Annotated in this window: 214 protein-coding genes, 1 tRNA gene, 2 pseudogenes and 1 riboswitch (1 of these 218 cut by a window edge); of the genes and pseudogenes, 116 read left to right on the top strand and 101 right to left on the bottom strand. The window is 40.2% G+C overall.

What is annotated here, in order from left to right; genetic code table 11:
• The 3 genes in view from KDJ85_RS05820 to KDJ85_RS05810 are tightly spaced (at most 2 nt apart) and all read left to right on the top strand, a layout consistent with a single transcriptional unit that may run on beyond the window.
• A protein-coding gene (locus tag KDJ85_RS05820) for a molybdopterin-containing oxidoreductase family protein (protein ID WP_225818852.1) crosses the window boundary here: on the top strand, positions 1 to 1,996 show its 3' portion. 335 nt of this gene lie to the left of the window's left edge; 1,996 of the gene's 2,331 nt are visible here — the last part of the coding sequence; its start codon lies beyond the left edge, outside the window; the stop codon is at positions 1,994 to 1,996.
• Between the two features lie 2 nt (positions 1,997 to 1,998).
• Positions 1,999 to 2,547, top strand: coding sequence for a 4Fe-4S dicluster domain-containing protein (locus KDJ85_RS05815; RefSeq protein WP_225818851.1), 549 nt, complete (start codon positions 1,999 to 2,001; stop codon positions 2,545 to 2,547).
• A gap of 2 nt (positions 2,548 to 2,549) precedes the next feature.
• Positions 2,550 to 3,368 (top strand): dimethyl sulfoxide reductase anchor subunit family protein, encoded by an 819-nt coding sequence (locus KDJ85_RS05810; RefSeq protein ID WP_225818850.1) that lies wholly within the window; start codon positions 2,550 to 2,552, stop codon positions 3,366 to 3,368.
• 509 nt (positions 3,369 to 3,877) lie between these two features.
• On the opposite strand, the gene KDJ85_RS05805 is transcribed toward KDJ85_RS05810, so the two are convergent.
• Together KDJ85_RS05805 and rne are read right to left on the bottom strand one after the other, a co-directional pair.
• A complete protein-coding gene (locus KDJ85_RS05805) occupies positions 3,878 to 4,177 on the bottom strand; it encodes a putative quinol monooxygenase (protein ID WP_225818849.1) in 300 nt (99 codons plus the stop codon).
• Positions 4,178 to 4,375: 198 nt separating this feature from the next.
• Positions 4,376 to 7,609, bottom strand: coding sequence for a ribonuclease E (gene rne, locus KDJ85_RS05800; protein WP_225818848.1), 3,234 nt, complete (start codon positions 7,607 to 7,609; stop codon positions 4,376 to 4,378).
• Between the two features lie 541 nt (positions 7,610 to 8,150).
• Between rne and rluC the strand changes: the two genes are divergently transcribed.
• A complete protein-coding gene (gene rluC, locus KDJ85_RS05795) occupies positions 8,151 to 9,110 on the top strand; it encodes a 23S rRNA pseudouridine(955/2504/2580) synthase RluC (RefSeq protein WP_225818847.1) in 960 nt (319 codons plus the stop codon).
• Positions 9,111 to 9,156: 46 nt separating this feature from the next.
• On the opposite strand, the gene KDJ85_RS05790 is transcribed toward rluC, so the two are convergent.
• Positions 9,157 to 9,741: a Maf family protein gene (locus tag KDJ85_RS05790; protein WP_225818846.1), complete on the bottom strand. Its 585-nt coding sequence runs from the start codon at positions 9,739 to 9,741 to the stop codon at positions 9,157 to 9,159.
• Between the two features lie 143 nt (positions 9,742 to 9,884).
• Between KDJ85_RS05790 and yceD the strand changes: the two genes are divergently transcribed.
• The 22 genes from yceD (at position 9,885) to umoD (ending at position 31,091) form a co-directional block, all read left to right on the top strand.
• Positions 9,885 to 10,409 carry a 23S rRNA accumulation protein YceD gene (gene yceD, locus KDJ85_RS05785; RefSeq protein WP_004911841.1) on the top strand — a complete coding sequence of 175 codons (525 nt, stop codon included), beginning with the start codon at positions 9,885 to 9,887 and terminating at the stop codon, positions 10,407 to 10,409.
• A 12-nt stretch (positions 10,410 to 10,421) separates the two neighbouring features.
• The gene (gene rpmF / locus KDJ85_RS05780; RefSeq protein ID WP_047755811.1) at positions 10,422 to 10,592 is read left to right on the top strand and encodes a 50S ribosomal protein L32; all 171 of its coding nucleotides are present in this window, start codon (positions 10,422 to 10,424) and stop codon (positions 10,590 to 10,592) included.
• 11 nt (positions 10,593 to 10,603) lie between these two features.
• A complete protein-coding gene (plsX, locus tag KDJ85_RS05775; protein ID WP_225818845.1) occupies positions 10,604 to 11,644 on the top strand; it encodes a phosphate acyltransferase PlsX in 1,041 nt (346 codons plus the stop codon).
• Between the two features lie 9 nt (positions 11,645 to 11,653).
• The gene (locus tag KDJ85_RS05770; protein WP_225818979.1) at positions 11,654 to 12,604 is read left to right on the top strand and encodes a beta-ketoacyl-ACP synthase III; all 951 of its coding nucleotides are present in this window, start codon (positions 11,654 to 11,656) and stop codon (positions 12,602 to 12,604) included.
• Between the two features lie 18 nt (positions 12,605 to 12,622).
• On the top strand, positions 12,623 to 13,555 hold the full coding sequence (fabD, locus tag KDJ85_RS05765; RefSeq protein WP_206086376.1) for an ACP S-malonyltransferase: 933 nt from the start codon (positions 12,623 to 12,625) through the stop codon (positions 13,553 to 13,555).
• A gap of 7 nt (positions 13,556 to 13,562) precedes the next feature.
• Positions 13,563 to 14,297 carry a 3-oxoacyl-ACP reductase FabG gene (gene fabG / locus KDJ85_RS05760; protein WP_225818844.1) on the top strand — a complete coding sequence of 245 codons (735 nt, stop codon included), beginning with the start codon at positions 13,563 to 13,565 and terminating at the stop codon, positions 14,295 to 14,297.
• A gap of 155 nt (positions 14,298 to 14,452) precedes the next feature.
• Complete coding sequence (gene acpP, locus KDJ85_RS05755; RefSeq protein ID WP_206086378.1) at positions 14,453 to 14,689, top strand: acyl carrier protein; 237 nt, start codon at positions 14,453 to 14,455, stop codon at positions 14,687 to 14,689.
• A gap of 78 nt (positions 14,690 to 14,767) precedes the next feature.
• Complete coding sequence (gene fabF / locus KDJ85_RS05750) at positions 14,768 to 16,018, top strand: beta-ketoacyl-ACP synthase II (RefSeq protein ID WP_225818843.1); 1,251 nt, start codon at positions 14,768 to 14,770, stop codon at positions 16,016 to 16,018.
• A 149-nt stretch (positions 16,019 to 16,167) separates the two neighbouring features.
• A complete protein-coding gene (pabC, locus tag KDJ85_RS05745) occupies positions 16,168 to 16,998 on the top strand; it encodes an aminodeoxychorismate lyase (protein ID WP_225818842.1) in 831 nt (276 codons plus the stop codon).
• A 44-nt stretch (positions 16,999 to 17,042) separates the two neighbouring features.
• Positions 17,043 to 18,065 (top strand): endolytic transglycosylase MltG, encoded by a 1,023-nt coding sequence (gene mltG / locus KDJ85_RS05740; RefSeq protein WP_225818841.1) that lies wholly within the window; start codon positions 17,043 to 17,045, stop codon positions 18,063 to 18,065.
• A 6-nt stretch (positions 18,066 to 18,071) separates the two neighbouring features.
• Positions 18,072 to 18,698, top strand: coding sequence for a dTMP kinase (gene tmk, locus KDJ85_RS05735; protein ID WP_225818840.1), 627 nt, complete (start codon positions 18,072 to 18,074; stop codon positions 18,696 to 18,698).
• Positions 18,699 to 18,710: 12 nt separating this feature from the next.
• The gene (gene holB / locus KDJ85_RS05730) at positions 18,711 to 19,703 is read left to right on the top strand and encodes a DNA polymerase III subunit delta' (RefSeq protein ID WP_225818839.1); all 993 of its coding nucleotides are present in this window, start codon (positions 18,711 to 18,713) and stop codon (positions 19,701 to 19,703) included.
• A gap of 11 nt (positions 19,704 to 19,714) precedes the next feature.
• Positions 19,715 to 20,506 carry a metal-dependent hydrolase gene (locus KDJ85_RS05725; protein ID WP_225818838.1) on the top strand — a complete coding sequence of 264 codons (792 nt, stop codon included), beginning with the start codon at positions 19,715 to 19,717 and terminating at the stop codon, positions 20,504 to 20,506.
• A gap of 47 nt (positions 20,507 to 20,553) precedes the next feature.
• A complete protein-coding gene (gene hinT / locus KDJ85_RS05720) occupies positions 20,554 to 20,904 on the top strand; it encodes a purine nucleoside phosphoramidase (protein ID WP_206086385.1) in 351 nt (116 codons plus the stop codon).
• Positions 20,904 to 21,317 (top strand): YcfL family putative periplasmic lipoprotein, encoded by a 414-nt coding sequence (locus KDJ85_RS05715; protein WP_225818837.1) that lies wholly within the window; start codon positions 20,904 to 20,906, stop codon positions 21,315 to 21,317. Before hinT ends, KDJ85_RS05715 begins: the two co-directional genes overlap by 1 nt.
• A gap of 2 nt (positions 21,318 to 21,319) precedes the next feature.
• Complete coding sequence (lpoB, locus tag KDJ85_RS05710) at positions 21,320 to 21,898, top strand: penicillin-binding protein activator LpoB (protein ID WP_225818836.1); 579 nt, start codon at positions 21,320 to 21,322, stop codon at positions 21,896 to 21,898.
• Positions 21,891 to 22,763, top strand: coding sequence for a phosphotransferase (locus KDJ85_RS05705; protein ID WP_225818835.1), 873 nt, complete (start codon positions 21,891 to 21,893; stop codon positions 22,761 to 22,763). The genes lpoB and KDJ85_RS05705 overlap by 8 nt, the downstream gene beginning before the upstream one ends.
• A gap of 51 nt (positions 22,764 to 22,814) precedes the next feature.
• Entirely contained in the window at positions 22,815 to 23,837 is a 1,023-nt protein-coding gene (gene nagZ, locus KDJ85_RS05700; protein WP_225818834.1) for a beta-N-acetylhexosaminidase, read from the top strand.
• 1,350 nt (positions 23,838 to 25,187) lie between these two features.
• A complete protein-coding gene (locus tag KDJ85_RS05695; RefSeq protein ID WP_225818833.1) occupies positions 25,188 to 26,540 on the top strand; it encodes an OprD family outer membrane porin in 1,353 nt (450 codons plus the stop codon).
• 39 nt (positions 26,541 to 26,579) lie between these two features.
• A complete protein-coding gene (locus KDJ85_RS05690; protein ID WP_225818832.1) occupies positions 26,580 to 28,199 on the top strand; it encodes a bifunctional metallophosphatase/5'-nucleotidase in 1,620 nt (539 codons plus the stop codon).
• 416 nt (positions 28,200 to 28,615) lie between these two features.
• Entirely contained in the window at positions 28,616 to 29,920 is a 1,305-nt protein-coding gene (locus tag KDJ85_RS05685; RefSeq protein ID WP_225818831.1) for an NAD(P)/FAD-dependent oxidoreductase, read from the top strand.
• Between the two features lie 577 nt (positions 29,921 to 30,497).
• Positions 30,498 to 31,091, top strand: a complete 594-nt coding sequence (umoD, locus tag KDJ85_RS05680; protein ID WP_225818830.1) for a UmoD family flagellar biogenesis regulator — start codon at positions 30,498 to 30,500, stop codon at positions 31,089 to 31,091.
• A 51-nt stretch (positions 31,092 to 31,142) separates the two neighbouring features.
• Here umoD and mfd read toward each other — a convergent pair whose 3' ends face one another.
• On the bottom strand, positions 31,143 to 34,586 hold the full coding sequence (mfd, locus tag KDJ85_RS05675; RefSeq protein ID WP_225818829.1) for a transcription-repair coupling factor: 3,444 nt from the start codon (positions 34,584 to 34,586) through the stop codon (positions 31,143 to 31,145).
• 276 nt (positions 34,587 to 34,862) lie between these two features.
• Between mfd and lolC the strand changes: the two genes are divergently transcribed.
• Genes lolC through lolE form a run of 3 tightly spaced genes read left to right on the top strand, consistent with a single transcriptional unit; the run spans position 34,863 to position 38,006 of the window.
• Complete coding sequence (gene lolC / locus KDJ85_RS05670; RefSeq protein ID WP_225818828.1) at positions 34,863 to 36,065, top strand: lipoprotein-releasing ABC transporter permease subunit LolC; 1,203 nt, start codon at positions 34,863 to 34,865, stop codon at positions 36,063 to 36,065.
• The gene (lolD, locus tag KDJ85_RS05665) at positions 36,058 to 36,759 is read left to right on the top strand and encodes a lipoprotein-releasing ABC transporter ATP-binding protein LolD (protein ID WP_225818827.1); all 702 of its coding nucleotides are present in this window, start codon (positions 36,058 to 36,060) and stop codon (positions 36,757 to 36,759) included. The genes lolC and lolD overlap by 8 nt, the downstream gene beginning before the upstream one ends.
• Positions 36,759 to 38,006 carry a lipoprotein-releasing ABC transporter permease subunit LolE gene (gene lolE / locus KDJ85_RS05660; protein ID WP_225818826.1) on the top strand — a complete coding sequence of 416 codons (1,248 nt, stop codon included), beginning with the start codon at positions 36,759 to 36,761 and terminating at the stop codon, positions 38,004 to 38,006. Before lolD ends, lolE begins: the two co-directional genes overlap by 1 nt.
• Before the next feature lie 57 nt (positions 38,007 to 38,063).
• On the opposite strand, the gene KDJ85_RS05655 is transcribed toward lolE, so the two are convergent.
• Both KDJ85_RS05655 and KDJ85_RS05650 read right to left on the bottom strand, forming a co-directional pair.
• Complete coding sequence (locus KDJ85_RS05655) at positions 38,064 to 38,609, bottom strand: class IV adenylate cyclase (RefSeq protein WP_225818825.1); 546 nt, start codon at positions 38,607 to 38,609, stop codon at positions 38,064 to 38,066.
• A gap of 150 nt (positions 38,610 to 38,759) precedes the next feature.
• The gene (locus KDJ85_RS05650) at positions 38,760 to 39,248 is read right to left on the bottom strand and encodes a TIGR00645 family protein (RefSeq protein ID WP_219247404.1); all 489 of its coding nucleotides are present in this window, start codon (positions 39,246 to 39,248) and stop codon (positions 38,760 to 38,762) included.
• 329 nt (positions 39,249 to 39,577) lie between these two features.
• Here KDJ85_RS05650 and cobB point away from each other — a divergent pair, with 329 nt between their 5' ends.
• Positions 39,578 to 40,411: a Sir2 family NAD+-dependent deacetylase gene (gene cobB / locus KDJ85_RS05645; protein ID WP_225818978.1), complete on the top strand. Its 834-nt coding sequence runs from the start codon at positions 39,578 to 39,580 to the stop codon at positions 40,409 to 40,411.
• Between the two features lie 213 nt (positions 40,412 to 40,624).
• On the opposite strand, the gene KDJ85_RS05640 is transcribed toward cobB, so the two are convergent.
• Complete coding sequence (locus tag KDJ85_RS05640; RefSeq protein WP_225818824.1) at positions 40,625 to 41,335, bottom strand: SDR family oxidoreductase; 711 nt, start codon at positions 41,333 to 41,335, stop codon at positions 40,625 to 40,627.
• A gap of 385 nt (positions 41,336 to 41,720) precedes the next feature.
• Between KDJ85_RS05640 and pepT the strand changes: the two genes are divergently transcribed.
• Positions 41,721 to 42,956, top strand: a complete 1,236-nt coding sequence (gene pepT, locus KDJ85_RS05635; RefSeq protein WP_225818823.1) for a peptidase T — start codon at positions 41,721 to 41,723, stop codon at positions 42,954 to 42,956.
• 53 nt (positions 42,957 to 43,009) lie between these two features.
• Here pepT and KDJ85_RS05630 read toward each other — a convergent pair whose 3' ends face one another.
• From KDJ85_RS05630 to rluE, 9 genes are all read right to left on the bottom strand, one after another.
• Positions 43,010 to 43,609: a LysE family translocator gene (locus KDJ85_RS05630; RefSeq protein WP_225818822.1), complete on the bottom strand. Its 600-nt coding sequence runs from the start codon at positions 43,607 to 43,609 to the stop codon at positions 43,010 to 43,012.
• A 345-nt stretch (positions 43,610 to 43,954) separates the two neighbouring features.
• Positions 43,955 to 45,079, bottom strand: a complete 1,125-nt coding sequence (locus KDJ85_RS05625) for a ribosomal protein uL16 3-hydroxylase (protein WP_225818821.1) — start codon at positions 45,077 to 45,079, stop codon at positions 43,955 to 43,957.
• Between the two features lie 254 nt (positions 45,080 to 45,333).
• Positions 45,334 to 46,791, bottom strand: coding sequence for a two-component system sensor histidine kinase PhoQ (phoQ, locus tag KDJ85_RS05620; protein WP_225818820.1), 1,458 nt, complete (start codon positions 46,789 to 46,791; stop codon positions 45,334 to 45,336).
• A 1-nt stretch (position 46,792) separates the two neighbouring features.
• Positions 46,793 to 47,467 carry a two-component system response regulator PhoP gene (gene phoP / locus KDJ85_RS05615; RefSeq protein WP_225818819.1) on the bottom strand — a complete coding sequence of 225 codons (675 nt, stop codon included), beginning with the start codon at positions 47,465 to 47,467 and terminating at the stop codon, positions 46,793 to 46,795.
• A gap of 235 nt (positions 47,468 to 47,702) precedes the next feature.
• The gene (purB, locus tag KDJ85_RS05610; RefSeq protein WP_225818818.1) at positions 47,703 to 49,073 is read right to left on the bottom strand and encodes an adenylosuccinate lyase; all 1,371 of its coding nucleotides are present in this window, start codon (positions 49,071 to 49,073) and stop codon (positions 47,703 to 47,705) included.
• Positions 49,074 to 49,090: 17 nt separating this feature from the next.
• Positions 49,091 to 49,717 (bottom strand): high frequency lysogenization protein HflD, encoded by a 627-nt coding sequence (hflD, locus tag KDJ85_RS05605; protein WP_206086405.1) that lies wholly within the window; start codon positions 49,715 to 49,717, stop codon positions 49,091 to 49,093.
• A gap of 2 nt (positions 49,718 to 49,719) precedes the next feature.
• Complete coding sequence (gene mnmA / locus KDJ85_RS05600; RefSeq protein WP_225818977.1) at positions 49,720 to 50,823, bottom strand: tRNA 2-thiouridine(34) synthase MnmA; 1,104 nt, start codon at positions 50,821 to 50,823, stop codon at positions 49,720 to 49,722.
• Between the two features lie 135 nt (positions 50,824 to 50,958).
• Positions 50,959 to 51,408, bottom strand: coding sequence for an NUDIX hydrolase (locus KDJ85_RS05595; protein ID WP_225818976.1), 450 nt, complete (start codon positions 51,406 to 51,408; stop codon positions 50,959 to 50,961).
• A complete protein-coding gene (rluE, locus tag KDJ85_RS05590; RefSeq protein WP_225818817.1) occupies positions 51,401 to 52,060 on the bottom strand; it encodes a 23S rRNA pseudouridine(2457) synthase RluE in 660 nt (219 codons plus the stop codon). Before rluE ends, KDJ85_RS05595 begins: the two co-directional genes overlap by 8 nt.
• A 534-nt stretch (positions 52,061 to 52,594) precedes the next feature.
• On the opposite strand from rluE, the gene icd reads away from it, so the two are divergent.
• Both icd and KDJ85_RS05580 read left to right on the top strand, forming a co-directional pair.
• Positions 52,595 to 53,848 (top strand): NADP-dependent isocitrate dehydrogenase, encoded by a 1,254-nt coding sequence (gene icd, locus KDJ85_RS05585; RefSeq protein ID WP_225818816.1) that lies wholly within the window; start codon positions 52,595 to 52,597, stop codon positions 53,846 to 53,848.
• Between the two features lie 113 nt (positions 53,849 to 53,961).
• Positions 53,962 to 54,462: a GNAT family N-acetyltransferase gene (locus KDJ85_RS05580; RefSeq protein ID WP_225818815.1), complete on the top strand. Its 501-nt coding sequence runs from the start codon at positions 53,962 to 53,964 to the stop codon at positions 54,460 to 54,462.
• A 237-nt stretch (positions 54,463 to 54,699) separates the two neighbouring features.
• Here the strand turns inward: KDJ85_RS05580 and KDJ85_RS05575 are convergent, their stop codons facing one another.
• The 6 genes from KDJ85_RS05575 to nqrE form a co-directional block, all read right to left on the bottom strand.
• Complete coding sequence (locus tag KDJ85_RS05575; protein ID WP_225818814.1) at positions 54,700 to 55,149, bottom strand: GNAT family N-acetyltransferase; 450 nt, start codon at positions 55,147 to 55,149, stop codon at positions 54,700 to 54,702.
• Between the two features lie 90 nt (positions 55,150 to 55,239).
• Positions 55,240 to 56,217: an acetyl esterase gene (aes, locus tag KDJ85_RS05570; protein WP_225818813.1), complete on the bottom strand. Its 978-nt coding sequence runs from the start codon at positions 56,215 to 56,217 to the stop codon at positions 55,240 to 55,242.
• Between the two features lie 200 nt (positions 56,218 to 56,417).
• Entirely contained in the window at positions 56,418 to 56,636 is a 219-nt protein-coding gene (locus KDJ85_RS05565) for a helix-turn-helix domain-containing protein (RefSeq protein WP_225818812.1), read from the bottom strand.
• Positions 56,637 to 56,681: 45 nt separating this feature from the next.
• Positions 56,682 to 57,005: a helix-turn-helix domain-containing protein gene (locus KDJ85_RS05560; protein ID WP_225818811.1), complete on the bottom strand. Its 324-nt coding sequence runs from the start codon at positions 57,003 to 57,005 to the stop codon at positions 56,682 to 56,684.
• Between the two features lie 739 nt (positions 57,006 to 57,744).
• Positions 57,745 to 57,954, bottom strand: a complete 210-nt coding sequence (locus KDJ85_RS05555) for a hypothetical protein (protein ID WP_225818810.1) — start codon at positions 57,952 to 57,954, stop codon at positions 57,745 to 57,747.
• A gap of 589 nt (positions 57,955 to 58,543) precedes the next feature.
• Complete coding sequence (gene nqrE / locus KDJ85_RS05550; protein ID WP_206086428.1) at positions 58,544 to 59,143, bottom strand: NADH:ubiquinone reductase (Na(+)-transporting) subunit E; 600 nt, start codon at positions 59,141 to 59,143, stop codon at positions 58,544 to 58,546.
• A gap of 624 nt (positions 59,144 to 59,767) precedes the next feature.
• Between nqrE and KDJ85_RS05545 the strand changes: the two genes are divergently transcribed.
• The gene (locus tag KDJ85_RS05545) at positions 59,768 to 60,157 is read left to right on the top strand and encodes a nuclear transport factor 2 family protein (RefSeq protein ID WP_225818809.1); all 390 of its coding nucleotides are present in this window, start codon (positions 59,768 to 59,770) and stop codon (positions 60,155 to 60,157) included.
• A 98-nt stretch (positions 60,158 to 60,255) separates the two neighbouring features.
• On the opposite strand, the gene KDJ85_RS05540 is transcribed toward KDJ85_RS05545, so the two are convergent.
• Together KDJ85_RS05540 and KDJ85_RS05535 are read right to left on the bottom strand one after the other, a co-directional pair.
• Positions 60,256 to 61,098: an MBL fold metallo-hydrolase gene (locus tag KDJ85_RS05540; RefSeq protein ID WP_225818808.1), complete on the bottom strand. Its 843-nt coding sequence runs from the start codon at positions 61,096 to 61,098 to the stop codon at positions 60,256 to 60,258.
• A gap of 158 nt (positions 61,099 to 61,256) precedes the next feature.
• The gene (locus tag KDJ85_RS05535; RefSeq protein ID WP_225818807.1) at positions 61,257 to 62,924 is read right to left on the bottom strand and encodes a methyl-accepting chemotaxis protein; all 1,668 of its coding nucleotides are present in this window, start codon (positions 62,922 to 62,924) and stop codon (positions 61,257 to 61,259) included.
• 369 nt (positions 62,925 to 63,293) lie between these two features.
• Here KDJ85_RS05535 and KDJ85_RS05530 point away from each other — a divergent pair, with 369 nt between their 5' ends.
• Both KDJ85_RS05530 and KDJ85_RS05525 read left to right on the top strand, forming a co-directional pair.
• Positions 63,294 to 63,632, top strand: a complete 339-nt coding sequence (locus tag KDJ85_RS05530; RefSeq protein WP_206086439.1) for a GlpM family protein — start codon at positions 63,294 to 63,296, stop codon at positions 63,630 to 63,632.
• 98 nt (positions 63,633 to 63,730) lie between these two features.
• Positions 63,731 to 64,132, top strand: a complete 402-nt coding sequence (locus KDJ85_RS05525; protein ID WP_225818806.1) for a hypothetical protein — start codon at positions 63,731 to 63,733, stop codon at positions 64,130 to 64,132.
• 53 nt (positions 64,133 to 64,185) lie between these two features.
• Here the strand turns inward: KDJ85_RS05525 and KDJ85_RS05520 are convergent, their stop codons facing one another.
• A complete protein-coding gene (locus tag KDJ85_RS05520; RefSeq protein WP_225818805.1) occupies positions 64,186 to 64,968 on the bottom strand; it encodes a class I SAM-dependent methyltransferase in 783 nt (260 codons plus the stop codon).
• A gap of 88 nt (positions 64,969 to 65,056) precedes the next feature.
• A complete protein-coding gene (locus KDJ85_RS05515) occupies positions 65,057 to 65,548 on the bottom strand; it encodes an N-acetyltransferase (RefSeq protein WP_225818804.1) in 492 nt (163 codons plus the stop codon).
• A gap of 127 nt (positions 65,549 to 65,675) precedes the next feature.
• Between KDJ85_RS05515 and KDJ85_RS05510 the strand changes: the two genes are divergently transcribed.
• Entirely contained in the window at positions 65,676 to 66,020 is a 345-nt protein-coding gene (locus KDJ85_RS05510; protein WP_225818803.1) for a DMT family protein, read from the top strand.
• Between the two features lie 63 nt (positions 66,021 to 66,083).
• Here the strand turns inward: KDJ85_RS05510 and KDJ85_RS05505 are convergent, their stop codons facing one another.
• Positions 66,084 to 67,235, bottom strand: coding sequence for a pyridoxal phosphate-dependent aminotransferase (locus KDJ85_RS05505; protein WP_225818802.1), 1,152 nt, complete (start codon positions 67,233 to 67,235; stop codon positions 66,084 to 66,086).
• A gap of 207 nt (positions 67,236 to 67,442) precedes the next feature.
• Between KDJ85_RS05505 and KDJ85_RS05500 the strand changes: the two genes are divergently transcribed.
• Entirely contained in the window at positions 67,443 to 67,946 is a 504-nt protein-coding gene (locus tag KDJ85_RS05500; protein WP_225818801.1) for a DUF1543 domain-containing protein, read from the top strand.
• A gap of 54 nt (positions 67,947 to 68,000) precedes the next feature.
• On the opposite strand, the gene KDJ85_RS05495 is transcribed toward KDJ85_RS05500, so the two are convergent.
• Complete coding sequence (locus tag KDJ85_RS05495) at positions 68,001 to 68,351, bottom strand: hypothetical protein (RefSeq protein WP_225818800.1); 351 nt, start codon at positions 68,349 to 68,351, stop codon at positions 68,001 to 68,003.
• Between the two features lie 165 nt (positions 68,352 to 68,516).
• Complete coding sequence (locus KDJ85_RS05490) at positions 68,517 to 68,741, bottom strand: HEAT repeat domain-containing protein (protein ID WP_225818799.1); 225 nt, start codon at positions 68,739 to 68,741, stop codon at positions 68,517 to 68,519.
• Between the two features lie 284 nt (positions 68,742 to 69,025).
• On the opposite strand from KDJ85_RS05490, the gene KDJ85_RS05485 reads away from it, so the two are divergent.
• Positions 69,026 to 69,397, top strand: a complete 372-nt coding sequence (locus KDJ85_RS05485; protein WP_225818798.1) for a hypothetical protein — start codon at positions 69,026 to 69,028, stop codon at positions 69,395 to 69,397.
• Between the two features lie 57 nt (positions 69,398 to 69,454).
• On the opposite strand, the gene KDJ85_RS05480 is transcribed toward KDJ85_RS05485, so the two are convergent.
• Both KDJ85_RS05480 and KDJ85_RS05475 read right to left on the bottom strand, forming a co-directional pair.
• Positions 69,455 to 69,826, bottom strand: coding sequence for a hypothetical protein (locus KDJ85_RS05480; protein ID WP_225818797.1), 372 nt, complete (start codon positions 69,824 to 69,826; stop codon positions 69,455 to 69,457).
• Positions 69,827 to 70,187: 361 nt separating this feature from the next.
• Positions 70,188 to 70,439, bottom strand: coding sequence for a DinI family protein (locus tag KDJ85_RS05475; RefSeq protein WP_225818796.1), 252 nt, complete (start codon positions 70,437 to 70,439; stop codon positions 70,188 to 70,190).
• Between the two features lie 593 nt (positions 70,440 to 71,032).
• Between KDJ85_RS05475 and KDJ85_RS05470 the strand changes: the two genes are divergently transcribed.
• Together KDJ85_RS05470 and yddG are read left to right on the top strand one after the other, a co-directional pair.
• Positions 71,033 to 72,493 (top strand): alanine/glycine:cation symporter family protein, encoded by a 1,461-nt coding sequence (locus tag KDJ85_RS05470; RefSeq protein WP_225818795.1) that lies wholly within the window; start codon positions 71,033 to 71,035, stop codon positions 72,491 to 72,493.
• A gap of 162 nt (positions 72,494 to 72,655) precedes the next feature.
• A complete protein-coding gene (gene yddG / locus KDJ85_RS05465) occupies positions 72,656 to 73,552 on the top strand; it encodes an aromatic amino acid DMT transporter YddG (RefSeq protein WP_225818794.1) in 897 nt (298 codons plus the stop codon).
• Between the two features lie 48 nt (positions 73,553 to 73,600).
• On the opposite strand, the gene yidA is transcribed toward yddG, so the two are convergent.
• Positions 73,601 to 74,413, bottom strand: a complete 813-nt coding sequence (gene yidA / locus KDJ85_RS05460; protein ID WP_225818793.1) for a sugar-phosphatase — start codon at positions 74,411 to 74,413, stop codon at positions 73,601 to 73,603.
• Between the two features lie 226 nt (positions 74,414 to 74,639).
• The gene (locus tag KDJ85_RS05455) at positions 74,640 to 75,023 is read right to left on the bottom strand and encodes a helix-turn-helix domain-containing protein (RefSeq protein ID WP_206086481.1); all 384 of its coding nucleotides are present in this window, start codon (positions 75,021 to 75,023) and stop codon (positions 74,640 to 74,642) included.
• Positions 75,024 to 75,369: 346 nt separating this feature from the next.
• On the opposite strand from KDJ85_RS05455, the gene mgrB reads away from it, so the two are divergent.
• Together mgrB and KDJ85_RS05445 are read left to right on the top strand one after the other, a co-directional pair.
• A complete protein-coding gene (mgrB, locus tag KDJ85_RS05450; RefSeq protein WP_432652755.1) occupies positions 75,370 to 75,504 on the top strand; it encodes a PhoP/PhoQ regulatory lipoprotein MgrB in 135 nt (44 codons plus the stop codon).
• Between the two features lie 232 nt (positions 75,505 to 75,736).
• Entirely contained in the window at positions 75,737 to 77,110 is a 1,374-nt protein-coding gene (locus KDJ85_RS05445; protein ID WP_225818792.1) for an amino acid permease, read from the top strand.
• 62 nt (positions 77,111 to 77,172) lie between these two features.
• Here the strand turns inward: KDJ85_RS05445 and pagP are convergent, their stop codons facing one another.
• Positions 77,173 to 77,748: a lipid IV(A) palmitoyltransferase PagP gene (gene pagP, locus KDJ85_RS05440; RefSeq protein WP_225818791.1), complete on the bottom strand. Its 576-nt coding sequence runs from the start codon at positions 77,746 to 77,748 to the stop codon at positions 77,173 to 77,175.
• Positions 77,749 to 78,321: 573 nt separating this feature from the next.
• Between pagP and KDJ85_RS05435 the strand changes: the two genes are divergently transcribed.
• The 3 genes from KDJ85_RS05435 to thiD all read left to right on the top strand — a co-directional run bounded on the left by KDJ85_RS05435 (position 78,322) and on the right by thiD (position 81,697).
• On the top strand, positions 78,322 to 79,878 hold the full coding sequence (locus KDJ85_RS05435) for a YjjI family glycine radical enzyme (protein ID WP_225818790.1): 1,557 nt from the start codon (positions 78,322 to 78,324) through the stop codon (positions 79,876 to 79,878).
• Complete coding sequence (locus KDJ85_RS05430) at positions 79,850 to 80,716, top strand: YjjW family glycine radical enzyme activase (protein ID WP_225818789.1); 867 nt, start codon at positions 79,850 to 79,852, stop codon at positions 80,714 to 80,716. Before KDJ85_RS05435 ends, KDJ85_RS05430 begins: the two co-directional genes overlap by 29 nt.
• Before the next feature lie 183 nt (positions 80,717 to 80,899).
• Complete coding sequence (gene thiD, locus KDJ85_RS05425) at positions 80,900 to 81,697, top strand: bifunctional hydroxymethylpyrimidine kinase/phosphomethylpyrimidine kinase (protein ID WP_225818788.1); 798 nt, start codon at positions 80,900 to 80,902, stop codon at positions 81,695 to 81,697.
• 49 nt (positions 81,698 to 81,746) lie between these two features.
• Here the strand turns inward: thiD and yegS are convergent, their stop codons facing one another.
• The 14 genes and pseudogenes from yegS to purM all read right to left on the bottom strand — a co-directional run bounded on the left by yegS (position 81,747) and on the right by purM (position 104,285).
• Entirely contained in the window at positions 81,747 to 82,646 is a 900-nt protein-coding gene (gene yegS / locus KDJ85_RS05420) for a lipid kinase YegS (protein ID WP_225818787.1), read from the bottom strand.
• A 439-nt stretch (positions 82,647 to 83,085) separates the two neighbouring features.
• Positions 83,086 to 84,471 carry a prephenate-dependent tRNA uridine(34) hydroxylase TrhP gene (trhP, locus tag KDJ85_RS05415; RefSeq protein WP_225818786.1) on the bottom strand — a complete coding sequence of 462 codons (1,386 nt, stop codon included), beginning with the start codon at positions 84,469 to 84,471 and terminating at the stop codon, positions 83,086 to 83,088.
• Positions 84,472 to 84,597: 126 nt separating this feature from the next.
• Positions 84,598 to 85,293 (bottom strand): envelope stress response regulator BaeR, encoded by a 696-nt coding sequence (baeR, locus tag KDJ85_RS05410; protein ID WP_225818785.1) that lies wholly within the window; start codon positions 85,291 to 85,293, stop codon positions 84,598 to 84,600.
• A 2-nt stretch (positions 85,294 to 85,295) separates the two neighbouring features.
• The gene (gene baeS / locus KDJ85_RS05405; RefSeq protein WP_225818784.1) at positions 85,296 to 86,684 is read right to left on the bottom strand and encodes an envelope stress sensor histidine kinase BaeS; all 1,389 of its coding nucleotides are present in this window, start codon (positions 86,682 to 86,684) and stop codon (positions 85,296 to 85,298) included.
• Positions 86,674 to 89,775, bottom strand: coding sequence for a multidrug efflux RND transporter permease subunit MdtC (gene mdtC, locus KDJ85_RS05400; protein ID WP_225818783.1), 3,102 nt, complete (start codon positions 89,773 to 89,775; stop codon positions 86,674 to 86,676). The genes baeS and mdtC overlap by 11 nt, the downstream gene beginning before the upstream one ends.
• Complete coding sequence (locus KDJ85_RS05395; RefSeq protein WP_225818782.1) at positions 89,775 to 92,897, bottom strand: MdtB/MuxB family multidrug efflux RND transporter permease subunit; 3,123 nt, start codon at positions 92,895 to 92,897, stop codon at positions 89,775 to 89,777. Before KDJ85_RS05395 ends, mdtC begins: the two co-directional genes overlap by 1 nt.
• Complete coding sequence (locus KDJ85_RS05390) at positions 92,897 to 94,147, bottom strand: MdtA/MuxA family multidrug efflux RND transporter periplasmic adaptor subunit (RefSeq protein WP_225818781.1); 1,251 nt, start codon at positions 94,145 to 94,147, stop codon at positions 92,897 to 92,899. Before KDJ85_RS05390 ends, KDJ85_RS05395 begins: the two co-directional genes overlap by 1 nt.
• A gap of 377 nt (positions 94,148 to 94,524) precedes the next feature.
• A complete protein-coding gene (locus KDJ85_RS05385; protein ID WP_225818780.1) occupies positions 94,525 to 95,880 on the bottom strand; it encodes an MFS transporter in 1,356 nt (451 codons plus the stop codon).
• Positions 95,881 to 96,469: 589 nt separating this feature from the next.
• A pseudogene (mgtE, locus tag KDJ85_RS05380) lies at positions 96,470 to 97,750 on the bottom strand (magnesium transporter); the annotation flags it as partial.
• A 365-nt stretch (positions 97,751 to 98,115) separates the two neighbouring features.
• Complete coding sequence (locus tag KDJ85_RS05375) at positions 98,116 to 99,645, bottom strand: exopolyphosphatase (RefSeq protein ID WP_225818778.1); 1,530 nt, start codon at positions 99,643 to 99,645, stop codon at positions 98,116 to 98,118.
• Between the two features lie 4 nt (positions 99,646 to 99,649).
• Positions 99,650 to 101,719: a polyphosphate kinase 1 gene (gene ppk1 / locus KDJ85_RS05370; RefSeq protein WP_225818777.1), complete on the bottom strand. Its 2,070-nt coding sequence runs from the start codon at positions 101,717 to 101,719 to the stop codon at positions 99,650 to 99,652.
• Between the two features lie 54 nt (positions 101,720 to 101,773).
• Positions 101,774 to 102,361, bottom strand: coding sequence for a spermidine N1-acetyltransferase (gene speG / locus KDJ85_RS05365; protein WP_206086537.1), 588 nt, complete (start codon positions 102,359 to 102,361; stop codon positions 101,774 to 101,776).
• A 245-nt stretch (positions 102,362 to 102,606) separates the two neighbouring features.
• Positions 102,607 to 103,245, bottom strand: coding sequence for a phosphoribosylglycinamide formyltransferase (gene purN / locus KDJ85_RS05360; RefSeq protein ID WP_225818776.1), 639 nt, complete (start codon positions 103,243 to 103,245; stop codon positions 102,607 to 102,609).
• Positions 103,245 to 104,285, bottom strand: coding sequence for a phosphoribosylformylglycinamidine cyclo-ligase (gene purM, locus KDJ85_RS05355; protein ID WP_225818775.1), 1,041 nt, complete (start codon positions 104,283 to 104,285; stop codon positions 103,245 to 103,247). The genes purN and purM overlap by 1 nt, the downstream gene beginning before the upstream one ends.
• A gap of 358 nt (positions 104,286 to 104,643) precedes the next feature.
• On the opposite strand from purM, the gene upp reads away from it, so the two are divergent.
• The 3 genes from upp to hda all read left to right on the top strand — a co-directional run bounded on the left by upp (position 104,644) and on the right by hda (position 107,504).
• The gene (upp, locus tag KDJ85_RS05350) at positions 104,644 to 105,270 is read left to right on the top strand and encodes a uracil phosphoribosyltransferase (RefSeq protein WP_047757238.1); all 627 of its coding nucleotides are present in this window, start codon (positions 104,644 to 104,646) and stop codon (positions 105,268 to 105,270) included.
• A 107-nt stretch (positions 105,271 to 105,377) separates the two neighbouring features.
• Complete coding sequence (gene uraA / locus KDJ85_RS05345) at positions 105,378 to 106,670, top strand: uracil permease (protein WP_225818774.1); 1,293 nt, start codon at positions 105,378 to 105,380, stop codon at positions 106,668 to 106,670.
• 129 nt (positions 106,671 to 106,799) lie between these two features.
• Complete coding sequence (gene hda / locus KDJ85_RS05340) at positions 106,800 to 107,504, top strand: DnaA inactivator Hda (protein ID WP_275967690.1); 705 nt, start codon at positions 106,800 to 106,802, stop codon at positions 107,502 to 107,504.
• Positions 107,505 to 108,165: 661 nt separating this feature from the next.
• Here hda and arsC read toward each other — a convergent pair.
• Both arsC and bepA read right to left on the bottom strand, forming a co-directional pair.
• Positions 108,166 to 108,522 carry an arsenate reductase (glutaredoxin) gene (arsC, locus tag KDJ85_RS05335; protein WP_225818773.1) on the bottom strand — a complete coding sequence of 119 codons (357 nt, stop codon included), beginning with the start codon at positions 108,520 to 108,522 and terminating at the stop codon, positions 108,166 to 108,168.
• Positions 108,523 to 108,532: 10 nt separating this feature from the next.
• Positions 108,533 to 109,996: a beta-barrel assembly-enhancing protease gene (bepA, locus tag KDJ85_RS05330; RefSeq protein WP_206086556.1), complete on the bottom strand. Its 1,464-nt coding sequence runs from the start codon at positions 109,994 to 109,996 to the stop codon at positions 108,533 to 108,535.
• Positions 109,997 to 110,192: 196 nt separating this feature from the next.
• Here bepA and KDJ85_RS05325 point away from each other — a divergent pair, with 196 nt between their 5' ends.
• On the top strand, positions 110,193 to 111,257 hold the full coding sequence (locus KDJ85_RS05325) for an AI-2E family transporter (RefSeq protein WP_225818772.1): 1,065 nt from the start codon (positions 110,193 to 110,195) through the stop codon (positions 111,255 to 111,257).
• Positions 111,258 to 111,308: 51 nt separating this feature from the next.
• Here the strand turns inward: KDJ85_RS05325 and bcp are convergent, their stop codons facing one another.
• Complete coding sequence (gene bcp, locus KDJ85_RS05320) at positions 111,309 to 111,779, bottom strand: thioredoxin-dependent thiol peroxidase (RefSeq protein WP_206086558.1); 471 nt, start codon at positions 111,777 to 111,779, stop codon at positions 111,309 to 111,311.
• A gap of 14 nt (positions 111,780 to 111,793) precedes the next feature.
• Positions 111,794 to 112,351: a glycine cleavage system transcriptional repressor gene (locus KDJ85_RS05315; RefSeq protein ID WP_206086559.1), complete on the bottom strand. Its 558-nt coding sequence runs from the start codon at positions 112,349 to 112,351 to the stop codon at positions 111,794 to 111,796.
• 286 nt (positions 112,352 to 112,637) lie between these two features.
• Between KDJ85_RS05315 and dapA the strand changes: the two genes are divergently transcribed.
• From dapA to purC, 4 genes are all read left to right on the top strand, one after another.
• A complete protein-coding gene (dapA, locus tag KDJ85_RS05310; RefSeq protein WP_206086560.1) occupies positions 112,638 to 113,546 on the top strand; it encodes a 4-hydroxy-tetrahydrodipicolinate synthase in 909 nt (302 codons plus the stop codon).
• Positions 113,547 to 113,562: 16 nt separating this feature from the next.
• Entirely contained in the window at positions 113,563 to 114,615 is a 1,053-nt protein-coding gene (gene bamC, locus KDJ85_RS05305) for an outer membrane protein assembly factor BamC (RefSeq protein WP_225818771.1), read from the top strand.
• Positions 114,616 to 114,805: 190 nt separating this feature from the next.
• On the top strand, positions 114,806 to 115,465 hold the full coding sequence (locus KDJ85_RS05300) for a hypothetical protein (RefSeq protein ID WP_225818770.1): 660 nt from the start codon (positions 114,806 to 114,808) through the stop codon (positions 115,463 to 115,465).
• Positions 115,466 to 115,898: 433 nt separating this feature from the next.
• The gene (gene purC, locus KDJ85_RS05295) at positions 115,899 to 116,612 is read left to right on the top strand and encodes a phosphoribosylaminoimidazolesuccinocarboxamide synthase (RefSeq protein ID WP_206086563.1); all 714 of its coding nucleotides are present in this window, start codon (positions 115,899 to 115,901) and stop codon (positions 116,610 to 116,612) included.
• 54 nt (positions 116,613 to 116,666) lie between these two features.
• On the opposite strand, the gene KDJ85_RS05290 is transcribed toward purC, so the two are convergent.
• From KDJ85_RS05290 to KDJ85_RS05270, 5 genes are read right to left on the bottom strand one after another with little or no spacing between them, the layout of a single operon-like run.
• On the bottom strand, positions 116,667 to 117,470 hold the full coding sequence (locus tag KDJ85_RS05290; protein WP_225818769.1) for an energy-coupling factor ABC transporter ATP-binding protein: 804 nt from the start codon (positions 117,468 to 117,470) through the stop codon (positions 116,667 to 116,669).
• Entirely contained in the window at positions 117,454 to 118,320 is an 867-nt protein-coding gene (locus KDJ85_RS05285) for an energy-coupling factor ABC transporter ATP-binding protein (protein ID WP_225818768.1), read from the bottom strand. The genes KDJ85_RS05290 and KDJ85_RS05285 overlap by 17 nt, the downstream gene beginning before the upstream one ends.
• A complete protein-coding gene (locus KDJ85_RS05280) occupies positions 118,311 to 119,015 on the bottom strand; it encodes an energy-coupling factor transporter transmembrane component T (RefSeq protein WP_225818767.1) in 705 nt (234 codons plus the stop codon). Before KDJ85_RS05280 ends, KDJ85_RS05285 begins: the two co-directional genes overlap by 10 nt.
• Positions 119,016 to 119,597, bottom strand: a complete 582-nt coding sequence (locus KDJ85_RS05275; RefSeq protein WP_225818766.1) for an ECF transporter S component — start codon at positions 119,595 to 119,597, stop codon at positions 119,016 to 119,018. It abuts the gene before it with no gap.
• A 34-nt stretch (positions 119,598 to 119,631) separates the two neighbouring features.
• Positions 119,632 to 120,057 carry a PPC domain-containing DNA-binding protein gene (locus KDJ85_RS05270; protein ID WP_225818765.1) on the bottom strand — a complete coding sequence of 142 codons (426 nt, stop codon included), beginning with the start codon at positions 120,055 to 120,057 and terminating at the stop codon, positions 119,632 to 119,634.
• A gap of 623 nt (positions 120,058 to 120,680) precedes the next feature.
• On the opposite strand from KDJ85_RS05270, the gene KDJ85_RS05265 reads away from it, so the two are divergent.
• Both KDJ85_RS05265 and KDJ85_RS05260 read left to right on the top strand, forming a co-directional pair.
• On the top strand, positions 120,681 to 121,133 hold the full coding sequence (locus KDJ85_RS05265) for a DUF441 domain-containing protein (RefSeq protein WP_225818764.1): 453 nt from the start codon (positions 120,681 to 120,683) through the stop codon (positions 121,131 to 121,133).
• A gap of 7 nt (positions 121,134 to 121,140) precedes the next feature.
• On the top strand, positions 121,141 to 123,162 hold the full coding sequence (locus KDJ85_RS05260) for a tRNA(Met) cytidine acetyltransferase TmcA (protein ID WP_225818763.1): 2,022 nt from the start codon (positions 121,141 to 121,143) through the stop codon (positions 123,160 to 123,162).
• Here the strand turns inward: KDJ85_RS05260 and KDJ85_RS05255 are convergent.
• Positions 123,146 to 123,334, bottom strand: coding sequence for a YpfN family protein (locus KDJ85_RS05255; RefSeq protein ID WP_047757402.1), 189 nt, complete (start codon positions 123,332 to 123,334; stop codon positions 123,146 to 123,148). The two genes, KDJ85_RS05260 and KDJ85_RS05255, sit on opposite strands and share 17 nt — an antisense overlap.
• 237 nt (positions 123,335 to 123,571) lie before the next feature.
• On the opposite strand from KDJ85_RS05255, the gene KDJ85_RS05250 reads away from it, so the two are divergent.
• Positions 123,572 to 123,964: a DUF454 family protein gene (locus KDJ85_RS05250; protein ID WP_225818762.1), complete on the top strand. Its 393-nt coding sequence runs from the start codon at positions 123,572 to 123,574 to the stop codon at positions 123,962 to 123,964.
• Between the two features lie 46 nt (positions 123,965 to 124,010).
• On the opposite strand, the gene KDJ85_RS05245 is transcribed toward KDJ85_RS05250, so the two are convergent.
• From KDJ85_RS05245 to KDJ85_RS05230, 4 genes are all read right to left on the bottom strand, one after another.
• Positions 124,011 to 124,679, bottom strand: a complete 669-nt coding sequence (locus tag KDJ85_RS05245) for a M15 family metallopeptidase (RefSeq protein WP_225818761.1) — start codon at positions 124,677 to 124,679, stop codon at positions 124,011 to 124,013.
• Positions 124,676 to 125,803 carry a succinyl-diaminopimelate desuccinylase gene (dapE, locus tag KDJ85_RS05240; protein ID WP_225818760.1) on the bottom strand — a complete coding sequence of 376 codons (1,128 nt, stop codon included), beginning with the start codon at positions 125,801 to 125,803 and terminating at the stop codon, positions 124,676 to 124,678. The genes KDJ85_RS05245 and dapE overlap by 4 nt, the downstream gene beginning before the upstream one ends.
• A 13-nt stretch (positions 125,804 to 125,816) precedes the next feature.
• A complete protein-coding gene (locus KDJ85_RS05235; protein ID WP_225818759.1) occupies positions 125,817 to 126,188 on the bottom strand; it encodes an ArsC family reductase in 372 nt (123 codons plus the stop codon).
• Positions 126,189 to 126,367: 179 nt separating this feature from the next.
• Entirely contained in the window at positions 126,368 to 126,988 is a 621-nt protein-coding gene (locus tag KDJ85_RS05230; RefSeq protein ID WP_225818758.1) for a LuxR C-terminal-related transcriptional regulator, read from the bottom strand.
• A gap of 600 nt (positions 126,989 to 127,588) precedes the next feature.
• Here KDJ85_RS05230 and maeB point away from each other — a divergent pair.
• From maeB to KDJ85_RS05205, 5 genes are all read left to right on the top strand, one after another.
• Positions 127,589 to 129,868, top strand: a complete 2,280-nt coding sequence (gene maeB / locus KDJ85_RS05225; RefSeq protein ID WP_225818757.1) for an NADP-dependent oxaloacetate-decarboxylating malate dehydrogenase — start codon at positions 127,589 to 127,591, stop codon at positions 129,866 to 129,868.
• A 131-nt stretch (positions 129,869 to 129,999) separates the two neighbouring features.
• A complete protein-coding gene (locus tag KDJ85_RS05220) occupies positions 130,000 to 130,872 on the top strand; it encodes a ChaN family lipoprotein (RefSeq protein ID WP_225818756.1) in 873 nt (290 codons plus the stop codon).
• A 130-nt stretch (positions 130,873 to 131,002) separates the two neighbouring features.
• The gene (locus KDJ85_RS05215) at positions 131,003 to 131,797 is read left to right on the top strand and encodes an energy transducer TonB (protein ID WP_225818755.1); all 795 of its coding nucleotides are present in this window, start codon (positions 131,003 to 131,005) and stop codon (positions 131,795 to 131,797) included.
• Positions 131,798 to 131,809: 12 nt separating this feature from the next.
• Entirely contained in the window at positions 131,810 to 133,984 is a 2,175-nt protein-coding gene (locus KDJ85_RS05210) for a S9 family peptidase (protein WP_420851544.1), read from the top strand.
• 154 nt (positions 133,985 to 134,138) lie between these two features.
• Positions 134,139 to 136,400 carry a TonB-dependent receptor domain-containing protein gene (locus KDJ85_RS05205; protein ID WP_225818754.1) on the top strand — a complete coding sequence of 754 codons (2,262 nt, stop codon included), beginning with the start codon at positions 134,139 to 134,141 and terminating at the stop codon, positions 136,398 to 136,400.
• A gap of 54 nt (positions 136,401 to 136,454) precedes the next feature.
• Here the strand turns inward: KDJ85_RS05205 and xseA are convergent, their stop codons facing one another.
• Positions 136,455 to 137,831: an exodeoxyribonuclease VII large subunit gene (gene xseA / locus KDJ85_RS05200; RefSeq protein WP_225818753.1), complete on the bottom strand. Its 1,377-nt coding sequence runs from the start codon at positions 137,829 to 137,831 to the stop codon at positions 136,455 to 136,457.
• Between the two features lie 171 nt (positions 137,832 to 138,002).
• On the opposite strand from xseA, the gene guaB reads away from it, so the two are divergent.
• The 3 genes from guaB (at position 138,003) to KDJ85_RS05185 (ending at position 142,679) form a co-directional block, all read left to right on the top strand.
• Positions 138,003 to 139,469 carry an IMP dehydrogenase gene (guaB, locus tag KDJ85_RS05195; RefSeq protein ID WP_225818752.1) on the top strand — a complete coding sequence of 489 codons (1,467 nt, stop codon included), beginning with the start codon at positions 138,003 to 138,005 and terminating at the stop codon, positions 139,467 to 139,469.
• An 84-nt stretch (positions 139,470 to 139,553) separates the two neighbouring features.
• Entirely contained in the window at positions 139,554 to 141,131 is a 1,578-nt protein-coding gene (gene guaA, locus KDJ85_RS05190) for a glutamine-hydrolyzing GMP synthase (RefSeq protein WP_225818751.1), read from the top strand.
• 579 nt (positions 141,132 to 141,710) lie between these two features.
• On the top strand, positions 141,711 to 142,679 hold the full coding sequence (locus tag KDJ85_RS05185) for a sugar-binding transcriptional regulator (RefSeq protein ID WP_225818750.1): 969 nt from the start codon (positions 141,711 to 141,713) through the stop codon (positions 142,677 to 142,679).
• A 74-nt stretch (positions 142,680 to 142,753) separates the two neighbouring features.
• On the opposite strand, the gene KDJ85_RS05180 is transcribed toward KDJ85_RS05185, so the two are convergent.
• The 4 genes from KDJ85_RS05180 to KDJ85_RS05165 are packed head-to-tail and all read right to left on the bottom strand — an operon-like array spanning position 142,754 to position 145,436.
• Complete coding sequence (locus KDJ85_RS05180; protein ID WP_225818749.1) at positions 142,754 to 143,209, bottom strand: PTS sugar transporter subunit IIA; 456 nt, start codon at positions 143,207 to 143,209, stop codon at positions 142,754 to 142,756.
• A 7-nt stretch (positions 143,210 to 143,216) separates the two neighbouring features.
• Complete coding sequence (locus KDJ85_RS05175; RefSeq protein ID WP_225818748.1) at positions 143,217 to 143,501, bottom strand: PTS sugar transporter subunit IIB; 285 nt, start codon at positions 143,499 to 143,501, stop codon at positions 143,217 to 143,219.
• A gap of 24 nt (positions 143,502 to 143,525) precedes the next feature.
• Positions 143,526 to 144,896: a PTS galactitol transporter subunit IIC gene (locus tag KDJ85_RS05170; RefSeq protein ID WP_225818747.1), complete on the bottom strand. Its 1,371-nt coding sequence runs from the start codon at positions 144,894 to 144,896 to the stop codon at positions 143,526 to 143,528.
• Between the two features lie 3 nt (positions 144,897 to 144,899).
• Positions 144,900 to 145,436, bottom strand: a complete 537-nt coding sequence (locus KDJ85_RS05165; protein WP_225818746.1) for an RpiB/LacA/LacB family sugar-phosphate isomerase — start codon at positions 145,434 to 145,436, stop codon at positions 144,900 to 144,902.
• A 352-nt stretch (positions 145,437 to 145,788) separates the two neighbouring features.
• Between KDJ85_RS05165 and KDJ85_RS05160 the strand changes: the two genes are divergently transcribed.
• The 6 genes from KDJ85_RS05160 to hxlB all read left to right on the top strand — a co-directional run bounded on the left by KDJ85_RS05160 (position 145,789) and on the right by hxlB (position 150,690).
• Positions 145,789 to 146,544: a DeoR/GlpR family DNA-binding transcription regulator gene (locus KDJ85_RS05160; RefSeq protein WP_225818745.1), complete on the top strand. Its 756-nt coding sequence runs from the start codon at positions 145,789 to 145,791 to the stop codon at positions 146,542 to 146,544.
• A 497-nt stretch (positions 146,545 to 147,041) separates the two neighbouring features.
• Positions 147,042 to 147,335: a PTS sugar transporter subunit IIB gene (locus KDJ85_RS05155; protein ID WP_225818744.1), complete on the top strand. Its 294-nt coding sequence runs from the start codon at positions 147,042 to 147,044 to the stop codon at positions 147,333 to 147,335.
• Positions 147,336 to 147,356: 21 nt separating this feature from the next.
• Positions 147,357 to 148,610, top strand: coding sequence for a PTS transporter subunit IIC (locus KDJ85_RS05150; RefSeq protein WP_225818743.1), 1,254 nt, complete (start codon positions 147,357 to 147,359; stop codon positions 148,608 to 148,610).
• A 25-nt stretch (positions 148,611 to 148,635) separates the two neighbouring features.
• The gene (gene rpe, locus KDJ85_RS05145; protein ID WP_225818742.1) at positions 148,636 to 149,280 is read left to right on the top strand and encodes a ribulose-phosphate 3-epimerase; all 645 of its coding nucleotides are present in this window, start codon (positions 148,636 to 148,638) and stop codon (positions 149,278 to 149,280) included.
• A gap of 85 nt (positions 149,281 to 149,365) precedes the next feature.
• Positions 149,366 to 150,118, top strand: coding sequence for an SDR family NAD(P)-dependent oxidoreductase (locus KDJ85_RS05140; protein ID WP_225818741.1), 753 nt, complete (start codon positions 149,366 to 149,368; stop codon positions 150,116 to 150,118).
• An 11-nt stretch (positions 150,119 to 150,129) separates the two neighbouring features.
• Positions 150,130 to 150,690 carry a 6-phospho-3-hexuloisomerase gene (gene hxlB / locus KDJ85_RS05135; protein ID WP_225818740.1) on the top strand — a complete coding sequence of 187 codons (561 nt, stop codon included), beginning with the start codon at positions 150,130 to 150,132 and terminating at the stop codon, positions 150,688 to 150,690.
• Positions 150,691 to 150,791: 101 nt separating this feature from the next.
• On the opposite strand, the pseudogene KDJ85_RS05130 reads toward hxlB, so the two are convergent.
• Positions 150,792 to 150,860: pseudogene (locus KDJ85_RS05130) on the bottom strand (integrase); the annotation flags it as partial.
• 223 nt (positions 150,861 to 151,083) lie between these two features.
• Here KDJ85_RS05130 and alr (KDJ85_RS05125) point away from each other — a divergent pair.
• Positions 151,084 to 152,340, top strand: coding sequence for an alanine racemase (gene alr, locus KDJ85_RS05125; RefSeq protein ID WP_377210593.1), 1,257 nt, complete (start codon positions 151,084 to 151,086; stop codon positions 152,338 to 152,340).
• A gap of 217 nt (positions 152,341 to 152,557) precedes the next feature.
• The gene (locus KDJ85_RS05120) at positions 152,558 to 153,295 is read left to right on the top strand and encodes a phosphatase (protein ID WP_225818739.1); all 738 of its coding nucleotides are present in this window, start codon (positions 152,558 to 152,560) and stop codon (positions 153,293 to 153,295) included.
• A 64-nt stretch (positions 153,296 to 153,359) separates the two neighbouring features.
• On the opposite strand, the gene KDJ85_RS05115 is transcribed toward KDJ85_RS05120, so the two are convergent.
• Positions 153,360 to 153,830: a GNAT family N-acetyltransferase gene (locus tag KDJ85_RS05115; protein WP_225818738.1), complete on the bottom strand. Its 471-nt coding sequence runs from the start codon at positions 153,828 to 153,830 to the stop codon at positions 153,360 to 153,362.
• 397 nt (positions 153,831 to 154,227) lie between these two features.
• Between KDJ85_RS05115 and KDJ85_RS05110 the strand changes: the two genes are divergently transcribed.
• Together KDJ85_RS05110 and rlmA are read left to right on the top strand one after the other, a co-directional pair.
• Positions 154,228 to 154,428, top strand: a complete 201-nt coding sequence (locus tag KDJ85_RS05110) for an acid-shock protein (protein ID WP_225818737.1) — start codon at positions 154,228 to 154,230, stop codon at positions 154,426 to 154,428.
• Between the two features lie 106 nt (positions 154,429 to 154,534).
• Positions 154,535 to 155,359: a 23S rRNA (guanine(745)-N(1))-methyltransferase gene (gene rlmA / locus KDJ85_RS05105; protein ID WP_225818972.1), complete on the top strand. Its 825-nt coding sequence runs from the start codon at positions 154,535 to 154,537 to the stop codon at positions 155,357 to 155,359.
• 46 nt (positions 155,360 to 155,405) lie between these two features.
• Here rlmA and mntP read toward each other — a convergent pair whose 3' ends face one another.
• From mntP to pabB, 8 genes are all read right to left on the bottom strand, one after another.
• Entirely contained in the window at positions 155,406 to 155,987 is a 582-nt protein-coding gene (gene mntP, locus KDJ85_RS05100; RefSeq protein ID WP_206086184.1) for a manganese efflux pump MntP, read from the bottom strand.
• Positions 155,988 to 156,176, bottom strand: a riboswitch (yybP-ykoY riboswitch).
• A gap of 151 nt (positions 156,177 to 156,327) precedes the next feature.
• Entirely contained in the window at positions 156,328 to 156,786 is a 459-nt protein-coding gene (locus KDJ85_RS05095; protein ID WP_225818736.1) for a DUF986 family protein, read from the bottom strand.
• Between the two features lie 89 nt (positions 156,787 to 156,875).
• Positions 156,876 to 157,727 (bottom strand): PTS mannose transporter subunit IID, encoded by an 852-nt coding sequence (locus tag KDJ85_RS05090; RefSeq protein ID WP_206086182.1) that lies wholly within the window; start codon positions 157,725 to 157,727, stop codon positions 156,876 to 156,878.
• A 13-nt stretch (positions 157,728 to 157,740) separates the two neighbouring features.
• Complete coding sequence (locus KDJ85_RS05085) at positions 157,741 to 158,541, bottom strand: PTS mannose/fructose/sorbose transporter subunit IIC (protein WP_225818735.1); 801 nt, start codon at positions 158,539 to 158,541, stop codon at positions 157,741 to 157,743.
• Positions 158,542 to 158,623: 82 nt separating this feature from the next.
• On the bottom strand, positions 158,624 to 159,589 hold the full coding sequence (manX, locus tag KDJ85_RS05080) for a PTS mannose transporter subunit IIAB (protein ID WP_225818734.1): 966 nt from the start codon (positions 159,587 to 159,589) through the stop codon (positions 158,624 to 158,626).
• Positions 159,590 to 160,244: 655 nt separating this feature from the next.
• Positions 160,245 to 161,609: an L-serine ammonia-lyase gene (locus tag KDJ85_RS05075; RefSeq protein WP_225818733.1), complete on the bottom strand. Its 1,365-nt coding sequence runs from the start codon at positions 161,607 to 161,609 to the stop codon at positions 160,245 to 160,247.
• A 278-nt stretch (positions 161,610 to 161,887) separates the two neighbouring features.
• A complete protein-coding gene (locus KDJ85_RS05070) occupies positions 161,888 to 162,448 on the bottom strand; it encodes a CoA pyrophosphatase (protein WP_225818732.1) in 561 nt (186 codons plus the stop codon).
• The gene (gene pabB / locus KDJ85_RS05065; RefSeq protein ID WP_225818731.1) at positions 162,432 to 163,811 is read right to left on the bottom strand and encodes an aminodeoxychorismate synthase component 1; all 1,380 of its coding nucleotides are present in this window, start codon (positions 163,809 to 163,811) and stop codon (positions 162,432 to 162,434) included. Before pabB ends, KDJ85_RS05070 begins: the two co-directional genes overlap by 17 nt.
• Before the next feature lie 124 nt (positions 163,812 to 163,935).
• On the opposite strand from pabB, the gene KDJ85_RS05060 reads away from it, so the two are divergent.
• Together KDJ85_RS05060 and yebF are read left to right on the top strand one after the other, a co-directional pair.
• Positions 163,936 to 164,115 (top strand): YoaH family protein, encoded by a 180-nt coding sequence (locus KDJ85_RS05060; RefSeq protein ID WP_206086177.1) that lies wholly within the window; start codon positions 163,936 to 163,938, stop codon positions 164,113 to 164,115.
• Between the two features lie 192 nt (positions 164,116 to 164,307).
• Complete coding sequence (gene yebF / locus KDJ85_RS05055) at positions 164,308 to 164,673, top strand: protein YebF (protein ID WP_225818730.1); 366 nt, start codon at positions 164,308 to 164,310, stop codon at positions 164,671 to 164,673.
• A gap of 71 nt (positions 164,674 to 164,744) precedes the next feature.
• On the opposite strand, the gene KDJ85_RS05050 is transcribed toward yebF, so the two are convergent.
• Positions 164,745 to 164,975 (bottom strand): DNA polymerase III subunit theta, encoded by a 231-nt coding sequence (locus tag KDJ85_RS05050; RefSeq protein WP_206086175.1) that lies wholly within the window; start codon positions 164,973 to 164,975, stop codon positions 164,745 to 164,747.
• Positions 164,976 to 165,267: 292 nt separating this feature from the next.
• On the opposite strand from KDJ85_RS05050, the gene ftnA reads away from it, so the two are divergent.
• The 4 genes from ftnA to KDJ85_RS05030 all read left to right on the top strand — a co-directional run bounded on the left by ftnA (position 165,268) and on the right by KDJ85_RS05030 (position 167,703).
• Positions 165,268 to 165,771: a non-heme ferritin gene (ftnA, locus tag KDJ85_RS05045; protein ID WP_225818729.1), complete on the top strand. Its 504-nt coding sequence runs from the start codon at positions 165,268 to 165,270 to the stop codon at positions 165,769 to 165,771.
• Positions 165,772 to 166,005: 234 nt separating this feature from the next.
• Complete coding sequence (gene copC / locus KDJ85_RS05040) at positions 166,006 to 166,392, top strand: copper homeostasis periplasmic binding protein CopC (RefSeq protein ID WP_225818728.1); 387 nt, start codon at positions 166,006 to 166,008, stop codon at positions 166,390 to 166,392.
• 1 nt (position 166,393) lies between these two features.
• Complete coding sequence (gene copD / locus KDJ85_RS05035; RefSeq protein ID WP_225818727.1) at positions 166,394 to 167,290, top strand: copper homeostasis membrane protein CopD; 897 nt, start codon at positions 166,394 to 166,396, stop codon at positions 167,288 to 167,290.
• A gap of 65 nt (positions 167,291 to 167,355) precedes the next feature.
• Positions 167,356 to 167,703: a DUF2511 domain-containing protein gene (locus KDJ85_RS05030; protein WP_225818726.1), complete on the top strand. Its 348-nt coding sequence runs from the start codon at positions 167,356 to 167,358 to the stop codon at positions 167,701 to 167,703.
• A gap of 423 nt (positions 167,704 to 168,126) precedes the next feature.
• Here the strand turns inward: KDJ85_RS05030 and KDJ85_RS05025 are convergent, their stop codons facing one another.
• From KDJ85_RS05025 to yebS, 3 genes are all read right to left on the bottom strand, one after another.
• Positions 168,127 to 168,360, bottom strand: a complete 234-nt coding sequence (locus KDJ85_RS05025) for a DUF1480 family protein (protein WP_206086170.1) — start codon at positions 168,358 to 168,360, stop codon at positions 168,127 to 168,129.
• Between the two features lie 146 nt (positions 168,361 to 168,506).
• Positions 168,507 to 170,846 carry a PqiB family protein gene (locus tag KDJ85_RS05020; RefSeq protein ID WP_225818725.1) on the bottom strand — a complete coding sequence of 780 codons (2,340 nt, stop codon included), beginning with the start codon at positions 170,844 to 170,846 and terminating at the stop codon, positions 168,507 to 168,509.
• Entirely contained in the window at positions 170,821 to 172,047 is a 1,227-nt protein-coding gene (gene yebS / locus KDJ85_RS05015; protein ID WP_225818724.1) for a membrane integrity lipid transport subunit YebS, read from the bottom strand. The genes KDJ85_RS05020 and yebS overlap by 26 nt, the downstream gene beginning before the upstream one ends.
• A 133-nt stretch (positions 172,048 to 172,180) precedes the next feature.
• Here yebS and KDJ85_RS05010 point away from each other — a divergent pair, with 133 nt between their 5' ends.
• The 7 genes from KDJ85_RS05010 (at position 172,181) to KDJ85_RS04980 (ending at position 178,588) form a co-directional block, all read left to right on the top strand.
• A complete protein-coding gene (locus KDJ85_RS05010) occupies positions 172,181 to 172,663 on the top strand; it encodes a GAF domain-containing protein (RefSeq protein WP_225818723.1) in 483 nt (160 codons plus the stop codon).
• A 110-nt stretch (positions 172,664 to 172,773) separates the two neighbouring features.
• A complete protein-coding gene (gene proQ, locus KDJ85_RS05005) occupies positions 172,774 to 173,463 on the top strand; it encodes an RNA chaperone ProQ (RefSeq protein ID WP_206086166.1) in 690 nt (229 codons plus the stop codon).
• A 19-nt stretch (positions 173,464 to 173,482) separates the two neighbouring features.
• Positions 173,483 to 175,525, top strand: a complete 2,043-nt coding sequence (gene prc, locus KDJ85_RS05000; protein ID WP_225818722.1) for a carboxy terminal-processing peptidase — start codon at positions 173,483 to 173,485, stop codon at positions 175,523 to 175,525.
• A 197-nt stretch (positions 175,526 to 175,722) separates the two neighbouring features.
• Positions 175,723 to 176,472 (top strand): cell envelope biogenesis protein TolA, encoded by a 750-nt coding sequence (locus KDJ85_RS04995; protein ID WP_225818721.1) that lies wholly within the window; start codon positions 175,723 to 175,725, stop codon positions 176,470 to 176,472.
• 420 nt (positions 176,473 to 176,892) lie between these two features.
• Entirely contained in the window at positions 176,893 to 177,774 is an 882-nt protein-coding gene (gene htpX, locus KDJ85_RS04990; RefSeq protein ID WP_206086163.1) for a protease HtpX, read from the top strand.
• A gap of 57 nt (positions 177,775 to 177,831) precedes the next feature.
• A complete protein-coding gene (locus KDJ85_RS04985) occupies positions 177,832 to 178,140 on the top strand; it encodes a DUF7677 family protein (protein WP_225818720.1) in 309 nt (102 codons plus the stop codon).
• A gap of 169 nt (positions 178,141 to 178,309) precedes the next feature.
• Positions 178,310 to 178,588: a hypothetical protein gene (locus KDJ85_RS04980; protein WP_225818719.1), complete on the top strand. Its 279-nt coding sequence runs from the start codon at positions 178,310 to 178,312 to the stop codon at positions 178,586 to 178,588.
• A gap of 175 nt (positions 178,589 to 178,763) precedes the next feature.
• Here the strand turns inward: KDJ85_RS04980 and KDJ85_RS04975 are convergent, their stop codons facing one another.
• Positions 178,764 to 178,985, bottom strand: coding sequence for a DUF2594 family protein (locus tag KDJ85_RS04975; RefSeq protein WP_206086160.1), 222 nt, complete (start codon positions 178,983 to 178,985; stop codon positions 178,764 to 178,766).
• Between the two features lie 381 nt (positions 178,986 to 179,366).
• Between KDJ85_RS04975 and KDJ85_RS04970 the strand changes: the two genes are divergently transcribed.
• The 3 genes from KDJ85_RS04970 to KDJ85_RS04960 all read left to right on the top strand — a co-directional run bounded on the left by KDJ85_RS04970 (position 179,367) and on the right by KDJ85_RS04960 (position 181,353).
• A complete protein-coding gene (locus KDJ85_RS04970) occupies positions 179,367 to 180,566 on the top strand; it encodes a sugar transporter (RefSeq protein ID WP_225818718.1) in 1,200 nt (399 codons plus the stop codon).
• Positions 180,567 to 180,677: 111 nt separating this feature from the next.
• A complete protein-coding gene (locus tag KDJ85_RS04965) occupies positions 180,678 to 181,010 on the top strand; it encodes a DMT family transporter (protein WP_206086158.1) in 333 nt (110 codons plus the stop codon).
• Positions 181,011 to 181,053: 43 nt separating this feature from the next.
• Positions 181,054 to 181,353 (top strand): DUF333 domain-containing protein, encoded by a 300-nt coding sequence (locus KDJ85_RS04960; protein WP_225818717.1) that lies wholly within the window; start codon positions 181,054 to 181,056, stop codon positions 181,351 to 181,353.
• 72 nt (positions 181,354 to 181,425) lie between these two features.
• Here the strand turns inward: KDJ85_RS04960 and dsbB are convergent, their stop codons facing one another.
• Together dsbB and nhaB are read right to left on the bottom strand one after the other, a co-directional pair.
• Complete coding sequence (dsbB, locus tag KDJ85_RS04955; RefSeq protein ID WP_225818716.1) at positions 181,426 to 181,947, bottom strand: disulfide bond formation protein DsbB; 522 nt, start codon at positions 181,945 to 181,947, stop codon at positions 181,426 to 181,428.
• A gap of 157 nt (positions 181,948 to 182,104) precedes the next feature.
• Positions 182,105 to 183,652 (bottom strand): sodium/proton antiporter NhaB, encoded by a 1,548-nt coding sequence (nhaB, locus tag KDJ85_RS04950; protein WP_225818715.1) that lies wholly within the window; start codon positions 183,650 to 183,652, stop codon positions 182,105 to 182,107.
• Between the two features lie 220 nt (positions 183,653 to 183,872).
• Here nhaB and fadR point away from each other — a divergent pair, with 220 nt between their 5' ends.
• From fadR to KDJ85_RS04930, 4 genes are all read left to right on the top strand, one after another.
• On the top strand, positions 183,873 to 184,589 hold the full coding sequence (gene fadR / locus KDJ85_RS04945; protein ID WP_047756875.1) for a fatty acid metabolism transcriptional regulator FadR: 717 nt from the start codon (positions 183,873 to 183,875) through the stop codon (positions 184,587 to 184,589).
• Positions 184,590 to 185,081: 492 nt separating this feature from the next.
• Positions 185,082 to 186,383: a D-amino acid dehydrogenase gene (locus tag KDJ85_RS04940; RefSeq protein WP_225818714.1), complete on the top strand. Its 1,302-nt coding sequence runs from the start codon at positions 185,082 to 185,084 to the stop codon at positions 186,381 to 186,383.
• 74 nt (positions 186,384 to 186,457) lie between these two features.
• Entirely contained in the window at positions 186,458 to 187,537 is a 1,080-nt protein-coding gene (gene alr, locus KDJ85_RS04935; protein WP_225818713.1) for an alanine racemase, read from the top strand.
• Positions 187,538 to 187,669: 132 nt separating this feature from the next.
• Entirely contained in the window at positions 187,670 to 188,422 is a 753-nt protein-coding gene (locus KDJ85_RS04930; protein WP_225818712.1) for a MipA/OmpV family protein, read from the top strand.
• A gap of 66 nt (positions 188,423 to 188,488) precedes the next feature.
• On the opposite strand, the gene KDJ85_RS04925 is transcribed toward KDJ85_RS04930, so the two are convergent.
• Both KDJ85_RS04925 and gapA read right to left on the bottom strand, forming a co-directional pair.
• The gene (locus KDJ85_RS04925) at positions 188,489 to 189,370 is read right to left on the bottom strand and encodes a D-hexose-6-phosphate mutarotase (RefSeq protein WP_225818711.1); all 882 of its coding nucleotides are present in this window, start codon (positions 189,368 to 189,370) and stop codon (positions 188,489 to 188,491) included.
• A 231-nt stretch (positions 189,371 to 189,601) separates the two neighbouring features.
• On the bottom strand, positions 189,602 to 190,597 hold the full coding sequence (gene gapA, locus KDJ85_RS04920) for a glyceraldehyde-3-phosphate dehydrogenase (RefSeq protein WP_225818710.1): 996 nt from the start codon (positions 190,595 to 190,597) through the stop codon (positions 189,602 to 189,604).
• A gap of 355 nt (positions 190,598 to 190,952) precedes the next feature.
• Here gapA and msrB point away from each other — a divergent pair, with 355 nt between their 5' ends.
• Positions 190,953 to 191,366, top strand: coding sequence for a peptide-methionine (R)-S-oxide reductase MsrB (gene msrB, locus KDJ85_RS04915; RefSeq protein WP_225818709.1), 414 nt, complete (start codon positions 190,953 to 190,955; stop codon positions 191,364 to 191,366).
• A gap of 121 nt (positions 191,367 to 191,487) precedes the next feature.
• Positions 191,488 to 191,790, top strand: a complete 303-nt coding sequence (locus KDJ85_RS04910) for a YeaC family protein (RefSeq protein WP_206086148.1) — start codon at positions 191,488 to 191,490, stop codon at positions 191,788 to 191,790.
• A 66-nt stretch (positions 191,791 to 191,856) separates the two neighbouring features.
• Here KDJ85_RS04910 and pncA read toward each other — a convergent pair whose 3' ends face one another.
• The 3 genes from pncA to sppA all read right to left on the bottom strand — a co-directional run bounded on the left by pncA (position 191,857) and on the right by sppA (position 195,538).
• Entirely contained in the window at positions 191,857 to 192,483 is a 627-nt protein-coding gene (pncA, locus tag KDJ85_RS04905; protein WP_225818971.1) for a bifunctional nicotinamidase/pyrazinamidase, read from the bottom strand.
• 11 nt (positions 192,484 to 192,494) lie between these two features.
• Positions 192,495 to 193,514, bottom strand: coding sequence for an asparaginase (gene ansA / locus KDJ85_RS04900; RefSeq protein WP_225818708.1), 1,020 nt, complete (start codon positions 193,512 to 193,514; stop codon positions 192,495 to 192,497).
• Between the two features lie 167 nt (positions 193,515 to 193,681).
• Positions 193,682 to 195,538, bottom strand: a complete 1,857-nt coding sequence (gene sppA / locus KDJ85_RS04895) for a signal peptide peptidase SppA (RefSeq protein WP_225818707.1) — start codon at positions 195,536 to 195,538, stop codon at positions 193,682 to 193,684.
• Positions 195,539 to 195,949: 411 nt separating this feature from the next.
• Here sppA and KDJ85_RS04890 point away from each other — a divergent pair, with 411 nt between their 5' ends.
• Genes KDJ85_RS04890 through KDJ85_RS04880 form a run of 3 tightly spaced genes read left to right on the top strand, consistent with a single transcriptional unit; the run spans position 195,950 to position 199,487 of the window.
• Positions 195,950 to 196,501, top strand: coding sequence for an NAD(P)H nitroreductase (locus KDJ85_RS04890; RefSeq protein ID WP_225818706.1), 552 nt, complete (start codon positions 195,950 to 195,952; stop codon positions 196,499 to 196,501).
• A gap of 10 nt (positions 196,502 to 196,511) precedes the next feature.
• The gene (gene selD / locus KDJ85_RS04885; RefSeq protein WP_225818705.1) at positions 196,512 to 197,555 is read left to right on the top strand and encodes a selenide, water dikinase SelD; all 1,044 of its coding nucleotides are present in this window, start codon (positions 196,512 to 196,514) and stop codon (positions 197,553 to 197,555) included.
• 3 nt (positions 197,556 to 197,558) lie between these two features.
• Complete coding sequence (locus tag KDJ85_RS04880) at positions 197,559 to 199,487, top strand: DNA topoisomerase III (RefSeq protein WP_225818704.1); 1,929 nt, start codon at positions 197,559 to 197,561, stop codon at positions 199,485 to 199,487.
• Positions 199,488 to 199,534: 47 nt separating this feature from the next.
• On the opposite strand, the gene xthA is transcribed toward KDJ85_RS04880, so the two are convergent.
• The gene (xthA, locus tag KDJ85_RS04875; RefSeq protein ID WP_225818703.1) at positions 199,535 to 200,347 is read right to left on the bottom strand and encodes an exodeoxyribonuclease III; all 813 of its coding nucleotides are present in this window, start codon (positions 200,345 to 200,347) and stop codon (positions 199,535 to 199,537) included.
• Between the two features lie 541 nt (positions 200,348 to 200,888).
• Here xthA and KDJ85_RS04870 point away from each other — a divergent pair.
• Positions 200,889 to 201,764, top strand: coding sequence for a LysR family transcriptional regulator (locus KDJ85_RS04870; RefSeq protein WP_206086140.1), 876 nt, complete (start codon positions 200,889 to 200,891; stop codon positions 201,762 to 201,764).
• 1 nt (position 201,765) lies between these two features.
• Here the strand turns inward: KDJ85_RS04870 and KDJ85_RS04865 are convergent.
• The 3 genes from KDJ85_RS04865 to KDJ85_RS04855 form a co-directional block, all read right to left on the bottom strand.
• A tRNA-Tyr gene (locus tag KDJ85_RS04865) sits at positions 201,766 to 201,850 on the bottom strand.
• 163 nt (positions 201,851 to 202,013) lie between these two features.
• Positions 202,014 to 202,862, bottom strand: a complete 849-nt coding sequence (gene purU, locus KDJ85_RS04860) for a formyltetrahydrofolate deformylase (protein WP_225818702.1) — start codon at positions 202,860 to 202,862, stop codon at positions 202,014 to 202,016.
• Between the two features lie 104 nt (positions 202,863 to 202,966).
• Positions 202,967 to 203,440: a YchJ family protein gene (locus tag KDJ85_RS04855; protein ID WP_225818701.1), complete on the bottom strand. Its 474-nt coding sequence runs from the start codon at positions 203,438 to 203,440 to the stop codon at positions 202,967 to 202,969.
• 125 nt (positions 203,441 to 203,565) lie between these two features.
• On the opposite strand from KDJ85_RS04855, the gene rssB reads away from it, so the two are divergent.
• Together rssB and galU are read left to right on the top strand one after the other, a co-directional pair.
• Entirely contained in the window at positions 203,566 to 204,576 is a 1,011-nt protein-coding gene (gene rssB, locus KDJ85_RS04850; RefSeq protein ID WP_225818700.1) for a two-component system response regulator RssB, read from the top strand.
• Between the two features lie 163 nt (positions 204,577 to 204,739).
• The gene (gene galU / locus KDJ85_RS04845) at positions 204,740 to 205,651 is read left to right on the top strand and encodes a UTP--glucose-1-phosphate uridylyltransferase GalU (RefSeq protein WP_225818699.1); all 912 of its coding nucleotides are present in this window, start codon (positions 204,740 to 204,742) and stop codon (positions 205,649 to 205,651) included.
• A 453-nt stretch (positions 205,652 to 206,104) separates the two neighbouring features.
• Here galU and hns read toward each other — a convergent pair whose 3' ends face one another.
• Entirely contained in the window at positions 206,105 to 206,515 is a 411-nt protein-coding gene (gene hns / locus KDJ85_RS04840) for a histone-like nucleoid-structuring protein H-NS (RefSeq protein WP_206086135.1), read from the bottom strand.
• Between the two features lie 530 nt (positions 206,516 to 207,045).
• On the opposite strand from hns, the gene KDJ85_RS04835 reads away from it, so the two are divergent.
• On the top strand, positions 207,046 to 207,675 hold the full coding sequence (locus KDJ85_RS04835; RefSeq protein ID WP_225818698.1) for a thymidine kinase: 630 nt from the start codon (positions 207,046 to 207,048) through the stop codon (positions 207,673 to 207,675).
• Positions 207,676 to 207,855: 180 nt separating this feature from the next.
• Here KDJ85_RS04835 and adhE read toward each other — a convergent pair whose 3' ends face one another.
• A complete protein-coding gene (adhE, locus tag KDJ85_RS04830) occupies positions 207,856 to 210,564 on the bottom strand; it encodes a bifunctional acetaldehyde-CoA/alcohol dehydrogenase (protein WP_225818697.1) in 2,709 nt (902 codons plus the stop codon).
• Between the two features lie 501 nt (positions 210,565 to 211,065).
• Between adhE and KDJ85_RS04825 the strand changes: the two genes are divergently transcribed.
• The 7 genes from KDJ85_RS04825 to oppF all read left to right on the top strand — a co-directional run bounded on the left by KDJ85_RS04825 (position 211,066) and on the right by oppF (position 219,458).
• Positions 211,066 to 211,710: a YchE family NAAT transporter gene (locus KDJ85_RS04825; protein WP_206086132.1), complete on the top strand. Its 645-nt coding sequence runs from the start codon at positions 211,066 to 211,068 to the stop codon at positions 211,708 to 211,710.
• A gap of 488 nt (positions 211,711 to 212,198) precedes the next feature.
• Positions 212,199 to 213,818: an ABC transporter substrate-binding protein gene (locus KDJ85_RS04820; protein ID WP_225818696.1), complete on the top strand. Its 1,620-nt coding sequence runs from the start codon at positions 212,199 to 212,201 to the stop codon at positions 213,816 to 213,818.
• A 90-nt stretch (positions 213,819 to 213,908) separates the two neighbouring features.
• The gene (gene oppA / locus KDJ85_RS04815) at positions 213,909 to 215,549 is read left to right on the top strand and encodes an oligopeptide ABC transporter substrate-binding protein OppA (RefSeq protein WP_225818695.1); all 1,641 of its coding nucleotides are present in this window, start codon (positions 213,909 to 213,911) and stop codon (positions 215,547 to 215,549) included.
• A 67-nt stretch (positions 215,550 to 215,616) separates the two neighbouring features.
• On the top strand, positions 215,617 to 216,537 hold the full coding sequence (gene oppB, locus KDJ85_RS04810; RefSeq protein ID WP_206086129.1) for an oligopeptide ABC transporter permease OppB: 921 nt from the start codon (positions 215,617 to 215,619) through the stop codon (positions 216,535 to 216,537).
• A 13-nt stretch (positions 216,538 to 216,550) separates the two neighbouring features.
• Positions 216,551 to 217,459: an oligopeptide ABC transporter permease OppC gene (gene oppC, locus KDJ85_RS04805; RefSeq protein WP_225818694.1), complete on the top strand. Its 909-nt coding sequence runs from the start codon at positions 216,551 to 216,553 to the stop codon at positions 217,457 to 217,459.
• 11 nt (positions 217,460 to 217,470) lie between these two features.
• A complete protein-coding gene (oppD, locus tag KDJ85_RS04800) occupies positions 217,471 to 218,460 on the top strand; it encodes an ABC transporter ATP-binding protein (protein ID WP_225818693.1) in 990 nt (329 codons plus the stop codon).
• On the top strand, positions 218,457 to 219,458 hold the full coding sequence (oppF, locus tag KDJ85_RS04795) for a murein tripeptide/oligopeptide ABC transporter ATP binding protein OppF (RefSeq protein WP_225818692.1): 1,002 nt from the start codon (positions 218,457 to 218,459) through the stop codon (positions 219,456 to 219,458). Before oppD ends, oppF begins: the two co-directional genes overlap by 4 nt.
• 202 nt (positions 219,459 to 219,660) lie before the next feature.
• Here the strand turns inward: oppF and KDJ85_RS04790 are convergent, their stop codons facing one another.
• Both KDJ85_RS04790 and cls read right to left on the bottom strand, forming a co-directional pair.
• Positions 219,661 to 219,993, bottom strand: coding sequence for an HI1450 family dsDNA-mimic protein (locus KDJ85_RS04790; RefSeq protein ID WP_225818691.1), 333 nt, complete (start codon positions 219,991 to 219,993; stop codon positions 219,661 to 219,663).
• 22 nt (positions 219,994 to 220,015) lie between these two features.
• Complete coding sequence (gene cls, locus KDJ85_RS04785) at positions 220,016 to 221,476, bottom strand: cardiolipin synthase (protein WP_225818690.1); 1,461 nt, start codon at positions 221,474 to 221,476, stop codon at positions 220,016 to 220,018.
• Between the two features lie 286 nt (positions 221,477 to 221,762).
• On the opposite strand from cls, the gene KDJ85_RS04780 reads away from it, so the two are divergent.
• Positions 221,763 to 221,936 (top strand): YciY family protein, encoded by a 174-nt coding sequence (locus KDJ85_RS04780; RefSeq protein WP_206086122.1) that lies wholly within the window; start codon positions 221,763 to 221,765, stop codon positions 221,934 to 221,936.
• Between the two features lie 126 nt (positions 221,937 to 222,062).
• On the top strand, positions 222,063 to 222,782 hold the full coding sequence (locus KDJ85_RS04775) for a TonB family protein (RefSeq protein ID WP_225818689.1): 720 nt from the start codon (positions 222,063 to 222,065) through the stop codon (positions 222,780 to 222,782).
• A 67-nt stretch (positions 222,783 to 222,849) separates the two neighbouring features.
• Here KDJ85_RS04775 and yciA read toward each other — a convergent pair whose 3' ends face one another.
• Positions 222,850 to 223,278 carry an acyl-CoA thioester hydrolase YciA gene (yciA, locus tag KDJ85_RS04770; RefSeq protein ID WP_225818688.1) on the bottom strand — a complete coding sequence of 143 codons (429 nt, stop codon included), beginning with the start codon at positions 223,276 to 223,278 and terminating at the stop codon, positions 222,850 to 222,852.
• A 290-nt stretch (positions 223,279 to 223,568) separates the two neighbouring features.
• On the opposite strand from yciA, the gene KDJ85_RS04765 reads away from it, so the two are divergent.
• A complete protein-coding gene (locus KDJ85_RS04765) occupies positions 223,569 to 223,766 on the top strand; it encodes a YqaE/Pmp3 family membrane protein (protein ID WP_225818687.1) in 198 nt (65 codons plus the stop codon).
• A gap of 61 nt (positions 223,767 to 223,827) precedes the next feature.
• On the opposite strand, the gene KDJ85_RS04760 is transcribed toward KDJ85_RS04765, so the two are convergent.
• Positions 223,828 to 224,385 carry a septation protein A gene (locus KDJ85_RS04760; RefSeq protein ID WP_225818686.1) on the bottom strand — a complete coding sequence of 186 codons (558 nt, stop codon included), beginning with the start codon at positions 224,383 to 224,385 and terminating at the stop codon, positions 223,828 to 223,830.
• 225 nt (positions 224,386 to 224,610) lie between these two features.
• On the opposite strand from KDJ85_RS04760, the gene KDJ85_RS04755 reads away from it, so the two are divergent.
• Positions 224,611 to 226,410 (top strand): SulP family inorganic anion transporter, encoded by a 1,800-nt coding sequence (locus KDJ85_RS04755; RefSeq protein ID WP_225818685.1) that lies wholly within the window; start codon positions 224,611 to 224,613, stop codon positions 226,408 to 226,410.
• Positions 226,411 to 226,478: 68 nt separating this feature from the next.
• Here the strand turns inward: KDJ85_RS04755 and KDJ85_RS04750 are convergent, their stop codons facing one another.
• Complete coding sequence (locus tag KDJ85_RS04750; protein ID WP_225818684.1) at positions 226,479 to 227,234, bottom strand: YciC family protein; 756 nt, start codon at positions 227,232 to 227,234, stop codon at positions 226,479 to 226,481.
• Between the two features lie 416 nt (positions 227,235 to 227,650).
• On the opposite strand from KDJ85_RS04750, the gene ompW reads away from it, so the two are divergent.
• A complete protein-coding gene (gene ompW / locus KDJ85_RS04745; RefSeq protein ID WP_225818683.1) occupies positions 227,651 to 228,301 on the top strand; it encodes an outer membrane protein OmpW in 651 nt (216 codons plus the stop codon).
• A gap of 345 nt (positions 228,302 to 228,646) precedes the next feature.
• Here ompW and KDJ85_RS04740 read toward each other — a convergent pair whose 3' ends face one another.
• Positions 228,647 to 230,326: a ShlB/FhaC/HecB family hemolysin secretion/activation protein gene (locus tag KDJ85_RS04740; RefSeq protein WP_225818682.1), complete on the bottom strand. Its 1,680-nt coding sequence runs from the start codon at positions 230,324 to 230,326 to the stop codon at positions 228,647 to 228,649.
• Positions 230,327 to 230,686 lie beyond the last annotated feature (360 nt).

The following is a 230,686-nucleotide window of genomic DNA, read 5'->3' as shown; positions in this document are numbered from 1 at the left end:
AGGAGAGAAAGGTAAAGCAGAATTTAAACCGATTAGCTGGGATGAAGCGCTTGATCTAATAGAAAAAAATATTCGTGAAACTATCGCTAAGTATGGTAACGAAGGGTTATTTATTTCTACCCATGCAGGAAACATGGATTCCATTAAAAATGATATGGGCAAGGCATTTTTTGATTACCTAGGCGGCTCAACAAAACAAGCGGGTTCTTTGTGTTGTTCGGCGGTAACGGCGGCAATGATTCCGATGGTGGGATTACGATACGCCGACACGCGAGATACAGTGGCGGATAGTCGTTATATTTTGTGTTGGGGAAATAATCCTGCGGTAACCATGCAGGCGTACTTTAAAAACTATAATCAAGCACGGAAAAATGGTGCGCGACTCGTGGTCATTGACCCGAGATTTAATGAGACTGCAGCAAAAGCAGATGAGTGGATCCCTATTATTCCTGGAACTGATACAGCGTTAGCACTTGGAATGATTAAAATTATCATTGAGGAAAATCGTATTGATGAGGATTTTCTTCGTGCACACACGGGTGCTGTGTATTTGGTGGATGCGAATCAACAGCAACTTAGACAAGATGCCCAAGACCCTGATAGCTATTTGGTGTTTGATATTCTTAGTCAGCAACTTGTTCGCCATGATTCTGCAGGGATTAAACCTGCATTATTTCAGCATGAATTACCTAGCCAGTTCAGTTATACCACCGTTTTTGAGCAAATTTATCGACAAGCGAAAGAGTGGGATATCGCACGGGTTAGTGCAGAAACAGATGTGCCTGCCGAAACTATCGTGCGTCTTGCGCGAGATTATTCCTCGATTACGCCATCAATGATTGTGCAAAACATGTCTGGAGCACAGCGTACAGAGCATGGTGCATATGTGGCTGCAAGCCAGTTTTATCTTGCTTTGCTCACAGGGAATATCGGCAAACGCGGCGCGGGTGTCTGTGATGCAGGCGGCGCAAGGCAGATGGCTAAATTTAGCCCCATTGTTCCTCCTGCTCCGAATGCAAAAAATATCCCCCCCATTCCTGTGGCAAAGGTCGGTGACTATATCGTGAATGAAAAACCGCACCCCATTAATTTTTGGTGGATTATGACGATGGGGGTAATGACACAATTACCCAATACCAACAAAGTACGGGAAGCTCTGAAGAAAGTTCCTTTTGTTGTTGTTGCTGATAATTTAATGAGTTCAACGGCGTTATATGCAGATTTAGTTTTGCCAGTGACGACGATTTTTGAAGATACCAGCCTGATGGCAGGGGTACGCAGCCAATATGTCCAATTGATGGAAAAAGCGGTTGAGCCAGTGGGGGAAGCAAAGCCTGATTATTGGATTTTTGCTCGTTTAGCGGAGCGCTTCGGGTTTGGTGAGGTGTTTAATAAGCCAATTGAACATTATATCGATGCTTGCCTTGTGGGCTCTGGCATTACGCGTGAAATGTTAGAAAAAGGCCCTGTTAGACCTGTTGAAGGTGATTGGATCCCATTCAAGGATGGTGTATTTAGAACGTCGACTAAAAAAGCCCATTTTTTTATTGAGGATTGGCAAAAGAAAAATTTTTCACCTGTTGTGGCTTATTACCAAGTGAAAGAGTCGGTGAAAGGCTCTCCAGAACTGGCTAAAAAATATCCATTAATGGCAGTGCAACGTAAGTTGGCACGCAGTGTTCACTCTAGTCATGGGATGAATGAATGGATACTCGAGGTACAACGTAATCAACCCAATGTGTTAATTCACCCTGAAGACGCGCAAATTCGTGGTATTAAAAATGGTGAGTGGGCGGTAACGTTCAATGATAGAGGGGAGCATCGAGCGATAGCGGTGGTCACGACGCACATTAAAAAGGGCGTTATTTCTCTCGACAATGGCTGGTGGGAACAGCAAGGAGGGAGTAGTAGCCATGTGACAAATGACCAAGTGGAACATTTAGGAACAGGCCATTGCTGTAATAGTACGCTTGTTGATGTAAGAAGGGAGGCATAATCATGGTTAAGCAATATGGTTTTTTAATCAATACAAAAGATTGCTATGGCTGCCGTACTTGTTCTATGGCATGTAAATCAGAAAATGTCACTCCTCCTGGTGTTTTATGGCGCCGTGTTCGTGAGTTCAATGATGACTCACCGAATACACAGGCATTTATTACGATGTCGTGTAACCACTGTGATGACCCTCAATGTTTAAAAGTTTGCCCAGCGGATACCTACACTAAGCGTCCTGATGGAATTGTGGTACAAGACCACGAAAAATGTATTGGTTGCCAAATGTGTATCATGGCGTGTCCATACCATGCCCCTGTTTTTGACCCCGCGGAAGGAAAAACCAGTAAGTGCAATATGTGCGCTGAGCGTTTAGATGAAGGGTTATTACCACGATGTGTTGAGTCTTGTCCGACAGGAGCAATTGAGTTTGGCGAAATTTCTGAACTTCGTAAAAAACACACGACAAACTGGGCGGTATTGGAGAAACGCTACAATATGCCAGATCACACAATCAGCCAGCCAAATATTGTGATTATTGGAATGGAGGACTAATCATGAATATTCATCATATGGAACTCCCATTGGTATTTTTTACTGTGATGAGTCAGTGGGGGATCGGCGCAGTACTTGCATTGACGTTGTACCAAATGAAAGCCAGTACGGAACATAAACTCGTCGGTAAATCCCTGCGTACCGCGGTGATAATTATTTGGTTAATTGAAGTGGTGGGTTCGTCTATGTCTATGGGGCATTTAGGTGTGCCGCTAGAAGCTTATCGTTCAGTACTCGGATTAAGCCATTCATGGCTAAGTCGAGAAGCGGTTACGTTTGTCTTGCTTAATGGTCTAGTCACGCTTTGGGCACTTTCTTGTTGGTTACAACCAACGGTGAATATGCGTAATACCGTGCTGGGTTGGTTAAGTGGTATTGGCGGGTTAGCAGCAATTCTTGTCACTGCACAAGTCTATTACCAGATGGTTGCTCATCCGCTTTGGCATAGCCCAGCAACACAGATTGCTTTTATTGGTACGGCAATCGTATTAGGCTTCGTTTCTATCACACTGTTTGTTCGAGCTTTAGCAAAACCTGTGCCAAAAGCCATTAAAATCGGAGTGTTATTAGGGGTCATACTTGTCCTAGTATCTCAAGTTATCCGATCGCAAATACCAGCAAGCCAAGGAGAAAGTTATCTCTTATGGTGGCAAGTGGTAATGAGCATGGTTTTACCTTGTGCAATAGCCGTTAGAGGGGGCAAAGGTGAAGGACTATCAGTACCACTACTTATAGTATTGATGGTGGTTATGTTTAGCGGTGAGCTAGCCGGTCGCGCGTTGTTTTATGGGGCAGTGATGGTTCAGGCACCTTGGTTCTAAATCCTCGTCATATTTCGCGCTGTGGCGTTGTTAGCGTCGTTCAGTCACACAGGTCACATACTTGAGTATGCTCCCTGCGCTGCCTTCACTTCGCCGCCTAGCCACAACGCGAACTATTTAGAGGATTATATGCATGTCCTATTTCGCGCTGTGGTTGGTGTTAGCGTCGTTCAGTCACACAGGTTACATACATGAGTATGCTCCCTGTGCTGCCTTCACTTCGCCGCCTAGCCACAACGCGAACTGTTTAGAGGATTATATGCATGTCATATTTCGCTCTGTGGTTGGTGTTAGCATCGTTCAGTCACACAGGTTACATACATGAGTATGCTCCCTGTGCTGCCTTCACTTCGCCGCCTAGCCACAACGCGAACTATTTAGAGGATTAATATTTCACATTAAATATTTATTGTTTAAGATATTTTACACAGTATATTTTCAGACCAAAGACCAAAGACCAAAGACCAAAGACCAAAGACCAAAGACCAAAGACCAAGAGGCATTAGTAGCTATTCATCAGGGGCAAATGCACTGTTCATCAGTTTAATGATTGGGTCGGATTTTTTATAACTATTGATAAGAGGAACGAGGCGTTTGAAGTGTTCGCTGGCACAGTGAAGGTCAAGCGCGTGTTGGTCGGGCCATTCTTCAATAAAAACAAAATGCCCAGGATTTTTTTGGTCAACATATAAATCATAGCTGATACAAAGGGGTTCTTGTTTTGTTGCTTCTACAAGCTCCTGATATAACGGCATAACTGTTTCAATCGCTTCAGTTTTAATAAAATCTTCTGCAATCACTTTTAACATAATGGACTCCTTCATTTTTGAATTAAATACTGTATGAAATTACAGTAATATAACCATAGGGAGTGCATTAACGCAATAGCAGAATACCGATAATCAATGAAACTTTTTAATTGGTAAATTAATAATTTGAATGTAGATAAGCAACAAAAAAGCCTTGTTGGTTTCCCAGCAAGGCTTTTTAATCAGCATTACTTTAGATTAGAAACTCGCTGGTTTCGCCATTTCTGAAGTTGCTACATTTGACGCCACATGACCACCCGCACCACCTTTACCTTCAAAAGTAGAGGTTTCGCGTTGGTACTCAGTAATCTCAAATGGCGCCGCTGCATCTACAGGTGCAGGGGCTTTGGTCATTGGTGAGTACGCATGGCGTTTATGCAAGCTAGTTGCATCAGTATTCGCGGTTACTGGTGCCTCGATCTTGGTTGGTTCAACCTCTACAGGGGCAATTGGTTGCTCAACGACTGGCTCAGTAACGGTTTCAGCTTCATCAATTTCTTCGGCTGCAGCGATTGTCGGTTGAATATTTTCTTCAACCATAACCTCAACAACTGTTTCAACTACGGTATCAGCAGCAACAATTACTTCTTCTACGTCAGTTTTTACTTTGTCGATAGGCGTTTCTGTTGCAGTAATAACATCATGTGCCTCAACAGGTTGTGGTTCAACAGTTTCGCTGACATGCACGACCTCAACAGATTTTGCTTTTTCATCGGTAGCCACTACATCAACAACAGGTGTTGCTACAACGGCTGGGACTTCAGATTGGCTTTCCGCCTTAGCTGTTTCTACCGTATTTGTATTGACAGACTCAATGCCATTTTGTTGTTCAAGCATTTCCTCATTAGTCATAATTGCCATGCTCTCTTGTTGAGGCTGAACAATTGGGTAATGAATGAAGACTTTACCAGAAGCTAGCTCAGGTGATGCTACAGCTGCGGCCAATGGCATTGGTGAACTATTGAGATGACGCTCATCACGGTAGCGACGGCGACGTTGCCCACTTACACGTAAGTGACGAGGAGAGCGGCGCGAACGGCGAGGAATGATGGTGTCTTGTTTCTCTTCGCCATCAGTTTGATGAGTTAAATCTTGTAGATCGTCAGCTTGTACTTGGCCTTCAACTTGATTAACCACAGCAACTGGTGCTGGTAATGCAGCAACTGGTGCGGCTACAGCGACAACAGGCTCTGTAATATCTGTTTTGACCATTTGATCGTTATCAGTCACACGAATTTTTTGTGTTAACTGGCGACGCTGGCGGCGAGGAGCAGCAGGGCGCTGTTCTTCTTCTCTTGCATTTGTTGCTTCAACGTTATCTTGTTGTGCATCTTGCTGAGTTTTTGCAGTCTGTTGCTGACGTTTTTCATCTTGACGACGACGGCGATCAGCTCGCTGTTCACGACGCTGCTGCTGGTTGTCACGATTTGCATTTTCAGCCGTTTGTTCATCTTGTGGTGCCGCATTCTTATTGTTACGGCCCTTGTTACGATTATTCGTTTCTTCCGATGAAGCATTGCGATCACTGCGATTATTACGATTGTCGCGACTATCACGATTTTCGTTATCATCACGATCACGACGATTATTGTTGCGGCGATCATTATTACGACGACGATCGTTATTACGGCGGCGGTCATTATTATTGCGAGCTTTAGGGGCAGGCGCTTCGACCACTTTCTCTTCTTCACCACCAAAGAGGCCTTTAAAGAATGCAGCAATTTTACTGAATAATCCTGGCTGAGCAGGTTCATTTGACGCAGTTTTTACTGGTGCTTTAACGGACGCGGCTTCTTTAGGTTTAGCGGTAGAAAGCTCAACTGGCTCTTGTAATGCAAAAGCAGAAATCGCAGGTTGCTCAGGTAGTTTACGCTCAGACGTTGTTTCATCGGTATGAGTTAAGGTTTCAGTTTCGTGATATTGAGCTAAGTTATAGCTCAGAGTATTCACTTCTTCACCTTTACGGATACGGATGACATGGAAATGAGGTGTCTGCATCTGGTCATTTGGCACGATAACAACACGAACGTGAGTTTGGCGTTGTTCAATTTCGCTGACGGCTTTACGTTTTTCGTTCAGCAAGTAAGACGCGATTTGCACAGGAACAATCGCGTGAACTTCATGCGTATTTTCCTTTAGTGCTTCTTCTTCGATTAAACGAAGAACCGATAATGACAGTGATTCGTTATCACGAATTGTCCCAGTTCCCATACAACGAGGGCACACATGGTGGCTTGATTCGCCTAATGATGGGCTTAAACGTTGGCGGGACATTTCGAGTAAACCGAAACGAGAGATACGGGCAATTTGAATACGAGCACGATCTTGGCGAACCGCTTCACGTAAACGGTTTTCCACTTCACGTTGGTGCCTAACTGGCGTCATATCAATAAAGTCAATGACAATTAAGCCACCAAGGTCACGTAGACGTAATTGGCGAGCAATTTCATCCGCCGCTTCAAGGTTAGTATTGAACGCAGTTTCTTCGATGTCACCACCACGAGTAGAACGTGATGAGTTGATATCAATCGCAGTCAATGCTTCTGTTGTATCAATGACTAACGCCCCACCTGAAGGTAAACGTACTTCACGTTGGAACGCAGATTCAATTTGAGATTCGATTTGGTAATGGCTGAATAATGGAACATCGCCACTGTAGTGTTTGATTTTGCTCGCAAAATCACCACGACCTATCGCTTCGATATGGTTACGAGCCATTTCGACGACTTTCGGATTATCAATGAGAATCTCGCCAATATCTGGGCGTAGATAATCGCGGAACGCACGCACAATAACATTACTTTCCTGATGGATTAGGAAAGGTGCGGGGCGGTTTTCAGCGGCTTTTTGGATAGCTTCCCAGTGGCGTAAGCGGTACAGTAAATCTTGTTGTAGGGATTCTGCAGACTTACCAACACCAGCCGTGCGGACAATCAGACCCATACCATCTGGAATTTCTAAAGAAGACAGTGCTTCTTTGAGTTCTGTACGGTCTTCACCTTCAATACGACGAGAAATACCGCCTGCACGTGGGTTATTTGGCATTAACACTAAATAGCTACCTGCCAGACTAATAAAAGTAGTTAATGCTGCACCTTTATTACCACGTTCTTCTTTATCAACTTGAACAATAACTTCTTGGCCTTCTTTTAACACATCTTTAATGTTAGGACGGCCTTGAGAGTGGTAGTTGCTTGGGAAGTATTCACGAGCGATTTCTTTGATAGGAAGGAAACCGTGTCTTTCTGCACCATAATCAACAAAAGCAGCTTCAAGACTAGGTTCGATACGGGTGATTTTACCTTTGTAAATGTTCGCCTTTTTTTGCTCATGACCTGGGCTTTCAATATCCAAATCATAGAGACGTTGCCCGTCAACAAGGGCAACACGCAACTCTTCCTGTTGAGTTGCGTTTATTAGCATTCTTTTCATGTTATTACTTACTCATTATTTTCTTTTAAATAAAGAGCAGCGAAAGAAAGAGCTACTGTAAACCGATGGCCTCGTGATTTTTACAAAACCGTCTGCCTCGCGGCAGTCGTTCGTATAGAGACGCGCAGTATTCGGTGAACCTGATTTTTAGATTAAAAATTCAGCGTTCTTAATTAGGGTGCCGTTGATTATCATTAAAACGGAAGTACCTAACCCAATAAGCCAAAATTCGTTGCTCGCTAATTTATTTGATATTGCTAAATGTCTTACGCCATTGCTGCATTGTTACGCTATCAAATAAGAAATCCTATAAACGCCAATTTTCGTTTTTTAAACATCTTGGCAACTACATATTATCCCATTGCCATGTGCATTATAGCAAGTCGATAAGGAAGTTATATGGAAATTTTATTTAGAAATAGGAAAAATCATGCAGAAAATAACCAAAATAAAAAAAAACATAAAAAAATTCGTGGAGTCGGTATGATAGAGAGAGTTAATAAGCGCATATTTTAATCAATTAGAGTTAACGCATTTTCGAATGAATACACAAAATCAAGTTCAATTTATAGACATCAGCGATGACGAGGCTGGGCAACGCATCGATAACTTTTTGCTCGCTAAACTTAAAGGCGTACCAAAAAGCATGATTTATCGCATTATCCGTAAAGGGGAAGTGCGTGTAAATAAAGGGCGGATTAAGCCTGAGTATAAACTTGTCGAAGGGGATCAAGTTCGTGTTCCGCCAGTCAGAGTCGCTGAGCGTGAGGTGCCCGCGGTTTCCGCTAAATTAGATAAAGTGGCCGCATTAGCTAACTGCATTTTATTTGAAGATGATTCCATACTTGTACTGAACAAACCTTCTGGTACAGCAGTACATGGCGGAAGTGGTTTGAGCTTTGGTGTTATTGAAGGGCTGCGGGCTTTGCGGCCTGAAGCTCGTTTTCTTGAACTGGTTCATCGCCTCGATAGGGACACATCAGGAATTTTATTAGTGGCGAAAAAACGTTCTGCCTTAAGAGCCTTGCATGAACAGTTGCGCTTGAAAACTATGCAAAAAGATTATCTTGCCTTAGTGCGTGGCCATTGGCAGTCTCATGTCAAAGTGGTTCAAGCGCCATTATTGAAAAATATTTTGCAAAGTGGTGAGCGGGTCGTCAAAGTGAGTAGCGAAGGAAAACCATCGGAAACGCGCTTTAAAGTCGAAGAGCGTTTTGATAATGCAACGTTAGTGAAAGCGAGTCCTGTCACGGGGCGAACACATCAAATTCGAGTGCACACTTTATATGCCGGTCACCCAATTGCGTTTGATAACCGTTATGGTGACGAATTATTCGATAGCCAATTAGCAGATACAGGCCTCAATCGGTTGTTCCTGCACGCCAGCGCATTAAAATTCACTCATCCCAAAACTGGTGAAGAGATGCGCCTGCAAGCGCCGATGGGGGCAGAGCTAAACCATTGTTTAAAAGTATTACGTAACCGTAAAACCACATCGTAAGTATGACTCGTTGGCGGGTAAAAGGTCATTACCCGCCAATTATTTATTAATCCAATAGTGGGTTAACATCATGCTGTCGTAGCATTTCTAGCAGCAAAATAATCGGTAAGCCAATTAAAGTGTTAGGGTCACGTCCCTCTAACCTATCAAATAAAGTTATACCGAGCCCTTCGGATTTAAAACTTCCTGCACATTGGAACGGTTCTTCTTTATACAAGTAGTTAGTGATCTCTTGGTCCGTTAATTTTCGAAAATAGACATCGAACAATTCACATTGCAGATTAAATTTTCCTGTCGCGGAATCTAATAGGCACAACCCAGTATAAAATGTGATTTTATGATCAGAGGCCGCTTTCAATTGTTTGAATGCATTTTCAAAGGTATGAGGCTTGCCGACAATTTTCCCATCAATAACACACACTTGATCAGAACCAATAATTAAATGTTGAGCATATTGTTCTGTCAGTGCAGCGGCTTTGGCATGAGATAACCGCAAGACTAAAGCTTGAGCCGATTCATTTAAAACAGGTGATTCATCAATGTTCGGCGGTGAGGCTAAAAACGGCAAACCTAATTTTTTTAATAAGGATTGCCGATAGGGTGAAGTTGACGCCAAAATAATCGATTTCATGATTTTTCTCAAAACTCGTAGCCAAAAGGGTTAACTCATTTTAAACTATAAACCGCAAAACCTGCGATTTTTTGGTGAAAAGGCGAGTTTACCCCGCCTTTTTCTTTGACTATAGCTCATTACAAAGTTAATATGCGCGCCTTATGCAAAAGGTAAAATTACCCCTGACTATCGATGCGCAGCGTGCAGCTCAGAAAAACCTCGACTATGTCGGGAGTTATACACCTGAGCAAGTTGCACGTCTTGCAGAATCAGTAGTCAGTGTAGACAGTGATGTAGAAACCGAATTATCATTTAACATTGATAAACAGCGTCTCACGGTTATCGAAGGGAAATCCGATGTGGATCTCACCCTCCAATGCCAACGCTGCGGAAAAAATTTCAAGCATCATGCCTACGTATCGTATTGTTTTAGTCCTGTCGTCAATGACGAAAAGGCCGAAGCATTACCGGAGCTCTATGAGCCAATTCAAATTGATGAATTTGGTGAAATAGATTTGCTGGGAATGATAGAAGATGAAATAATTCTTTCCTTACCAGTTGTTCCGGTTCATGATTCTGAACACTGTGAAGTGTCCGAAGCGGACATGGTGTATGGTGAACTGCCTCCTGAGGCAGAAAAGCCAAACCCATTTGCCGTATTAGCCAGTTTAAAGAAAAGTACTTAAGGAGTAAGGTCAATGGCCGTACAACAGAATAAACCAACTCGTTCAAAACGCGGTATGCGTCGTTCACATGATGCACTGACTGCTACCCTAGTTTCTGTAGATAAAACTTCAGGTGAAACTCACCTGCGTCACCATGTGACTGCAGACGGTTTCTACCGTGGCCGTAAGGTTATCAGCAAGTAATTGTTGGTACCTTGGCTAATCTAACCATTGCGTTAGATGCTATGGGCGGGGATGTTGGTCCCCGCGTCACAGTGCCTGCTGCATTGCAGGCTCTGGCATCTAATTCAGCACTCAAATTACTGCTTGTCGGTCAACCCGAAGCCATTCAACCCTTGCTTGCACATCTAAGTGCCGAGCAAATTTCGCGTGTCGAAATTATCCCTGCGGACGGAATTATTGCTAACGATGCCAAGCCATCAAACGCAATAAGACAAAGCAAAGGAACGTCGATGCGAGTGGCCTTAGAGTTGGTAAAAACAGGGCAGGCACAAGCGTGCGTGAGTGCGGGTAATACAGGCGCATTGATGGGGTTAGCGAAATTGATGTTAAAGTCGATAGATGGCATTGAGCGTCCAGCGCTAATGACAATCTTACCTAACCAGCAGAAAAAACAGACGGTAGTGTTGGATTTAGGGGCAAACGTCAATTGCAGTAGTGAAATGTTAGTGCAATTTGCTGTAATGGGTTCGGTGATGGCTGAAGAAGTGGTCAATATCACAAAACCGAAAGTTGCTTTGCTCAATATCGGTGAAGAAGAGAGCAAAGGACTGGACAATATCCGCGAAGCCGCCTCAGTATTAAAAGAAACGGCGTCCATTAACTATATTGGTTACGTTGAAGGTAATGAATTACTGACAGGTAAAACCGATGTATTAGTGTGTGACGGCTTCGCGGGTAACGTCTCATTAAAAACAATGGAAGGAGTCGTTCGCGTTATTCTTTCCTTGTTAAAATCGGCGGATGACGAAAAGAAAAAACGCAGTTGGATAATGCAACTGGCGAAAAAATGGCTAAAAAAACGTTTAATGAAGCGTTTTGGGGACATGAACCCCGACCAGTATAACGGTGCGACTCTGTTAGGATTAAAAGGTATTGTGATCAAGAGTCATGGTGCGGCTAACGAAAATGCATTTAAAGCTGCGATTGACCGCGCAGTGCAAGCTGTTGAAAAACAAGTACCAGAAAGAATAACAGCGCGATTAAATATTGTTTTACCCAGGAGCGATCAATAACCTATGGCTATGTACAGTAAAATCTTAGGAACAGGCAGCTACTTGCCAGCGCAAGTTCGTACCAATGCTGATCTGGAAAAAATGGTTGATACTTCTGATGAATGGATTGTGACCCGCACTGGGATACATGAAAGAAGAATTGCTAACGAAGACGAAAATGTCTCTGTAATGAGTTTCCATGCTGCACAAAAAGCGCTTGAAATGGCACAAGTTGAGGCCAGCGAGATTGGTTTAATCATTGTTGCCACAACATCGGCAACGCATGCATTCCCAAGCGCAGCGTGCCAAGTGCAGCAAATGCTAGGAATCAATGATTGCGCGGCATTTGACGTTGCGGCAGCCTGTGCAGGCTTTACTTATGCGATCAGTATTGCTGACCAGTTTGTTAAAACAGGGATGACGAAAAAGGCCCTTGTTATTGGCGCTGATGCATTATCAAAAACATTAGACCCAGAAGATCGCGGTACCATTATCTTATTTGGTGACGCCGCAGGTGCTGTTGTGGTTGGTGAATCTAATGAACCTGGCATTATCTCCACCCATTTACACGCTGATGGGCGTTATGGGGATTTACTCGCATTGCCTAATCGTAGCCGTTGCTCTGACGACCCTGCGTATTTAACAATGACGGGTAACGAAGTATTCAAAGTTGCAGTCCGCGAATTAGCACATATTGTTGATGAAACACTGGAAGAAAGTGGGATTGCAAAAGAAGAACTTGATTGGTTAGTGCCACATCAAGCAAATTTAAGAATTATTTCTGCGACGGCAAAAAAACTTGATATGACCATGGACAAAGTGGTTATCACCTTAGACCGTCATGGCAATACTTCTGCGGCATCTGTCCCAACTGCACTTGATGAAGCAGTGCGTGATGGACGTATCCAACGTGGCCAACTTGTGCTGTTAGAAGCCTTTGGTGGTGGTTTCACGTGGGGCTCTGCCTTAGTTCGTTTTTAATTTATTGAGAAAACAGACATGACACAATTTGCGATGGTATTTCCCGGACAGGGTTCTCAGTCTTTAGGGATGTTAGCGGCATTAGCTGAAGAAAATAAGCTGGTTGAGCAAACATTTGCTGAAGCATCAGAAGCATTGGGTTACGATCTTTGGGCATTAGTCCAAAATGGGCCAGAAGAAGAATTAAATAAAACATGGCAAACACAGCCCGCATTATTAGCTGCATCTGTGGCAATTTTCCGTGTTTGGCAAGCTAAAAATGGTGCAATGCCTTCAATGATGGCAGGGCATAGCTTGGGTGAGTACTCCGCGTTAGTTTGTGCAGGTGTGATTGACTTCAAAGAAGCGATTAAACTTGTTGAATTGCGCGGTAAATTGATGCAAGAAGCGGTTCCTGAAGGTACAGGCGCAATGTATGCGATTATCGGCTTAGATAATGAATCTATTGAAAAAGCCTGCCAAGAAGCTGCTCAAGGTCAAGTTGTTTCACCCGTGAATTTTAACTCCCCAGGCCAAGTGGTTATTGCAGGGGAAAAAGCGGCGGTTGAGCGAGCAGGTGCTGCGTGTAAAGAAGCAGGTGCAAAACGTGCACTGCCATTATCAGTTAGTGTGCCTTCACATTGTGCATTAATGAAGCCTGCTGCTGATAAATTAGCCGAAGCGTTAGAAAAAATCGAATTTTGTGAGCCAGTCTATCCAGTTATCAACAATGTTGATGTTAAAATTGAGCAATCGGCGCAAAATATTCGTGATGCGTTAGTTCGTCAACTGTATAATCCAGTACGCTGGACAGAAACAGTAGAATTAATGGCAGATCAAGGTGTTGAACACCTTATTGAAATGGGGCCAGGTAAAGTGTTGACTGGTCTTACCAAGCGAATTGTCTCTAATTTAACTGCCGTAGCAGCCAATGATCCTGTATCATTAAGCACTGCTTTAGAAAATAGCTGAGGACGACATGAGCTTTGAAGGAAAAATTGCACTAGTAACAGGTGCGAGCCGTGGGATTGGTAAAGCCATTGCTTTAACATTAATCGCGCGCGGTGCAACCGTTATTGGCACAGCAACCAGCGAAAAAGGCGCAGAAGCCATTACTGCTTATCTTGATGGTAAAGGGAAAGGTTTAGCGTTAAACGTGACTGATGCAGCATCAATCGAAGAAACTTTGACTAAGATCCGTGAGGAATTTGGTGAAATTGATATTTTGGTTAATAATGCAGGTATCACTCGCGATAACTTATTGATGCGTATGAAAGAAGAAGAGTGGCAAGATATTATTGACACGAATCTTTCATCCGTTTACCGTTTGTCTAAAGCCGTTTTGCGTGCCATGATGAAAAAACGTTGTGGGCGTATTATTTCTATCGCATCAGTTGTGGGTGTGATGGGGAATGCGGGACAAGCAAACTATGCAGCAGCGAAAGCTGGGCTGATTGGTTTTAGTAAATCATTAGCTCGGGAAGTCGCTTCTCGTGGTATCACTGTTAATGTTGTTGCTCCAGGTTTTATCGAAACAGATATGACTAAAGCATTGACAGATGAACAGCGTGCAGGCATTTTATCTCAGGTTCCTGCAGATAGACTGGGTGATGCACAAGAAATTGCCAGTGCTGTAGCGTTTTTAGCTTCTGACGAAGCTGCTTACATCACAGGTGAAACATTGCATGTCAATGGTGGCATGTACATGATCTAAAGAAATGATGGAACTATTTGCATTATTAGTGTTATCTAACGCTAAATAATGCAAAATAATGGTTCCAACAGCCGGGATTGGGTTGTATCTTTTCCTGTATTTCATAAACTACGAAAACCATCGCGAAAGCGAGTTTTGATAGGAATTTTAATAGTATGAGCACTATCGAAGAACGCGTTAAGAAAATCATCGTTGAACAACTGGGTGTTAAAGAGGAAGAAGTTGTAAATGCAGCTTCATTTGTTGATGACTTGGGCGCTGATTCTCTTGACACAGTTGAGCTAGTTATGGCTCTGGAAGAAGAGTTCGATTGCGAAATCCCTGACGAAGAAGCTGAAAAGATCACAACAGTACAGGCTGCGATTGACTACGTCGAGAACGCATCTAAATAATTGTACGAAAAACATGTCTAGGCGATCACTCGATCGCCTATGTTCCTTTTGTAACTTTTCCCTCCTTGGAGGAAATACGTGTCTAAGCGTCGTGTAGTCGTAACCGGACTGGGCATGTTATCTCCTGTCGGCAACACAGTTGAGTCATCATGGAAAGCTGTTTGTGACGGACAGAGTGGTATCAGCCTCATTGAACATTTTGATACTACTAACCACGCAACTAAATTTGCTGGCTTAGTAAAAGATTTCAATTACGAAGATTTTGACATCTCTCGCAAAGATGCGAAGAAGATGGACCCATTTATTCAATATGGTATTGCAGCAGGCTTCCAAGCCTTTAAAGATGCTGGATTGGAAGTAACAGAAGCCAATGCTACTCGTATCGGTTTAGCGATTGGTTCTGGTATTGGCGGGTTAGGGTTAATTCAGGATAACTGTGAAGCTCTGATGGCAGGTGGTCCTCGTAAAGTTAGCCCATTCTTCGTGCCATCGACAATCATTAACTTGGCGGCGGGCCATTTAAGTATTATGTACGGTTTACGTGGTCCAAGCATTTCTATTGCTACAGCATGTACATCGGGCGTTCATAATATTGGTCACGCAGCACGTATGATTGCTTATGGTGATGCAGACGTTATGTTGGCAGGCGGTACTGAAAAAGCAACGACACCATTAGGTGTGGCAGGCTTTGGTGCTGCGCGTGCGCTATCAACTCGCAATGATGACCCACAAGCGGCAAGTCGTCCTTGGGATAAAGACCGTGATGGTTTTGTTCTTGGTGATGGTGCAGGTATCATTATTCTTGAAGAATATGAACATGCGAAAGCTCGTGGTGCTAAAATTTACGCAGAAGTTGCTGGCTTTGGTATGAGCAGTGATGCTTACCATATGACATCTCCGCCAGAAAATGGTGAAGGTGCTGCATTAGCAATGGAAAATGCGCTAAAAGATGCGGGTATTAAAGCGAGCGAAGTGGGTTACATCAATGCCCATGGTACATCAACTAATGCAGGTGACTTAGCGGAAGCACAAGCGGTTATGTCTGTATTTGGTGAAGATTCAAATGTGTTAGTAAGTTCGACGAAATCCATGACAGGCCACCTATTAGGTGCTGCAGGAGCGGTTGAATCTATCTTCACTATTTTGTCTTTGTGTGATCAAATTGTCCCTCCAACGATTAACTTAGACAACCCTGATGAGGGCTGTACGTTAGATTTCGTTGCGAATAAAGCACGTAAAGTTGAGAACATGGAATACGCTCTGTGTAACTCCTTCGGCTTTGGTGGTACAAACGGTTCATTGATTTTCCGTCGTTACCACGCAGAATAATCAAATCGTTCCATCATTAATTCAGCCTCGGTTGTGTATGCAACTGGGGCTTTATTTTGTCAGCTTCTTTGCACAGCTCTGTGCTTTAGTTTATGATAGTTCTACCTGATTACTGTCTGATTTATCAGCTTTTATTATAAGTATTATCAATGTCATATTGGGTTAATGGTCAACCTTGCCAACAAATTAGTGTCTCTGATCGCGCCGTTGCGTTCGGGGATGGTTGTTTCACGACTATTCATGGAGTGAATCAGCAAGCGCAGATGCTCAAAGAACACATTGCGCGTCTAACACGTGACTGCTTAAGATTAAAAATTACCGCACCTGATTGGGATGAATTAGAACACCATTTAACGGAAATTTGTACACAACAAGTGGATGAAGAATTTGTTTTAAAGGTTATTATCAGTCGTGGTGCAGGTGGGCGAGGTTACAGTTCTATAGGCTTTACTCAGCCTACCATTATCGTCAGTGTTTCCCCCTTTCCATCACACTATACTCAGTTACAATGCCAAGGGGCTAAGCTGATATTGAGCCAAACACCTGTTTCTCGAAATCCATTATTGGCAGGAATGAAACATTTAAATCGCCTTGAACAAGTTTTGATCCGCCAAGAAATTGATGAGGCTCAAGCGGATGAAGCGATTGTGCTCGATACAGATGGCATCATTATTGAGTGTTGTAGTGCAAATGTATTTTGGCGTATCGGACAAACTGTTTACACCCCCGTATTATCGCACAGTGGGGTGAACGGATTAATGAGACAAAAGATCATAGCGTTATTAGCAGGGAGTCAGTACCATCTTGAAGAAGTTGAGCGGTTCGCGTCAGTATTAGCTCACTGCGATGAAGTGATTATGTGTAATGCATTGATGCCTGTTCTACCCGTTAAAAGCATCCAAATAGCTTCACAAGAAAATCCGTTGCATTATGCATCACGGGAGCTGTTCGAATACTTATTTTTGCGCTGCAAAATCTAGTTTGCATAAATTAAAGCCCTAATACGCATTGATGTGGTCAATAAATGAAATTAGCTAAAAAAATCATTCTAATTGCTGTTGTTCTGATTACCGTTGTGGCGATTGCGCTTTATTTGCAATATCGCCAAGTACTGAATTACGCTAAAACACCGATTAATATTACGGAAGAAAAGATTTTCACTGTGCCAGCAGGGACTGGGCGTGTGGCTTTTGAAGCATTGCTTATTAATGAAAAATTGATTGAGCAGGGCAATGAATTTCAATGGTTACTGAAATTGCGTCCTGAACTGGCGCAGCTTAAAGCGGGAACATACCGTTTGCAACCTAACATGGATGTAGAACAGCTACTAAAATTAATCGTAAGCGGTAAAGAAGCACAGTTTTCTATTCGCTTTATTGAAGGTAATCGTTTAGCCGATTGGAGTAACATCCTGCGTGATGCACCATACTTAGCGCATAAATCAACGGAAATGACACCGACTGAGCTCTACAATGCGATTGGCTTTAAAGGCGAAGGAACCTTAGAGGGCTGGCTGTATCCTGATACCTATTTATATACTGCTGGAACGGCGGATACTGAGATTTTGAAACGTGCACATAAGCGCATGCAGGCGAGTCTTGAAGATGAATGGAAGGGGCGTGATAGGGATCTGCCATATAAAAATGCGTATGAAATGCTGATAATGGCATCAATCATTGAAAAAGAAACGGGTGTTGACAGTGAACGTTCGCAAGTTGCCTCGGTATTTGTCAATCGCTTGAAGCAAAAAATGCGTTTACAAACTGATCCAACCGTCATTTACGGCTTGGGTGATAAATATCGTGGTAAAATTTATCGTAGCGATTTAGAAAATTATACTGAATACAACACCTACAAAATTGATGGATTACCACCAACACCGATAGCAATGCCAAGTATTGCATCCGTTAAAGCAGCTGCACATCCAGCCAAAACAGATTATTTGTATTTTGTCGCGGACGGCAAAGGGGGGCATACCTTTAGCCGTAACTTGAATGACCACAACCGTGCCGTCAAGGTTTACCGTCAAATTGAACAGCAAAACTGATAAAACATGAAAAACCAATTTATTGTTATTGAAGGATTAGAAGGCGCAGGGAAGACCACCGCAATCAATACGGTAGTTGATACTTTAAATCATGCAGGTATCAACGATATCGTCTTTTCCCGCGAGCCTGGGGGGACACCGCTAGCAGAAAAGCTACGAGAGCTCATCAAACAAGGTATTGAAGGGGATAAAGTCACAGATAAAGCCGAGCTTTTAATGCTGTATGCTGCCCGAGTGCAATTGGTTGATACCGTGATTAAACCCGCACTTGCCGCTGGAAAATGGGTTGTCGGGGATCGCCATGATATGTCATCACAAGCTTATCAAGGCGGAGGGCGCCAGATTGATCGCCATTTAATGCAGTCTTTGCGTGATTTAGTGCTAGGTGATTTTAAACCCGACCTGACGTTATATCTTGATTTGTCACCAGAACTTGGGCTACAGCGTGCGCGTTCACGGGGTGAATTAGATAGAATTGAAAAAGAGTCGCTGGCTTTCTTTGAAAGAACACGTGAAAGATATCTGGAACTTGCAGCGGCTGATAAATCCATAATAACGATTGATGCAAGCCAAAATATTGAGCAAGTTCAAAACGATATTCGTACTGCGTTACTTAAATGGTTAGCGAAATAAGGTCTTAAAGGCATGAATTGGTATCCTTGGTTAAATGAGCCTTACCGGCAAATGATTGCGGCTTACCAAAGTGGTCGGGGCCACCATGCTTTGTTGCTTCATTCCATATCAGGCAATGGTGCAGATGCATTGTGTTATGGAATTAGCCGTTGGTTAATTTGCCAAAATCGTGATGGGATGAAAAGCTGTGGTGAGTGCCATAGTTGCCGTTTGATGTTAGCGGGAACACACCCAGACTACCATGTCATTGAGGTGGAAAAAGGTAAATCAACGGTCAGCGTTGATGCGGTTAGAAAACTGATTGAAACCTTGAGTAGTCATGCTCAACAGGGCGGTAGTAAGGTGGTGTATATTCCCAGCACTGATGCACTTACCGATGCAGCGGCGAATGCACTGCTGAAAACCCTTGAAGAACCCGCTAAAGACACTTATTTTTTATTAGTGAGTGAAAAACAGGAAAATTTGTTAGCGACTATCCGCAGCCGTTGTTTGAGCCACTTTTTACCTGCGCCAGACTCGCAAATCGCGTTATATTGGCTGCAAAAGAAAAAGCCAAATTTGGTTATGGATAATGCAGTTACTGCCTTAAAGCTTTGCCAAGGCGCACCCGTCGCGGCATTAGCGTTACTTGATGATAATCTATGGCAAAAGCGCACTGCATTATGCCATAACATGGCATTAGCATTACAAAATCGCGATATGCTAGGTTTGTTACCCTCATTAAATATAGATGATGCAGTGATGTCTCTTAATTGGTTATTGAGCTTATTAGCAGATGCTATCAAGGTTCAGCAAGGCGCAGCGCAGTTTTGCATTAACCAGGACTTTAGTGCTCAAGTGATGCAATTGGCGTCCATAATGAACTGTACGCAACTTCATGATATTTATGAGCAATGGTTGCACTGTCGTCACCAATTACTGACCGTTTCTGCATTAAATCAGGAACTGCTTCTGGCAAATCAATTATTACAATGGGAAGCCTTACTGGCGAGCCCCTCATTTTAAAAGAGTTAAATATGTTTGTTGTTGATTCACACTGCCATCTCGATTGTTTAGATTATGAAAAATTACATGCGAATGTTGATGATGTTATCGCAAAAGCGTCCGCTCGTGATGTCGGTTTTATGTTAGCGGTGGCAACTACGCTGCCAGGTTTTGAAAAAATGAAAACGCTCATTGGTGAGCGAGAAAACATTGCATTTTCCTGTGGTATTCATCCTCTCAATTTGGATGAAGGGCACGATTTCGAGCGTTTAGCGCAACTCGCTGCTGGGCAAGAGGTCGTTGCATTAGGCGAAACAGGTTTAGATTATTATTATCAACAAGAAAATGCAGTATTACAGCAGGAGTCATTTCGCCAACATATCCGTATTGGCCGTAAGGTCAATAAACCTGTTATCGTCCATACCCGCTCAGCGCGGGAAGATACGCTGACAATCTTACGAGAAGAAAAGGTGATGGAGTGTGGCGGTGTATTGCATTGTTTTACGGAAGATAAAGACACGGCTATCGAGCTGCTTGATTTAGGCATGTACATTTCATTTTCCGGTATTGTGACATTCCGCAATGCAGAGCAAATTCGCGAAGCCGCACGAATTGTCCCGTTGGATAGAATTCTCGTTGAAACAGATTCACCTTACTTAGCGCCAGTTCCGCACCGTGGAAAAGAAAATCAGCCTGCTTATGTGCGCGATGTGGCTGAATACATGGCTGTACTCAAGGGCGTTAGTGTTGAGGAGATGGCTGATATCACCACACAGAATTTCAATCGATTGTTTCATTTAAATGTTGGCGCGAATAACGCATAATCAATACACGCTAATTAAATCATTCTTGAATTATTAAGGAAATTAACATGGCAGAAGAAACCATTTTCAGCAAGATCATCCGTCGAGAAATCCCTGCGGATGTGGTTTATCAAGATGAGCTGGTCACTGCTTTTCGTGATATTTCGCCACAAGCGCCATCTCACATTTTAATCATTCCTAATAAGCTTATTCCAACTGTAAACGATGTGACGCAGGATGATGAATTGGCTCTTGGCCGTTTATTTACTGTTGCAGCAAAAATTGCGAAAGAAGAAGGCATTGCCGAAAACGGATACCGTTTAATCATGAATTGCAATGAACATTCAGGCCAAGAAGTTTTTCATATTCATATGCACTTAGTGGGTGGTCGCCCATTAGGCCCATTATTGGCAAAATAATGAAAATATTGGGTGCAACAATAAACCGCATTGCATTACTTGCTACAGTGGTAGCCGCACTGAGTGGTTGCCTCTATAAAAAACCGCAAGGCTTGGTTTTTAATGAACAACAGCGTGTGATTATGGAACCTGTTGTTTTAGCTCAAGGTATCATTGTTGAAAACCCAATTATCAGAGTAGAAAACCATCAACATGTTGCCACCATCAATGTTAGCAATGTGGGATCAAAAGCGGTAAATATTGCTTATCGCTTGTATTGGTACGACAAGCAAGGGTTGAGGGTGGATACATCGGCAGTGGCAGAGCAATTAATATTGCCGAGCTCTACAGAACAAATTCGAGCGATAACCTCTTCACCTCGTGCAGATAATCTGCGCATTCATGTATTTTTATCCCCTAAGGCCGGAGAATAATAATGAAACGGATCTTAATGGTTGCTGCGGCAACGCTAATTTTGGCAGGCTGTCCGTCATACCCACCACAGCAACCGGTTGAGCAACCACCGATTGTCCCTATTGAGCCACAACAACCAGAGGTGACACCTCCGCCACCGCCAGATAAGGTACCAACACCACCTAAACAACAAACAACGGATTGGTCTGCGGCGATATCACCATTGGTCGCGCAAATGGTTGCAGCTGATGGTGTGGAATCCGGTAAAGTTTTGTTAGTTGATTCAGTTAAAAATAATACAAATGGTTCACTTCCTGTACAGCTAATTACATCAAATATGATGTCAGCGGTGGAAAATACGCAGCGTTTTAATGTCGTTCCACAAGATGTAGTTAACGCTGCACGTAAGACACTGGGTTTATCTCAAGAAGATAGCCTTGTGACTCGTAGTAAAGCAATTGGTTTAGGTCGTTATGTACAGGCAAATTATGTGATTTATAGCGTGATGTCAGGCTCAAATAAAGAAAGGCACCTTGAGATGCAATTAATGGAAGTGCAAACAGGTGAAATCATTTGGACTGGAAAAAATAATATTGAGTGACATACCGTCATTGCTTGCTTTACTCTCGACGCATTTCCCAGCAATTTCAGCACAGTGCTGGGAAATATCCCCCTTGGCGGGGTTGTCTGGTGGCAGCTTTTTAGTTGAAAGTCATCAATCCAATTATCTACTTAAACTGGTTGCTCGAGCGGATACACATCGGCAAAGTGCCTTGTATATCTCTCGGCGTAAAGAAGCCCGTATCTTACGGCAAATTCAGCACTTACCCTTTGCGCAGGCGGTGGTTGCACATAACGCCGAGTGGCTAGTTTTAGCGTGGCGTGAGGGACGACACCCTAGCGATAAAACATTTTGCTCAGCCGAATTTCAGCGGGAACTCGCAAATACGATTGCTACTTTGCATTGTTCATCATTATTGACCTACACGTTACCCTTGAGGGCTGAAATTGCTCATTATGGGGAGCGTATTGACCAACAACGTTTTTCTCCGTGTTGGAAGCGGATTCACCGAGATTTTTTACAAAAAAAGATGCCAAAGACGTTGAAATTGGCACCTGCCCATATGGATGTTCATCCTAAAAATATTCTTATTCAAGAAGATGGCAAATTGATGTTATTGGATTGGGAATATACCGCAAATACCGATATTGCGTTTTCGCTGGAGACTTATTTTCAATTCAATAACTTGACCGTACATCAGCGTCAGCAATTTCTGACGCAATATTGTGATATTCAAGGCGCTTACCATGATAAATTTCAATTAATGCATCACTGTAATTTATGGTCTCCTTGGGTAAAATATATGACATTAATGTGGTATGAAGTGCAGTGGAATGAAAGTCGGCATTCTGACTTTTTGATACACTCTCAGCCACTACGACAATATTTCAGTTTGTTAGGCTAAATGCTTGGCAAACCTATATACAGATAATGAATGAAATAAGTGAGGCAGGTTATGGGCCCGATAATGCTAGATGTCCAAGGGTATGAACTGGACAATGAAGAACGCGAAATATTAGCTCATCCACTCGTGGGCGGCTTAATTTTATTTACCCGTAACTTTCATGATGCAGCGCAGCTGCGTGAACTGGTACGTCAAATTCGGGATGCATCAAGAAATCGGCTCTTGATTGCGGTAGACCAAGAAGGTGGACGGGTACAACGTTTTCGCGATGGTTTTACCGCTCTACCATCAGCACAAGCGTTTGCAGCACTGAATAATGAGCATGACGGTGCCAAGCTAGCAGAAGAGGCGGGGTGGTTAATGGCCGCAGAAATGATAGCGATGGATATTGATATTAGTTTTGCACCTGTTCTGGATTTAGGTCATCAAAGTATTGCTATTGGTGAGCGTTCATTCCATGAAAATCCCGACATGGCGATGATAATGGCTGAGCGTTTTATTAAAGGTATGCATAGCGCTGGGATGAAAACAACAGGGAAGCATTTCCCTGGACATGGTGCAGTAAAAGCTGACTCCCACAAAGAAACACCGCGGGATGATCGTGCGCTTGATGTGATCCGTGGCAAAGATATGTCGATTTTCAAGGATTTTATTCAAAGGGAATTACTGGATGCTATCATGCCTGCTCATGTTATTTATACGCAGGCTGATGATCGCCCAGCAAGCGGTTCGCCTTTCTGGTTAAAGTCCGTTTTACGTGAGCAGCTTGGCTTTAATGGTGTTATTTTTTCCGATGATTTATCGATGGAAGGCGCTGCGATTATGGGTAGTTACCCTGAAAGAGCAAAAGCGTCCCTAGATGCCGGTTGTGACATGATCCTAGTTTGTAATAACCGCGAAGGTGCAGTGAGTGTATTGGATAACCTACCGAAGCAACAAGCTAGCCAAGCGTCGAAGTTATACCATAGTGGCCGACAATACAGCTTGAAAGAACTACAAAGTGCGACACGTTGGCAGGAAAGCAATCAAAAATTGGTTGAATTACATCATAGATGGCAAGAGTTTAAACAGTAATTGAAAATAAGTACGGACGAAGCCAGTGAGATGATATATCTAACTGGCTTTTTTTTACTCAATAATTAACCTGAATAAGCAATATTTCAAATAGGAGAATGCATTAAGTTTTATTTAACGCGTTACCCGTAACGTATTAAATAATTTTTATATACGTTAAATTTTTTGAAATTATATATAAATAAAAAACAAAAAACGTATTTTCTATTGGAAATTAATTTCTCCCGAAAAACAACATAAATGAAACAATACCATACTAAAAATAAGAAAAAACGATAAACACGACGATTAGAGTTGGAGCCATAATTAGAAATATTAAGCCAATAATTTTGCTTAAGGTTAGAATGATCTGAAGTTTACTTCCGTTATTTTCGTAACTGATTCTATTTTTGCTCATAAGCTTAGCTTATTATTAAGTTAATCAAGTGAATCAAATTGAGTACATTAGCCTCCTGTTATTTTTATCTATTAATTGACGAAAACGTTTTGTATAAAAACCAAACACATCATCGAACCTAGTCAACAGGATTAAAGATGTATATTTATTTGATATTCCAAAATCCAATGGGGCATTGACAGAAGGAATGGGGATATAACAACCTTTACATGAATAAATGGGAGCATGTGATTGCTGTTACTCCCCGATTTTAAAGGTTTTTTTCTTATTTTCTTAAGGTGGGTATGAGTTCCTATATATGCATTACTCGATTTTTATAAAAAGATAAATGCCACATATGCGTGATTAATGTCACATTTGGCTAGATATTTAATGCAACTTATGTAACACGTTGTGACAGTGATCGTTTTAATTGACGTAAAATTACGATAGCATTCCTATTATGATAGTTTTATGACAATACGTTGATAAGTACAGAGCATTTAAAAAGAAAGCCATTCGCAAACAATATATTAAGTCAAATAGTGCTGTAAATTCTGAGATGTTTATTTCTCAAGGGGAAGTTTTGCCCAAAAAAGAGAATAAGTAACACTGCGAGTTTAAGTGCAAATTATACCGTCTATATTGATTGAAATTTGACTGGCTTTATTGGTGCCTAACCAAAATTAAACGCTAAAAATGAGTAAGGGATTCTGATAATAATTAAAATTAATTAATTTTTAACAGTAGGGGTAACACCTTATTAACTCAAAAAGTAAACACACATGCGGCTAAATTGCTGTATTGAATTTTTTTATTTAAAAAATGACTTTAGTGTTTGAAATGGACGTTTTTGTTTATCGTTAAGTTAAATTGTTTTATTAAGCTAAAAATAAAAAATGGTGATTTGTTGTTCATGGCAACATGACTCAACATAAAATTAATTCAAATAATCATTAACTAGGTTAATTCCAATGAAAGTTAAAAATCTTGCGCTATTAATGCTTTCTCCTTGCTGTTTAGCAGTTACTATGGCAAATGCGAGCAACTGGGAAAATTCAATCAAAGAAAACGCATTTATTGCGGACTCAGAGTTAGAGCTATCTACTCGTAATATGTGGAAATACCTGAAAACAGAAAACCGTTTTGATAAAGATGAACAACGCTATAGAAAACAAGTAGCTAATGCGTGGGGGCAAAACTTTCAAGCCGATTTTAAATCAGGTTATTTCGCTGATGTGATTGGCTTTGATGCCTCTTACTACGGTGGTATTAAGTTAGGTGCGAGTAAAGACTTCGCCTCTCGTGCAATTTTATATAACGATGATGGCCATGCGAAAGGTTATAACAAAATTGGTCAACGTTATGCCAAAGTTAAACTGGATTTAGATCCTGTTAAATTTAATGCAAAAGCAGGTTGGTTTACCCTGAAAAATACGGGTATTTTTACTAACTCACAACGTCTCTCTTTAAACAGTTACAGTGGTTATTACACCAATACAGCGATTGATGATTGGAGCTTGGATTTATTATATCTCGATAAGAAAGTCATGCGTCGTGATAGCCCAAATATCGATGCAATGTATTTTACGGATGGTAATGGTGTACGACATAACGTTAATCACGTTATCACCGGTGGTATTAACTACAATACAAAACCACTGAAAGTACATTATTTTTATGGGCAAGCGGACGATTTGTTCCGTCAGCAGGGTCTTGAAGCAAAATATAAGCTGACTTCTGACTTAACACTCGGCACACAAATTTATAATCACGAGTACGGTAGTGACGGTAAACGTACTGAAACGAACGATGCAAAAGGCAAACGTAACTTTGATAAACGTGCATGGCACTATGCAGGAACCGCTGAATGGCGTGTACCAGAAACACCGTGGACGCTGAGTACTGGCTTAACCTATACCCAAGCGAAAAAAGCGAATGGGGTAGGTCAATTTGCCCGTAACCCTATCGGTAATACTCGTGGCCGCTTTAACTCACCTGCATATTCAGATATCGACTATGTACGTGACGGTGAAACGATGGTCGCATTAGCGGCAGAATACCGTGTGAGCAAAGAGCTGTCAGTTGGTGCGCGTACTAACTATTCAGAATTCAAATATGAAGGCGAAAGATTAAAACAAGGTCAATTTGGTCTGTTTAGCTACTGGAAACCAACAGAAAACTTATCTGTTTCACTGAGTGGTGGTCTGGGTTGGCACCACCAGCAAGAAAACGACTATACCACACCAAAACTGTATGACGGCCACTCACGTCGTGCACACTCGTTGTCAGGCTCTATGACCACAACGTATCGCTTCAAAATGTAGTCGGTAGTTGAGTGCTGTTTATAATAAAAGGATTGAAAAATGAAACATAAAATTGGATTACTGACCGTTTTGATTTCGGGAGCGCTACTTGCAGGTTGTGCTACCAAAACGGCTGACACAGTAAAAGTACAAGTTATTGGTATCAATGACTTCCACGGTGCATTACAAGCGCCAGGCGATGGTAAATTAGGTGGGATAGAATCTATCGCAACTTTAGTTAACCAGCTGCGTGCTCAAAACGATAAAACTATCGTGGTAGGTGCAGGTGACTTAGTCGGTGCGAGCCCATTATTGTCTTCTATGTTCTATGATGAGCCAACCATCGAAGCATTAAGTGCGATTGGCATGGAAACGAGCGCAGTAGGCAACCATGAGTTTGATAAAGGTAAAGAAGAGCTGCTGAGAAAGCAAAATGGTGGCTGTCACCCAACTGCAGGTTGTGTAGGTAAAGATTCTTTCGCGGGTGCTGATTTTAACTATTTAGCGGCAAACGTGATTGTGAAAGAAACAGGTGAAACCCTGTTCCCATCTTACTTTATTAAAGAGTTTGATGGCATTCCAATGGCGTTTATTGGTTTAACGTTAGAAGGTACACCTGCTATCGTGACACCTAGCGGCACCGCAGGTTTAGAATTCAAAAATGAAGTCGAAACCATCAACAATCAAGTTAAACTGTTAAAAGCACAAGGCATTAACAGCATCGGTGTGTTGATCCATGAAGGTGCAACCCAACAAGTTGATACTAAAGTCAAAGATATTAACCGTTGTGATAATATCAAAGGCCCAATCGTTGATATCGTTAATCAATTAGATGGTGCTGTTGACTTTGTCGTTAGTGGGCATACTCATCAGGCGTATAACTGTGAAATTAATGGTAAAACTGTTATTTCTGCACAGTCTAACGGTACATTATTGTCTCAGCTAAATATTGAAATTGATAGAAAAACAAAAGATATTGTTAGCATTAAAGCAAAAAATATTCCAGTTGAAACAAAACGTTATGAGAAAAACCCTGAGCTAACCACTTTCGTACAAAAATATGAAAAAATTGCGTTACCAATTTCGCAAGAAGTGATGGGGTCTCTGAGTGCGAATTCAGACAAAAAATTATTGTCTGGTGGGGACTCAACGTTAGGTAAAATTATTGCAGATGGTCAATTGTATGTTGCTTCAGCAAAAGATGCGGGTGGTGCACAAATCGCCTTCATGAACAGTGGTGGTATTCGTGCTGACATGAAAGCGGGTCAACAGACTTACGGTGATATTTTTACTGTTCAGCCATTCTCTAATGTTGTGGTAACGCAATCGCTGACAGGTGCTCAAATTAAACAAGCACTTGAGCAACAATGGGATCGTGCACGTCCACAAGTGATGCCAGTGTCTAAAGGTTTCTATTATGAGTGGGATGACAGCCGCGCAGTGGGTGATAAAGTCATCCAAAGCTCAATGAAGTTAAATGGTAAACCGTTAGACATGAAGAAAACTTACCGTGTTGCAGCAAATGAGTTTTTAGCAACGGGTGGTAGTCGTTTCTCTGCCTTCAATGAAGGTAAAGACCGTGTTTACAGCGTGCCAGATAACGAAGCATTAATGCAATACTTCAAAGATAACTCACCAGTTTCAGTACCAACTGACGTGCGTATCAAAAAAATTAAATAATCCAAGCTGATATTTAAATAATAGGAACCCGAGGTGCTAAGCACTTCGGGTTTTTTATTATTTGTATTCATTCAGTTATCTTGCCAATTAAAGATAATCAATTGTCTGTATTAAAATAAAAATGATAGAATAATGATTCTCATTATCATTAGTGCCAGTGTGGATTTAATCATGTGATTGACATTTAATGGCTTCTGGCTGACTCGATTCATATACTTGATAAAAAATGATTTGACGCAGGTTGTCGATATCACAATAATCAAGTAAATTGATGTGAATCAATATTTGGTATTACCAATAGACCAAGCATGATATTCTGAACTTTTTTGGAGCGCATAAGAGTGTTAATTATTGTTATCTAAGATTTTTATTACTAGAGATCTTAAATAATTTTAATATATTTGTTCGAGGAATTTATGACCTTATCTCAACCAAAAATCATCGTTGTTGGTGGTGGTGCAGGCGGCTTAGAGCTAGCAACACGTTTGGGCCGAAAGCTAGGTAGGAAGAAACGAGCACATATTACGCTCGTTGACCGTAATCCTAGCCACCTATGGAAACCATTGCTACACGAGGTGGCGACTGGTTCATTGGATGATGGCGTGGATGCCATCAGTTATTTAGCGCATGCAAGGCATAATGCATTTAACTTTCAATTAGGGTCATTAACGAATATTGATCGTGAAAATAAAAAAATCGTGTTAGGTGAGTTGCACGATAAGCACGGTGAGTTACTGGTTCCTTTGCGTGAGCTTGAATACGATATTTTAGTGATGGCACTGGGAAGTACATCGAATGACTTTGGTACACCTGGCGTGAAAGAACACTGTATTTTCTTGGACAATCCCCATCAAGCTCACCGTTTTCATGACGAAATGCTAAATCTATTCCTGCGTTATTCTGTACGTGATAATGCAGAGGAGAAAGTGAATATCGCCATTGTTGGTGGTGGTGCTACTGGGGTTGAATTGTCGGCTGAACTGTACAATGCAGTGGAACAATTAACGAGTTATGGGTTTAAAGGGTTAGATACAGACGCTTTAAATGTGACGTTGGTTGAAGCGGGGGAACGTATTTTGCCTGCATTACCACCGCGAATTTCAGGGGCCGCACATCAAGAATTGAATAAGCTTGGTGTGAATGTATTGACGAAAACCATGGTGACTAGTGCTGACTCAGATGGGTTAAATACCAAAGAAGATGGCAAAATTTATGCAGATCTTATGGTATGGGCTGCTGGGATTAAAGCGCCTGACTTTATGAAAGATATTGCAGGGTTAGAAACAAATAGAATCAACCAGTTAGTTGTGAAACCGACACTACAAACGACATTGGATGACATGATTTTTGCTATTGGTGATTGCGCATCTTGTGCCAAACCGGAGGGGGGCTTTGTACCGCCACGGGCGCAATCTGCACACCAGATGGCCAGTTTATGTTACGATAACATCCTTGCCATGATGAAAGATAAACCGCTTAAAGACTATATCTATAAAGATCATGGCTCTTTAGTGTCACTTTCACGTTTTAGTACTGTTGGTAGCCTAATGGGTAACCTAATGCGTGGTGATATGATGGTGGAAGGACGTATTGCTCGTTTTGTTTATATTTCGTTATATCGCATGCATCAAATTGCACTGCATGGGTATATAAAAACAGGCTTGATGATGTTAGTCGGCAGTATTAACCGAATTATTAGGCCAAAGCTCAAATTGCACTAATTTTTATTGATTAAAAAACAAGCACACGTGAGAATAGAATGCACTTGATTGCAAAGGTGATCCAGTGCATTAATTTTTGATACGACAATGAAGCTTATTGAAGTTGATATAAAGCGCCAATTTATTTATTTTTATGTGGTTAAGTGGTATCTGCATTTAAACCTATTTAGATCAATCTTCAGTAAGGTCAAATCGTTTAGTATTGTAATAATCATCATAGATGATGTTTAAATAATTAAAATTATTAATGTTAATAATTATTTTAAGAAATATATTATGAATGACAAATAGTTTTATTAAATTTATTTTTATTATTTATATTGTATATAACGATATGTTTATAAACAAAGATAGGATTGAAAAGTGCTAGACTGAATTTATGAATGTTGAGAGGCAGATAGTTGATTTACTTTGTTAAATATCACATTGATGATGAATCTCAGAATAATAAAATCATTATGATTTATTGACACTAAGTTAGGATAATTCTAAAAAAATGTGAATTACCTTCGCAACGTTCGAATTCTTTCGCTTAATAGTTACAATAGATATACGGGTATTTAATAAGGGCAAATTGATGAAGCTAAAATTTAGGTTGTTATTAGCGGTAGTAGCGATTTGCCTTGTTTCGTTTACTGTTTCATTGTTTATTCGAGAGCCTGAGGTAAAACTTGCTACAGTGCTCTCTGTTGAACCGATAAAAGCGAATCGGTTGGTGGAATATGAAAACTGTACACTAACGGGGGTGCTTGGTTCTTTCAATCAACAATCCTTATCGCGTTTTCACCCTGCTCAAAATGAGTGCAAAATAATTTTTATGATTGAGGCTCTCCAAGGTAAAGGGGTTCCGTCTTTGTTTGAGAATCAAAACAAAACATGTGTCCAGACACAAAGGATGGAGCTGGTGACTGTTGGTTATGATGTGGTTTATCAGATAGGTAAAACGATTGGAAAGGTTAGAACATCTTATGCACCTTCGATTTTTATTCCCTTAAATGAAGATGGGCGCTTAGATTTGTCGTCTTCAAATTCAATTTGTGAAACCGTACGTAGTGATGTGAAAGAACTTTTACCATTTTATTGTTTACACCAAAACGAACAACCGCCCTCAAGTACTTCGGGTGTCTTGAGGCTGCAACCTAATAAAAATACTTTAGGTTTTTTTGAGTAAAGTCGATTTAAGGATAAGGGCCACCAAATTGATGGCCGCTATTTTTACAAATTAATCAAGCAGGTGTTCTTCAAAATCAGTTAATAGCTGTTTGATAAAGTCAAGGCGAGTGATTCTGTCAGCTAAATCATGGAAGAATTTCAAGCGCACAGGGCCATCTAAACGATACGTTTTAGGTTGGTTTTGTAACAAGCTGATCAAGAAGCTTGGGTCAACTTTGTTCTTGTCACCAAACTCAATAAAGCCGCCTTTTTCATGGGCTTCAATACGTTTCACTCCCAGAGATTGTGCTTGTAGACGAATAGCTGCAGAGGTCAGTAGAAATTTCCCTGCATCAGGTAGGCTACCAAAGCGGTCGATGAGTTCTGTGCGTAATTCATTTAGTTCCTGATTGTCTTTAGCACTGGCAATACGTTTATAAAATGAAAGACGCATATTCACATCATGGATATAGTCATCAGGCAATAAGACTGGCATTCGTAATTCAATTTCAGTTTGTTGATTCGTTAAGTCTTCTAATGACGGCTCACGACCTTCTTTTAACGCATCAACTGCACTTTCTAATAATTCCATATACAATGTGAAGCCGATAGTGGTCATTTGGCCGCTCTGGTCTTCGCCCAGTAATTCGCCTGCACCACGGATCTCGAGGTCATGAGTTGCGAGTGCAAAGCCTGCGCCCAAATCTTCTAAAGATGAAATCGCTTCAAGACGTTTTTGGGCATCAGTCGTCATCGCTTTCGGATGTGGCGTCAGTAAATAGGCATAGGCTTGGTGATGCGAACGGCCGACACGGCCACGTAATTGATGCAATTGTGCTAAACCAAAGTGATCTGCGCGTTCAATAATAATGGTATTAGCCGTTGGAATATCAATACCCGTTTCAATAATGGTGGTACAGATTAAAACGTTAAAACGCTGATGGTGGAAGTCGGTCATGACTCTTTCTAACTCGCGCTCGCGCATTTGTCCGTGCCCGACAACAAAACGAGCTTCAGGAACTAACGTTTCGAGTCGTGCTTTGGCTTTTTCGATATTTTCTACGTCATTATACAGATAATAAACTTGCCCACCCCGTAAAGTTTCACGCAAAATTGCCTCACGGACAACTAACTCATCATATTGACGAACAAAGGTTTTTACGGCTAATCGACGCGCTGGTGGGGTCGCAATGATGGATAAATCGCGCATTCCGCTCATGGCCATATTCAGCGTGCGAGGAATAGGTGTTGCGGTAAGCGTTAAAATATCCACATCAGCACGCATTGCTTTAATACGTTCTTTGTGGCGAACGCCAAACCGGTGCTCTTCATCGACAATCAGTAGGCCTAAATCTTTCCAGACAATATCGCTTTGCAATAATTTGTGTGTCCCAATCAAAATATCGACTTTGCCATCAGCAGCATCAGCGATAATTTGTTGTTGCTCTTTAGCGGTTTTAAAGCGAGAAAGCATTTCGATACGAACGGGCCAGTTTGCAAATCTATCCCTAAAGTTATCATAGTGTTGTTGAGCAAGTAGGGTGGTTGGTACTAAAACAGCGACTTGCTTATTATTATTGATAGCAAGGAACGCGGCTCTCATGGCAACTTCAGTTTTACCGAAACCAACATCCCCGCAGACGAGCCTATCCATTGCCAGTGGCTGACACATATCGCTCAAAACAGCATTGATGGCCATTTCTTGGTCAGGCGTTGTTTCAAAGGGGAAACCTTGGCAAAATTCTTGGTATTGCTGCTTGTCATGTTTGAATGCAAAACCTGCTTTTGCTGCACGTTGTGCATAAATGTCAAGAAGTTCAGCAGCAACATCACGTACCTTTTCGGCTGCTTTTTGGCGAGCACGTCCCCAACTATCACTGCCCAATTTATGCAGTGGCGCATTTTCGTCGGCCCCGCCAGCATAACGGCTAATTAAATGCAGTGAAGAAACAGGAACATATAGCTTATCTTCTCCTGCATAGGTGAGAATTAAATACTCAGCTTTAATACCGCCAGCCTCCAGGGTGATTAGCCCTTGGTAACGGCCAACACCGTGCTCAATATGCACAACGGGTTGCCCTGGACGCAGCTCTGCGAGGTTACGAATTAAGGTATCAGTATTAATCGCCCTGCGGTTATCTGTACGACGACGAACTACGCGTTCACCTAATAAATCACTTTCGCAGATCAGCGCTTTATTCGCATCTGATTGAATAAAACCGCGTTCAGCCGCACCAATAGTAATCGCAAAGCGTGAGGTGATTGGGCTTGTATAGCTTTCAATGATTTCAGGGCGAATTTTTAACCGTGCTAATAACTCTGTTACCGTTTCACGGCGGCCTTCACTTTCCACAGAAAAAACGAGCGTGCCGTCAAATTGCTCACTAAATTGGCGAAGCTTTTCTAATGGTGTTTTGTTTTGGGCTTGAGTGCTGATATCAGGTAATGGCAAATAATCTAAATTGGTATTTGCCGCTTTTTTAGGTAGTGCCTCAGAAGAAAGTTGAATTCGTGGCCATTGTTTTAAATTTTGGTTGAGTTGCTCAACGGTAAGCCATAAATCTGCTGGAGGAAGCAGAGGACGCATAGGGTCAACACCACGACTTTCATAACGCTGTTGAGTGTCAATTTGAAAACGCTCAGCGGCTTCTTGTAGATTTTGCGAAACAATCAGGCTTGAAGACGGTAAGTAGTCGAACAGTGATGGTAAGGGTTGAGCAAAAAATAATGGCTGCCAATACTCAATACCTGTAGGTAATGTATTTTTGCTGACTTGCTGATAAATATGCTCAGGATCGCGGCGTACTTCAAAACGTTCACGCCACTGACTACGGAAACGTTCAATTGCGTCTTTGTCTGTTGGAAACTCGTGAGCGGGTAGCAAATTGATGCTAGCAACTTCTTCTAATGTTCTTTGTGTATCCACATCGAAGGTACGCAGACTGTCAATTTCATCATCAAAGAAATCAATACGAAAGGGCAGTGAACTCCCCATTGGGAACAAATCAAGCAAAGCGCCGCGGGTTGCATACTCACCGTGTTCTAACACTTGCTCTACATGACGATAGCCTGCTTTATCCAATTCATCACGTAAATTGTCACGTGATAATTTGTCACCTTTTGACATGACGAGCGCATGGCTCGTTAAGAAATCAGGTGGGCAGACTTTTTGCATCAAGGTATTAACAGGAAGAATTAAAGCCCCTTTTTGCAAAGAAGATAGACGGTAAAGTGTTGATAAACGATGAGAAATGATTTCTTGGTGCGGGGAGAAATTATCATAAGGCAATGTTTCCCAATCAGAAAGCGTCTCTACAGGGTGATGTGTAAACTGTTGAATTTCATCTCGTAAGCGTAATGCATTTTGCATATCTCGCGTCACAATGACAACAGGCCCGTGATGACGTTGTATCATTTCTCCACATTCAAGTGCACCAGCCGCCCCAATAAGGCAACCTAAATGGCGAACATCGCCACTACGACTAGGGAGTTCATAACGAAATTTTGAGGACATAGAAATCTTTGGTATCTCACAGCGATTAGTTAGCAGTTAAATAAGCATCAGAACAATAATAGACAGTCTTTAGATAATTAACACTTAAATAAATTAACCGATAGTTAAACTATAAAATTAACAGTAAAACAACTCATTTCAGCCTGTAATTTGTCTGAAATTCAGACAAAAAAGGGTTGAAAGCAGAAAAAAAACCGTTGAGTGGTTCCATTCATCAATCGTAGCCTTTATTATCGCTGAACACTTCGCTTTGGCAACAGGGGCATTAAAGATTTCATGCACCAATCTGTCTCATTATTTATAGGTCTGCGCTATTTGCGTGGGCGCGCAGCGGATAAATTTGGGCGCTTTGTTTCCAGTTTATCGGCTATTGGTATCACTCTGGGTGTCATGGCTTTAATTACGGTGACATCCGTGATGAATGGTTTCGAACGATCGCTACAAGATAGCATACTTGCCTATATGCCGCAGGCTATTTTAACATCGGCATCTGGAAATATTGACCCAGCAAAACACCCTATTACAGGCTTGCAACACTTACAAGGCGTGAGCCGTATTGCGCCCATCGTTCAGTCCGACGTGGTACTACAAAGTCGCACAAATGTTGGTGTAGGGGTAATGGCGGGTATCGAACCTGATGCTGACTCTCTGCTACTAGATAAACTTATTAGCGGTAATAGGAGTGACCTCAAAGAAGGAAGCTACCATGTTTTTTTAGGGAGTAAATTAGCAGACACATTGGGTGTGAAACGAGGTGATGATGTCCGTTTAATTATTCCAGGTGTTAGCCAACTGACTCCGATGGGGCGTATTCCAAGCCAGCGTTTATTTACGGTTGCGGGTATTTTCCAAACAAATGGTGAAGCTGATACTAGCGAATTGATTGTTGCTGCTCAAGATGCAGCGAGAATGCTGCGTTATCCCACAGGGAATATCACGGGGTGGCGATTGTATTTAAATGAACCATTGAAAGTTGACACACTCAGTAAGCAGGTTTTGCCTGATGGGCTCGTGTGGACAGACTGGCGTGAACGCAAAGGGGAGTTTTTCCAAGCGGTTCGCATGGAAAAAAATATGATGGGCTTGCTCTTGAGCCTAATTATTGCTGTTGCAGCCTTTAATATCATCACCTCACTTTCTTTGCTTGTCATGGAGAAACAAGGTGAAGTGGCAATTTTAAAAACGCTGGGCTTAAAGCGTTGGCGTATTTTGGCAATATTTATGATCCAAGGTGCAGGCGCTGGCATTATTGGTACGTTGATTGGAACGGTTTTAGGGACGCTTTTATCAAGCCAACTCAATGTCATTATGCCGTTAATTGGGTTATTACCCAAAGGGGTTTCTTTGCCAATTGTACTTGATTATTCAGGTATTTTAATTATTGCAGTTTCTGCGATGCTTATTTCACTGCTTGCGACGCTTTATCCTTCTTGGCGTGCAGCAGCAGTTCAACCTGCTGAGGCTTTACGTTATGAATAAACAACCACTTCTTGTCTGTGAAAATTTAAGTAAAACCTATCAAGAAGGTTCATTGTCGACGCAAGTGTTGAAAAATGTCAGTTTCTCTATGGGGCAAGGGGAAATGATGGCGATTGTCGGTAGTTCAGGTTCAGGGAAAAGTACGTTATTACATTTATTGGGTGGGTTAGATACGCCATCAGAAGGTAATGTGATTTTTCGTGGCCAACATATTAATCAATTGTCCTCTGATGAACGTGCAGCTATTCGTAATAAAGATTTAGGCTTTATTTATCAGTTTCACCACCTTTTACCTGATTTTACTGCACTTGAGAACGTAGCAATGCCATTGTTGATTGGCGCGACAGCAAAAGAGACTGCATTTACTAAAGCGAAAGAAATGCTCAAAGCCGTGGGGCTAGAACATCGTGCAGATCACCGCCCTTCCGAGTTATCTGGCGGTGAGCGTCAACGTGTTGCGATTGCAAGGGCGCTGGTGAATGAACCTGCGTTGGTATTAGCGGATGAGCCGACTGGGAATCTCGATTTACGCAATGCAGATGCCATTTTTGAGCTATTAGGCGAATTGAATCGCACGCAACGCACGGCATTTTTGGTGGTAACCCATGATATGACGCTTGCTCGTCGGTTATCTCGTCAATTAGAAATGCGTGATGGCCATTTACAGCAGGAAATCACGTTGGGGGCGCGGTAATGTTTAAGTTACCTCTTACACTCCTTGCGGCGATACGCTTTAGCCGCGGGCGTCGGCGTACAGGCATGGTATCTTTGGTGTCGATAGTCTCAACATTAGGGATTGTACTGGGTGTTGCGGTGCTTATTATCGGTCTCAGTGCCATGAATGGTTTTGAGCGCGAATTGAATAATCGCGTGCTATCCGTGGTACCTCATGGGCAAATTTATGCAGTAAAACCGCCGTATAAAGATTGGGATTTTGCTGAGCAGGTTATTCGTAAAACACCGGGTGTTGAAGGCGTTAGTCCGTACGTGAATTTCACGGGGTTGCTTGAGCGCGGTGCAAACTTAAAGGCGATTCAAGTGATGGGGGTTTCCCCAGAAACACAGTCACAGGTTAGTGCATTACCGCAATTTGTTTTGAATGATGCTTGGAAAGATTTTGCTGCTGGTAATCAATCGATTATTTTAGGTCAAGGTGTTGCTGACGCATTGAATGTGAAGCAAGGGGATTGGGTGACCATCATGATCCCCAATACTGATGAAAGCTTAAAAATTCAACAACCTAAACGTATACGTGTGCAAGTTGCGGGTATTTTTAAACTCAGTGGGTTACTTGATCACCAATTAGCGTTAGTACCATTAGTGGATGCTCAGCAATATCTGGATTACGGTGATGGCATTAGTGGCTTTGAAATTAAAGCAGAAAATCCTTTTGAGGCGGATAAAGTTGTCTATGATGCTGGCCTAAAGACAATGCACCACGTTATTGTGAAAAGTTGGATTGGTGATTATGGCTATATGTACAATGATATCCAAATGGTACGCAGTATTATGTACTTAGCGATGATTTTAGTGATTGGCGTGGCATGCTTTAATATTGTATCAACGTTAGTTATGGCGGTTAAAGATAAAAGCAGCGATATTGCGGTATTACGGACCCTCGGAGCGAAGGACGGGCAAATTCGTGCCATTTTCTTATGGTATGGCTTGCTTGGCGGTTTAGTGGGTTCATTGATTGGCGTAGTGCTTGGTGTTTTGGTGTCAGTTAATTTAACGGGTATTATCAAAGGGTTAGAAGTTGTTTTAGGGCATCCAATTCTTTCTGGGGATGTGTATTTTATCGATTTCCTGCCTTCTGAATTGCATGTTATGGATGTGGTGTATGTATTAATCACTACAATTATTTTAAGCTTATTAGCAAGCTGGTATCCTGCACGCCGTGCAAGTAAATTAGACCCGGCTCGTATTTTAAGCGGCCAGTAATTCTATAATAGACGCCAAGGTATCTTTCTCATCAAGATGATGCTACTTGGCGTTTTTTTATTTTTTCTCTAAAAACATTTGCTTATAGCTGCGTTTTTCAATCATTTCTTCAGTAAAACCATACCTTTTTGCGAGCAACATTAATTTTTGATAATAGTGCCCAAGTAGGCTTTCATCATCCGTCATAATGGCAAATTCAGCAAACCAACCGATGCCGTCAAGGTGGTCTACCGTAATGTGCACATCCTCAAGAAAATAGATGCTACGGACTTTCGTCGTCGTTAAATGACAATGATAGCCCAAAGTAACTAGCATATTTTGTACGTGTTGGCAGTCATCGATATTAATGGCTTTGCATTCTGAAGACGAAGGGCCTTTGACTATCCACAGTTTGATTCCAGAAGGGATCATTTCACGGACACACATACTGATATTATTATTTACAAGAGGCTGGTGAGTACTTTCATAGAAATAGTCTGTTTCTGAATTATTCTCTGTGAAAGGTTCTGCGTGGTCGGTTTTTATTTTTTGCAGGAATACCGCGTGATCTGCTAAGCGAAACTTAATTTCAGCTTCATATTTACCGATAAAATGCTCGCTCATATTAACGTCCTTATTGTGCCATCAAATTATTTAGGCGTGATCGTAGCACAACGGGAACAACGATATCGCGTTAAATGTGTACTAGCAAATTAATTGATGCCGATTATTCGTATCGTATGAAAAACAGGCACAACAAGGATAAAGGAAAAATTACTTTTTCGTCATTTTGTCTAAGTAGCCCATGACAAAGGCTGATAACACAAAAGTCAGGTGGATAATGACATACCACATGAGTTTGTCATTTTCGACACTTTTTAAATCCATAAAGATTTTGAGTAAGTGGATAGATGAGATCGCCACAATTGAAGCAGCAACTTTATTTTTTAGGGAGGAGGCATCCATTTTGCCTAACCAACCCAGTTTTTCGCTGCTATCAGGAATATCCATCTGAGAAACAAAGTTCTCATAACCTGAAAACATCACCATTACTAATAGACCACCAACTAATGCCATATCAATCAATGAGAGCAGCGTAAGGATTAAGTCTGCTTCAGGGATGGATAATATGTTAGGTAGAATATGGTAGAGCTCTTGGAAGAACTTAATCGTTAAAGCTAATAATGTCAGTGACAACCCAAAATAGATAGGCGCTAAGATCCAACGCGAAGCATACATTGCTCTTTCGAAAAACTTTTCCATGAAACCCCTTTAAATGGTGAATAATCATCGCAGTAAATCTGCGGGATGTATTCTAACTGTATGGGGTACTATCAAGAAAGTTTTTTTTATTGTTTTACGATTGTGCGATTTTCGTGGCGCAATTATGAATAAATGATGAAATTTTTATGATAAAAAGGTGACAAAATCGATACCCTCGATATTTTTATTTGCATTCAACTGCATGATGCGCTCTAGTATATTAATGTTTAAATAATATAGAAAAGTGGTGTATTAACAGCGATAGAGAACAAATTTAATTATCTGAGTTGTTATACATTGGTTGCATGGATGAAGGGAAGTTTTCGATGTTGCGATATCGTCATAGATTAAAAAAAGCTCGTAAAAATAAATGTGTACGCCGCCAGCGACTTCGCAACCGGTCTTTTTATATAGATAACAGACTAAATGATATGAAAAAAGTGAACATTGTTGTATTAACTGGTGCAGGTATTTCGGCTGAGTCAGGTATTCAAACATTCCGCTCTGCGGATGGATTATGGGAAGAACACCGTGTTGAAGATGTAGCGACACCTGAAGGCTTCGAACGGGATCCGCAATTAGTGCAACGTTTTTATAATGAAAGGCGTAAACAACTTCAACAGGAAAATATCAAACCCAATGCGGCACATTTTGCGTTAGCGCAACTGGAAGAGTTACTGGGTGACCATTTTTTGTTGATCACACAAAACATTGATAATTTACATGAAAGAGCGGGAAGTAAACGCATAGTCCATATGCATGGTGAATTATTAAAAGTACGTTGTAATTGGTCCAATCAAGTATTGGAATGGAAAGGGGATTTAACGGTAGAAGACCGTTGCCATTGCTGCCAATTTCCTCAACCATTACGACCACATATTGTATGGTTTGGTGAAATGCCTATTGGTATGGATTATATTTATCAGTCCCTTGAAAGTGCAACAATTTTTATTTCTATTGGGACATCTGGGCATGTATACCCAGCAGCGGGTTTTGTCCATGAGGCAAAATTGCATGGTGCTCATACTGTTGAGCTAAACTTAGAGCCAAGCCAAGTCGAAAGTGAATTCGATGAAAAACATTACGGTTTGGCAAGTCAGGTGGTGGTGGAGTATATAAACCAGTTGATAATGGAATTACAGGTTAAAGACACCGCGCAGTAAGCATTAAGGGAAACGAAGTTTCCCTTTTGAGGTTGTTGACAAAGCAGGATAAAAGCGTCGTTTTTCCTGCTTTGTGTTATCAGCTGAAAATCAATAAATTGATTTTCCTAATTTATTTTCAAAACCTATCCAACCTGCAGTCAAACCTAATCGGTTTGTCAGCAGTCTGAAGGGAAACGATGTTTCCCTTTTCAGATTTTTTATAAAAATCAGTTAAACATTTTCATCCATCATGGCTGGCATCGTGATTTCTTTCACACATGTAGCATTGCTGGTGCTGAGTATAAAACGCACAGCATTAACCACATCCTGTAGGGGAATCAATTGACCTCCACTTTGTTCAATAACATCATCTACAGGCAAAGACAGCGGGTATTCAGTCGCTAAATAGCCTAAGTTCAGTATTGAAATCGCAATTTTGTCTTCTCTTAAAGTTTCCCTTAATGACTGAACAATACCTCTTAATGCATATTTAGTGGCAGAAAAGGTAACCTCTTTTCCTTTATGGTTATCTAATCCCCAGGTTGAGCCAATTAAAATAATTTTGCTATTTTTTGCTAAACGTAAGTTGGGTAATAATGCTTTTAAATTGAGCAAGCAAGCACTGATATTAGTTTGGATCATATTCAGTATTTCAATATCTTCACTTGTTTCAAATTGATATTCATCACTAAACGCTAACTTTTCCCAGATACCAACATTATAAATTAAGGTATTAATAGGTTGCTGCTTAATGGTATTTTTAATTATGTTAGCGGACTGGTTATCACTTAAATCTGCTTGGATCCAATAAAAGTTGCTCTGTTCGAATGGTGGTTTTGAGCGTGAAACGCCATAAATAACATCACTAGGGCAAGGTACACCTTCAACAAGCGCTTTACCTAAACCTTTGCTAACACCATAAATTAAACAAGTATTTGACATAATATCCTTAATTACCCAGAAACAAATTAATGTTGTTTATTTGCTAAATGATAAGCAAATAATTATTTACCTTGTATAGCACAGTTGTTTAAAAAAATAATTGGTTAATAATGCAGTTGTTGGTTAATAGTTAACTTAATTTGACGCTTTAGGTAAGGAAAAATAACAGATTACCGACGAGGTAATACACATTGAGTATTATCCTTATTATTTATGGGCTCTTTTGTGGGCAAAATGCAAACTGCTATATAAAATGTGTGAATTAAATATAATTTACGCATTATGCTAAAAAAGCACCAGCAATAACCGCAAAGCTGATTTGAAACAATAATTGGATCTGTGATCTTTCCCATAATATGGCTATTGATATTTTAGGGGGATGGGTATGGACAAACTCTTGGAGCGGTTTTTTGAATATACTGCTTTTGATACACAATCAAAACTAAACGCAAAAACAGTACCTAGTAGCACAGGCCAGCTAAAATTTGCCCGAGCACTAGCTAAAGAACTGAATGAATTAGGATTTGATCAGGTGACGTTAACTGATCAAGGTTGTTTGATGGCCTTTTTGCCATCGAACGTTGATTGGGATGTTCCTACTATTGGTTTTATTTCTCATTTAGACACAGCGCCTGATTTTTCGGGTAAAAATGTTTGCCCACAAGTTTTAGAAAACTATCGTGGTGGTGATATTGCACTAGGTATTGGTGACGAAGTCTTATCGCCAGTCATGTTCCCTGTATTACATGAAATGATTGGCAAAACACTGATAATGACTGATGGTAAAACATTATTAGGTGCGGATGATAAGGCGGGGATCGCTGAAATTATCACAGCTTTGGTACGTTTAAAGGGCAATAAAATCCCACATGGGAAAATATGCTTAGCATTTACCCCTGATGAGGAAATTGGCCGTGGTGCCCGTCATATTGATTTTAAGCAGTTTGATGCTTTGTGGGCTTATACCGTTGATGGAGGCGGTGTAGGGGAATTAGAGTATGAAAATTTCAATGCGGCAAACGTAGGTATCAAAATTGTTGGCAATAATACCCATCCTGGTAATGCAAAAGGGGTAATGGTAAATGCGCTCAATTTAGCTAACCGCATTCATTCCATGTTACCTGCGGATGAAGTGCCTGAAAATACAGATGGTTATGAAGGTTTTTATCATCTTACTTCCATAAAAGGGACGGTAGAAAAGGCAGAATTAAACTATATTATTCGTGATTTTGATCTCGCCAGTTTTGAAGCGAGAAAGAAAAATATTATTCGCATTGCTGAAAAGGTTGGAGAAAACCTTCACCCAAGTTGCTATATTGAGCTGACATTAGATGACACTTACTACAACATGCAAAGAGAGGTGATGAAATATCCCCATGTTGTTGAGTTAGCAAAACAGGCCATGATTGATTGTGGCATTGAACCTGTTGTTCAGCCAATACGTGGTGGAACGGACGGTGCCCAGCTTTCCCATCGTGGCTTACCTTGTCCAAATATTTTCACTGGGGGATATAACTTCCATAGTAAACATGAGTTTATCACCCAAGAGGGCATGGAACAGGCGGTAGACGTTATTATGCGAATCGCTGAATTAACAGCAATTCATGCTCGTCAGCCATAAACCATTTATCTAAAGAAGCACACTTAAAATTTATTAGAGTGTGCTTCACGGATTTATTGGAATAATACAGAAATACCACTCAGCGCCAAAAGTATCCCCATCACTAAGTTAAACCTTCTTAATATGTGAGGTTGTGATAATTTTTCACGTAATTGGTGACCGAATAAAGCCCAAATCGCAACACAAGGCCAATTTATCAAGGCAAAGACCACTGAGACTAAGAATATTGAAAAATAGGGTTCCACAGTGTTGGTATACATCGCCATACCTCCAATTGCCATGATCCAAGCTTTTGGGTTTATCCATTGAAAAAGCGCAGCTTCTATGAAAGTTAATGGCTTATTTTTTTTATTATTCGCTTTGGTCATAGCGTGACTAATTGCTGTTTTCCATGCTAACCAAAGCAAATAGACAATACCGAAATATTTCAAAATGGCGTATAGCAACGGTGAAGATTGAATGATGGTCCCCATACCTAAGCCGACAGCGAGTAACATAATAAAAAAGCCACATGAAACGCCAATGCTATGGGGAATAGTCCGTTTAAATCCAAAATTAACACCTGAGGTAAGTAACATAACGTTATTGGGGCCAGGAGTAATTGATGTAGCAAATGAGAATATTGATAAAGCTAAAAAAACTTCTATATTCATGATGTTATATGCTTGTGTGGGGTATATAGATTAAGTTTATATTGTAAGTCTGCAAAGGAAGTTAGTTGTTAATTTAAAGTATTGTAGAAATGAATTTTGAAAATGCTTTATCTATGAATGCCATTTTTGGTGGTAATAGGCGAAATAATGACGATTTATTAGCGATAAAATAGGCAATAAAGCCCATTAAATAGTGGTAAGTAAATAAAAGTGGTTTTATGACTGGCTTTTTCCAGCAGGGAGAGCGTATTTTTTTGAAGTAATATTTCTTATTTACAGAACTACAAGCCCATCATTTTAGGATGAGCTTGTATATTATTTAGATGTTATTTTTAATAAAGCGAATTAGTCATCAAAATACCAATAACCATTATTCACTAAGGCTGTCATAAGAGCGATAAAATTGACATCATCAATAGCTTCACCCAGAGTTTGGCTACTAACGGAATCATAACGACATAAGCTGTCTGCTGCTTCATAGCAGGTGGTTTCTAAACATTCACCATTTACGAAGAATTGGTCGCCGACACGTAATGCTCTAAGACCGTTAAGTTTATATAAAGTCTCTTGCTGTGTTTTTAGTAAATCATAGATTTCATCGTGTTCGTAAGGCGGTTCTGGTGGTGCAAGATCTAATTCATGGCGTGATTGAGAAATAAACTCACCTAACCACTGACGAAACAAATCAGGGTCGTTAATCAGTGATTCCATCATTTCACGCAATTTGATTTGCTCACCCTGTAGAATCTCAGCAGGGTTATCACGGAACGATAAATCAGGGTCACTATAACGATAACTGCCTAAATCATTAGAAATTAAATGGTCAGCAAAGCTGCTCATCAGTTCGCGTGTATTGGGTGCTCGGAAACCAACAGAGTAGTTTAATGAGGGCTCAATAGCATAGCCTTCGTGTGGGAATCCAGGTGGGATATATAGGATATCACCTGGCTCCATTTCTTCATCAATGATAGCGTCAAAAGGCTGCACTTGCAGAAGGTCAGGATGAGGACAATGTTGTTTCATTGGGATTTTTTCCCCAACGCGCCAACGACGACGACCTTCTCCTTGAATAATAAATACGTCGTATTGATCAAGATGAGGGCCAACACCGCCACCAGGTACGGAATAAGAAATCATCAAGTCATCCATACGCCAGTCGGATAAGACACGAAATGGCTTCATTAAGGCGGCACTTGGATGATGCCAATGATCCACAGCTTGCACTAAAATAGACCAGTTTTCTTCACCGAGGTGATCATAACTTTCAAATGGCCCATGGCCGACTTGCCAAACTCCCTCTTTATGGCTGACTAAACGGCTATCAACCTCATCTTCCATCGCTAAACCAGCAAGTTCGTCTGGTGAGATAGGATCAATAAAACGCGCAAACCCTTTTTTGATAAGCAGTGGGCGCTTCTGCCAGTGACTGTCGAGAAAACTCTGCCAGTCAAGATTGAGTGTATAGTCCATCTTATTGTCCCTAGGAGCTGTTGAGCTTTCCTGATAACTTTTACAATGTCTAGATTAGTATGACTGTTCTAGTCTTAATAACCAAAGTAAGGCTTATTTTTCTATATCGATCTTATCTTAAATAAGTGAGAACTGTGTGATGATTTTGATTGAAAAAACACTATCAAAATATAACAGCTTCGCGTAAAAAACCTCTTAAATAGTATACCTGAAATGGTTTGCAAAGTAGGGAAGAAACGGATTCACATCACATATTAACTATCTTCAATCATAGATTGCTGTCGAAATGTGACGGCTAATCGTGCCCCACCGAGAGGGCTATCACAAATAGTGATTTCCCCATCATATTGATCAATGATATCCACTGCGATAGATAACCCTAATCCTTGGCCTGGTCGAAGTGTATCTGCACGTTGCCCACGAACGAAAATGAGGCTACGTTTGCTTTCAGGAACACCTGGGCCATCGTCGTCCACAATTAATGTTAGGCTGTCTTGTTCAACAATGGCGGTCACTTCAACAAACTCCAAACAATATTTGCAGGCGTTCTCCATAATATTACCCATTACTTCCATAAAATCATTAGGTTGACCTAACCAAGTTACTTCAGGGGAAATATCGACAGTAATAGAAACGCCTTTATGTTGATAAACTTTGTGTAATGCGCTTGCTAAGCTATCTAATATTGATGGAACAGATGAAATTTCTCTAAGCATCAGGTTTTCATCACCTTGTGTCGATGCACGATGCAAGTAATAACCGACTTGTTGTGAAATTCGGCCAATTTGTTCCAGCATGATGGGCTCAGCTTGGTCGATGTTCATTTGTTTACCTGAACGAAGTAAGCGCAACGTGGACTGTAAAACGGCAAGTGGTGTTTTCAAACTATGGGTTAAATCAGATAAAGTGGTGCGGTATTTGCTATAGCGTTTTCGTTCGTTAGTTAACAAAATATTCAAATTACGCACTAATCCTCTAAGCTCTGAAGGTGGGTTTTCATCTAGGGTATCCCTTTCGCCTTTTTCAAGACTACTTAGCTGAGAAACTAAGGACTTGATGGGGCGCAAGCTCCAATAGGCGGCGAGCCACAGTAAAGGAATCACTAAAATTAAGTTAGCGAGCAATACATAACCAAACCATTCCCATACTAACCCTGTGTTTTGTAAATCCTGTGGTAATGTATCGACAACAACAATAGTTAAAGGAGGTAGGTTTTCTCCAGCGGCATACTGGTTAACGGAAACGGAGTGAGTAAGCGGCTCATCATCACTTTCCATTTTATCCAACTTGTTGTTGTATTCTGGATTGTCATCAAGGAGTTGGCGGGTTTCACGAATATCGGTATCAATTTCGTATAAACCTTCTTTTTTTAACCAATCATTGCGGATCAAGCGCTCAACACTAGGTACATCACGCTGGCGCCATAATACTTGCCCTTGATCATCGTAAATAATGATTAATGTAGGGTTATTTAACGTGAAATTTGGAGGAACACGAATATCAATTTTATCGTTTTGCCACTGAGCCAGACTATAAATTAGGTTACTTTGGCTTCGTAGTAGGGTATAAGTGGTTTTATCGAAACTGATTAAATAACCAAGTATTGCCACAATGCCATAGGACAGTGTTAACGCAAGGATAACAGCAGACGTTGCGCACAAAAAACGAGCACGTAACGAAAGCGGTTTAACTTTAAATTTGCTTAGCCACATGTTAGCCATTCACATCAAAACGGTAGCCTTGGCCACGAACCGTCACGATAACTTCATCACTATGAAATTGTTGGATTTTCTTTCTTAATCTTCCCATTAAAACATCAATGGTATGGCTTTCTCTAAGCTCTGCGTCTGGATAAAGTTGGCGCATTAATGAATCTTTGCTAACAACCTTACCATTATTGCGTAATAAGGTTTCAATAATAGTATATTCAAAAGCGGTGAGTTTAACGGCTTCACCATTTACGGTGAATTCTTTACGAGATAGGTCAATAACAAAGTTGTTTAACTCCAATACTTGAGAGGCTAACCCGCTGTTTCTGCGCATTAGTGCTTGCATGCGAGCGACAAGCTCTTCTAATTGGAATGGTTTGGTGACGTAGTCATCTGCTCCGCTATTTAATGCTTGGACTTTTTCTTGCCAACTTTCACGGGCGGTTAGCACTAGGAGGGGGATATTCACATGATTATTACGCCAACGTTTGATCATAGATAGGCCATCTTCATCGGGTAAGCCTAAATCGACAACGGCGATGTCTGGGCAGCTTTCATGCAAAAAGTAATCAGCTTCTTTTGCGTCCTCAGCTGAATCAACCTGATGACCCAGTTCTTTAAGTTGAACTGTTAAGTGATGGCGAAGTAACGCATTGTCTTCGACGATAAGAATACGCATCTGAAACCCTCATAGTAAAAATAAAGTGCTTACCGAGATAATCGTGCACTAGAAACGTCATGGTAAAAAGAGATCTCAGCCACGACAAGGGATTAAGTAAATATAAGTCAAACAAAGCAAAAAAAAAGCGGTTTTTTTCGAGTGATTAGACTGTTTAGGGGTATCTATGGTTCATATAGAAACAGAGTTGATAAAAAAAGGCGGCACATTGGCCGCCTGATTAAATCAACTAAGATTATTTTAGTTCATCAATAAAAGTGACAGCGTAACCAATGTAGTTAGCGGGTGTCATTGCTTTTAAGCGCACTTTTTCGTGCTCTGGTAACTCTAAACCATCAATAAACTGTTTCATGCCTTCAGCGGTAACACGCTTACCACGCGTTAATTCTTTTAGTTTTTCATACGGTTTTTCGATACCATAGCGGCGCATAACAGTTTGAATAGGCTCCGCTAACACTTCCCAATTTTGGTCTAACTCGTCCAGTAAGTGCTGTTCGTTGACTTCCAGCTTGTTTAAGCCTTTCATAGTAGATTGATAGGCAATTAAGGCATAACCTAAGCCAACACCCAAGTTACGTAGTACAGTTGAATCCGTTAGGTCACGTTGCCAGCGGGAAACAGGCAGTTTGCTCGCTAAATGACCTAAAACAGCATTTGCTAAACCTAAGTTACCTTCGGAGTTTTCGAAGTCGATAGGGTTAACTTTGTGTGGCATGGTGGAAGAGCCGATTTCGCCAGCGATAGTTTTTTGTTTAAAGTGATTTAATGCGACATATCCCCAAATATCACGGTCGAAATCTAACACAATTGTGTTAAAACGTGCGACACAATCAAAGAGCTCAGCAATGTAATCATGTGGTTCAATTTGCGTTGTGAATGGGTTCCACTGAATGCCTAATGAAGTCACAAACGTTTCGCTAAATTCGTGCCAGTTCACTTCAGGGTAAGCAACCATGTGCGCATTATAGTTACCCACTGCACCGTTAATTTTACCTAAAATTTCAACATGTTGTAGTTGACGGAATTGACGTTCTAAACGGTAAGCAACGTTGGCAAATTCTTTACCAATGGTTGATGGTGTTGCAGGTTGGCCGTGAGTACGAGAGAGTAATGGCAGATCGCGGTATTCATGCGCCATTGCTTTTACTTTATCAATAATTTGACGCCATTGAGGTAAAAGCACCTCTTCACGTGCTGTTTTTAGCATCAATGCATGAGAAAGGTTATTGATATCTTCTGATGTACATGCAAAGTGAATGAATTCAGAAACCGCATGTAGGGCAGGAATGTGTTCTACTTTTTCTTTGAGAAAATACTCAACGGCTTTAACATCGTGGTTGGTTGTGCGTTCAATTTCTTTAATCCGCATTGCGTCTTTTTCGCAGAAGTTCGCAACAATTTCATCTAAGTAAGCGATTGCGTCAGCGTCAAATGAAGGAACTTCTTTGATTTGAGCGGTTGCAGCCAGTTTTTGCAGCCAGCGAACTTCAACTTGCACGCGAAATTTCAGTAAGCCAAACTCACTAAAAATAGTGCGTAAAGCGCTGACTTTATCACCGTAACGGCCGTCAATCGGGGATACAGCGGTCAGTGAGGATAATTCCATTGGTAGCAACTCCAGATTTAAAGGTGAGACAAAATTTCTTTCGCCTGATTTGCCAGACGATTACGAGAAAACATAAGTTGGATGCGACTTCCACCCACTTGCTGCCAAAGTACTGCGGAACGAATACCTGCCAGCAAAATTGCGCGAACTTTAGCCTGAACTAAGGTGTTTTTCAGAATGTCAGGGGAACCCGTTACTTGAATGCGTGGGCCAGCAGGGCTGACGACATCAACATAGATTCCTGCTAATGCATTAAACACACCTTCAGAAAGAGGTTCAAAATAGCTCGCTTGGCGCTCAAATTGCTCAATACGCTGCCCAAGCTTATTCATCGCCTCATCGTCTTTATTTAGACGACGCTCAAGGGCCATCATGCTCAGCATATAACGCGTCATCTCGGCGGATAAACCACTATTACCACCTGTTAGCATGCCTAACATTGCACCTAAACCTGTTTTGAGATTAGCAGGGGCATTACCATACACATCTAACGTGGAGCTTGGGTTCATGTTGGTCAGGCTATTGACCATTGTTTCGGCATCGCTATCAAGGCATGTGCCTTCGTGGGCCAGCTTTTGAACCATAGCACCTGCTTGGCAGATCCCCGCTAAGGCAAGCGTAATGTCGTAATAATTTTTCGCCACAACTACTCCTGAATACGCGCTTCAATAATGCCGCCACCAAGGCAGACTTCGTCAATATAGAACACGGCAGATTGCCCTGGGGTGACAGCAGCAACTGGGTAATCAAATGTGACTTCGATTCGCTCTGCATCAATAGGCGTAATTATACAAGGGATATCCCCTTGACGGTAACGCGTTTTGACCACACAGCGCAATGGTTGGGTTAACGTTTTTCTATCAACCCAGTGTAATTGCTGCGCAATCAAGCCGATAGACATCAACCGTGGATGTTCATGGCCTTGTGCAACAATTAATATATTATTTTCAACATCTTTATCGACAACATACCAAGGTTCTTCTGAACCTTCTTTCGTTCCACCAATACCTAAACCCTTGCGTTGCCCTAATGTGTGATACATCAGGCCTTCATGTTGACCAATTGTTTCACCATCAACCGTGACAATCGGACCTGGTTGAGCAGGAAGGTAACGACCGAGGAAGTCGCGGAATTTACGTTCACCAATAAAGCAAATACCTGTTGAGTCTTTTTTCTTTGCGGTGATTAAACCGATTTCTTCAGCAATGCGGCGGACTTCAGGCTTTTCAAGCTCACCGACAGGGAACAGGCTTTTTGCCACTTGTTCATGACTGAGTGTATACAGGAAATAGCTTTGGTCTTTATTACCATCTAAACCACGGAGTAACTGGCTTTTTCCGTCGACATCACGGCGGCGTACATAGTGGCCTGTTGCAATATAATCTGCCCCTAAATCTTCAGCGGCAAATTCTAAGAAGGCTTTAAATTTGATTTCTTTGTTACACAGGATGTCAGGGTTTGGCGTGCGGCCCGCTTTGTATTCGGTTAAAAAATGTTCGAATACATTATCCCAATACTCTGCGGCAAAGTTGATGGTGTGTAACTCGATGCCGAGTTTATCACACACAGCTTGCGCATCAGCAAGGTCAGTTGCAGCGGAGCAATATTCCGTATCGTCATCTTCTTCCCAGTTCTTCATAAACAGGCCAGCTACCTGATATCCTTGCTGCTGCAGCAAATAGGCGGATACGGATGAGTCAACACCACCGGACATACCGACGATGACTTTTTTCTGGCTGTTATCTGACATGGTACTGTTATTTGACATGGAAATAGTCTCACTGCGGAAAAATCAAGCCCCATACTTTAGCATGTTGACCCCTTGTTGCACCAGCGTTAGAGAGAATATTATTGCTTGGTGACAATTTCACCAAGCAAAGGGAGGTTATTGGTAGTGAGAGCCATAAGATGAAAGAATATCTAGAGGGTAATTATTCCCAGTTTGGAAGCAACGCAGACTTTCAGCGACTAAAGGAGAGCGCAGGCAGTCACTTTCTAAAATATCTTGCGCAGTTACCCAGTGGCAACAAGCAATATCACTGTCTTGCGGTTGAGTTTCACAAATCGCAGGAAGTTCGACAGCAAATAAAAAACGAATAAATTGCGTGCTATCAGGTGCAATCCATTGATGGATTTGAATTAATTGAGTTGGCGTCGCTTGTATGCCTGTTTCTTCAAGTAACTCACGTTCAGCAGCTTGTAAGAGAGTTTCATTAGCCTCTAAGTGGCCTGCAGGCTGGTTCCAAGTGGGTTTATCATTAATCCACTCTTCGACGACTAGAAATTTGCCTTCAGCATGCACAACTGTTGCGACAGTGACATTGGGTTTAAACAACATTGACCTCCATCCATTCACCTACTGATAAATTCCCTAAATCAAATTCACCCATTTGATAGCGAATTAAGCGCAGCGTTGGGAATCCAATATTTGCCGTCATACGACGCACTTGTCGATTACGGCCTTCGTATAATGTAATTTTAAGCCAACTTGTTGGAATATTTCTGCGTTCTCTAATTGGCGGATTGCGAGGCCACAGCCATTTAGGTTCATCGACTAACTCAATACCTGCGGGAAGTGTCGGGCCATCATTTAACGTCAGCCCTTGGCGAAATCGTGCCAATGCACTTTCATCAGGGATACCCTCTACTTGAGCATAGTATATTTTCCCTGTTTTTTTCTGAGGTTGTGTCAAACGCGCTTGTAATTTTCCATCGTTGGTCAAAATTAATAAACCTTCACTGTCTCTATCAAGGCGACCCGCAGCATAAACATCCGTAATAGGAATATAGTTTTTTAGGGTGTCGCGGCCTTGTTCGTCAGTAAACTGCGGCAATACATCAAAGGGTTTGTTAAACAGAATAACTTTGCGTGGTGTTTGTATAGTGGTTGTTTTAGCGAGCGTTCGCTTGCTCCGATATTTTAAATCAGTCGGTTGTTGCAGTGTTTTGTTTTTTCTTTGCACTGATTTAGTGGTCGGCTTATTCATAATGACTCAATAATGGTTTGTTTATTCTGATTAATTTAATCGATATTTCCATGCCTTAGTGTAGGGGATTTGTCGATGAAATCCTAGGTGCTCAACGGTGATTGCGACTGCAATAATTAATTAACAACTTTAAAATCATTGAAAACAATAAAATCAATTTTTCATTTAAAAATAAGCACATATCGCATAATTGTAATGGTGATAGTGTGAGCGAAACGTATTTTTAATGGGCAGTATCTTGTTAGTATAAATTTTGCAAAAGAGGTGATTCGTTGGAGTAAGAACCTCAAGTACATCCTTTTTTATCAAAATTAATTTATTTATTAAAATAAGCAATAACTGAATTAATCTATTGATTTGAAAGTGGTTATCAATGCGTACCTCTTTAACTGATAAATGAGCTCAGTACGTTAAATGCGATCGTCATTGAAGCTTAGGTGAGTAATCATTGGCGTTCGACGCAGATTGAAGTAGTATTGACACGTCTCTTACAAAAAATTAACAAGCAAAATACGCAAGTGAAAGGAGAGGTTAATGGAAAGCAAAGTAGTAGTTCCGGCAGAAGGCGCTAAAATTACCATTGATGCAAAAGGCAAACTAAACGTTCCGAACAACCCAATTATCCCTTATATCGAAGGTGACGGCATTGGTGTTGATGTCACTCCAGCAATGTTAAAAGTGGTTGATGCGGCAGTTAAAAAAGCTTACAACGGTGAGCGCAAAATTTCTTGGATGGAAATTTACACTGGCGAAAAATCTACACAAATTTATGGTAAAGATGTTTGGTTACCAGAAGAAACTCTCGATTTAATCCGTGATTACCGCGTTTCAATTAAAGGTCCTTTAACAACTCCAGTTGGTGGTGGTATTCGTTCTTTGAACGTTGCACTACGTCAACAACTTGACCTGTACATCTGCTTACGTCCAGTACGTTATTACAAAGGCACACCAAGCCCAGTTAAACAGCCTGAACTGACCGATATGGTTATTTTCCGTGAAAACTCTGAAGATATCTACGCAGGGATTGAGTGGAAAGCAGGTAGCGCAGAAGCTGACAAAGTCATTAAATTCCTGAAAGATGAAATGGGCGTGACAAAAATCCGTTTCCCACAAGATTGTGGTATCGGTATCAAACCATGTTCAGAAGAAGGAACAAAACGTTTAGTTCGCGCGGCAATTGAATATGCAATTGATAATGGTCGTGATTCAGTGACTTTAGTTCATAAAGGCAACATTATGAAATTCACTGAAGGTGCGTTTAAAGATTGGGGTTACCAATTAGCACAAGAAGAATTCGGCGGCGAATTATTAGATGGCGGCCCATGGGTTAAAATTAAAAACCCTAAAACAGGCAAAGATATCATCGTTAAAGATGTGATTGCAGATGCATTCTTACAACAAATCCTGCTGCGCCCTGCGGAATATGATGTTATTGCGTGTATGAACCTAAACGGTGACTACATTTCTGATGCATTAGCAGCGCAAGTTGGTGGTATCGGTATTGCTCCAGGCGCTAACATTGGTTCTGAGTGCGCATTATTCGAAGCAACTCACGGTACTGCACCTAAATATGCAGGTCAGGACAAAGTAAACCCAGGTTCTATCATCCTTTCTGCTGAAATGATGCTGCGCCATATGGGTTGGACTGAAGCGGCTGACTTAATCGTTAAAGGTATGGAAGGCGCAATTGCGGCTAAAACTGTCACTTACGATTTCGAACGTCAGTTAGAAGGCGCTAAATTACTGAAATGTAGCGAATTCGGCGATGCAATGATCGCACACATGTAATTTATTACGTGTTGTGATTAAGAACGGGAGCCTAAGGGTTCCCGTTTTTTTATTGTGTTACATGTCAATGGTCATCCCAAATATCGCTAAATTTCATTGCTGGAGAGAAAATAATGTTTGAGCTAACAAAGATAACACAAGCAGATTGGGATTTTTTCAGGAAGCTATATACAGATGCTGAAATAATGCGGTTCGTTTCTGACCCATTAAGTGATGAACAAATCAAATATGCTTTTGAAAGCCGCCTACCAAAATGGGACTTGTCGTCTTCTCATTGGTTATGCCTAGTGATCAGAAGAAAAGTTGATGGAATTCCGATGGGGTTAACGGGTTTAATGATTGATCAAGAAAGCCGTGAGCTGGTGGCTGAAGTTGGTTACATGATAGCGAGTGAGTTTTCAGGTATGTCTTTGGCTACTGACTCATTGGCCGCTTTATTGGAACTCCCTGAATTATCCGCCATTTCACGGTATCAAGCCGTGGTTACGGATGGAAACACGGCATCAGTTAGCGTTCTAGAAAAAAATGGGTTTATCCTTACAGACGTTATTAAAGATAACTACACTATTGGAGGAGTTATGTTTGATGACTGTGTTTATACATTGGAAAGGTGAATGACGACAGTAAAAAGCCTTTCGGTAATTAATAGTCAAATTAGTGGGTCATTACACTACTGAGGCCTTTATTGGTATATAACTACCGAAAATCACCCTCACAGTTTAATTACTTCAATGATTGTGTGTTTACCTATTGCCTATAATAAATAGGAACACCTTGCAGGAGGGCAATATGCATATATTGAGATAATGACTACTGCTGCAGAGGTTTTTTCTCTAGGTTAAGGGAAAAATTCATTGCTCTTTTTTAAGGTCAATTAACGCAAGCATGTCTTCATTATTTTTATCCATACCGACCTCACTGAAGCCAAATGAGGAATAAAAATTTTTGGCGACAGGATTGTCAGGGTTATAACATATTTCAATTTCAGTAATTGATTCTGTCTGTTTTATTTCGGTGAGTGCAAGACTAAGCGCTTTTCTACCAATTCCTTTATTTTGGTGATGTTTGTCAATCATAAACCGCCAAATTGATATTCTTGTTGCGTTTTCTTGCACCCACATAAAGAAACCAACAGGTTCATCATCACAGTAAATAGCCCTTATAGTATAGTTTTCATTATAAGCGGCTTCCACTAGGGACCAAGTGTTTGAAGCAACATATTCTTCTTGCTCATCAGATACGTCTAAAAGGCAAATAGATTCATAGTTTTCTTTTGTAACTGCTTTTAGGCTAATTAGCATAATAACCTCTGTTTTGCTCTATAAGATAATTTTACTTGTAAGTATTAATCAAATAAAGCAATACAGAAAATTGAATGACAGAATCTAGCTCTAGAAGCTATTTTCAGAGATAAGTTTTTTAAAATACTCGGCGCCATCTCTAATTGCTTCATCAGCAATATTCATCATACGGCTATAATGTAAAAAAGCATGTAATGTACCTGGGTACATCTTATATTTGCAGGATATCTTATTGCTTTTTAATGTATTGAATAATGCGATGCTATCATCTAAAAGAGGATCAAACTCTGCACTGGCAATAAAGCAAGGTGGAATATTATGAGTTAAATCGTTATTGAATAAACAGTAGTATGGTACTTCGCGACTTCCTGACTCACCAAGATAGGCGCTGTCATATCCTTCAAGGTCTTTTTGTGTTAATCCATCCCACTCGCCGCCATAAAGTCGACGGCTCACTGAATCTTGCAAACCATAGAGGCCGTACCAAAGTAAATTAGCTTTAATTTCTTGATTTACAATATTATTATCGCGAAGCCAAAGTGTTGTCGCTAATGATAACATTGCGCCAGCAGAATCCCCCGCAAAGCCCGTCTGATCCATATTAATATTATACTTCTCGGAATTAAGGGCATAAAACTGATATGCCATAGATATTTCCTCAATTGCTTGAGGATAACGGGCTTCGGGTGATAAAGAATAGTCTATACCAATGATGGTACAGCCAGTATATAGCGCTAGTAAGCGCATTATTCTGTCATGGGTATCAAGATTACCTAAAATAAACCCGCCACCATGGATATAAAATAATGTTGCAGGTGTAGTTATTGTAGGCTGAAATATGCGTGTAAGGGTACAACCATAAGGCGTTTGAATGTTAACATCATGGGTTGATTGCATGATGGGGGCATCTGCATTCCAATATTTTCTATCTTCATTATAAGCGCTACGCAATGATGCTAAATCAGTACTTTGAGGTGAGTTAGTTATATTTTTTGAATAGTAATCAATGACTTTTTTCATTTCTATTGAAATAAGTTCCAGTACGTTTGGTTTATTTTTAGCGTTCATTTTTTCTCCTACTTTTAGGATGTACATTGTAGAAGACATAAAATGCGAAGTTGTGACCGCGTTATCCAATATTAAAAGACATGCTTTTTATTGCATATTGATATATTTTTACAAAATAGGAGGAGAGGAGCTATTAGTGGGTTTGCTATTGAAGGTCAGAGGTCTTAATGAACCTCTGACACTTAATTGCAATAAGTTAACTATTCTAAATAAACGTTAACTAACTGGCTGATATCAATATTTAAAATTTTAGCGATATAAAATAAATGGTCTGCATAAATGGATTTTTCACCATTTTCATAAGACAGATAAAAATCTGTTGATATGTGTAATAAATTTGCCATTTTATTAATTGAAATATGATTAATTCTTCTATTTTTTTGTATGTATAGGCCAAGGTTTTTATTGTTTTTTAACATTTATATTTCTGATTTAGTTATTGAATCTGATGTTGATGAGGTGTTTTATATATAAAGATATTGATTTTTTCTAGATGATGGATTCAAATATAAACTTAATCCTAAGTCTATAATATCACCTTCATTTTCTAGCTCCTTCAGTAAAGAAACAAAAAAGGATTCTACACTGATATTTAATTTGATAAGAAAAAGTAGGATTAAACTGAATGAAATAGTATTAATACCATTTTCATAACGTGAAATTTGTTGCTGACTAACATGAAGTAACTCGCTAACTTCAGCACCAGTCATATCATTTTCAATACGTTTTTGCCTTAAATAATTTCCCACTAAGGTATTAACTTTGCTATTTAAAATAGCACGATTCATATTAACCTCTTTTTTATTAAGAATTTTCTGAGATAAAAACTAGTCAAATATTTATATCAAGTACAATCGTTTTAAATACTTGTTTTTCAATTTTTTAATTGGTGGTGGCTATTAACTGAAATTAAACAACCGTTTGGTTTTAGTGGTGAGATGTTCTCAACATATTGATAAATAAGTTTATAAATCAATTTGTTAATTTTATGTATTTCACGCGACGAATTTTGTGATTATCGCAAATACTCTTATTGCGTGTATATGCGATAGCATTTCTCATGTATTAATAAATAATAATATGAACCATCATTTTATGATATTTGTTTGGTTTTTTATTTATTCAATACTTTTATTATTCTTTTTTATCGGTTTGAGACAAAATTTATTATTATTTTTTACATGGATAAAACAATGGTGAAATGAAAACTTACCATTGGAAAAGATTTGTTACAAATATTTTCTGGAATAGGTACTAGTTGCTTTGTTACTTATTTGGAATGAGTTCATTGTATCGAAACGTATTGATGCTCTATATCAAAATTGGGCGTAATAGTTTAGTTTATCGGTATGTTATTTTAAAACTTGATGGTTTTAACTGATTATTTTTCAATCATAGATACTCATATACCTAGAAGGTATTGGATGATGGTAGGGTTCAGATGATGCTCTGATTAAAGGGTGAGTTTTGTCTGGCCTAAGCCAGTATGAGATAGATACATTGGAATAAAGTGGATGTGGTGCCTAGTTATCCATTGGAGCAATGTTCAAAATTATGTTTAACCTGTTTAATTGCTTGTTTCTCAATATCTCTTAAAGTGAGGTTCATCATATCCAACCCTTTGATATCCATTTTAAAATGGTGAGTAGATTTATCATCTCCACTTAGAATGAGGTCTAAACCAATTATTTTGGAGTTTTCTTCTAAGATACTTATTTGGGTCAAATTAAATCGCATAGTGCCACCTTAATTGTAAATTTCCAATTGATGATTTTGATAAAACTAGTACTACTGTATGCCAAATAACCATGTATTACCTTAACAAAGGGTTAAATAATGTAACAAGTAGCATGAAAAGAAGGATGAAAAGATACCTACAGGAGGGGGATTCCAAAGAGATATAGTGAAAAGAGAAATGTTCTCAACCAATTGTATGACTAATTTTACGAATATTACTTGTTGTATAAAATGTAATTACCAAATATAGCACTTCAACGTGAATGCTGTTCTTTATAAAAAAGCCCCTGCAAGCAGGGGTATCTAATGGAAATGTATCTGTATTATTATAGTTATAAAGTGCCTATCGTTTGAGTCGGCATTTGAATCATACCAGTGTTTACCTTTTAAGCCAATTTAGAGTAAAAATAAAAAGTGATAGAAGTTACAGATCGGATAGAAAGAGTAGCGGGATTGAGAAAAAAGCTAGGAACGAAAGAAAAGGGGGAGCCTCTTCACAAGCAAGTTTAAATGTTAAAAAGTAATGTCCTTATTAGCTTTTTAACATTATAGAATGAGATGGTTTAGAAATGCGCTATTCAATGCAAAATTAGAGCGAAATACCTGAAAAAGACATAAAGCCAAGGGACATTAAACCTACGGTAATAAATGTTATTCCTAATCCTCTTAATCCTTTTGGAATATCAGAGTATTTCATTTTCTCACGAAGACCCGCAAGGGCAATAATAGCCAACATCCAACCTATTCCACAACCAGCACCATAAACAACAGATTCTGTGAATGTATAGTTCCTTTCAACCATAAAAATGGTTGCTCCAAAAATAGCACAGTGAATAGTTAAGAGTGGTAAGAATACCCCCAGAGAGTGATAAAGGGAGGGTATAAATTTATCTAGGAACATTTCTAAGATCTGGACTAAAGCAGCTAAAACAGCAATAAACGTGACAAAGGATAAAAATGATAAGTCAATACCTTCAGCTATAGCTCCGTCTCGAAGAACATAGTTATAGATCAAGTTATTGATGGGCGTAGCTATCGTGAGTAAGACAACCACGGTTAAGCCTAATTTAAATGAGGTTTTAACCTCTTTGGATACCGCGAGGAAAGTACACATTCCGAGGAAAAAGCTCAAGGCCATATTTTCAATAAATGCAGCTCGAATAAATATGTTTAAATGATTTTCCAGCACAAATCCTCCTTTATATATGTCATGATTACATTTAACAGTAAAAACATGCGATTATATTAAATGCTTTCTATATAAATAGGGGGTTTTATATGTATAAAACTGCCCCCTAATAAATTAGAGATATCGTTTTCAGGACTTATCCAAGATTACTTGGAAAAACTGAGTCTATGAAGTTACTGAAATTAGTAAATACTATAGCTTAAGATTATGGATAAAAGTAGAAGAATTAGCAAGATACATTATTTTAGAAAAGGGTGAAATTTATAAGGAATATTATATTACACATGAATTTTGTGATCTAAAGCGAAAAATGGCACAAATGGCTTAAAAATAAATAATTTTTCCCGTGTTTTCTTTGTTTTTATGAGCCACTTTTATAAAGTATAACCTATGTACCAGTATGAATTGTAAGGTTATTTGTTGGTCTTAATATGTGTTAATGGTTTTTATGGTTAAAAAAATAAAATGTGTATCAAAGAAATAGTATGAGCCCGATTTTATGTGGGGGGGACATTTGGGCAATAAGAAGCATAAATGCTTAATTAAATATAAGTGTCCCCTTGAAATCGCTGGTTTACAACATATAACTGAATAAAGACATTGATAAAAAACAAGAGGTAAATAGTGGGAAATATACAGTTGGTTAAACAAGCTTTAGATTCTGTGTTAGGAACGCAAATCGGCTCACTACCTGTTATAGAGCAGTTTTTTTCTAGAGACTATATTCAAATAGTCGATGGTAAAGAAATTGGCTTTGATGAGTTCGTTGCGCATATGAAGGTGTTAGAGAAAGCAACGGAATCAATTACGATAACAATTAAATCTATCGCAGAGGGAGATAACTGCGTTCATACTCAACATATTGCAAGGGCAATGAAAAAAGACGGCTCTTGCAGCGAGTATGAAGTATTTGCCTGTTTTACTGTGTTAGATAATAAAATAGTACGTTGCGAGGAGCTCACGCGGATGACGCAAGGTAATAAACATGACAGTGATTTAGGGTCAAGAACTTGACGTATTTATATGTAGATAATTTTCTGAATGGAAGGTGATTTTTTATTTATCAGATTAGCTGCAAGAATATGCCCAGCTTATTACTCTGGGCAATCAAATTAACTTGAATAAGTGAGCTGTAAGCCAGCGCCAACCTCTTTAACAGGAGCATGCTTAGCTAAGTGTATCTTTGCTGCAAGGTCAGTACAGTGGCATGGGTGGATGTGCAATAAGTCCTGTTGAGTAAAGTAGTTGCCAGTCTGCTCTAAAAGATCATCTGAGGCTTGTTGTAAGTGAAAACCGCCAATTACAGTGACTATTTTATTTATCCCGGTGACGTGTTTCGCATATTCAACAATATTGCAAATACCTGAATGAGAACAACCTGTTATCACAATTAGTCCTTCTGTTGTTGTAATTGCCAGAGCAGTGTCATCAAGGACATAGTCATCAACGTGTTGTTGGTTTTCATTAACCATAATACCGATTGGGTCTTTTCCTTCAAAATTATTATTCCGAGGTATCTGACCTAAAAATATAACGTTATCAGATAAATAGTATGGCTTTATAGATTCTATACAAGTGAAGTAGGCATCGAGTACATTTTTTGGGGTGTTCGCTCCAATCACTTTCGATTGAAACTGTTTTGGTTTTAATGCATCCGGATGATAAATAAGCTGTTTAGGATGGTTTCCCTCAGCGTTACGACGGTCAAAATACTGAACCAAATGGCCTAATCCCCATGTGTGATCATTGTGGCCATGAGACAGCACAAGGTCGGTAATATCGGCTAGGTCAATATTGAGTATATGGGCATTATTAATAAAAATATCAGAGTAACCAGTATCAAATAATATTTTTTTGCCATCAGCTTCAATGTGATAGCAGACACCTGGCTCACCGCAAAAATAACTGTCAATGAGAGTGTTATTGTCAACAAGAACGGTAATTTTAATTGTCATAGTGGGCTCGTCGTTATTCGAAATAATCGTTACATGTTATATCAGATAATTTGTTAGAAATATTCAATGGTAGGCAAACATGAATAAAGAAGAAAAAATACAATAGAAAATAAAAATATGGGCACCATAAATAGTGCCCAACGGTTTAATAATTTAATTTAGTGGAGTTTTTTAATTTGTAGATCTTTTTTTTGCTCAATGCTGTCAGATTGTTGTGTATCTTCGGCTTCAACGTGGAAGATAGAAATTATCTCTTCCAGTAAATTGGATTGAGATTCGAGTGCTTTTAGTGAAGATTGTAATTCACGTGTCATTGAAGCATTCGCTTGAGTCGTGTTATCTAATTCGTTGATAGCTAGGTGGATCTGGCTTACACCGTGAGTTTGCTCATTAGAGGCAAGGGCAACACTTTGGATCATTTCGTTAATATTAGAGGTATCTTGAGCAATAGAGACAATATTATCGTTAGCATCCGCCGCCAGTTGGAAACAATGATTAATTTTATCATTTGAATTATTGATTAGTAATTTAATCTCTTTGGATGCTTGTGTACAGCTTATTGATAACTCACGAACCTCATTAGCTACGACAGCAAAACCTTTCCCATGTTCGCCCACTCGAGCGGCTTCAACAGCTGCATTTAGCGCCAACAAATTCGTTTGGAAGGCAATGTTATCAATTGTAGATGTAATTTTGCTAATTTCTTTTGAAAAGTCGACGATATCATCCATATTCTCGACAACATCAGAAATTAGCTCATTACTCTTATCTATGGTGATACTCGTTGCAGACATAAGCTGACAAGATTGATTTGTATGTGCTGTATTGAGCTTAAATGAAGAGTCGAGTTCTTCAACGCTGGCGGCAGTTTCAACAATTGCTGCGGCTTGCTGGTCTGCGCGGATGGACAAATCATGGTTCATTTGAGTGATATCATTCAACTCAACTTTAATATGGTGAGTGTTGTCATAAATATTTTTTACAATTTCAATAAGCTTACTTTGCATATTAGAGACATGCATCTTAAGCAGCTTTATTTCAGAAAGACCTTTATTATCAAATTGATGATAAAGAATACCTTGGCTGACTTTTTCGATACCATCAATAATTTGGTTGAGAGGACGGACAAAGAAAAACTGCAAAATAAAGCGGATGAATAGCGTGACAATGGAGATTATTGTAATGATCACAATAAGGCCAATTATGCTTTGGTTATAAAGTTTTTCGCTTGAAATAGCGATGTCATGGTAATTTTTATTAAGCTGTTGGTGATAATTTATGTAATTTTTTTCAAATGCATCTTGAAATGACTGTGTGGGTTGATTTAAAAAATCGTAGGTTTTTCCTTCAACTAAGAACACAGAGAGTTCATTCAGTGCGGCATATAATGTATTGTATGATTTTTCTAAATCGGTGAAAGCTGCATTGTTTTGATACATGGAACTTTCAGAAAAATTTTTCCAATATGTATTGGTTTGTGTCATTTTTTGATGGTAAAACTGAATAAGGCTGTCGATGTCAGTATTCGACGTTTTCATTTTATTGATGATCAATAAATGGCGAGAGCTTGCGCGGTTTAAGGTATTGCGTGCTTGAAGTAGAGACTGCCACGTATTGTTTAATTCAGTTTGCTCATTATAAATTATATCCAGATTATTGAGTGTTGCTTGATACTGTTTTAACGAGCTAAAGAAAAACCAGCAAGTAGACAGTAGTAGTGCGATCAGCAGTCCTGAAATAAACCAGACCAACGTCGTCGTTTTGAGGCCAGTGAAGGTAAATTTAGCTGAGTTAAATTTAATTTTTTTTGAAGTATCAGACATCATTGATTATTTCCTTTCATACCATCGAGCAGTATGTTTTTAATACATACAAATAACGACTTTCAGACATAACATTGTTAGCGATAAGTGAATCAAAATGATCCTATAGGCTAAAATGTTATATATAGTCACGCGAAAGCATCAGGCGTAGGGACTAATTCAATGTATCGGCACTAGTGATGGATACTTTATATGCAATAATATGACTTAGTTCATAAAAACGAATAAAATCTAAGTGTGTTTACTTATTTTTTGGAATGGTTAACAAAATGAAAAGAAAATTCATGAACTGTTGTTTGAATTGATAATGCTGTTAACTTTTCAGGAGTAAGAACTGATAATAAGCTAAATGTAAAAAGGAATTGAACTCTTATGTTTTCACTATTCTTAAAATGTTTAATTGGTGCTGTAGCTGTACTTATCATTGCATTATTTTCACGGAGCAAAGTTTATTATATTGCTGGGCTAGTACCTTTATTTCCAACTTTTGCACTTATTGCACACGTGATTGTTGTGCAAGAGCAAGGTACTGAGGCGTTAAGAAAAACTGCATTATTTGGGTTATGGTCATTAATTCCTTATGCTATGTATCTACTCACAGTTTATATATTTGCAACGAAAATGACGGCTTGGGGTAGTTTGAGTTTAGCAACAATAATATGGATAATTACTGCTGCTATTTTAGTTTATATTTGGCAACTTATTCAGTAGATTATAAAAATAAATGGCCTGATTCGCTTTGAGGTCGCAAAACAACAAGTATAAACTATAATGATGTTTACTGTTTTCTCACGGATTATCTATATAAAATGTTATTAAGATCTTTAGTTCTATTACTTGTTGCTGGGTGTGCATACATAGCGGGGATCATGACCGAAGTGACTATTGACCCAGAATTAGATACAGACAGTAGAGTGAGAAGCTCAGTTGAAGACTTCTTGGCATATCCGTCGGCAGCAACGTACAAAAATGTAAAATATTATATACTAACGAAAAGTGATGAAGGTGAGGAAACAGGCTACTACTGTGGTGAAGTCTTTGGTTTTGAAAATGAATTGCCCCATGGTTATAAGCGATTTATTGTTAGGCTACATAAGAATAAAACGGGTAAGGTGATGATTTCAATTCCATTTGTTGAAAAGACAGATGATATTATTCCCCCTGAACAATTTGAATCTGTTTGGGAGCGCTATTGCCATCGTGGTGAATAACCTATCTTAGAAAATTAACATTGATTAGCTAATAGGCTAACCAATGTAGGATTTTAGCGGATTTTAATCGCTAATGTTGATAGGAATGTTGGTAAATAACGGTCAACAATAAAACGTGGATGTGGCTGCCAATCTTCCTCAAAACCTGCAATATGGAAGCCAGCTTTAATTTGTCCACCAATTAAATCATTTAAAGAATGGCCAAACACAAAGGCTTCTTGTTGTTCAGTCTTATGTGTAATTTGCTCTTCAGATAAAGTGCTTAATTCCGAAAAAGGCATAGTATAACTTGGTTTTATAAGACCTTGCTCATGGTATTTTTTATCCCGGTCGCCAATAAAAACTACAGGGTTAAAAAAGCTAGATAATAATTTCCCTTCTGTTTTTAATACACGATGGCATTCTTGCCATACAGGATTTACATCTGGAATATATAGGTTAGATATAGGGTGAAAAATAATATCAAATTCTTCGCAAGCAAACATAGATAACGAACGCATATCACCTTGTACAGTTTCTAATGTTAAATGATCTCGTTCTGCGACCATTATATCTTGTTCAAGTTGTTTTATTGAAAAGTCAAAAACGGTAACTTGCGCACCCGCAGCTGCTAATACTGGAGCTTGCTGGCCACCACCGGATGCTAGGCAAAGAATTTTTTTCCCTTTAATATCACCTAGCCAATCTTTTGAAACGGGGGTAGGGGTAAGGTGAACTTGCCAGTGACCTTGTTTAGCATCAAGAATGGTTTGTGAATCAACAGGTGTTGACCAAGCTTGTTGCGACTCTGCCTGTTTGTCCCATGCTTTTTGGTTTACAGTAAGAAAATCCGCCATAAAATGTACTCCTTAATACAATAATGCATCTAGTTTATCAAAATATGAACAAATTAAAATAAAAATGTACTAAGTGGTACTAAAAATTTCATCTACCGATAACTAAATAGTATTCTATTTCATCGAAGATAAAGTTAGCGGCAATACTCATACCTAATTTCTGGTGAGCCGCTAATGAACGTAAATTTTTGGTGTTAATAAAAGCAACCGGTTTACCTGTATTGAGTGCGCAAACTTTGTCATATAACGTTTTGAGAATATCTTTGCCTCTGTATTCTTTATTGATACAAACAGGGCCATAGAGCCAATTATCTTTCATTAGGTGAGGAAACTGTTCGATAATAAATGAAGCTAAAGGGGGTAATGTGGCCGATGACGACCTAAAGCTAAAAACTACACCAATTACGTCTTGAGCTGCTACCGCAATAATGGTTCCTGAGCTTCCCATCAACATTCCCTTGACCTTAGGAAGTGGAAATTCGCCAAGAAGGTCACCATGGTTAGAGGGGGCATTAGCTTGTAATAAATGAGCGACTTTGGGGCTATCTGTCAGATCCATTAAGCGATATTGAATAAACATTTAACTCTCCATTTGTCCTAGCTGAAATAAATTTTAGAATGAAATAATTAGCCTAATTACACCTTATTGAAATCGCGATTTTTTCATTTCATAATGATGCAAATTATCTTCTTACTATGAAATTAACATGCTAGCAAAATTATACCCTGTATTTTTACTTATCATTTCAAATGTGTTCATGATGTTTGCTTGGTATGGACATTTGAAGTTTACGACGAAGCCTTTATATGTGGTGGTATTTTTTAGTTGGCTAATTGCTTTTGTTGAATATTGCTTTGCTGTGCCTGCAAACCGGTTGGGGCATCAGTTTTATAGTGCTGCAGAATTGAAAACAATGCAGGAAGTTATCACTCTTTGTGTTTTTGTGCTCTTTTCAGTTTTATATTTAGGGGAGAGCATAACAGTTAATCATATTATTGGTTTTGCCCTTATTTTTGCGGGGGCCTTCTTTATTTTCAAAGGCCCTTTTTAAAAAAAATAAAAGGGGGAGGTCAATACGTGTTCCTTTTATTTTGGTAGTGCTGGAGGAGCTATATTATGCCCAACCTTTTTTGTGAAATTCTTTTAGGACTGTGACGAATTGTTCCATTTCTTCAGGGGTTCCTAATGTTAAACGGTTCCAGCCTACAGCGGGTGGGAATTCTCTTCCTACCATCACATTTGCATCGGCCATACGTTGCTTATAGGTTTTTACATCGCCTTTCACTTTATGAAAAATAAAGTTTGCCTGCGAAGGCGCATATTCTAATCCCAGTTCGTTTAGTGCTGTTTCGACAATTTTACGCGATAAATTGTTGGATTTAAGGCTGTGTGCGATAAAGGTTTTATCTTTTAATGAGGCGAGAGCGGCAACAGCTCCAGCTGTATTTGTGTTATCAATAGATAAAAATTCATCTACGGAAGCAATAACCTCTGGTATCGCTACTCCATAACCAACACGCAGCCCTGCTAGCGCAAATATTTTTGAAAATGTACGCGTAACAATAAGATTTTTTTGGCCTTTTTTAACTAATTCTATTGCACTGACAAAGTTAGGGTCTTCGACAAACTCAGCATAAGCCTCATCAACAATGAAAAATTGGTTATCGGATGCCTTACTCATCCAGCCATCTAACTGACCATGAGGAGTAATCATGGCTGTTGGGTTGTTTGGATTACAGATATAAATCATGGATAAACCATCAAAATTATTTGCGGCTTGCTCCATTTTTTGTAAATCAAAAGATAAATCGGCTTTTAGAGGAACCTTTGTAATTTGTACACCAAGTGGAAGTGAGTACAGCTCGGCATAATTAAATGTAGGATCAGGAGTGATAAGTTGAATTTTTTTCTCTTGGCTTTTAGCTTTATTTGCCAACATGGCAACAGTAGCTTGAATGGTTTCTGATGAGCCATTACCGATGCTGACATGTTTATCAGATAAATCATAAAGAGAGCCAATACTGGTGATTAATTCAGCTCTAGCATCGTCAGGATAGCGAAAAGAATTAGGTAACGCGGCAATAATTGCATCTTTAGCCTTTGGTGACATCCCTAATGAGTTTTCATTGAAATTAAGCAATAACGGATGCTTAGCATCAGGTAGTTCTACTGTTGGTGTTTTTGCTACAGCCTGGTTTATCAACGAGTTTAGCGCTAAACCACCTGCGACTAATGAAGTAGATTTTAGAAATGAACGACGATCCATAATTATTCCCTGAAATTATTATTTTTGAGATTACTAGGTTACTTAAAATAATTTCAAAGTAAATAATTATATAGATAAAGTGATTTTTTATTCACTTTGTTATGTTTTTAATGATTGTATGTAACCGAAAAACAATAGTAATTGCTAGCTGAATTCCATTGGCTGTATAATTAAAAATATAACGATAATGGTTAAATCGGAGTAAAAGTGAAATTATTTATGTTTTATATTGGTGGTAATGCGGGTAAATCTAACATTGAGGTGCATGATGTTCAGTTTGTAGTTGCAGAAAAACCAACGGATGCTTGGCCTGTATTGAGGGAAGCATGGTTTGGGGACAAAGATAAGATACATATCGATGGCTATACATCTATCCAATGGGTAGATGGGTTTGATGTGACATTGCGTCGAGAACCATCAAAGGATGATTATAAGCTTTACTTTGTTAACGTAGGTGGCTATGCCCCAAACAATTTAGCTGAATTACATGAGTTTGACTTGTTTGTTGGAAAAACAGCGGCGGAAGCGAAACAAAAAGCGATTAAAACGCTACTCGTTGATAGCCAGCAACAACATAAAGATAATTTGAAAGATGTGGATGACTGCGTATTACTACATCAAGTTGGTGATTTTTATATTCACCTAACAGAAAACAAACAGGGAGAGCACTTTATCCCACAGTGGCAAGGTTATCAGCCTATTGGCCTGTAAGAATAAACGGGTTAAATAACTAACAGGGTAGCATTTACTACCCTGAGTTTTCAATTACTGGGATTGTACTTGTGTATTCGGTGTGATTTCGACCACGGCAACTTTAACCATATATTGTTTGCCATTTTCACCTTTAGGAACATCTGCAACTATTTTTTTAAGTGCTTCTTCAGGTTGACTTGTTTGTATTGATGTTGAATATTGCATCATACCCTGGTGGTGTCTATTATAGTTATTATTGCGATAGTTATCGCAAGGGCGATTATTATACTGTTGCTGATTTTGGTACCCGCCTCGATGCCAAGAACCATTACTATTTCCGTAGCCATCACCATGATATGCGAATGTTGAGAAACTTGCTGCCAGTAAACTTGTCGAAATAATTAACGGTTTAAGAATATTCATATTTTATCCCCTTTAGAATATTTATTAATTATTATATTGGCAGCTAAATAAATTAATTCAATTTAATTTACTTATATAAATGAATAAATCATATTTCATACAACTTTAATTCATTATTTTCTCACAATGAAAATAAATTGTTAAAATAATTAAATGTAAGTTAATCTATTGATTTTCTGAAAAGAATTTTGCAAGTTTACTGAGTGAGGTGATTGAAGCAACAGCAATATCTTTATTGTAATCGTCGCATAGATTTAATAACCGGTCTATCGCATGTTGCTGTTCAATAGAACATTTATAATCACCGAGTGCATTAATTGCTGCGATTTTAACATCATTGTTTGTGCCATAAGTTAATTCAACTAAATTTTTAACGATTTTTTCTTTCATAAATTAATTAACAATAAAGATACTGGAATGTGTTAAGTATAAATCGATAAGAAAAAACTTAAAATGTTTTTTTTATCAATGATTAATAAAACGATATAAAAATAACTAATATTGATACTAATAAAAATGAATGATTCTCATGAAAAAATGTGATTGGTTATTAAATAAGAAAATGCGTACAAGAAGTCAAAAACTAGCGACCTCAAAGGCTCATTTTGTTCACTGTTATGGTACTTATATCATTATAATGAGTTAAGCAAACATATCATATGAAGGATAACTGGTTGAAACGTATAAAAACAAAGCTCTTGATCGTTTTATTGTTAGCTCTGGGGGTTTTTGCCTATCATTTTTATAGCACTATTGGTGATTCAGATGTTGAAAATACAGCTAAGCAATTGGTAGATAAGAAGTTAAACCAATCAGGCGAGGTCACATTTAAGGACGTCAGAATTGCGTTGAAGAGTGAATATAAAGAGGGGAATAGCTATCGAGTTTGTGGGCTATATCGAACGTCTTCGCAAGATGAGATGCTTCCATTTGTTGCCAATGTGAGTGTGCAAGAAGGTAAGATTTCAGAGCATACTCAACTGATTGTAAGTGAAACATCAGAGCTGAAATTATCAATAGAAAAATTATGTGCTAAAGCACCTTAATATGAAAAAGAGCGCAATTTTACGATTGCGCTCTTATCTTGATGAGATTTATTCTGATTACGATTTGTTCAGGAGTAACTCAGTTTGAATTTTACACGCAGAGATTGAGTCATTTAATGATTTAGCAAACTCTTCGTTATTCTTAAACTGAGATTTATTGTTACGAATTGCATCAATAGCGGATGTGAGGTTTTGGCGAAGGTCTGTCTCAACCGTCTCCAGCTTTTTCAAATCGACATTTTCCTTTTTCAATTTTTCAATTGTTTCAAGGGTTAGGTCACTACTGCTTTTGTTAGTGCTGTATGCTTCGTTTAGCGCTTGGCCTGTTATTTCACAATAATCCTTAGCCAGTTCACTAATATTTAAAGGGGCATTGGCTGCCATGGTTAAAGCTGGTGACAGGCAAAGAGCCAGTAATAAACGCTTCATAGTCATACCTCTGTTTGCACTCAATGAATAGTTACTCTAAATAATATCTAGAAACTACTATAGCAGATTAGGACTAAAACGGGGATGTTGAGTTGCATTTCGCATGATTTCATAAAAAAGAGCCAGTATAAATACTGGCCGCTATAAATTAGCAAAAGCAATGTAAATGAAAATTACGTTATATACTTTATCATATAACGATTGGAGGTAAAGTGATTTTAGAGAAGAGAGTATAAATACCTTGTTAACTATGATCTTGATCAGGCTTTAGGGATATGAAGATGAAAGTTGGGGGATTTTGAGGAGATAAGAAGCTGACTGTTGCTATAAAGCGACCGTCAGCTGCCGTGAATAATGGTGATTAATTATTTTTCAGCCAATGTCCGTGTTTTAAAACATCTTCAACAAGCTCATGTAAAACGATATGAGCTTCATTATCGTTATGAAAACCCTGGGTTGAGAAAGTTGTTGGCCCACTGTCATGAGTAATTAATAAGTTACTGCTAGGGTAGACTTCTAAAACACGCGCTTTTAGCTCTGCACAAAATGCATCATAAGTTTTAGCAGGGAGCTGTTCAATTGAGTCATCAGATACTTTAATCGTAATTTCCATATGTTAACCTCTTGTCAATAAAGCGAATTTACGTTCAGTGTATTGTTATCAGAAGGTATAAGCAATATTCGTTTTTTGACTATCATGATGTGATTTAAAACGCTGAACTTTTTATGAAATAATAAAGTGGCACTGCTTTAAATTTAAAATAAAAATTATTGGCGATTATTTAAAATATAATTTAAAAATATATTTTATATTTAAGATAATAACTTTACTTTAATTTCACATAATGAATTAAGATTAACTATTAACTAAAATAGTTAATAGTTTAAAAAAATAGCTAAAAATCAAACGATTGATTATTTAAGGGTGGTAATTTAATTTTATTTTTTATGCTTTTGATTTTTTTGGTTATTTTGTTTTTTCTGTATTTGATTTAATTTGAGTTTTTGTATTTTTTGCGGTTAATGAACAGTGAAGAGAGAAATGAATTTACATTAAAGATAAAAAAATATAATTTCAATGACAGATTGAGTTGTACATTAATTACGTTTTTATTTTAGTGGTTATATTTAAATATTTGGCTGATATGGGGCGAAATTAATTGCTAACGATTTACGTTGGCTTATTTAATAAAAAAGGAGAGTAATTTGATAGAATTTATAAATTCATTAACGAATATTATTTGGGGTTCGCTACTCATTTATTTGCTACTCGGTGCAGGGTTGTATTTCACGATTCGTTCAGGCTTTATTCAAATTAGGCATTTTAGTCATATGTTTGGTATTCTGAAAAATAGTAAACAATCTGATAGTGCTGGGATTTCTTCATTCCAGGCATTATGTACCAGCCTAGCAGCGCGTGTTGGTACAGGAAATTTAACGGGTGTCGCTATCGCATTAACAGCAGGGGGGCCTGGTGCGATATTTTGGATGTGGGTAGTAGCTTTACTTGGAATGGCAACGTCATTTGTCGAATGTACATTAGCGCAGCTGTATAAAACAAAAGATGACCAAGGAAATTACCGTGGCGGGCCTTCTTATTATATGCAAAAGGGGCTGAATCAACGTTGGATGGGTATCCTTTTTTCAGTTTTTCTTATTATTGCATTTGGGTTAGTATTTAACGCCGTTCAGGCTAATTCAATCGCTCAAGCGACCGCAGTTGCTTTTGACTTCAACCCACTTTATGTCGGTATCAGCTTAGTTATTCTGAGTGGTGTGATTATTTTTGGTGGATTAAAATCAATAGCAAAAGTGGCAGAGCTTGTTGTACCTATTATGGCGCTCGCATACTTGCTTTTAGCTTTCTGGGTTGTCGGACACCATATCGAACGCTTACCCGATGTGTTTATGATGATTATTCGTAATGCGTTTGGGCTACAAGAAGCTGCAGGAGGCGCAGTGGGTTATGGTGTCGCCCAAGCGATGACTCAAGGCATTCAGCGGGGCTTATTTTCTAATGAAGCGGGAATGGGGTCAGCACCAAATGCGGCAGCCTCAGCCTCTCCTTATCCGCCTCATCCAGCTTCCCAAGGGTATGTTCAAATGCTTGGGGTCTTTATGGATACAATCGTGATTTGTAGCGCAACAGCCATTATTATTTTATCGTCTGGGGTATTAGATAGTGGGGTTGATAAAATTAATGGCATTGAATTGACACAGTTAGCATTGTCATCAGCGGTGGGAAGTTGGGGGAGCACATTTATTGCGGTCGCTATATTTTTCTTTGCTTTTACGTCAATCATTGCAAATTATGCTTACGCTGAAAGTAATATGATCTTTCTAGAGAATAACCATACTGCGGGGCTATTTATTTTCCGTTTAGCGGCACTTGGTATGGTGATGTTTGGTGCGTTGGCCGAAATGCCATTTATCTGGAAGTTAGCTGATTTATCTATGGGGTTAATGGCCGTGACAAACCTCATTGCAATTCTTTTATTATCGGGTATCGCATTTAAACTAGCCAAAGATTACAACCAACAATTAGCCGCGGGGAAAATTCCCACATTTGATATCAACCAACATCCTGAATTAAAAAAACAATTTGAAGAAGGGATTTGGGAAAAAGAGCAGGTTGAAAAATGGGTTGAAAAAGAAAGCTCCCGTTAACTAAAAAAACATTAAATCATAAAATTCTTAGGTTAATACCTAGGAATTTTTTTTATGTAAAGAAAAGTGCTTGCATTCCAATGTGTTGAGCTATAAGGTTTTTTAAAAGAATAATAATTTTGTTATCAGGCATATTGTTTGGTGTAACTGGCAGAGAAAATCATGAAATTAGGTCAATACGCAGCGACACTGTATGGGGTTATTTCTATCCTATTGTGGAGCACCATGGTTGGGCTGATCCGTAGTGTTAGTGAAAACTTCGGCCCTGTCGGTGGCGCAGCATTAGTGTATACCATTGGCTCGATTGTTTTAGTTTTAGCAATGGGTCTTCCAAAGATAAAGCAATACCCTAAACGTTATTTATTTTGGGGAACATTACTGTTTGTTAGCTATGAAATATGTTTTGTACTAGCACTGGGTTTAGCCAATAACCGTCAGCAAGCGATTGAGCTAGGAATGGTGAATTATCTATGGCCAAGTTTTACTATCGCTTTAGCCGTTTTTTTTAATCGCCAGCGTTTTACCGTATTACTTGCTATAGGGTTAATTCTTGCGTTTATGGGGCTTGTCTGGGTTATTTCTGGCGATCAGCCACTTTCCACTGAGTCTATTTTAACCAATATTCAAAGTAACCCACTCTGTTATTTCCTAGCCTTTATTGGCGCGATCTTCTGGTCATTTTATAGCAATGTGACGAAACGTATTTCAGGTGGGCACAATGGAATGGTGTTATTTTTTATTATGACGGCGATAGGGCTGTGGATCCTCTATTTATTTAGCGCACCAAGTGAATTTAATCTTACAACAAATAGCCTGACGCTTCTTCTTATCGCTGCTATTGCGACAGGTGGTGCGAATGCATTGTGGACTTTCGCTGTTATCAAAGGCAATGTGGCCTTTTTGGGCACACTTTCATATTTCACCCCCGTTATTTCAACAGCGTTTGCATCCATTTTATTGAGTACTGCATTAACACTCGGTTTTTGGCAAGGGGTATTAATGGTAACAATTGGTTCAATTATTTGTTTTCTTGCGACCCGGCAAAAACAGGTTAAATAGAGGAAAAAACAGCTCAAGATGTGAGCTGTTTTCTGTTTAATTTAGAGATTACACATTAATAAATTTATTTATGGCGATTGCCACACCATCTTCTTCATTGGTCGTGGTGACAAATTTTGCCATTCTCCGTATGGACTCAACCGCATTTTCCATCGCGACAGAAACGCTGGCATATTGCAGCATTTGAATATCATTATTTTGATCGCCAATACTCATGACTTTATCGGGTGTAAGGCCTAATTTTTCACAAATAATCTGAAGTGCGGCACCTTTATTCGCTGCTTTATTCGATACTTCAAGAAAATAAGGACTGGTTCTCGTTAATGCATAATTGTCGAAGACATTCTCAGGAATGTAGCTAATACCCGTTTCTAAGGTTTCAGGATGGTCAATCATCATAAACTTCGTGAAAGCAAGGGATGTGTCCATTTCATTGACAGGACAATATACCAATGGGGTATTAGTGAGATAGGCGTCCATCACAGTATAGTGGCTAATATGACGATTAGCAGTGAACATAGTATTGTCCGCAAGGGCATGCATGTGAATACCTACATTTCTGGTAAGTTCTTCAAAATACTGGAAATCATCAAAATCTAGCGGCACTTCCACTAAATGGCTGCCATCGCTAGCTTGATGGATAACACTGCCATTATTACTTATGCAATAGTTATTAGCGGTATTTAAGCCTAACTCTTTAAGGTAAGGGGCGATCCCTGAATAAGGGCGTCCTGATGCAAGCACAACATAAACCCCTTTTTGACTGGCTTGTATGACGGCTTCTTTAACTGCTGGGGAGATTTGGTGTTGGGGATTGAGTAATGTGCCATCTAAATCAATAGCAACCAGTTTGATAGACATCCACTGCCTCCTGAAGTTAATACATTACCACTGTACCTTACTCTAATTATTTGGAATGTAAATTATCTAAGTGGGTATAAATTAAGTCATGGAGACGCAAAATCGTCCTTGAACAGTGCATAATTTCAGCAACTGTTCAAAGTATTAAACTGAATGATTGGTTGAAATGACAATGTGTTAGAACATTAATTAGTAAATTCAAAGAATTAATGTGATTAACACATGTTCACTCATACTCTCGGGTTAAGTGCAGTGGTTGTTTTACATCGAGTTGAATTTGGTCATTTTGCCTAAAATCAAAGGGGGTAATGCCATACTCTTTACGGAACATATAAGTAAAGTGAGATTGGGAACCAAAACCAAAATCGAGAGCGATATCGAAGATAGATTGGCTACTATTACGTAATAAATTAACAGCCCCGGCTAAACGGCGCTGGCGAATGTATTTTCCTAAGGAAATCCCTGTGACTTCTTTGAATATTTTTTGCATATGCCAAAGTGAGTAGCCAGAGTAGGCTGCGAGCTCTTCTAGATGTATGACTCGACCTAAATGTTCTTCTATCCATTTACTCAACGCATAGACAAGTGCTAAGTGGTTATCTTGTGGCATCTCAAATGATTTCTTGTTTTACGGTAGTAGAAGTATACACAACTTCATTTCCCCATGACAAAGGCTGGTTGTGCGATATTCAGCAATTTTTGAATAAAAAAAGCACAAACAGAATAAGTTAACAAAGGATAGCGCTTAAAATAAGCATAATTATTGTAAAGATGTGCCAATTGCTTATTTTCCTCAAATTTCAAGTAATGAATTGGCGTACTATTCGTTATTCGAAAATTTACCCGCAATACAGACAAAATGCACAGTCATAAAATGATAGTGCATAAGTATTGTAATCATTTGAAAAATAAAAATCATCTTTGTTATTTTGAAGGAATGCCCAGTGTTCAGCCGTATCATTGTTATCACCGTGAGTGTCTTGTTAGTTTGCTTGTTTCTTTACTTACTTGCTATGGATAACGTGTGCGATCAAGGTGGAGATAACTTTATTGTTGGAATTTGTCGTGTAACCGACTTGTTACCATTTTGAATTTGCTTTTTAATGCACAATACTTGATATTGAAGCGCGATAATAATTATTCAGTATCGTTGCGTAACGGATGAATAAATATAGGCAATAAATCAAAAATATCTTTAGGTATTTTAAATGCAAAAAACAGCATCATAAGAATGTGGTTTTAATAAGAAAATTCAAATAAACTTGTCCGATTATTATAATTTTGGACGATAAAAAGCAAGTAATAGGACAAAAGGGTAAAGTTATGGCGCAAGAGCAGCAAATGCTAAAACGGGGATTGAAAAATAGGCATATCCAGTTGATTGCATTGGGGGGAGCTGTTGGTACAGGCTTATTCCTTGGGATTGCAACAACCATACAAATGGCAGGGCCATCTGTTCTTTTAGGTTATGCGTTGTGTGGCGTTATCGCCTTTCTTATTATGCGCCAACTGGGTGAGATGATTGTTCAAGAACCTGTTGCAGGTTCTTTTAGTCATTTTGCCTTTAAATATTGGGGTGGTTTTGCGGGTTTTTTATCTGGCTGGAACTACTGGTTTATGTTTATTCTTGTCGGCATGACGGAGTTAACTGCGGCAGGAAAATATATGCAACATTGGTGGCCTGAGCTACCAATTTGGGTATCAGCAGTGATATTTTTTATCGCCGTTAATGCGGTAAACTTGATTAATGTTCGTTCTTATGGTGAAACGGAATTCTGGTTTGCATTAATCAAAGTTATCGCTGTTGTTGCGATGATAATCTTTGGCTGTTATCTCCTGTTAAGCGGTCATGGTGGGCCACAAGCTAAAGTGAGTAATTTGTGGGAATATGGCGGCTTCTTTGCGAAAGATTTTCATGGCCTCCTGATGGCACTTGCCATTATCATGTTTTCGTTTGGTGGTTTAGAGCTGGTGGGGATCACGGCGGCAGAAGCGGAAGACCCTGAAAAAAGCATTCCAAAAGCCATCAACCAAGTTGTTTACCGCATCCTGATTTTCTATATCGGTTCACTTGCTGTGCTGTTGGCGCTTTACCCATGGGTTGACCTTGATGGGAAAACGAGTCCATTCGTCTTAATTTTCCATGAATTAGGTGACTTACTGGTTGCGAACACCTTAAACTTTGTCATCTTGGTTGCGGCGCTTTCTGTGTATAACAGCGGTGCTTACGCGACAAGCCGCATGCTATTTGGTTTGGCTGAACAAAATAATGCCCCAAAATTCTTATCTAAAGTGAATAAAGGTGGCGTTCCTATTATGGCACTGTTGGTTTCAGGTATTGCAACGTCAGGTGGGATACTGATTAGTTTTGTGATGGAAGGAAAGGCATTCGAATTATTAATGTCTTTAGTTGTCACCACGTTGGTATTGAATTGGATTATGATTTGCTTCTCAAACTTGAAATTCAGAGCGGCGATGAATAAACAAGGTGTAGCAACGAAGTTTAAAAGTATTTGGTATCCGTTTGGTAACTACTTATGCTTAGCATTCTTGGTGTTAATCTTAGGTATTATTCTCACCATGGATGGGTTACGCGTTTCTGTTCTAATGATCCCAGTGTGGATTGGCGTACTTTGGATTGGTTATCAATTCTCAGGCGCAAAAAAACAAGAGCTTGCGAAACGCCAGCGAAGCTAGAATTAAAAGCGTAAAAAGGCCAGTAGATAAAAATCTCTGGCCTTTTTTGTATCACAAGGTCTTTACCACTGCCAACGCAGCCATGCAAACAAGACGTTTCCGTTATTGTAGGTTCCAGGAATATATGTCGCTTGAAGTGAAAGCCTGTCATATTCCACTGAAACTAAAGGAAGCGGTGCAGGGATTGGAATGTAATACATGTCCTTGCGCGCCGTGACACTTAGCGTGAAACCTGCTCCCATTCGAAAACCATCAAGGTCGCCAGGGATCCACATTTTTTGGTAGGCGTAGCCACCAATTGGCTCCCAGTCGTTATGTGAATCTTTAAAGGCCATTGCATAAATAGCGTGCCAGTCATTATCTTCATCATAACGGTATTTACCAAAACCAATTCCCCAAGGGCGTTCGTTGTATTCATCTGTTTTCTTCTTGTCATACATTGCACGGTTGTGCCATGTGACCGCAGGAACATACAGTTCATACTTATCGGAATCCCAAGTGGAACTGACATTTCCTTTGAAGGTATCCCAAAGGTTGGTTGATTGGTCTTGTGCCAGTGCAGGTGTTGACATGCAGACGGAAGCACCCATTAATATTGAGGCACCGATGACCCATTGTCTTTTTTTATAAACTCTCATTGAAGATCCAGTTTTTTATCGCTGATATAAATGATAATTAGCTCGCTAATGATTGTTAGATTAGCATTTTTATAATAATTATGAGCTGAATTATTTTAATTAAGATACACAAAAGATGACAGTATTTATTCAATTGTTAAGAAAAAATAATTAAGTGAGGCTATCTTAACAAGGTTATACAAGTAAAATTATTCATGAAGCATATATTAGCCTAAATTCATATTATTTCAGTGTATAGCTTTCCTAAAAAGTGTTAATGGAAGGCTTGAGCATTATTTTGAGGGAGAGGTCAGTTTCTAGACTTCAAGTACATCATGGTTCGATAAGAAATGACGATTACTACACGTATTACTTGTTACTAATAGGTTGTAATTTCAAAATATTTTTGGTTTTTACAGTATTGTTATTAATAATGTTGACGCCGTAGACATTTATGAGAAAAAGCGTGCAAACAATTCAAAAAAGTATGACGGGAGTCAAACCAAGAAAGCGAACAATGGGATGAAATGCGTCTATAGGCGGCATATTGACTGCCCAAGGTGTGTACAGCACCTAGACATATAAGGAACTCCTATGATGAAGCGCCAAGAACCTTTAACCGATTATCAAGCCAAATGTTTGGCCATCGCCACGGATAAATTATTATCACCTAGACAAAAAGCCAACTTTTTAGCCATTGAGGCGGAAAGTAATATCCCCTATCTTTCAATGAGCGAGCCCTTAACTGAAGCGCTAAATGAGCGCGTTATTTGCGACATGTATGAAGGGAATGCGCCTTATAAGCCTCGTTATGTTTTACCTGATTATGTGAAGTTTCTTAAACAGGGCTCCAGCTATTTAGAATTAGCCCCAGCAGAAGACTTTGACGATGCGCTTAATCATTTGATGATTATTTATAACCATGTGCCTTCTGTCACTGGATTCCCCGTTTTTCTTGGGTATCTTGATAAAATTTTAATGCCTTATGTGGGGGAGTTGACGGAAGAACAACTTTATCCGAAGTTAAAACGTTTTTGGGTCATGTTAGATCGCACGTTACCTGATGCATTTATGCACGCGAACATTGGGCCTGATGACAACATTATTTGTCGTCTTATTCTGCGTATTGATGCGGAATTAAAGCAGGTCGCGCCAAATTTAACGTTTGTTTATCACCCGCAAAGAACCCCTGAATCGCTTTTTTTACAAGCCATTAAGAACATTTGTGAATGCAGTAAACCGCATATTGCCAATGACCTTGTGCATAGTGCAGCATTCGATGAGCAAGGCTATGGTATTGTCAGTTGCTATAACTCTTTGCCTGTTGCTGGTGGGGGGAGCACATTGGTGCGTATCAACCTACGTGAAGTAGCTTTACGCAGCCAAAACTCCGATGATTTCTTACAAAATCAACTGAAAAAATATTGTGATTTACAAATGGAGCTCATTGAAACGCGCAGTGCGTTTTTATTTGAAGAGTCTAACTTCTTCCAAACTAGCTTCCTTGTGCACGAAGGATTGATTGAGCCACAGCGTTTTGCGCCGATGTTTGGTATTTTTGGTTTAGCTGAAGCCGTCAATTTGTTAATGGAAAAAGATGGGCTAAAAGGCCAATATGAGCCAAATTCACCTGCGTTGCCATTATCTTATCAAATCAGTGAACAACTTGCTGATTATGTTGAGGTGACCCCCGTTAAATATGGTTATAAACAGCGGGCGATGTTGCATGCTCAATCTGGGATCAGCTCAGATATTGGCACCACGCCAGGAGCGCGATTGCCTTATGGGGAAGAACCCGACCCCGTTTCACATATTCAAGCCGTCGCGCCGCATCATAAATACTACCTATCTGGGATCAGCGACATCTTAACGATCGATGAAACTATCAAGCAAAATCCACAAGCACTCTTGCAGTTGTGTAAAGGGGCATTTAGCTGTGGGATGCGTGAGTTTACGGCAAATGTGGCTAGCAATGATTTAGTACGCGTTACGGGGTATATGGTACGTTTGTCCGATATTGAAAAATTCAAAGCAGAAGGGTCGAGAAGTAATACTACATGGTTAGGTGAAGAAGCGACAAAAAATTGCAAAATTACGGCAAGGCAACAACGAGTGATTAGCCATGAGCAATCGATGCGCTACACTGAATAAAATCATTCCCTTCTCGTGTGTTGATGGGCCAGGTAATCGGCAAGTTATTTTCTTGCAAGGTTGCAATTTGCGTTGCCTAAATTGCCATAACCCATACACCATGGCGTTGTGTGACGACTGTGGGGACTGTGTCGCTACCTGTCCCCATGGTGGTCTATCCATGGTGGATGGTAAAGTCATTTGGGACAATCTAGCTTGCCAGCTTTGTGATACGTGCCTGCAAACCTGTACAAAAAACTCAAGCCCAATGACAACACCATTGAGCGTGAGCGAGGCCATTAGCAGCTTGAATAAAAATGTGATGTTTTTAAATGGCGTCACGATCAGTGGTGGGGAAGCGACAACTCAGCTTCCCTTTATTATTGATTTGTTTAAAGCCATTAAAGCATCACCATTACTAAATCATTTAACCTGTTTCATTGATACCAACGGTCATCTTGCAAAAGCGGGGTGGGCGCGGGTGATAGATTACACCGATGGGGTGATGGTGGATTTAAAAGCCTGGAATGATGAATGTGCATTACGATTAACAGGGAAAGATAATCAGCGCGTTTTTGAAACAATTCAATTATTAGCAAATGCAGGAAAATTATACGAATTGCGCTTATTGTATATTCCGCAGCAAACGGACTATCAAGAACACATCGATGCGTTGGCGGAATTCCTCAACACATTGCCATTAACAACACGAATAAAAATTAACGCATTTCAGCAGCACGGTGTTAAAAATGAAGCGGCAAATTGGCTCGCAGCCACTCAAACTGAAGTGGAGACGTTTGCGGCTCAGTTGCACGCGCGCGGTGTTGAAAATATTCATTTACCGAATGTTTATTTATAAGACAAGCTGACCATTCTGATACAAAAATATGGTTTTAATTCACTAACTCATTAAATTTCAGTCAGTAACCGCTGGCATTTGTTAAATGTTATGAGACAATTAACGCGGTTTTATTGTTTGTTATAAACCATATCTTATATCGATGATATTGACGTATTTTCTAATTAGAAAGGGGAGTCACTCATGCGTATTAATGCGTTAACCATTGCTGGAACAGACCCATCAGGTGGTGCAGGTGTCCAAGCGGATTTAAAAACGTTCTCGGCACTTGGGGCTTATGGAACCAGCGTGATGACAGCATTAGTGGCGCAAAATACGCGTGGCGTACAGTCTGTTCAGGATTTACCTGCACAATTTGTTGCTGCGCAGCTTGACTCTGTTCTCAGTGATGTGCGCATCGATACGGCTAAAATTGGTATGTTATTTAATCAAGCCAATGTGGAGGTTGTCTCGAACGCATTGAAACAATATCTCATTCCGTTTGTGGTGTTAGATACCGTGATGGTTGCAAAAAGTGGTGATCCCTTACTGCTGCCAGAGGCGGTTGATGCTCTGAGCCAGCAATTATTACCATTAGTCTCATTAATTACCCCAAATTTACCCGAAGCGGCGGCATTATTAGATGAAAAAGTGGCGCAAACAGAAGGTGAAATGTTGGCACAAGGCTATAAGCTCCTTGAGAAGGGCTGCCAAGCTGTTCTGATGAAGGGGGGGCACCTAACAGATACACAAAGCCCTGACTGGCTAATTACCCCACAAGGGGAGTGGCGCTTTACTTCTGTACGTATTAACACGAAAAATACACACGGTACAGGGTGTACGTTGTCTGCGGCATTAGCGGCATTGCGTCCACGCCATCTTGATTGGCAGTCGACAGTGAGTGAGGCAAAAGCCTATCTGCAAGCTGCGCTAGAACAAGCTGATAGCTTGGAAGTGGGGCAAGGGATTGGGCCTGTTCATCATTTCCATGCATGGTGGTAACAAAACGAATATCAGGAAACGCAAGTCAGGTTTCCTGATATGAAACAGTTTAGACTAACAAGTGGCATTGTGGTGGTAGCCTGCATTGTATGGCATTTGTTTGAACATGAAAGGTGAAGGAATCCCCTGATAACGGTTCTCCATCTAGGTTTAATACCATCGTGTGAGGGGAAGAAATTTTTACCCAAGCTAAGCTCTTTTCAATTAAATGCTCATTTTTATCCGTTGAAAATAAATTGCTTAATAAAGCGGGTAGTACGTCTCTTGAAGGGACTATCAATAAATCAAGTTTGCCATCATTGATGAGTGCATGAGGGGTAAGTTGTTGGCCTCCACCTGCCTGTTTTCCATTGCCAATTGCGATAACCAGAGTTTCACCTTCCCAAGTAAAATTGTCTGATTCAATACGGCAGATATCTGTTTTTAGGGTATCTGGGCGTAAAAGGCCATTTATCACATAAGCCGCACCACCAAGTGCGGATTTAAGTGCTTCTGGCGTTTCTGTAGTAATCCTTGTGCCAAAACCTCCCGTTGCCATATTAATAAAAAAGTATTTTTCATTGACCTGAGCAATATCAATGGAAACAGCTTTGCCCTTCACTGCGAGGGAGAGTGCAGATTCAATATCTAAGGGAATATTTGCACTCGTTGCAAAATCATTTGCGGTGCCCATAGGGAGAATGCCTAAAGTAGGGCGCTTTTCAGCAGGAAATTGCATGAGTGTACTTGCAACTGCATTGATTGTGCCATCTCCTCCAGCGGCAATCACAGTGGCAATATTATTCGCTATGGCATCGGCAATAAAATCATGAGTGTCTTGTATTTCCCATGGGATCCGCACTGTTATTAAATAATTTTCTTGGCGCAAATGGGCGATGGCTTTACGCAGATCAGGGTTATTTGATTGCTTGCCGTTAAGGATAATCATAGCTGACTGATATTTAATCATAAATACTCATCCATAGGGTTTATTATCTAAAATGAGTATAAGGGGATTTCGCTTAAGAAAGGAAATGTTTTATCTTTTTTACAGAAGTGTGGATCAGGAAGAGAAAAGGTTTAGATAAAAGAAATGGCTAGCTCAAGGGAGATTGAGCCAGCCAAGGAGGTGGTTCCTAGTCTTATTTTATGACTTTCTAGTTCTTCGTTTTCGATAGTGACTATACGATATTGAATAACCAATTGATGTGATCTGTTGCATAAAATTGGATATTCAGTGCACTTTTCAAAGAAAATGTCAATAACGAGAATGATTCGCAAATGCGAGATGGCACTTAAAGTGAAATAGGTTTATCAATTGCCGATAAAAAAGCCAAAAATTCAAATAACTAGATTACGAATTCTTGGCTAGATAATCATGTGTTTATATCGAAAATTATTGCTAAGCGTTAGCTTGCAATGGGGTTTTCTGACTGAGTTTGGTGCGGATCGCGCGTTGTTGTTCCTGCAAGGTTGCGGATCAATAAACCAAAGTTGACATCAACGTCTTCAGGAATAGGCAGGTATACTACATGGCCATTACCTGGTGCGACATCAATGGCTTCCCCTTTACGGTTCGTTAATGCATCGAGCATAAACACAATGTTACCTGTAGGTGTCATCATTTCTAAGCTATCGCCCACGCTAAATTTATTTTTTACATCCACTTCCGCAAGGCCATTGACACGCTTACCTGTAAATTCCCCCACAAACTGCTGAGTATCTGACACAGAATAGCCGTATTCGTAAGTTTGGTATGCATCATGGGTATGACGACGTAAAAAACCTTCGGTATAACCACGGTGAGCTAACCCTTCTAAGGTCGATAGCAACGTTGGGTCGAACGGTTTACCTGCGACAGCGTCATCAATCGCACGGCGATAGACCTGTGCAGTACGAGCACAATAATAGAAAGATTTAGTGCGGCCTTCGATTTTCAGTGAGTGAACACCCATTTTAGTTAGGTTTTCAACATGTTCAATTGCACGAAGGTCTTTAGAGTTCATGATGTACGTGCCGTGTTCGTCTTCAAACGCCGTCATATATTCGCCTGGGCGTTTGGCCTCTTCAATCATAAACACTTTATCCGTTGGCGCACCAGCCCCTAATGTTGGGGCGATGTTTTGCACGGGAATGGGCTCATGAACATGAACAATATTGCCCACATCATCTTCTTTACCTTCTTCCACTTTATATTCCCAACGGCATGCATTAGTGCAGGTACCTTGGTTCGGGTCACGTTTATTAATATAACCTGATAGCAGGCAACGGCCTGAATACGCCATACAGAGTGCACCGTGGACGAACACTTCCAATTCCATGTCAGGCACGTGCTGGCGGATTTCTGCAATTTCTTCCAAAGACAACTCGCGGGACAAAATCACTCGAGTTAATCCCATTTGTTTCCAGAATTTTACCGATGCCCAGTTAACCGCATTTGCTTGAACAGATAAGTGAATATCCATGTCAGGAAAGGCTTCGCGCACCATCATAATCAGACCCGGGTCAGACATAATCAGCGCATCAGGGCCCATTTCGATAACCGGTGTTAAGTCACGAATAAAGGTTTTTAACTTGGCATTGTGTGGTGCGATATTGACCACCACATAAAATTTCTTGCCCAGATCATGGGCTTCTTGAATGCCTTTAGCGAGGTTTTCGTGGTTAAACTCATTGTTACGAACGCGTAGGCTATAACGGGGTTGCCCTGCATAAACGGCATCGGCACCATAGGCGAATGCATAGCGCATATTTTTTAATGAACCGGCAGGGGATAAAAGTTCTGGTGTAAACATGGTTTGTCTCTATCTGATATCAAGTCAGCACCATTTCTGTGGAAATGGCGTATTAAGGGCGGTGATTTTAACGCTAATTGCGTTAAAAACCAAATATCCCTTAATAAAAGTACGTCTATTTAGCCTTTAAACATCATCCCAACGATAACCCAGCCCATAAATTGAACGAATAAAGGTTTTTTCGTTATCTAATGATTCTAATTTTCGGCGTAAATTTTTCACGTGGCTGTCGATTGTGCGGTCTGTGACGACACGATGGTCATCGTAGAGAATGTCGAGGAGTTGATCACGGGAGAACACGGTGCCTGCATTATCGGAAAGAAATTTTAGCAACCGAAACTCAGCAGGGGTGAGCTCAAGTAATTTTGTGCCATAGCGTACTTGGAACGCATTTTCGTCAATAATCAATTGCGTTGAATGTTGGGAGTGAGATGGCTCATTGGTAACTTGGCAACGGCGTAAAATGGTTTTAACACGAGCAACCACTTCCCGCGGGCTAAATGGCTTACAAATATAGTCATCAGCACCAATTTCTAGCCCTAATAAGCGGTCGATTTCCTCTGTTTTTGCTGTCACCATCACGATGGGGACATCACTGAATTTGCGTAATTCACGGCAAACCGATAATCCATCTAAGCCAGGCAGCATTAAATCTAATAAAATCAGGTCGGTATGGTTATTTTTCACATAAGGAATGACCTCATCACCACGGCTTAATAAGGTAGGGAGGTAATTCGCTGCTTGCAAGTAATCAAACAAAAGTTGGCCTAACTTGGGCTCATCTTCCACAATCAAAACATGCGCATTGTGATTTTCTGCCATGGCTAAATTCCTTTTTCCTGAAATTGTACCGGTAAAGAGATGGTAATTTTGACACCGCCGAGGGATGAAGGCTCTGCAGTGATAGAACCATTATGCGCTTCAACAATATTATAGCAAATGGCTAACCCTAAACCAGAACCGCCACTGGCGCGGTTACGGGAGCCTTCAGCACGGTAAAATCGCTCGAAAATATGTTGGCATTGCAGTGCACTCAGGCCTGGGGCGCTATCTTGCCAAACAATAGACAGCTGCTGGTGTTGCTCTGTGACATCAATGGCAATTTTCCCGCCTGAATCAGTATAGCGAAGACTATTTTCCATCAAATTATAGAATAATTGGTTAATGCGGTCTGGGTCAGCAAATACAATAGCTTGTTCGCTAAAGTGGCGCGAAACGGTTAATTGTTGGTCTTCAATACGCCAACGAGATTGCCCGATGACCATATCCAATAAGGGAATAATATCAATGGGGTGTTTGCGATAGATCAGTGAACCACGGTCAGAAAGTGATAGCTGATGTAAATCATTCACCAGTTTGATTAGCGTGTGAGTTTCATTGAGTAGGGAATTAATTGTTTCAGGTGTTGCTTGGCGCACGCCATCTTGTACCGCTTCTAACTCACCGCGTAAAACGGATAACGGCGTGCGTAACTCGTGAGAAATATCTGCCATATAATCACGGCGCATTTGCTCATTTTTTTCAAGGGTAGAGGCTAGATGGTTGAAATCTTTCGCTAATTGACCGAGTTCGTCGCGGCCTTCTTCAGGTACACGGGTGGTAAAGTCACCACGTGCTAATTGATTCGTGCCTTCGAGTAACCGTTTGATAGGTTTTAAAAAACTCCGAGCCAGAAAAATAGTGGCTATCAATGCCACAAACAGGGACAGCCCTGCGATCACCCAACTAGTATACAGTTGTTTGCTATCAAAGCGACGGTCAAGCGCGCTACTAATACCGTCTTCATAGCTGGCAACAAGCCAACCAACGGTGTTGCCATCATCGGTGATAATTGGCTCACGGATCACTTTGCTTGGCAGCGGGGTGTCTTTACCAAAAATCAGTCTATCTTGCGTGTCATAAACCCAAAATATGGTTCTCCATCGCTGGCGCATCGGGCCACGATGTTGTTGGTGCTCAACAGAGCGCAAAATGCGGAAAAAAGTCCGCTCATCACCTAATAAAAAGCGCCAATTTCCCGTTTCTTGATATTGCTCCGCAAGGGCAGCAGAGACTTGTTCCACCCGCTGTTGATCATTTTCTTTAATATAATCAATAAAGCCGTGTTGAAAACTCATGCGTACGCCTTGGTGCATGATCACCACAAGCAGCAAGCAGGTGGCGAAGATAGCCAGAAACAAGCGGGTACTCACACTGTTAAACCTAAGCTTCATGGTGTTTCTCCATTTTAAGGCGTGACGCTGCCTTTCTGCTAGCCCAACGTTGCCTCAAGCTATCAAAGCTTAAATAGACCACTGGCGTGGTGAATAGTGTGAGCAGCTGGCTCATGATTAAACCGCCAACGATGGTGATCCCCAGCGGTTGGCGTAATTCTGCACCATCACCACTGCCTAACATTAAGGGCAAAGCACCGAAAATCGCTGCTAATGTGGTCATCAAAATGGGGCGAAAGCGCAATAAACTGGCGCGGAAAATGGCTTCTCGAGCCGTTAAACCCGCAGTTCGTTGGGCTTGAATCGCAAAGTCCACCATGATAATGGCGTTTTTCTTCACGATGCCAATGAGCAACATAATGCCAATTAAGGCGATTAAACTAAATGGCGTATCAAATAATTCCAAGGCTAATAATGCACCGACCCCGGCAGACGGTAGGGTGGACAAAATCGTTAGTGGGTGAATGTAGCTTTCATACAAAATACCGAGCACTAAATAGACGGTGACGATAGCCGCTAAAATTAAAAAAAGCTGTGATTTCAAGGTTTCTTGGAAAACCTGCGCGGTGCCTGCAAAAGTGCCCCGTACAGTAGAAGGCACGCCAAGAGCTGTCATTGTTTTTTCAATTTCCACCATTGCATCATTTAGCGTATAGCCATCCGCGACGTTAAAACCGATCGTGGATGCGGCTGATAACCCTTGGTGATTCACACTTAGTGGCGCATTGGCAGGTTGCCAGCGAGCAAAATAGGAAAGGGGGATTGCTTGCCCTGTTTTGTTAATGACAAACATGTTATCAAGGGCGCTCACATCTTGGGTATATTCAGGCGCGACTTCCATCACCACTTTATATTGGTTCATGGCTTCATAAATTGTCGAAACTTGGCGCTGACCAAAGGCGTTATTGAGCAAACTGTTGGCTTCACGTACATCAATTCCTAATTGTGCCATTAGGTCTCTGTCATAGGTGATGGCCATTTCTGCGCCTTTGTCTTCTTTATCAGAGTTCACATCCGTTAATTGTGGAAGCTCACCTAATGCTTTACGGATGGCGGGCTCCCAATCTCTTAGCGCATTAAGCTCATCAGCAAGCAAAGTAAATTGGTAACTGGCATTTGCCTGGCGACCGCCAACACGGATATCCTGCACTGGCATCATAAACAAGTTTGCCCCTGGCTCGTTGGCAAGCTTGACGCGTAACCGGTTGATAACGGTCGCTGAGTTTTCAGTGCGCTCTCCAAGTGGTTTCAGCGAGATATACATAAAACCACTGTTAACGCGACTGCCGCCGGTAAACCCCGTTACATTATCGATAGCGGGGTCTTCTTTAACCTGTTCCATAAAGCGGGTCATTTTTTCTTTCATTGATTGGAACGAGATACTTTGGTCGGCACGGACAAAGCCCAATACACGGCCTGTATCCTGTTCAGGGAAAAATGCTTTAGGAACAGTAATATATAAATAAACATTAAGCCCAATAGTGGCAAACAAAATCGCTAATACGCTACGGCGGTGGTTTAACACCCAGTTTAGTGCAATGCCATAACGTTCTTGAACCCACAGTAAGATACGGCCAAAGCCACGGTGTTTGGCTTTACTATTTTTTCCCCGCTTTTTAAGTAAATATGCGCACATCATGGGGGTCAGGGTGAGGGAAACAATTAATGAAATCCCAATTGCGGTTGCAAGGGTAATGGCAAACTCACGAAAAAGTCGTCCAACGAGCCCATCCATCAAGAGGAGAGGGATAAACACAGCAACTAAGGAAATACTCATGGAGACGACAGTAAAGCCGACTTCATGCACCCCTTTGACTGCAGCCATAAAGGGCTTCATGCCATTTTCAATATGACGGGAAATGTTCTCCAAAACCACAATCGCATCATCGACCACAAAGCCCGTAGCAACGGTCAACGCCATCAATGATAAGTTGTTAAGACTAAAGCCACATAAATACATGGCAGTAAAAGTCCCAATGAGTGAAACAGGTACGGCAATAGCCGGAATTAAGGTGGCACGTCCAGAACGTAGGAATAGCAGTACCACCAAAATAACCAATGCGACGGCGATTAACAGGGCACGTTCCACTTCTGCAAGGGAGGCACGAATGGTCGGCGTTCTATCTTGTGCGACTTTGAGGTCAATAGCGGCAGGGATCATGTCCCTAAATTCAGGGATTTCAGCCCGTATGCGATTGACGGTTTCAATAATATTGGCACCCGCCTCACGACGGATCACAATCAAGATCGCGGGCTTGCCATCTGCCATTCCAGCAGCACGGACATTTTCAATAGAATCTTTGACATTGGCAACATCACTGAGCTTAACTGCATTGCCTGCCTTGTAGTGCACAATAATTGGGCGGTAATCTGCCGCTTTTTTTAGTTCATCGTTGGTTTGTACCTGATACCGTTTTTCGTCATCGTTAATGTAGCCTTGGGGTTGGCGCACGTTAGCGCTACTGATGGCTGAACGCACGGCATCAAGGGATACGCCTTGGTTGAATAACGCTGTTGGGTTTAATTCCACACGCACTGCGGGAAGTGAGCCACCGCCCACAGAAACTTCACTAACCCCTTCAATTTGTGCAATACGTTGAGCAAGGCGTGTTGAGGCGATATCATAAATTTCCCCTGTTCCAAGGGTTTGCGATGTCATGGTTAAAATCATGATAGGCGCATCAGATGGATTTGATTTGTAGTAACGTGGGCGACTGGGCATACCGCTAGGCAGCAGGGTTTGGGCGGCATTAATGGCCGCTTGGACTTCGCGCGCTGCGTTATTGATATCTTTATCAAGATTAAATTCGAGGGTGATTGTGGTACGCCCCAGTGCGCTGCTTGAAGTCATCTCGCTGATCCCTGCTATGCTGCCTAATGAACGCTCTAAAGGCGTTGCAACAGAAGATGCCATGGTTTCAGGAGATGCACCTGGAAGTGACGCTGTCACGTTAATCACAGGGTAGTCCACTTGGGGAAGCGGCGCAACAGGTAAAAAGAGAAAACTTAATGCGCCGCATAAGGTGATCGCCACGCTAATCAGTGTGGTGGCAACGGGGCGGCTAATAAACAGGGCGAAAAAGCGTTTCATTACGATACCTGCGCCTTATTTATTTGACGGCGTGCTTTTAGGTAATGTGACAAACGGTCAAATAACAAATAAATCACAGGGGTCGTGAATAACGTTAATATCTGGCTCATAATTAAGCCCCCTACCATACAAATCCCCAGCGGTTGGCGCAACTCTGCACCTACACCCGTACTGAGCATTAACGGCAATGCACCTAGCAATGCAGCCATTGTTGTCATCAATATTGGACGAAAACGTAATAAACAAGCTTGATAAATGGCATCATATGGCGACATGCCTTGTTCTCGCTCTGCGGCAAGGGCAAAGTCAATCATCATGATGGCGTTCTTTTTCACGATACCAATCAATAAGATAATCCCTATTACCGCGATCACATCGAGGTCTTTTCCTGCCATCATTAAGGCGAGCAGTGCACCTACGCCCGCCGTGGGTAAGGTGGAAAGAATGGTAATGGGGTGAATAAAGCTTTCATATAAAATACCTAGCACGATGTACATCGCCACAATTGCGGCTGCGATTAACCAAATGGTGCTGCTTAATGCAGCTTCAAAGGCTAACGTCGCGCCTTGAAATTGCGTGGTAATGGATTTTGGCATCGAAATTTGTGATTCCGCGTGTTTAACCGCATTGACTGCGGATTCTAAGGACGCGCCATCGGCCACATTAAATGAGAAGGTCACGGCTGGGAATTGGTCAAGGTGATTAATCGCCAATGGGCCATAACCTTCTTGAATGTTCACTAAGGTGCTGAGTGGCACTATAGCGCCATCGGTACCTTTTAAGCGAATATCGTTCAGGGCATCCATACCATCGCGGGTTTGCGTATCATGCTCTAAAATGACGCGATATTGATTCGATTGGGTATAAATGGTCGAAATCATGCGCTGACCAAAGGCATTGTACAGCGCGTTATCGATGGATGACATGGTAATGCCAAAACGGCTTGCTGTATCACGGTTAACATTCACATAAGCGACTAACCCCTTATTTTGCCAATCACTACTCACATCCGTTAACTCAGGTTGTTGCTCTAACTCACTCATCAACTTAGGCACCCAAGTCGATAACTCATCAAGAGTACTTGCTTGCAAGGTGAATTGATATTGAGTACGAGCCACTTGCGTATCAATGGTTAAATCTTGCATTGGTTGCAGGTATAAATTCACCCCTGCAATGTTATCTGCGGATTGTTGCAGGCGTGCAATAATAGCAACGACGCGATCTTCACGCTCATCAAGGGGTTTTAAGGTAATCTGAAGGCGCGCATTATTCAGTGTTGCGTTTGTGCCATCGACGCCGACGTAGGTGGTGACGTTGTCAACGGCAGGGTCGGCGAGGAGCTTGTCCGCGACTTCTTGCTGCTTTTGCGCCATTGCAGAAAACGAAATGGATTGTCGACTTTCAATAGAGCCTTGAATAATGCCGCTGTCTTGTAATGGGAAGAAGCCTTTTGGGATCCACATATACAACAAGACGGTGAGTACCATAGTACCGAGCGCAACGGACAGCGTGAGCCATTGATGGTTTAAAATTCGCTTTAGCCAAATGGCATAACCTGCCACCATGCGGTCAAAGAATCGCTCGCATGCTAACTCAAAACGGTTATGTTTGTGCTGCGATTCTGGCTTTAATAACCGTGCGCACATCATTGGAGTGAGCGTGAGGGACACCACCGCTGAAATCAAAATGGCAACAGCAAGGGTAATGGCAAATTCACGGAATAAGCGACCAACAATATCCCCCATAAATAATAGCGGAATTAACACTGCAACAAGAGAGAAAGTTAGGGAGATGATGGTAAAACCGATTTCCCCTGCACCTTTTAATGCCGCAACCAGCGGTTTATCTCCTTGTTCTAAATAACGGGAGATATTTTCGATCACCACAATAGCATCGTCCACGACAAAGCCTGTAGCGATGGTGAGTGCCATCAACGTTAGGTTATTGACAGAGAATCCGCAAAAATACATCACTGCAAAGGTGCCAACTAGGGAAAGTGGCACTGCGATGCCTGGAATTAATGTGGCAATCCCGTTGCGTAAAAAGAGATAAATGACCATGACAACCAGCGCGATAGCCAACATCAACTCAAATTGCACATCATTGACTGAAGCGCGGATGGTGCTGGTTCTGTCCGTTAAAATATCGACATTAACGGATTTAGGGAGGCTCTCAATAAGTTCAGGCAATAATGTACGGATAGTATCCGTGGTTTCAATAACGTTCGCACCAGGTTGGCGCTGAACGTTAATCACGATCGCTTGTTCGTTGTTTGCCCATGCCCCTAGATACGCATTTTCAGCACCTTCTTTGATGGTTGCAATGTCGCCAAGGCGAACAGGTGCACCATTTTGGAATGCCACAATTAATTTGCGGTAATCATCAAGGGATTTCATTTGGTCGTTGGCGGAAAGGGTCACCGCGCGAGTTGGGCCATCAAAACTCCCTTTAGCAGAATTGACGTTGGCATTATTAATCGCGACACGAATGGTTTCGCTGTCCAGCCCTTTGGCTGCCATCGCTTGCGGGTTAAGGTTCACCCGCACAGCAGGGCGTTGACCGCCAGCGAGTGTCACTAAACCCACACCATTAACTTGGGAAATTTTTTGTGCGATCCGCGTTTCAATAATATCTTGTACTTGTGTCAACGGCATGGCATCGGATGTCACTGCTAACGTTAAAACAGGCGGGTCTGCAGGGTTCACTTTGTTATAAATGGGTGGATAAGGTAAATCAGATGGCAGTAGACTGCTGGCGGAATTAATCGCGGCTTGGACTTCTTGTTCAGCAACCTCTAACGGCAATGAAAGCTGGAACATCAAGGTGATCACAGAGGCGCCACCTGAGCTCTGGGATGACATCTGTTTTAAGCCCGACATCTGCCCGAATTGGGTTTCCAGGGGGGCGGTAACTGCGGAGGTCATGACATCAGGACTTGCGCCAGGATACAGCGTCACGACTTGAATGGTTGGGTAATCGACCTCAGGTAAAGCGGAAACGGGTAAGAAGCGATAGCCAATAATCCCTGCCAGTAATATAGCCACCATGAATAAGGTTGTCGCAACAGGGCGCAAGATGAATAGGCGAGATGGGCCGCCACCTTTTAGCATTTCAGGCCGCATTACGCTTTCTCCGCGCTAGATGGTTTGCTTTTGCGAGGTTCTTTATCTTTTTTGGCTAGGCTTTCAGGGGTAACGACTTCAACTGTTGTACCATCGGTGAGCTTATCTACACCGTCTGTAATCACTTTTGTGTTGGCGGCTAAACCACTTTCAATCACGACCTGTTGGCTATCTTGCATTCCTACAGTGACGGTATGCTTGCTCACTTTGTTATCTTCACTGAGAATCCAGACATAATGGCCTTCATTACCCATTTGTAAGGCTGCGGTGGGGATAACTACGGCATCTTGCAGGGTTTCGACCTGCATTTTCACATTCACAAATTGGTTCGGGAACAATTTTTGTTCCTCATTGGTGAAGCGTGCTTTAATTTTCAATGTGCCTGTTGCCGCATCAATTTGGTTATCGGTACTGAGCAGCTCGCCACGGGCAATCAGGGCAATGTTATTACGATCCCAAGCTTCAATCAGGACATTTTTACTGCTTGCTTGGGCTTGCTGGATTGCGGGGATATCCCCTTCAGGTAAGGCAAACAACACATCTGCGGGCTGTGTTTGGGTGATCACAACAATTGGTGTTGATGTTCCCGACGAGACAAAATTTCCCACATCGACTTGTTTTAAACCCACACGTCCAGAAATAGGGGCTGTGATTTTGCTGTAAGTTAATTGTAACTTAGCACTGTCGACAGCGGCTTGATCGACTTTAATACTGCCTTGAGCTTGTAATACTAATGCACGTTGGTTATCCAATTCTTGTTGTGAAATGACTTTTGTGCCTGCTAATTTTTGGTAACGGGCTAGATCCAGTTGAGCATTGGCGAGTGTTGCCTTGTCTTTTGCGAGCTGGCCTTCTGCTTGGGCTAATTGCACTTCAAATGGGCGAGGGTCGATTTGTGCGAGCAAATCCCCTGCATTGACGTATTGCCCTTCAGTAAAATAAAGCTTCATCAATTGCCCTTCAACACGGCTGGTTACTGTCACCACATTAGCGGCTTGGACAGTTCCTAAGCCCGATAAAAACCGTGGAACCACTTTTTGTTCAGCGACGGCAAATTGCACCGGTGCTAAAACGCGAGGAGGGCGGCCCATTGCACTGCGTTGTGAATTCGGTTTGGCAATCGCACTTGAGTTAGGCGTATCTGCGGTTTTTTCTTGATTGTAAAAATACCAAGTCGCTCCAGCTGCCACAATGATGGCAACAAAAATAGCAGAGCGAGTAAAAGATTTGCGGCGATTTTGCTTATTCATTTTTGGTCATTCGCTTAACTCAAAAGAGTGGATAAAATTAGTCTGGCTGTGAGGCAAAAAACTAACTGAAAAGAGTCAGTTAGACATACTAATAGTTTATCCTGATAGGTACAAAGAAAAATGGAGGAATTATGAATAAGTGTCAATTTATGTGGTGGGAATACGATGCAAAACAAACCTACTATTTTTAGAGTAAGCTAATCTTTGTGTCTTTGTAGCTAAAATCAGATAAATAACCCCTAAATCAATTATCAACAGAGATTGAACCGTTAGAGCTGTCCTTTGCATTGCTTATTGCAACGTGGTTATTCATAAAATAAAAATGGCCTCGGTTTAAATTCAACCTGAGGCCATTGTATTGAAGTGTGACGAGCTATTTACTGTGTTGCACTGGTATTTAATACAGGTGCACGATTATCAGTTTGCTTCTCTTTTGCAGTCCAACCTTTCCACGACAGTGGCAAAAAGGCAACAGCAACGGCTAACAATGATACGCCTGCCACATAATACGCCGGCGCCATATGAGATTGTTGTAACCACGCGCCTGTTAAGATTGGTGTTAAACCACCGAAGATGGCGTAGGCAACGTTATAAGCGAATGATAAGCCTGAATAACGAATTTCAGGTGGGAACGCACGGGTGCTGATAATCGGCGTTGTTGCAATCGCACCGACAAAGAATCCCATTAAGCCATAGTTAAAAATTAAGGTATTGGCGGCAATATCCGTTGATAAAGACGAATAGAAATAAATCGCCGTGACAGCCAATCCGCCCCATGACAAAGTCATTGAGGTACGAGTACCTGTTTTATCCCCTAACCAGCCCCAGAAAATACAGCCTAATGTTAAGGTTAATGTGGCAGCACAGTTGGCTTGCAACGCAATATTACGATCAATATTGTAGATACCTTTTAAAACCACATCTGGTGTCATTAAAATCGTCACAACAATCGCCGTTGATAATGACCATGTTAGTGCTGCAGTGATCATACAGGCTTGCTTATGGGATTTAATGACGGTTTTTACAGGTAATTCTTGGGATAACGCTTTCTTCGCAGCTAACTCTTTAAAAATAGGTGTTTCTTGCAAGAAACGACGTAAATATACAGAGATAAAGCCAAAGATACCGCCCAAGATAAACGGAATACGCCATGCGAAGTCATGGACTTCAGCAGTCGTGTAAGTACGCTCGATAATGATAGCCACGATGGAACCTAATAAGATACCACCAGTAATCCCTGATGTTAATGTGCCAACACCTAAGCCGTAACGCTGTTTTGGCGTATGCTCCGCGATAAATACCCATGCTCCTGGCATTTCACCACCGATAGCGGCACCTTGCATGATGCGCATTAACAATAATAACAGTGGCGCTGCTGCACCAATGGTTTCAAATGTTGGCAAGAAACCAATCACGAATGTTGGAAATGCCATCAAGAAAATACTCAAGGTGAACATTTTTTTACGGCCAATTTTGTCACCAAAGTGAGCCATAATAATGCCGCCAAGTGGGCGAGCAAGGTAACCCGCTGCAAACAAGCCAAGTGTCGCCATTAGCGCGAGAAATTCATTATCCCCAGGGAAAAAGAGCTGAGAAATAATTTTCGCGTAAAAGACGAAAATAACGAAATCATAAAATTCCAGTGTGCCGCCTAAAGACGACAAGCCTAAGGTTTTATAATCTTCTTTGCCCAACGGTCGTGCCGAGGGCTGGCTAGCTGTTTGCGATGTCATAGTACTATCCTTCTAAAATACCTGAAAATATCCACGATAATATAAATTCAGGGTAACAAGCATTTACTCAAAATAATGAGCCAATCATATTTATTGGGTGCAGATAAGAGGTCGAAAACGTTGGATGGGTATAACGTAGTTCAATACACAGTATCTTTTTGCATGCCTTATTTATAGCAGGAAATTCTATATTCTGTAAACCGCAACACCTAAAACAAGCATAACATTCCTATTAGTCTTCTTTGTTAGGCATTAATATCTAATGCGACTTTAAATAACCTTATATGATGTTAATAATCTGCATTTTGCAGAATATCGTATATTTAAAATAGTAATATATTTAGTTAATTATGATTAATTTAATAATTTCTTACTATTTAATGTAATGAAATAAGCGCTAAATATAATTATTTGAATGATGATTTTAATCTATATAATAGATGAACTTGCTAATAAAATAATAAATACTTTGCAATGTAATGAGTTTTCTGCGTTCGATTTGAAATGTTTGTGTGGTTTTTATTGAAAATGGCGGAGTTTTATAAATCGGGCATGCTCAACGCTATCGCTGAACATGCCCGAACAAAGATTATACTAAGAATAGGGTAGCGAGACCGAGGAAAATAAAGAAGCCGCCAGTATCAGTAATAGCTGTAATCATTACGCTAGAGCCAATGGCAGGGTCTTTCCCCATTTTGATCATAATGAGTGGAATAAGCACACCCATTATTGCCGCCATCAATAGGTTTAGTACCATTGCAAGCGTCATCACAGCACCCATGGCAAGATCGCCATAGAGGAAATAGGTGACAACCCCCATGATACCGCCCCAGACAATGCCGTTGATAAAGGCGACACCCAGCTCCCTGAGCATTAAGAAGGAGAAGCTACCACTTTGGATCTGGTGGAGTGCGATCGCACGCACAATCATGGTGATAGTTTGGTTACCGGTATTCCCGCCAATCCCAGCTACAATAGGCATCAACGTGGCGAGAGCAACCAGCTGAGAGATGGTGTCTTCAAACACACCAATCACACGGGATGCGACGAAAGCAGTACACAAGTTGATGGCCAGCCATGTCCAACGGGTTTTAACTGCTTGTCCTACAGGGGCAAAGACGTCTTCTTCAGGGCTTAACCCCCCCATACGACGGATGCTGTTATCGTTTTCTTCGCTAATATTATCAACGATATCTTCAACCGTCAGACGACCCATCAATAAGCCATTGCTGTCCACAACAGCGGCAGAAATTAAGTCATACCGTTCGAACGCGCTCGCTGCATCTTCCCCTTTTTCGTCAGGAAGGAAGGTTACCGTATCCGTTTTCATGACATCGGCGACGATTTTATCGGGTGATTGTGTCAAAATGGTGGTTAGAGGTAATTCCCCTTGCAGATAATTATTGTTATCTACTACGAAAATTTTATCGGTGGCTTCTGGGATTTTGCCACGTTGACGTAAGTAACGTTGTACTGTTTTTAAGGCTACGTTTGGACGAACGGTGACGAATTCAAAATCCATCATTTGGCCGACACTGTCTTTTGCGTATTGTAAAACTTCGCGAATACGGCTGCGTAGGCTTGGTTCTAAATAAGTCAGCAGGCGGCGCATGGTGTCGCGTGGAAGATGTTCGGCAATGTAGGCTTGTTCATCCACATGTAAGCTAGCGACTGCACGTAGCAGTTCTCTATCCGACATGTCTTTAATCAGGCTGTCCCATACAGAGACCGAGGCCTCGACTAGCACTTCACCGCGCTCGTTATTATCGACTAAACGCCATAAGGCGAGACGTTCGTCGTAGGGTAACATTTCTAAAATATCGGCGATATCCGCGGTATGCAAATCGAGGAGTAATTCTTTTACAGTACTGATTTTTTCACGAATTGCTTTGTCATCAATACTGACGTGTTGATCATTTTCAACAAGTGCGTGAACGAATTCCTCGTCATCTAAAAAAAGCGTCAGGATCTGCTGGCGAATGTGTGCCAGCTTTTGTGAGTGCGGGTTAACTATTGGCCCCACATCGTTTGAGAAAGCAGATTGTGACATTTTAATCCTTAAAACAATAGCCGCGCCGAAGCGCGTTTTATTAATTCGTCTGTGAGCGGACGAAATTTATTATCATTATTGTCGCCCATTTGAATAATATATCAAATAGTCGCATCAAACAGGCAGTGATTTCCGCGTTTAGCGTGAAAAAAATAAGAAGAAATCACCACAATAATGGCTGAAAGTTATTTATTCTCCGCGCATATACTTAATGACCAACCAGGAACATCTTCCCAATAAGCACTTTCTTTTTCTAAATCCAATAACATCAAGGCATTTTGCTCAAGATATTCTGCAGGTAAATAAAGTGTCCAATATCCATCGTCTGTTTCGATGCGCAAAGATGATGGAATAGTGGTGGATTGGCGTTGATTATTTAATAAAATAGCGAGCCGTAAAATTTGAATTAACGGCATAAACTGTTTGCGTTTAAATAAGTTAAACTTAGGAATATCATCGTATTTTATGGCTCGGCGATGATTTCTCACTAGCGTGGCTAACAAAAGCTGTTGTTCTTGGTTAAAGCCGGGCAAATTGGTATTTTGCAAAATATAAGCGGAGTGGCGATGCATGCCGCTATGGTTAATGCTTAATCCAACCTCATGAAGCATCACTGCCCAAATTAAAATAGACTCTAATTGTGGGTTGATTTGCTTAGGATTTTGTTGACCCCATTGGTAATAAAGTTCTTCCATGGTTTTCAACACCCGTTTTGCTTGTTCTCTATCAATATTGTAGTGCTCAGCAAGGCTCAAGGCAGTACGTTGGCGGATATCTTGGTGGCGAAAACGGCCTTCCATTTCATATAAAACCCCTTCGCGCAGTGCGCCATCCGATAATCGTAATTCTTTAATCTCTAATGAGTCAAAAACCGCCAGTAAAATCGCTAAGCCAGGAACAAAAACCTGTTTGCGTTCATTGGACAGTCCGGGAATATCCAAAGAAGAAAAAGTTTTATATTTCAACGCCATATTTTTTATTTCAGTCAGGCGTTCACGGGTGATAATGCCGTCCTTATAACCAAGCTCTAACAAAACCCCATGTGTGGCTTTAATGGTTCCCGACGCCCCCATTGCGACATCCCACGTGTATTTTTTAAACAGGATGGCGGTGCTTTCTAATTTTAAACATGCTGCGAGGTAGGCTCGGTTAAAAAATTCGGGTGTGATGGTTTCGTTGGAAAAATAGCTTTTTGCAAAGCTGACACAGCCCATACGGCGGCTTTCTATTAATAATGGCTCAAATTTTTCACCAATAACAATTTCAGTCGAACCACCACCAATGTCTAAAACCAGTTTACGGCCTTTTTCTGGTTGGGTATGCTCGACACCCATAAAAATTAAACGGGCTTCTTCTTGTCCTGAAATAATTTCAATAGGATAGGGAATGATGTCTTTTGCGCGTTGCAAAAAGTCTTTGACATTGGTGGCGACACGTAAAGAGTGGGTACCGACAATGCAGACGTTATCAGGCGAAAAGCCTTGTAAACGTTCAGCAAATAGCGCTAAACAAGAAAGGCCACGTTCTATCGCCTCTTCGCTTAATTCATTGGTATCGCTTAGTCCATCAGCAAGGTGAACACGTTTCTTTAGGCGGGTAAGCACTTGAAGCGCTCCATTGACAACGCGCGCAATCACCATATGAAAGCTATTTGAACCTAGGTCAATGGCCGCAATTTCTTGGGGTCTTGGTGCTGATGATGTTGTTATTGGCATAGTATCAAGCTCGGGTATCTGGCGTTTCAAGTGATTTCAAATGTTCATAAATGGCAAGCTGAGAACGAATTTTTCGCTTGTTGCCGCGGGGAACATAATGATTACTTAAATCTTTGTCAACATAACGCGCTTTTACAGTATCACTGAATTGTAATTCCAGAATATCCAAAACCCGTTGTTTTAAAAGGGGATCGACTAATTGAACTGCGACCTCAATTCGGTAGTCAATATTTCGAGTCATCCAATCAGCTGAAGAAATAAAGACTTTTTCGTCTCCTGCGTTGGCAAACACATAGACGCGGTCATGTTCCAAAAAGCGGTCAACAATACTGGTGACTTGAATATTTTCGCTGTAACCTGCTTGGCCAGCCACTAGCGAGCACATCCCACGAACTAATAAACGAATTTTTACCCCTGCATTGGAGGCATCATAGAGTTTATCAGTCAGTTCTTTATCAACCAAATTATTGATTTTTAATGTAATGCCACTTGGCAGGCCTTCAAGGGCATTGGCAATTTCTTGGTCAATTAACGCGGTTAATTTTGTCCGTGTATTTTGTGGTGAAACCATCAAATTATCGAAGGTGACAGGGCGATATGGGTTTTCAATAAAGCTAAATACGCGGCGCACTTCATTGGTGATTTGCTCGTTAGCCGTTAGTAAGGAATAGTCGGTATACAGCCGCGCCGTTTTTTCGTTAAAGTTTCCTGTCCCAATGTGGGCATAACGGACAATTTGGCCTTCTTCCATACGGGATATGATAAATAACTTGGCGTGAATTTTCAGACCAGGCGCGGAGAAAATAACATGGACACCCGCTTCCGTTAATCGTTTAGCCCAATGGATGTTTGCTGCTTCATCAAAACGTGCTTGTAATTCAACGACCACAGTGACTTTTTTGCCGTTGTGTGCCGCGTGGATCACGGAATCGATGATGCGTGAATCTTTTGCGACACGGTAAATATTGATTTTAATGGATAACACATTTGGATCGAATGAGGCTTGGCGCAGTAACTCTAAGGTATGCTCAAAGGTGTAATATGGGTAATACAGCAACACATCGCGTTCCCGAATGGCATCAAAACCGTTACGGAAATTATCAAACCAGCGGTGGCGTAAGCGAGGCAATGGTTTGTTTAATAGATTTTTATTTCCTTCATTGGGGAAATTAATAAAATCTTTAAAGTTATGATAACGGCCACCCGCAATGACGGAGTCATCGTTGGATAACCCTAGTTTTTCCCGCAACAAAGCGACCATTTCATCAGGCATATCCCGTTGATAAACAAAACGCACAGGCTCTGCGGTTAAGCGCTGTTTTAACGTCGACGACATGATTTCCAGCAAGCTGGACTCCATTTCGGTCGCGATATCATACTCGGCGTCACGAGTCATTTTCATGGAATACGCGTTAAGTTCGTCGTAATCGAAAAAGCCTTTGAAAATTTCGTCTAACGTATAACGAAGAATGTTATCAATTAAAATCATGGATTTACGACGCTTTGGCATTTCCGGGGGGAGATTAACAAAACGAGGGACTTTATCCGATGGAATTTCTAGCAGTGCATATTGAATGTCATTGCCATTAATGATCTCAACCGCAAGATAGGTATAATCATCTTTTAAAAACTCAACTAAGTCCGTGTCTGGGTTGATTAAAATCGGTGTAATGTGTTGGCGCAGATTTTGGCGAAAATATTGGCGCAACCAAATTTGTTGGCGTGGGGAAATCTGTCGCTCGTTAATCAGGAATATTTGGTTACGGGCCATTTCAAGCAATAAATCATTATATAAAACGTCAAACTCTTGTTCTTGTTTGGCGACTTTTGCTTGAATGCGCTTAAGTAAATGGCGAGAGCCACTGGCAGAGCCACGTTCTTCATTAATTAAAATACGGCGCTTCACATCGGCGAAGCGCACTTTATAGAACTCATCTAAGTTATTGGAATAAATGCCCAAAAAACGCATTCGCTCAATCAGCGGGTTACGCTTATCGGCGGCCTCTTGCAAAACACGCTCGTTAAAAGACAGCCAGCTTAGCTCTTTTTCATGATAGAGACGTTCTTGGGACATTCTGACTCCGTATTAGACGCTTGTTACTTAATGGCGATTGTATCAGCCAGTTAACTAAATGTGATGCTTAATTGCTTTATCTTGTGCGATGACGCTTTCTGGGTTTTCTGATTGCTGCTTCATCGCAAAATATTGCTGTTGGAAAACACACATACGGATAGCCGTATGGTAGCGACCATTCACGAAAAACTCATCAATCAATTCACCTTCAGTATGGAAGCCAAGTTTATTATAAATGTGGATCGCTTTGACATTTTCTTTATCAACAATGAGATAAAGCTTATACAAATTTAATACAGAGAAAGCATAGTCCATTGCCAGCCTTGCTGCACGGCTCGCATAGCCATGGCCTTGGTGGTGCGGTGCAATGATAATTTGGAACTCAGAACGGCGGTGAACATAGTCAATTTCAACCAATTCAACTAACCCGACTTTTTCGCTATCATTTTCCACGATAAAACGGCGTTCGGACTGGTCATGAATATGTTTGTCGTAAAGATCGCTTAGCTCAACAAAGGCCTCGTAAGGCTCTTCAAACCAGTAGCGCATCACACTGGCGTTATTATCAAGTTGATGAATAAACGCTAAATCTTCACGTTCAAGTGGGCGCAACCTAAACGGATGAACTTGCCCGGTAGTCATAAAACACCTCTATTGGTTATGAAAAAACATTTTTTGCTTAAATAAGGATACCACTTATTTGAGATAAAATAATGACATAACACAGAGAGATCATCCCCTTGTTGAAGAATAGTTCACTTTATGCAGAATTAAGTGGTTAATCGCTGAAAAAACAATCAATTGACGGGTTATATATTCGCCAATTTTAGTGCAACAAAAAGGGTGGAAATTCCACCCTTTGAATCGTTATTTATACTGTAAATTAACTACTCATTAGCATAACCCTGTTGAGGTAGTGCTTTACCATCTAATACGGCTTTACCGTCAACCATGGTTAAGCGGTTATCACTAAACCATTGTACAACCAGAGGGTAAATAGCATGCTCTTGCGTTTTAACGCGTTCAATAAGGTCTTCTTCGGTATCTTCAGGGAATATAGGGACTTTAGCCTGTAATATCACAGGGCCACCGTCTAATTCCTCAGTGACAAAGTGAACGGAAGTACCGTGCTCTTTATCACCATTTTCCAAAGCCTTACGATGAGTATGTAGCCCAGGGTATTTAGGTAATAAAGAAGGGTGAATATTGAGTAATTTCCCGGTGAAATGAGCGACAAAATCAGGGGATAAAATACGCATAAACCCAGCTAAGACTACCAAGTCTGGTTGGTATTGTTCAATAAGCGCTAATAAAGCGGCATCATAGGTTTGGCGATTGCTATACGCTTTTGCATCGAGGCAAGCGGCAGGGATCCCTGCCTGCTGCGCCCTCACTAGCCCATAAGCCGTGTTTTGGTTGCTCACTACGGCCACAATGCGACCCTTTATTGTGCCTGATTGGCAACCTTCAATGATCGATTGTAAGTTACTGCCACTGCCAGAAATGAGGACAACGATTTTTTTCATTAGCGGATCACAACCTGCTCTTCACCCGCAGGTAATTGGCCGATTGAACCAATTTGCCATGCGTTTTCACCCAGCGATGTCAATAACGCTAATGCGGTGTTGACCTCACTCTGTGGCAGGGCAATGATGATGCCAACACCGCAGTTAAAGGTGCGGTACATTTCATGGGTACTGACATCACCCGCGTTTTGTAGCCAACTGAAAACTGAAGGCCATTGCCAGCTACTGCCATCGATAATGGCCTGGGTGTTATCCGGTAGAACGCGTGGGATATTTTCCCAAAAGCCGCCACCGGTAATGTGTGCAATTGCATGAATGTCATTTTTTGCGATTAGCTCCAGCACGTTTTTCACATAAATACGTGTAGGTTCTAATAAATGGTCAGCCAATGATTTGCCATCTAACTGTTCAGTTTCTGGGTTCGTTTTACTGACTTCTAAAATTTTACGCACTAATGAATAGCCGTTTGAATGAGGGCCACTGGAGGCGAGGGCGATCAGTGCATCCCCTGCGCTGACTTTACTGCCATCAATGATTTCAGAGCGCTCAACTACACCGACGCAAAAACCTGCAAGGTCATAGTCTTCACCATGGTACATGCCTGGCATTTCAGCGGTTTCACCACCCACTAATGCACAGCCAGACTGTTTACAGCCTTCAGCAATTCCCGTGATGACGCTGGCAGCGGTATCAACGTCTAATTTGCCTGTTGCGTAGTAATCAAGGAAGAATAATGGTTCAGCACCTTGAACGATAAGGTCATTGACGCACATAGCAACAAGGTCAATCCCAATTGAATCATGGCGTTTTAAATCCATTGCCAGACGTAATTTTGTCCCAACGCCGTCGGTACCTGAAACAAGTACGGGCTCGCGGTATTTTTGTGGCAGGGAACATAATGCACCGAACCCACCAAGACCCCCCATTACTTCGGGACGACGCGTTTCTTTTACGACACCTTTAATACGTTCAACCAGTGCGTTACCTGCATCAATATCGACACCGGCATCTTTATAGCTGAGAGAGGTTTTATCAGTCACTACGGCCCCCAAGGCAATTACATTTTTGAGAAAAATAACATCATGGGCAGTATTCTAACAGGCTAAGCAAACGTTTGCGATAGCTTTGTGAATGAAAATTCTTATGGCTGAAAATGGCAGAAAGTGAGCGTGTTCACAAGGTGAAATGTAGCCAATATTTAAATATTGGCAAAAAAATAAATTCAGGAGATCATCAACATGCAACTTAACCGATATGGGGTATACTATTTTAAAAAAGTTTGCCTAATCGTTGATGTTTTGACCAAAATCAAACGTAATCTAGTGGCATTCATGGTTAAAAGAGTTATAATCCCGCGATTTTTTTGTCCGCCAGCGTCTAAAATAGTAGGAGAAACCCATGAAGATCGTTGAGGTAAAACACCCTCTCGTTAAACATAAACTTGGCCTGATGCGAGATCATGATATAAGCACCAAACGCTTTCGTGAACTGGCCTCAGAGGTTGGTAGCCTACTGACTTATGAAGCAACCGCTGACCTAGAAACTGAAAAAGTGACTATTGATGGTTGGTGTGGTCCTGTCGAAATAGAACAAATTAAAGGTAAGAAAATCACTGTAGTCCCAATCCTCCGTGCAGGTATTGGTATGATGAATGGTGTATTGGAAAGTATTCCTAGCGCACGTATCAGTGTGGTTGGTGTGTACCGTGATGAAGAAACACTGCAGCCTGTCCCTTATTTCCAAAAACTGACTTCAGATATCGATGAGCGTATGGCGCTAGTTGTTGACCCTATGTTAGCAACAGGCGGTTCGATGATCGCAACTATCGATTTACTGAAAAAAGAAGGGTGTAAGTCAATTAAAGTTTTAGTTTTAGTTGCGGCACCTGAAGGGATCAAAGCATTAGAAAAAGTCCACCCTGATGTTGAACTGTATACCGCTTCTATTGATCAATATCTCAATGAAGAAGGTTACATTGTTCCAGGCCTCGGTGATGCGGGCGATAAGATATTTGGTACTAAATAAAAATGAGCCGACTGAGAAGTCGGCTTTTTTTTGATTTATTAAATGAAATCAATGTTTGCAAGTCTTCGGCCACTTGCATAAATATAGCTAAAAGGGGATAAGCTCAAATGACACGTCGCACGATTGGTGTTGAAGAAAGACCACCATTACTACAAACTATTCCACTGAGTTTTCAGCATCTTTTTGCGATGTTTGGCGCAACCGTTGTCGTACCTATCCTGTTTGGTGTAAACCCAGCAACTATCTTGCTGTTTAACGGAATTGGTACATTAATCTATTTATTTATCTGTAAAGGGCAGATCCCTGCTTATTTAGGGTCAAGTTTTGCCTTTATTTCACCCGTATTAATTCTACTGCCATTGGGTTATGAACTGGCATTGGGTGGTTTTATTATTTGTGGTGTGCTGTTTTGCCTTGTGGCGTTAATCGTCAAAGTGGCAGGAAGGGGCTGGATTAATGTGATGTTCCCACCAGCGGCGATGGGGGCGATTGTTGCGGTTATCGGCTTAGAGCTTGCCCAAACGGCGGCAGGTATGGCAGGTTTACTGCCAAAAGATGGCGCGGCAGTTGATACTAACACTTTAATTATTTCATTAACCACATTATCGGTGACCATTTTATGTGCGGTCATGTTCCGTGGTTTCTTATCGATTATCCCTATTTTAATTGGCTTTTTAACGGGGTATGCGTTGTCATACTTTATGGGGATTGTGGATTTTACCCCAGTGATTGAAGCACCTTGGTTTGCTATCCCAACATTCTATACCCCACGTTTTGAGTGGTTTGCCATTCTCACCATCTTACCTGCGGCATTAGTCGTTATCGCAGAACACGTAGGCCACTTAGTGGTTACGGCTAATATCGTTGAACGCGATTTAATGAAATCCCCAGGTTTACACCGCTCGATGTTTGCTAACGGTTTTTCAACGGTGTTATCTGGTTTCTTTGGTTCAACGCCAAACACCACGTACGGTGAAAATATTGGTGTGATGGCAATTACCAAGGTTTACAGTACTTGGGTCATCGGTGGGGCAGCGGTTATCGCTATTTTGTTATCGTGTATTGGTAAATTAGCCGCTGCGATCCAATTAGTGCCTGTACCTGTGATGGGCGGCGTTTCATTATTGCTGTACGGAGTTATCGGCGCGTCAGGTATTCGTGTCCTGATTGATTCGAAGGTTGATTATAATAAGCCACAAAACTTAATTTTAACCTCTGTGATCTTGATTATCGGGGTGAGTGGCGCGGTTATTCACATTGGCCAAGCTGAGTTAAAAGGGATGGCATTAGCGACTATCGTCGGGATCTTTATGGCATTACTGTTCCGTTTTATTACTTTTGTTCGTCCTGAAAAACAGTTTGTAAACAGCGAAGTTAAAGAGCTAAATAGCGATAAGTAATCGCATTTTTTAATTTCTGACAATTGCTGCTGTGGTTAAAGCAGCGGCAATTGAACGGGATCCTGTTCATCTATCCACGTTTTTTGTGGTAAACTATTTAGCGAAAATTGATTTGTACAGCCAGAGGCGATTCTGAACACACCATCACAGCTTTCACTACCACTTTATCTACCCGATGATGAAACCTTTGCCAGCTTTTATGCAGGGGAAAATGAAGCGTTGCTGTCTGCTATAAAATCTGCAATCAATCAAGCACATGGTAGCTATATTTATTATTGGTCACGTGAAGGTGGCGGAAAAAGCCATTTACTCCATGCTGCGTGCGCAGAGCTTTCAGAGCAAGGCATTGCTGTTGGCTATGTTCCTTTAGATAAACGCGCTTATTTTGTGCCTGATGTCCTTGAAGGTATGGAAAACCTATCACTGGTGTGTATTGATAATATTCAATGCATAGCAGGGGATGATGAATGGGAAATGGCGATGTTTAATTTATATAATCGTATTCTCGAAATTGGCCGTACCTGTTTGTTGATCACCAGTGATCGTCCTCCTCGTCAAATTGACCTTAAACTGCCTGATCTAGCTTCTCGTCTCGACTGGGGGCAGATTTACAAACTGCATCCATTAAGTGATGAAGATAAAATCTACGCCTTACAATTACGTGCTCGTATGCGTGGTTTTGAATTGCCTGAAGATGTATGCCGTTTTGTGCTTAAACGCCTCGACAGAAAAATGGGTACGTTGTTTGATATTCTCAACAAGCTCGATCACGCCTCGATTGTTGCCCAACGCAAACTCACCATTCCGTTTGTAAAAGATATTTTGAAGTTATAATAATACAACTGTCTTAATGATTAATATAGCCTTAAGTTTGAACGGCAATGGTATTTAAAATAATAAATATAAAAGATATGGTTAGTTGACTATAAAAAAAGAATATTTTAGATTTTTCTTTACGATAAAACAAAGCCAGGAAACTCAATCATAAATGAAAGGGAATATATAGGTTTTATTTTATTAGATAAGAAAATGAATACGTGGTCTAGTGGGCTGAAAGAACGATTTTTAACACATATGCCATCCATATCTGCTCCGCCAAAACAATCTAAGTACCCTAATATTATTGGTAGTGCTACGGGTGCTGTATCATCAGAATTAACGAAGAAAAATATAGATGACAACTTAAAAGGAGACAATGAATAAATGAAAATCTTGTTGTACTTTATCTATTTTTATTTAAGTTTATTTGTTGTTTTTTTTTGCGTTATAGTCATAAGCCAATTAATTAACCAATTAAATATACTCTATAAGGTTGGTGAATTTTCTTATGGTAAAAGTGGTTTTATTGAAGCAATAATAATTTCAAATATAGTGGGCTTTTCCACTGCTTTTTTTTTAACCATACTGAGCTATATGGAATATAAAGGCCAGAAATAACAAAAAAACCAGTCTTAATTTTTCAGTGAGACTGGTTTTTGCTTATTAAGAGGGATTTTTACAAAATCTCTAACACTTGCTCAGGTGGACGACCTAAACGGGCTTTATCACCCTTAACCACAATAGGGCGTTCAATCAATTTAGGGTTTTCATGCATCGCTTTAATGAGTTGATCCTGCGTTAAGCTGTCATCGCTTAAATTCAATTCTTTATACAGGTCTTCCTTCGTACGCATTAATTGACGCGCATCTTTAAAACCTAACATTTTCAATAATTTTTTAATTTCAGTAGCAGTTGGTGCCGTTTTTAAGTATTCAACCACCGTTGGTGCGATCCCTTTTTCTTCTAAAAGCGCTAAGGTTTCACGGCTTTTAGAGCAACGCGGGTTATGGTAAATCTTAATTGAATCCGTCATTTTTGAGTCCTTACGGTTTTGCATTTTCATCACGTAATTGTAGTTTTCTCAATGCATCGATACGTGCATCGTAGCGTTGTTGTTCATAACTGCCTAAACGGCTTTGGCGGCTGGCATCACTTAAATAGTTGATTGCTGTGTCATAACCACCGCGTAGTGCGAGGCCTTCTGCATAAGCCGCGAGTTCTTCGGGGCGATTGCCTTGTTTCGCTGATGCTTCAGCCAACAAATCCCAACCAATTGGGTCATCAGGATAATCAAAAGTGTATTTGTTCAGTAACGTGGTCGCTTCTTTATACTGATGGTTGTTGATTAATGCGTTCGCTAAGTTAACAATAAACACCGTGTTTTTCGGTGATTTTTTCAGTGCACCTTGCAGGCGTGTGATGGCTTTAGTTGCTTGATTTTGCTCGATATCAACATCTGTCATGCTATCGATAAACCACGGGTTATCGGGTTGTTTATTTAATAATTCAGTGAGAATTTTACCTGCATCTGCATATTTTTTATCCTGTGAAAGGATCAGAGCTTTACCATATTGCGCAGCGAGCTGTTCGTTTTGCGAACCTTTTTCGTAATTTTCGATGATCTGGTCAAGGGCATGCTTTTGCTCTGTGCCATACATGGCTAAAATACGTACACGGGCTAACATAAAATCTAATGATGAAGGCACACTGGCTTTGGGTAACTGACTTGAACGGTTACGTGCATCCGCTAAACGGCTATCGGGCAGGGGGTGCGTTAACAAAATTTCAGGCGGTTTAGACATATAGCGCGTTTGATCTGCCATGGTTTGCATAAAATCCGCCATTGCATGAGGGTCAAAACCCGAACGGCGCAATGTTTGCAGCCCAATGCGATCCGCTTCTTGCTCATTCGCTTGTGTGAAGCTAATTCTACCCTGTTGCACACCCGCCATCGTACCTGTTAGTGCAGCAAAACCCGCTTGTGGGTTGGCCATGACTAAAAGGAGTGAGCCAATTGTCCCCGCAATCGCTAACGGCGTGGTGCTTTTTTGGTCTTCCATCATTCGCGCAAGGTGCCTTTGCGTGACGTGAGAAATTTCGTGGGCCATAACAGAAGCTAGCTGGCTTTCATTTTGGCTGTAACGGAATAATGCGGAGTGCAGCACCACGTTGCCGCCAAAATAAGCATAGGCGTTAATATTTGGGTTATTGACTAAATAAAACTTAAACGGGGTTTTAACTGAGTCCGCATTCTTCACTAAACGCATGCCAATCTTGTTAACATACTGAGTTAGCAAGGGATCGTAAATTAGTGGTGTGCTGGCGCGAATTTGCCGGGTAATGGCATCACCCATAATAATTTCTTGATTAATACTAAGTGTGCCACCCGCAGTGGTACCGATGTCGGGTAAGGTATCTTCAATTGCACTATAAGCAGGCAAAACCGCACCATTGACGAGTGCAGCGATCATGAAAGCCAATAATGGGTATTTCAATTTTTTTTTCATGAAGCGTGAGTGTCCCATACAACGTTTAAAATTTAGGGTAAGTACCAACTTTATTTCGAGTACATAAACACAAGGCATCAAATAACTCGAAAAGTTTAAAACACATGATAGCAAAAGCTATCGTAAAATCTGTTATTCGGTATAATTTTCGTTAATTTAGGAACTGTCCTTCGCATTAATTCCCCAGGAGCAATACATGCTGGAATTGTTTTTACAATGGTACCGTCGGCGTTTTGCCGATCCACAAGCCGTGGCACTGTTTACATTATTGGTCTCAGGTTTTGTGATCATCTTCTTTTTCAGCAGTATACTGGCTCCATTGCTGGTGGCAATTGCCTTGGCGTATTTACTTGAATGGCCAACAAATATGCTACAGCGCGCAGGGTTATCCCGCGCACTTGCCGTGAGTATTATTTTGACCTTGTTTGCAGGAATAAGTGCCATGGTTATTTTAATTATTGCGCCAACGGCATGGCAGCAAGGTATTAATTTGATGGCCGATCTCCCCAATATGGTTAATCGCTTCAATGAGTTTGCTCAAAAACTCCCGGAGCAATACCCTGCATTAGTCGATGTTGGGATTATAGATATGATGGCTGATAACTTACGTAGCCGTTTGTCTGGGATTGCTGATTCCGTGGTTAAGGCGTCTGTAGCATCATTAATTGGCATTTTTTCCCTTGCGGTGTATTTAGTGTTAGTGCCATTAATGACCTTTTTTCTACTAAAAGATAAAGAACGTATTAGTCGCAGTTTCTTAAAATTACTACCTAAAAACCGTTTGTTGGTAGGAAAAGTGTGGATAGAAATGAACGGGCAGATCACTAACTATCTGCGCGGCAAAGTGACGGAGATGGTGATTGTCGGCGTCGCAACCTATTTATGTTTTGCTTATTTCGATTTGCGCTATGCGGTGTTGCTATCGGTGCTAGTCGGGGTCGCCGTTCTCATTCCCTATATTGGTGCAGTCGCTGCCACCATTCCTGTGGTTATTGTTGCGTTATTCCAATACGGTGTTGGCAGTGAATTTTGGTATCTGATGTTAGTTTATTTGGTCATTCAAGGGCTGGATAGCAACGTTGTGGTGCCATTGTTATTTTCAGAGGCTGTTAACTTGCACCCATTGGTGATTATTTTGTCCGTGGTAGTATTTGGCGGGTTGTGGGGCTTTTGGGGCGTATTCTTTGCTATCCCGTTGGCGACGTTAATTAAAGCAGTTATCCATGTTTGGCCAGAAGAGCCTGTAGAAGCGGCTAAATAAGCAGTCAATCATAGTGCTGTATGGGATACAGCACTATTGAATTATAAAGTATTATGCGTTTGCGTTGATGTACGCAAGAACGATTTCGTGGTGGTTGGTGGTCTTGAAATCATCAAAAACGTGTTCGATTTTCCCTGTTGGGTCGACTAAGAAACTAATACGGTGAATTCCATCGTAGGTTTTCCCCATAAATTGTTTTTCGCCCCAAACCCCAAATTGCTCGCACACTTGGTGGTCTTCATCGGATAACAGTGTGAAATTCAACATTTCTTTTTCAGCGAAACGCGACAGTTTCTCTGGCTTGTCAGTGCTAATCCCTAACACTTCGACGCCTTTTGCTTTGAGTGTATCCATCTCATCACGCAAGCCGCACGCTTGAACTGTACAGCCGGGAGTCATCGCTTTTGGGTAAAAGTAAACTAATACGCGCTGACCCTGGTAATCAGAAAGATTGATGATCTCACCATCTTGGTCAGGAAGGCTAAATTGTGGCGCCTTATCACCGGCTTTCAATGGGTTCATTACATATATCTCCGTTAACTCTGCATATTGGGGTTGTTAACAATACTGATATTGCCTGTGGCATTTAGCATTGTACATAGTTGTTGAAATTTATTCTTTATAATTATGCCATTATCGTCCAACGGGTCATGTGCAGTAATCTGAATTTCCAGTTGAGCAGGCATATTATTATTGGCTGGTTGAGTCTTAGAAACAAGTTCTGCGATATTACATTGCGAAGTTGTAAATAAATTTGTGAATTGCTCGACAATTCGAGGTGCATCATCGACAACGACATTCACAGTAACTGTGGATGGATAATAAGTTATTTGAACACTCTGAGTTCGCTTCATGACAATCAGCAAGTCGAGCTCGGCTCCCTTAGGGGGCAAGGTTGCCTCAAGCAAGGTAATTGCATTCCAACTGCCAGATAACATCATAATGAAGGTGAATTCCTTGCCAAACATCGCTAAGCGACTATCTTCAATATTACAGTCACACTCACTAACAATGCGTGTAATGGTGTTCACGATGCCCGGACGATCTGTTCCCAGCGCAGTAATGACAAGAAATTGCTGTTCAGTCTTAGGCAAAGTCTATTCCTTATTTTTTTGATTATGCCAGTTAAATATTTGATTAGAATATAGCCTTAAATCGAGACTATAAAAACTGACGGCCACTGGGAGTAAGGAAACCATAAAAAGTGACATCTGCCAAGAGGCGTCATTCACTCTTGCGAGAAAAGTCAGTGAATTATTACTTCTATTTAAGTTAACTCTGTTGGCATTAACAAAATTCATTAAAATCTTGCTGTTGGGTGGTTTTCTTCTTGGAAATGAAAACGTAACATGGAGGTTCAATTATTTAAGGGGTATCGCTATGGCTAATGGAAACGCAAACTACAAAGAATTTTTAACAGGAAGTATTGTCGCAGTTATCACACCAATGGATTCAGCAGGGCGTTTAGATAAAGCTAGCTTAAAAAAATTGGTCGATTACCATGTGGAAAGCGGCACAACGGCTATCGTTTCTGTTGGTACTACTGGTGAATCAGCAACCTTAACGCATAAAGAACATGTGGATGTTGTGAAGGCAACATTAGAGCTTGCTGATGGTCGTATCCCGATTATTGCCGGGGCGGGAGCAAATGCAACAGCAGAAGCTATTTCACTCACAAATGATTTTGAAAACAGTGGTGTAGTTGCTTGCCTGACCGTAACACCTTATTATAATAGGCCTTCACAAGAAGGGTTATATCAACACTTTAAAGCAATTTCAGAAAACACGAGCTTGCCACAAATTCTCTATAATGTACCATCACGTACAGGCTGCGATATGCTGCCAGAAACTGTGGGTCGTTTAGCAAAATTGGCGAATATTGTCGCAATTAAAGAGGCGACAGGGAACTTAGCACGTGTTCATCAAATCAAAGAGCTGGTTGATGATAATTTTGTGCTATTAACGGGTGACGATGCGACCGCACTTGATTTCATGCAACTGGGTGGAAAGGGCGTTATTTCAGTGACATCGAACGTTGCTGCGGCTCAGATGGTAAAAATGTGTGACTTAGCGCTTGCAGGCAAATATACTGAGGCGCGTGAATTAAATAAAAAACTGATGGGCTTACACCAACAGTTATTTGTTGAACCGAATCCAATTCCAGCGAAATGGGGTTGTCATCGCTTAGGTCTGATTGCCGACGGGACATTACGGTTACCAATGACACCGTTAACTGCAGCAGGCCAGCAAAAAGTTGAGGACGCTTTAAAACTCGCTGGGTTACTGTAAAATTTAGGGAATTTTAATGGCAACATTATTGCAAAAATCGAAGGTTATGAAGGTTGCTGGCCTGTCACTTGTGGTGTTACTGGCAGCCTGCTCCAGCGATCAGCGCTATAAACGTCAGGTCAGTGGTGATGAGGAATACCTTAACACCGCGCCATTGAAAGTATTAAATGTGCCGCAAGGGATTACATTGCCTGCACAAAATGGTGAGTACGACATTCCAAAAACGACCTCAACAGGTCCAGTTGGGAAAGCGTTAGATATTCGTCCACCAGTACTGACGATTTCGCAATTAGCTGGTTCGCGCACGGAAAATAGCGCTGATGCAAGTCGTTTGTTGCTAGAAAACACACCTGAAAATAGTGCTTTATGGTCACAAGTTACGATGATCTTAGAGCAACGTAACATTCCAGTTTCATCGAAAGATGACGGTACTCACTCCATTGAAACTGATTGGGTAAAATGGACGCGTGCTGACGAAAACATTCCGATGGAAAGTCGTCATAAAGTGTCAGTTAAACCTGAGAATGGCATGATAGCCTTGACGGTGACTAACTTAGGTATGCGTCAAGGTGATGAAACCATTACGGATGTTGTTGAAATTCAACGTTATAACAAATTGTTATTAAATGAATTAACTGACAACTTGTATGCGTTACGTGATACCTCAAATAAAAATAGCCTGCAAAACGCTTATGGCATCATTGATGTGCAAACTGGCAGTGATGATACTGGTTTACCGCTGATTGTTGTCCGTGCACCGTTTGATGCTGTATGGGAACGTTTACCGCACACCTTAGAAAGCGTGGGGATGAAAGTCGGTGACCGCACGCGCTCAACGGGTTCAGTGATGGTGACTTATAAAGGTTTAAGTAGTTCTGAGTGGCAAGCGTTGGGTATTGATGACCCAACTGTGCCTGAAGCAGACTATAAAGTGCAAGTGGGCGACTTAAACAACCGTAGTACGTTGCAGTTTATTTCGACAAAAGGCGTTGCATTAACGCAGAAACAAAATGACGAAATGGTTGCAGCATTAAAAGCGGCGTTCAGTAAAGCCCCAACAAAAAAATAATCACTCAGTTTTGATGGTTAAAAATAGAACCGTGGCGCGATTAGCCACGGTTTTTTTATGGGAAAAATATAACAGTGATCGATTATTTATTTTAATAATCGATACACGTCGCGTATATTTTGATGAATTTATCATCAGCAATTTTTCGGATATACTTCATTTAATATCAATCACACCGCAGAGGCAATACGTGCATAATCACTCGACGAAACCCACACAAAACGGTAGCAACGATATTATGCCAAGGAAAATTTCAGGGACAGAATTTAACCAAAAATTACGCATCAACCGCCGAAATGTAGAAGATACCCTACATTTTTTAGCAGAAGGTGTGAGTGAATTTGTACTCCCTGGTTTTGTTTTACCCAAAGGTTACCGTTTAGTGAAATCACGAACGAAGGATCAATATCGCTTAATTGCAGAAGGTGAGAAGCCCGAAACAGTGTATTTGGTCGAACTGCGGTTTCGACGGGACATCGTAATAGGGAAAACCACCTGTACTCAGGTTAAAGTGTGGCGCAGTAGCGCATATAACCATGTTGAAATAATTAAAGATTTACCTCGTCAGTTTTTCATTAACTTACTTAATTCTTATTCCATCATGGTTACTGATGAAGAACAAACCGATGCTGGACAGCGTTTTTGGGAAACGATGATCAGTTGGGCTTTTAGTCAAAATTACTTTGTCTACGCATCTAATGGCGAAGAAGAAGAGAGGTCCCTTGCTCGTATTGCCAATATGGAGGATTTTTACCTTAACTGGATAGACGTGTACTGGGGGAAAGACAAGGATATTCATCCACATAAATTAGTTGTTATTAGTCAATCACCATTGAACCAATCCAAATAATAACTCTGATTATTAATCAGTTTATTCATTATGCCGCTTCCTTTTGTTATCAAAGATATAGCTAGCTAATTAGTTATTAGCAAATTAAAGGCGGATACTTCATTTTAACGTCTCCCATTGTTAACGATGACTTATAATAGAAAAACAAATGGACAAAAAATCAGTGTTTATCATTAAGTAATCGTTTGCGTCAAACGTGAAATTTTATTATCATAATAGGCATTGAAAGATAAAATATTGAATATCAGTAAGTTAGATTAACGATGCGGTTTGATGGTTAGTTGACTGAAACAGAGCAAAAAATTAACTGAGAAAAGGCATTTTCATCTGTTTTCTATTTTCCGTTAATTTTGTGTTCTGCAAAACAGCGTCACAAAATCTATTCACCTATTGTTTTTCTCTATAGTTTAATCACATCTCTGGAGTGTGTAAGATGCAAAAGAAAGCTGAGTTGTATCGTGGCAAGGCAAAAACTGTCTATACCACTGAGGATCCTGATCTGTTAGTTCTGGAATTCCGTAATGATACATCAGCACTCGATGGTGAGCGTATCGAGCAATTTGACCGTAAAGGCATGGTCAATAACAAGTTTAACCACTTCATTATGAGTAAGTTAGAAGAAGCGGGTATTCCAACACAAATGGAAGCGTTACTGTCCGACACCGAAGCACTGGTCAAAAAGTTAGACATGGTGCCAGTTGAGTGCGTGATCCGTAACCGTGCTGCGGGCTCATTAGTGAAGCGTTTAGGTGTTGAAGAAGGGATGGTATTAAACCCACCACTATTTGACCTGTTCTTAAAAGACGATGCTAAACACGACCCAATGGTTAACGAATCTTACTGCGAAACGTTTGGCTGGGTGAGCAAAGAAAATCTCGCTAAAATGCGTGAGCTTAGCTACAAAGCTAATGATGTATTAAGCAAGATTTTTGCAGATGCAGGTTTGATTTTAGTTGATTTTAAATTGGAGTTTGGTTTATTTAACGGCCAAGTGGTTCTGGGTGATGAGTTTTCCCCTGATGGTAGCCGTTTGTGGGATAAAGAAACACTAAACAAAATGGATAAAGACCGTTTTCGCCAAAGCCTTGGTGGTTTGATTGAAGCTTATGAAGAAGTTGCGCGCCGCATCGGGGTTCAATTAGATTAATTATTTCCTATAAAATAGAATGACTTTAGCCTGCTTAGCAGGCTATTTTTTTATCTAATCAAGATGAAGAAAATTTTTAACCCATGCTTTCGGTGTGACGGATGCGGTTGATAGTGCCAATTTTTGGCTCAATGAAATCAAAGTTGGAGCAGGGAGCTCAGACTCAACTTGTAATGTATGATGATTGAGCACCTCTATTGGTGAGCCATCTGCAATCAGTTTTCCATGGGATAAATGTAGCACCCGTTTAAAATGACGCGCCACAAAGTCAAAATCATGGCTAATAGTCACAATAGTGGTACCTTTAATTCGTTGTAAATTCAACCAATTTTCAAACCGCTGTATCCATAACGCATCGAAGTCACGGCTTGGCTCGTCGAGTAAGATTAGTGATGGCGAGACGGCTTCTAAACAGGCGACCGCAACCATTCTTCGTTGTCCTGCATGCAGGTCGAGTGGGTGTTTGTCCGCAACATCAGTTAAGTGGCAAGCTTCCAACGCATCTTGTACACGTTCAGTAATGATCTCTTTTGGTAGCTTTTTTCGTTTTAATCCAAATGCGACTTCGGCTTTTACTGTGCTGTGGAAAATTTGCTTTTCCGCCTCTTGAAATAAGATACCGACTTGGTTAGCGCGTTGAGGGGTCGTTAATTGTGCGAGGGGCTGGTTATGTAGCAGTAAATCACCTTGGTTAGGGGATAATAACCCCGCTAAAAGTCGCAAAAGTGTCGATTTCCCTGCGCCATTATCACCAACAAGCGCAACCCATTCACTAGCCTGTACATTGAATGATAAATCAGAAATATTATCGATATTTGAGCTTGGCCAGCGGTAACTGACGTTATTGAGTTGTAGCATATAACACCTTAAATGCATCAATTAATTGTGTTTCATCACGAGGGATTGAACTTTGCCATTCGCCGAGGTTAATTAACTCCCCAATCGCACGCCATGCATCGGGCATATTAATTGTGGCGATTGAGCTTGGGAAAATCGATTCTAAGGCACCACTGGAGAGCATTCTCCCTGCTTCAGAAAATGCCTCACCGCTACTGAGTAAAAGGTAGTCTTCACAGTAATTGATAGCGGGCAATAAATTACGCTCAAATAATATGATGCAGCAATTGGTGTGAATTGAATAGTGTTTCAATTGAGACAATAGGCGCTGTGTCGCACTGGGGGTCAATCGACTAAAAGCTTCATCTAACAACAATAATTGGGGACGCATCGCAAGGGCACTTGCCAAAACAACACGTTGAGCTTCTCCACCCGATAAGGTTGCAGGGTGCCGATGCCTGAGTGGCTCACAAAAAGTGAATGCGATGGCATGTTCGACACGTTGCGCGATTTCATCGGGTGACAAGCCTAAGTTTTCGGGGCCAAAGGCAATTTCTTGTTCGACGGTAAATGTGCAGCCAGAAAGCTGTAACTGAGGGGATTGCTGAATAAGTTGGCGTGTAACAGACGCTTGGACTAATACGTTATTTACTAGCGGTTGTTGTAATACATCGGCTATCCCTGTTAACTCACCATGTAATAAGTCCCCATGCCAACCAGCAAGAATCTGTGCTAATGTGCTTTTTCCACTGCCATTTCCTCCCAATACGCAAAGCCATTGGCCTGCATTAAGCTGGAGGTCAATGGGCCCCAGTAACGGGTGCTGTGCACCTTGGGGAATAAATTGCATTTGCTGTAAATTTACCACCACAGAGCTAATCCACCTTCAATAAATATCAATAATAACAGACTGTAACGTAATATAACTTGCGAATAGCTATCCGCCGGTGGGTTCAATGTCGTGCGTTTGGTGCTATAGCGAAACGCATGCATATCCAGCGCTGCCCCACGAATACTTAGCTCGCTTAGGGCATTACTGGCTAATGGGAACAACATGGCAGGTAATGAAATACACCGCTCCCAAAAGTTGCCATCAAGGGGGACGCCTCGTGCTAACTGTGCTTCACGAATTGTCTTCAACTGTTGCTTAAGTTGCTCGACAAGTAAGAGAGGTCCAGCAAAGAGGTAAGAGAAGCTAGCAGGTAGTCTGCTAGCAAATAAAGCACGGATAAACCGCTCAGTGGGTACATATTGCAGCCAAAGTTGTGAACAACTGATAATTGTTAGCAACTTAAACCATAAGGCTAAAGCAAACTCAGGTCGGCTATTTTTCAGTGTTTCACCTGTCAGCAGTTGTGCGAACCACCCTCCATGTATTAGCCATAAACCTAATGCCATTGGGATCATAAACCATGCAACAATTTTCCAGCGAGGGCGAGCTGGGGGCCATGATAGTAAAGCAAGAAATGTGCTACACCCCAGCAGAATCAATGGCCAGTCTAGCGGTAATAGCAATGCACTGGCACTGAGCCAAAGCCACAACGTCAGTGAGGTAAACGGGTGCATCTAGCGGACCTTTGCCATATTAGGGTAGTTGCGTTGTACACGTTCAGGTAATTGTCGAACTAATAACCATGCGACGAGCGCTGAGATGATCTTATCGGCAATATTTGCCCCTAAAACGGTGATAGCAACGGATTCAAGTAAGTTATCACCCACAGCATGGAAATAGGCGACAAAGAAATCGGCACCACTACCTGTTGTGCCGCCAAATAAATACGTTCGAATTGGCACAGCAACAATCATTAACGCAAAGGTGATCACAACGCCTGATAAAATCACTCTTGGTAATGTGCGAAAACCACCTGCACGTGCTAAAAGGCCAGCACTTAAACCTATCATCATTGCAACGGGGGCAAAAGCTGCTGCGATTGGACCACTTAGAAGTCCCCATAATAAGTTGGTCAATAATCCGCTAGTGAGAGCAGCCCAAGGCCCTGCGAGTAAGGCACAAATTAATGTTCCGATAGAATCAAGAAAAATAGGCAGCTTTAACATGGAGCTTAATTGGCCTACAACCATATTGATCGCAATTGAAAAAACAATTAGCGTTAGGATGCGGCTGGAAACAAACGATGGTTTACTCATAAAAAACGATTCCTTGCAAAATAAAATAGAAAAATTAGCGTGAAATAACAACAAGTTCTTCATAACCAGAAAGGGGGCAGGGTTCCCGTGTAAAGGCAATATTTTCAAGCTCGCCAATGACTAATTCCAATGTTGTTCTAACACTACAGCCAGGCATCATATGACCGCCTCGCATGTGGCCTTTTTCATCCGAAACGGATAAATGCAGGTGTTCACCATTGGCTTCTAAGGTGCCAATTAACGAAACAATTTCAAATTTGCCACAGATATGGTCGGTATCTTCTTGGCCAGCAAAACGTAACGCAACATTGGTAAGGCTCCCTACACAACCTGCAATAAAGGCGGCTTGGAACCCATGTAGGGCAATCTGTTTTCTTAAGGTTAATAAAACGTCGTCACCTGGAAGCAAACGGATCGCAATAAAACGTGCATTTGAATAAAAGGGTAATGCTTGGGTCATGTTTTCAATCCTAGAGTTGAAATTGTGCTGAATGTCGCACAAGCATGTAAAACATTAAAATGATAAATAATGCTAGGTTATAAGTTTTTGTGTATTGATTACTCTGGGGCATTATACGCAATAATTGATGCGTTTCTGGGGGGATAAGACATGTGATGCAAACTTCAGGAAAACCCTCTACGAGTTGGTGTTTATCGTGAGGAAAATCAAAAATAAAGGCAGATAAAAAAATAAAGAGTGATGAATATTCCGAGAATTTAGCTTAAGGTTTTTATCGGGCAGTGAAATTCCAGTGCAGTCATGGTTTATTTTTTCATTTTGCTCGTTTGCCATGGATTATACTGGGAGACGGAAATTCATTAAGAGGCGCGTGACGCGAGTTTTAATCATATCCCACTCTGGAGTTTTTGATGCTTATTTGTATCAAAATTCCCCATTGTTACTCATGCGTATTTGAAACTTCATGTTTAGGTGAATAAAAACACAGATTTAATAGTGAATATGGCTAATAACAAAAAGAGTTGATGTAATTATTTGCTTCTTAACTAATGACCCAATAACATGTTTTAAAATAAGTTATTTTGCTACTCACAAAAAATTGCCAGTTCTACAGGGAAAAATCTATGAGTCACGTTGACCCCACATTAATCATTCTTTTGGTCTTAGCTGGGTTAGGAATAATTAGCCATAATATGACAGTAACACTTGCCATGTTATTTTTATTGGTTGTACGAATAACACCACTAAATAATTATTTTCCTTGGATTGAAAAGTATGGATTAACCATCGGGATCCTGATTTTAACTATTGGGGTAATGGCTCCCATTGCAAGTGGTAAAATCAGCGCGAGCGAAGTATTGGGCTCATTTTTAAATTGGAAATCCATTCTGGCAATCGTCATTGGTATCGCGGTTTCCTGGTTAGGGAGCCGCGGGGTCGCGTTAATGTCAAATCAACCCTCTACCGTCGCTGGACTGCTTGTTGGCACCGTGATTGGTGTTGCATTATTTAGAGGTGTTCCTGTTGGGCCTTTGATTGCCGCAGGGATATTGTCGCTATTAATTGGGAAGTCTTAATTACGTTATGAATGATTTGCTGTCTGCCTGCGTAGACCAGCTGCGTATATTGGGTTTTCGCCGCTTATTGGTTTTATCTGGCGACGATGAATGGATTACTCAGCGGTTAGGTGAACTACAAACCTCCTTAACAGGGGATTGGCTGACACTTTCCTCTGATTTACCAAATAGTGTGTTGCCTGAGAATGCTCACTTATTGTTAGGACGTGAATTCTTGCATGGTATTTTTGATGCACGCAAGGGAATTCATAGTGAAGCACTTGCAATGCAAGCAGGCTCACTCAAGGCAGGTAGTTTGCTGGTTTTTTGCACGGTAGCGCAAGAGACATGGCCTAATCACCTAGATATTGACAGTCTGCGCTGGAATGAACAGCATGGCATGATCCCAACACCCAATTTTGTGCGTCATTTGCAACGTGCTATGTGCGCCTCTGATGATGTCATCGTTTATCAGCAAAGTAATACAGTACGCGTAAAATTACTGAACAATAGCCCTGTTTGGTTACCACCAACTGGGAAATTAACAGCACAACAGCAGCAGGTCTTAAACCAACTATTATCAGCTTCAAAAGGAATTTGGGGGATTATTGCACCAAGAGGCCGTGGAAAATCGACGGTGGCAGGTCAGCTAATACAACAATGGCAAGGGGAATGTTGGTGCTGTGCCCCCGCTAAAGTCTCCACTGAAGTGCTTGCACAACATGCGGTTAAACCACTGCATTTTTGGGCGCCAGATGCTTTACTCGCTTATTGTCAATCGGGTCATAAAATAACCGCAGATTGGTTGGTTATCGATGAGGCCGCTGCTATCCCGAACTATATATTACGTCAATTAGTTAATTATTTTCCTCGTGTGTTATTAACGACCACGGTTGATGGCTATGAAGGTACAGGACGCGGTTTTGTGTTGAAGTTTTGTGCAAGCTTACCCAATTTTACGTCTTTAAATCTTGACGAGCCGATTCGTTTTGCACGCCATGACCCGCTAGAAAAATGGCTAAATCAAGCACTGTTATTGCAAGAACCAAATTCAACTTTGATTTCGCATTCGATTATTGAATATCAATCAATTAGCCAGGACGAATTGGCAAAAAATGAGCGTAAATTAACCGCATTTTATGGTTTATTAATGAGTGCTCATTATCGAACATCACCATTAGATTTACGTCGTTTATTGGATGCAAACAAACAGCATTTCATGGCCGCCTCTAGCCAACAAATGGATGAAAACTATTTAGCTGCACTATGGATGGTGGATGAGGGGTTATTAGATGAATCATTAAGTTGGCAAATTTGGGCGGGTTTACGTCGCCCTAGAGGGAATCTAGTCGCTCAATCGTTAGCAGCGCATAGTTATTTTCCGCAGGCAGCACAGTGGAAGTCGCGAAGGGTGATGCGCATTGCTGTCGATACACATTATCGTCGGCAGCAAATTGGTTTGACATTAGTTGAACAACAAAAGCAGGATTGTATCGTACAAAATATTGATTTTCTTTCTGTTAGTTTTGGCTTAACGCCTGATTTATATGCATTTTGGCAAAAAGCAGGGTTTAGTTTGCTTCGTATTGGGTCACAGAAAGAAGCGAGTAGCGGGTGCTATACAGCGATGGCGATTTTACCGCTTTCCCCAAACGCTAAGCAATTATGCGAGCACGGTAAAATCCTGCTTCAAAGGGATCTTTACTGGCGAAAAGATTTAGCAGATTTCCCCCTTTATTCAACGGATGATCAACAACTTACTCAAGAAGATTGGGTTGAACTTATTGGTTTTAGTGAATTTAAGCGCCCAGTTTCAGCCAGCCAAAGTGCTATTTTGCGCTTTTTAGCTCAATATTCTGATCCCGCCCCTCTTTTAAGACATTATTTCGAACAGGGTAAGCCACTGTCTCAAATATGCGAAGAATTCAAGCTAACAGGCAAAAAACAGTGGTTGAATCGTGTGCGAAAGCAGGTTGGTGTTTTTGTCAGGCAATACCAGCCAGCGCTGTTGTCTGAGGTTGTTCAAAAGGTGATTACTTTTTGTCCTTAGGCCAATCATCTTCATCATCCCACAGGTGGTTATTATCTTTGTGGGGAGGAACCTCTGGTTTATCATCAAGAAACTTTTTAGGGTCAAGCTTCATCATTTCTTTGACAGAGTTCCAAATCAGTCCAACCAAGAGAAGCGGAATTATCCACCAGTAATCTGCTAGCCATTGCATTTTTTATCACCATTTATCATTTTTGCTTTTTCGTTGAGCCAGTTATATTGTGCTTATACCACTAATGTGAGTGACATGATATCAATCAACGATTTCACTGATGGGTTTAAACAGGGAAAAGCGACTTTTCATTAAACCCGTTTGCGATTACAGTATATCATTGATATTACTGTGAGTTACCACATATTTATCAGGGTTTTTACGTTTACATGAGTTTGCAAGGGAGCGCAGGCAAATTTGAAAAAAATCCTTCTTATTATTTTGGGTTGGCTGGCGGTGGCGCTTGCATTTGCAGGCGTAGTATTGCCTGTTTTACCGACAACGCCATTTTTATTATTAGCAGCATGGTGTTTTTCACGCTCCTCACCGCGTTTTCATCAGTGGTTATTGTATCGCTCTTGGTTTGGTGGCTATTTACGTCATTGGCAGAAACATAGAGGACTGCCTAAAGGTGCTAAACCTAAAGCGATTATCTTGATCGTACTCACTTTTTCGTTATCGATTTGGGTTGTGAGCTATTTGTGGTTGAAAATAGGCTTGTTTGGACTACTCTGTTGGCTGCTTTATTTTATGTATCGGCTACCTGTCGTTGACGAGGCCATACCAACACGTGATAAAACAACCCCATAAGTTAATATCTAGCTTATGGGATTGAATTAAAAAGAAGGGCTAAACGTTACTCTGGAATTTTAATATAGTGGTTAAAAATATAGTCTAGATTATTGATTAACCAATTCTTCCCAAGAATATCTTCTTTTTCCAAAACATCTTTGATGACCTCGGGTGTTAACAATTGTTCCGCTTCGTGTGAAAGCGGCCAATAGCTAATATGCCAAGGTTCATAGGCAACACCTGAATCCTTTGCAGTGAAAGGACGGTAAAAATCAAAGGTGGCCATATTGCTTGACAACCAATCATTTAGCGGTGCAAGGTAACCACCTGCGTCGTACTCCCAAGGCTCTAATTGCAACGTTTGCCCTGCAGGAATGCGTAAGGGGTCATAAACATCAATCTCAGTTCCCCAATGGTGACGGCTTGCACCAGGTAGTGCAGACCAGTGCAAAATAGCCTCACAAAGTTCACCTTCAGAAAGTCGGGTAATATCCAGAGGCTGGCTGTTGGCATCCAGCACAGGGCGTTTACCTGAAAACTTCTCATTCCATATGAGTTGTTGCCGTGAAAAATCACGAAACGCACTGGCTGATTGTAATTTAAAGCCTGCTTTTGCTGCGGCTTGCTGCATTGCAAGAAAGGCTTTGGTTGCATTAAATTGCAAGCGATGAGGACCACCCAGTGTGACCAAGTGATCCGTTGAGCGGCCTGTTAGCATTTCAATGGTGATCATAGAAGGAGCAACTCCATTATCCGTTCATAAATCAAAGCCAGCTGCTGTAGGTCATCGACACTAACGCATTCATCAACCTTATGGATGGTTGCATTTAAAGGCCCCAACTCTATGACTTGTGTCCCCATTTGTGCGATAAATCGACCATCAGAGGTGCCTCCGCTGGTGGACAATTCCGCAGTACGGCCTGTTAATTCTTGGATTGCTTGTAAGGTTGCTGAAACTAATTTGCCACTATCTGTTAAAAATGGCTGACCAGATAACGACCATTCAATTTTATATTCTAGTCCGTAGTGCGAAAGCATTTCTGTGACCCTGTCACGAATCACGGCATCTGTTAGCTCTGTACTAAAACGGAAGTTAAATTGAATAAATAACTCACCAGGAATGACATTACTTGCCCCTGTACCCGCATGAATATTGGCAATTTGCAGGGTAGTTGCAGGGAAAAATGCATTACCGTTATCCCATGTTGTTGTCGTTAGCGCTTGTAAAAAGGCTGCTGCACGATGGACAGGGTTATCGGCGAGGTGTGGATAAGCAACGTGACCTTGCGTGCCAAGGATAGTTAAATCAGCGGTAATAGAACCACGGCGGCCATTTTTGATGATGTCGCCTAGCGTTGATTGGCTTGAGGGTTCACCCACCAAGCAGTAATCCACGGTTTCGTTACGTTGGATCAGCGCCTCAACAACCTTGACAGTGCCATCATGGGCGTCAGCTTCTTCGTCAGAGGTAATCAAAAAGGCTAAACGACCTTGGTGAGTCGGGTGTTTTTCGACAAAACGCTCAGCAGCTACAATCATAGCGGCAACAGAACCTTTCATATCTGCTGCGCCACGACCATATAGGTGTTGGTTGATAATTGTTGGAGTGAATGGTGGCGTTTGCCAGTTTTCGCTATTTCCTGCGGGAACAACATCTGTGTGACCTGCAAACGCGAGTGTTGTTCCTGTACCGCGGTGAGCCCAAAAATTGAGTGTATGACCAAAGGGCATTGGTTCAACGGTAAAACCAATTTTTTGTAGCCTTTCGGTAAGTAATGCTTGGCAGCCTTGGTCATCAGGGCTAATCGAGGGGCGTGAAATAAGCTCTTTTGCTAATTGAATAACAGGACAATCCATTTATACCACCTAACTACTGAGTAAAAGTTTGGTACTCATCGGCACTAAAACCGACCAGATAGCGATTATCTGCTGAAACTAAAACAGGACGTTTAATCATTGCTGGCTCAGCAAGTAATGCTTGTTTGGCACTTGTTGCGTCAACCACCGCATTTTTTTGCTCGTCGCTGAGTTTACGCCATGTTGTCCCCCGTTTATTGACTAAAACCTCCCAATCAATATGTTCCATAAATACAGAAAGTAAGGCATCGTCTAGGCCATCAACCCGATAATCATGGAATTGATAGTCGACCCCGTTGTCTTCTAAGTAGCGACGTGCTTTTTTGATGGTGTCACAGTTTTTAATTCCGTACATGATATAAGGAGAAGAAGGGGTTTTAGACATACAGTTTTCCTCTAAAGCAAATGATTTATCTTACATAATGCGGGAAAATGCATTATGGGTCTACCCCCAACAATATAAATAAAAGTAGGTATTTATTACGTTGATTATAATGAATGTCTTATATAACCATTATAACTAATACTTATTATATAAATGAGTAGTTAAATAACTCATATTGGTTATTTTGAACGCATATAAATTAAGCTGGCTTCAAGTCGAGAGCGCACGCGCAGTTTTTTTAGAATATTTCGAATGTGTACTTTAACGGTTTCTTCAGAAATAAAAAGTAACTTTGAAATTTCTCTGTTTTTTAACCCCGCGGCAAGCTCATGCAGAATTTCACATTCCCTGCGTGTTAATGTAGATAGTGGGTCATTAGATTGATGGCGAGTCATTAAATGTTGGTAAATTTTTTCACTGAATACATGTTGCCCCGCAGAAGCTTTTTTCATGCTGTAATATAGCATATCAAGCTCACTACTTTTTAATAAATAGCCTTGGGCCCCTGCATCAATAGCACCATATATATCGGTTTTAATTGTAGATGCTGATAAAACTAATAGATAGCTATTTAAGCATTGTTTTCGGAGCATCCGAATGGTTTCAAAGGTTTTATTGCCATGCATATTGGTATCTATCACGATAAGATCGGGCTGTAGATGTGTTGCAATACTTAAGGCTTCGGTACAATTACAGCTTTCTGCCATGACAACGAAGTGTTCATCGGTATTGATGAGCTGACGCAATCCAAAGCGTATAATAGGGTGCTCATCAACAATCATTACTGTGTAATTAGACATAGAGGGTTCCTTTGTTATGTCTGAAACGTTACGAACTATTTGGACTGGAGTGATAGAAATAATCACTATTTTGACGTTAATATAACCATGTTTATTATTTAATATGCCAATGGCTATGGGTTTAATATGTGTAATATTATTTGACATTGCTGAAATAAAATATGTAAAGCGCAATTTAAATATGAAATTAAGATAACTTTTACTGATTTTTGATAATACATTAAATTTGGAAAATTAATATCGGTAATTTGAATAATTTAAATGATACTTAATGAATGATAAGGGTGGGATTAGTTAGTATATAATTAATATATTAACTAAGTAAAAAATTAAATGACATATACATTATTAATGTATAATTATTATATTAATAATATATTTATTATTTAATTAAATAGGCTAGAGATTACCTCCACCATGTAGTCTGAGAAAAAAGGCTAAATGATACGTTTAAATACAGATGTTTTATCCATCCTACTGTTGCAAATTCCTGCTTATCAAAAGATTTTTCTGGAAATTGCCAGCATGATCATGATTTGCTAGCGAGATGTGTTTATACTGTTATCGCTCTTACCTTACCTATTTTGAAAGGACTTGACGATGGATGACAAATTAAAACAAAGTGCTCTTGATTTTCATGAGTTTCCACATCCAGGGAAAATCACGGTTACCCCTACAAAACCTTTAACGACCCAGCGTGACCTTGCCTTAGCGTATTCTCCTGGCGTTGCTGTGCCATGTCTTGAAATTGCTGATGATCCACTAAAAGCCTATCGTTATACAGCGAAAGGTAATTTGGTGGGAGTGGTATCAAACGGAACAGCTGTTCTTGGCTTAGGGAATATTGGCGCCTTAGCGGGTAAGCCTGTTATGGAAGGGAAAGGGGTTCTATTCAAAAAGTTTTCTGGCGTTGATGTCTTTGATATTGAAGTCGATGAAACTGATCCTGATAAATTGGTTGATATTATTGCCTCACTTGAACCGACCTTTGGTGGTATCAACTTAGAAGATATCAAAGCGCCAGAGTGCTTTTATATTGAGCAAAAATTACGTGAGCGCATGAAAATTCCTGTGTTCCACGATGACCAACACGGTACGGCGATTATCTGTACAGCAGCGGTAATTAACGGCCTGCGTATTGTGAAAAAAGAGATTGGCGATGTTCGCTTAGTGGTTTCGGGTGCAGGTGCTGCATCAATCGCATGTATGAATCTGTTGGTTGCATTAGGCCTTAAACGTGAAAATATCACGGTTTGTGATTCAAAAGGTGTGATTTATAAAGGCCGTGATGAACGCATGGATGTTACGAAAGCCGCTTATGCAATTGAAGATAACGGCCAACGTACTTTAGCAGACGCTATTCCAGATGCTGATATTTTCTTAGGCTGTTCAGGTCCACGCTTATTAACACCAGAAATGGTGAAAACGATGGCGAAAGACCCTCTCATTTTAGCGCTAGCGAACCCAGAACCTGAAATTTTACCACCACTAGCGAAAGAAGTTCGCCCAGATGCCATCATCTGTACAGGCCGCTCTGATTATCCAAATCAAGTTAATAACGTATTATGTTTCCCATTCATTTTCCGCGGTGCGCTGGACGTCGGGGCAACGACTATTAACGAAGAAATGAAACTGGCTTGTGTTTATGCTATCGCCGATTTGGCTCTTGCAGAACAAAGTGAAGAAGTTGCTTCCGCGTATGGCAATCAAGACCTGTTCTTTGGCCCAGAATACATCATTCCAAAACCATTTGACCCACGTCTGATTGTTAAGATTGCTCCCGCGGTGGCGAAAGCTGCGATGGATTCTGGTGTGGCAACTCGCCCAATTGCGGATTTTGATGCCTACATCGAAAAATTAAACCAATTTGTTTATAAAACAAATTTATTTATGAAACCGATTTTCTCTCAAGCGAAAACAGCGAAAAAACGCATTGTTTTAGCGGAAGGGGAAGAAGAGCGCGTATTGCATGCAACGCAGGAGCTGGTTTCATTAGGTTTGGCATTCCCAATTTTAGTGGGTCGCCCAAGTGTTATTGAAATGCGTATTCAAAAACTGGGCCTACATATTGAATTAGGTAAAGATTTTGAAGTGGTCAACAATGAAAATGACCCGCGCTATAAAGAATACTGGCAAGAATATTACCAAATCATGAAGCGTCGTGGGGTTTCCCAAGAAATGGCTCGCCGTGCCGTGATCAATAACCCAACGCTAATTGGCGGTATCATGGTGTTACGTGGTGAAGCTGACGGTATGATTTGCGGTACAGTAGGTAGTTATGGCGAACACTATGAAGTGGTAAAAGATCTATTTGGTTTCCGCGAAGGCGTCCATACGGCAGGTGCAATGAACGCCTTATTGCTGCCAACAGGTAACACTTTTATTGCCGATACTTACGTCAATGAAGACCCAACCCCAGAAGAGTTAACCGAAATTACCTTGATGGCCGCAGATACGGTACGTCGCTTTGGTATTGAGCCAAAAGTGGCTTTATTATCACGCTCAAGTTTTGGTTCTTCCGATTGTTCTTCTGCACAAAAAATGCGTGATACCTTAGCGATGATCAAAGCGCGTGATCCGCACCTTGAAATTGATGGTGAAATGCATGCAGATGCGGCATTGGTCGAATCTATCCGTAAAGATGTGATGCCAGATAGCCCATTAAAAGGGTCCGCTAACTTATTAATTATGCCTACGATGGAAGCCGCACGTATTAGTTATAACTTGCTGCGTGTAACCAGTTCTGATGGCGTGACTGTTGGGCCTGTATTAATGGGGGTTGCGAAGCCTGTGCATATTTTAACACCAATTGCCTCTGTTCGTCGTATCGTGAACATGGTGGCGTTGGCGGTTGTTGAAGCACAAACTAACCCACTCTAATATGGCAGTCAGTTTGTATTTAAATTAAGCATAAAAGGGCTCTCGTATTTATATGAGGCCCTTTTTTAATTGAAAATGATTATCATTATCTGTATTTTGTGTGCTTCATCTGCATAATGGAAAATAAAATAATGATATCAAAACGCTTTATTGGAAAAACAATCGCATTACTGGCAGGCCTAGTGCTACTGATGGGGTGTGTTCAGAAATCCCCGCAAAAAACACTTCAACTCGATCATAAACTCGTAGAAAAAAATCAATTGATTGATTTATCCACAGGGAAATCAATTACACCAGAACAACTGATACAGCAACTCGCCCAATCTTCCCATGTGATTGTAGGCGAAAAGCATGACAACCGTTATCACCATCAAATCGAGCAGTGGTTAGTCCAAGAAATGCAGCAGGTTAGGCCGCAAGGTGCGGTTTTATTAGAGATGATGACACCATCGCAGCAAAAAGAATTCAATAGAGCAAAAGCGGAATTACAGGGAAATGCTTATATTCGTGGTGAGCGGTTACAAACGGCGATCAAATGGAATACGGGCTGGCCATGGGATCAATACGGCGACCTGATTAAACATGTTTTAGCGCAGCCTTATCCTGTGTTGGCAGCAAACTTGGATAAAGATGTTATTACAAAGGCTTATGCAAATCCGCCTAAATTGACGGGAGGGCACTCAACTCAACCCGTCGTACAAGAGATTATCAGTAAAACGATTGAGTCTTCCCACGGTGGCGAATTGACGGCAGAACAGGTCGCTAAAATGACGGTTATCCAACAAATGCGCGACCGCGCAATGGCTAACGCTTTAATTAACGCACCACAACCTGCATTACTGTTTGCAGGTGGATATCATGCAACTCGCGCGATTGGCGTGCCTCTTCACTTACAAGATTTATCACCAGAAACGGAATTAAAGGTGTTAATTATCTCTGAAAAAGGTAGTGAGATTGATAATTTGCATGCTGATTACGTCTGGTATACGCCAACAAGTGATTAATAGTCAGGCTAATTAAGCTAAATAAATATTAATAATGTGAATGAATTAGCACTATTTGTAATAAATAGTTTTCATTTGCATTTGTTATTGATTATCATTTGCGTCCTTTGTTGTTACATGAAAGATTAAAATGTCGACGATCACTTTAGAATACGGTAGAACGACGAAAACCAGTGGCGCTTTTGCTTTGGCTGTTATTCTGCATGTTGCGGTTATTCTCCTTTTTTTTAAAATTACGGAAAATGACTGGCAACATTTATTACCGCCACCTTCAGTGGTTATGGAAATTTCCATTGAATCACAAGCTAAACAGTTAACTGAAACTAATATCGGTGAAACTCAAGAGCTCGCGATGGCAAGCCAAGCACAAGAAGCGGTTATGGATGATGTTGTCACCCCTTCAGTGCCGATTAACGAAGAGGCTGAAGTGTTGGTGACAAAGGTGGAAAAAAAGAAAACTGAGCCAGCGCCTAAAAAAGAACGTAACGACGTGAAAAATAAGCGAATTAGCGAGTTGGAAAGTGATAACTCAAAAGCCAGTGCGGCTCCTGTGACAAGCGATGCGGCAGCAAAACAACAAACAGATCGCGTTGCGGCCACATTTAACAGCCATGCTCAATCAGATGATGAACAGCGCCAATGGGAAGCGCTAGTCCTTGGGCAACTCAATAAATTTAAGCGTTATCCGGAGGATGCCAAACGGCGTAATCGTATTGGAAAGCCAATAATCAAATTTGAGGTAGATGCGCAGGGGTATATTGTGAATAGTGCATTAGTCAGAAGCTCAGGTACAAACTCATTAGATAGAGAAGCACAGCGGGTACTCACGCGAGCTGAGCCCTTGCCTGCACCTCCTGCTGGTATGTTAACTCAAGGCAAAGTGACGGTAGAATTGCCGATTGATTTTACAATTGAAAATAAATAATCAGGGTAAAAAATGCGAACGCACTTAAATAGATTGTCAGGCTTATCAAGAGCCGTTAAATTTTGTCTTATTGCATTATTGGGATTACAGACAAGCGCAGTGTTTGCGGAGGAACGAATGACAGCACCGATGGCCAAAAAGCAGCCTCATACGATGACAATCCACGGTGATACCCGTGTCGATAACTATTATTGGTTAAGGGATGACGAGCGTAAAGCGCCAGAGGTCATTGACTATCTCACCCAAGAAAATGCCTATACACAGCAAGAGCTTAAATCAGGTGAGTCATTAAAAAAAGAGATTTATGACGAGTTATTCTCACGTATGAAACAAGATGACGAGTCAGTTCCGTACGATTTTAATGGCTATACTTATCGCACTCGAGTTGTTGCTGGAAAAAACTATGCAATTTATGAAAGACGTCCTGTAAATAGCCAAGGTGAATGGACTGTTTTAGTCGATGGTAACCAACGTGCGGAAGGTACAGAATATTATCGTATGGGGGCGTTAACAATTTCACCCGATAACACGATAATGGCAATTGCAGAGGATAGACAAGGGCGCAATGAATTCGCTGTTTCATTTCGTAAAATTAATGAAAATCAGTGGCAAAATGATGTGTTGATGAATACATCAGGCAATATTGTTTGGGCGAATGATAACCAAACTTTATTCTATGTGAATAAAGACAAGCAAACGTTATTACCGTATCAAGTGGTTAGCCATCAGCTAGGTACAAAGCAAGCGCAAGACAAACTGTTGTATGAAGAAAACGATGATACGTTTTACGTGAGCCTCAGCAAATCGACCTCGAAAGATATTATTTTTATTGGCATTACCAGTACTGAGACATCAGAATACCAGTTTATCGATGCTAACCACCCTGATAAAGCGATTGAAACCTTTAAACCGCGTCAAACGGGTGTGGAATACTATCCTGATCATTTTAATGGGAAATTCTATATTCGTTCAAACCATCAAAACCCATTATTTGGTTTGTACACCAATAACAGCGCAGAAAAACACGATGATTTTTCGGCGTGGTCGACGTTGATTGCTCCTCGCGATGATGTTGATTTAGAAGGATTTGAACTCTTTAATAACTGGTTAGTGCTTGAAGAGCGGGCGAATGGTTTGGTGAATATTCGCCAAATTGATTGGCAAACTCAGCAAGAAAACTATGTAACGTTTGACGACCCTGCGTATATGGCATGGATATCAAATAATCCAGAACCCAATACGAACAAATTGCGTTATGGCTATTCATCGATGACTACACCGTCTTCTGTGTATGAAATTAATATGCAAACGCAAGAAAAACAGTTGTTAAAACAAGAGGATATAAAAAATTTTGATAAGGCAAATTACCAAAGTGAACGTTTATGGATAACGGCTAATGATGGTGTAAAAGTCCCTGTTTCACTGGTTTATCGTAAAGACCTCTTTAAACAGGGTAAAAATCCATTACTTATTTATGGCTACGGCGCGTATGGTTATGGTTTAGACCCTTCATTTAGTTCATCAAGATTGTCTCTGTTAGATCGCGGTTTTGTCTATGCTATCGCACATATTCGTGGTGGTGGTGAACTGGGTAAAAAATGGTATTTGCAAGGAAAGACCATTCATAAGATGAATACCTTCACTGACTTTATCGATGCAACCAATGCGCTTATTGACCAAGGCTATGGAAAAAAAGGGCATATTTATGCGATGGGGGGCAGCGCAGGTGGCTTATTAATGGGGGCGATTGTGAATATGGCACCTGAGTTATATGAAGGGGTAGTTTCTGCGGTTCCTTTTGTGGATGTTGTGACGACAATGCTTGATCCTTCTATTCCATTAACCACGGGGGAATATGATGAGTGGGGCAACCCTGAAAATGAAGAGGCTTATTGGCGCATAAAATCCTATAGTCCTTATGATAATATTAAAGCACAGCGTTATCCACATATGTTGGTCACTACAGGCCTGCATGATTCTCAAGTTCAATATTGGGAACCCGCTAAATGGGTGGCAAAATTACGCGACATGAAACAAGGCAATTCTTTATTATTATTAGAAACTAACATGAACGCAGGGCACGGCGGTAAATCTGGGCGTTTTAATGCACTTGATGATATAGCTCTGGATTACAGTTTTCTTTTAATGCTAGAAGATAAAGCTAAATACTTTCCTTATTTAAAATAATTTATTCAATCTAATAATAACCCCCTAAATGTATGAATGTATTTAGGGGGAAACATTTTTTGATAATTCAATTATGGGAATTGAATTTATCTTTTTTATATTGGAATGCACTGTGGGCGTGAATAGAAATATTGCGTTTACAGGAATGGTTTAAATGAAAAATAAAATAATAATATTGAGTGCGAGTATGGTTTTTACTGGCGTTCAGGGTATTGCTTTCGCTGAAAATACACAGCAAGAAAATCAAGGCAAAGAAAAGGTTGTTAAATTTAGCCAATTAAAAGTCTCAGGCGCGCAAAAACAAACGCCTTTGGTTAAAGCACTGGAAAAACCAGGTGCTTACAGTGCTGTTGGAACTGAAAATAAGTTACAAGGTATGGATAAAATTATCCGTACTATGCCAGGGACGTACACCCAAATGGATGGCAGCCAAGGCACTATCAATGTGAACATTCGTGGCCTGAGTGGTTTTGGGCGCGTTAATATGATGGTTGATGGCGTGACGCAAAGCTATTATGGTATTTCTCCAAGTAAATATACCCACGGAATGCAACCCAATAATGATTTTGGCTCATTAATTGACCCTAATTTTATTGTTGCTGTAGAAGTGGAAAAAGGGCAGCTCAATGGCAGTAATAGTATCAATGCACTAGCGGGAAGTGCTAACTTTCGTACTATTAGTATTGATGATGTTATTTTTAAAGATAATTTATATGGGCTACGTAGTAAAGCAAGTTGGGGAGATAACGGCCTTGGTTATAACGGCATGGTTTCTGTTGCAGGGAAAACATTATTAAATGATAGCGATGGATACTTTGGCGGTTTAATTGCGGTTAGTGGTCATAACATTCCTGGAAGTTATAAAAATGGGGATGGATTTGATAGCGATGAATTTGCAACAGATCCCTCATTCAAACAAAAACCACAATCTCAATTAGCTAAATTAAAATATAAACCCAGTGATAGTCATGAATTAGAATTTAGTGGGCGTTTTTTACAAAATAAATTAACGAGCAGAAAGATTGATAGTGAAGATTACTATGTCAAATATAAATACACGCCATTAAACGAATTAATTGACGTAGAAGTTTTGGCAAGCCATGGAAATAATAAACAGAAATTCCAAGGTGATCCTGTGGGTGGGGCTTTTAGAGATGCCGTCTCTGAAAATAAATCCGATAGCATTAATCTATCAAATACCAGCCATTTTTCTTATGGAGATATGGATTTTCAGTGGCAGGTTGGTTCTAAATTGATGAAAACCAAATACCAAAAGACATCTCAACCCGTTGAAGACCCAAACACTCAGATTTATAACCCATTTTCACCGAGTGGTACGCAAGATATCGCGAGTGCATATACTCAGCTAGAAGCAAAGTATGATATTTATACGGCGATATTTGACCTTAATTATATGAACTATAAAGTTAAAGGTTATAAACCAGCGTGTGATGCAACCGAAAAATGCTTTCCACAAGAAGCCAGCACGTTGAATATACGTGACAGTGGTCTTAACCCAGGTATTTTGTTATCTGCACAAATTATCCCTGAGTTTCAACCTTTCGTGAGCTATGCGCACTCAATGCGAGCCCCTAATTCACAAGAGGTTTTTTTCTCTCAAAATGGGGGACAAAGCATGAATCCATTCTTAAAAGGCGAAAAAGCGAAAACATGGCAAGTTGGGTTTAATAGCTTTAAGCCTGATTTAGTCATGGAAGGTGACCAGTTTAACCTAAAAGCATTGTGGTTCCATACTCAGGTTAAAGATTACATTACAAGCAAATCTTTTATGCTATGTAGAGCAACCTCACAAGAAGAGTTTGACTGGTGCTTGATTAATGATGATGTTTGGGATAAAGAAAATCCTGATATATTTCAACGTGCAGATATGTATGTTAATGACCCTAGAGACGTGAATTTACGTGGATATGAGCTACAAGCTAACTATGACGCAGGTGTATTTTATTCCATGATTTCTTATACAAAAGAGTCAGGAAAACAGCCTGTTTCTATCAATAGTACATCGGTATTTAGTGCAGGGGACTTTACGCAATTACCAGAATACTATGTCACGTTGGATTCAGGCGTACGGTTATTTGATGAGAAGCTAACACTTGGATCAACCATTACATGGACAGGCCCCTCTAAGCGTATCAGCCCTATTCCTGATGGTGACCAAAATGGCGATGCCATGACAGAAAAATATGAAAAACAACCGACAATTATTGATTTATATGCAGATTATGACATCAGTAAAAACGTCAAATTGATGATGACAGTGAACAACGTAACAAATAAAAACTATACCGATGTGTTAAACCGAGCTAACTCTGGTGCAATTATGGAGGAGCGAGGCAGAAATAATGAAACGGGAAGAGGGCGCACTTATATGCTTGGTGGGCAAGTTCGTTTCTAATTATGGTTTAAATATGGGTTTCATCAAACTAATAAGATGAAACCCATAAAACGGCTAATTTGGTTTTTTCGTTGAGCGTTTTGCTTTCACTTTTTCAATATGGGTAATTTCACTTTCTACCCAGCCATCATTTAAGCGTGTACGTAGCTGTTGTCCCAGTTTAACTTGGGTCGTTTTTTTCAAAACTGCGCCATCAGGTGCTTCGCTAATGCTAAAGCCACGAGCCAGTGTTGCTAATGGGCTAACAGCTTCCATTTTTGAGCACGCTACTGCAAAACGTTGCCTGTAACTGTTCACTAATTGCGTCATCATATTTTGCAAATGGTATTGCACTTGTTGTAAGTGGCGCTGTTGCTTTTGTAATTGTGGTCGTAAATCGTTTTGTTGCAGACTACGATTGGCTCTATCAAATTTAAATGTGGCAGTTTGCAATTGACGAGTCATTGACTGTGCAAGTTTTTGTTGCAATAAATTCAACTGATTATGTTGTCTTGCTAAACGTAATTGCGGGTGTTGCTGTTGTAAACGGTGATGAAGCTTAGCAAAACGTTGCTGTTGCCCTGCGATGTAATAGTCCATCGCCATTTCAAGGTGTTGTTGTGCCGATTTTATCTGGCGGAGCATTTCTTGTTGGTTACGACTAACCAGTTCCGCGGCAGCGGATGGTGTCGGTGCTCTCACATCCGCCACATAATCTGCAATGGTGACGTCAGTTTCATGGCCTACGGCGCTGATGATGGGTAATTGGCTCGAAAATATCGCTCTTGCGACAATTTCCTCATTAAATGCCCATAAATCTTCTAATGAACCACCACCACGGCCAACAATCAATACATCACATTCACGGCGTAAATTTGCTAATTCAATCATACGTGCGATTTGAGCAGGGGCGAGATCCCCTTGAACCGCAGTGGGGTAGATCACAATCGGCAGTGAAGGGTCACGGCGTCGAAGAATATTTAAAATATCGTGCAAAGCCGCACCCGTTGCAGAGGTGATAATCCCCACGCATTTTGCTGGGCTGGGTAACGGTTTTTTATGCAGTGTATCGAATAAACCTTGTGCGCTGAGTGTTTGTTTTAGCAATTCGAAACGTTGCTGTAATAACCCTTCACCCGCAGGTTGCATGCTTTCGATAATTAACTGATAGTCACCGCGGGGTTCATACAAGGTGACGGTGGCGCGAACTAAAACCTGTTGCCCATTTTGCGGACGGAAGGTCACTCGTGCATTTTGCCCACGGAACATCGCCGCACGAACTTGCGCACGGTCATCTTTCAGCGTCAGATACCAATGACCTGAACTAGGCTGGGAAAAATTCGAAATTTCTGCAGTTAGCCATATGCGACCCATTTGCTGATCAAGAAGTTCGCGCACGGCAAGGTTAAGCTTACTAACAGAAAAAATTGCACTATTTTGTGATGTCGACATGTGAGCCAGATCAAATTTTAAAACAAGGACTTAATCGCTAAATACTAACCTAGCTATCGGAGTTATCAAGTAATTTTTCAAAAAAAGGCTGGAAGCAACCGATTACGGTGTGTATAATGCCGCGGCAATATTTTATACCTTTCCATAACGCTGCCTGGTGGGATATTGCCTATGTTACGCATTAAAAAAGAAGCACTAACTTTCGACGATGTATTACTCGTTCCTGCACACTCAACAGTATTACCCAATACTGCTGATCTCTCTACTCAACTGACTGCAAACATCCGCCTGAACATTCCAATGCTTTCTGCAGCAATGGACACCGTCACCGAATCTGACCTTGCAATCGCCTTGGCTCAAGAAGGTGGGATTGGTTTTATCCACAAGAACATGTCTATCGAGCGCCAAGCTGAAGAAGTTCGCCGCGTGAAAAAACATGAAAGTGGTGTTGTTACAGACCCTGTCACTGTTACCCCTGATACCACTATCCGTGAAGTGCAAGAAATGGCTGAACGTAATGGCTTCGCAGGTTATCCAGTGGTGGCGAAAGACAATTCATTAGTCGGTATCATTACAGGCCGTGATGTGCGTTTCGTGACAGATTTAGACCAACCTGTTACTGCGGTTATGACGCCAAAAGAGCGTTTAGTTACCGTCAAAGAAGGTGAAGCACGCGAAATCGTATTACAAAAAATGCATGAAAAACGAGTAGAAAAAGCCTTAGTCATCGACGATAACTTCCATCTGCTAGGGATGATCACCGTTAAAGACTTCCAGAAAGCTGAACGTAAACCAAATGCATGTAAAGACGAGCAAGGTCGTTTACGTGTTGGTGCTGCGGTTGGTGCTGGCGGTGGTAACGAAGAGCGTGTTGATGCGCTGGTTGCGGCGGGTGTAGACGTTTTACTGATAGACTCTTCACACGGCCACTCTGAAGGCGTATTACAACGCATTCGCGAAACTCGCCAAAAATACCCTGACTTACAAATCATTGGTGGTAACGTTGCAACAGCTGAAGGCGCAAAAGCGTTAGCAGATGCAGGCGTGAGCGCAGTGAAAGTCGGTATTGGCCCAGGCTCTATTTGTACTACGCGTATCGTAACGGGTGTTGGTGTACCACAAATTACCGCCATTGCAGAAGCTGCAGAAGCACTTGAAGGCACGGGTATTCCAGTTATTGCAGATGGTGGTATTCGTTTCTCTGGTGATATCTCCAAAGCGATTGCCGCGGGTGCTGCGTGTGTGATGGTGGGTTCCATGTTCGCAGGGACTGAAGAATCTCCGGGTGAAACTATCCTGTTCCAAGGCCGTACTTACAAAGCATACCGTGGTATGGGCTCATTAGGGGCAATGTCTAAAGGTTCTTCAGACCGTTATTTCCAATCTGATAACGCAGCAGATAAATTAGTGCCAGAAGGCATTGAAGGCCGTGTTGCCTACAAAGGCCGCCTGAAAGAAATCATTCACCAACAAATGGGTGGTTTACGTTCCTGTATGGGGCTGACGGGTTGTGGTACCATTGACGCTCTGAGAACAAAAGCGGAATTTGTCCGTATCAGTGGCGCGGGTATTCAAGAAAGCCACGTGCACGATGTGACCATCACAAAAGAATCACCAAACTATCGTTTGGGACAATAACCGATAACTTTACAGGGTGGTGTGCTGATGTACTGCACATCACCAATTTTTATTTTTGACTTGAATTTTTGGAATTCTCCTCAAATGACAACAAATATCCATAAGCATCGCATCCTTATCCTTGACTTCGGTTCGCAATATACACAGCTGATTGCCCGCCGTATCCGTGAAATTGGCGTTTATTGTGAACTCTGGGCGTGGGACGTTACAGAAGAGCAAATTCGAGAATTTAATCCAAATGGTATTATTCTTTCTGGTGGCCCAGAAAGTACGACTGAGAATGATAGCCCACGAGCACCCGACTATGTCTTCAATGCAGGCGTGCCAGTATTAGGTATCTGCTATGGCATGCAAACCATGTCCATGCAACTCGGTGGGGCTGTTGAAGTTTCAGGTGAACGTGAGTTTGGCTATGCAAACGTTGAAATCACTGAACAATGTGAATTATTCCGCGATATCAAAGACTCTCTCAATGAAGCGGGCAAACCTGTTTTAGACGTGTGGATGAGCCATGGCGACAAAGTAACGGCTATCCCTGCGGATTTTAAAACCATCGCAAGCACCCCAAGCTGCCCATATGCCATCATGGCAAACGAAGAGAAAAAATTCTACGGAGTGCAGTTCCACCCAGAAGTGACGCATACACACCAAGGTTTAAACATCTTAAAACGTTTCGTTCAAGATATTTGCCAGTGTGATGCATTATGGACACCTGCTGCGATTATCGAAGACACTGTTGCGCGCTTGAAAGAGCAAATCGGTGATGACCACGTATTGCTGGCATTGTCAGGCGGTGTTGATTCTTCAGTTACCGCTTTACTGTTAAATCGCGCTATTGGTAAACGCTTAACGTGCGTCTTCGTCGACAACGGTTTATTACGTTTAAACGAAGCTGATCAAGTGATGGAGATGTTTGAAGGTAAATTTGACCTAAACATTGTTCATGCCAAAGCGGAAGACCGTTTCTTAAATGCCCTTGCAGGGATCAGCGATCCAGAAGCGAAACGTAAGAAAATTGGCCATGTATTTATCGAAGTTTTCGATGAAGAATCATCTAAACTACCAAATATCAAGTGGTTAGCTCAAGGGACTATCTACCCAGACGTTATTGAATCAGCAGCTTCTGCAACAGGCAAAGCGCACGTCATTAAATCTCACCACAATGTGGGTGGATTGCCAGATGATATGAAACTTGGCTTAGTGGAGCCATTAAAAGAGCTGTTCAAAGACGAAGTGCGTAAAATTGGCTTAGAGTTAGGCCTACCTTATGACATGTTATATCGTCACCCATTCCCAGGCCCAGGTTTAGGGGTTCGTGTATTAGGTGAAGTGAAGAAAGAGTACTGTGACTTACTGCGCCGTGCAGATGCTATCTTTATCGAAGAACTGCATAAAGCTGATTTATATCATAAGGTTAGCCAAGCATTCACTGTGTTCTTACCTGTTCGCTCTGTTGGCGTTATGGGCGATGGCCGTAAATATGACTGGGTTGTTTCACTGCGTGCAGTTGAAACCATCGACTTTATGACAGCTCATTGGGCACACTTACCATACGATTTCTTAGGCCGCGTTTCTAACCGCATCATCAATGAGGTTAATGGTATTTCCCGCGTGGTTTATGATATCAGCGGCAAGCCACCTGCGACAATTGAGTGGGAATAATCCCCCAATAAGAATCAGCTGGCACTGACTGGCAAAATAACAACTTAAGCCCATGTAAAAGTGGGCTTTTTTGTTTTTATAGCTTGCCGTATCTGGCACTAATTAGCAGCGTCAAGCACAAGTTGAATGTGTTAGTTGATTTAGATTTAACAATTTTTTCTCAGTACATTACTAAATCTGACCGGGGGCTTTGGGCTAAGAGAAGACTAAGCTCCCCTTAAGCATAAATAGATTACATCTAAATGAATAATTATTTTCGTGATAGATTCACCTTTCATTGCAGTAACCTAACAATTCAGTAAAAGTGACTTTTCCTCTAAAAAATTTAGGCTCAATAGCAGGATAGTTTTTAGCTACTTTAATTTGGGTAATTAAATGTTAATTTATTAATATCTTTAAGTTTTGTCGTGTTGCATTTCAAAATATGAGCGCAGACTCTATTAAAGGTACTAAACTAACTATGGCACTTCAGATTTACCTTATGAGCATAAAAACGTATACTCTTTTGATAAAAAATATCTTGGCAATAATGTTATCGCCTATTTATTTGTACCACTTAAATCCATAATGGAGTCTATGATGCCCGAACAAAAAATGAAAAATCGCTGGCAGCACTCTGATCCTCGATACATTTATTCCTTTGTTGCTAAACGTTATTTTTCAGAAATGAAAACTAAAATTGAAATAGCGGAAGAGCTTGGTGTGTCTCGCTTTAAAGTAGCTAGGCTGATTGATGAATCTATAGAGCAAGGTTACGTTAAATTCATTTTTCCTAAGCAACAAGTCTTAGACGAAGAGATAACTCGAAACTTATGTGAAAAATACAATTTACACGATACAGTTATTCTCTCTATCTCTGACTCTTGGTCTTCTCAGGAACAATTAAACGCAAAACTTGGTGGCATCACAGCGCAGTACCTAACAAAAAATCTAAAAGAAGGGATGAAGCTGGGAGTCGCTTGGGGAAGGGTATTATCAAGTACAGTGAGTCAACTTGAGTCATTACCACCTTTGGATGTTGTCCAACTTTCAGGCGTTCATCCAGGCATTGAATTTAGTCAAGGGCCCATTGATTTAATTCATAAAATAGCGTCTGTTTCTCAAGGGAAAGCCTATCCAATGTATGTGCCAATGTGGGTGGATGATAAAAGTCTCGCACAGAAACTCTGTGAAGATCAAGCGGTGATGGAAACTCAGAAATTTTATTCAAACTTAGATGTTATTATAACGGGGATTGGGGACTGGAAGTCGGGCTCTTCCAGCTTATATGATATTTTTCCTAAATCTTGGAGTACTCCATTGATTAACCAAGATATTGCAGCTGATATCTGCATTACCCTTGTGAATAGCAAAGGTGAAATTTTAGCAAGCCCGATGACAAACTATGGTTTCGGTATCACCAGTGAACAGCTGAGAAATACTAAAAAAGTGATAGGTGTTGCTGGTGGTGAGGAAAAATATCAAGGTATTGTTGCATCTTTAAAATCGGGTCTTCTTGATGTTTTAATCACTGATTTTGATACGGCAACGAAGCTTTTAAATGAATAACATGATCAAATAAAGTACACAAAAATTTAATTAAACAAGGTAGATACCGAGATATCTACCTTTTTTGTTTATTTCTAGATAGAAAGCTTTTCTAACACATACTTTCCAACTTCATCTGTCGATAACTGCCGACATGACTCGATAAACTCAATATCTTGGAATAATGTAAACAAACGACGCAGTATGGATAAGTGTTGGTCACTGGTTGCGAAAGCAAGATTAAACATGATGTGACAATCCACAACGAGATCAGAATCTTCCATCTGACCAAAAGTCACCGCTTCTTTAAATCGTACTATACAAATGCTGTTGGTTTTAACCAGTGTATAATCAGCGTGAGGAATTGCAATGCCTTGCCCATTCCCCATTAATAAACCCGTTGGGTAGGTCTTTTCTCGTTCTAAGCAAGCGGTGATATATTCTGGCGAAATATAACCTTGCTCCAACAATTTTTGACCTGAAAATTCAATGGCTGATTGCCAGTTTTCTATTTTTCCATCAACATCGTTGACTAGAATTTCAAATTTCATATCGCACCTACTTTTGAATAACGTCTTTGACAGCATCAAAAATTTCGTCTTCTCCGATACCCGTTAATAAACCTGCTCCTACAATCACGCGAGTAGTAATTTCTGGGTTATCAAGCTTGGTTGATGAAACCACTAAATCATAACTATTAAAAGTATCGGCAGAACATGCCATTAGTGATGATTTCTCAACTTGTGCTTCGATATTTTCTTCTTTCAAAAAATCTTGCAATACAGACACCATAATTGAAGAAGAGGCGATACCATTTCCACATACAACTAAAATCTTTTTCATTTTGATTATTCCTAAGTAAATGGTTTAAAGTGTTTTTTCCACTTCATTTTCTAATTTATGACGTGACTTTTGTTTAATTAAATACCCAACAGAGACTAAGAGAACGCCGGCCAGAACATACCCAACAACACCAACATGGCTAAGTGCAGCAAATAGCCCTGTGAATGGATTAGCTGATGGGTTAAGTGATGAATACATCACACTTGCATCCGGATTTGTCCCAAATTTTTGGAATACTTCATTGGTTGCAGGCGCCATCCATGAAGCAATATAGAGCCCTCCACCAAATAAGAAGATTGACGTTACCCATGTACGAATGATATTCCCGTTAAAAATAGGTACCATGCAAGCAATAAAGAACACAAACTGTGAGAGGTCGCCCAATGGCATTACTCGGTTACCCGGTAAAATAACAGCCAGAATAACAATAACGGGGATCAAGAGTAATGCTGGTGCAATTACAGAAGGATGCCCCACAATAAGCGCTGTATCCATACCCACCGTAATGTCTCTATTTGGAAAACGTTTTACTAATTTCTTACGTGCAACATTTGATAACGGAACCAAACCTTCCATCATGATAGAGGTCATTCTTGGTAGTAATAGCATGACTGCTGCAAGGTACATACCGAGTTGTAAGCTTGCAATAATTGTGTGATAAGGGGATTCCCAACCATAACCACAAAAACCCAATAAAATACCAATGATAAAACCAACCATAGTCGGGTCACCAAGGATACCAAAACGTTTTTGGATACTTTCAGCGGTAACATTCCAGTGACGAAAACCAGGAATACGATCATAAACCCAATTAAATGGGTAGGCGAAAAGCATATACGTATTTGCTACGGGGTGTGAAATCGCGACACCTTTTGGCAGATTAAAGAATTTTTCATTATTTTTCGCCCCAAGATCGGCAGCAATTAATGCCCAAACATGGAATAATCCAGCAGTTAACACGCCATAAAAAAAGCTGCCGGAGTAGACACCCACAATTGCCCCCATTGATGCATTTTGGTGTAAATTGAATACATCAACATTGACACAATCAGTCAAACGAACCAACAGCATGATAATATTCACGGCAACACAAAGCGGAATGATTATTGCCCCCATGCTAGAGCCAAATCCCATCACCGCAGTTGCTGCACCGCCAACATCGATAGCACTTAGGGAAGAACCTGTTCTTTCAGCCAGCCCAGTGACGGCGGGTTGCATTTTTTCAAGCATGAATCTTATGGTCATTGTTAGCGCAATGAACCCTATTCCAACTTTAATTGCTGAAGAAATACACTCAGACCATGGACGACCTAACATCTTCATTAATATAAGAAAAATGACAGGGATAAAAATAAAATTTCCTAAATCATTAATAAACTGCGTTATTAATTCCATTTTTTATGCCCTCAGTTTATCGTCATCTGGTCTAAACCCCATATTCCAGCGAACATTTTCTGGTTTTACTAATAGTGAATTATCGCTGCGTTCGGCTTCTAAAAGATTTTTTTTGGAGTTTTCTCTCGCGGTTGAAAAATCAAACGAATTGTCATACCAAGAGTCAATAATCATTTTCGTATATTCTAAATCACTCACTCTGCATCCTAGGCCAATAACTTGTGCATTGTTACTTAGTCTTGCACGCTTAGCAGAATAAGGGTTTGTCACTGCTACAGCCCGGATCCCCCAATGTTTATTGATTTGGCAAGTAAACCCAATTCCTGTTCCGCAGATATAAATACCTAAACGACATTCATCACGTTGAATAACACCTGCCATTTCATCCGCAAGGATCGCAAAATTATTCACACCGTCCTTTTTTTGCTTAACTGGATCATAAACAATCTCTGCATTTTTTTCTTCTAGCAGATATTTTTTAATTTCTTCCTTGCGTTCAAAACCAACATCATCACATGCAATTGCTATTTTCGTTTTCATATTACCCAACCTGTCAATTAATTCATAAAGCCAAGTATGCAATTGGTAATTATTGGTTGTCAACTGAGATTAATGTCACATATTTTGTAACATATTGATATTTATTCAGTTAAAAGCAAATAAAAGCCAATATTATTTTTTTGTCGGATATTTTGATACGACGAAGATTATTTCGTGAAATAAATCTTATTGTTATTAAAAGTGTTTAAAAACAATGTATTGAATTGTTTTGTTTTTTCAGTGAAAAATTGACAGAATGGCTTTTATTGAGTGTGGGATTTGCTTTTATTGGTAATAATTGTGTTATTATCTCCATAATTCCAACATGCATAAGAGAATAGAGGTAAGTTAAATGTACATAGTTGATGAAAGGAGAAAAATGATCCTTGATGATATTATTTCTGCAGGCACTGTTCATGTGAGTGAGCTTGCTAAAAAGTATTCAGTCACTTATGAAACAATTAGAAAAGACTTAACTTACCTTGAGCAAAAAGGCTTGCTTGTTAAAAGCCATGGTGGAGCGACCTTAAAACAAGGTGCAATTGAGCACTCCTTTCAGGTGAGAGAAAAAGAAAATACAGTCTACAAAAAAGCAATTGCGCGCAAAGCGCTTGAGTTTATTCCCGCAAATAGCTCCATGATAATCGGTACAGGTAGTTCTACTTTTGAATTAGCAAATTTACTTTGCCTAAAATCAGGCTATAAAATTTTTACTGACTCATTACCTGTCGCAAGTATATTGATTGAATCGGATAACCAAGTTTTTCTTTTTGGGGGAGAGCTGAGGAAAAAAAGTTCTTCTGTTTTCGGTGGCTGGGCTGTATCCATGATCAATGGTATTAATGTTGATTTATGTTTTATTGGTACAGATGGATTCCATAACCTATCGGGACCATCAACACCATCGTCCTCAGATGCATTTATCGATAAGGCCATCATCGCACATTCTGAAAAGAAATATGTACTTGGTGATTATTCTAAGTTTCAACGTAGCAGCCTGTTTAAAATTTGCGAATGGAATGAAATTACAGCCCTTATTACAAATGATATTGCTGATAAAGACCGTGTAAATGAGCTCAGTAAACAAACAAAAGTAATCACCTGCTAAATGACAAGCATCTTTACTGTACTGGTGCTCAAAAGAGCGGATAAGCACCAGTGCCTCACATCGAATAAAACTCACCACCTTCCTCCCCAAGTAGTACAGAAATAGCTTTATTTAGCCATGTAGTCATTATTTAGGCTTAATTGATTAAAGCTAATCACTCCAACTTCGACGTTTTTTCAGGTTTTCATATGAAGCATTATCTTCTTTCCGCTCTTATGAGCGGAAAATAAAATGGTTTAATGCTATTTTGTGTGACTTAAGTAGTGTTTTTTAATAATACACATTGCCGCTCATTATGCTCGTGATATAAACGCTCTTATGTTTGTTGTTCATTTTCTCATATGAGCATTATTAACGGAGGATGAAACAACGCAATTACTGATGGCCTTTCGAATAGGATAAAATTTATACACTAGTTATTAATGCTTGTTATGAAATCAATAATTAGTAATTTATATCACTATTTATGTTAACAATAACAATGAATTGGAGTTTCTATGATTACTATCCTTGTCGCCTGCGGAAGCGGAGTAGCAACATCAACTTTAGCTGCTGATGAAGTTAAAGCAGTTTGTTCTCAATACAATATAACATCATACAAAATCAACAAATGTAGCATGTCAGAACTATCATCTGAGATAACAAATGCGGACGTTGTCCTCACAACAAATAACTATAAAGGTGAAATTGATAAGCCTCATATGAGCGTTGCAGGGTTCATCACTGGAATCAATGAAGATGCACTAAGGAAAAAGTTAGGAGAACTATTAACTGGATTAATAAAAAGTTAATAAGGAACGGGGGAAACCAAAATGGAAATGTTAAAAAACATGATGTTAACAATAACTGGTATGGGCGCAACAGCAATATTGCCACTAGTTATTTTCATTCTCGGTTTAGTTTTTCGCATGAAAGTGGGCGCGGCGATAAAATCAGGTATTACGGTTGGTATTGGTTTTATTGGATTAGGGCTAGTTGTTGGTTTGTTAAACTCCTCACTACAACCAGCAATTGAATATTATTCAAATGTAGGGAGTGGATTCACAATTGCGGATATTGGTTGGCCAGCCGTTGGTGCCGCAGCATGGGTAGCTCCTTTTGCTGCACTCGTGATCCCGATTGGTATTGTCTTAAATCTTTTCTTAGTTCGCTTAAAACTAACAAAAACATTGAATGTTGATATTTGGAATTACATGCACTTTCTTGTTCCTGGTGCATTGGCTTATTTCGTGTTCGATAGTTTCTTTCTTGGGTTGGGTATTTCTGTTGCGTTAAGTGTTGCAGCTTTATTTGTGGGTGATCTCATTGCACCTCGTTGGCAGAAATATTACGGACTAGAAGGAACAACGTGTACCACTATGATCCACACAGGTTGGACACTACCTTTTGCATGGGTTGTTAATAAAATCATCGATTACATCCCTGTGATTAATAAACTCGATGTAGACCTAGAAAGTGCGCAAAAACGCCTTGGTGTATTTGGCGAACCTGCCATTATCGGGGTGATTGTCGGGCTTTTACTCGGGGTATTAACAAAACAAAATATTACCACTATTGTGCCAATGGCTATGGGGGTGGCCGGTGTCATGGTATTGCTGCCTAAAGTGGTCAGTATATTGATGGAGGGTCTAAACCCTATTGGTAAAAGTGCCAAAGAAATCATGCAAAAACAAATGGGTAAAGATGCGGAACTTAATATTGGTATGGATTGCGCCCTTGCATTAGGTGACCCATCAACCGTTACGGTAACAGTGATAACAATTCCATTAACCATGTTATGCGCTTTGGTGTTACCTGGAATTCAAATTTTCCCTATTGGAGTGCTGATGTCCATCATCTACATGACCACAATGACTGTCATGGTATGTAATGGGAATGTCATCCGCTCAATCATATCAACAGTGCTATTTTGTATTGTTGTTATGTACTTAGGTGCCTATGTTGCGCCTGGGGCGACAGAATTTTTAAATGGGGCAGGCGTCGGCCTTAACGGGCAAGGTACGGACTTTGTTCTAACTGGGCCTTGGGAAGTTTTGACTTACTGGTTAAGTACATTTTCTCATTAATTAATAACCTATGGAGTAAATGGAAATGGCACAAATACTACCTTCAATCTTCGGTGCAAATATCTTACGCCTACAAGATGAAATTGAATTTTTACAGTCTGAAAAAACAGGAATTTTACATGTTGATTTAATGGATGGAAATTTTGTTAGCAATATCGCCTTTGGGCCAAACCAAATTGCTGCACTCAAACAAGTTAGCACGATGGTATTTGATGTTCATATGATGTTAGCAAACCCAGAAAGTCACATTGACGATGTCATTAAAACTGGTGCTGAAATGGTTTCTGTTCATTATGAATCAACACCGCATATTCATTATATTTTGCAAAAAATAAAGAAGGCAGGACGTCAAGCGGGCGTGGTTTTAAATCCGGGTACACCAGAAAGTGTACTGGAATATTTACTCGATGATATTGACTATGTATTACTGATGACAATTAACCCTGGGCAACCAGGACAAGTATTTATAGAAAAGAGTTTAGAAAAAATACGTAATACTAAAAAACTCATCGCGAACCGAAATATCAAAATAGAAGTGGATGGCGGCGTTAATATTGAAATTGCAAAAAAAGTTAAAGATGCAGGTGCCGATTTAATTGTGGTAGGTGGTGCGCTATTTAATGGTAATGCAAAAGAAAATTATCAATTATTAAATAAAGCCATTCAATAAAATGAAATATTAATTCTTAGGTTCTATTTAAATAATAGAGGGAGCACTATTCCTCTGTCCATTAAAATTTAAGAGGTAAATATAAATGAGCAATTTCATTGGGAAAGTTGCATTGATTACAGGTGGTGCGCATGGTATTGGTAAAGGCATCGCGAAACAATTTGCCAATAAAGGTGCGCACACGATAATCGTTGATTATAATGAACAAAATGGTATTGAAACTGCAAAAGAATTAACTTTTGGTAAAGTTAAGTCATTATTTATTAAAACAGATGTTTCTGATCCTCAAGCATTAATTAAAGTTCGCGAAGATGTATTCAATGCATTTGGCCGTATTGACATTTTGATTTTAAATGCTGGCGTAGCCTTTGCAAATAAAGTTAATGATATTTCTTATGATGAATGGAATAAAACAATCTCAATTAATTTAAGCGGTTTATTTAATACAGTTAAAGCATTCTATGATGATTTTTTAATAAATCATGGTTCGATTGTTTATATATCATCTGGTTCTGCACTCTCTGGTACGGGAGGCGGTGTGAGTTATCCTGCAAGTAAAGCCGGTGGTGAAGGGCTTATTCGTGGTCTAGCAAAAGAGCTGGGCCCAAAAGGCGTTAATGTTAATGCTATCGCGCCACGCCTGATTGATACAGGTGAAATGATGCGTGTTAATTATCCAACGCAAGCAGATTTAGACGCTGTGCTTGAAAAAATTCCTGTTCGACGCCTTGGTACGATAGATGATGTTGCTAATCTAGCCGTTTTCCTAGCAGACAAATCAAATTCTTATATCCAAGGGCAAACAATTTTAATGGACGGCGGACGTACTATTGCATAAAGGAATGTAAAATGAATATTCAAGAATACACTATTAATATTTTAAAAGAATTAGAACAAAACGCGCTGAAAATTAATGATACGCAAGCCGATCAATTCGTTGAACAAATCCGTCAAGCAAACCATATATTTTTGCAAGGGGCTGGCCGTAGCGGGATAGCTATTAGGGCTTTTGCTAATCGACTCTTGCACCTCGGTTTTTCAGTCAGTGTAGTCGGGGAGATTTCATCCCCTCATACACAAGCTGGTGACCTTGTCATCATAGGTTCAGGAAGTGGAGAAACAGGAAGTTTAGTGAGTTTAGCTCAAAAAGCCGTCGACAGTGGTGTTAGTGTTGCGCTAGTAACGATGAAAGCGGATTCCTCTATTGGCCACTTAGCGAATAGCATATTGGTATTACCAGGAACAGTTAAAAACGATAACACCCGAAAAGAGGACGTATTTTCACAGCCGATGGGGTCAGCATTCGAACAACTATGTTTTATTACTTATGATGCGATTATATTAAAGCTTATGAGTTTATTGAACGAAACCAGTGAAAGCATGTTCAGACGGCACGCCAATCTTGAATAAGCACCCGACTATTTTTTAAATGTAGCACGCTTCAATTAAAGATAAGTGAACAATGGCCTCATCTACATTAGGCACAGGGCTGGGGAACAGCCCTGATAGATTTATACTTCAATTGACTCAGATATCTCCAATACATTATCGACTTCGATACCGAGGTAACGAACTGTGCTATTTGTATGGAATGAATATTCTTTAGGCGCTAATGTTCATTCGAACAGATCAGTTAACTGACACTAGACAGGGCATATGTTTTTTATAACCAATCGCCTTTTTATGCAATAAAAGTGAATTATTACTTGTTCAATTTCCTTAAGTTGCTATCATCCAAAGAAGTTATACATTTCATGTATATTTCTATATCCCACAATCATAAAAATAATGAGTTGGGGCAACATGATAACAGTTAAGGAAAATCTTGTGGCATTCCGTTTAAAATATCTGGCATTACTCCCTCTTTTTGTTGCAGCGACCGCTTGTCAGCAGCCTACTAATTCAAATAACACTTCTATTTCAATGCCAGCTGCGCAAGTACAGCCAGTTGTTGTAAATAATTCATGGATTGAAATTTCACAAAGCGCACTGGATTTTAATATCAAAAAAGTTCAAGCGTTATTAGGGGATAAATCTGCCATGTGCGCCGTTCTCAAAGGGGATGCTTATGGCCATGATTTATCATTAGTGACGCCAGTGATGATGGCTAATAACGTACAATGTATTGGTGTCACTAATAACCAAGAATTAAAAACAGTGAGAGATCTTGGTTTCAAAGGCCGTTTAATGCGCGTTAGAAGTGCAACTGAAAAAGAAATGGCGCAAGCAACGCAGTATCAAACGGAAGAGTTAATCGGTAATTTAGAAATGGCACAGCGCTTAAATGCGATTGCAATGAAACAAGGCAAAGTTATTCCAATTCACCTTGCATTGAACTCAGCAGGAATGTCACGAAATGGCTTAGAAGTGAGTAATGCTGAAGGATTACAACAAGCTAAGTTGATTTCACAATTACCAAATTTAAAAGTTGTTGGCATTATGTCCCATTATCCAGAAGAAGATGAGACACAAATTCGCAAAGATCTCGCTAAATTTAATAAAGAATCTCAGCAAGTATTGAATATAACGGGGTTAAAACGCGAAGATATTACACTGCATGTTGCGAATACTTATGCAACAATTACCGTCCCTGAATCGTGGTTAGATATGGTGCGTGTTGGCGGTATTTTTTATGGCGATACCGTTGCAACCAACGACTACAAACGTGTGATGACATTGAAATCAAATATTGCTTCAGTAAATCATTATCCGAAAGGCAACACGGTTGGATATGATCGTACCTTTACACTGAAACGTGATTCTGTTTTAGCGAATATCCCCGTTGGTTATGCTGATGGTTATCGTCGCGTATTTAGTAATACTGGGCATGTGCTTATCAATGGCCAGAAAGTACCCGTATTAGGGAAAACTTCAATGAATACTGTGATGGTAGATGTGACTGATATAAAACAAGTCCGCCCAGGTGATGAAGTGGTTTTCTTTGGCAAGCAAGGTAATGAAGAAGTTACGGCTGAAGAAGTAGAAGACATCAGCGGTGCACTGTTTACAGAAATGTCCATCCTTTGGGGGGCGACCAATAAACGCGTCTTAGCGAATTAACTTAATGTTTTATTCAACATATTTTAACCCGCATTGATTGCGGGTTTTTTATCCTAAAAATAATTTAGGATTATATGCAATGTATTGCAATGTGTTGATAAAGTGCTGTTTAAGTGAATGACTATCGAAACCTTTACGTTGATATGTTAGCTTGGTTGAACCTTTTCTGAGCGGATAGACTCAGAAGGCGAATAGTAGAATGAGAAGGATATTATTTATGTATCAAGTTGATTTACACGCCCATACCATTGCCAGCACCCATGCATACAGTACTGTTAATGAATATTTTGCTGAGGCCGCGAGCCGTGGTGTAAAGCTATTTGCAATCACCGATCATGGCCCTGAAATGCAGGATGCACCGCACGAATGGCATTTTGGTAATATGCCCATTTTACCGCGGATTGTTGATGGCGTTGGCTTATTGTATGGCATTGAGGCCAATATTAAAAATAAGCTAGGCGAAACAGATTGTAATGAAAAAATTGCTCGCCACTTAGACATTATTTTAGCAGGCTTTCATGAACCTGTTCTTGAACCACAAAGTCTTGCAGATAATACCGAAGCAATGATTGCCACTATCCGCAGTGGAAAAGTACAGATTATTACACATCCTGGTAATCCAAAATATCCTATTGATATCAAAGCGGTTGCCCAAGCAGCCAAAGAGTGTAATGTGGCGCTAGAAATGAATAATTCGTCTTTTTTGCACTCGAGAGCGGGAAGTCAACAAAATTGTCTCGAGATTGCAAAAGCAGTAAAAGAAGCAGGGGGGTGGGTTGCGTTGGGTTCTGACTCCCATTTTGCAGGCTATTTAGGGCGTTTTGATCGCGTAGTGGAAATGTTGGAATCGATTGATTTCCCTCAATCACAAATTTTAAATGTAACTCCCCGTCGAGTGTTGGATTTTCTTGAATCCCATGGACGTAAACCAATCCCTGAATTTGCAGATTTTTAGTGAACAAATCAGATAACCTGCAAGAAATAAAGCCGTTAATACGCTAACGGCTTTTGCTTTTATCTTATAACTCTATTTCCATTCGTATACAGGATAAATTAACCTGAGCGAGTGCAGAATAATAATTATCATGGCAAATAGAGGTAAACCCGTGTTTTTGGTAAAAGCGCTCTGCATTTGGTGATGAGTCTAAGGTTAGGTTTTTTATTTTTCGTTTTCTCGCTTCGGCTTTTATTGCATCCAATATTAAACCTGCCGCACCATATCCCATATACTCTGGCAGAGTGAATATCGCATCAATACTATTTGATTCTAAATTTAAAAAGCCCGTTGATACCGCGTCACCGAGTTCATTTACAGCAACAAAAAAGGGGTTGTTCTCAACCATCTTTATGTAGCTTAGTGGCATTTCATCAGGTGTCCAATTACAAATCGTTTGTGCGTCATAGCTTGTTTTACAGCCATGGCGAATGGCTTGATTACGAATAAACCATAACCGTTTGGCTTCTTTTGGTGTTGCTAATCGAATTTGCATTTTCTTACCTAAATAATGTCATTTCTCATCATTTTATTAAAACCAAAAACAAAGGAGGAAAGCAAGTTATAAAGTATTAACAGTTAAAATTAGGCTAGAAAACAAAAAAAGAGTACAACAAATTAATTGATATTAAGTGGGTAATTTAAATTAAAAAATTGAAAACAAATAAGAGATTGAGTTAATCTGTTGTTTTTATAGGTTTTTTATTTTGAGATAATAATAGTTATCTGAAAGTAAAGTAAATAAATAATCAACAAACTGAAAATATTTATTTACCAAAATAACCTATAAAAAATTTATAAATCTTTAAATTTGTCCTATTGTGGGAGAATATTCATTTGTGATTTATTAGTGTTGCAAGAACATCCTTGCTTTAAAAATCTAAGGTACAAAAATGAAAACGTTATTAGCAATTGCAACGGTTATGTCTATTGCTGTTTCTGGTGCAGCATTAGCAAACACAACCGTCAAATCTGAGCCTGTTTCACCTATTGCGCAATCACATCAAGTGGCTAAATCGTCTCATTTGAAGGCGAAAGCTGAGAAGCAAGTTGTTAAAGAAAAGCATGCTGGAAAAAGTAAATCAGCGAAATAATCAGTTATAAAATTCGCTAACGTCACGGTGCCATGGGATATTTTCCATGGCGTTGCATCGTTGCTTGTATGGTATACTGGCTATTATTTTGCAATCAGTGACCTTTATGAATTATCAATGCCCACTTTGTTTTACGCCTCTCTTACAAACTCACAATAGTTATCGTTGCGAAGCCAATCACCAATTTGATTGTGCTAAAGAAGGGTACGTTAATTTACTACCTGTGCAGCATAAGCGCTCGAAAGATCCTGGTGATAGTGCAGAAATGATGCAAGCGCGGCGTCAATTTCTTGATGCAGGACATTATCAACCAATGCGAGATCAAGTGGCTAAAAAATTGGTTCAATATTTACCTTCAAGCCATTTATCGGTATTGGATATCGGCTGTGGTGAAGGGTATTACACTGACTATTTTAGGCAAACATTGCAAAATAAATTCGGGAACATCCAAGTTTTTGGGTTGGATGTATCAAAGGTAGCAATTCGTTATGCGGCCAAACGCTATAAATTAGTTAATTTCTGTGTAGGCACTAGCCACCGTTTACCTTTTCCTGAATCAAGCTTAGGAGCGATTGTTCGTATTTATGCGCCGTGTAAAGCGGAAGAATTAAGCCGGGTATTAATCGATAATGGTATTTTAGTTACTGTCACACCAGCAGCGGAACATCTGCAAGAATTAAAAGCCCTTATTTACGATGAAGTTAAATTGCACCCCGCTAAAGACGAAAATTTGCCGAATTTTAAATTACTGGATGAGAGTCAATTAAATTATAAAATGGTGCTGACTGGCAGCGAAGCTTATGAGCTGTTAGCGATGACACCGTTTGCGTGGCGAGCATCTGAAGAAGTGAAACAATATCTGCAACAAGGGAAAGTGAAAGATTATACAGCAGACTTTTTAATTCGAGTCTATCAATACCAAGCGGACTAATGTTGGTAAAGCCCCCTAAGAGATAAGTGTAGGGGGCCATAAATTATTATGGTGCGTACATAAATAATTCGAGGTGTTCAAATAAGATATTAAACCCGATCCCTATTAACACTAACCCGCCGATAATCTCTGCTTTTTTTCCTAATAATGGGCCTACATAACGGCCAATCATCATACCGATAGTTGCCATAATCATGGTCATCAAGCCAATAGTCATCGCAGTGTGGACAATATCTACCTGCAAGAAAGCTAAGCCTAAGCCAATTGCCATGGCATCTAAGCTCGTTGCAATCGCGGAAAAAATAAGGCTAGTAGAGCTGTGACTTGAAGGTTTTGAACAGCATTCTTCATCTTTTGTTTTAAGACTCTGCCAAATCATGCGAGCACCTAAAACAAATAATAACGCGAATGCAATCCAGTGATCCCAGCGGATAACGTACTGGCTAGCAAGAATACCAATTCCCCAACCAATGATAGGAGTGATAGCTTCTATGAAGCCAAAAATGAAACCAGTACGGAGGATCTCTCTAAAACGGGGTTTATGCAGGACGGCACCTTTGCAAATAGCAACTGCAAATGCGTCCATTGATAGCGCGAGGGCTAGAACAAGGGTAGCGTAAAAACTCATAACATAACCTCGGTTGGGTGTTTCCATATACACATAAACTACCCCCAACCTAAGGTGTATTTATGTGTCTATGGTCTTGCCAACCAGATTATGGTGTCCGCACCACGTTTGAAATCAAACGAGTATGTTGATACGGACTTTCTGGAATATATATATTTCCAGAACAGGCTACTCCCCAATGACGTGGAAAGAAAGATACCACATTTTATTTTAAAGGCAACACTTAATTAATTGTGGATATTAAACGGTAGTGAGAATTATTATCAATTAGGTTAATAAGAAAAAAAAGGTTAATTATATTTTTAATTAACCTTAGTATTCTTATGAATATATATAACGATTACTTATGATTTATAAGGAATTCATAAATTCGTTGCAAATCATCAAGATGCGAAACTTGAATGTGAATTTTCTTTTGCTCTAAACCTATTATAAGAATACCATCTTCAGATAAGTTCATTGCTTTTATTCTATCGTAGGAAATAAAAGTATTGGCAAAATAAAAACCAGTTTGTTTAAAGAATAGCTTAGGTGTTCTAATAAACGCCAAGTAAACAGACATAAATATAGTAATCATTAATAAATAAGTGGTTAATAAATTACCATGTCGAACAATATTTGTATAAATGACAATACAGATTAAGACAATAAAAATAATGGCATCAACGCGATGTTTTCGTTTTAAGTTAATTTTTAATAGCGTTTTCCCTTTTAGCAAATGCTGAATAAATTCATCATAAATAGCATATATAAGCATGATCAAAATGATAATGGCGAGAATAACATCATTTAAAGTCATTGGTGCGCCCTTGACTAAGTAAACATATGGCAAAGCTTAAAATTAAAAAAGGGAGGCCGCAACCTCCCGAGTAAAATATTATGAGAAAATTATGGAGCCAAGAATTTCAGCCAAGCACCTAAAATACCCAAACCGAAGAAGCCAATAATAATCCACAGCGCATTGACTTTACGGCGTAATAGCCACATACACCCAAATGTAAGCAGAAGAGGGACTAAGCCTGGCATTAATTGGTCAAGGATCATCTGGACGGTTGTAATATCTTCAACACCCGTGGTTTGGTTTTTAATGCGCGAAACCTCGAGCGGGATATTCACATGGGTCCATTTGTTCACAAGGGCCCCCATAACGAATAAACCGAGTATCGATGCTCCCTCAGTCAGTTTTTGCAGGAAGCCACCACCCATATCTTGAACGATATCAATCCCTTTCTTATATCCGTATGCAACACCATAGTAACGAGTTAATAAACGAACTAGGTTAAACAAAACGAAGAATAGGACAGGGCCAAGTAAGCTACCTGTCATCGCGATACCCGCACCTAATGCTGCGAATACAGGGCGAACAGTTCCCCAGAATATAGGGTCACCAACACCCGCTAAAGGCCCCATCAAACCAACTTTGATACCGTTTATTGCACCATCATCAATATCAGCACCATTAGCACGTTGCTCTTCCATCGCCATGGTCACACCAAGAACAGGAGCAGCAACATATGGGTGGGTATTAAAGAACTCAAGGTGACGTTTAATCGCTTGTTTTCTATCGTCATTATTTTCTGGATAAAGACGACGGATAACGGGCACCATTGAGAAACAAAAACCAAGGGCTTGCATCCGTTCAAAGTTCCAAGAACCTTGGAATAAGTTGGAACGCAGGAACACGCCGCGAATATCGCTCTGTGTCAGTTTTTTCTCTGTAGACTGAGTTGTATCAACCATGTTTGTGCTCCTCCTAGTCTAATTCGTTATCAAGGTTATTGTTGCTATTGCCTTGTGTGACAACAACTTGCGATTTGTTGTATTTTGGACTGAGCTGGATATACAGAACAGCCATAACCACACCGATGACCCCAAGGGCAACAAGGTTGAAGTTTGTAAATGCGGCAGTGACAAAGCCTAAATAGAAGAATGGCATTAAGTAGCCAGCACGCATCATATTGATAACCATTGCATAACCGACCACGACGATCATACCACCTGCAATGTTCAAACCGCTGGTCACAACTTCAGGAATGGAGCTTAATAAGTGTTGAACCTCAGACGTACCAACGGAAACGGCAACAATAAGCGCAGGGATTGCAACACGCATCGCTTGCAGCACTAATGCGCTGACATGGATAATGCTTAGCGATGTTAGGTTGCCACTGGTTGCAGCGCGGTCAGCCGCGTGCTGGAAAGCAACGGTGATAGTACGAACGATGATAGTTAATACCTGTCCCGCAGCGGCAAGTGGAATTGCTAAGGCAATACCTGCACCAATGCTTTGACCACCTGCGATAACTAAGATAGTTGAGATGATGGAGGCTAAAGCCGCATCAGGGGCAACAGCCGCACCGATATTCATCCAACCTAATGCGATCATCTCTAGCGTACCACCGATGATGATACCCGTTTTCATGTCTCCCAGAACGATACCGATAAGCGTACAGGCAACGAGAGGGCGGTGAAACTGGAATTCATCGAGAATTGACCCCATACCAGCGATACATGCTACGATGAAAACCAGTACTATTTGAACAACGGTAAGTTCCATTGTTTAATCTCCTGTAACCAACAAGTTTTAAAATCTGTTTGAGTAATGGTTTAAAAAGCAAAATTAAAAGTTTGATAACACATTATTTTTTGAGCTTATTGATTAAGTCCATCATGAAGACTTTACTGTCAGATGAAACTTTACGAACTTCTAACTCAATATTTTTGTCATTCAAATAATTAAAGGCATCAATGTCAGTTTGGTTGATAGAAACGGCATTGGTTACCATGGTTTTACCTTCATGATAGGCCATACCACCAATATTGACGGATTTAACGTCTACGCCTTCCTCAACAATACGTTTTACGTCAGTCGGGTTAGTAAATAATAACATTACACGCTCACCCGCATATTTCGGGTTGTTATAGACGCGGACACATTTTGCAACGTCAACAACGTGAGCAGTGACACCTGGAGGCGCAACTTGTTTTAACAGTGTTGAACGGACTTGGTCTTTGGCGACTTCATCACTGACGACGATAATACGTTTGACCTGGGTCTCTTTTGTCCAGCGCGTTGCAACTTGGCCATGAATTAACCGGTCATCGACGCGAGCAAGGGCAATCACCATATGTTCGCCAGGTCCCGCTTTTCTGGCAGGAGCAGGCGGTGGAGTACTTGATGCAGCAGGTGCAGGTTGTGCTTCAACTTCTTTAAATTTGAATGGACGAACGCCGCCACGACCCGTTTCTAATGCAACAGTGATAAGCTCATCCAAAGATGGGTTATCATCACGGCACATGAAGGTTTCAACCAGCATTGGAACATTCACACCTGTGATAATGTCGTAATTATCATGTTCATTCACAATACGGCTAGCAGCGTTGAATGGGCTACCTCCCCAAGTATCGACAAGGAATAGCACCCCTTTTGAGGTATCTAAATCCGTTAACTTTTGAGTGTACTTTTCAAACAGGGTGTCTGCGTTTTCCCCAGGGATAAAGTCAATAAACGAGACATTGTCTTGCTCGCCAATTAACATTTCGGTGGTTCGGAGAAGCTGCTCAGCGGCGACTCCGTGGGTACCAATCATAATAGCTATACTCACTATTTTTCCCTCATTGATAGATAAAACGAAATATTATCTGTAGATAAATTGGACACTAAAGTTAGACTCCTTTTTATCAATTTCCCCTGTATCATAATATTAGCTGAATAATGACAATTTACTTATGGCGGTCACGAGTCAGCTATTTGAATTATTAGTATGAAGTACATTTGTAGCATATCATTTTGTTTTAACCTAAAAACTTGTTTCGCGTCAGAAAAATAAGAATATACCTAAAATCACTTAATAATTTACGATTATTATCTTTTTATTTGATTTGTTATAGTTATTGATTCTGTTAAATAATTATTTCTTAGAGTAAATTATTGTTATCGGTAACAAAAATCGAATGTAAAAGTGTTTGATATTGATATTTTGAGTGAAAAATAGACTATTTTGTATGATAAATATTAATCAGAGAGAACTAACAAAATTGGTTTTTAGAATAAAATAGTCTTGATTTGAGATTGAACATATTGTCGAAATTGAATGAAATAAGGTGGTAATCGTTGGGTTACCATGGGGAATTGATTAAAAAAATTTGTTGATAGTGTGGGGGCTTAGTGAATAAAAGTGAACAATAGCGTATGGGAGAGGAAGAAAAAACGCCCTTCAGGGTGAGAAAAGGGCGTTTTGTAGGAATAAACAGGCTTAATCAGTCACATTGCACTTTGATAGCTAAACCACCGCGAGAGGTCTCACGATATTTTGCGTTCATGTCTTTGCCTGTTTCATACATGGTTTCAATCACTTTATCCAATGAGACTCGAGGCTCACTAGTTCTACGGATAGCCATTCTTGCTGCATTGACTGCTTTAACGGAGGCTATTGCATTGCGTTCGATGCAAGGGACTTGAACTTGACCCGCAACAGGATCACAAGTAAGACCTAAGTTGTGTTCCATGCCAATTTCAGCGGCGATACATACTTGTTCAGGACTACCGCCGAGTAATTCCGCTAGGCCAGCTGCGGCCATCGAACAAGCAACACCGACTTCACCTTGGCAACCCACTTCTGCACCTGAAATAGACGCATTCATTTTATAGAGAATACCAATAGCGCCAGACGCTAAGAAATAACGTAGATAAAGTTCAGGTGTAACTGGCTCAATACAGTGGTTGTAGTAAGCCAAAACAGCAGGAACAATCCCACATGCTCCATTAGTTGGGGCAGTAACGACGCGTCCACCCGCCGCATTTTCCTCATTTACCGCGAGGGCATACATATTAATGAGGTCAATGACATTCATTGGGTCATTCGATAATTTGCTTGATGATGTGACCACACGGTTTAATGCAGGTGCACGACGCGGTACACGTAATGGGCCAGGTAACACGCCTTCTGTATTTAACCCACGTTCAATACATGCTTGCATGGTGTGCCATACATTTGCGAAATAGTCGTCAATCTCTTCTTTTGAGTGAAGATCGAGTTCATTTTTCATCATCAGGCTGGAAATTGATAAACCTGATTTTTTGCAATTTAGCAGCAATTCATTTGCTGAATTAAATGGGTAGGATACTGGTTTGCTATCAACCGTTGATTCACCGAAGTGTTCTTCATCAACGATAAAGCCGCCACCAATTGAATAATAGGTTTTAGTATAAATTTCGTCATTTCCTGCAAAAGCATGAATAGTCATGCCATTTTCGTGTAACTCTAGGTTATCTTGACGGAAATTCATGCCACCTTCACGTGGGAAATCAACAGATTGAGCCCCATTTGCTAAAGGCAGTTTTTCGGTGTCTTCTACCGTTTTGATAAAAGTTGGGATAGATTCAATGTCAACGGTGGCAGGTAAGTTACCTGCCAGCCCCATAATAATGGCGATATCAGTATGGTGCCCTTTACCAGTAAGCGATAATGACCCATAGACGTCAACAGAGATACGAGTGACGCTAGGTAATAGATTTTTGCTCACTAAATCATCGACAAATTCTTTACCAGCTTTCATTGGACCAACGGTATGAGAGCTTGACGGGCCAATGCCCACTTTAAACATGTCGAAAACGCTTATCACGCAGGACTCCTTAAAAAAAGTTGAAAATAGAGTGCTTTATTTTAAAAGGCGCTACTTTACTGTTATTTAGTAGTGTTAACCAGTAAGTTTAAAGTATTTTTTGAAATAAGGTAGTTGCTTAGGAATAATTGATTGTAAATAGCACAATCTGCTTGTGTTTTGCTTTAAATTTATACAGCCACATTAAAAAAATTAGGAATGATAGGGAAGCAGATAAAAGTTAACGTAAAATTTTTGTTTGAAAAATTAATTTTATGCGGTGATTTATATTGCAAGGGTTAGTCTAGTTGCAATGCTAATTGATGAAGAATGGATGCTGTTAAACCCCAAACGAGATGGCCTTTATACCAATAGAAAAAAATCCGATTTTCACGGCCTGAGCGTTTGATATCCACATATTTGTGTTGTCGCAATGACAGCGCATCAAAAAGTGGAACTTCAAAAATAGAGGCGACTTCACTAGGGTTTGCTTGATATTGAATATTGGCAGGTAGCAAGCCAACAATGGGGGTGACCTCATAACCACCATAACTTTGCAACGGTGCTAATTGCCCCAGTACCTTCACTTTTTCTGGTGGGATGGCGACTTCTTCAAAAGTTTCGCGCAGCGCAGTATGAATTAATGAGCCATCTTCGGGATCTTTTGCGCCACCAGGAAAGGCGACTTGGCCTGCATGGGAACGTAAAAATGGTGAGCGTTGGGTCAGTAGCAGGGTTGGATTAGGTTTATTAATAATCGGTAATAAAACCGCAGCCGACTTACCCGTCTGGCGCTGTGCCTGACGGGTTGTTGGTAAAGTAAACTGAAAACGGTTGATAAAGTTATTCAGCTCGGTCATCCGAATTTAACGCTCCTAATAGGGGTAGAATAAGGCTCAGTTTATCAAAAGTTTCTTGATATTCTTTATCTGCTTGGCTATCTGCCACAATACCACCGCCTGCCCAGCAGTAAATCTGCTTTTTATAGGTTAGTAAGGTTCGGATAGTAATATTGGTGTCCATATTGCCACAGAAACTAATATAGCCTATTGCGCCACAATATCCATGTCGCCGATGAGGCTCTAATTCTTCAATAATTTCCATTGCTCGAATTTTTGGTGCACCTGTAATGGAACCGCCAGGGAAACAAGCTTGTAGTAAGTCGGTGGCTTGATATGGACTATCCAATCTTGCCGTAATCGTGCTCACGAGATGATGAACGGCAGGGAAGGGTTCAACCATAAACAATTCAGGCACTTTAACGGTACCTGGTTTCGCTACTCGTCCGATATCATTGCGTAATAAATCGACAATCATTAAGTTCTCAGCGCGATCTTTAGGTGAGTTAGCCAGCTTTTGCGCTTGAGCCAAGTCGTCTTGTTCATCGTCTAAACGCGGAAGTGTGCCTTTAATAGGGCGAGTTTGGATATCGCCATCTTGCAATAAAATAAAGCGCTCAGGGGAAATACTAATGACGGCATTTTCAGGTAAGCGCATAAAAGAAGAGAATGGGGCGCCATTCGTTTCAAGCAATGCTAGGAAAGCATTCCATTCATCTCCTTTATATTTTGCTTTAAATCGCTGTGCTAAATTAATTTGATAACAATCACCACTGCGCAAATATTCATGAATGCGAGCAATGTTTTGTTGATACTGATCCTCGGTCATATTGGATTGCCAGGGGGTATTTAGCTTAAATTTATTTTTGCGGGGTGCTTTTTGGCTTTGCAACCAAGTTAGGCGTGCTTCAGCATCTTGATGACTAATTAATGTGACGGTTTTATCTTGGTGATCAACAACCAGCGCCCATAAATAGATGCCGACAGCCATATCGGGAAATGTTAATTCAGTTTTCGCGATTTCTGGGATTTTTTCAATACGGCGGCCAAGATCGTAGCTCCAGATACCCAATGCCCCGCCATTAAATGGCAGTGTATTATCCAATATTTGGTTTGCATGGTGCTTATCAAGTTGCGTTTGAAGTAGAGCGAATGGCGATGCTCCTGAAATAATAGGTTCTTGATTCTGTTCGGTAATTGTTGTTTGTGTTTGATAGGTCGTGAGTGTTGCTATTGGATCCGCGACAATAATATCAAAACGATTGTGTGAGTGTTTCGCATTGCCCGAGTGCAATAGCATCGCCCAAGGTTGGTGAGCGAGGGGCGTAAAATAATCGATTGCCGCTGTTGGGCTATATGGTAACTGAATTTTATTAATAATCATGGTGATAAGTTTATTTCTTCGTAAGTGACTCTAGCCAGACTAACAGATATTCTTATCTTAATAATCGAAGAGATGTTAAAATCTTAAAGATTAATTTTAGTCTTTTATGAATGAGGTTTAAACCATGTTATCAGGGATCCCTGCACTTAATCATGAAGAACAGCAAGAAGCGGTTGAAAAAATTCACCAATTAATGGCTGACGGTATGAGTAGCGGAGAAGCAATCGCACTTGTTGCACAAGAAATTCGTGAGAAACATCAAGGTAAAGAGCAAGTGCATGTACGTTTTGATGATGAAAATTAATAATAAGTAAACATACTATTAACATCCATACATGAATCTGATAGATTAATATTAGTTAAGTCATTCTGTTTATCAATGTCGTTACAAAATAATTCACAGATAACGCGCAAATTTAACACCTTCTTATAGGCTTAAATGAGCAGCTAAACTAATCAAAAATATTCACCTAACAATTAGGTGTCGGAGGAGAGTATGGAAGCGAATAAAAAAATAGTGATTGCTTTAGGGACGTGCGCTCTTGTTTTTAGTTCATTTGCGTTAAGTGTTAACAAGGAAGAAGGTAAGGCTGCACCATTTGTGAGCTGTGGCGCACTAACAGAATCACAAATTGCGGCTCAGGTTAAAAGTGATTTTATGCATAATCGTTTACCACGTTGGACGGAAGAAAAAGCCGCACTAGGTAAAAAAGCCGTTGCTTGGGTTAATGATAATGAAGTGACTAAAACAGATAAAGGCTACACAGTTCCCTTAGTGGTAAGAGGGGCAAAATCTGACCTTCATTATTCTGTTTTAGTGGATTGCCAAAACAATACAGTGACTTATAACAATTCCAACTAATTTTATTCAATTGCAAATATTTGCAATTGAATATCTTATAATGAAAAAGAGGGAGATAACCCTCTTTTTTCTTAACGATTTCTGGGTTCGTACGGTAACCGCGAGAAATTTTGTGATAATTGGCGGTAATAGACCAGCCTTTCTCTAAAATATTCCCTTAAATGCTCGGGTTGTTCCCGCTCAACAGCGTCGGCAAGAATGGCAATATTATAGCGTTCTTTGAATGCAACGCCTGATGCCAATAAGTCAACGTTGACCTTATCCATTTCATCTTTGGGCAATAAAGCAAGATTATGGCTCATTTTAATTCTCTATCACTTAATGGGATTTAGGAATATTGTAGCGATTAAATGAGAAGAAGTCTCAATTCTTAGCGAAAAGAACGTGAAAATATAATCAAACTAATATAGTTTTATATTTAATTAATGACTTTAAAAACAGAGAAAGATAATGAGATTGATTATTATTGTTTTTAGCAAAAGTTATTAATAATCAGTAAATTGGATTTTTTTGTTTTCAGAATGTTTTAGGGTTTTAATTATTGTAATACTGTGCATAATAGCCTCAAGAATATTTAAACATTAAGGTAAAAATATGTTAACTACTGATATGGTCAAAAAATTAAACGAACAATTAAACCTTGAGTTTTACTCTGCAAATCTTTATTTGCAAATGAGCGCTTGGTGTAGCGATAAAGGCTACGAAGGCGCCGCTGCTTTTTTAAAAGCACATTCTCAAGAAGAAATGGAACATATGCAGCGTTTGTTTGATTACCTTAGCGATACAGGTGCACTGCCATTATTAGGCCAAATTGCGGCACCACCGGTTGATTTTAAATCTATTGCTGATGTGTTCAATCAAACTTATGAACACGAACAGTTAATTACCCGTGAAATTAATAAGTTAGCGCACCTAGCAATGACGACACAAGATTATTCAACATTTAACTTCCTGCAATGGTATGTCGCAGAACAGCATGAAGAAGAGAAACTATTTAAATCGGTGCTGGATAAACTGGATATGGTGGGTGAGTCTGGTAAAGCACTATTCTTATTGGATAAAGATTTGAAAAATATGTCAGCAGCTACACACATCTAATTTTGTGTTACGAATAGATTATGACTAAAACTTAATCTATCTGAAGTATAAAGACCTTAGTAGGCTTATGGATAAAAGTGATTAATTTCAATGTTCATAAGCCTTTTTCTTTTCATTTTGTGTGAATACTCACAGGATGAGCGCTTAAATCCCGTTTTTAAGCGGCACAAACTGTTTTTTTCCGTATAATGATTGGCAAATATTCTAAATTTACCTGCAAATTAAGAGGTTACTATGCCAATTACCCATATTAAATCTTCATGGCGCAAATTAAGTGCAATCGCTGTCTTATTTTTAGGGATGTCTTTCCAACAAGCTTTTGCCCACGCACATTTAAAAGACCAACTTCCAGCAGAAGGCGCTGCAGTTGAGCAAACACCTGAATCAATCACGTTAAATTTCTCTGAAGGTATTGAAGTTAACTTTACGAAAGTGTCTATCATCGGACCTGAAAAAAATATCGTTAAAACAGGAAAAGCGACATTAGACCCAAGTAATGACACCAAAGTGATCGTGCCAGTTGAAGGCAAACTGACTTCAGGGAAATACGATGTTAACTGGAGTGTTGTTTCAGTTGATGGCCACAAAACCAAAGGGACTTATAGCTTTACAGTGAAATAATATGTCACTGGACGCGTTTTATACTTTAATCCGTTTTATTCATTTTATTGCTGCAATATTGATGTGTGGAATGTCAATATTTGCAGCGTTGCTGAGTTGTGGGCAATTTAGTTATCTTATTAGCCGTTATTTGAATAAAGGGATCAACTTTTGCGCAGTCGTTACTGTTGTGACCGTTTGGGGCTGGATGTTAGCACAAGCGGGTTCAATGGGGGATGGCTGGGAGGATGCAACAGATTGGGATATCTGGCAGGGCGTGCTGGGGACATCATTCGGTCAAATTTGGCGCTGGGAATTATTATTATCTGTAATTTTGTTGGTAGTTTTATTTATTAAGTCTATTAAGTTACGATTACACCTTGTTTTACTTCTTTCTATTCTTATTCTTGGCTTACATGCCTTTGTTGGGCATGCCGCGATGCAAGATGGTATCGTTGGCGGGCTTCATCGCTTTAATCAATTTATTCATCTTATTAGCTCAGCCTATTGGTTTGGTGGCTTATGGCCATTTTTAATCTGTATTCAATTTTTGCGTAATAAACGTGAACTTGTGGCTGGAATGGATGCGCAAATTATTAAGACAATGAAGCGATTCTCCCGTTATGGACACGTTGCAGTTGTTTTAGTGGTCATCACTGGCATCATAAGTGCGATAAGTATTTTGCCGCAATGGCCAATGGAATATTCAGGTTCTGAATATCAATCACTACTCTGGTTTAAGATTATATTGGTCATGGGAATGATAATGCTTGCATCTATTAACCGTTATTACATCGTGCCAAGGATCAAGCAAAAAGGGCAAGTTAGTTACTTGATCATCAATAGCTGGGTCGAATTGTTGTTAGGGACAATGGCGATTTTAGCGGTAGCCATTTTTGCCACGTATCAACCCGTGTAGCAAAACCATTTTATTTATTTGATAATAGCGAATTATTATCGCACTCGTTTAACAAGGTCATTTCAATGAAATCTAAACTCATTATTTGCTTCTTATTAGTTGGTGGAACAATTAGTACTGCTGTTGCTGCTCCCTTAACATCAGTGAGTAAAAAACAATTTGGTGATGATTGGCCATTTACACGTGAAGAGGTGATGTTGGAATGCCGCACTAATGGTGCGCTGGTGGTGATCAATCCAGCCACATTAATGCAATATCCATTAAATGATATCGCTGCAACACAAATGGATAATAAAGAAATTAAAGGCCAACCAATCGATGTATTACTCAAGCCGATTGAGACTGCAAAAAGTGTTGAAGAACGTGTTTTACCGTTAAAGGAAGCCGCTGCGAAATTGTGTGGTAGTAAGTAAGTGTGCTTAAGTTGTTTTTATCATTGAAAAGAGTGGGAAGCTAAAACAGTTGATTATTGAAATTTATCTTATATATCAATGTAATAATTGATTGAAAGGTTTTATTAATTACTTACATAGGCATAACCTATTAAACAAATTGTTCAATATTAGAATATTAAACAATAAATTGTGTTAATAATATGTAAAATAATTGATAATTAATGTGGTAAGAACGTACATTGAAAGCTAGTATTAAGGTGTACTTTGTTACGTCTCAATGGCAATTTTAGCGCACGGCTCTGCCAGAGCCATTTCCCAAGGCCCGGTAATCGGAATCTACCAGGCCTCTTTTTTTGCCTATTAGTTTGCTTTCCCACATATTGACTCATCATTAATAAGCCAATCATCTTTGGATTAATGGCTTTGTTGCCCAATAAGCGACTAAGCAACCTTCATAACCCAATGATGATTTTCTTTGTCATAACGGTGGCGATATAACAGCACGGGTTTTTCATCAATCGTTGCTGGAATACTCGTGTGTTCATCCCAACCGTCTAACTGCATACAAAAATCCGTGTCAGAATCACAAGGGATACTCACTGTATCGCTTTTATGGGTCTCCATAACGGCATCATTGATTTCATAGGAAGATATTTTCAATTTAACTATACACATAATCACACCTCTCTGATTGATTTTAGCTGTATAAATTCAGCCCAACGAGATTAAGCATAGTATAAATGGAATCTATTTCCAAAATATTTTTTTGAGCCTTAAAAGGAAAAGGTGCATTGTTGGGGTAACAAGCACCTTTGTAGTCGTTATTTTTTTGGAATGGAGGTTCCCCATTCCAAATAATCGCTTGGTGGCTCTAATTTTAGAATGAAGTGCTGTTCAGGCTTAGCGTTAGGGGATAGTGGCACTGTTGGTGGGGTTGCAAACACAATGCCTCCTCGAACAAATTGTTTAAATGTTCCACTTTTGACGACACCTCCCGTTAAACCAAAGGAAAGATTGAAGCCTGAAGATAGCCAAAATTGGGTATTGTCACGAACCAAATATTGGTATTCTTTACCAATACGAGTCGCAACATAAACACGATCGGAAAGCTCTCCCAAATATAATCCCGTTACAACGCCGACTTCTAAGCCCCTAAAGAGAATTGGCGTACCCACTTGGATCGAGCCTACATCAGTGGCATCGAGATAGACGGTTAAGCCATCAAGATAGCGTGAATCAGTAATGTTGGCGGCTTGTAATTCAAACTGGTAACGATTTTTATTACTTCGGCCTGGTTCTGCACTGATATAAGGCTGAAGTAAGCTGTCTAAATTATTTAAGCCGGCAGGCGACAGTTCTGGTGTGACAACCGCAAAGCGGCTACCTAATTTGGTAAATGTACTCACGTAATCAGGGTAGAGGATTGCCTTCGCTTGGACTTCGCGTTTATCTGCAGAGAGTTTTAAGGATTCAATCTGGCCGATATTAATCCCTAAATAGCGAATAGGCATCCCTTCAGAAAGTTTAGAAGCATCAAAAGTCGTTAATGTGACAACGCTACCAATGGCTTTTGCGGAGGTCTCATTGGGATATAATGTATGCTGACGGGCTTTATTTACGGTGGAGCTATCAACGTTATCAAAGCTAATTGCTCCGCTAATTGCACGGCTGAGAGGCGCTGCTTGGACGGTTAATCCATTGCCGTTAAGTTCGACTTTCGCACCACCTTCAGCCCAAAAGATACTGTTATCTGTAAGTAGATGGCGGTATTCACTGGAAATATTGACATCGATGGCAAACCCTACCTTTGTTGGTTTAATGGCAATAATTTTTCCAACAGCAAATTGACGGTAAAGCACAACTGAGCCTGTTTGGATATCGGGTAAAGTGGTCGCGTTAAGTGTAATAGTTGTTGGTGGTGATACCCCAAGAATACCCGCTTTGGCATTTTCGTCACTGCGATAGAGAGGGAAAGTGTCAGGGAGTTTTTCTTGGCTATTTCCGACAATTAAATGAAGCCCGCCTTCGAGCCATTCTTGCGGCGTAGCGCCTTGAAATTGCAATCCATTTAACCCTAATTGAACATCAACGCGGCTATTGGCGACAAACTTACTGTCTGCTTTTACTAGGTGGCGATATTCATCATAAATCGTAATATTAAAGTCAACTTTATCGGCATTTAAGTGACGTTGTAACACTTCGCCAATTTGAATACCTCGATAAACAACGGGCTGCCCTTGATTGACGCCAAAAGTGTCATGAGCCCATAAGGTTAAATTCAGTGGTGATTTTGCGTTTTGCTTCGCTGCATTTGCCACGTCAGCATTACTTTGTAAGACAAACGATTGACCTTCTTCAGCTTGTGGACTGCCTTCTGGGGAGTCAAATGCAATGGCGCCATTAATGACAGCAGAAAGGCTTTCCATTTTGACACTTGCGCCAGATTTTAGGTCAAAACTGCCTTGTAAGCCCGAAACATTCCAAAATTGACTGTCTTTACGCACTAAATTGGCATAGCGTTTTTGCACGATAGCAGAGATGGACACACCTTGGTTATCGGGCAAAACGGTATAATCTGAAATATGACCAACAGGCACTTTGCGGTAATAAATAGGCGAGTTTTCATTTAATGAACCTAAATCGGGCGCTGAAAGGTGGATGAGCAGCTCGCCTTGATCAATATTTTGCTGAGGGGGTGTGTCTTGTGCGACAAAAGAAAATTGCTCAGAACCCGTACTTGGCAGCATACCAATATAGTTCCCACCAACAAGGGCATCAAGCCCTGAGACACCTGCGAGGGACGCTTTTGGGGTGACTAACCAAAATTTTGTGCCTGAATTCAAGGCTGAGCGCATATCTTTATTTATACTGGCCGTGACAATGATATTTTTCATATCTTTGCTAATCGCCACAGATTGCACTAAGCCCACTTCAACACCTTGGTAACGAATAGGGGTTCGATTCGCGACGACACCAGGAGCCGAGGTGAATTCAATGGTAATATCTGTGCCGCGCTCAACCCAATGTTGAAATAATAACCACCCAGCGATAAAGATGGCGACTAAGGGGAGCAGCCAAAAAGGCGAAATATGCGCACGTCGGCGTTGTATCGCTTCTGCAACATCATCAGAAGACTCATTTTGCGGGGTTTGTTTTTCCATAAGAATCCCAAATTAAACGGCTGTCTAACCATTCAACGGCTAAAATCGTTAGAATCACGGCGGTGCCAAAATAGAGAGCGGCAGGCCCCATAGTAAAGGACATTAACTGTTCTCGGTTAACGAGTGTCATCATCAGTGCGATGACAAATAAATCTAACATTGACCAACGGCCAATCCATGAAACAAACTTCAGGAGCTTCATGCGTAAGACGGGGTCAGTTTTGCTATTAAAATGGATCGAAAATAGCAACAAAATCATAATAATAATTTTAATAAACGGGACTAAGATACTGGCAATGAAAACAATAATTGCAATTGGCCAGTTACCTGAATCAATTAGCGAAACGACACCTGAGTAAATGGTATCCTCAAGTCGTTGGCCATTTAAATAAAAAATGGAAATCGGCATTAGGTTAGCAGGAAACAATAACACCATGGCAGCAATCAGTGCGGCCCACGTTTTTTGTAAGCTATAAGGATCCCGATATTGCACTGGACGATGACAGCGCTGGCATTTACCGTGTTTATTGGGTGGGGCAGTGTAATGGCAGGCTGTACAGGTAATTGCGCCGGATTGCGAACCTTTTTCTTCGATGGGATAAACGTTTTTCCATAGCAGGTCAAGGTTCATGTGGATGAGGATCAGCAAGCTCAAAATAGACATTGTGATAAAGGCAATCAGGCCGTGGCCGATAAATACACTAGCATAATCTTGCATTTTGATCGCAGCGATACCCAGTGCAATCAAGTAAACATCAAGCATGACCCATTCTTTTATATGGCTCAAGACCAATAAAATAGGCCTGAGGTTTAAGCCGATTTTTTGACCAACCTGTAACGATAAAATTAAAATGGGGAGCAGTAAAGGGGCGGCAATTGCACAAAAAGCCACTATACTGGCAGTAATGGGGTCTCCCTGCTGGTTAATTAATCGAATTCCTTCTATAACATTGGCATTAATTTGGCTGCCCAATAGATGAATTGATATTAGTGGTTGCCAAAATGCAATGGGGGCAAGCATTAGCAGCGTGATGGCAAGAATAGACAGTCGATTTAATGACCATGAACGACCGTCATTGAGTTGAGAGGCGCATCGTGGGCAAATAATCACCTGCCGCGGGCTAAATGGCGGCGTATGAATTTTTTGATTGCAGTGACGACAACGTTGCAAAATCAAGTCAGTATGATTAATGTGATTCATATTTGCTCATTTTAGGGTTTCGCCTAGATGTAATCTAGTGTAAAAAAATTTACCTCAAAGTGACAACTTGGTAACCTTAGCATTACTCTTGTATATGTGTATTTTAATTACTTGATTATTACTAGAAATAATTATGGATAAAAAGAAGTATTATCTCGAACTTTCAGATAATCTCTCAGCATTATTGGCGGGAGAATATGATTTAATTGCGACCTTGGCAAATACCAGCGCGTTACTGTATGAACGTTTAGATGGTGTGAACTGGGCTGGCTTTTACTTAAGCAATGGGCAAGAGCTCGTTTTAGGCCCATTCCAAGGAAAAGTCGCATGTGTTCGAATTCCGTTCGGTAAAGGGGTCTGTGGTACGGCATTTAGTGAAAACCAAGTTCAGCGTGTTGAAGATGTTCATGCTTTTCCTGGTCATATCGCTTGTGACGCTGCAAGTAATGCTGAAATTGTCTTTCCGTTGGTAGTAAATGGACAAAATATCGGGGTTTTAGATATTGATAGCCCAAATATTAACCAGTTCGACCAAGAAGATGAAAAAGGGTTACAACACCTTGTAAACCAGTTGTGTCAGCATCTGGCAATGTGTTCTATGCCAAAATATTACTAAATATTGGGCTGTAAAATTAATAGTAACGTGGCAATTGTTAGCAACACGATTATAATGTCGGCTTGTTCATGCCCGTGAGGTTGGCAAAATCGTTGTTATCAGGAAATTTCATGGAAAATCAACCTAAGTTGAATAGTAGTAAAGAAGTTATCGCATTTTTAGCAGAGCGTTTTCCTCGCTGTTTTATCGCTGAAGGCGAAGCCCGTCCGTTAAAAGTCGGAATTTTTCAAGATATCGTAGGGTGCTTGACGGAAGAAGATGGTATTAGCAAAACGCAATTGCGTTCAGCGTTACGCATGTATACTTCTAGCTGGCGTTACCTTTACGGTGTTAAAGAAGGCGCAAAGCGCGTTGACCTAAATGGCGAAGATTGTGGTGAACTAGATGCAGAGCACATCGCTCATGCTCGTCAGCAATTAACTGAGGCGAAAGCACGCGTTCAAGCACAACGTGCTGAACAAAAAGCGCAAAAACGTCCTGTAGCGAAAAAAGCAGGTGAAAAACCAGCACGTAATCCAGAAGCTACTAAAGACAAAGCACCACGTCGTCGCCCATCAGACAATAAAGAACGTCCGCAAAATACATCAGAAAAAACACCCCGTCGTAACAATCCAGCTCCTGAACAAAACCTGAAATCAGTCACTGATATCAATGCACTTAAAATAGGCCAAACCTTGAAAGTGAAAGTTGGTAGCAGTTTGATGGACGCTTCTGTTCTGGAAATTGCGAAAGACGGTGTGAGAGTTCAATTGCCTACTGGACTGGCAATGATTGTACGCGCGGAACATTTAAAGTTCTGATACGGAGGTCAATCAGGTCATGAACAAACTTCTTAAAGTTGCATTTGTCGTTAGTCTAGCGACTTTCGGCAGTGCAATTGCTAATACACAAGCAGTGGCTCCGGTCACTGCTGCTCAGTTACCTGTCTTAAAACAGAGCGCACAGCATGGCACCGTCAGTGAAAGAGTAACCTCGCGGTTTACACGTTCACATTACCGCCAATTTGATTTAGACAATGCGTTTTCTGGGAAAATATTTGACCGCTATCTTAATATGTTAGATTTTGGTCACAATGTTTTACTTCAATCCGATGTTGACCAATATGCCAAAGATAAAGGGAAAGTGGGGCAATGGCTTGAAGATGGCAAATTAGATGCGTTTTATGACCTGTATAACCTGTCTCAGGAAAGGCGTTTCGAACGTTTTAAATATGCATTAGCACGTTTAGAGCAACCCATTGATTTAAATGCGACAGACTCGATTGAAGTTGATCGTTCAAAATCACCTTGGCCTAAAGACAAGCAAGAGCTTGACCATCTTTGGGATCAAAAAGTACGTTATGATTGGTTAAATCTAAAGCTTTCAGGCAAAGATGACAAAGAAATCAAAGAGAAACTCACTAAGCGTTATAATTTTGCGTTACGCCGTTTAACTCAAGCGCAAAGTGAAGATGTTTTTCAATTGATAGTGAACTCATTTGCGCGTGAAATTGACCCGCACACGAGTTATCTTTCGCCTCGTAATACTGAACAATTTAATTCTGAAATGAGCTTATCATTAGAAGGAATTGGTGCGGTTTTACAGCAAGATGACGAAAATACGGTTATCAACTCACTGGTTGCAGGCGGCCCTGCAGCTAAAAGTAAAGAGTTGAAAGTTGGTGATAAAATCATCGGTGTTGGTCAAACAGGTAAACCGATTGTCGATGTTGTTGGTTGGCGTCTTGATGATGTCGTTGCGTTGATCAAAGGGCCAAAAGGAAGTCAGGTTCGTTTGGAAGTCGTTTCTGATACTAAAGGGGCGAAGCCACATATCGTTACTATAGTTAGGGAGCAGATCCGACTAGAAGATCGTGCAGTAAAACTGACGATTAAACAGCAAGGTAAAGATAAAGTTGCTGTTCTGGATATTCCTGGTTTTTACGTGGGCTTAACCAATGATGTAAAAACCCAATTGCAAAACATGGCGAAAGATAATGTTTCTGCACTCATTATTGACCTTCGTGGTAATGGTGGTGGAGCATTAACCGAAGCGGTTTCATTATCAGGCTTATTTATTCCAAAAGGGCCAATTGTTCAAGTACGTGATAATAATGGCCAAGTGCGCCAAGATGTTGATGACGATGATGTCATCTATTATAAAGGCCCTTTGGTTGTTTTAGTTGACCGGTTTAGTGCATCAGCGTCTGAAATTTTTGCAGCTGCGATGCAGGATTATGGTCGCGCTTTAATTGTGGGCGAACCAACTTTTGGTAAAGGCACTGTTCAGCAACACCGTAGCTTAAGCCGTGTTTATGACCAAATGCTAAAACCTGAATGGCCATCATTAGGTTCTGTTCAATATACTATTCAAAAATTTTATCGTGTTAATGGTGGTAGTACGCAACGAGAGGGCGTTACCCCTGATGTTGTGATGCCAACGGGGCAAGATCCTGCTGAAACGGGGGAAAGCTTTGAAGATAATGCGCTGCCATGGGATAGCATTCCTGCTGCGAATTATAACAAAGTAGGGGATATTTCACCTGATTTATCAGCCATTAAAACTAAGCACCTCGATAGAATCAGTCAGGATCGTGAATTCAATTATATCGATGAAGATATCGCTCGCTATAAAGTAAGTAAAGAAAGTAAAAATCTGATTTCATTGAATTATGCAGAGCGTAAGAAAGAGGATGATGAAATCGAAGCGACGAAACTCAAACGAATAAATGAGCGTAATACGAAAGAAGGCAAGCCATTACTGAAAAAATTGGAAGACCTACCAAAAGATTACGAAGCGCCAGACCCATACTTGGATGAAACAGTGAAGATGGCGGTTGATTTGTCAAAACAAAACACCAAAATGCTATCAGGTAATCAGTAGTTCGAAATACATTCAAAAGCCAGCGAAAGCTGGCTTTTTTTATAGTAAAATTGATAGCCTCAGACTTATCTTTATTCGTTTTACGCCACAATGAAAATATTTTGAAATTAACTTAATGCACTAACAATAGAATTCTTTACCTTTGCTTAATTTATCCTAAACTTTTGTTGTCGCTCTTTTAAATATGAGGCAATACCATGCGTAAATTACTTTTAGGATTAATAGCTGTTAGTGTCATGATGGTTTCTGTGGTCAATACTGCGAATGCAAGAAATTACCCTTGCTCGGGCAGTAAAGGCGGGATAGACCGCTGCGAAGATGGTAAGTTTATTTGTAATGATGGTTCAACAAGTCGTTCAGAGCAAGTGTGTACCATTGAATTAAAAAACGATATTAACAGCAAGGCGGGTATTGCTGGAGGTGTAATTGGAGCTGGAGTCGCAAAACGATCCAGCAAACCTTCTGTGTCTGATTCAATTAAATCAACAGGGGATAAAGCGAGCAAAACAGCCAGTGAAAAAGCAACAAAAGCTTCGGATAAAGCCACTGATACCGCGAAAACGGTGAAAGAGAAAGCCTCAAAAACGGCTGATAAAGACGTCGTGAAGGAAACAAAAGAAAAAGCCTCCAAGGCGGTTGATAAAGAGTCTGCAAAAGTAGTGAAGGAAAAAGCATCAAAAGCAGCTGATAAAGACGTTGTGAAAGAGACAAAAGAAAAGGCGTCAAAAGCAGCAGATAAAAAAGATGCAGTAAAAGAAACAAAAGAAAAGGCAAGTAAAGCTGCGGAAAAAGAAAAATCAAAAGTAGTAAAAGAAAAAGTGACTAAGGCTACTGATAAAGAACCTGCTAAGGCTGCTAAAGAAAAAGCAACCAAAGCCGCGGATAAAGAATCCGCTAAAGCAGCAAAAGAAAAATCGGCAAAAGTCGCTAAAGAGAAAGCGAATTAAGGCACGAGTTTTTTTGTTGATACCCTATCATTATATTGTGATAATAATGCCACGCTGTGTGGCATTATTTTTTCGTAAGCGAAACCTTGACTATTGCTTATCAGGCTAAGAAATTAATCAAAAGAGCCGATAAATACATTATTAAGATTCATATCCCTCAAAAATTAGCTTCCTCGATTCAACTAAAAATAAGTTTAAATTGAAATGGCTAGAAATTGACCCTTTTAAAACAAATAGTTAAAATTTTAACGCTTAGTGAATAGAGAGATAGGTAGAGCGCTTGCCCTTTTTTTAGTCTCGCTGTGTAAAGTTATGTTATTTTTTACTGTTTTCATGTTAATTGACTTGAAATAGTGTGAAAAAACCTTATTTATAAAGTAAATTCTACGTGATCTTAGTTTTTACCAAGGAATACAAAAAATGATGAGAATTGCTTTATTCTTACTCACAAACTTAGCGGTTATGTTTGTGTTTGGAATAATATTGAGTTTAACAGGCATTCGCGGAAGTAGCGTTCAAGGCTTGTTGATTATGGCGGGCTTATTTGGTTTTGGTGGCGCTTTTATTTCATTGCTGATGTCTAAGTGGATGGCTCTGAAATCGGTAGGTGGTGAAGTTATTGAAAATCCACGTAACCAAACTGAACAGTGGTTAATGACAACTGTTCAGCGCCAAGCCCAGCAAGTGGGGATTCAAATGCCACAAGTGGCTATTTACCATGCGCCAGATATCAATGCTTTTGCTACAGGGGCTCGCCGTGATGCTTCATTGGTTGCAGTGAGCACAGGGCTACTTGAAAACATGAGTCGTGACGAAGCGGAAGCGGTTATTGCCCATGAAATCAGTCATATCGCCAATGGTGATATGGTGACAATGACCTTGTTACAAGGTGTTGTGAATACTTTCGTTATTTTTATATCCCGTATCATTGCTCAATTAGCTGCAGGTTTTATGTCAAACAATGATAACGAAAGTGAAAGTAGCAACGGTAATCCAATGGTCTATTTTGCGGTTTCTATGGTACTGGAAATTGTATTCGGTATTTTAGCAAGCATCATTACCATGTGGTTCTCTCGTTATCGCGAATTCCACGCTGATGCAGGCTCTGCAAAATTAGTGGGACGTGAAAAAATGATTGCGGCCCTGCAAAGACTGAAAACCAGTTATGAGCCGCAAGAAGAGGGGCGTTTGATGGCATTTTGTATTAATGGTCGCGGTAAAGCATTCAGTGAATTATTCCTGTCTCACCCTCCGTTAGACAAACGAATTGAAGCACTTCGCTCAGGCGAATATTTAAAATAGTATGAAAAGCCACTTCAAATGAAGTGGCTTTTTTATGGGATATTCATAGGGACAGTTATGAAACTTTCACACAGTGTCAGTGGCGCGTTGAGAACATTCGCCTATTTTATGACCAGTGGTGGCCACTATATGTTAAATGGTGTTGATTATGTTGAATTGTGTGCAGATGAACCGAGTTTAGTTGAACAAGTGTATGCTATTTTAATCAATACATTGGAGCTTGATGAAAAGGGTGAGGTAATTAATTTCAAACACGCGCAAAAGCGTGCGACAGACTATATTCGTTGGTATGCAGACAATTCATATGTTATTGACCCGCCATATGAGGATTGGGAGACTGAGTTGCATTGTATGCCAACAAATTAGAATATGAACGTCTAAAACATTGCTCCAAACTGACTCGATATTTATTCTTAACTACGCAAAAATACGTACTTATTTTCTAAGAATCTTCAATATATTTCCGATAATAAGCTATATTAACTCTAGCTATAGGGTAATTTTACCTATATTCAATTTCATATGGGAGTTAAGCATGGACATACTGGTTAAAACAATACTTTTTGGTAATTCATTTCAAACTACATCTAACCCTGCACGGCTTGTCCCTATTAAATTTGAAATTTATAAAACAAATCAAGGGTTTTACCATCGAATATACAAAGAGGTGGGGATGTCTGGGGCAAACCTTGGACAGGTATTTCGAGTTTGGGCCTTTGAAGAGCAAAAAAGTTGGAGTAAGCAAACGGAGAATACAACATTAGAGGAATATGCTAATTATTGTAATGACTTATATACGCAAGCAGGGCAATAATTAAGGCAAAAAAAAGCCCCCTTCATAGGGTTTTGAAGGGGGAGCTAAATGAATAAAGAATGGTTTAATTCGTCAATAAAGATAGATGATTTTGATAACAAAAACTTAGTTATTTGTGCAGTTAACCCATTCTTGAATACTTTTATGCTTTAAATCGCATTTATCGCTAAATAATCTATTGGCGATAACCTGTTTTAATTTGTTCTAAGATGTTTGTATAGGTTTCAGCCTGTTTTTCGTCTTCCATTTGAGCAACTTCGCGCTGCATTTTGATCAAAATCTTACCTGCATCTGCTTGGCCAATTGCTTTAAGCATATGCGTAACCAAATTTTTTAGGCATGTCACTTCATCTGCAAGTGCATGGACATCTGGTTCAGTAGGAAAATGCGTTTTCATTAAATCGATCCTTTAAGATAAAAAATAATTTGATGGATTGTAGCATAGAAAAAATAATATGTGCTTTCAGATAAATAAGATGTATGCAATCGAAGATAAAAACATCAAATAATGATGTGGTTGTTTGATTTTGCCCAGTTAGGTTTTTAAGAAGGGCTAATTGCAGGAAGATGTATTTTAAATTAATTACCAATACCGATAGCAGGCTTTAAAATAGCCAAATAGTTGTGATACAATTCACAAAAATACGGTGGTTTGAGCAATAAAACACCGTTTAATCGTTCAGTTTAGTTCTAAACATATATTTCCCATGTGCCATCATCATAAGTCGGTAACCGATTTGTGTAATTAGCTTATGGAAAACTGAAGGCAAGATAAATAATGACACAAGTATCAAGAAGAACCGCTTGGATCCGTGTTTTAGCGCTGGCGGTTGCTGCATTTGTTTTTAATACAACGGAGTTCGTCCCTGTTGCATTATTAAGTGACATTGCAGCGAGTTTTGACATGACGGTGGCGCATACAGGGCTGATGATCACCATATATGCGTGGGTAGTGGCACTCATGTCATTACCGTTAATGTTATTAACCAGTAAAATAGAACGGCGTAAGCTACTGGGATTCTTGTTTATTATTTTTATTATCAGTCATCTTGTTTCAGGTTTTGCGTGGAACTTTGATGTTTTGATCGTGGGGCGCATTGGCGTTGCTTTGTCTCATGCTGTGTTTTGGTCGATTACGGCATCTTTAGCTATTCGTGTAGCCCCGGCGGGTAAAAAAGCGCAGGCATTAGGCTTATTAGCGACAGGAACTGCGTTAGCGACGGTTTTAGGCTTACCAATCGGCCGTGTTATCGGGCAGTTTTTAGGCTGGCGAGTGACATTTTTGTGCATCGGGGTCGTGGCATTATTTACGATGGTTGCACTTATTCGTTTCTTGCCACGTTTGCCAAGTGAACATTCAGGTTCTTTGAAAAGCCTTCCCGTTTTATTCAAGCGTCCTGCGTTAGTCGGAATGTTCGCACTCACGGTATTAGTGGTGACTGCGCACTTCGCCGCCTACAGTTATATTGAGCCATTTGTTCGTGATGTAGCCCATCAGAGCCAAAATTTTGCCACTGTCTTGCTACTGATTTTTGGTGCTGCGGGTATTATTGGCAGCGTTATCTTTAGCCGTTATAGCACAAAACTTTCATTAATATTCTTACCTTCAGCAATAGCCTTAATGACCCTATGTCTGTTGTTGCTGTTGCCTATGGGGGGCAATGTCTGGTCACTCATTATATTGTCTGTGTTCTGGGGAATTGCGATGATGTGTATTAGCTTAGGTATGCAGGTTAAAGTGATTGATTTAGCACCAGATGCAACAGACTTAGCGATGGCTATCTTCTCTGGAATTTTTAACATCGGTATCGGTGGTGGGGCATTACTGGGTAACCAAGTGATTGTGCATATGGGAATGACTCAAATTGGTTATGTGGGCGCTATAATTGGGGCTATATCGCTTATTTGGTGCCTCTATTTGTTTAGACGTTATAGCCAAACATTAGCGGATAAGCTGGCGCCTGCTGAGCAACATTAACATTCTCAACCATAGACAGTTAAATAAGCTCTGTATTGTCTTTATCGGATACAGGGCTTTTTCTGTTTTATTGCTATGATTTATTTTTTAATACAACAATAAGGTTTACCAATGAAAGGTCTAAGTTTTCTTTTGATGTCGATTCTTGCAGAAGTGATTGCAACGACCACATTAAAAGCTTCCGAGGGTTTTAGCCGTTTCTGGCCGTCTTTAATTGTGATTATTGGTTATGGGGTATCTTTTTGGGGCTTATCGCAGGTAGTGAAAGTGATGCCATTGGGGATTGCCTATGCTATCTGGTCTGGACTAGGGATTGTGTTAGTTTCTGTTGCTGCAATTTTTATTTATCACCAAAAACTCGATTTACCTGCAATTATTGGTATGCTATTAATTATTATTGGTGTTTTAGTCATCAATTTATTTTCAAAAAGTAGCACACACTAGTGTAAGGCAAGGGATTACAACGGTTTGATGGGAGATAAACAGCATGGGGCGTAAGGTCAGCCAGTTATTAAAACCTGTGATGGCAGTTGTTGTGGCAGGTGTAATGTCAGTGATGTTATCGGCTTGTGGAAGCTCAGAAGCGAATAAAACCGTTGATAACTCTGCAACTCAGTATGCAAAGCAAGTGGTTAATTTAGGGCCTGGGATCCAGGAAGCCTGCGTTTCTGCAGGAGGATTACCTGCCTTAACACTTGAGCTAAATGGTGATGAAACGGCGGTTTGCCAATTTGCAAATGGCAAACGTTGTGCTGCCAATGTTATCCAAAGTGGTGCTTGTATTTAATATTTATTTTAGGCTTCACAAAAGAAAAGCCCCTAATTAAAGGGGCTTTTTACGTTTTCAATTCATTTATGGTTAAAGCGATTTTTTAGCGGGGAAAAATTGGCTAATTAATACAATAACAGCCACTAAAATATAAGCAGCAAAAACACCAATTAACCACTGTGGCATATCAAGACCTAAAAATACCCACTGCCTAACCGCGCAGTCACCCGTTGCTTCAAACATCGCAGGAACCCACTCTTGCAATGGCAACCAATCAGGGAAGTTGACAAAGAAATCACAAGAAGCAAATGGCGAAGGGTAAAGTTGCAGCATGGTATGTTCCCATGCAAGGTCTAAACCGCGCCATGCGGCGTAAATCCACACAACGATGGCTACCCAACGAATGATAATATTTCTTGGTGCGATAGCACCAATTAAACCTGCAAACATAACGCCCAGTAATGCAACGCGTTCATAAATACACATTACGCAGGGTTGAAGCTTCATTACATGTTGAAAATATAATGCCGCACACTCTAACATAAAGGCTGTAAAGGCCATCAATAGCCATGCGCCTCGTCCTTGTGAGCAGTAGTTAAAAAATCGGAACATACTTGAGATATCCTAATTGAGTGATGCGCACATTTTGCCCCTATCTGCCTGATAAAAAAAGCGCCTAAAGCAAAATAAATGCCATTTCGAGTTAGGTTTTACCTAACATTACAATCAGGCGCTGATAAAAACACCTGATTGAGGTTGAGTATAATCCCTATCCAAATGTAATCAAACCGATGGATGCCATCCAATGCGTTATCGGTACGAGCCAATATTCAACACCTAATAAGCCAACAATGGTCATGACAACAGTATAAGGAAGTGCCATCCAAACCATTCGACCATATGATAAACGAATTAATGGTGAGAGTGCGGAAGTTAGTAAGAACAAGAATGCCGCTTGCCCATTCGGTGTCGCTACAGAAGGGAGGTTTGTCCCTGTATTGATAGCCACGGCTAAAAACTGGTATTGCTCAGGTGAAACAAGCCCTTCATTTGCAGCCTTCATTGCTTCAGTGATATACACAGTACCCACAAAGACGTTATCTGATACTGCGGATAATAAGCCGTTAAACAGATAAAAAAGCGATAACTGGGACGATTCGGACGACTGTAAGACAAATTGAATGAATGGCGTGAAGAGTTGTTGATCAATAATAACGGCGACAATACTGAAAAACACGGTTAATAGTGCCGTGAATGGAAGGGCTTCTTCGAAAGCTTTGCCTAGAGCGTGTTCTTCAGTGATACCACAAAATGCAGTCGCTAACACAATCACGGATAAACCGATTAACCCAACTTCTGCCAAATGGAAGGCCAAAGCAACAATTAGCCATATTCCAATCAGCCCTTGTACCCACAGTTGGGCTTGTTCCTTTTTCGTTCGTTTCGCCGTCATTTTTTTATCATGATCGGTTAAAATTTGGCGAACACTGTCTGGAAGTTCTGCGCCGTAACCAAATAGTTTAAACTTTTCTACAAGAAAACAAACAATTAGCCCACAGAGGAAAACAGGAATAGTGACAGGTGCCATACGAATATAAAAGGTAATGAAATCCCAGTTAACATGCTTGGCGATGATTAAGTTTTGAGGTTCACCAACCATGGTCATCACACCACCCAGCGCCGTACCAATCCCTGCATGCATCATTAAGCTACGTAAAAAAGCGCGAAATTGTTCTAAGGTTTGTTTTTGCTCACAGCTATCAATAAAACCATCATTTTGCAGGTCAATATCACTGTGCTGATTAGATGCATATTGGTGATAAATAGAATAGAAACCAATTGAAACGCTGATCACGACAGCAATAACGGTTAACGCATCTAAAAAAGCAGATAAAAACGCACTTGCTAAGCAAAAAGCTAATGACAGAATTCGTTTAGAACGGACGTTTATCAGTAATTTGGTGAAAACAAACAACAACAGCTGCTTCATAAAGTAGATACCAGCCACCATGAAGATCAACAGTAAAACGACTTCAAGATTATTGCTGATTTCATGAGAAATCTGCGCAGGGCTGGTCATGCCAATAAGTACAGCCTCGATAGCGAGTAGGCCACCGGGTTGTAAGGGATAGCATTTTAATGCCATTGCTAATGTAAAAATAAATTCAATGACCAATAGCCATCCCGCGATGAATGGGCTGGCGAAATAGAAAACAATTGGGTTGATTACCAAGAATATAATAATGGCAAGTTTGTACCAATCAGGTGAGTTCCCCAGAAAATTTTTCAAAAATGCACTTTTTAAACTAAAATCCATTATGGTTTGTTATCCTCTTATTGGATGTTTTGTCTCGTTTCACAACATACTACTCTTATCTTTTAAGGATTTTAAGTCTATTTGTTAATTGATAATGTATGAATTATATGGAAATTCTATGATTTGCCTCACTCTTTATTTTGAGTCTAACTATATCAGAAGATGACAATCTGGTATGATTTCCCCAATATCCGTTTCAAAGGTTTGGAATAATAAAAATATGGTTATTAAAGCTCAAAGCCCGGCAGGTTTTGCGGAAGAGTACATTATTGAAAGTATATGGAACAACCGTTTTCCACCAGGTTCAATCTTGCCCGCTGAGCGCGAACTGTCTGAGTTAATTGGTGTGACACGCACCACTCTACGTGAGGTGTTACAACGCTTGGCTCGGGATGGTTGGTTAACCATCCAGCATGGAAAACCAACCAAGGTGAATAACTATTGGGAGACTTCTGGCTTAAATATTTTAGAAACATTAGCTCGATTAGATCACGATAGAGTTCCACAACTGATTGATAATTTGCTGGCAGTGCGGACAAATATTGCTGCAATTTTTATTCGCACGGCTTTTCGTAACAACCCAGAAAAGTCCTTAGAGGTATTAGCTGGCAGAGAAAAAGTGGAAGACAATTCAGATGCCTTTAGCGATTTGGATTATAACATTTTCCGCGGCCTCGCTTTTGCTTCAGGTAACCCAATTTATGGGTTAATTATTAATGGATTAAGAGGGTTATATACCCGTGTTGGTCGGTATTACTTTTCTAACCCTGAAGCGAGACGCTTAGCGTTGAGTTTCTATCAACAATTAAGCCATCTGTGCCGTGAGCAAGCCTATGACCGTATCATGGAATGTGTGCGTAATTACGGTAAGGAAAGTGGTCTGATTTGGCATTCTATGCAAGGCAATATGCCATCTGACTTAGCTCATATCCGTTAAGCATCATCAAATTTTTATGATTCAAGCCAGCATTCAACGATGAATGCTGGCTTTTTTATTTTGTGAGTCATTCATAAGTCTCTGGTTTTATCGTTCTTACAGAGAATGCGCGATATAACAGTCATTACAAAGAATTAATCAAAATAATAATCTGCAAAAGATGCCATTTAAAATATATTGGGTTTCAAGATTGGCGTTTGTTAGGAGTGTGTACAAGCAATAGTAAGTTCTAGTTATTTGATAGATTATACTGAAAAATATTGTTTTGAACTATAAAATTGTTTTCTTAATTTGAATAATATATTGATATTTATAGTTTAATTTAAACTCCTCTTTTTTATGCGTTAGAATAAAAATCCATTTTGTAAATATATTGTGACAATAATTGAATTTTTTATCTGAATTGTTAAAAGTGTTAATTCACTACATTGGCAAATGAATACTAGAATATTATTCTAATGAATAAGTCATCATTTTGCGGCTGAGGATCTTATGAAAATTCTAGTGTTAGGTGCAGGTGTTATCGGTGTGACAACAGCATGGTATTTGGCGAAAGAAGGCCATGAAGTTATTGTTGTGGATAGGCAACATGATGTTGCTGAAGAAACCAGTGCAGGCAATGCAGGGCAAGTTTCACCTGGGTATGCTACGCCATGGGGCGCACCAGGTATTCCATTGAAAGCGGTGAAATGGATGTTTGAAAAGCATGCACCACTGGCTATTCGCCCAGATGGGTCGTTATTTCAACTGCGTTGGATGTGGCAAATGCTCAAAAATTGTGATATTGAGCATTACACAATGAACAAAAGCCGCATGGTGCGTATCGCTGAATATAGCCGTGATTGTATGCGTGAGCTTAGAAATGACATTGGTATTCACTATGAGGAACGCCAAGGGGGTACACTGCAACTGTTTCGTACGGCTAAACAATTTGATAATGCCGCGAATGATATTGCCGTGCTGCAACAAGAGGGAGTGCCTTATGAGCTCTTAACTTCTGATGAATTGATCACAGCAGAACCTGCACTCGAATTTGTGAAGCATAAATTAACGGGGGGATTGCGTTTACCAAATGATGAAACAGGGGATTGTCAGCAATTCACCAAGAAGCTCGCTAAAATGGCGAAGGATGCAGGGGTAAAATTCCAATTTGGCGTGCAAGTGGAGCAAATCTTAACAGAAGGTCAGCGTGTGAGCGGTGTGCGTATTGATGGTCAGATCCTGCAAGCCGACAGATATGTGGTTGCGATGGGGTCTTATTCTACCTCAATACTCCAAAATTTGGTTAAAATCCCTGTCTATCCGCTTAAAGGTTACTCGTTGACGATGCCAATTATTGACGCCCAAAGAGCGCCAACTTCAACCATTTTAGATGAAACCTATAAAATTGCAGTCACTCGTTTTGACGAACGCATACGTGTTGGTGGTATGGCAGAAGTGGTCGGTTTTAATTTAAATATCCTGAAAAAACGCTGTGAAACACTGAAAATGGTGGTACAAGATTTGTACCAAGGTGGTGGCGATATCGCACAAGCACAATTTTGGACAGGGCTCAGACCAATGACGCCAGATGGTACGCCAATTGTAGGGCCAACAGCGTATAGCAATTTATACCTGAATACGGGGCACGGTACACTAGGCTGGACGATGGCATGTGGAGCAGGAAAATTGCTATCAGATTTAATTTCAGGAAATACCCCCGATATTGCATCTGATGATTTGTCAGTATCACGGTATTTAGATGGATTTAATACGAAATTAGTGGCTGGTGGGCATTTAAACCCCGCACGTTAATTCGCTGGGGCTATATAACTGATGTATTGACCATAGTATTGACATAAAAATAGACATGTATTTAAGGAATTAAGATGCCACGCCCAATTAGTGCCATTATTCATTTAGACAATTTACAACATAATTTATCGGTTGTGCGTCAGCATTCAGGGCAGGCAAAAATTTGGTCAGTCATGAAGGCGGATGGTTATGGTCATGGTATCAAACACATTTGGCCGGCACTGAAAGCCACTGACGGCTTTGCAGTGTTAGATCTCCAAGAAGCTATTCTATTGCGTGAAGAAGGCTGGAAAGGGCCAATTTTGTTGCTTGAAGGTTTTTTTCAGCCGCAAGATTTAGGGGTAATCGACCAGTATCATTTAACGACCAGCGTACACAGTGAATGGCAACTTTATGCTATTGAAAATGCGCAACTGTCTACGCCAATTTCAGTTTATGTCAAACTCAATAGTGGCATGAATCGTTTAGGTTTTCCTGTATCGGGATATCAAAATGTCATTGAACAGTTAGCGAAAATGGAGAATGTTGGCTCTATCACGCTAATGAGTCATTTTGCTAATTCAGATACACATACTGGGGTAATTGAACCATTTGAGAAAATTAAACAGTTTAGTCATTTGTCTTTACAAACTTGTATTGCCAATTCGGGCGCAACTCTTTGGCACAAGGATACTCAGTATGATTGGATTCGGACAGGGATCTTGTTGTACGGTGCGTCACCAAGTGGAAAGTCAGCTGATATCCAACAGTATCCACTAAAAGCAGCGATGACGTTACAATCAGAGGTGATAGCAATGCATGATATCGCTGCAGGGGAATCTATCGGTTATGGGAGTCGATTCACTGCAACTAAGCCGATGCGTATCGCTACGGTTGCGTGTGGTTACGCTGATGGCTATCCACGTCATGCACCCAATGGAACACCTGTTTGGTGCAATGGGACACGTTGTGCGCTATTAGGCGCAGTTTCTATGGATATGTTAAGTATTGATATCACCCATTGTAGTGATGTGAAATTAGGTACCACAGTGGAATTGTGGGGGCAAAATCTGCCTGTGGACGATGTGGCACAAGCGGCAGGCACGATAGGCTATGAATTGATGTGCGCACTTGCAAAAAGAGTTCCTGTTCGTTACGAAAAAAGCGTAGAATAATTGTTAACCAATACTATCGGTAAGTCACATATTTAGCTTTAAATGTGATTTAGATTATGAAGATTGGGGATCTTTGCATATTGATATAACATATAAGTTTGATCCATTTCTCATTATTTTTAGGTTTAATCTATGTCTAAAACAATTAAGTTAACCACATTTGCTGTGGCGTTAAGCGTGTTATCTAGCGCAGCTTTAGCTGGAACATGGTCTGTTGGTGGCTCTGTACTGGCGCAATCAACGCCATATAAAGGTATTAAGTCTCGTGATTATATTACGCCAGTACCAATTGTGAATTATGACAGTGAAAATTTTTACTTTCATACGTTAGCGGCAGGTTACTACCTGTGGAATGACACGCAAGATCAACTGTCTTTAGATGCGTACTATTATCCTCAATTTTTTAAACCTAAAGACAATGATGACAAAGCAATGCGTGAGCTAAATCGTCGTCGTGATACGGTTATGACAGGTTTTACCTACCGCCATAAAGCGGATTGGGGCACACTGCGTACCAATATCTCAGGGGATATCCTTGGCATTAGTAATGGTATTCGTGGTGAGTTTGCTTACCTATATGGCTTTGAAGGTGACAAATGGTCTATCACGCCAGGCTTGGGTATCAAATGGGATAGCAAAAATCAAAATCGTTATGAATATGGCGTTTCTTCAAAAGAATCGAATGATAGCGGTTTAAAACGTTATAACCCAGGTTCAAGCTGGACGCCGTATATGGAAGTCACGGGTAACTACCGTTTCGACGAAAATTGGACTGTGTTTGCGATGGGGCGTGTTGACCGCTTACCGAGTGAAGTGAAAGATAGCCCAATGGTGAATAAATCTGTTTCTGCCATTATGTGGACGGGTGTGACTTATACATTCTAATGTGTCGTTAAAGAATCATAAACCCTCAGTAAGGTGACTCTACTGGGGGTTTATTTTGTCTTAATATTAATCTTGTGGTTTATTATCGCGGCTTACCATCACTAAAGACAGGCGAGCAGGGTGCTGAGCATCGCTTTTCATGGGCACATTAATACAGGCCGTTTCAACACAAACCATCTGTTTATAACCATTATTTGGCATGTCTTGCATACTACATGATAATTCAGCCCATGGATTCCAACACACCACATCACTATTATGGTAATGATGCAATTCAATTGTACGGTTCCAACCGTCATCGCGCAGTAAGCTGTACTCTTCAGGTTCTGAATAGATGCGGTCAGTGTGTTTATTGAATTTTAATGGCTCAGATGCATACACTTCTTTATCAGCGACCTTATCAAAATAGTGACCGCCAAGGCCGTAAACAGTTGCTTTGTGAATATCACTGATGTTGAAGTAAGTGTGTAATGCTGCAGTCGTTTCAAAATCACCATAGCTTTCGAGCTCAAGCTCACAGGTTTCACCCAGTTTCATTCGTAAAATCAATGTGAACTCGTGGGGCCATAGCTTACGGGTATAATCAGTATCAGTGAGCGTAAAGGTTAAAATTACCCCATCATCATGTTCATTATGGGCAGTAAATTGCCAAGGCAAGATACGCGCAAAGCCGTGACTCGGACTCGCTACAGGGCCAAACCATGGCCAACAGATAGGAATGCCCCCACGGATTGCTACGCCGTTTTTAAACGCACTCTCAGAACTTAGCCAGAGACACGGCTTTTGCCCCGCAGGTTGCCAATCAATGAGATGTGCGCCTTGTAAACTGACTGCACCACGAACTTTTGGGTGAGAAACCACAATCAGTGGTAAGTCACCTAATTGGCGTTGAGTGATATAGGCAGAGAGTTGTTTAATAACGGGTAGAGCAAAAATTTTTTCGTGCATGGTATCGGCCTGTGTTAGTAGAAACAGCGTTAATACGCATTATACGTTTTGCGTGTGGCAGAATTGTGCGATGTGTGGCACTTATCTTAAATCGGATTGAACGTTGGTTTATACAGTATCGAATAATGGATTAAAGATAAATGAAGTGAGATAAAATATTAATGCAGTATTCGATATGATACAAAAGAGCCGCCAATTGGCGGCTCAGTCAGGCTAATTACTTAACAACTCTTATTTAGAGATGTGAGCAATCAGGTCTAATACTTTGTTTGAGTAACCAGTTTCGTTGTCATACCAAGAAACTAATTTAACAAAGTTATCGTTCAGTGCGATACCTGCTTTAGCATCAAACACAGAAGTCAGTTTTTCACCGTTGAAGTCTGTTGATACAACGTCATCTTCAGTGTAGCCCAGAACGCCTTTCAGTTCGCCTGCTGCAGCTTCTTTGATAGCTTCACAGATTTGCGCGTAAGTTGCTGGTTTTTCTAAACGTGCAGTTAAGTCAACAACTGAAACGTTTGGTGTTGGTACACGGAAAGACATACCTGTCAGTTTGCCGTTCAGCTCAGGAATAACTTTACCTACAGCTTTAGCAGCACCAGTTGAAGATGGGATGATGTTTTGAGCAGCACCACGACCACCACGCCAGTCTTTGTGAGAAGGGCCATCAACTGTTTTTTGCGTTGCAGTTGTTGCGTGAACAGTCGTCATCAGACCTTCAACGATACCAAATTTGTCGTTGATAACTTTAGCCAGCGGCGCTAAGCAGTTAGTTGTACAAGATGCGTTAGAAACGATTTCTTGACCTGCGTAAGCTTTGTGGTTAACGCCCATAACGAACATTGGAGTGTCATCTTTAGAAGGGCCAGTCAGAACAACTTTTTTCGCGCCTGCTTGGATGTGTTTACGTGCAGTTTCGTCAGTCAGGAAGATACCTGTTGCTTCAGCAACAACATCAACACCGACTTCGTTCCATTTCAGGTTTGCAGGATCTTTTTCTGCAGTAACACGGATTTTTTTACCGTTTACAACTAGGTGACCATCTTTAACTTCAACAGTACCGTTGAAACGACCGTGAGTTGAATCGTATTTCAGCATGTAAGCCATGTATTCTGCATCGAGCAGGTCGTTGATAGCAACGATTTCGATATCAGAACGCTCTTGTGCAGCACGGAAAACGATACGGCCAATACGACCAAAACCATTAATACCTACTTTGATAGTCATAGTATTTCCACCAGCTATTTATTCGTGAATTAAGTTGTAGTTAAAGTTACCAAAACCTTGCCAGCCGTCAAGCGGAATCGTGTCAATTATTGAAAAAAATCAATTCTGATACCACTAACTGCTTATTTGTCAGCCACTTCAGCGGCAAATACAGCCGCACGTATTATCGGGATTGTACGGCATAATGAAACCATCTATCAGTGATATATGTGATACGCTTCACAAATCAAAACGGAAAGTAAGATGCTTCTTAGTTTAGAATAGTTTTATAAAAATTGTTGTTAATTTTTTGTTGCTGAAAATTACAGTGTGATAGTCATCAACTGAACAAATTACTTAAATACGTGGATAAGTTATGTCACAGAAAGATAAACAACACGTTGATATTTCAGAATTAAATGAGATGCAGCGTTATGTTACACAGCAAGCGGGCACGGAGCCACCATTTAGTGGTCAATTATTGCATAACCGTAAAGAGGGTGTGTACGAATGCCTGTGTTGTGGTACACCTTTATTTATGTCTGAGACTAAATTTGATGCAGGTTGTGGGTGGCCAAGTTTCTATGAGCCAGTGAACGATCATGCCATCAAATACATCGAAGATTTTTCTCATGGTATGCATCGTATTGAAGTCCGTTGCCAAAATTGTAATGCGCACTTAGGGCATGTGTTCCCTGATGGACCTATGCCAACGGGGCAACGTTACTGTATTAATTCAGCATCCTTAAGCTTTTTGGATGAGTCATCGGGCGAAAAGACGCGTGGTTAGGCTGCTGAACGCTGCTGAAGTTTATAAATTATTATCAAAAATCTTCAGCAATAACGATTCAGCTAAAAATAAAAAAGCAATTTAACTAAACGTCAGTATAATTTTTAAAAGGAGCGGTGCCATGAGTGTAGAAGTCGACCCAAAACATATTGAACAATTGCTTGCAGTAATGACCCCAGAAATTTATGAACGTCTTGTTACAGCCGTTGAGTTGGGGAAATGGCCAGATGGTGTTCCTTTAACAGCGGAGCAAAAAGAACATAGCTTACAGATGGTGATGCTGTGGCAATCACGCCATAACCATGATGCTGAACATATGACTGTTGGTACCAATGGCGAGATCACCATGAAAAGCAAGCAAGAGCTGAAAGCGATGTTCCAAGGGGAGATGTTTGCAACACTCAAACCGCAAAATAACGATTAAGTTGAGCGGCAATATTTTCTCAAGGAATACAGTACAAGAGAAAATATTGCTGAGGAAAATGAGGGGTTAGGCAATATCGTCTAATGTGATAAGTTTGGCGCCTTGCTGTTCCATTTCATTTAATGCAATCTGGCTGTCATTAGCGGTTAAGTTTACCCCACGACAGCCGTCAACTAATACATCGACACTGTAGCCCAAATTTAAGGCGTCAAGCACCGTAAATTTAACGCAATAATCGGTTGCAATCCCCATAATAATTAAATGGGTGATCCTCTGAGCTTGTAGCCATGTGTGTAATCGAGTTTGGCTTATTTTGTCGTTATCAAAGAAAGCGCTATAGCTATCAACTTGCGGGTTTTCGCCTTTCGTAAATGTCTCTTGGATGGCTTGAGTGTTTAATTGAGGGTGGAACTCTGAGCCATATTCGCCTTGGACACAATGCACAGGCCACCATACTTGCGCCAGCCCATTAAGCTCACCGATATCGCCAATTTGTGTACCTGAGTTTTCGGCAAAACTTAAATGATTAACAGGGTGCCAATCTTGACTTGCAATGGTGGTAATCCCTTTTTGTTGGCAAATCGTGATTGCTTTATTTGCTACGTCTATAACGTGTTCACTTTCATTCACAGCGAGAGTGCCGCCTGTGCAGAAATCATTTTGTAAATCGACTAACAATAAGGCCGTTTTCATCATTTCCTCAGTTATTCATCAGCGTAACTCAATTCACCGCGTAAATTGTTTTGCATTAATTCGCGGATCAGCGCAGGTGTGTAATCTTGGCTCAGTAAATAATGTAATTTACTCAATGCCGCTTCAAAAGTCATGTCATAACCACTAATTACCCCTGATTCTGCGAGGGCATGTCCTGTAGCATAGCCTTCCATATTCACACGGCCTGAAATGCACTGTGTTAGATTGACCACAATAATCCCACGGTTAGTGGCCTCCCGTAGAATGCGCAGTAATTTAGGCTGCTGAGGTGCATTCCCGACCCCATAAGAGCGCAGGATTAACGCTTTGACGGGCTGTTGGAGGATATTGCGAACAATATCAACAGACAAACCAGGGTAGAGCGTGACAACGCCAATCGGTTGAGGAGTGATGCGATGAGTCTTGAATTCACCCACGCCAATCGGGGCAGGACAAGCATTAAAAGTACGAATATGGATACCTGCTTCCATCAACGGTGAGCAGTTCGGGGAACTAAAGGCATCGAAACCATCTGCATGTGCTTTGACTGTACGGTTACCACGGTACAATTTATTATTGAAAAATAACCCCACTTCATTGATGGGATAATTTGCAGCTAAATACAAGGCATTCAATAAGTTAGTTTGGCCATCAGAACGTAGTGCTTCCAATGGGATTTGTGACCCTGTCACGATAACGGGCTTCTTTAAGTTTTCAAACATAAAAGAAAGGGCGGATGCTGTAAATGCCATGGTATCCGTGCCGTGTAAAATGACAAACCCATCATATTTTTCATAGTGTTGGCAAATATCATCCGCAATGATTTGCCAATCTTCAGGGGTAATATCGGATGAGTCGATTAACGGCTGGTGTTCGCGAATTGTGAATTCAGGCATTTCTGGACGGTGAAATTCAGGCATCTGAGCCAATTGCGCTTGTAAATGACCTGAGACAGGAATGTAACCTTGTGGTGAATGACGCATGCCGATGGTGCCGCCAGTATAAACGACATAAATAGATTTCTTCTGCATTTGATTACCTAATTTATTAGCGCATGGAGAAGTGAAAATAATTATCCGAATTTTGACGTAATTACTGGTGTATTACTATCGTTAAATTGCTAATTTGTAGATTGAAATGAGGTAAATCGAGTATTTAGTAAGAGAAACCCCCTCCAGTAAGCTAGAGGGGATGGCGATTAGTTAATTTCAGCGCAATTTAAGCAAAATGCATAACGGTTTTGTGGGTCATTCATTTTTAAGAAAAATTGAGCTTGCTGGCGAATATCTGTTGCAACAGCGGGCGGTAGAAACACATGCAGAACATCAGGCATGGCTGCTTGAACATTACTGGTTAATTCAAGCAGTAGCTGGTCCATAAAGGACAACTCTGGTTTCATCCAATCCAATTGTACTTCTGATAGTTTAGCCAATTCTGCGGCTTTATCTACGGCGTCATCAAAATCACCCAGTTGGTCGACAAGGCCATTTTTTAATGCATCTTGACCAATCCAAACACGGCCTTGGGCAATTTTGTCGATTTGCTCAGGGGTTTTATTTCGCGCTTTAGCCACAAGATTAATAAAGGTATCATAACCATTTTCAATGGTGATTTGCATCATATCTGCAAATTGTGGGTTGATCCCTTTTGTTATAGAGATATCGGCAAGTGGTGAAGTGGAAACCCCATCAGTGTACACGCCAATAGAATCCAGTGATTTTTCAAAGGTATTAATTACACCAAAGATACCAATTGAGCCCGTTAGCGTACTTGGGCTTGCAATAATATAATCCGCAGGAGTGGAAACCCAGTAACCGCCTGATGCCGCCATGCCGCCCATAGAAACAACAACAGGTTTGCCTGCAGCATGGGCGGACGCTAATTCGCTGCGAATAAGGTCAGATGCACTAACGCTTCCGCCAGGGCTATTCACACGCAGAACAATCGCTTTGATATTGTCATCAAGGCGGGCATCGCGAATTTGTGCTGCTATGGTATCACCCCCAGCAATTCCTGGCGTCTGTGGGCCATCCATGATTGCGCCTTGCACTACGATGACGGCAATGTTGCCGCTTTGATTCGCACTGGTATCGGCAATCTTAGCTGAGTAATCATAGATACTAATATTATTGAATTGCTTATCGTCTTTATTCCAGCCAAAGTGCTTGCTGAGGAGCTCTTCGACTTGCTCGTTGGTATACACGTTATCAACCAATTTCTGTTTTAATGCATACTGAGCGCTATCACCTTTAACTGCACGTAGCTGGCTAAGGACTGTATCAGCACCAGGGAAAATTTGTGTAGTGGTCGTTTTACGGTTAGTCGCTAACGCATCCAAATAATTGTTCCATAAAGCATTTAACCATTGCTGATTCGCAAGGCGCGCTTCAGGGGACATATCATCACGCATCATAGGCTCAACCGCAGATTTATACGTTCCGACACGGAAAATATGGCTACTAATTTTCAGCTTTTCTAACAATGACTTGTAGTAAATGCTGTTTGTAGCGAAACCATATAAACCAACAGAGCCTTGTGGTGTAAGATAGATATCGTCTGCGAAGCTTGCAAGGTAGTATTGTGGTTGAGAAAAATGGCTACCTACAGCATAAACTTGCTTACCTTTGCTCTTAAATTGTGTAATGGCTTTACCGATATAAGCAAGGGAAGGTTGATCTGCACTGACTAAGTTATCAAGACGTAATACCATACCTGTAATACGGTCGTCATCGGCGGCAGTGCGAATGGTATCGACAATATCGAATAAAGAGTTTTCTTGCATTCGACTATTAGAGGAGCCTAATAATTCGCGGCTCATACGCCCGAACGGATCAGGTGCAGAGACTTGGTCAACCACCACGCCTTGTAAGTCTACATACAACGCACCATAGTAATTTTTTTCAGGTTCAGATTCTGATTGATAAAGGGCAAAAGACCCAATAACAATGAAGAACAGCACAAGGAAAATTGCGTTGAAAACGAATTCCCGAATAAAGTTAAGTGCCTTCCAACTGATTTTAAAGATGGTGGCGAGGATGTCCCATATTTGACGCATTTTTTCTCCTATCCTTCATATTTTGCACCACAAGGTTGTTGGCTTCACTCACTCGCCCTAGTCACATACTTGTGTATGCTCCTAGGGACTCAATCGCTTGCCGCCTACTTGTGGCACAAACTATTTTGGATACTGCTTTCTATTTTATTCATTAACAATACAGTTATTTGATAATGAATCATTTTTTATGCATAACAAATCTGTTATGCGCGATATACAATGTCACAATGATATTTTTCACTCATGACAAATGATATAATTCAATGAATTAATAATCTAATTAATGCAACCCACGTTAATCGTCAAGCAAGTCAGAGTGTAACGATAAGCTTACTATAACAATAGGTTGTGTGGGTATAATTACCTGATTGAATGATTATCAAATCAGTCTACTCTTAATCGGAGACCAATATGGATGCTTTAACTCTTTTGTTGAACCGACGTTCAGCTTCCAGACTCACTACACCAGCACCACAAGGCGAAGAACTTAACAATATTCTTGCGGCAGGAATGAGAGCACCCGATCACGGTGCATTACGCCCATGGCATTTCGTTATTATGCAAGATGAGGGTATTAAGCGCTTTAGTCAATTGCTAGAAAAAGCAGCGATTGAAGGCAATTTAGGTGCAGAAGTTGAAGAAAAAGCACGTAATGCACCTTTTCGTGCTCCATTAATCATCACAGTGATCGCGAAAATTAAAGAGCACGCTAAAGTGCCACAGTGGGAGCAATTAGTTGCCGCGAGTTGTACTGTCCAAGCGATGCAAATGGCTGCGGTTGCACAAGGCTTTGGTGGGATTTGGCGCTCAGGTTCATGGACTGAAGATGCCGTTGTTCGTGCGGGGCTAGGTTGCGAAGAAAATGACCGTATTGTCGGTTTCCTTTACTTAGGTACTCCAGAACTAAAATCACCAGCAAAAGTTCAAACTCCAGATATGGACAGTTTTATCACACATTTTTAAGGGAACAATAATGACTGAGAAAATTAGGCTAACGCAATACAGTCACGGAGCGGGTTGCGGCTGTAAAATTGCCCCGAAAGTGTTAGAACAGATTTTACATACAGAACAAGCCAAATTTCATGATCCACATTTGTTAGTTGGCAATGAAACTAAGGATGATGCTGCGGTTTACGATTTAGGTAATGGTATTGGGATCATCAGTACCACTGACTTCTTTATGCCAATCGTTGATTCTCCATTTGAATTTGGGCGCATTGCGGCAACCAACGCGATTAGCGATATTTTTGCGATGGGTGGTAAGCCAATTATGGCGATTGCGATTTTAGGATGGCCGATCGCCAAATTACCACCAGAGGTTGCTCGTGAAGTGATTGAAGGTGGTCGTGCTGCTTGTGCAGATGCTGGAATTTCCCTTGCGGGTGGGCACTCTATTGATGCCCCTGAGCCTATTTTTGGCTTGGCCGTCACGGGTGTTGTCAATACGGAATATGTGAAAAAAAATAGTGCTGCAACAGCAGATTGTGAGCTGCTTTTGACAAAACCACTCGGTATTGGCGTGCTAACGACCGCGGAGAAAAAAGGTTTACTCAAAGAAGAGCACCAGCATCTTGCCGCAGAAACCATGTGCCAGTTGAATAAACTCGGCGCAGTGATAGCCCCCCTAGAAGGTGTCACTGCAATGACGGATGTAACAGGTTTCGGTTTACTTGGCCACTTAAGTGAGATTTGCGAAGGTTCTGGCGTTCGCGCACAGGTTTCTTTTAGCAAAGTGCCAAAATTAGCCGATGTTGAAAAATATATCGAAGCGGGGTGTGTACCAGGCGGAACATCACGTAATTTTGATAGCTATGGTCATCTTATTGGTCCTATGAGTGATATGCAGCGTCAATTATTGTGTGATCCTCAAACCTCTGGTGGACTGCTTATTGCTGTAAAACCATCTGAAGTCATTAAAATTAAAGAGATTGCACAGCAGCAGGGTGTTTTGCTACAGTCTATCGGAAGATTACTCCCTCATCAGGACAATGTCCCACTAGTTGAAGTGATAGATTAATTCATGCGTTTGTTTATTGCGGAAAAACCGAGCCTTGCTAGAGCGATTGCCGATGTACTACCAAAACCTCACCAACGGGGGGATGGTTTTATTAAATGCGGTGATGGCCAAACGGTCACATGGTGCATTGGTCACCTTCTTGAACAGGCTGAGCCCGATGCTTATGAGCCACGCTATGCGCGTTGGAATTTGCAAGACTTGCCAATTATTCCCGAAAAGTGGCAGCTAAAACCGCGTGCCGCAGTAACCAAACAACTGAAAACCATCGAAGCACTACTTAAACAAGCAACGGTTGTGATCCATGCAGGAGACCCTGATAGAGAAGGCCAGTTGCTGGTGGATGAAGTGCTCGATTTTCTAAAACTTGATGTGGAAAAGCGCAAAAGCGTTAAACGCTGCCTTATCAATGACCTTAACCCCCAAGCCGTTGAGCGCGCTATTGACCGGTTAAGGGAAAACCGCGAGTTTATCCCATTGTGTGTTTCTGCTCTTGCGAGGGCGAGAGCAGATTGGCTGTATGGTATTAATATGACTCGGGCTTACACGTTGCTTGGGCAACGTGGCGGCTATCAAGGTGTTCTTTCTGTTGGTCGAGTACAAACTCCTGTTTTAGGGCTGGTAGTGAGGCGTGATGAAGAGATAGAACATTTTGTGCCTAAAGATTTTTTTGAAGTGAAAGCGCACATTGTCACCCCAAACGATGAACGCTTTGTTGCGACCTGGCAACCGAGTGAGTCTTGTATTGATTATCAGGATGAAGAAGGGCGCTTATTTCATCGACCGTTGGCTGAGCATGTCGTATCTCGTATTGAGGGAAAACCCGCAATTGTCACGCTGTATCAAGACAAACGAGAGTCTGAAATTGCGCCACTGCCTTTTTCATTGTCTGCATTGCAAATAGAAGCCGCTAAAAAATATGCGTTAAGTGCGCAAGAAGTATTGGATATCTGCCAGCGCTTATATGAAACCCATAAATTAATCACCTATCCACGTTCAGATAGCCGTTATTTACCTGATGAACACTTTGCAGGGCGACACAGTGTATTAAATGCAATTGCAGTTCATCAACCTGATTTAACAGAATTTGAACTACCTGAATTAGATAAGAAAAACCGTTGTTGGGATGATAAAAAAGTTGATGCTCACCATGCGATTATCCCTACAGCTAAAACAACAGCGGTAAAATTAACAGAAAATGAAAATCATATTTATCAGCTAATTGCACGCCAATATATTATCCAGTTTATGTCTGATGCCATTTTTCGCAAATGCACGATTGAACTGGAAATTGAAAAGGGCAAATTTGTAGCCAAAGCTCGCTTCTTAGCTGAAGCAGGCTGGCGGGTTGTTTTAGGCGGGAAAGAGCGTGATGCTGAAAACGATGGGATGCCATTGCCTGTTGTCGCTAAAGATGATGAGCTTTTGTGTGAAAAAGGAGAAGTGATTGAGAGGCAAACTCAGCCACCGAGGCCTTTTACTGATGCCACTTTACTCTCTGCTATGACGGGTATTGCGCGATTTGTTCAAGATAAAGCATTAAAAAAAGTATTGCGAGAAACAGACGGTCTTGGCACTGAAGCAACTCGAGCTGGGATTATCGATTTATTGTTTAAACGCCAGTTTCTGTATAAAAAAGGGCGTTATATTCATTCATCTCCTGCCGGAAGAGCCTTGATTCACGTATTGCCTGACATGGCTACGTTGCCTGATATGACAGCGCACTGGGAATCAGTTTTAACGCAAATCAGTGAAAAGCAAACCCGTTATGATGATTTTATGCATCCACTGAGTGAAACATTGATACAGCTTATTCATCACGCACGCCAGTTTACTAATTTACGGGCATTTAGAGAGTTACCACCACCGCCAAGTAAAGGCGGTAAGAAAACGGCTAAAACTGCGCAGAAAAGTAAGAAGAAAATCGATGGCTAAGTCAATAAAAAGGCGCTGATTTGAGCGCCTTTTCAACTGAATATTAACTATTTAGTTAAATCGAACTCAGACCAAACAGGGGCATGGTCGGACGGTTTTTCCATTCCACGAATTTCATAATCAATACCTGTTGCAATACAGCGTTCAGCTAACTTATGGGATGCCAGTAATAAATCGATGCGTAAACCACGATTATCATCGAAACCTTTCGAACGGTAGTCAAACCATGAATAGCAGTCATCGACATCTGGGTTTTTTGCGCGATAAGTATCAACTAAACCCCAACCTATTAGTTTGTCTAGCCACTCTCGTTCTTCAGGTAAAAATGAACATTTTCCTGTCTTTAACCAGCGCTTACGGTTGATATCGCCAATACCAATATCTAAATCTGTTGGGCTAATATTCATATCACCCATGATGAGTAGCTGGGAATCCGCAGTTTGTGTGGAAGTCACATAACTTTGTAAGTCACGGTAAAATTTTTCTTTTGCAGGAAATTTTGTTGGATGGTCACGGCTCTCACCTTGAGGAAAGTAACCATTGACTACAGTGAGTAATCCCCGCTCTGTTTGAATGTCAGCCATAATAATTCGTCGTTGAGCTTCTTCATCATCAGTCGGGAAGCCTTTACGGACAGCGATAGGCTCATTTTTAGTCAGAAGCGCAACACCATAGTGTGCTTTTTGACCGTGATAAAAAACATGATAACCCAATTGGCTCACTTCATCATAAGGAAACATATCATCATGTACTTTGGTTTCTTGTAAGCCGATGACCTCAGGTTGATGTTTTTCGATGATAGCGGCAAGTTGATGCGGGCGAGCACGAAGACCATTGATGTTAAACGATATGAATTTCATGAATTTTTATCACCTATTTTTAGTATTCTTATGGTTAATTCTAACAGATGCAATCGCCACTGTAACCCATATGATAGTGGTTATTGGCTAATATACAAAATAACAATTAATTAAAGATATGCATCAGGGGTGTAATGAAAAATAGCTATATTAAAAATAAATAAGGGTATATTTAATTATTTATAATTTATTGTGTGTGATTCAATTGTCATTAATATAAAGTCATGGTCGATGATTAAAAAATGGTTGTTAATTATTTAAAATAAACATTGTTAATTTCATTTAAAGTCAATTGGTTATTTGCATTTTAATGTGATTTAATAGTGGTGGCATAAAAAATAATTAAAAGAAACAGTATAATATATTGCTTTGCTATGTTGGAAATTATAAAAATACTTTTATGAAATATTGTTACTCATTCAATAAAAAATTAAATTTTATTTTTTATTGAATGATTTTGGTTATGGGATAATCAATATATTATTTATTGGATAATAATTTTGTTGATTAACATATTAATAAATAGAATGGGGTCATAGATATGTTCTTTTCAAGAAAATTAGAGGCGTTTATGGCGGTTGTTGAAAATGGCTCGTTAAGTAAAGCCGCGAGAGTGATGAACCGAACGACGCCTCCTATCGCTAAGTCTATCAAGGACTTTGAAACAAGCCTAGGTAAACGGCTTTTTAAACGAGAAAAATTTGGAATGACATTAACTAAGGATGGCCAGGAACTTTATAATGATCTAAGAGATCTATATCTGCAGGAGAAGGAAATCACTAAAAAACATTTTTCAGGTTATATTGTCAATGAGGCGAATATTTATTATGACTGGGGAAAGGAAAATCATTTGATTAATCTTTACCAAGCAGCTCATCAAAATAATGTACAAGTAAATATATTAAGGTTTAATTATGACGAGGTGGATGAAATAGTTGACTATGATGGAAATACGCTGATTTTAAGCTCTGAACAAGTAATAAGTGAACGATTTTCATTACAAAAAAAAATAGAGAATTCTCCATTGGGTATTTACTGCCGTAAGGCTCTTTATGAGAAATTTAATCATGACCTTGTCGCATTGTTACAAGAAAGCACATGGCTTTGTGATCCTGCATTTTATAAAAGTTCACTGATGAGTGATTTATTAGAAAAAATAGAAACACTCGATAATAAAGTGAGTGTGAGGCAAATGGATAATATTGGTTGTTGCCAGAGTTTTATTCAAGATGGCGATTTTATTGGCATTATTGATCACTATCCTGAAGAAGAATTAATCGATAAGTCATTAATATATATATCACTGAATAAATTATTGGGGCAGAGTGAATGTTATGTCTATAAGTCAAAGGCACATTCAAGTGTACTAAATCGTTTTATGGGAGTTGTTGATAAGCTTGGTGTTGAGTGTCTTTAAATGGTGGTGGGAGAAGGATTCGAACCTTCGAAGTCTGTGACGGCAGATTTACAGTCTGCTCCCTTTGGCCGCTTGGGTATCCCACCAGATTTTGAATTGCTGTAATCGGTCACAGCGGGCGGCATCATATCAAATGACGCGCCGCTGTAAAGCATTAATTTTCAAAAAAACATTCGTTTGATGTTTTTTTGTTCTTAATGATTGTAAATACTACAAATTATGACTAAAAAAGGCCTTACGTGTATTTGTTTATAAAATGATAGTGCGGTTGCCATATACAAATACACGTTGCGCCAACACCCAATACAACGCGTGACTTAAGACATTTTTTTCGACATCACGACCTGCTCGCATCATATCATCCGCTGTAAATGTATGGTCAACGTTAATCACGTTTTGCGTGATAATAGGACCTTCATCCAAGTTATCATTCACAAAGTGTGCGGTAGCGCCAATAATCTTCACCCCACGCTCATAAGCTTGATGATAGGGGCGTGCACCAATAAAAGCAGGTAAGAATGAATGATGAATATTAATAATTTGATTAGGGTAATGCTGAACAAACTCAGGGGTTAAAACTCGCATATACTTTGCTAAAACGACATAATCAGGTTGATATTGATCAATCTGCGCTGTCATCTTTTCATCATGTTGTTCACGAGTTAAACCTTCATGACTAATATGATGGAATGGAATACCAAATTGCTCAACCAAGTTTTTCAATGTGTCGTGATTACCAATAACGGCGGCAATTTCAACATCTAACCCGTCGTAAGCACTCTTCATTAACAAGTCACCCAAACAATGTGCTTCTTTGGTCACCATGATAACAATACGAAGGCGACCAGAAGCATTGAGCTCACGTTTTGAACCCGCGGGTAATGCGTCATCAAGATCGGCAAGGAGGGTTTCATCATTAAAAATACCCTCAAGTTCTGTTCGCATAAAAAAACGACCCGTATGGTGATCCACAAATTCATTATTTTGCACAATGTTGAGTTGGTGCTTGTAACAAATATTGGTGATTTTTGCGATTAATCCTTTCGCATCAGGGCAAATAGTCCTGAGAATTTTTTTTTGTACAATTTTGTGTTGCATGAAACTGCCTAATCCTTAACTAACAGAGCCTTATTTTTCAGGCTAATACATACGGCGCAATGAACTCGCGTAGGTAGATAGTGTTTATAACGAAAGTATTTGTTTTATTCACAGCATTTTTTATATTTTTTGCCAGAACCACAGGGACACAAATCGTTACGTCCAACTTTGGGGGTAATACCATCGAGGTAATACCAACGCGAATTCAAACGAATAAAGCGGGAACGTTCATGAATAAGCTGTTTATGATCAGCTTTTTCATCAATAAAGCAAGCCGAAAATTCGACATAGCCTTCATCGGCGTTTTTAGCATAAGAAGAACTAATAACACGGAGCCCTACCCATTGTGTATGCTTGAAGCTATTTGTTATTTCTTGCCGCCACTCTTGTGCATTGCAATCTGGATGCCATGTTTCAATTAGATAATTAGCGTTATGCAATACATAGGCACTATAACGTGAACGCATAAGCTGTTCAGGCGTCTCTGGGGTGGCTTCATTGCGTAAGAATGGAGCACAGCAATGTTCAAATTGTGCTCTGCTGCCACAATGGCACTTACTTTCTTCTTGGTGATCCATAATACTCTCGATAAAAATAAGTAGAAGATTGAAAAATCACTATACTCAAATGATGGATGAAAAATGATTTTATTATATGAATAATAGTATTGTTAATTAAACAGGGTTATTGCGGTAGGTATCAAATGAAAAATAGAAAAATATTGATAATCGAAGACGAAATCACCTTCTGTACTATCTTGAAAACGTACTTAGAAAGTTTAGAGCTAGAGATCTATACCGCAAGTAATGGCCAACAAGCGATTGAGATGTTGACGGTCGAGAGAATTGACCCTGATATTATTCTTTGTGATCTAAATATGCCAGTGATGAATGGGGAAGACTTCATGCGTGAATTGGTTGCTAGCAATATAACCACACCTGTGATTGTTATTTCCGCAACGACAGATTTTACTCAACTTGATCGCATGTTTCGTCTTGGTGCAAAGGATGCTTTACTTAAGCCAATAAAGAATTTAGATGAAGTCAAAATTACAATTTTGTCTGCTCTCTATCCCGAAGAAGATGATCTTAGCGCTCAAATTGGTGATGAAATACACCAGATTGCGTCTCTGATGCAAAGCAATACGCAAGATATGTTAGCCGTATTGAAACAATTGCAGCCACCAGTGCATCAGATTATTAATGGTTATCGAATTAATTATCGCCAATTGAATGAGGCCAACCGATTTGGACTGCTGCTAGATTTAGCGCCAATTTCAGAAAGCCAAATCGGTTTTTATTGCATTGATACTGAGCGCTCAGCACAAGAGGGGATCATGGCTGCGTTTTTGATTCGTGTTGTTTTCAATGATTTGTTGAAAAATGCAGTGAGCTACCCAGATAAAAAACTACCCAATATTGATAAAATTATTAATCAAATAAATCATTTGCTAGAAGACTCAGGGTTTACTGGCCATTTCCCTCTACTTCTTGGGTATTTTAATACTCAGAATAAAGCGATTATTATGGCAAGTGCAGGTTTAGAAGCGGAAGTGACTACAGAAGAATCTCATTTTAAATTAGACAGAAGTATTCCATTGGGTGCTCTAAAATTCTACCATCCGAATCATTTAGAAATAAAAGGAACGGCTTGGCAGTGTTTAATTCGTAATAACAGTCAGAAAATAAAACTTATGTTTAACCCTGAAAGTTAGCGTTATCTTAAAACGATTCATAATAAAGCGCCAAATAAAGCTAATCAGACTCATCGCTATTTATTCATTAACAATTCCTGATATACTTCTGCGCACTAAAAAAACCTCATTCACTTTTTTGAAAAATGAGGCAAAGGTGTGCAGAAATTATATGGAGTATAAAATGACACAACGTAAGGTGCGTAAAGCGGTGATCCCCGTTGCGGGATTAGGAACAAGGATGCTTCCAGCAACGAAAGCGATCCCTAAAGAGATGCTACCAATCGTTGATAAACCGTTGATTCAATATGTTGTTAATGAATGTATTGCTGCGGGTATTAATGAGATTGTCCTTGTCACACATTCTTCTAAAAACTCAATTGAAAACCATTTTGATACAAGCTTTGAGTTAGAGGCCATTTTAGAAGCCCGTGTTAAGCGCCAATTACTCGATGAGGTTCAATCTATTTGCCCAAGTCATGTCACGATTATGCAAACGCGTCAAGGAATCGCAAAAGGGTTAGGTCACGCTATTTTATGTGCTAAACCTTTGGTTGGCGAAGAACCATTTGCAGTAATTTTACCTGATGTAATTTTAGATCGTTACAGCACAGATTTAACTAAATTTAACTTACGTGAAATGCTTGAACATTTCGAGGAAACAGGAGCGAGCCAAATTTTGGTTGAACCTGTACCTGAAGAGGAAGTGTCTAATTACGGTATTGTGGATTGTAATGGTGAAAGCTTACAACCTGGAGACAGTAAAAAGATTTTACGTATGGTTGAAAAACCAAAACAAAACGAAGCACCATCTAATTTATCCATTGTTGGCCGTTATGTATTATCTGAAAAGATTTGGGATGCATTAGCGAAGACAACACCAGGTGCTGGTGATGAAATACAATTAACTGATGCAATTGCTTTAATGATGGAAAATAACGAGCCTGTTGAAGCCTACCACTTATGTGGTAAAAGCCATGATTGCGGAAATAAATTAGGTTACATGAAAGCTTTTGTTGAATATGGAATGCAGCACGATACATTGGGCGATGATTTTACACAGTGGGTGAAAGAATTATCATCAAACATTAAATAAACCTAAATCGCTTCAAACCGTCAAATTTTATTAAAGGCTAATTTTATCTGTTAGCCTTTTTTATGCAGATAAATCGGTAATATTAATGCCAGTAGCTAAGTATTAAGTGGTATATCTTACATTGTAAATGCAACAATTGTGGCATTTAGCTTGTTACGATGAAAGTATATAAAAACATGCTTACAGGGCAGGTCAATAAATGCTTGTCTATACACCTGTAGTTTCTAATTAAGATTACATTTCTTTACTATAACAATATTTTATTTAATTTTTTAGGTGTTTGAACAACGAAGAATACGCATTTTAAGAGAAGTCTATATGAAATAATTGAAATTATGATGCTGGTTTTATATGCATGAAGATACTTCTGATACAGAGAAATATAAAATAATATATAAGGCTATAAATAAAAACACCCTTTAAAAAGGGTGTTTAGAATACGTGCTTAGTTGATTAGATTAAGAAATCGTCTAACGACTTGCCTTGCTCTTCAATAGCAACTTTGATTACAGCAGGTGTACGGCCTTGGCCAGTCCACGTTTTTGTTTCGCCGTTTTCATCAACATATTTGTATTTAGCAGGGCGTGCTGCGCGCTTAGCACGAGTGCTTGTCGTTTTACCTGAGTCCATAGTTTGCAGTAGATCATTTAAATCTACGCCTTGTTCTAGGATCATTTCACGAACTTTTTCCAATTTACGGTTACGTTCTTCTAATTCTGCGCGTGCTTGGCTTTCTTCATCACGACGCTCATCAACAACGACCGTTAATTTTTCCAGCATTTCTTCTAAAGATTCTAAAGTAACTTCGCGAGCTTGAGCACGAAGAGTACGGATGTTATTTAACGCTTTTAATGATTCGCTCATTTTCCTGGTCTCAAATTATTTGTTGGCATGTGTACAGTAATAATAGAATGCTATTTTAAATTCTGCAATAGCTAAATTACGCCCCTAGTTTAAAAGTAATCTTTAACGAATGCAATTTTTTTACAAAAGAAATATAAACTTTTCGTAGATATATATACCACTATTATCAATAACTGAACTAATGAAAAAAATAGCAATAAGAAAAAGTTTTACTAACTTAATATTCTGTAAAATGAGTAAAAGGTCTTTTTTACTTTCGCTCAAAATGAAGTGATGTCAGGGATTAACTTAAATTTTCTTTTTTTGATGAGGTTTTTGCCGTCAGTGCTTCAGCAAAAACATTTGTCGTTAATATTGAACTGGTTTCTATTGCATATAAGATAATCATTATAAGTATAAAATACAGATATGTTTACGTAAAAAGAGTTAAATTTTCAATAAGTAAAGGTAAGAAAGAGTGGTTATAGTTAATCTAACGATATGTTTTATGATAAAATTATTTCGAATATAATTTTTGAGGAAACAGCGAGATGGCTCAGCTTTATTTTTATTATTCAGCAATGAATGCGGGGAAATCAACGTCTTTGTTACAGTCATCGTATAACTATAACGAAAGAGGGATGCAGACATTGATATTCACGGCAGAAATTGATAACCGTTTTGCCCTAGGAAGGGTATCCTCACGTATTGGGCTATCAGCTGAAGCGTTATTATTCTCACCATCGACAAATATGGCAGAGATTATTAAACGTGAAAATAGCGCACAGAAAGTACATTGTGTTCTTATTGATGAGTGTCAATTTTTGACAAAAGAACAAGTAGAGCAATTATGCGATATCGTTGATAACTGCGATATTCCTGTTTTATGTTATGGTTTACGCACTGATTTTGCAGGTGAGCTGTTTGCAGGAAGCCAATATTTACTTGCTTGGGCTGATAAATTGGTTGAGCTTAAAACAGTCTGTTACTGCGGCCGTAAAGCGAATAAAGTATTACGTGTAGGAAGTGATGGGATCCCAGTTTATGAGGGGGCACAGGTGGATATAGGGGGAAATGAGAAGTACATCTCTGTGTGTCGCAAGCATTATTCAGATGCGATTGAACAAGCTAAATTAATGAAGGTAGGGACTATTCCTAAAAAAGCTATTCACTTCAATTAAACGAAAAATAAAATGGAAAGTGAAAAATAACCTATTTTTAGAATAGGCCTATGGGCTTTTAATGAAAGCTCTTGTGTATTATTTATCTAATATATGATTGTGTTTAATAGCATTATTTGACGTATAAAGTATTAAAGGCACTGCATTTGCAGTGCCTTTATTATTTAATTATCCAAAAAATTATTTTTTAGATGATTTTTTCTCTGCCGTTTTTTTCGTTGTTGTCTTTTTTTCAACAACTTTTTTTTCTGTCTTTACTTCTGCAGATGGTGCAGCTGTATGTTCAATAAACTCACGGCCATAATATGAATCCAGTAATAACTGTTTAATTTCAGAGATTAATGGATAACGTGGGTTAGCCCCTGTACATTGGTCATCAAAAGCGTCTTCTGACAGTTTATCAACGCGGGCTAAGAAGTCAGCTTCAGAAACACCTGTTTCACGGATAGATTTAGGAATACCTAAATCAGCCTTAATTTCATCTAACCACGCTAACAATTTCTCAATTTTAGCACCCGTACGGTCATTTGCATTTGTGAGCCCCAAATGATCTGCAATCTCAGCATATTGACGGCGTGCATGAGGACGGTCGTATTGGCTAAAAGCAGTTTGCTTAGTTGGGTTATCATTCGCATTGAAACGAATAACGTTACAAATTAGCAATGCATTCGCAAGACCATGAGGAATATGGAACTCAGAGCCTAGTTTGTGAGCCATTGAGTGGCAGACACCCAAGAAGGCGTTAGCAAAGGCAATACCCGCTAAGGTCGCACCATTGTGTACACGTTCCCGAGCCACTGGGTTTTTAGCGCCTTCATGATAACTTGCTGGCAGATAATCTTTTAATAAGCTCAACGCTTTCAATGCTTGTCCATCAGTAAATTCATTCGCTAAAACTGAGACATAAGCTTCTAAGGCGTGAGTGACTGCATCTAACCCCCCAAAGGCAGTTAACGATTTAGGCATGTTCATTACGAGGTTAGCATCGACAATTGCCATATTAGGCGTTAATGCATAATCCGCTAATGGGTATTTTTGACCTGTTTTATCGTCGGTAACAACTGCAAATGGTGTGACTTCAGAACCTGTACCTGATGTTGTTGTAATAGCAACTAATTTTGCTTTCACACCCATTTTCGGGAAACGGTGAATACGTTTACGGATATCCATAAAGCGTAACGCGAGCTCTTCAAAATGCGTTTCAGGGTGTTCGTACATAACCCACATAATCTTCGCCGCATCCATTGGTGAACCACCACCTAATGCGATGATGACATCAGGTTGAAACGCTTGCATTTGCGCCGCGCCTTTACGTACAACCGTTAAGGTTGGGTCAGCTTCAACTTCAAAGAAAACATCGGTTTCAATATGGTGTTTTTTGAGGACATTAACCACTTCATCCACATAGCCGTTATTAAATAAGTAGCCATCAGTGACAATAAATGCACGTTTTGCACCGTCAGTTGCAATTTCTTCTAGGGCGATAGGTAAACAGCCACGGCGGAAGTAGATTGAATTTGGAAGTTTATGCCACAACATATTTTCAGCTCTCTTCGCCACAGTTTTGGTATTAATTAAATGTTTAGGACCAACGTTTTCAGAGATAGAGTTACCCCCCCAAGAACCGCAGCCGAGTGTGAGAGAAGGGGCTAATTTAAAGTTATACAAGTCACCAATCCCACCTTGTGAGGCAGGGGTGTTGATCAGGATACGCGCTGTTTTCATTTTTTGACCGAAATAATTGACACGTTCATGTTCATTATCTTGGTCTGTATATAAGCAAGATGTGTGGCCAATACCGCCCATCTCAACCAGCTGCTCAGCTTTCGATACTGCATCTTCAAAGTTTTTGCCGCGGTACATGGCTAACAGTGGAGACAATTTTTCATGAGCAAAAGGCTCTGATTCGTCAATCAGTTTTACTTCACCGATTAAAATTTTTGTATTGATTGGCACCGTAATGCCAGCCATCTCTGCAATCTTATAAGCAGGTTGACCCACGATAGCTGCGTTTAAATTGCCATTTTTTAAGATGATATCTTGAACGGCTTTGAGTTCTTTACCTTGCAGTAAGTAGCCACCATGGCTTGCAAAGCGTTCACGTACTTGACTATAGATTTCATCAACAACGACAACAGATTGCTCAGATGCACAGATAACACCGTTATCGAAGGTTTTGGACATTAAAATAGAAGCCACTGCGCGTTTAATATCTGCAGTTTCATCAATAACTACAGGGGTGTTACCCGCACCTACGCCAATCGCGGGTTTTCCTGAGCTGTAAGCCGCTTTAACCATACCTGGACCACCTGTCGCTAAGATCAGGTTAATATCAGGGTGATGCATTAACGCATTGGATAATTCAACTGATGGGGAATCAATCCAACCAATAATATCTTTTGGCGCACCTGCTGCGATAGCGGCATTAAGAACAATTTCGGCGGCACGGTTAGTGGCTACTTTTGCGCGTGGGTGTGGAGAAAAGATAATGGCATTACGGGTTTTTAAGCTAATCAGGGATTTAAAGATGGCTGTTGATGTTGGGTTTGTGGTTGGTACGATACCACAAATAATCCCAATAGGTTCTGCGATTGTCATCGTACCAAATGTTGGGTCTTCAGAAAGTACACCACAGGTCTTTTCATCTTTATAGGCATTATAGATATATTCAGAGGCAAAGTGGTTTTTGATCACTTTATCTTCAACAATACCCATTCCAGACTCTTCTACAGCGAGTTTTGCGAGAGGGATACGTGCATCAGCAGCAGCAAGGGCGGCAGCGCGGAAGATTTCATCTACTTTTTCTTGCGAAAAACTAGCGAATTCGCGTTGAGCTTTTTTGACACGAGCAACGAGTTCATTGAGTTCGGTAACGTTAGTTACGGACATATAGATTACTCCTGATAAATGTTAAACTTTTTAAGCCAATGAGCAATGTATCTATTATAAAGAGGTTTAAAAAAGACCACTTAAAAAAGAAAGTATAGATAATATCTATAATAACGTAGCTCATCATCGCCTATTGGCTTAAAAACCTTGTTAAAACGTGAATTATTGATGATTGGTTCATCATTAACTCTGTCTATCAGTTAAGGATAGATTAACAAAACAGGAATTAAATAAAGTGATCTAAGTCACGAAAATGGCAAGCTGACACCTTTCAGCATGACTATTTTTGTACTATTTGAAATAGTGTTGTGGGTGTATTAATTAACTTTCACATAAGTAAGCTAAATGAGTCGAGATTGATAATAAAGCTAACAAAAAATGGGGTAAAAAGAGACATTCACAGAAATTAGTGCTTTGCTCAAGGAAATTTACTGCATCAGTGATAAAATTATTAAAGACATCAATAAACCTCTAACAAGAGTTATTTAAGGAAATGAATGAGTGAGTGCAGCATTACTTGACTTATCCGGCTACATTAAATTTTTTATCGGTTTATTTGCATTGGTAAACCCTGTAGGTATTTTGCCTGTGTTTATCAGTATGACTAATTATCAAAGTAATGCAGGGAGAAATAAAACCAATACCATTGCGAATACTTCCGTTGCTATTATTTTATGTACGTCATTATTAATTGGCGATTCAATCTTACAATTATTTGGGATTTCTATTGACTCATTCCGTATTGCAGGGGGGATATTGATTGTCACCATTGCGATGTCGATGATCAGCGGAAAAATTGGTGAAGACAAACAGAATAAACAAGAAAAAACAGAAACTGCGGTTCGCGACAGCATTGGTGTTGTGCCTCTGGCATTACCGTTAATGGCTGGCCCAGGAGCAATAAGTTCTTGTATTGTTTGGTCTTCAAGGTGGCATGGCTGGCAAAATTTCTTGGGTTTAGCCCTAACCAGTATTTTCTTTGCCTTTTGTTGTTGGTTATTATTTCGCTCCGCTTCGTTATTAGTACGTTATTTAGGGCAGACAGGGATCAACGTTGTTACACGTATCATGGGGTTATTATTGATGTCGTTGGGCATCGAATTTATCGTCACAGGGGTTAAAGCACTTTTCCCAGGTTTACTCTAAAACACCTCTTTCCAATGCTGCTGTTATGCATTTTGCTGGCAGCAGCATTGAGAAAAACTATCGCCTTTCGAAAACAGTAATGTGATATCCAATAGCAGGATATGTCGCTATCTAACCTCTTTTGCAATAAACAATCAGCAACAATGAAAGTCACATCTGTAATTAAATATCGCATTTTTTGCCAAATCAGGGATAAAAAGTAAGGAATTGTGAGCTACGTAAATTTATTCACTATTTTAATTGGTGTTTGTTAATGATATGTTTGGAAGTGTGAAGGGGTTCTGTATTGTGTAGTATGATGGACTTTGTGATATTTAATTGAATTTAAAGTATTTAATGGTGATGTAGTAAGTTTATTTTAAAAATGGCATGAAGTTTTTAACTAACAAATGTTAATTAATTGTTTTAATTATTTGTATTCAAAGAGTGCATTCGGCCATGTTTGGCTAGCTAAAAGGTTTAATTAATTACTGCGAAGGTTGCTAATCATGAGGGATAAAATGATAAGAACGGCAATGGGTTTAGGAGCACTGTCATTATTTCTTACAGCATCATCAATGAGTGCCAATATTGTTAAACCTGTACAATCAATTGTGATTAATAATGGTTCAGAAGTGGCCTCCCTTGACCCGCACAAAGTGGAGGGAGTGCCTGAAAGCAATGTTATTTTAAATTTGTTAGAAGGCCTAGTTTATACTGATGTCGATGGCAAAGTGACACCAGGTGTGGCCAAAAACTGGGTAAATGATAATTACATTACTTGGGTTTTTACACTCAGAGATGACGCAACGTGGAGTGATGGAACTCCTGTCACCGCGGAAGATTTTGTCTATAGCTGGCAACGTCTTGCGGATCCAGCAACGGGCTCACCTTATTCAAGTTACCTACAAAACGCTTATATTTTAAACGCGGATGCCATTTTAGCAGGTGAAAAGCCTGTCAATGAACTTGGCGTAAAAGCCTTAGATTCCCATCACTTACAAGTCACGTTAAGCCATCCTGTCCCCTATTTTGTTGATATGTTATCCCATACAGCGATGAAGCCTGTTCATAAACAGACAATTGAAAAACATGGTGATAAATGGACTCAACCCCAAAATTTTGTGGGTAATGGGGCATATTTGCTGGATAAATGGGTGGTTAACGAGCGCATTGTTGTAAAACGTAATCCGTTATATTGGAATAATGCGCAGAGCCAGATAGACCAAGCGACGTTCCTCGCAATTTCTTCTGAAGTTAGTGATATCAACCGCTATCGAAGTGGGGAAACCGATATCAGCAATTCCGCTATTCCGCCCGCGCTTTATCAAAAGATGAAGCAAGAAAAGCCCAATGAGTTATATGTAAGGCCTTATTTGTGTACTTTTTATTATGAAATTAATAATAAACGCCCACCGTTCAATGACCCTCGAGTGAGGGAGGCGATTAAATTAGGGTTAGATAGAGAAACCATTACGAATAAAATCATCAACCAAGGCCAAACAGTGGCGTATGGGTTCACACCAACATTTATTAATAATGGCAATTTTGAGCCACCGCAGTGGGTCAGTTTATCCGCTGAGCAGCGTTATCAACGGGCGAGAGAACTATTGGCTGAAGCGGGTTACACCAAAGAGAATCCCCTGAAATTTTCGTTGTTATACAACACGTCAGACCAAAATAAACAGCAAGCTATTGTTGCCGCTTCTATGTGGCAAAAAAATATTGGTGCGAAGGTTACGCTACAAAATCAGGAATGGAAAACTTCACTGCAAAGCCGTCATGAAGGGCAATACGATGTTGCAAGGGCGACTTGGTGTGCTGATTACAATGAACCAACTGCATTTTTAAATATGATGTTAACGGATAACAGCAATAATACCGGTTTCTATTCAAACGCCACGTTTGACGCATTACTTGCCCAAGCATTAACTGCGCAAGATGAACAAGCGCGTCATCAGATTTATCAACAAGCTGAAGCCTTGTTAGACAAGGACTCTGCGTTAGTTCCTGTCTATTATCGCGTCAGCGCACGTATGGTAAAACCCACCGTTGGTGGATTTAAAGGTAAAGACCCCCTTGATTATACGGATATTAAACGGTTATATATAAGTGAACCTAATAAATAATATCCAAATAATTATAAAAAGTGTTTATCTCTAAGATAAACCTGCATCAACACACAATCATAATAAATATGTATGGGAGTAACCGATAAGATGAGTAAATTAATCAATAAATCGATTATTGCACTTAGCGTTACCGCTGGGTTAGCGATGGGGTCAATAGCAACCAGTTTTGCTGCGACGGTTCCAGCAGGTGTTGAACTTGCGGAAAAGCAAGTGATGGTCAGAAATAATGGTTCAGAGCCACAGTCTTTAGACCCACATAAAATCGAAGGGGTACCTGAGTCAGCTTTAGCAAGGGATCTGTTTGAAGGGATTACGATTGTTGGGCCAGATGGGGAAATTTTACCCGGCTCAGCAACCAGCTGGGAAAACAAAGATTTTACCGAGTGGACGTTTAAAATACGTGATGGGGCAAAATGGTCAAATGGTGACCCTGTCACGGCAGAGGATTTCGTTTATAGTTGGCAACGTTTAGCAGACCCTGATACCGCCTCTCCATATGCAAGCTACCTACAATACGCGCATATCAAAAATGTTGACGATATTATTGCGGGTAAGAAAAAACCGCAAGAACTTGGCGTCAAAGCCCTTGATGACAAAACATTAGTGATTTCGCTCAGTGAGGCCGTTCCTTATATTCCTAAATTATTAGCTCACTCATCCATGTCGCCAGTAAACAAAAAAGTGATTGAAAAGAATGGCGCTAAATGGACTCAACCCCAAAATTTTGTGGGTAATGGAGCTTATAAACTGAAAGATTGGACTGTTAACGAGCGTATTGTGTTAGAGCGCAGTCCAACATATTGGGATAACGCAAACACGATTATTGACCAAGTTACTTTCCTGCCAATTTCGTCTGAAGTTACCGATGTAAACCGCTACCGTAGTGGTGAAATTGATATGACATACAGTAACTTACCTATTGAGCAATTTAAAAGCTTACAGCAAAATATGCCCAATGAGTTACGTGTAAATCCTTATCTGTGCATTTACTACTATGAAATTAATAACGAAAAACCGCCATTTAACGACCCGCGTGTTCGTGAAGCGTTAAAACTGTCGATGGACAGAGACACTATCACCTATAAAGTGAAAGCGCAGGGGGATATCCCCGCTTATGGCTTTACGCCACCCTTTACCAGCGGCATGGAAACTGAGAAGCCAGATTGGTACGCCAATATGACTCAAGAACAGCGTAACGAAAAAGCGAAACAATTGCTGGAAGAGGCGGGTTATAACAAAGCAAATCCATTAAAATTCAACTTACTGTATAACACGTCAGATTTGCATAAACGTATTGCGATTGCCGCATCTTCTATGTGGAAGAAAAATATCGGCGCAGACGTTAAACTCGAAAACCAAGAGTGGAAAACCTTCTTGGATAGCCGACATCAAGGTAATTATGATGTTGCCCGCGCAGGATGGTGCGCAGACTATAACGAACCATCTTCGTTCCTGAATATGCTACTTTCCTACAGTAGTAACAACACTGTTCACTATAAAAATACGGACTTTGACGCTGTGATGAAGAAAACATTACAGGTGAAAACAGACGAAGAACGAGCGGCCTTATATCAACAAGCTGAAAAGTTACTCGATAAAGATTCAGGCATTGTTCCGCTTTACTACTATGTTAACACCCGTTTAGTGAAACCGTACGTTGGTGGTTATAGCGGGAAAGACCCATTAGATAACTTACATACTAAAGATTTGTATATTATCAAACACTAATAACAATGCTCTGGCTCCGAGAGGGGCCAGATATTAGCCTAATGGGCAATAGAAGCAGGAACGAGCAATGCTGAAATTTATTTTGCGTCGGGTGCTTGAGGCAATCCCGACTCTTTTAATTCTCATTACCATCTCATTTTTTATGATGCGCTTAGCGCCGGGTAGTCCGTTTACGGGCGAGCGTAAGCTACCACCTGAGGTGATGGCAAACATTGAAGCCAAATACCATTTAAATGATCCGATGTATAAGCAGTACTTCAACTACCTTATTCAGCTCTCACAAGGCGATTTTGGGCCTTCATTTAAATATAAAGACTATAGTGTCAATGACTTAGTAGCGAAAGCTTTCCCTGTTTCTGCGAAACTGGGGGCTACAGCCTTTGTGGTTGCCGTTTTATTTGGCGTTACGGCAGGGGTCATCGCTGCTCTTAATCAAAATACAAAATGGGATTTTACAGTCATGGGGTTTGCCATGACGGGGGTTGTCATCCCAAGCTTTGTTGTCGCACCGCTTTTGGTGCTGATATTTGCCATTCACTTGAAATGGCTCCCTGGCGGTGGCTGGGACGGTGGTAATTTGAAACACATGATTTTGCCGATGGTGGCATTGTCATTAGCCTATATCGCCAGTATTTCCCGTATCACCCGTGGTTCGATGATAGAAATTATGCATTCAAATTTTATCCGTACTGCACGCGCTAAGGGCTTACCACTGAGAACTATCATTTTACGTCATGCCTTAAAACCTGCGTTGCTCCCAGTGCTTTCCTATATGGGCCCTGCATTTGTGGGAATTATTACGGGTTCAATGGTGATTGAAACTATTTTTGGTTTACCTGGTATTGGTCAATTATTCGTTAATGGCGCACTTAACCGCGATTATTCCTTGGTGTTGAGCTTAACCATTTTGGTTGGGGTATTAACGATAACCTTTAATGCGATTGTCGATGTATTGTATGCCGTCATTGACCCGAAAATTCGCTACTAATTGGAGAAACGCTATGATTTCGAATCAAAAAAATAGTGAAGCTCTGGCGAATTTTTCAGAGCAATTGGATATTGAAGGGCGCAGTTTGTGGCAGGATGCGCGTCGTCGTTTCATGCATAACCGTGCGGCAATTTTCAGTTTATGTGTGTTGTTTTTAATCACATTATTTGTCATTTTTGCACCGATGCTATCACCATTCTTATACGATGATACTGATTGGGAGATGATGTCCATGCCGCCAGATATGGCGACAGGCCATTATTTTGGTACGGATGCCTCTGGTCGTGACTTACTCGTGCGCGTTGCCATTGGTGGGCGTATCTCGTTGATGGTGGGGGTTGCCGCCGCGCTGGTGGCTGTTATCGTGGGGACGCTATATGGCTCATTAGCAGGTTATGTGGGTGGTAAAGTCGACTCAATCATGATGCGTTTATTGGAAATTCTGAATTCATTTCCATTTATGTTCTTCGTTATTTTATTAGTAACCTTATTTGGCACCAATATCTTATTGATTTTCGTCGCAATTGGAATGGTATCTTGGCTGGATATGGCGCGTATTGTGCGTGGGCAAACGCTGGGATTAAAACGTAAAGAATTTATTGAAGCGGCATTAGTTTGTGGTGTCAGCACGCGCCATATTATTTTACGCCATATTGTGCCAAATGTGCTGGGAGTGGTAGTCGTGTATGCATCCCTGTTAGTACCGAGCATGATCTTGTTTGAATCATTTCTCAGCTTCTTAGGTTTGGGCACACAAGAGCCACTCAGTAGTTGGGGGGCTTTGCTCAGTGATGGGGCAAACTCGATGGAAGTGACACCATGGTTATTGTTGATCCCTGCGGGCTTTCTGGTTATCACGTTGTTTTGTTTTAATTTTATCGGCGATGGCTTACGTGATGCCCTCGATCCGAAAGACCGTTAGAGGGAAATGTTATGTCAATAAATTCAACCAAAAGCCCTCTGTTATCAGTTAAAGATTTGAGTGTGACTTTTTCTACGCAAGATGGCGATGTCACTGCAGTTAATAAGCTTAATTTTGATTTACGCGCAGGGGAAACCTTGGGGATTGTTGGGGAGTCAGGGTCAGGGAAATCGCAAACGGCATTTGCTTTGATGGGACTACTGGCAAAAAATGGCCGAATCAATGGTTCCGCGATGTTTAATGGTCGTGAAATTCTGAATCTAAAAGAAAAAGAATTAAATCGGATGCGGGCTGAAGAAATCTCCATGATCTTCCAAGACCCAATGACGTCATTAAATCCCTACTTAAAAATTGGCACGCAGCTATCTGAGGTACTGATGCTCCATAAGGGAATGGGGAAAAGTGACGCTTTCGAGGCATCAGTGAAAATGTTGGATGCCGTTAAAATGCCTGAAGCGCGTAAGCGTATGAATATGTATCCCCATGAATTCTCAGGCGGGATGCGCCAGAGGGTGATGATTGCGATGGCACTATTGTGCCAGCCAAAATTACTGATTGCGGATGAGCCAACAACGGCGTTAGATGTGACGGTACAAGCACAAATCATGACGTTGCTGAATGAATTGAAAGATGAGTTTGATACAGCAATTATTTTGATCACCCATGACTTGGGGGTTGTGGCTGGCGTTTGCGACAAAGTATTGGTCATGTATGCGGGGCGTACTATGGAGTATGGTACTGCCAAAGATATTTTTTATCAGCCATCTCACCCTTATTCTTTGGGGTTATTAGCGGCAGTTCCGCGACTCGATGGGGATGATGAAAGCCTCGCAACAATACCAGGTAACCCACCAAATCTATTAAGGTTACCAAAAGGTTGTCCGTTCTCACCACGTTGCCAATATGCAACACAGCAATGTATAGAAAGCGAACCTGCTTTAGCATCCTTTGCGCAAACCCGCCTGCGTGCCTGCTTCAAGCCTATGGAGGAATTAGTATGACGACTCATGAAAATAGGCCTGTGTTACTGGAAGTTAATGACCTAAAAGTGCATTTTTCTATTAGGGACAAAAAACAGTGGTTTTGGCAACCCGACAAAAGTTTAAAAGCGGTGGATGGCGTCACACTGCGCTTATATGAAGGGGAAACTCTGGGGGTAGTTGGTGAGTCTGGTTGTGGTAAATCCACCTTTGCACGTGCGCTAATAGGTTTAGTTAAAGCGACAGACGGCACCGTTAGCTGGCTAGGTCAAAATTTATTAGGTAAAAGTGATAAAGAGTGGCGCAGTGTACGTAGCGATATCCAAATGATTTTCCAAGACCCATTGGCATCATTAAACCCGCGAATGACCATTGGTGATATTATTGCTGAACCACTAAAAACCTATTACCCGAAAATGCCACAATCGCAAATCACCGAAAAAGTAAAAGCGATGATGATGCGAGTGGGGTTATTACCGAACTTGATTAACCGTTATCCCCATGAGTTTTCTGGTGGGCAGTGTCAGCGAATTGGTATTGCTAGAGCATTGATATTAGAGCCAAAATTGGTTATTTGTGATGAACCTGTTTCAGCTTTGGATGTATCAATTCAGGCGCAAGTGGTGAATTTGCTGCAAGAACTACAGCGTGAAATGAAATTATCGCTGATATTTATAGCTCATGATTTAGCCGTGGTTAAGCACATTTCTGACCGTGTACTGGTGATGTATTTGGGACATGCCGTGGAATTAGGTACCTATGATGAGGTCTATAATAACCCCTTACACCCGTATACTCGAGCGTTGATGTCAGCGGTTCCCGTGCCAGACCCTGACAAGGAAAAAAATAAAAGCATTGAATTACTGGAGGGGGAGCTGCCATCACCGATTAACCCACCTTCAGGTTGCGTTTTCCGAACTCGCTGCCCATTGGCAGATGAAGAGTGTGCAAAAACACGGCCGTTACTAGAGGGAAGCTTTAAACATGCGGTATCTTGTTTAAAAATCGACCCACTTTAATGTCTTTAAACCTCCATTAACTTAAAAAGCAGAGTCAATTGGCTCTGCTCTTCAGATTGCTGACAAACCGATCAGGCTTAACGGCAGGTTGGATAGGTTATTGAAAATAAACTTATTGATTTTCGGCTGATAACACAAAGCAGAAAAACGACGTTTTTATCCTACTTTGTCAACAACCTCAGGGCTAACAGCCCCTCAGTCGTTATTTTTTCCAGAGAATAGAGTGGAAAGGCTCTGTCGGATGGCGGCTAATTAAGACGCGAGCAAAGATATCGTCGAGTTCGTCATCGGGGTTTTTTGCCAGCCCAATAATCACTTCACTGAACTGTGACAAATTTGCCTCATTCGGCAGAATACCTTGCCAATTATCAGTTAAATCAACGATCTCAGCTGCACCAGATTCTTCAAACTGTAAGGCAAAAATAAGCTGGTCAGCAGGTTCTAGATTATCTATTGCGCCTTCGAGAAAAAGGTCATAAGCCATTTCAATGATATCGTCTTCATCGATTAAATGTATATTGTGTTTCTCAGTCATGACCTTTCCTAATTCATTTACGCTACAACAGTGGGCTAAAGAAATAACAAACACGCTCAACCACGCGGTTCCAGAAGGGGCGTTGTTCCCATTCTTCAATTTCTAAGCGTGTTGAGCGAGCCATGTAATCATACTGAACTAACGTCAGATCGCTACCAAAACTTTTATCATCAATAACGACAGTGATTTCAAAGTTGAGCCATAAGCTACGCATATCAAGGTTAACAGAGCCAACTAAACTGAGTTCGCCATCCACAAGGACACTTTTGGTATGCAATAAGCCATCTTCGAATTGGTAAATTTTTACGCCAGCCTCAAGTAATTCGCTATAAAATGAACGACTAGCCCATCGAACGAGGAAAGAGTCATTTTGCCTTGGCATGATAATGCTCACATCGACACCGCGCATGGCTGCGGTACAGATAGCATGCAGAAGGTCATCACTAGGGACAAAATAGGGCGTTGTCATGATTAACTGTTTGCGAGCAGAAAACATGGCGGTCATCAGCGATTGTTGAATCAGTTCATCAGGGAAGCCAGGACCTGAAGCGATGGTTTGGGTGGTGTGACCATTGGCTTGTTCAAATGGCATAATATTGCTGTCTGGTGGTGGTGGCAAAATACGTTGGCCTGTTTCCATTTCCCAGTCAAACGCATACACAATCCCTAAAGTGGTACTCACTGGGCCTTCCATGCGCACTAAAATATCAATCCATTCACCAACACCTGAGTCTTGTTTAAAATAGCGAGGGTCAACCATATTCATACTTCCAGTGTATGAAATGTAGTTATCGATAATGACAATTTTACGGTGTTGGCGTAAATCCATGCGACGTAAGAAGAAACGCATTAAATTCACTTTTAGTGATTCGACAAACTCAATGCCCGCTGCGCGCATTTTTACAGGATAATCACTGCGGAAAAAGTGCCAACTCCCTGCGGAGTCAACCATGATACGGCATTTTACACCGCGTTTAGCGGCATTTAGCAGAGCCTCCGTTACGCCATCAACCAATCCACCAGGTTGCCAAATGTAGAACACCATCTCGATAGAATGCTGTGCATTATTAATGTCATTAACAATGGCTTTTAATGAATCTTCGCAAGTGGTTAATAGTTGGATACGGTTCCCTTTCACGCCAGCGATGCCCTGACGTTTTTCGATCAGTTGAAAAAGCGGTTCTGCTACCGAACTGTTTTCATTGGCAAAAATATGTTTTGAATGACGTAAGTTTTCGAGCCATGTGGCGACAGAAGGCCACATATGGTGGGCTTTATCAACACGACGTTTCCCTAAATGAAGCTCACCAAAGGCGACATAGGCAATTATCCCAACTAAAGGAAGGATATAAATAATTAACAACCATGTCATTGCAGAGGTCACGGGCCTTCTTTTCACTAAAATGCGGACAGTAATTGCTGCAATAAGTAGCCAGTAAAGGAAAAATAGAAGCCAACTCATAAGGGTATAAACAGTTGCCATAATGGATTAAATGCCTCTCGCTAATAAGGGGAATACCATCAAAAAAAGAAGTTTTACCTGAAAAAACAGTGAGCAATATATTAACTTAATAGAATTTAGCAAAATTTTGCAGTAAAAGCTTTGTGTAATAGATAATTCATGAGGAAATAATAATTTCAAATTGAAATAATAAACATTGAAATTAAATAATTATTATGAGATAGGCCATAAAAGATCTTCTTGGCTCTTTTTTTCAAAGGAATATAATATTTTCTTACCGTATTTTTCATAAAAAAAGGGCAGAAAAATGAGACGCAGTAGGCATGAGGTCGGTCGTTGGAGAATGTTAAGACAAGTGCAACGTCGCCGTCGACGCTGGCTAGAAGGGCATTCAAGACGCAATATGCACATTTATGCTATGCGCAAAATCGACATTTATCGCCGTCGACACTCACTGCTTTTTACTCAATGGGTTGAGTAGGGTTATTAGGGCGCACATTCACATTTTTCACTTTGTATGACAAACCTTATTGAATATGATTGCTATTTGCATTTAAACTAGTGACTATATTCTTTTAGGTCGACAGGTGTAGGGTAGAAATTGCATATGCGTTGGATCCGTTGGAGTTTAATTATCGTCATTTCGTTATCTATTCATGCAGGTCTTGCGATGGCATGGATTTTTAATCAACCTAATTTGGCTAGAGATCCTGAGCCAATGACGATTTCGATGGTTGCTTTTGCTGCCCCTGAACCTGCTTCAGAGCCTGTTCCTGAGGTTGAAACACCTGTCGAACCAGAGCCAGAACCGATTATCGAACCTGAACCGGAACCTGTGGTTGAACCTGCGATTGTTTTGCCGAAGAAAAAACCTGAAGTGAAGAAAAAGCCAAAACCAAAACAGGAAGAAAAGAAAAAAATTAAAGAAGATGTTAAGCCAGTTGAAAAACAACTTGCGATGAATAACATCAAATCAGATGCAACAGCACCGAAAACAAACAATAATCCAGTAACGACCGCCAAAAATACTGGGGCGAGTAATAGCCAGTCTACCGCGAAAAGTGGCCCAAGGGCATTACATAAACAAGCCCCTGTTTACCCAGAACGTGCGCGCCGTTTAGGAAAAGAAGGTTATGTTAAAGTGCGTTATGATATTGATGATGGTGGTCGTGTGACGAATATCGAATTTGTTGAGGTTTCACCGAAAGGTTTGTTTGAGCGGGATGTTAAACGAGCAATGAACCGCTGGACATTCGAAAAACAACCCGCAAAAGGCTATGTTACCGAAATTTACTTCAAACTAGATGGCACGGTTAGCCAAGTGTAATTTACTGATTAAGCTATTAAAAAAGCACCAGAACGGTGCTTTTTTGATTTAAGCGTGAATTAAACGATTATTCGGTGACTTGCTCAGAGCTGGCTAATTGGAAATGCTGTTTTTCTGTTGGTAACTCTCGTGGCGTATTATCATCATTCACGGCTACATAGGTAAATACCGCATCGGTGGCACGGTAACGTTGGCCGACAGGCTCCGTTGCAACCTTTTTCACCCACACTTCAATATTAATGGTAATTGAGCTTTTACCTGTTTTTAAGCAACGTGCGTAGCAACAGACCACATCACCGACTGCGACAGGTTTTTGAAATTTTATGCCATTCACTGCGACGGTAACAACACGGCCGAGTGCGATTTCTTTTGCAAGAATAGCACCGCCAATGTCCATTTGTGACATTAACCAGCCACCAAAAATATCACCATTGGCGTTTGTGTCCGCAGGCATAGCGAGGGTTCGTAAAACCAATTCACCGTTTGGTAATTGCATATTTAACTCTTATTAAAAAGGGAATAAAAACGACTAGTTAGCATTTATAGCAAATTACTGATACTCAAGTAAACTCTAACTACAGACTTATTACTCAAGTATCGCCAATAAAACGTGCTTAGCCAATAAAATCTAATAAATAGAGCAGAACATCGGCGTACTGTGTTTAAATTCGGCTGAAAGTTAGAGTTATGCAAAGAAAACGCTAGAAGTGTTTTTTGTATTTAGTCAATTGATTAGATTGCCTATACTTAAACCATAAACCATTGATAAGTATTTAGGGAGAAAATATGAGACTCATTTTGGCGATATTATTACCGTGGCTGCAATTTTTTACGATAGGGCGTCCATTTGCAGGAATAATTTGTCTAATTTTACAACTGACGTTGATTGGTTGGTTACCCGCTGCTATCTGGTCTGTATATGCATTATCACAATACAGTACGGATAAGAAGATTGAAAAGGCATTTGGACAAAACCGACATTAGTTTAAAAACAAAAAAACCTGCTAATTAGATTAAGCAGGTTTTTTATTATTCAGAAAAATAATTACTCTTCGTGTTTTTCAACCGCATCTTTGGTCATATTTTTAAAAATATATACTACGCTTAACACAGTAAAAATGAGTGTCCCTGCCGTCAGACCGAATACTTTGAAATTGACCCAAATATCTTGCGCCATCCAAAATGCGACATAAATATTTAAAACTGCACAAAAAACAAAGAAGATAGCCCATGCACTATTAAGCTTATTCCAGTAACTATCCGCTAACTTTATTTCTTGGTTACTTCCTAGCATGCGTTGAATTAATGGTTTTTCAGTAAACCACTGGCTGAATAATAACGCGATAGCGAATGCACCATAAATGATGGTGACTTTCCATTTAATGAATGCATCACTGTGGAAAATCAGTGTTAATGCCGCAAAACCCATCACAATAGCACAGGTGATCTTGGCGACTTTTTCAACTTTCTTATAAATAAGATAAGTGGCTAACAATGCCAGTGGCGTAGTGACCATTAAGGCACCACTTGCGTAAAAAATGTCGTATCGCTTATACACGATGAAAAAGATAATCAGAGGGATAAAATCAATAAGTTGTTTCATAACAGTGAATACAGCGCCTCAACGTCAAGATAATAGAGTAGTTTAACCGATATTGGCATTAATTGTTAAAAGTTTGCACCTTTTTACCAATAAACATGCCTTGTTACCAATCATATTTGCACAATTTTACTATTATTTGACTTACTTCTAGATAAACTTTATCAGTTCGGCTATAAATAAGGTTTTAGATAATTTAACTTACTAATTTATAGGTGTTTTTCCTCAATGATAAAGGCTAAGCTATTTGTCTGGATGCCAGGTTTAGAAACGCTGTTTAACTACCAGCTTTCAAACTTAGGTTCTGATGTGAAAGCAGGATTGTCCGTTGCGGCGGTGGCATTACCTGTTGCGATTGCTTATGCCGAATTAATGGGGGTGAACGCTATTGTTGGATTGTATGCCTGTATCCTTCCTATGTTTTTTTATGCGCTGTTTGGGACATCAAAGCAACTGATTATTGGCCCTGATGCCGCGACTTGTGCGGTGATTGCTGCTGCTGTTGCGCCACTTGCAATGGGGGATGAAAATGTTCGCTGGCAGTTAATTATCGTAATGAGCCTTATGACGGGTATTTGGTGTTTGATTGCCGCAAGATTCCGTTTAGGAACTTTTGCTGATTTTCTATCCCGCCCGATATTGCAAGGCTTGTTAAATGGGGTGGCGTTAACCATCGTTGTTAGCCAAATGGGTAAAATTTTTGGTATTACCACATTACCTGCAGGATTTATCGAGCGCCTTATTGCGTTTCCCCAATCAATAACACAAACGCATATACCAACTTTATTGGTTGCGGTAGCAACATTAGCAATCACATTAATTATTAAACGTGTGCGTAGTAAGTGGCCATCATTATTGATTGCAATGGTACTCGCAACGGTCGCTAGTATTGTGTTTAATCTTGAACAGTATGGTATTAGTATTGTCGGGGATTTAGGCGAAGGGTTGCCTTCTATCCCAATGCCAGAATTCCCACCGGGACTGCTACGCGACTTAGTTATTCCTTCAATGAACTTGGCAGTGATCAGCTTTGTCAGTTTTATGATGACTGCGCGTAGTTTCGCCAGTAAAAATGGCTATGCTATTGATGCGGATCAGGAACTACGTGCATTAGGGATAGCCAACATTGCCTCTGCGCTTTCCCAAGGTTTTGCGGTGAGTGCGGCAAGCAGCCGTACTGCAGTTAACGATATGATGGGGGGAAAAACGCAGCTCGTTTCTATTGTTGCGGCATTAACGATTTTAGCCGTATTGTTATTCTCTATGGACTTATTGGAATATATTCCGATGCCAGCCTTGGGAATGGTATTGGTCGTTTCGACGTTCTCGTTAATTAGTTTTCGTAGTATTTTATCCATGCGTAAGCGTAATAGAGAAGCTTTCTTCTTATGTGTCTTTACGTTAGTTGCTGTGCTGCTAGTTGGGCTAATCAGTGGTGTGGGGTTAGCCGTATTATTGGGCTTATTGCAGTTTATCCGAGTAGTATTCAGGCCAACTGATCAGCAACTTGGTGTGGATGAGCAAGGCATGTTGCATTCAATGACATCAGATAATGATATTCAACCTATTGAAGGTGTATTAATTTATCGTTTTAACTCTCCGTTGACTTACTTCAACGTGAATTACTTTAAAGAGCGGTTGAATAAGCATTTAGATAACCAATTAAAGAGACCTGCATGGGTGATCGTCGACGCCGCGGTAAGTTTTACCCATAATGATGTGAGTGTATTTTCAACTCTTAATGATATTGTCACATCTTTGAAAGCGAAAGGTGTCACGTTAGTGTTGGCAGGGCGCCGTACATCAATTAAACGTTGGCTAGAACAAAATAAAATTACACGCTCTGATGATGATTTATTAGTTGTGCCCGATATCTATTTTGCCATTCGTTTAATTCAAAGTAAGCAACAAATTCAAATTAAATGTGTTGAAGACAGAAAAATAGAGGAAGAGAAACGCAATTTAGAAAAAAAGTGTGATAGTGAAGATGCTACAGAGTCATTTACACTAAAAACGGATAATAATTGAGATGTTTCTTGATTAATAGGCCTGAGAATAAAAGGGGGAGCCATTTGGCTCCCTTTCTAAAATCGACATTAAGCTGTTTTATTGACTAGCATATATAAACGGTAGAAATAAATTAAGGCGAAAGCAGCAACGATATTATTCAGAAGGAATGATATACCGTTAAGGACAATGTGGTTCATCTGTAAGCTGCTTAATAACACACTCACCAACATTTGTGCAGCCATCCAAATTAAAACCATTGGCAGGGCAACACGCCAGTTTGCATACGCCATTTTCCAGCTTTTACCCATTGCGCTAAATGGGTTTGTACGCTCATTAATTAAGATTGCTGGAGCTAAAGAAAAACCAATCGCGAGAACAATCCCTGGGAGCACCATAATGGTGATGCCAAGTTGAATGAGAAGTGAGCAAACAACGAGTAACAAAAACATAGAAGGGGCTTTGCCTAATGAAGCACTCAGCGCTTGTGTTGCATTCATGGGTTCCCCACGGGACATCCCTGCAATATAAGATAAAGTGCCACAGATAAGCACTAGGCTACCTAGCGTTACAGAAAGAATTAGCCCAAAGGAAACACGTAGGATGCTGCTTTTGTCTTGCTCTGAAAGGCCTAATATCCAATCTTGTAAACCTGCATTCCCTGACTCAATCATTTGGTTTTGTGCTTGAGCAAGCACACCAATCATTTGTTCATTCGGGATCATCATTGCGTAAATCACTAGGCTCACCGCCGTTGCCAATACAACAATGGTGAAAAGGCCACTCAGTTGATTTTTGAAAAAATTAACGCTGTCACTGATGAGTGAGTTGGCCGAAATGGACATTTAACTGCTCCTATCTACAAACGGGATCAAAATTTTAAGGCAATTGTAACTGAGTATCAGACATAGAGGTAGAGAAAGATAGAAATTTCGGGAAGTTAACGTGAGTATGTAAAGGGAATCATTCTCAATATTTAACTAAATTAATTGAGAAAATTAATTAGAATTACTTAAATTGCATTTTGAATATATGTTTAATGTATAGGATAAATATATAAATTTAATGATCAAGTTTTTATTTTATTCGTTATTTTCCAAAAATTGATTTAAATCAAAATTAAAAAAATAATAGATGGAATAATAAAACTATATTTATTGGATTACCTATAAATTGGTAAAAGATGTGATCTTGATTTGAACATCAATTTATATAATGCGGTATATTTTACTAAAATAAAAACACAGGAATGGGATTGATAATGAAAAAACTCACTGCGCTTGTATTAGCGGCTGCAACTTTAGCTCCAGCTGCTTCTATTGCTCATGAAGCTGGCGATTTTCTATTTCGCGCCGGTACTGCAACTGTAAGACCTAATGTAGGTGGCGACGATGTTAAAATTAACGGACTCGGTAATTTAGGAACTTTCGGTGCAAATAATAATACTCAATTAGGTTTAACCTTTGGGTATATGATCACTGATAATATTGGTGTGGAATTATTAGCAGCAACGCCGTTTGAACATAAAGTAGGTACTGGTCCAACAGGTAATATTGCTACAGTTAAACATTTACCACCAACTTTAATGGCACAATATTATTTTGGTGATAAACAGGATAAACTGCGCCCTTATTTAGGGGCTGGTTTGAACTATACCTTCTTCTTTGACGAAAAATTTAATAACACAGGTAAAACAGCTGGTCTATCAGACCTTGATTTATCAAGCTCTTGGGGTTTTGCAGCACAAGCAGGTATGGACTACATGCTGACAGATAACTGGATGCTGAATACCTCTGTTTGGTGGATGAACATTGAATCTGATGTTAAATTTAAAGCGGGTGATGAAAACTATAAAGTTAAAACACGCTTAGACCCATTTGTATTTATGTTTGGTGTCGGTTACCGTTTCTAATAGTTTTGATAGGATGCAATACAGGTTAATACCTGAATTCTGATGGAATAGAGTGCAGTAGGAAATCCGAGAATATTTATATTCTCGGATTTTTCATTATATAAAGACAGCAAGATTAATTAAACATATCTATAACAATAAAGCGCATGATACTTTACAATTACTCAGTTTTTAAATGTTAAAAATATAGAGTTAACACTTTATTTGTCTATTTTCTTATCTTGATTATTAAAGAGCGAAATAAAGGATAGCGCCATTAGGTGAGGGGAAATATTTACAGGGACATAAAAGCTAAACACATCATTGTGGTATTTAGCTTTTAGTCAGTTGATCTAAGCTGTCACATTACCAAAACCATTGAACATTTAATCCTGCGTTGACGCTATTAGTTTCGTACTCATCGGGTTTATAAAGAGGAGCGCCTAGAAATAAATCATAACTGAAGATATTGACACTTCCACGCATACCAATTGCCGTTCCTAAAAGTTGGTCATCGGAATAAAGGCCAAGAGGATATACACCACCAAATATACGGCCGTAGTCAATCGCGTAATAAGGATAGAAAGAAAAACCTGGAATATAAAAGTTAAACTCATTCCTTAAATAGAAACCTTTATCACCAATAAGTGAAAATTCTTCGTCAAAACCACGTACTGTCCATCGATTACCGAGTGAAAATTGGTCTTGAATCGTTAGTCTGTCCTTGCTGTACTGAACAAAAAGCTGAGGATTGTAACTCATGACAAAATCATCAAAAGAGATAGGGATCATGCCAGACACATCGAGTGTAAAAACTCGGGCCATGTGGCTTGCATCACCATATTTCATGTCCCAGCTCTGTTCCGCACCTAACCAAGGAACGTTACGCTGATAATTGATTGAGGCATCCAGTGTTGAATTATCGATATTTTGTCGGTGATTGACTCCCACTTTAAGGGTGGTTAAATTCCGCTCCTGAGACAATAGTTTAACATCTTCAAGCTTATACTCTGATTTACGTTTTATTAACTGAATCGACGCGGTATCTTTGAATGTTTGCCCCCGTAAAAAAACATTACTGGCAGTGGCATTGTAATATTTGCTGTCGCCATAATATTTATAACTGACAATATCTTTAATCGTTTGTTTATAATCACTTTTGCTAGCATAGATAGAAAAAAGCCAATAATTGTAGGGTACAGCATAGTAAATAGCGGCATTACTTGTACTGTATCGTTCTTGGTTTTTTAGGTTCTTACCTGCTGAAATATACACAGTGTCATTCAAACTGGTTAGGTTATTGCCATAAATGGTCACACCAACTTGGTCTTTACCCGTTTGGCGGCTGCCTGAGTTATTGTAATACCCCCCGACATTAACATGGGGGGATTTTTCTCGTTGAATAGTGATATCTGATGTAGAGAATTCTTTCCCTGGGGATAATTCGATATTGGCTTTGGCACCAGGAATGCGCTCTAAGTTTTCTAAGCCTTGTTCTATATCGCGAATATTCAGAATATCGCCTTCTTTTGCGGGCATAATTGCACCTAGCGTAATATAGGTATCGCTATCTTCAGATAATTTTACATTCGCGACTTTGCCAGGAATTATCTCTAGGGTTAAAATGCCTTCGCTAATATTTTGCTCAGGGATATTGACTCGAGTAGTGACATAACCTGATTTAATAATATTATCTTGTAAACCTTTTGCTAATGTTTCAACCCCTTTAATCCCAATGCAGACTCCTACAACTTGGTTAGCATAAGTTTCAAGAGGGCGCATTGACGGTAATTTAGGTTCAGACACCAAAATTACTTTTTTCATATCAAAACATTGTTCTTCTTTATCAAAGATTAGAATATTGTTAGCGCGTTCTTGTTTTTTCCCTAAAACATCTTTAGCTTCTAATTGTGTTTGTTGCTGGCGAGATTTATCTTGGCTTATTTGATTGTTGATTTGTTGGTCAACGGCCGAAGAGGGAGCCCCTGATACATAAAATGGGAAAGCAAATAGGGTACTGGATAAAAAAATAAAACGAAAATTCATGGCCACCACTTTTATTCTTAAATGAACATTGAAAAAATACTGGAAATATAATTAAGAATATTTTTATGATGAAGGTTTATTCTTTATTATATAAGATTGTTCTTATTGGTAATTGATTTTTTTTTGGTTTTTTTTCATGTATATCCCTATGGGCTTTCACCGAGAAAAATAGTCGTAAGTAAGTTTATAAACTTTTAGATTATGCGTTAAAATGGAATCTAATAAAAATTAATTATATTAATTAAGTTATGAAATAAGTGAAAAGCCATTAGTTCGGTGTATATTATGATAATGATATAAAACTGTCTCTTATACACATCTGACGCTGCCGACAAAACTGTCTCTTATACACATCTGTCT

This window comes from Providencia vermicola, assembly GCF_020381325.1.
In the GTDB taxonomy this organism is placed as follows: Bacteria; Pseudomonadota; Gammaproteobacteria; order Enterobacterales; family Enterobacteriaceae; genus Providencia; species Providencia vermicola.
This window is presented reverse-complemented; position numbering and strand designations above follow the sequence as displayed.

Excerpts from the sequence above, each read along its gene's own strand:
- KDJ85_RS05815 (WP_225818851.1), top strand. The coding sequence starts at position 1,999 with ATGGTTAAGCAATATGGTTTTTTAATCAATACAAAAGATTGCTATGGC.
- KDJ85_RS05810 (WP_225818850.1), top strand. The coding sequence starts at position 2,550 with ATGAATATTCATCATATGGAACTCCCATTGGTATTTTTTACTGTGATG.
- KDJ85_RS05805 (WP_225818849.1), bottom strand. The coding sequence starts at position 4,177 with ATGTTAAAAGTGATTGCAGAAGATTTTATTAAAACTGAAGCGATTGAA.
- rne (WP_225818848.1), bottom strand. The coding sequence starts at position 7,609 with ATGAAAAGAATGCTAATAAACGCAACTCAACAGGAAGAGTTGCGTGTT.
- rluC (WP_225818847.1), top strand. The coding sequence starts at position 8,151 with ATGAATACACAAAATCAAGTTCAATTTATAGACATCAGCGATGACGAG.
- KDJ85_RS05790 (WP_225818846.1), bottom strand. The coding sequence starts at position 9,741 with ATGAAATCGATTATTTTGGCGTCAACTTCACCCTATCGGCAATCCTTA.
- yceD (WP_004911841.1), top strand. The coding sequence starts at position 9,885 with ATGCAAAAGGTAAAATTACCCCTGACTATCGATGCGCAGCGTGCAGCT.
- rpmF (WP_047755811.1), top strand. The coding sequence starts at position 10,422 with ATGGCCGTACAACAGAATAAACCAACTCGTTCAAAACGCGGTATGCGT.
- KDJ85_RS05770 (WP_225818979.1), top strand. The coding sequence starts at position 11,654 with ATGTACAGTAAAATCTTAGGAACAGGCAGCTACTTGCCAGCGCAAGTT.
- fabD (WP_206086376.1), top strand. The coding sequence starts at position 12,623 with ATGACACAATTTGCGATGGTATTTCCCGGACAGGGTTCTCAGTCTTTA.
- fabG (WP_225818844.1), top strand. The coding sequence starts at position 13,563 with ATGAGCTTTGAAGGAAAAATTGCACTAGTAACAGGTGCGAGCCGTGGG.
- acpP (WP_206086378.1), top strand. The coding sequence starts at position 14,453 with ATGAGCACTATCGAAGAACGCGTTAAGAAAATCATCGTTGAACAACTG.
- pabC (WP_225818842.1), top strand. The coding sequence starts at position 16,168 with ATGTCATATTGGGTTAATGGTCAACCTTGCCAACAAATTAGTGTCTCT.
- mltG (WP_225818841.1), top strand. The coding sequence starts at position 17,043 with ATGAAATTAGCTAAAAAAATCATTCTAATTGCTGTTGTTCTGATTACC.
- tmk (WP_225818840.1), top strand. The coding sequence starts at position 18,072 with ATGAAAAACCAATTTATTGTTATTGAAGGATTAGAAGGCGCAGGGAAG.
- holB (WP_225818839.1), top strand. The coding sequence starts at position 18,711 with ATGAATTGGTATCCTTGGTTAAATGAGCCTTACCGGCAAATGATTGCG.
- KDJ85_RS05725 (WP_225818838.1), top strand. The coding sequence starts at position 19,715 with ATGTTTGTTGTTGATTCACACTGCCATCTCGATTGTTTAGATTATGAA.
- hinT (WP_206086385.1), top strand. The coding sequence starts at position 20,554 with ATGGCAGAAGAAACCATTTTCAGCAAGATCATCCGTCGAGAAATCCCT.
- KDJ85_RS05715 (WP_225818837.1), top strand. The coding sequence starts at position 20,904 with ATGAAAATATTGGGTGCAACAATAAACCGCATTGCATTACTTGCTACA.
- lpoB (WP_225818836.1), top strand. The coding sequence starts at position 21,320 with ATGAAACGGATCTTAATGGTTGCTGCGGCAACGCTAATTTTGGCAGGC.
- nagZ (WP_225818834.1), top strand. The coding sequence starts at position 22,815 with ATGGGCCCGATAATGCTAGATGTCCAAGGGTATGAACTGGACAATGAA.
- KDJ85_RS05695 (WP_225818833.1), top strand. The coding sequence starts at position 25,188 with ATGAAAGTTAAAAATCTTGCGCTATTAATGCTTTCTCCTTGCTGTTTA.
- KDJ85_RS05690 (WP_225818832.1), top strand. The coding sequence starts at position 26,580 with ATGAAACATAAAATTGGATTACTGACCGTTTTGATTTCGGGAGCGCTA.
- KDJ85_RS05685 (WP_225818831.1), top strand. The coding sequence starts at position 28,616 with ATGACCTTATCTCAACCAAAAATCATCGTTGTTGGTGGTGGTGCAGGC.
- umoD (WP_225818830.1), top strand. The coding sequence starts at position 30,498 with ATGAAGCTAAAATTTAGGTTGTTATTAGCGGTAGTAGCGATTTGCCTT.
- mfd (WP_225818829.1), bottom strand. The coding sequence starts at position 34,586 with ATGTCCTCAAAATTTCGTTATGAACTCCCTAGTCGTAGTGGCGATGTT.
- lolC (WP_225818828.1), top strand. The coding sequence starts at position 34,863 with ATGCACCAATCTGTCTCATTATTTATAGGTCTGCGCTATTTGCGTGGG.
- lolD (WP_225818827.1), top strand. The coding sequence starts at position 36,058 with ATGAATAAACAACCACTTCTTGTCTGTGAAAATTTAAGTAAAACCTAT.
- lolE (WP_225818826.1), top strand. The coding sequence starts at position 36,759 with ATGTTTAAGTTACCTCTTACACTCCTTGCGGCGATACGCTTTAGCCGC.
- KDJ85_RS05655 (WP_225818825.1), bottom strand. The coding sequence starts at position 38,609 with ATGAGCGAGCATTTTATCGGTAAATATGAAGCTGAAATTAAGTTTCGC.
- KDJ85_RS05650 (WP_219247404.1), bottom strand. The coding sequence starts at position 39,248 with ATGGAAAAGTTTTTCGAAAGAGCAATGTATGCTTCGCGTTGGATCTTA.
- KDJ85_RS05640 (WP_225818824.1), bottom strand. The coding sequence starts at position 41,335 with ATGTCAAATACTTGTTTAATTTATGGTGTTAGCAAAGGTTTAGGTAAA.
- pepT (WP_225818823.1), top strand. The coding sequence starts at position 41,721 with ATGGACAAACTCTTGGAGCGGTTTTTTGAATATACTGCTTTTGATACA.
- KDJ85_RS05630 (WP_225818822.1), bottom strand. The coding sequence starts at position 43,609 with ATGAATATAGAAGTTTTTTTAGCTTTATCAATATTCTCATTTGCTACA.
- KDJ85_RS05625 (WP_225818821.1), bottom strand. The coding sequence starts at position 45,079 with ATGGACTATACACTCAATCTTGACTGGCAGAGTTTTCTCGACAGTCAC.
- phoQ (WP_225818820.1), bottom strand. The coding sequence starts at position 46,791 with ATGTGGCTAAGCAAATTTAAAGTTAAACCGCTTTCGTTACGTGCTCGT.
- phoP (WP_225818819.1), bottom strand. The coding sequence starts at position 47,467 with ATGCGTATTCTTATCGTCGAAGACAATGCGTTACTTCGCCATCACTTA.
- purB (WP_225818818.1), bottom strand. The coding sequence starts at position 49,073 with ATGGAATTATCCTCACTGACCGCTGTATCCCCGATTGACGGCCGTTAC.
- mnmA (WP_225818977.1), bottom strand. The coding sequence starts at position 50,823 with ATGTCAGATAACAGCCAGAAAAAAGTCATCGTCGGTATGTCCGGTGGT.
- rluE (WP_225818817.1), bottom strand. The coding sequence starts at position 52,060 with ATGAATAAGCCGACCACTAAATCAGTGCAAAGAAAAAACAAAACACTG.
- icd (WP_225818816.1), top strand. The coding sequence starts at position 52,595 with ATGGAAAGCAAAGTAGTAGTTCCGGCAGAAGGCGCTAAAATTACCATT.
- KDJ85_RS05580 (WP_225818815.1), top strand. The coding sequence starts at position 53,962 with ATGTTTGAGCTAACAAAGATAACACAAGCAGATTGGGATTTTTTCAGG.
- KDJ85_RS05575 (WP_225818814.1), bottom strand. The coding sequence starts at position 55,149 with ATGCTAATTAGCCTAAAAGCAGTTACAAAAGAAAACTATGAATCTATT.
- aes (WP_225818813.1), bottom strand. The coding sequence starts at position 56,217 with ATGAACGCTAAAAATAAACCAAACGTACTGGAACTTATTTCAATAGAA.
- KDJ85_RS05565 (WP_225818812.1), bottom strand. The coding sequence starts at position 56,636 with ATGTTAAAAAACAATAAAAACCTTGGCCTATACATACAAAAAAATAGA.
- KDJ85_RS05560 (WP_225818811.1), bottom strand. The coding sequence starts at position 57,005 with ATGAATCGTGCTATTTTAAATAGCAAAGTTAATACCTTAGTGGGAAAT.
- KDJ85_RS05555 (WP_225818810.1), bottom strand. The coding sequence starts at position 57,954 with ATGCGATTTAATTTGACCCAAATAAGTATCTTAGAAGAAAACTCCAAA.
- KDJ85_RS05540 (WP_225818808.1), bottom strand. The coding sequence starts at position 61,098 with ATGACAATTAAAATTACCGTTCTTGTTGACAATAACACTCTCATTGAC.
- KDJ85_RS05535 (WP_225818807.1), bottom strand. The coding sequence starts at position 62,924 with ATGATGTCTGATACTTCAAAAAAAATTAAATTTAACTCAGCTAAATTT.
- KDJ85_RS05530 (WP_206086439.1), top strand. The coding sequence starts at position 63,294 with ATGTTTTCACTATTCTTAAAATGTTTAATTGGTGCTGTAGCTGTACTT.
- KDJ85_RS05525 (WP_225818806.1), top strand. The coding sequence starts at position 63,731 with ATGTTATTAAGATCTTTAGTTCTATTACTTGTTGCTGGGTGTGCATAC.
- KDJ85_RS05520 (WP_225818805.1), bottom strand. The coding sequence starts at position 64,968 with ATGGCGGATTTTCTTACTGTAAACCAAAAAGCATGGGACAAACAGGCA.
- KDJ85_RS05515 (WP_225818804.1), bottom strand. The coding sequence starts at position 65,548 with ATGTTTATTCAATATCGCTTAATGGATCTGACAGATAGCCCCAAAGTC.
- KDJ85_RS05510 (WP_225818803.1), top strand. The coding sequence starts at position 65,676 with ATGCTAGCAAAATTATACCCTGTATTTTTACTTATCATTTCAAATGTG.
- KDJ85_RS05505 (WP_225818802.1), bottom strand. The coding sequence starts at position 67,235 with ATGGATCGTCGTTCATTTCTAAAATCTACTTCATTAGTCGCAGGTGGT.
- KDJ85_RS05495 (WP_225818800.1), bottom strand. The coding sequence starts at position 68,351 with ATGAATATTCTTAAACCGTTAATTATTTCGACAAGTTTACTGGCAGCA.
- KDJ85_RS05490 (WP_225818799.1), bottom strand. The coding sequence starts at position 68,741 with ATGAAAGAAAAAATCGTTAAAAATTTAGTTGAATTAACTTATGGCACA.
- KDJ85_RS05480 (WP_225818797.1), bottom strand. The coding sequence starts at position 69,826 with ATGAAGCGTTTATTACTGGCTCTTTGCCTGTCACCAGCTTTAACCATG.
- KDJ85_RS05475 (WP_225818796.1), bottom strand. The coding sequence starts at position 70,439 with ATGGAAATTACGATTAAAGTATCTGATGACTCAATTGAACAGCTCCCT.
- yddG (WP_225818794.1), top strand. The coding sequence starts at position 72,656 with ATGAAATTAGGTCAATACGCAGCGACACTGTATGGGGTTATTTCTATC.
- yidA (WP_225818793.1), bottom strand. The coding sequence starts at position 74,413 with ATGTCTATCAAACTGGTTGCTATTGATTTAGATGGCACATTACTCAAT.
- KDJ85_RS05455 (WP_206086481.1), bottom strand. The coding sequence starts at position 75,023 with ATGCCACAAGATAACCACTTAGCACTTGTCTATGCGTTGAGTAAATGG.
- KDJ85_RS05445 (WP_225818792.1), top strand. The coding sequence starts at position 75,737 with ATGGCGCAAGAGCAGCAAATGCTAAAACGGGGATTGAAAAATAGGCAT.
- pagP (WP_225818791.1), bottom strand. The coding sequence starts at position 77,748 with ATGAGAGTTTATAAAAAAAGACAATGGGTCATCGGTGCCTCAATATTA.
- KDJ85_RS05435 (WP_225818790.1), top strand. The coding sequence starts at position 78,322 with ATGATGAAGCGCCAAGAACCTTTAACCGATTATCAAGCCAAATGTTTG.
- KDJ85_RS05430 (WP_225818789.1), top strand. The coding sequence starts at position 79,850 with ATGAGCAATCGATGCGCTACACTGAATAAAATCATTCCCTTCTCGTGT.
- thiD (WP_225818788.1), top strand. The coding sequence starts at position 80,900 with ATGCGTATTAATGCGTTAACCATTGCTGGAACAGACCCATCAGGTGGT.
- yegS (WP_225818787.1), bottom strand. The coding sequence starts at position 82,646 with ATGATTAAATATCAGTCAGCTATGATTATCCTTAACGGCAAGCAATCA.
- trhP (WP_225818786.1), bottom strand. The coding sequence starts at position 84,471 with ATGTTTACACCAGAACTTTTATCCCCTGCCGGTTCATTAAAAAATATG.
- baeR (WP_225818785.1), bottom strand. The coding sequence starts at position 85,293 with ATGGCAGAAAATCACAATGCGCATGTTTTGATTGTGGAAGATGAGCCC.
- baeS (WP_225818784.1), bottom strand. The coding sequence starts at position 86,684 with ATGAAGCTTAGGTTTAACAGTGTGAGTACCCGCTTGTTTCTGGCTATC.
- mdtC (WP_225818783.1), bottom strand. The coding sequence starts at position 89,775 with ATGAAACGCTTTTTCGCCCTGTTTATTAGCCGCCCCGTTGCCACCACA.
- KDJ85_RS05395 (WP_225818782.1), bottom strand. The coding sequence starts at position 92,897 with ATGCGGCCTGAAATGCTAAAAGGTGGCGGCCCATCTCGCCTATTCATC.
- KDJ85_RS05390 (WP_225818781.1), bottom strand. The coding sequence starts at position 94,147 with ATGAATAAGCAAAATCGCCGCAAATCTTTTACTCGCTCTGCTATTTTT.
- KDJ85_RS05385 (WP_225818780.1), bottom strand. The coding sequence starts at position 95,880 with ATGACATCGCAAACAGCTAGCCAGCCCTCGGCACGACCGTTGGGCAAA.
- KDJ85_RS05375 (WP_225818778.1), bottom strand. The coding sequence starts at position 99,645 with ATGCCAATAACAACATCATCAGCACCAAGACCCCAAGAAATTGCGGCC.
- ppk1 (WP_225818777.1), bottom strand. The coding sequence starts at position 101,719 with ATGTCCCAAGAACGTCTCTATCATGAAAAAGAGCTAAGCTGGCTGTCT.
- speG (WP_206086537.1), bottom strand. The coding sequence starts at position 102,361 with ATGACTACCGGGCAAGTTCATCCGTTTAGGTTGCGCCCACTTGAACGT.
- purN (WP_225818776.1), bottom strand. The coding sequence starts at position 103,245 with ATGAAAAAAATCGTTGTCCTCATTTCTGGCAGTGGCAGTAACTTACAA.
- upp (WP_047757238.1), top strand. The coding sequence starts at position 104,644 with ATGAAGATCGTTGAGGTAAAACACCCTCTCGTTAAACATAAACTTGGC.
- uraA (WP_225818774.1), top strand. The coding sequence starts at position 105,378 with ATGACACGTCGCACGATTGGTGTTGAAGAAAGACCACCATTACTACAA.
- arsC (WP_225818773.1), bottom strand. The coding sequence starts at position 108,522 with ATGACGGATTCAATTAAGATTTACCATAACCCGCGTTGCTCTAAAAGC.
- bepA (WP_206086556.1), bottom strand. The coding sequence starts at position 109,996 with ATGAAAAAAAAATTGAAATACCCATTATTGGCTTTCATGATCGCTGCA.
- KDJ85_RS05325 (WP_225818772.1), top strand. The coding sequence starts at position 110,193 with ATGCTGGAATTGTTTTTACAATGGTACCGTCGGCGTTTTGCCGATCCA.
- bcp (WP_206086558.1), bottom strand. The coding sequence starts at position 111,779 with ATGAACCCATTGAAAGCCGGTGATAAGGCGCCACAATTTAGCCTTCCT.
- dapA (WP_206086560.1), top strand. The coding sequence starts at position 112,638 with ATGGCTAATGGAAACGCAAACTACAAAGAATTTTTAACAGGAAGTATT.
- bamC (WP_225818771.1), top strand. The coding sequence starts at position 113,563 with ATGGCAACATTATTGCAAAAATCGAAGGTTATGAAGGTTGCTGGCCTG.
- purC (WP_206086563.1), top strand. The coding sequence starts at position 115,899 with ATGCAAAAGAAAGCTGAGTTGTATCGTGGCAAGGCAAAAACTGTCTAT.
- KDJ85_RS05290 (WP_225818769.1), bottom strand. The coding sequence starts at position 117,470 with ATGCTACAACTCAATAACGTCAGTTACCGCTGGCCAAGCTCAAATATC.
- KDJ85_RS05280 (WP_225818767.1), bottom strand. The coding sequence starts at position 119,015 with ATGCACCCGTTTACCTCACTGACGTTGTGGCTTTGGCTCAGTGCCAGT.
- KDJ85_RS05275 (WP_225818766.1), bottom strand. The coding sequence starts at position 119,597 with ATGAGTAAACCATCGTTTGTTTCCAGCCGCATCCTAACGCTAATTGTT.
- KDJ85_RS05270 (WP_225818765.1), bottom strand. The coding sequence starts at position 120,057 with ATGACCCAAGCATTACCCTTTTATTCAAATGCACGTTTTATTGCGATC.
- KDJ85_RS05265 (WP_225818764.1), top strand. The coding sequence starts at position 120,681 with ATGAGTCACGTTGACCCCACATTAATCATTCTTTTGGTCTTAGCTGGG.
- KDJ85_RS05260 (WP_225818763.1), top strand. The coding sequence starts at position 121,141 with ATGAATGATTTGCTGTCTGCCTGCGTAGACCAGCTGCGTATATTGGGT.
- KDJ85_RS05255 (WP_047757402.1), bottom strand. The coding sequence starts at position 123,334 with ATGCAATGGCTAGCAGATTACTGGTGGATAATTCCGCTTCTCTTGGTT.
- KDJ85_RS05245 (WP_225818761.1), bottom strand. The coding sequence starts at position 124,679 with ATGATCACCATTGAAATGCTAACAGGCCGCTCAACGGATCACTTGGTC.
- dapE (WP_225818760.1), bottom strand. The coding sequence starts at position 125,803 with ATGGATTGTCCTGTTATTCAATTAGCAAAAGAGCTTATTTCACGCCCC.
- KDJ85_RS05235 (WP_225818759.1), bottom strand. The coding sequence starts at position 126,188 with ATGTCTAAAACCCCTTCTTCTCCTTATATCATGTACGGAATTAAAAAC.
- KDJ85_RS05230 (WP_225818758.1), bottom strand. The coding sequence starts at position 126,988 with ATGTCTAATTACACAGTAATGATTGTTGATGAGCACCCTATTATACGC.
- maeB (WP_225818757.1), top strand. The coding sequence starts at position 127,589 with ATGGATGACAAATTAAAACAAAGTGCTCTTGATTTTCATGAGTTTCCA.
- KDJ85_RS05220 (WP_225818756.1), top strand. The coding sequence starts at position 130,000 with ATGATATCAAAACGCTTTATTGGAAAAACAATCGCATTACTGGCAGGC.
- KDJ85_RS05215 (WP_225818755.1), top strand. The coding sequence starts at position 131,003 with ATGTCGACGATCACTTTAGAATACGGTAGAACGACGAAAACCAGTGGC.
- KDJ85_RS05210 (WP_420851544.1), top strand. The coding sequence starts at position 131,810 with ATGCGAACGCACTTAAATAGATTGTCAGGCTTATCAAGAGCCGTTAAA.
- KDJ85_RS05205 (WP_225818754.1), top strand. The coding sequence starts at position 134,139 with ATGAAAAATAAAATAATAATATTGAGTGCGAGTATGGTTTTTACTGGC.
- xseA (WP_225818753.1), bottom strand. The coding sequence starts at position 137,831 with ATGTCGACATCACAAAATAGTGCAATTTTTTCTGTTAGTAAGCTTAAC.
- guaB (WP_225818752.1), top strand. The coding sequence starts at position 138,003 with ATGTTACGCATTAAAAAAGAAGCACTAACTTTCGACGATGTATTACTC.
- guaA (WP_225818751.1), top strand. The coding sequence starts at position 139,554 with ATGACAACAAATATCCATAAGCATCGCATCCTTATCCTTGACTTCGGT.
- KDJ85_RS05185 (WP_225818750.1), top strand. The coding sequence starts at position 141,711 with ATGCCCGAACAAAAAATGAAAAATCGCTGGCAGCACTCTGATCCTCGA.
- KDJ85_RS05180 (WP_225818749.1), bottom strand. The coding sequence starts at position 143,209 with ATGAAATTTGAAATTCTAGTCAACGATGTTGATGGAAAAATAGAAAAC.
- KDJ85_RS05175 (WP_225818748.1), bottom strand. The coding sequence starts at position 143,501 with ATGAAAAAGATTTTAGTTGTATGTGGAAATGGTATCGCCTCTTCTTCA.
- KDJ85_RS05170 (WP_225818747.1), bottom strand. The coding sequence starts at position 144,896 with ATGGAATTAATAACGCAGTTTATTAATGATTTAGGAAATTTTATTTTT.
- KDJ85_RS05165 (WP_225818746.1), bottom strand. The coding sequence starts at position 145,436 with ATGAAAACGAAAATAGCAATTGCATGTGATGATGTTGGTTTTGAACGC.
- KDJ85_RS05160 (WP_225818745.1), top strand. The coding sequence starts at position 145,789 with ATGTACATAGTTGATGAAAGGAGAAAAATGATCCTTGATGATATTATT.
- KDJ85_RS05155 (WP_225818744.1), top strand. The coding sequence starts at position 147,042 with ATGATTACTATCCTTGTCGCCTGCGGAAGCGGAGTAGCAACATCAACT.
- KDJ85_RS05150 (WP_225818743.1), top strand. The coding sequence starts at position 147,357 with ATGGAAATGTTAAAAAACATGATGTTAACAATAACTGGTATGGGCGCA.
- rpe (WP_225818742.1), top strand. The coding sequence starts at position 148,636 with ATGGCACAAATACTACCTTCAATCTTCGGTGCAAATATCTTACGCCTA.
- KDJ85_RS05140 (WP_225818741.1), top strand. The coding sequence starts at position 149,366 with ATGAGCAATTTCATTGGGAAAGTTGCATTGATTACAGGTGGTGCGCAT.
- hxlB (WP_225818740.1), top strand. The coding sequence starts at position 150,130 with ATGAATATTCAAGAATACACTATTAATATTTTAAAAGAATTAGAACAA.
- alr (WP_377210593.1), top strand. The coding sequence starts at position 151,084 with ATGATAACAGTTAAGGAAAATCTTGTGGCATTCCGTTTAAAATATCTG.
- KDJ85_RS05120 (WP_225818739.1), top strand. The coding sequence starts at position 152,558 with ATGTATCAAGTTGATTTACACGCCCATACCATTGCCAGCACCCATGCA.
- KDJ85_RS05115 (WP_225818738.1), bottom strand. The coding sequence starts at position 153,830 with ATGCAAATTCGATTAGCAACACCAAAAGAAGCCAAACGGTTATGGTTT.
- KDJ85_RS05110 (WP_225818737.1), top strand. The coding sequence starts at position 154,228 with ATGAAAACGTTATTAGCAATTGCAACGGTTATGTCTATTGCTGTTTCT.
- rlmA (WP_225818972.1), top strand. The coding sequence starts at position 154,535 with ATGAATTATCAATGCCCACTTTGTTTTACGCCTCTCTTACAAACTCAC.
- mntP (WP_206086184.1), bottom strand. The coding sequence starts at position 155,987 with ATGAGTTTTTACGCTACCCTTGTTCTAGCCCTCGCGCTATCAATGGAC.
- KDJ85_RS05095 (WP_225818736.1), bottom strand. The coding sequence starts at position 156,786 with ATGACTTTAAATGATGTTATTCTCGCCATTATCATTTTGATCATGCTT.
- KDJ85_RS05090 (WP_206086182.1), bottom strand. The coding sequence starts at position 157,727 with ATGGTTGATACAACTCAGTCTACAGAGAAAAAACTGACACAGAGCGAT.
- KDJ85_RS05085 (WP_225818735.1), bottom strand. The coding sequence starts at position 158,541 with ATGGAACTTACCGTTGTTCAAATAGTACTGGTTTTCATCGTAGCATGT.
- KDJ85_RS05070 (WP_225818732.1), bottom strand. The coding sequence starts at position 162,448 with ATGACCGAGCTGAATAACTTTATCAACCGTTTTCAGTTTACTTTACCA.
- pabB (WP_225818731.1), bottom strand. The coding sequence starts at position 163,811 with ATGATTATTAATAAAATTCAGTTACCATATAGCCCAACAGCGGCAATC.
- KDJ85_RS05060 (WP_206086177.1), top strand. The coding sequence starts at position 163,936 with ATGTTATCAGGGATCCCTGCACTTAATCATGAAGAACAGCAAGAAGCG.
- yebF (WP_225818730.1), top strand. The coding sequence starts at position 164,308 with ATGGAAGCGAATAAAAAAATAGTGATTGCTTTAGGGACGTGCGCTCTT.
- KDJ85_RS05050 (WP_206086175.1), bottom strand. The coding sequence starts at position 164,975 with ATGAGCCATAATCTTGCTTTATTGCCCAAAGATGAAATGGATAAGGTC.
- ftnA (WP_225818729.1), top strand. The coding sequence starts at position 165,268 with ATGTTAACTACTGATATGGTCAAAAAATTAAACGAACAATTAAACCTT.
- copC (WP_225818728.1), top strand. The coding sequence starts at position 166,006 with ATGCCAATTACCCATATTAAATCTTCATGGCGCAAATTAAGTGCAATC.
- copD (WP_225818727.1), top strand. The coding sequence starts at position 166,394 with ATGTCACTGGACGCGTTTTATACTTTAATCCGTTTTATTCATTTTATT.
- KDJ85_RS05030 (WP_225818726.1), top strand. The coding sequence starts at position 167,356 with ATGAAATCTAAACTCATTATTTGCTTCTTATTAGTTGGTGGAACAATT.
- KDJ85_RS05025 (WP_206086170.1), bottom strand. The coding sequence starts at position 168,360 with ATGTGTATAGTTAAATTGAAAATATCTTCCTATGAAATCAATGATGCC.
- KDJ85_RS05020 (WP_225818725.1), bottom strand. The coding sequence starts at position 170,846 with ATGGAAAAACAAACCCCGCAAAATGAGTCTTCTGATGATGTTGCAGAA.
- yebS (WP_225818724.1), bottom strand. The coding sequence starts at position 172,047 with ATGAATCACATTAATCATACTGACTTGATTTTGCAACGTTGTCGTCAC.
- KDJ85_RS05010 (WP_225818723.1), top strand. The coding sequence starts at position 172,181 with ATGGATAAAAAGAAGTATTATCTCGAACTTTCAGATAATCTCTCAGCA.
- proQ (WP_206086166.1), top strand. The coding sequence starts at position 172,774 with ATGGAAAATCAACCTAAGTTGAATAGTAGTAAAGAAGTTATCGCATTT.
- prc (WP_225818722.1), top strand. The coding sequence starts at position 173,483 with ATGAACAAACTTCTTAAAGTTGCATTTGTCGTTAGTCTAGCGACTTTC.
- KDJ85_RS04995 (WP_225818721.1), top strand. The coding sequence starts at position 175,723 with ATGCGTAAATTACTTTTAGGATTAATAGCTGTTAGTGTCATGATGGTT.
- htpX (WP_206086163.1), top strand. The coding sequence starts at position 176,893 with ATGATGAGAATTGCTTTATTCTTACTCACAAACTTAGCGGTTATGTTT.
- KDJ85_RS04985 (WP_225818720.1), top strand. The coding sequence starts at position 177,832 with ATGAAACTTTCACACAGTGTCAGTGGCGCGTTGAGAACATTCGCCTAT.
- KDJ85_RS04980 (WP_225818719.1), top strand. The coding sequence starts at position 178,310 with ATGGACATACTGGTTAAAACAATACTTTTTGGTAATTCATTTCAAACT.
- KDJ85_RS04975 (WP_206086160.1), bottom strand. The coding sequence starts at position 178,985 with ATGAAAACGCATTTTCCTACTGAACCAGATGTCCATGCACTTGCAGAT.
- KDJ85_RS04970 (WP_225818718.1), top strand. The coding sequence starts at position 179,367 with ATGACACAAGTATCAAGAAGAACCGCTTGGATCCGTGTTTTAGCGCTG.
- KDJ85_RS04965 (WP_206086158.1), top strand. The coding sequence starts at position 180,678 with ATGAAAGGTCTAAGTTTTCTTTTGATGTCGATTCTTGCAGAAGTGATT.
- KDJ85_RS04960 (WP_225818717.1), top strand. The coding sequence starts at position 181,054 with ATGGGGCGTAAGGTCAGCCAGTTATTAAAACCTGTGATGGCAGTTGTT.
- dsbB (WP_225818716.1), bottom strand. The coding sequence starts at position 181,947 with ATGTTCCGATTTTTTAACTACTGCTCACAAGGACGAGGCGCATGGCTA.
- nhaB (WP_225818715.1), bottom strand. The coding sequence starts at position 183,652 with ATGGATTTTAGTTTAAAAAGTGCATTTTTGAAAAATTTTCTGGGGAAC.
- fadR (WP_047756875.1), top strand. The coding sequence starts at position 183,873 with ATGGTTATTAAAGCTCAAAGCCCGGCAGGTTTTGCGGAAGAGTACATT.
- KDJ85_RS04940 (WP_225818714.1), top strand. The coding sequence starts at position 185,082 with ATGAAAATTCTAGTGTTAGGTGCAGGTGTTATCGGTGTGACAACAGCA.
- alr (WP_225818713.1), top strand. The coding sequence starts at position 186,458 with ATGCCACGCCCAATTAGTGCCATTATTCATTTAGACAATTTACAACAT.
- KDJ85_RS04930 (WP_225818712.1), top strand. The coding sequence starts at position 187,670 with ATGTCTAAAACAATTAAGTTAACCACATTTGCTGTGGCGTTAAGCGTG.
- KDJ85_RS04925 (WP_225818711.1), bottom strand. The coding sequence starts at position 189,370 with ATGCACGAAAAAATTTTTGCTCTACCCGTTATTAAACAACTCTCTGCC.
- gapA (WP_225818710.1), bottom strand. The coding sequence starts at position 190,597 with ATGACTATCAAAGTAGGTATTAATGGTTTTGGTCGTATTGGCCGTATC.
- msrB (WP_225818709.1), top strand. The coding sequence starts at position 190,953 with ATGTCACAGAAAGATAAACAACACGTTGATATTTCAGAATTAAATGAG.
- KDJ85_RS04910 (WP_206086148.1), top strand. The coding sequence starts at position 191,488 with ATGAGTGTAGAAGTCGACCCAAAACATATTGAACAATTGCTTGCAGTA.
- pncA (WP_225818971.1), bottom strand. The coding sequence starts at position 192,483 with ATGAAAACGGCCTTATTGTTAGTCGATTTACAAAATGATTTCTGCACA.
- ansA (WP_225818708.1), bottom strand. The coding sequence starts at position 193,514 with ATGCAGAAGAAATCTATTTATGTCGTTTATACTGGCGGCACCATCGGC.
- sppA (WP_225818707.1), bottom strand. The coding sequence starts at position 195,538 with ATGCGTCAAATATGGGACATCCTCGCCACCATCTTTAAAATCAGTTGG.
- KDJ85_RS04890 (WP_225818706.1), top strand. The coding sequence starts at position 195,950 with ATGGATGCTTTAACTCTTTTGTTGAACCGACGTTCAGCTTCCAGACTC.
- selD (WP_225818705.1), top strand. The coding sequence starts at position 196,512 with ATGACTGAGAAAATTAGGCTAACGCAATACAGTCACGGAGCGGGTTGC.
- KDJ85_RS04880 (WP_225818704.1), top strand. The coding sequence starts at position 197,559 with ATGCGTTTGTTTATTGCGGAAAAACCGAGCCTTGCTAGAGCGATTGCC.
- xthA (WP_225818703.1), bottom strand. The coding sequence starts at position 200,347 with ATGAAATTCATATCGTTTAACATCAATGGTCTTCGTGCTCGCCCGCAT.
- KDJ85_RS04870 (WP_206086140.1), top strand. The coding sequence starts at position 200,889 with ATGTTCTTTTCAAGAAAATTAGAGGCGTTTATGGCGGTTGTTGAAAAT.
- purU (WP_225818702.1), bottom strand. The coding sequence starts at position 202,862 with ATGCAACACAAAATTGTACAAAAAAAAATTCTCAGGACTATTTGCCCT.
- KDJ85_RS04855 (WP_225818701.1), bottom strand. The coding sequence starts at position 203,440 with ATGGATCACCAAGAAGAAAGTAAGTGCCATTGTGGCAGCAGAGCACAA.
- rssB (WP_225818700.1), top strand. The coding sequence starts at position 203,566 with ATGAAAAATAGAAAAATATTGATAATCGAAGACGAAATCACCTTCTGT.
- galU (WP_225818699.1), top strand. The coding sequence starts at position 204,740 with ATGACACAACGTAAGGTGCGTAAAGCGGTGATCCCCGTTGCGGGATTA.
- hns (WP_206086135.1), bottom strand. The coding sequence starts at position 206,515 with ATGAGCGAATCATTAAAAGCGTTAAATAACATCCGTACTCTTCGTGCT.
- KDJ85_RS04835 (WP_225818698.1), top strand. The coding sequence starts at position 207,046 with ATGGCTCAGCTTTATTTTTATTATTCAGCAATGAATGCGGGGAAATCA.
- adhE (WP_225818697.1), bottom strand. The coding sequence starts at position 210,564 with ATGTCCGTAACTAACGTTACCGAACTCAATGAACTCGTTGCTCGTGTC.
- KDJ85_RS04820 (WP_225818696.1), top strand. The coding sequence starts at position 212,199 with ATGAGGGATAAAATGATAAGAACGGCAATGGGTTTAGGAGCACTGTCA.
- oppA (WP_225818695.1), top strand. The coding sequence starts at position 213,909 with ATGAGTAAATTAATCAATAAATCGATTATTGCACTTAGCGTTACCGCT.
- oppB (WP_206086129.1), top strand. The coding sequence starts at position 215,617 with ATGCTGAAATTTATTTTGCGTCGGGTGCTTGAGGCAATCCCGACTCTT.
- oppC (WP_225818694.1), top strand. The coding sequence starts at position 216,551 with ATGATTTCGAATCAAAAAAATAGTGAAGCTCTGGCGAATTTTTCAGAG.
- oppD (WP_225818693.1), top strand. The coding sequence starts at position 217,471 with ATGTCAATAAATTCAACCAAAAGCCCTCTGTTATCAGTTAAAGATTTG.
- oppF (WP_225818692.1), top strand. The coding sequence starts at position 218,457 with ATGACGACTCATGAAAATAGGCCTGTGTTACTGGAAGTTAATGACCTA.
- KDJ85_RS04790 (WP_225818691.1), bottom strand. The coding sequence starts at position 219,993 with ATGACTGAGAAACACAATATACATTTAATCGATGAAGACGATATCATT.
- cls (WP_225818690.1), bottom strand. The coding sequence starts at position 221,476 with ATGGCAACTGTTTATACCCTTATGAGTTGGCTTCTATTTTTCCTTTAC.
- KDJ85_RS04780 (WP_206086122.1), top strand. The coding sequence starts at position 221,763 with ATGAGACGCAGTAGGCATGAGGTCGGTCGTTGGAGAATGTTAAGACAA.
- KDJ85_RS04775 (WP_225818689.1), top strand. The coding sequence starts at position 222,063 with ATGCGTTGGATCCGTTGGAGTTTAATTATCGTCATTTCGTTATCTATT.
- yciA (WP_225818688.1), bottom strand. The coding sequence starts at position 223,278 with ATGCAATTACCAAACGGTGAATTGGTTTTACGAACCCTCGCTATGCCT.
- KDJ85_RS04765 (WP_225818687.1), top strand. The coding sequence starts at position 223,569 with ATGAGACTCATTTTGGCGATATTATTACCGTGGCTGCAATTTTTTACG.
- KDJ85_RS04760 (WP_225818686.1), bottom strand. The coding sequence starts at position 224,385 with ATGAAACAACTTATTGATTTTATCCCTCTGATTATCTTTTTCATCGTG.
- KDJ85_RS04755 (WP_225818685.1), top strand. The coding sequence starts at position 224,611 with ATGATAAAGGCTAAGCTATTTGTCTGGATGCCAGGTTTAGAAACGCTG.
- KDJ85_RS04750 (WP_225818684.1), bottom strand. The coding sequence starts at position 227,234 with ATGTCCATTTCGGCCAACTCACTCATCAGTGACAGCGTTAATTTTTTC.
- ompW (WP_225818683.1), top strand. The coding sequence starts at position 227,651 with ATGAAAAAACTCACTGCGCTTGTATTAGCGGCTGCAACTTTAGCTCCA.
- KDJ85_RS04740 (WP_225818682.1), bottom strand. The coding sequence starts at position 230,326 with ATGAATTTTCGTTTTATTTTTTTATCCAGTACCCTATTTGCTTTCCCA.